This is a genomic window from Zwartia panacis, assembly GCF_030410395.1.
Classification (GTDB): Bacteria; Pseudomonadota; Gammaproteobacteria; order Burkholderiales; family Burkholderiaceae_B; genus Zwartia; species Zwartia panacis.
Map to the genome: position 1 here is coordinate 288,358 of NZ_JAUHHF010000003.1, position 180,736 is coordinate 469,093.

Annotated in this window: 178 protein-coding genes and 4 tRNA genes (1 of these 182 cut by a window edge); 77 read left to right on the plus strand and 105 right to left on the minus strand. The window is 54.3% G+C overall.

Features of this window, described 5'->3' with window-relative positions:
* Nucleotides 1-560, plus strand: partial view of a RadC family protein gene (gene radC / locus QWY30_RS06125; RefSeq protein ID WP_290239203.1) — the 3' portion only. Its footprint begins 118 nt before the window's first position; the window shows 560 of its 678 coding nt (coding positions 119-678); its start codon lies beyond the left edge, outside the window; its stop codon occupies nt 558-560.
* A gap of 52 nt (nt 561-612) precedes the next feature.
* Here the strand turns inward: radC and QWY30_RS06130 are convergent, their stop codons facing one another.
* Nucleotides 613-1,794 (minus strand): acetyl-CoA C-acyltransferase family protein, encoded by a 1,182-nt coding sequence (locus tag QWY30_RS06130; RefSeq protein WP_290239205.1) that lies wholly within the window; start codon nt 1,792-1,794, stop codon nt 613-615.
* Nucleotides 1,795-1,950: 156 nt separating this feature from the next.
* On the opposite strand from QWY30_RS06130, the gene QWY30_RS06135 reads away from it, so the two are divergent.
* Nucleotides 1,951-2,967 carry an LLM class flavin-dependent oxidoreductase gene (locus QWY30_RS06135; protein WP_290239207.1) on the plus strand — a complete coding sequence of 339 codons (1,017 nt, stop codon included), beginning with the start codon at nt 1,951-1,953 and terminating at the stop codon, nt 2,965-2,967.
* Nucleotide 2,968: 1 nt separating this feature from the next.
* On the opposite strand, the gene QWY30_RS06140 is transcribed toward QWY30_RS06135, so the two are convergent.
* The gene (locus QWY30_RS06140) at nt 2,969-4,246 is read right to left on the minus strand and encodes a class I SAM-dependent methyltransferase (RefSeq protein WP_290239209.1); all 1,278 of its coding nucleotides are present in this window, start codon (nt 4,244-4,246) and stop codon (nt 2,969-2,971) included.
* 184 nt (nt 4,247-4,430) lie between these two features.
* On the opposite strand from QWY30_RS06140, the gene QWY30_RS06145 reads away from it, so the two are divergent.
* From QWY30_RS06145 to hslO, 14 genes are all read left to right on the plus strand, one after another.
* The gene (locus QWY30_RS06145) at nt 4,431-5,633 is read left to right on the plus strand and encodes a multidrug effflux MFS transporter (RefSeq protein ID WP_290239211.1); all 1,203 of its coding nucleotides are present in this window, start codon (nt 4,431-4,433) and stop codon (nt 5,631-5,633) included.
* A gap of 72 nt (nt 5,634-5,705) precedes the next feature.
* On the plus strand, nt 5,706-5,942 hold the full coding sequence (gene rpmB / locus QWY30_RS06150; RefSeq protein ID WP_028815924.1) for a 50S ribosomal protein L28: 237 nt from the start codon (nt 5,706-5,708) through the stop codon (nt 5,940-5,942).
* Between the two features lie 20 nt (nt 5,943-5,962).
* Nucleotides 5,963-6,130 (plus strand): 50S ribosomal protein L33, encoded by a 168-nt coding sequence (gene rpmG, locus QWY30_RS06155; protein ID WP_028815923.1) that lies wholly within the window; start codon nt 5,963-5,965, stop codon nt 6,128-6,130.
* A 208-nt stretch (nt 6,131-6,338) separates the two neighbouring features.
* The gene (gene leuS, locus QWY30_RS06160; RefSeq protein WP_290239213.1) at nt 6,339-8,999 is read left to right on the plus strand and encodes a leucine--tRNA ligase; all 2,661 of its coding nucleotides are present in this window, start codon (nt 6,339-6,341) and stop codon (nt 8,997-8,999) included.
* Between the two features lie 12 nt (nt 9,000-9,011).
* Complete coding sequence (locus QWY30_RS06165; RefSeq protein ID WP_290239215.1) at nt 9,012-9,713, plus strand: LPS-assembly lipoprotein LptE; 702 nt, start codon at nt 9,012-9,014, stop codon at nt 9,711-9,713.
* Nucleotides 9,714-9,727: 14 nt separating this feature from the next.
* Nucleotides 9,728-10,765 carry a DNA polymerase III subunit delta gene (gene holA, locus QWY30_RS06170; RefSeq protein WP_290239216.1) on the plus strand — a complete coding sequence of 346 codons (1,038 nt, stop codon included), beginning with the start codon at nt 9,728-9,730 and terminating at the stop codon, nt 10,763-10,765.
* 4 nt (nt 10,766-10,769) lie between these two features.
* Nucleotides 10,770-12,032 carry a glutamate-5-semialdehyde dehydrogenase gene (locus QWY30_RS06175; RefSeq protein WP_290239218.1) on the plus strand — a complete coding sequence of 421 codons (1,263 nt, stop codon included), beginning with the start codon at nt 10,770-10,772 and terminating at the stop codon, nt 12,030-12,032.
* Nucleotides 12,033-12,045: 13 nt separating this feature from the next.
* Nucleotides 12,046-12,468: a CopD family protein gene (locus QWY30_RS06180; RefSeq protein ID WP_290239521.1), complete on the plus strand. Its 423-nt coding sequence runs from the start codon at nt 12,046-12,048 to the stop codon at nt 12,466-12,468.
* Between the two features lie 9 nt (nt 12,469-12,477).
* Nucleotides 12,478-14,061 carry a THUMP domain-containing class I SAM-dependent RNA methyltransferase gene (locus tag QWY30_RS06185; protein ID WP_290239219.1) on the plus strand — a complete coding sequence of 528 codons (1,584 nt, stop codon included), beginning with the start codon at nt 12,478-12,480 and terminating at the stop codon, nt 14,059-14,061.
* Between the two features lie 107 nt (nt 14,062-14,168).
* A complete protein-coding gene (locus QWY30_RS06190; RefSeq protein WP_290239221.1) occupies nt 14,169-14,345 on the plus strand; it encodes a hypothetical protein in 177 nt (58 codons plus the stop codon).
* Nucleotides 14,346-14,399: 54 nt separating this feature from the next.
* A complete protein-coding gene (locus QWY30_RS06195; RefSeq protein ID WP_290239223.1) occupies nt 14,400-15,008 on the plus strand; it encodes an RDD family protein in 609 nt (202 codons plus the stop codon).
* A gap of 90 nt (nt 15,009-15,098) precedes the next feature.
* Nucleotides 15,099-16,565, plus strand: a complete 1,467-nt coding sequence (locus tag QWY30_RS06200) for an AMP-binding protein (protein ID WP_290239225.1) — start codon at nt 15,099-15,101, stop codon at nt 16,563-16,565.
* A gap of 41 nt (nt 16,566-16,606) precedes the next feature.
* Nucleotides 16,607-17,128, plus strand: a complete 522-nt coding sequence (locus QWY30_RS06205) for a gamma carbonic anhydrase family protein (protein WP_290239227.1) — start codon at nt 16,607-16,609, stop codon at nt 17,126-17,128.
* A gap of 19 nt (nt 17,129-17,147) precedes the next feature.
* Nucleotides 17,148-18,059, plus strand: coding sequence for an Hsp33 family molecular chaperone HslO (gene hslO, locus QWY30_RS06210; protein WP_290239229.1), 912 nt, complete (start codon nt 17,148-17,150; stop codon nt 18,057-18,059).
* A gap of 19 nt (nt 18,060-18,078) precedes the next feature.
* Here hslO and QWY30_RS06215 read toward each other — a convergent pair whose 3' ends face one another.
* The 3 genes from QWY30_RS06215 to QWY30_RS06225 are packed head-to-tail and all read right to left on the minus strand — an operon-like array spanning nt 18,079 to nt 21,964.
* Nucleotides 18,079-18,864, minus strand: coding sequence for a response regulator transcription factor (locus QWY30_RS06215; protein ID WP_290239232.1), 786 nt, complete (start codon nt 18,862-18,864; stop codon nt 18,079-18,081).
* Nucleotides 18,861-20,753 carry a sensor histidine kinase gene (locus QWY30_RS06220; protein WP_290239234.1) on the minus strand — a complete coding sequence of 631 codons (1,893 nt, stop codon included), beginning with the start codon at nt 20,751-20,753 and terminating at the stop codon, nt 18,861-18,863. Before QWY30_RS06220 ends, QWY30_RS06215 begins: the two co-directional genes overlap by 4 nt.
* Before the next feature lie 2 nt (nt 20,754-20,755).
* Nucleotides 20,756-21,964 carry a pyridoxal-phosphate-dependent aminotransferase family protein gene (locus QWY30_RS06225; protein ID WP_290239236.1) on the minus strand — a complete coding sequence of 403 codons (1,209 nt, stop codon included), beginning with the start codon at nt 21,962-21,964 and terminating at the stop codon, nt 20,756-20,758.
* Between the two features lie 199 nt (nt 21,965-22,163).
* On the opposite strand from QWY30_RS06225, the gene QWY30_RS06230 reads away from it, so the two are divergent.
* Nucleotides 22,164-22,679, plus strand: coding sequence for a TadE/TadG family type IV pilus assembly protein (locus QWY30_RS06230; protein WP_290239238.1), 516 nt, complete (start codon nt 22,164-22,166; stop codon nt 22,677-22,679).
* Between the two features lie 45 nt (nt 22,680-22,724).
* On the opposite strand, the gene ftsB is transcribed toward QWY30_RS06230, so the two are convergent.
* The 9 genes from ftsB to QWY30_RS06275 form a co-directional block, all read right to left on the minus strand.
* The gene (ftsB, locus tag QWY30_RS06235; RefSeq protein ID WP_290239240.1) at nt 22,725-23,132 is read right to left on the minus strand and encodes a cell division protein FtsB; all 408 of its coding nucleotides are present in this window, start codon (nt 23,130-23,132) and stop codon (nt 22,725-22,727) included.
* Between the two features lie 47 nt (nt 23,133-23,179).
* Entirely contained in the window at nt 23,180-24,466 is a 1,287-nt protein-coding gene (eno, locus tag QWY30_RS06240; protein ID WP_290239242.1) for a phosphopyruvate hydratase, read from the minus strand.
* A gap of 30 nt (nt 24,467-24,496) precedes the next feature.
* Entirely contained in the window at nt 24,497-25,348 is an 852-nt protein-coding gene (gene kdsA / locus QWY30_RS06245; protein ID WP_290239244.1) for a 3-deoxy-8-phosphooctulonate synthase, read from the minus strand.
* On the minus strand, nt 25,345-26,997 hold the full coding sequence (pyrG, locus tag QWY30_RS06250) for a CTP synthase (RefSeq protein ID WP_290239246.1): 1,653 nt from the start codon (nt 26,995-26,997) through the stop codon (nt 25,345-25,347). The genes kdsA and pyrG overlap by 4 nt, the downstream gene beginning before the upstream one ends.
* A gap of 129 nt (nt 26,998-27,126) precedes the next feature.
* Complete coding sequence (locus tag QWY30_RS06255) at nt 27,127-28,932, minus strand: aminopeptidase P family protein (RefSeq protein WP_290239248.1); 1,806 nt, start codon at nt 28,930-28,932, stop codon at nt 27,127-27,129.
* Nucleotides 28,933-28,934: 2 nt separating this feature from the next.
* Nucleotides 28,935-29,579 (minus strand): VTT domain-containing protein, encoded by a 645-nt coding sequence (locus tag QWY30_RS06260; RefSeq protein ID WP_290239523.1) that lies wholly within the window; start codon nt 29,577-29,579, stop codon nt 28,935-28,937.
* A gap of 9 nt (nt 29,580-29,588) precedes the next feature.
* Nucleotides 29,589-30,245, minus strand: a complete 657-nt coding sequence (locus QWY30_RS06265) for a CoA transferase subunit B (RefSeq protein ID WP_290239250.1) — start codon at nt 30,243-30,245, stop codon at nt 29,589-29,591.
* 12 nt (nt 30,246-30,257) lie between these two features.
* Nucleotides 30,258-30,959: a CoA transferase subunit A gene (locus QWY30_RS06270; RefSeq protein WP_290239252.1), complete on the minus strand. Its 702-nt coding sequence runs from the start codon at nt 30,957-30,959 to the stop codon at nt 30,258-30,260.
* Nucleotides 30,960-30,992: 33 nt separating this feature from the next.
* Nucleotides 30,993-31,445 carry an acyl-CoA thioesterase gene (locus tag QWY30_RS06275; RefSeq protein WP_290239255.1) on the minus strand — a complete coding sequence of 151 codons (453 nt, stop codon included), beginning with the start codon at nt 31,443-31,445 and terminating at the stop codon, nt 30,993-30,995.
* A gap of 129 nt (nt 31,446-31,574) precedes the next feature.
* Here QWY30_RS06275 and QWY30_RS06280 point away from each other — a divergent pair, with 129 nt between their 5' ends.
* The 3 genes from QWY30_RS06280 to lipP1 are packed head-to-tail and all read left to right on the plus strand — an operon-like array spanning nt 31,575 to nt 34,497.
* The gene (locus tag QWY30_RS06280; protein WP_290239258.1) at nt 31,575-33,221 is read left to right on the plus strand and encodes an electron transfer flavoprotein-ubiquinone oxidoreductase; all 1,647 of its coding nucleotides are present in this window, start codon (nt 31,575-31,577) and stop codon (nt 33,219-33,221) included.
* A gap of 18 nt (nt 33,222-33,239) precedes the next feature.
* A complete protein-coding gene (locus QWY30_RS06285) occupies nt 33,240-33,527 on the plus strand; it encodes a cupin domain-containing protein (protein ID WP_290239259.1) in 288 nt (95 codons plus the stop codon).
* A 34-nt stretch (nt 33,528-33,561) separates the two neighbouring features.
* Entirely contained in the window at nt 33,562-34,497 is a 936-nt protein-coding gene (lipP1, locus tag QWY30_RS06290) for a LipP1 family hormone-sensitive lipase (protein ID WP_290239262.1), read from the plus strand.
* 6 nt (nt 34,498-34,503) lie between these two features.
* Here the strand turns inward: lipP1 and QWY30_RS06295 are convergent, their stop codons facing one another.
* The 5 genes from QWY30_RS06295 to QWY30_RS06315 all read right to left on the minus strand — a co-directional run bounded on the left by QWY30_RS06295 (nt 34,504) and on the right by QWY30_RS06315 (nt 40,333).
* Nucleotides 34,504-35,355: a fumarylacetoacetate hydrolase family protein gene (locus QWY30_RS06295; RefSeq protein WP_290239264.1), complete on the minus strand. Its 852-nt coding sequence runs from the start codon at nt 35,353-35,355 to the stop codon at nt 34,504-34,506.
* Between the two features lie 71 nt (nt 35,356-35,426).
* Nucleotides 35,427-35,885, minus strand: a complete 459-nt coding sequence (locus tag QWY30_RS06300) for a CopD family protein (RefSeq protein WP_290239266.1) — start codon at nt 35,883-35,885, stop codon at nt 35,427-35,429.
* 113 nt (nt 35,886-35,998) lie between these two features.
* Complete coding sequence (gene acs, locus QWY30_RS06305) at nt 35,999-37,978, minus strand: acetate--CoA ligase (RefSeq protein ID WP_290239268.1); 1,980 nt, start codon at nt 37,976-37,978, stop codon at nt 35,999-36,001.
* 64 nt (nt 37,979-38,042) lie between these two features.
* Nucleotides 38,043-38,450, minus strand: coding sequence for a GlcG/HbpS family heme-binding protein (locus tag QWY30_RS06310; protein ID WP_290239270.1), 408 nt, complete (start codon nt 38,448-38,450; stop codon nt 38,043-38,045).
* Complete coding sequence (locus QWY30_RS06315) at nt 38,447-40,333, minus strand: propionate--CoA ligase (RefSeq protein ID WP_290239273.1); 1,887 nt, start codon at nt 40,331-40,333, stop codon at nt 38,447-38,449. The genes QWY30_RS06310 and QWY30_RS06315 overlap by 4 nt, the downstream gene beginning before the upstream one ends.
* Before the next feature lie 114 nt (nt 40,334-40,447).
* Here QWY30_RS06315 and QWY30_RS06320 point away from each other — a divergent pair, with 114 nt between their 5' ends.
* Complete coding sequence (locus QWY30_RS06320; RefSeq protein ID WP_290239275.1) at nt 40,448-41,059, plus strand: C40 family peptidase; 612 nt, start codon at nt 40,448-40,450, stop codon at nt 41,057-41,059.
* Here the strand turns inward: QWY30_RS06320 and QWY30_RS06325 are convergent.
* On the minus strand, nt 41,030-41,344 hold the full coding sequence (locus QWY30_RS06325; RefSeq protein ID WP_290239526.1) for a DUF2325 domain-containing protein: 315 nt from the start codon (nt 41,342-41,344) through the stop codon (nt 41,030-41,032). The two genes, QWY30_RS06320 and QWY30_RS06325, sit on opposite strands and share 30 nt — an antisense overlap.
* Before the next feature lie 172 nt (nt 41,345-41,516).
* A complete protein-coding gene (locus QWY30_RS06330; RefSeq protein WP_290239277.1) occupies nt 41,517-42,461 on the minus strand; it encodes a CysB family HTH-type transcriptional regulator in 945 nt (314 codons plus the stop codon).
* A 162-nt stretch (nt 42,462-42,623) separates the two neighbouring features.
* Here QWY30_RS06330 and QWY30_RS06335 point away from each other — a divergent pair, with 162 nt between their 5' ends.
* From QWY30_RS06335 to QWY30_RS06350, 4 genes are all read left to right on the plus strand, one after another.
* Entirely contained in the window at nt 42,624-44,129 is a 1,506-nt protein-coding gene (locus tag QWY30_RS06335) for a leucyl aminopeptidase (RefSeq protein WP_290239279.1), read from the plus strand.
* 10 nt (nt 44,130-44,139) lie between these two features.
* Nucleotides 44,140-44,592, plus strand: coding sequence for a DNA polymerase III subunit chi (locus tag QWY30_RS06340; RefSeq protein WP_290239280.1), 453 nt, complete (start codon nt 44,140-44,142; stop codon nt 44,590-44,592).
* Nucleotides 44,593-44,709: 117 nt separating this feature from the next.
* A complete protein-coding gene (locus tag QWY30_RS06345; protein WP_290239282.1) occupies nt 44,710-45,414 on the plus strand; it encodes a Bax inhibitor-1/YccA family protein in 705 nt (234 codons plus the stop codon).
* An 84-nt stretch (nt 45,415-45,498) separates the two neighbouring features.
* Nucleotides 45,499-45,714, plus strand: coding sequence for a hypothetical protein (locus tag QWY30_RS06350; RefSeq protein WP_290239285.1), 216 nt, complete (start codon nt 45,499-45,501; stop codon nt 45,712-45,714).
* An 86-nt stretch (nt 45,715-45,800) separates the two neighbouring features.
* Here the strand turns inward: QWY30_RS06350 and QWY30_RS06355 are convergent, their stop codons facing one another.
* Nucleotides 45,801-46,547, minus strand: coding sequence for an enoyl-CoA hydratase-related protein (locus tag QWY30_RS06355; RefSeq protein ID WP_290239287.1), 747 nt, complete (start codon nt 46,545-46,547; stop codon nt 45,801-45,803).
* A gap of 419 nt (nt 46,548-46,966) precedes the next feature.
* Here QWY30_RS06355 and QWY30_RS06360 point away from each other — a divergent pair, with 419 nt between their 5' ends.
* From QWY30_RS06360 to QWY30_RS06370, 3 genes are read left to right on the plus strand one after another with little or no spacing between them, the layout of a single operon-like run.
* Nucleotides 46,967-47,851, plus strand: coding sequence for an alpha/beta fold hydrolase (locus tag QWY30_RS06360; protein WP_290239289.1), 885 nt, complete (start codon nt 46,967-46,969; stop codon nt 47,849-47,851).
* Between the two features lie 11 nt (nt 47,852-47,862).
* On the plus strand, nt 47,863-48,771 hold the full coding sequence (locus tag QWY30_RS06365) for an ABC transporter substrate-binding protein (RefSeq protein ID WP_290239528.1): 909 nt from the start codon (nt 47,863-47,865) through the stop codon (nt 48,769-48,771).
* Nucleotides 48,772-48,789: 18 nt separating this feature from the next.
* Nucleotides 48,790-49,779 carry a Bug family tripartite tricarboxylate transporter substrate binding protein gene (locus tag QWY30_RS06370; protein ID WP_290239291.1) on the plus strand — a complete coding sequence of 330 codons (990 nt, stop codon included), beginning with the start codon at nt 48,790-48,792 and terminating at the stop codon, nt 49,777-49,779.
* 55 nt (nt 49,780-49,834) lie between these two features.
* On the opposite strand, the gene QWY30_RS06375 is transcribed toward QWY30_RS06370, so the two are convergent.
* Together QWY30_RS06375 and QWY30_RS06380 are read right to left on the minus strand one after the other, a co-directional pair.
* A complete protein-coding gene (locus tag QWY30_RS06375) occupies nt 49,835-50,557 on the minus strand; it encodes an SDR family NAD(P)-dependent oxidoreductase (protein WP_290239293.1) in 723 nt (240 codons plus the stop codon).
* Between the two features lies 1 nt (nt 50,558).
* Nucleotides 50,559-51,548, minus strand: coding sequence for a Bug family tripartite tricarboxylate transporter substrate binding protein (locus tag QWY30_RS06380; protein WP_435433369.1), 990 nt, complete (start codon nt 51,546-51,548; stop codon nt 50,559-50,561).
* 157 nt (nt 51,549-51,705) lie between these two features.
* On the opposite strand from QWY30_RS06380, the gene QWY30_RS06385 reads away from it, so the two are divergent.
* From QWY30_RS06385 to QWY30_RS06405, 5 genes are all read left to right on the plus strand, one after another.
* Entirely contained in the window at nt 51,706-53,301 is a 1,596-nt protein-coding gene (locus QWY30_RS06385) for an AMP-binding protein (protein WP_290239295.1), read from the plus strand.
* Nucleotides 53,298-54,044 carry a GntR family transcriptional regulator gene (locus tag QWY30_RS06390; RefSeq protein WP_290239297.1) on the plus strand — a complete coding sequence of 249 codons (747 nt, stop codon included), beginning with the start codon at nt 53,298-53,300 and terminating at the stop codon, nt 54,042-54,044. Before QWY30_RS06385 ends, QWY30_RS06390 begins: the two co-directional genes overlap by 4 nt.
* Nucleotides 54,045-55,217, plus strand: a complete 1,173-nt coding sequence (locus QWY30_RS06395; RefSeq protein WP_290239299.1) for an acyl-CoA dehydrogenase family protein — start codon at nt 54,045-54,047, stop codon at nt 55,215-55,217. It begins immediately after the preceding gene.
* Between the two features lie 2 nt (nt 55,218-55,219).
* Nucleotides 55,220-56,782, plus strand: a complete 1,563-nt coding sequence (locus QWY30_RS06400) for an acetolactate synthase large subunit (protein WP_290239301.1) — start codon at nt 55,220-55,222, stop codon at nt 56,780-56,782.
* A gap of 106 nt (nt 56,783-56,888) precedes the next feature.
* Nucleotides 56,889-57,947, plus strand: a complete 1,059-nt coding sequence (locus QWY30_RS06405) for an alcohol dehydrogenase (protein WP_290239303.1) — start codon at nt 56,889-56,891, stop codon at nt 57,945-57,947.
* A gap of 68 nt (nt 57,948-58,015) precedes the next feature.
* Here QWY30_RS06405 and recO read toward each other — a convergent pair whose 3' ends face one another.
* The 18 genes from recO to QWY30_RS06495 form a co-directional block, all read right to left on the minus strand.
* Entirely contained in the window at nt 58,016-58,618 is a 603-nt protein-coding gene (gene recO / locus QWY30_RS06410; RefSeq protein ID WP_290239305.1) for a DNA repair protein RecO, read from the minus strand.
* Nucleotides 58,611-59,537: a GTPase Era gene (gene era / locus QWY30_RS06415; protein ID WP_290239307.1), complete on the minus strand. Its 927-nt coding sequence runs from the start codon at nt 59,535-59,537 to the stop codon at nt 58,611-58,613. The genes recO and era overlap by 8 nt, the downstream gene beginning before the upstream one ends.
* Complete coding sequence (gene rnc / locus QWY30_RS06420) at nt 59,534-60,292, minus strand: ribonuclease III (RefSeq protein WP_290239309.1); 759 nt, start codon at nt 60,290-60,292, stop codon at nt 59,534-59,536. The genes era and rnc overlap by 4 nt, the downstream gene beginning before the upstream one ends.
* A 41-nt stretch (nt 60,293-60,333) precedes the next feature.
* Nucleotides 60,334-61,221 (minus strand): signal peptidase I, encoded by an 888-nt coding sequence (lepB, locus tag QWY30_RS06425; protein WP_290239311.1) that lies wholly within the window; start codon nt 61,219-61,221, stop codon nt 60,334-60,336.
* Between the two features lie 21 nt (nt 61,222-61,242).
* Complete coding sequence (lepA, locus tag QWY30_RS06430) at nt 61,243-63,036, minus strand: translation elongation factor 4 (RefSeq protein WP_290239313.1); 1,794 nt, start codon at nt 63,034-63,036, stop codon at nt 61,243-61,245.
* Nucleotides 63,037-63,124: 88 nt separating this feature from the next.
* Nucleotides 63,125-64,624, minus strand: coding sequence for a DegQ family serine endoprotease (locus QWY30_RS06435; RefSeq protein WP_435433370.1), 1,500 nt, complete (start codon nt 64,622-64,624; stop codon nt 63,125-63,127).
* A 44-nt stretch (nt 64,625-64,668) separates the two neighbouring features.
* Nucleotides 64,669-65,712, minus strand: a complete 1,044-nt coding sequence (locus QWY30_RS06440; RefSeq protein WP_290239315.1) for a MucB/RseB C-terminal domain-containing protein — start codon at nt 65,710-65,712, stop codon at nt 64,669-64,671.
* Nucleotides 65,712-66,257: a sigma-E factor negative regulatory protein gene (locus QWY30_RS06445; protein ID WP_290239316.1), complete on the minus strand. Its 546-nt coding sequence runs from the start codon at nt 66,255-66,257 to the stop codon at nt 65,712-65,714. Before QWY30_RS06445 ends, QWY30_RS06440 begins: the two co-directional genes overlap by 1 nt.
* A gap of 39 nt (nt 66,258-66,296) precedes the next feature.
* Nucleotides 66,297-66,896, minus strand: a complete 600-nt coding sequence (gene rpoE, locus QWY30_RS06450) for an RNA polymerase sigma factor RpoE (RefSeq protein ID WP_290239318.1) — start codon at nt 66,894-66,896, stop codon at nt 66,297-66,299.
* Nucleotides 66,893-67,396 carry a hypothetical protein gene (locus QWY30_RS06455; RefSeq protein ID WP_290239320.1) on the minus strand — a complete coding sequence of 168 codons (504 nt, stop codon included), beginning with the start codon at nt 67,394-67,396 and terminating at the stop codon, nt 66,893-66,895. Before QWY30_RS06455 ends, rpoE begins: the two co-directional genes overlap by 4 nt.
* A complete protein-coding gene (fabF, locus tag QWY30_RS06460) occupies nt 67,393-68,622 on the minus strand; it encodes a beta-ketoacyl-ACP synthase II (RefSeq protein ID WP_290239322.1) in 1,230 nt (409 codons plus the stop codon). The genes QWY30_RS06455 and fabF overlap by 4 nt, the downstream gene beginning before the upstream one ends.
* Before the next feature lie 176 nt (nt 68,623-68,798).
* On the minus strand, nt 68,799-69,035 hold the full coding sequence (acpP, locus tag QWY30_RS06465) for an acyl carrier protein (RefSeq protein WP_259661820.1): 237 nt from the start codon (nt 69,033-69,035) through the stop codon (nt 68,799-68,801).
* A 59-nt stretch (nt 69,036-69,094) separates the two neighbouring features.
* The gene (gene fabG, locus QWY30_RS06470) at nt 69,095-69,838 is read right to left on the minus strand and encodes a 3-oxoacyl-ACP reductase FabG (protein ID WP_290239324.1); all 744 of its coding nucleotides are present in this window, start codon (nt 69,836-69,838) and stop codon (nt 69,095-69,097) included.
* 14 nt (nt 69,839-69,852) lie between these two features.
* Entirely contained in the window at nt 69,853-70,788 is a 936-nt protein-coding gene (gene fabD, locus QWY30_RS06475) for an ACP S-malonyltransferase (protein ID WP_290239326.1), read from the minus strand.
* A gap of 70 nt (nt 70,789-70,858) precedes the next feature.
* A complete protein-coding gene (locus QWY30_RS06480; RefSeq protein WP_290239328.1) occupies nt 70,859-71,845 on the minus strand; it encodes a beta-ketoacyl-ACP synthase III in 987 nt (328 codons plus the stop codon).
* The gene (gene plsX, locus QWY30_RS06485; protein WP_435433371.1) at nt 71,842-72,882 is read right to left on the minus strand and encodes a phosphate acyltransferase PlsX; all 1,041 of its coding nucleotides are present in this window, start codon (nt 72,880-72,882) and stop codon (nt 71,842-71,844) included. The genes QWY30_RS06480 and plsX overlap by 4 nt, the downstream gene beginning before the upstream one ends.
* A gap of 101 nt (nt 72,883-72,983) precedes the next feature.
* Nucleotides 72,984-73,166: a 50S ribosomal protein L32 gene (gene rpmF / locus QWY30_RS06490; RefSeq protein WP_028816958.1), complete on the minus strand. Its 183-nt coding sequence runs from the start codon at nt 73,164-73,166 to the stop codon at nt 72,984-72,986.
* Between the two features lie 49 nt (nt 73,167-73,215).
* A complete protein-coding gene (locus tag QWY30_RS06495) occupies nt 73,216-73,815 on the minus strand; it encodes a YceD family protein (RefSeq protein ID WP_290239333.1) in 600 nt (199 codons plus the stop codon).
* Nucleotides 73,816-73,949: 134 nt separating this feature from the next.
* On the opposite strand from QWY30_RS06495, the gene QWY30_RS06500 reads away from it, so the two are divergent.
* From QWY30_RS06500 to QWY30_RS06510, 3 genes are read left to right on the plus strand one after another with little or no spacing between them, the layout of a single operon-like run.
* A complete protein-coding gene (locus QWY30_RS06500; protein WP_290239334.1) occupies nt 73,950-74,585 on the plus strand; it encodes a Maf family nucleotide pyrophosphatase in 636 nt (211 codons plus the stop codon).
* Nucleotides 74,569-75,321 carry an SAM-dependent methyltransferase gene (locus QWY30_RS06505; RefSeq protein WP_290239336.1) on the plus strand — a complete coding sequence of 251 codons (753 nt, stop codon included), beginning with the start codon at nt 74,569-74,571 and terminating at the stop codon, nt 75,319-75,321. The genes QWY30_RS06500 and QWY30_RS06505 overlap by 17 nt, the downstream gene beginning before the upstream one ends.
* The gene (locus QWY30_RS06510) at nt 75,321-76,157 is read left to right on the plus strand and encodes an N-acetylmuramoyl-L-alanine amidase (RefSeq protein ID WP_290239338.1); all 837 of its coding nucleotides are present in this window, start codon (nt 75,321-75,323) and stop codon (nt 76,155-76,157) included. Before QWY30_RS06505 ends, QWY30_RS06510 begins: the two co-directional genes overlap by 1 nt.
* Nucleotides 76,158-76,182: 25 nt before the next feature.
* On the opposite strand, the gene msrQ is transcribed toward QWY30_RS06510, so the two are convergent.
* The 4 genes from msrQ to QWY30_RS06530 form a co-directional block, all read right to left on the minus strand.
* Nucleotides 76,183-76,809 (minus strand): protein-methionine-sulfoxide reductase heme-binding subunit MsrQ, encoded by a 627-nt coding sequence (msrQ, locus tag QWY30_RS06515; RefSeq protein ID WP_290239340.1) that lies wholly within the window; start codon nt 76,807-76,809, stop codon nt 76,183-76,185.
* A gap of 7 nt (nt 76,810-76,816) precedes the next feature.
* Nucleotides 76,817-77,776, minus strand: a complete 960-nt coding sequence (msrP, locus tag QWY30_RS06520) for a protein-methionine-sulfoxide reductase catalytic subunit MsrP (RefSeq protein ID WP_290239342.1) — start codon at nt 77,774-77,776, stop codon at nt 76,817-76,819.
* A 77-nt stretch (nt 77,777-77,853) separates the two neighbouring features.
* On the minus strand, nt 77,854-78,510 hold the full coding sequence (locus QWY30_RS06525; RefSeq protein WP_290239344.1) for an HAD-IIIA family hydrolase: 657 nt from the start codon (nt 78,508-78,510) through the stop codon (nt 77,854-77,856).
* Nucleotides 78,507-79,484 (minus strand): RluA family pseudouridine synthase, encoded by a 978-nt coding sequence (locus QWY30_RS06530; protein WP_290239345.1) that lies wholly within the window; start codon nt 79,482-79,484, stop codon nt 78,507-78,509. Before QWY30_RS06530 ends, QWY30_RS06525 begins: the two co-directional genes overlap by 4 nt.
* A gap of 137 nt (nt 79,485-79,621) precedes the next feature.
* Here QWY30_RS06530 and QWY30_RS06535 point away from each other — a divergent pair, with 137 nt between their 5' ends.
* Together QWY30_RS06535 and QWY30_RS06540 are read left to right on the plus strand one after the other, a co-directional pair.
* Nucleotides 79,622-79,807, plus strand: coding sequence for a hypothetical protein (locus tag QWY30_RS06535; RefSeq protein WP_290239347.1), 186 nt, complete (start codon nt 79,622-79,624; stop codon nt 79,805-79,807).
* Between the two features lie 295 nt (nt 79,808-80,102).
* Nucleotides 80,103-82,916: a ribonuclease E/G gene (locus tag QWY30_RS06540; protein WP_290239349.1), complete on the plus strand. Its 2,814-nt coding sequence runs from the start codon at nt 80,103-80,105 to the stop codon at nt 82,914-82,916.
* A 90-nt stretch (nt 82,917-83,006) separates the two neighbouring features.
* Here the strand turns inward: QWY30_RS06540 and accD are convergent, their stop codons facing one another.
* From accD to pncB, 6 genes are all read right to left on the minus strand, one after another.
* Nucleotides 83,007-83,891 (minus strand): acetyl-CoA carboxylase, carboxyltransferase subunit beta, encoded by an 885-nt coding sequence (accD, locus tag QWY30_RS06545; RefSeq protein ID WP_290239351.1) that lies wholly within the window; start codon nt 83,889-83,891, stop codon nt 83,007-83,009.
* Complete coding sequence (gene trpA / locus QWY30_RS06550) at nt 83,888-84,745, minus strand: tryptophan synthase subunit alpha (protein WP_290239353.1); 858 nt, start codon at nt 84,743-84,745, stop codon at nt 83,888-83,890. The genes accD and trpA overlap by 4 nt, the downstream gene beginning before the upstream one ends.
* A 24-nt stretch (nt 84,746-84,769) precedes the next feature.
* Complete coding sequence (gene trpB, locus QWY30_RS06555; protein WP_290239355.1) at nt 84,770-85,969, minus strand: tryptophan synthase subunit beta; 1,200 nt, start codon at nt 85,967-85,969, stop codon at nt 84,770-84,772.
* 153 nt (nt 85,970-86,122) lie between these two features.
* Nucleotides 86,123-88,360 carry a RelA/SpoT family protein gene (locus QWY30_RS06560; RefSeq protein ID WP_290239535.1) on the minus strand — a complete coding sequence of 746 codons (2,238 nt, stop codon included), beginning with the start codon at nt 88,358-88,360 and terminating at the stop codon, nt 86,123-86,125.
* Nucleotides 88,361-88,438: 78 nt separating this feature from the next.
* Nucleotides 88,439-88,789, minus strand: coding sequence for a RidA family protein (locus tag QWY30_RS06565; RefSeq protein WP_290239357.1), 351 nt, complete (start codon nt 88,787-88,789; stop codon nt 88,439-88,441).
* A gap of 48 nt (nt 88,790-88,837) precedes the next feature.
* Nucleotides 88,838-90,016 (minus strand): nicotinate phosphoribosyltransferase, encoded by a 1,179-nt coding sequence (pncB, locus tag QWY30_RS06570; protein WP_290239360.1) that lies wholly within the window; start codon nt 90,014-90,016, stop codon nt 88,838-88,840.
* A 121-nt stretch (nt 90,017-90,137) separates the two neighbouring features.
* On the opposite strand from pncB, the gene fdxA reads away from it, so the two are divergent.
* From fdxA to QWY30_RS06620, 10 genes are all read left to right on the plus strand, one after another.
* The gene (gene fdxA / locus QWY30_RS06575) at nt 90,138-90,461 is read left to right on the plus strand and encodes a ferredoxin FdxA (protein WP_290239361.1); all 324 of its coding nucleotides are present in this window, start codon (nt 90,138-90,140) and stop codon (nt 90,459-90,461) included.
* Between the two features lie 35 nt (nt 90,462-90,496).
* Nucleotides 90,497-91,348: a ferredoxin--NADP reductase gene (locus QWY30_RS06580; protein WP_290239363.1), complete on the plus strand. Its 852-nt coding sequence runs from the start codon at nt 90,497-90,499 to the stop codon at nt 91,346-91,348.
* A 127-nt stretch (nt 91,349-91,475) separates the two neighbouring features.
* A complete protein-coding gene (locus QWY30_RS06585; protein ID WP_290239365.1) occupies nt 91,476-92,702 on the plus strand; it encodes a polyhydroxyalkanoate depolymerase in 1,227 nt (408 codons plus the stop codon).
* A complete protein-coding gene (locus QWY30_RS06590) occupies nt 92,702-93,292 on the plus strand; it encodes an RnfABCDGE type electron transport complex subunit B (RefSeq protein ID WP_290239538.1) in 591 nt (196 codons plus the stop codon). Before QWY30_RS06585 ends, QWY30_RS06590 begins: the two co-directional genes overlap by 1 nt.
* Complete coding sequence (gene nth, locus QWY30_RS06595) at nt 93,289-93,924, plus strand: endonuclease III (RefSeq protein ID WP_290239367.1); 636 nt, start codon at nt 93,289-93,291, stop codon at nt 93,922-93,924. The genes QWY30_RS06590 and nth overlap by 4 nt, the downstream gene beginning before the upstream one ends.
* Nucleotides 93,925-94,012: 88 nt before the next feature.
* Nucleotides 94,013-94,786, plus strand: a complete 774-nt coding sequence (locus tag QWY30_RS06600; protein WP_290239369.1) for an ABC transporter ATP-binding protein — start codon at nt 94,013-94,015, stop codon at nt 94,784-94,786.
* Entirely contained in the window at nt 94,783-95,493 is a 711-nt protein-coding gene (locus QWY30_RS06605; RefSeq protein ID WP_290239371.1) for an ABC transporter ATP-binding protein, read from the plus strand. Before QWY30_RS06600 ends, QWY30_RS06605 begins: the two co-directional genes overlap by 4 nt.
* A gap of 85 nt (nt 95,494-95,578) precedes the next feature.
* Nucleotides 95,579-96,790: an ABC transporter substrate-binding protein gene (locus tag QWY30_RS06610; RefSeq protein ID WP_290239373.1), complete on the plus strand. Its 1,212-nt coding sequence runs from the start codon at nt 95,579-95,581 to the stop codon at nt 96,788-96,790.
* A gap of 83 nt (nt 96,791-96,873) precedes the next feature.
* Nucleotides 96,874-97,761, plus strand: a complete 888-nt coding sequence (locus tag QWY30_RS06615; protein WP_290239375.1) for a branched-chain amino acid ABC transporter permease — start codon at nt 96,874-96,876, stop codon at nt 97,759-97,761.
* The gene (locus tag QWY30_RS06620; protein WP_290239377.1) at nt 97,758-98,744 is read left to right on the plus strand and encodes a branched-chain amino acid ABC transporter permease; all 987 of its coding nucleotides are present in this window, start codon (nt 97,758-97,760) and stop codon (nt 98,742-98,744) included. Before QWY30_RS06615 ends, QWY30_RS06620 begins: the two co-directional genes overlap by 4 nt.
* 15 nt (nt 98,745-98,759) lie before the next feature.
* On the opposite strand, the gene QWY30_RS06625 is transcribed toward QWY30_RS06620, so the two are convergent.
* Genes QWY30_RS06625 through QWY30_RS06635 form a run of 3 tightly spaced genes read right to left on the minus strand, consistent with a single transcriptional unit; the run spans nt 98,760 to nt 100,618 of the window.
* Nucleotides 98,760-99,335 carry a biotin transporter BioY gene (locus tag QWY30_RS06625; protein WP_290239540.1) on the minus strand — a complete coding sequence of 192 codons (576 nt, stop codon included), beginning with the start codon at nt 99,333-99,335 and terminating at the stop codon, nt 98,760-98,762.
* 15 nt (nt 99,336-99,350) lie between these two features.
* Nucleotides 99,351-99,941: an energy-coupling factor transporter transmembrane component T family protein gene (locus tag QWY30_RS06630; protein WP_290239379.1), complete on the minus strand. Its 591-nt coding sequence runs from the start codon at nt 99,939-99,941 to the stop codon at nt 99,351-99,353.
* Nucleotides 99,941-100,618, minus strand: coding sequence for an energy-coupling factor ABC transporter ATP-binding protein (locus QWY30_RS06635; protein WP_290239380.1), 678 nt, complete (start codon nt 100,616-100,618; stop codon nt 99,941-99,943). The genes QWY30_RS06630 and QWY30_RS06635 overlap by 1 nt, the downstream gene beginning before the upstream one ends.
* Before the next feature lie 53 nt (nt 100,619-100,671).
* Between QWY30_RS06635 and msrB the strand changes: the two genes are divergently transcribed.
* The 4 genes from msrB to QWY30_RS06655 are packed head-to-tail and all read left to right on the plus strand — an operon-like array spanning nt 100,672 to nt 102,705.
* On the plus strand, nt 100,672-101,070 hold the full coding sequence (msrB, locus tag QWY30_RS06640) for a peptide-methionine (R)-S-oxide reductase MsrB (protein WP_290239383.1): 399 nt from the start codon (nt 100,672-100,674) through the stop codon (nt 101,068-101,070).
* A complete protein-coding gene (locus tag QWY30_RS06645; RefSeq protein WP_290239385.1) occupies nt 101,067-101,654 on the plus strand; it encodes a septation protein A in 588 nt (195 codons plus the stop codon). The genes msrB and QWY30_RS06645 overlap by 4 nt, the downstream gene beginning before the upstream one ends.
* Nucleotides 101,651-101,935 (plus strand): BolA family protein, encoded by a 285-nt coding sequence (locus QWY30_RS06650; protein WP_290239386.1) that lies wholly within the window; start codon nt 101,651-101,653, stop codon nt 101,933-101,935. The genes QWY30_RS06645 and QWY30_RS06650 overlap by 4 nt, the downstream gene beginning before the upstream one ends.
* Nucleotides 101,932-102,705 carry a peptidylprolyl isomerase gene (locus QWY30_RS06655; protein ID WP_290239388.1) on the plus strand — a complete coding sequence of 258 codons (774 nt, stop codon included), beginning with the start codon at nt 101,932-101,934 and terminating at the stop codon, nt 102,703-102,705. Before QWY30_RS06650 ends, QWY30_RS06655 begins: the two co-directional genes overlap by 4 nt.
* Before the next feature lie 13 nt (nt 102,706-102,718).
* On the opposite strand, the gene ligA is transcribed toward QWY30_RS06655, so the two are convergent.
* The 3 genes from ligA to smc are packed head-to-tail and all read right to left on the minus strand — an operon-like array spanning nt 102,719 to nt 109,396.
* On the minus strand, nt 102,719-104,767 hold the full coding sequence (ligA, locus tag QWY30_RS06660; protein ID WP_290239391.1) for an NAD-dependent DNA ligase LigA: 2,049 nt from the start codon (nt 104,765-104,767) through the stop codon (nt 102,719-102,721).
* 15 nt (nt 104,768-104,782) lie between these two features.
* Entirely contained in the window at nt 104,783-105,850 is a 1,068-nt protein-coding gene (locus QWY30_RS06665) for a cell division protein ZipA C-terminal FtsZ-binding domain-containing protein (protein WP_290239393.1), read from the minus strand.
* Between the two features lie 15 nt (nt 105,851-105,865).
* The gene (smc, locus tag QWY30_RS06670; protein WP_290239395.1) at nt 105,866-109,396 is read right to left on the minus strand and encodes a chromosome segregation protein SMC; all 3,531 of its coding nucleotides are present in this window, start codon (nt 109,394-109,396) and stop codon (nt 105,866-105,868) included.
* 189 nt (nt 109,397-109,585) lie between these two features.
* On the opposite strand from smc, the gene lplT reads away from it, so the two are divergent.
* The gene (lplT, locus tag QWY30_RS06675; protein ID WP_290239396.1) at nt 109,586-110,920 is read left to right on the plus strand and encodes a lysophospholipid transporter LplT; all 1,335 of its coding nucleotides are present in this window, start codon (nt 109,586-109,588) and stop codon (nt 110,918-110,920) included.
* Between the two features lie 61 nt (nt 110,921-110,981).
* On the opposite strand, the gene QWY30_RS06680 is transcribed toward lplT, so the two are convergent.
* Together QWY30_RS06680 and tsaB are read right to left on the minus strand one after the other, a co-directional pair.
* Nucleotides 110,982-111,839, minus strand: a complete 858-nt coding sequence (locus QWY30_RS06680; RefSeq protein ID WP_290239398.1) for a uracil-DNA glycosylase — start codon at nt 111,837-111,839, stop codon at nt 110,982-110,984.
* Nucleotides 111,839-113,071, minus strand: a complete 1,233-nt coding sequence (gene tsaB, locus QWY30_RS06685; RefSeq protein WP_290239400.1) for a tRNA (adenosine(37)-N6)-threonylcarbamoyltransferase complex dimerization subunit type 1 TsaB — start codon at nt 113,069-113,071, stop codon at nt 111,839-111,841. Before tsaB ends, QWY30_RS06680 begins: the two co-directional genes overlap by 1 nt.
* Nucleotides 113,072-113,323: 252 nt before the next feature.
* Between tsaB and ompR the strand changes: the two genes are divergently transcribed.
* Together ompR and QWY30_RS06695 are read left to right on the plus strand one after the other, a co-directional pair.
* On the plus strand, nt 113,324-114,058 hold the full coding sequence (gene ompR / locus QWY30_RS06690) for an osmolarity response regulator transcription factor OmpR (RefSeq protein ID WP_290239402.1): 735 nt from the start codon (nt 113,324-113,326) through the stop codon (nt 114,056-114,058).
* Nucleotides 114,045-115,472 (plus strand): ATP-binding protein, encoded by a 1,428-nt coding sequence (locus tag QWY30_RS06695; protein WP_290239405.1) that lies wholly within the window; start codon nt 114,045-114,047, stop codon nt 115,470-115,472. Before ompR ends, QWY30_RS06695 begins: the two co-directional genes overlap by 14 nt.
* A 7-nt stretch (nt 115,473-115,479) precedes the next feature.
* Here QWY30_RS06695 and ispF read toward each other — a convergent pair whose 3' ends face one another.
* Together ispF and ispD are read right to left on the minus strand one after the other, a co-directional pair.
* A complete protein-coding gene (gene ispF, locus QWY30_RS06700) occupies nt 115,480-115,968 on the minus strand; it encodes a 2-C-methyl-D-erythritol 2,4-cyclodiphosphate synthase (protein WP_290239407.1) in 489 nt (162 codons plus the stop codon).
* On the minus strand, nt 115,965-116,684 hold the full coding sequence (ispD, locus tag QWY30_RS06705) for a 2-C-methyl-D-erythritol 4-phosphate cytidylyltransferase (RefSeq protein ID WP_290239409.1): 720 nt from the start codon (nt 116,682-116,684) through the stop codon (nt 115,965-115,967). Before ispD ends, ispF begins: the two co-directional genes overlap by 4 nt.
* Before the next feature lie 106 nt (nt 116,685-116,790).
* Between ispD and mfd the strand changes: the two genes are divergently transcribed.
* Both mfd and serB read left to right on the plus strand, forming a co-directional pair.
* Nucleotides 116,791-120,261: a transcription-repair coupling factor gene (mfd, locus tag QWY30_RS06710; protein ID WP_290239543.1), complete on the plus strand. Its 3,471-nt coding sequence runs from the start codon at nt 116,791-116,793 to the stop codon at nt 120,259-120,261.
* A 46-nt stretch (nt 120,262-120,307) separates the two neighbouring features.
* Complete coding sequence (gene serB / locus QWY30_RS06715) at nt 120,308-121,162, plus strand: phosphoserine phosphatase SerB (RefSeq protein WP_290239410.1); 855 nt, start codon at nt 120,308-120,310, stop codon at nt 121,160-121,162.
* Nucleotides 121,163-121,193: 31 nt separating this feature from the next.
* On the opposite strand, the gene QWY30_RS06720 is transcribed toward serB, so the two are convergent.
* The 20 genes from QWY30_RS06720 to tpiA form a co-directional block, all read right to left on the minus strand.
* Entirely contained in the window at nt 121,194-121,502 is a 309-nt protein-coding gene (locus QWY30_RS06720; RefSeq protein ID WP_290239412.1) for a DUF2818 family protein, read from the minus strand.
* 51 nt (nt 121,503-121,553) lie between these two features.
* Entirely contained in the window at nt 121,554-123,041 is a 1,488-nt protein-coding gene (gene nuoN / locus QWY30_RS06725; protein ID WP_290239414.1) for an NADH-quinone oxidoreductase subunit NuoN, read from the minus strand.
* Between the two features lie 8 nt (nt 123,042-123,049).
* Nucleotides 123,050-124,552, minus strand: coding sequence for an NADH-quinone oxidoreductase subunit M (locus QWY30_RS06730; RefSeq protein WP_290239416.1), 1,503 nt, complete (start codon nt 124,550-124,552; stop codon nt 123,050-123,052).
* Entirely contained in the window at nt 124,549-126,591 is a 2,043-nt protein-coding gene (nuoL, locus tag QWY30_RS06735) for an NADH-quinone oxidoreductase subunit L (RefSeq protein ID WP_290239418.1), read from the minus strand. The genes QWY30_RS06730 and nuoL overlap by 4 nt, the downstream gene beginning before the upstream one ends.
* A gap of 16 nt (nt 126,592-126,607) precedes the next feature.
* Nucleotides 126,608-126,916, minus strand: a complete 309-nt coding sequence (nuoK, locus tag QWY30_RS06740) for an NADH-quinone oxidoreductase subunit NuoK (RefSeq protein WP_290195856.1) — start codon at nt 126,914-126,916, stop codon at nt 126,608-126,610.
* Nucleotides 126,916-127,536 (minus strand): NADH-quinone oxidoreductase subunit J, encoded by a 621-nt coding sequence (locus QWY30_RS06745; protein WP_290239545.1) that lies wholly within the window; start codon nt 127,534-127,536, stop codon nt 126,916-126,918. Before QWY30_RS06745 ends, nuoK begins: the two co-directional genes overlap by 1 nt.
* Before the next feature lie 18 nt (nt 127,537-127,554).
* A complete protein-coding gene (gene nuoI / locus QWY30_RS06750) occupies nt 127,555-128,043 on the minus strand; it encodes an NADH-quinone oxidoreductase subunit NuoI (protein ID WP_290239420.1) in 489 nt (162 codons plus the stop codon).
* Between the two features lie 28 nt (nt 128,044-128,071).
* Nucleotides 128,072-129,145 (minus strand): NADH-quinone oxidoreductase subunit NuoH, encoded by a 1,074-nt coding sequence (nuoH, locus tag QWY30_RS06755; protein WP_290239422.1) that lies wholly within the window; start codon nt 129,143-129,145, stop codon nt 128,072-128,074.
* Complete coding sequence (gene nuoG / locus QWY30_RS06760; RefSeq protein ID WP_290239424.1) at nt 129,145-131,472, minus strand: NADH-quinone oxidoreductase subunit NuoG; 2,328 nt, start codon at nt 131,470-131,472, stop codon at nt 129,145-129,147. The genes nuoH and nuoG overlap by 1 nt, the downstream gene beginning before the upstream one ends.
* Before the next feature lie 15 nt (nt 131,473-131,487).
* Nucleotides 131,488-132,849, minus strand: a complete 1,362-nt coding sequence (gene nuoF, locus QWY30_RS06765) for an NADH-quinone oxidoreductase subunit NuoF (RefSeq protein ID WP_290239426.1) — start codon at nt 132,847-132,849, stop codon at nt 131,488-131,490.
* A complete protein-coding gene (gene nuoE / locus QWY30_RS06770) occupies nt 132,846-133,346 on the minus strand; it encodes an NADH-quinone oxidoreductase subunit NuoE (RefSeq protein WP_290239428.1) in 501 nt (166 codons plus the stop codon). Before nuoE ends, nuoF begins: the two co-directional genes overlap by 4 nt.
* A 39-nt stretch (nt 133,347-133,385) precedes the next feature.
* Nucleotides 133,386-134,642 carry an NADH-quinone oxidoreductase subunit D gene (locus tag QWY30_RS06775; protein ID WP_290239430.1) on the minus strand — a complete coding sequence of 419 codons (1,257 nt, stop codon included), beginning with the start codon at nt 134,640-134,642 and terminating at the stop codon, nt 133,386-133,388.
* A 2-nt stretch (nt 134,643-134,644) separates the two neighbouring features.
* Entirely contained in the window at nt 134,645-135,265 is a 621-nt protein-coding gene (locus tag QWY30_RS06780) for an NADH-quinone oxidoreductase subunit C (RefSeq protein WP_290239432.1), read from the minus strand.
* Between the two features lie 56 nt (nt 135,266-135,321).
* Nucleotides 135,322-135,798, minus strand: coding sequence for a NuoB/complex I 20 kDa subunit family protein (locus QWY30_RS06785; protein ID WP_028816901.1), 477 nt, complete (start codon nt 135,796-135,798; stop codon nt 135,322-135,324).
* Between the two features lie 24 nt (nt 135,799-135,822).
* Nucleotides 135,823-136,182, minus strand: a complete 360-nt coding sequence (locus QWY30_RS06790) for an NADH-quinone oxidoreductase subunit A (RefSeq protein WP_290239435.1) — start codon at nt 136,180-136,182, stop codon at nt 135,823-135,825.
* Between the two features lie 169 nt (nt 136,183-136,351).
* A complete protein-coding gene (locus tag QWY30_RS06795; protein WP_290239437.1) occupies nt 136,352-137,512 on the minus strand; it encodes a porin in 1,161 nt (386 codons plus the stop codon).
* Nucleotides 137,513-137,857: 345 nt separating this feature from the next.
* Nucleotides 137,858-138,286, minus strand: a complete 429-nt coding sequence (locus QWY30_RS06800) for a universal stress protein (protein ID WP_290239439.1) — start codon at nt 138,284-138,286, stop codon at nt 137,858-137,860.
* A gap of 205 nt (nt 138,287-138,491) precedes the next feature.
* Nucleotides 138,492-138,576 (minus strand) — tRNA-Leu (locus QWY30_RS06805).
* A 70-nt stretch (nt 138,577-138,646) separates the two neighbouring features.
* The gene (secG, locus tag QWY30_RS06810) at nt 138,647-139,132 is read right to left on the minus strand and encodes a preprotein translocase subunit SecG (RefSeq protein WP_290239442.1); all 486 of its coding nucleotides are present in this window, start codon (nt 139,130-139,132) and stop codon (nt 138,647-138,649) included.
* Between the two features lie 53 nt (nt 139,133-139,185).
* Nucleotides 139,186-139,926, minus strand: coding sequence for a triose-phosphate isomerase (gene tpiA / locus QWY30_RS06815; protein WP_290239444.1), 741 nt, complete (start codon nt 139,924-139,926; stop codon nt 139,186-139,188).
* A 124-nt stretch (nt 139,927-140,050) separates the two neighbouring features.
* Here tpiA and QWY30_RS06820 point away from each other — a divergent pair.
* A tRNA-Ser gene (locus QWY30_RS06820) sits at nt 140,051-140,140 on the plus strand.
* A 10-nt stretch (nt 140,141-140,150) separates the two neighbouring features.
* On the opposite strand, the gene QWY30_RS06825 is transcribed toward QWY30_RS06820, so the two are convergent.
* Entirely contained in the window at nt 140,151-140,471 is a 321-nt protein-coding gene (locus QWY30_RS06825; protein WP_353958798.1) for a DMT family transporter, read from the minus strand.
* A gap of 102 nt (nt 140,472-140,573) precedes the next feature.
* On the opposite strand from QWY30_RS06825, the gene moaA reads away from it, so the two are divergent.
* From moaA to moaC, 6 genes are read left to right on the plus strand one after another with little or no spacing between them, the layout of a single operon-like run.
* Nucleotides 140,574-141,566, plus strand: coding sequence for a GTP 3',8-cyclase MoaA (gene moaA / locus QWY30_RS06830; RefSeq protein WP_290239549.1), 993 nt, complete (start codon nt 140,574-140,576; stop codon nt 141,564-141,566).
* Between the two features lie 55 nt (nt 141,567-141,621).
* On the plus strand, nt 141,622-142,845 hold the full coding sequence (locus tag QWY30_RS06835; RefSeq protein ID WP_290239447.1) for a molybdopterin molybdotransferase MoeA: 1,224 nt from the start codon (nt 141,622-141,624) through the stop codon (nt 142,843-142,845).
* A gap of 16 nt (nt 142,846-142,861) precedes the next feature.
* Nucleotides 142,862-143,119: a molybdopterin converting factor subunit 1 gene (gene moaD / locus QWY30_RS06840; protein WP_290239449.1), complete on the plus strand. Its 258-nt coding sequence runs from the start codon at nt 142,862-142,864 to the stop codon at nt 143,117-143,119.
* A complete protein-coding gene (gene moaE / locus QWY30_RS06845) occupies nt 143,120-143,581 on the plus strand; it encodes a molybdopterin synthase catalytic subunit MoaE (protein ID WP_290239452.1) in 462 nt (153 codons plus the stop codon). It begins immediately after the preceding gene.
* Nucleotides 143,578-144,171 (plus strand): molybdenum cofactor guanylyltransferase MobA, encoded by a 594-nt coding sequence (mobA, locus tag QWY30_RS06850; RefSeq protein WP_290239455.1) that lies wholly within the window; start codon nt 143,578-143,580, stop codon nt 144,169-144,171. Before moaE ends, mobA begins: the two co-directional genes overlap by 4 nt.
* A complete protein-coding gene (moaC, locus tag QWY30_RS06855) occupies nt 144,168-144,653 on the plus strand; it encodes a cyclic pyranopterin monophosphate synthase MoaC (protein ID WP_290239457.1) in 486 nt (161 codons plus the stop codon). Before mobA ends, moaC begins: the two co-directional genes overlap by 4 nt.
* Here the strand turns inward: moaC and hemN are convergent.
* The 4 genes from hemN to QWY30_RS06875 all read right to left on the minus strand — a co-directional run bounded on the left by hemN (nt 144,650) and on the right by QWY30_RS06875 (nt 149,718).
* Complete coding sequence (gene hemN, locus QWY30_RS06860) at nt 144,650-146,047, minus strand: oxygen-independent coproporphyrinogen III oxidase (RefSeq protein ID WP_290239458.1); 1,398 nt, start codon at nt 146,045-146,047, stop codon at nt 144,650-144,652. The two genes, moaC and hemN, sit on opposite strands and share 4 nt — an antisense overlap.
* Complete coding sequence (locus QWY30_RS06865) at nt 146,029-147,240, minus strand: NAD(P)H-dependent flavin oxidoreductase (RefSeq protein WP_290239551.1); 1,212 nt, start codon at nt 147,238-147,240, stop codon at nt 146,029-146,031. The genes hemN and QWY30_RS06865 overlap by 19 nt, the downstream gene beginning before the upstream one ends.
* Before the next feature lie 130 nt (nt 147,241-147,370).
* Complete coding sequence (locus QWY30_RS06870; protein ID WP_290239460.1) at nt 147,371-148,711, minus strand: arylsulfatase; 1,341 nt, start codon at nt 148,709-148,711, stop codon at nt 147,371-147,373.
* 29 nt (nt 148,712-148,740) lie between these two features.
* Nucleotides 148,741-149,718: a Bug family tripartite tricarboxylate transporter substrate binding protein gene (locus tag QWY30_RS06875; RefSeq protein ID WP_290239461.1), complete on the minus strand. Its 978-nt coding sequence runs from the start codon at nt 149,716-149,718 to the stop codon at nt 148,741-148,743.
* A 126-nt stretch (nt 149,719-149,844) separates the two neighbouring features.
* Here QWY30_RS06875 and QWY30_RS06880 point away from each other — a divergent pair, with 126 nt between their 5' ends.
* Complete coding sequence (locus QWY30_RS06880) at nt 149,845-150,789, plus strand: LysR family transcriptional regulator (protein WP_290239463.1); 945 nt, start codon at nt 149,845-149,847, stop codon at nt 150,787-150,789.
* Nucleotides 150,790-150,797: 8 nt separating this feature from the next.
* On the opposite strand, the gene QWY30_RS06885 is transcribed toward QWY30_RS06880, so the two are convergent.
* The 6 genes from QWY30_RS06885 to QWY30_RS06910 all read right to left on the minus strand — a co-directional run bounded on the left by QWY30_RS06885 (nt 150,798) and on the right by QWY30_RS06910 (nt 155,262).
* On the minus strand, nt 150,798-151,091 hold the full coding sequence (locus tag QWY30_RS06885; protein ID WP_290239465.1) for a hypothetical protein: 294 nt from the start codon (nt 151,089-151,091) through the stop codon (nt 150,798-150,800).
* A gap of 143 nt (nt 151,092-151,234) precedes the next feature.
* Nucleotides 151,235-152,206 (minus strand): Bug family tripartite tricarboxylate transporter substrate binding protein, encoded by a 972-nt coding sequence (locus QWY30_RS06890; protein ID WP_290239467.1) that lies wholly within the window; start codon nt 152,204-152,206, stop codon nt 151,235-151,237.
* Between the two features lie 129 nt (nt 152,207-152,335).
* A tRNA-Leu gene (locus QWY30_RS06895) sits at nt 152,336-152,420 on the minus strand.
* 41 nt (nt 152,421-152,461) lie between these two features.
* A complete protein-coding gene (locus QWY30_RS06900) occupies nt 152,462-152,821 on the minus strand; it encodes a Rap1a/Tai family immunity protein (protein WP_290239469.1) in 360 nt (119 codons plus the stop codon).
* A gap of 42 nt (nt 152,822-152,863) precedes the next feature.
* Nucleotides 152,864-154,141 (minus strand): DUF3300 domain-containing protein, encoded by a 1,278-nt coding sequence (locus QWY30_RS06905; protein WP_290239472.1) that lies wholly within the window; start codon nt 154,139-154,141, stop codon nt 152,864-152,866.
* 62 nt (nt 154,142-154,203) lie between these two features.
* Nucleotides 154,204-155,262 (minus strand): serine hydrolase domain-containing protein, encoded by a 1,059-nt coding sequence (locus QWY30_RS06910; RefSeq protein ID WP_290239474.1) that lies wholly within the window; start codon nt 155,260-155,262, stop codon nt 154,204-154,206.
* 208 nt (nt 155,263-155,470) lie between these two features.
* Here QWY30_RS06910 and QWY30_RS06915 point away from each other — a divergent pair, with 208 nt between their 5' ends.
* Genes QWY30_RS06915 through QWY30_RS06935 form a run of 5 tightly spaced genes read left to right on the plus strand, consistent with a single transcriptional unit; the run spans nt 155,471 to nt 160,790 of the window.
* Nucleotides 155,471-157,030, plus strand: a complete 1,560-nt coding sequence (locus QWY30_RS06915) for an ABC transporter substrate-binding protein (RefSeq protein ID WP_290239476.1) — start codon at nt 155,471-155,473, stop codon at nt 157,028-157,030.
* A 47-nt stretch (nt 157,031-157,077) separates the two neighbouring features.
* Entirely contained in the window at nt 157,078-157,995 is a 918-nt protein-coding gene (locus QWY30_RS06920; RefSeq protein WP_290239478.1) for an ABC transporter permease, read from the plus strand.
* A 1-nt stretch (nt 157,996) separates the two neighbouring features.
* Nucleotides 157,997-158,824, plus strand: coding sequence for an ABC transporter permease (locus QWY30_RS06925; protein ID WP_290239479.1), 828 nt, complete (start codon nt 157,997-157,999; stop codon nt 158,822-158,824).
* A gap of 2 nt (nt 158,825-158,826) precedes the next feature.
* Nucleotides 158,827-159,825 carry an ABC transporter ATP-binding protein gene (locus QWY30_RS06930; protein WP_290239481.1) on the plus strand — a complete coding sequence of 333 codons (999 nt, stop codon included), beginning with the start codon at nt 158,827-158,829 and terminating at the stop codon, nt 159,823-159,825.
* Nucleotides 159,822-160,790 carry an ABC transporter ATP-binding protein gene (locus QWY30_RS06935; RefSeq protein WP_290239483.1) on the plus strand — a complete coding sequence of 323 codons (969 nt, stop codon included), beginning with the start codon at nt 159,822-159,824 and terminating at the stop codon, nt 160,788-160,790. Before QWY30_RS06930 ends, QWY30_RS06935 begins: the two co-directional genes overlap by 4 nt.
* On the opposite strand, the gene QWY30_RS06940 is transcribed toward QWY30_RS06935, so the two are convergent.
* Genes QWY30_RS06940 through QWY30_RS06950 form a run of 3 tightly spaced genes read right to left on the minus strand, consistent with a single transcriptional unit; the run spans nt 160,787 to nt 162,477 of the window.
* On the minus strand, nt 160,787-161,386 hold the full coding sequence (locus tag QWY30_RS06940; RefSeq protein WP_290239486.1) for a thiamine pyrophosphate-dependent enzyme: 600 nt from the start codon (nt 161,384-161,386) through the stop codon (nt 160,787-160,789). The genes QWY30_RS06935 and QWY30_RS06940 overlap by 4 nt on opposite strands.
* Before the next feature lie 20 nt (nt 161,387-161,406).
* Nucleotides 161,407-161,943, minus strand: a complete 537-nt coding sequence (locus QWY30_RS06945; RefSeq protein WP_290239488.1) for a thiamine pyrophosphate-binding protein — start codon at nt 161,941-161,943, stop codon at nt 161,407-161,409.
* Between the two features lie 57 nt (nt 161,944-162,000).
* Nucleotides 162,001-162,477 carry an Lrp/AsnC family transcriptional regulator gene (locus QWY30_RS06950; RefSeq protein WP_290239490.1) on the minus strand — a complete coding sequence of 159 codons (477 nt, stop codon included), beginning with the start codon at nt 162,475-162,477 and terminating at the stop codon, nt 162,001-162,003.
* Nucleotides 162,478-162,611: 134 nt separating this feature from the next.
* Here QWY30_RS06950 and mdeB point away from each other — a divergent pair, with 134 nt between their 5' ends.
* Together mdeB and QWY30_RS06960 are read left to right on the plus strand one after the other, a co-directional pair.
* Nucleotides 162,612-165,248: an alpha-ketoglutarate dehydrogenase gene (mdeB, locus tag QWY30_RS06955; RefSeq protein ID WP_290239491.1), complete on the plus strand. Its 2,637-nt coding sequence runs from the start codon at nt 162,612-162,614 to the stop codon at nt 165,246-165,248.
* A gap of 68 nt (nt 165,249-165,316) precedes the next feature.
* A complete protein-coding gene (locus QWY30_RS06960) occupies nt 165,317-165,922 on the plus strand; it encodes a PIN domain-containing protein (protein WP_290239493.1) in 606 nt (201 codons plus the stop codon).
* Between the two features lie 32 nt (nt 165,923-165,954).
* Here QWY30_RS06960 and pnp read toward each other — a convergent pair whose 3' ends face one another.
* Both pnp and rpsO read right to left on the minus strand, forming a co-directional pair.
* Nucleotides 165,955-168,126 (minus strand): polyribonucleotide nucleotidyltransferase, encoded by a 2,172-nt coding sequence (gene pnp, locus QWY30_RS06965; RefSeq protein ID WP_290239495.1) that lies wholly within the window; start codon nt 168,124-168,126, stop codon nt 165,955-165,957.
* Nucleotides 168,127-168,225: 99 nt separating this feature from the next.
* Nucleotides 168,226-168,495 carry a 30S ribosomal protein S15 gene (gene rpsO, locus QWY30_RS06970; protein WP_290239498.1) on the minus strand — a complete coding sequence of 90 codons (270 nt, stop codon included), beginning with the start codon at nt 168,493-168,495 and terminating at the stop codon, nt 168,226-168,228.
* 204 nt (nt 168,496-168,699) lie between these two features.
* On the opposite strand from rpsO, the gene QWY30_RS06975 reads away from it, so the two are divergent.
* Nucleotides 168,700-169,269: a hypothetical protein gene (locus QWY30_RS06975; RefSeq protein WP_290239499.1), complete on the plus strand. Its 570-nt coding sequence runs from the start codon at nt 168,700-168,702 to the stop codon at nt 169,267-169,269.
* Here the strand turns inward: QWY30_RS06975 and pssA are convergent.
* The 5 genes from pssA to QWY30_RS07000 form a co-directional block, all read right to left on the minus strand.
* Nucleotides 169,266-170,018, minus strand: a complete 753-nt coding sequence (gene pssA, locus QWY30_RS06980) for a CDP-diacylglycerol--serine O-phosphatidyltransferase (RefSeq protein ID WP_290239500.1) — start codon at nt 170,016-170,018, stop codon at nt 169,266-169,268. The two genes, QWY30_RS06975 and pssA, sit on opposite strands and share 4 nt — an antisense overlap.
* Nucleotides 170,019-170,030: 12 nt before the next feature.
* Nucleotides 170,031-170,687 carry a phosphatidylserine decarboxylase gene (locus QWY30_RS06985; protein ID WP_290239501.1) on the minus strand — a complete coding sequence of 219 codons (657 nt, stop codon included), beginning with the start codon at nt 170,685-170,687 and terminating at the stop codon, nt 170,031-170,033.
* Nucleotides 170,688-170,760: 73 nt separating this feature from the next.
* The gene (ilvC, locus tag QWY30_RS06990) at nt 170,761-171,777 is read right to left on the minus strand and encodes a ketol-acid reductoisomerase (RefSeq protein ID WP_290239502.1); all 1,017 of its coding nucleotides are present in this window, start codon (nt 171,775-171,777) and stop codon (nt 170,761-170,763) included.
* 70 nt (nt 171,778-171,847) lie between these two features.
* Nucleotides 171,848-172,339, minus strand: a complete 492-nt coding sequence (ilvN, locus tag QWY30_RS06995; RefSeq protein ID WP_290196837.1) for an acetolactate synthase small subunit — start codon at nt 172,337-172,339, stop codon at nt 171,848-171,850.
* Between the two features lie 10 nt (nt 172,340-172,349).
* Nucleotides 172,350-174,146 (minus strand): acetolactate synthase 3 catalytic subunit, encoded by a 1,797-nt coding sequence (locus tag QWY30_RS07000; protein ID WP_290239552.1) that lies wholly within the window; start codon nt 174,144-174,146, stop codon nt 172,350-172,352.
* A 380-nt stretch (nt 174,147-174,526) separates the two neighbouring features.
* Between QWY30_RS07000 and QWY30_RS07005 the strand changes: the two genes are divergently transcribed.
* Both QWY30_RS07005 and QWY30_RS07010 read left to right on the plus strand, forming a co-directional pair.
* The gene (locus tag QWY30_RS07005; RefSeq protein ID WP_290239505.1) at nt 174,527-176,716 is read left to right on the plus strand and encodes an FUSC family protein; all 2,190 of its coding nucleotides are present in this window, start codon (nt 174,527-174,529) and stop codon (nt 176,714-176,716) included.
* Entirely contained in the window at nt 176,713-177,963 is a 1,251-nt protein-coding gene (locus tag QWY30_RS07010) for a patatin-like phospholipase family protein (protein ID WP_290239507.1), read from the plus strand. The genes QWY30_RS07005 and QWY30_RS07010 overlap by 4 nt, the downstream gene beginning before the upstream one ends.
* Here QWY30_RS07010 and QWY30_RS07015 read toward each other — a convergent pair.
* On the minus strand, nt 177,917-178,627 hold the full coding sequence (locus QWY30_RS07015; RefSeq protein WP_435433372.1) for an acetoacetate decarboxylase: 711 nt from the start codon (nt 178,625-178,627) through the stop codon (nt 177,917-177,919). The two genes, QWY30_RS07010 and QWY30_RS07015, sit on opposite strands and share 47 nt — an antisense overlap.
* A 109-nt stretch (nt 178,628-178,736) precedes the next feature.
* On the opposite strand from QWY30_RS07015, the gene QWY30_RS07020 reads away from it, so the two are divergent.
* The gene (locus QWY30_RS07020) at nt 178,737-179,519 is read left to right on the plus strand and encodes a 3-hydroxybutyrate dehydrogenase (protein WP_290239511.1); all 783 of its coding nucleotides are present in this window, start codon (nt 178,737-178,739) and stop codon (nt 179,517-179,519) included.
* A gap of 21 nt (nt 179,520-179,540) precedes the next feature.
* Here the strand turns inward: QWY30_RS07020 and yaaA are convergent, their stop codons facing one another.
* On the minus strand, nt 179,541-180,311 hold the full coding sequence (yaaA, locus tag QWY30_RS07025) for a peroxide stress protein YaaA (protein WP_290239513.1): 771 nt from the start codon (nt 180,309-180,311) through the stop codon (nt 179,541-179,543).
* Nucleotides 180,312-180,452: 141 nt separating this feature from the next.
* On the opposite strand from yaaA, the gene QWY30_RS07030 reads away from it, so the two are divergent.
* Nucleotides 180,453-180,542, plus strand: a tRNA-Ser gene (locus QWY30_RS07030).
* Nucleotides 180,543-180,736: the final 194 nt, after the last annotated feature.

The window sequence follows — 180,736 nt, forward strand, 5'->3', positions numbered from 1 at the left end:
GTGGAGCAAATGCCTTGCAACTCGCACAACAGCTGCTTATCCGCTTTGGCGGTCTGCGTGCGCTATTGAGTGCCAACAGCGAAAACCTTAGAGACGTTGTGGGTTTGGGCAATGCCCGGATTTGCCAGCTCAATGCAATCCAGACCCTGGCTCGCCGGGCAATCGAAGAAGAACTCAAAAGAGAATGTTCACTGAAGCACCCGGCACAAGTCAAAGCCTACTGCGCCGCCCTGCTCGGTCACGCCTCGATTGAGCGCTGCTTCGCACTCTTTCTGGATAACCAGCATCGTCTGATTGTTGCCAAACAGATCTCTCAAGGGACACTCACTGAAACAACGATTTATCCGCGCGAACTAGTCAAGGCTGCGCTAGCCCATCATGCCGCAGCTGTGATCCTCTCGCACAATCACCCGTCCGGAATCGCCACCCCAAGCTTGGCGGACATCAGCCTGACGCGTCAGCTCAGACAGTCGCTTGAGGTAGTGGACATCGATTTTCTCGATCATCTCATCGTTGCGGGTCATCAAGTCATCTCGATGGCCGAGCTGGGACAAATGTGAAAAAGGCAGCCCTGAATTCACTTGGGCTGCCTTTTATTTTCAGCGGTAGCTTTTAGACGCGTTCGAAAATCGCCGCAATGCCCTGACCGCCACCGATACACATTGTCACCAGCGCATACCGGCCGCCTGTGCGATGTAATTCATAGATGGCTTTAGTGGTCACGATGGCGCCTGTCGCGCCGATCGGGTGGCCAAGCGAGATACCGCTACCATTTGGATTCAAACGTTGAGCGTCCAGCTTGAGCTCTTTGGCCACTGCGCAAGCCTGTGCAGCAAACGCTTCATTCGCCTCGATGACATCCATTTGATCCACAGTCAAACCCGCGCGTTTCATCACAGCCTGAGTGGCGGGCACTGGACCAATGCCCATGATCTTGGGGTCCACGCCCGCATGCGCATAGGCCACCAATCGGGCCAAAGGCTTTGCACCGCTTGATTTCACAGCCTCACCGCTCATCATCAGAACGGCTGCAGCGCCATCATTGATACCCGATGCATTACCGGCAGTGACTGTGCCGTTTTCTTTGACGAATACTGCGCGCAACGCCGATAGACCCTCGAGCGAAACATCGCGACGTGGATGCTCGTCAACCTTGAACTCCACCTCGCCTTTGCGGGTTTTGATCACAACCGGAACGATCTGATCATTGAACCGGCCCTCGTCCTGAGCCAGCACGGCACGACGATGGGACTCGACTGCCAGCGCGTCCTGATCCGCACGCGAGATGCCAAACTGCTTGGCGACGGCTTCAGCGGTGATGCCCATGTGGGTGCGATCGAAGGGGTCGGTCAATGCGCCAACCATCATGTCTGTCACCGTTGTGTCACCCATTCGGGCACCAAAGCGCTGGGTCTGGGAGAGATAACCACCGCGGCTCATTGACTCAGCCCCGCCACCAATCGCCATCTCGGTGTCGCCCAGCAAAATCGATTGTGCGCTAGAGACAATCGCCTGAAGTCCTGAACCGCACAAACGATTCACGTTAAAGGCCGCGCAGGTTTGAGGCAGTCCTGCATTCAACGCGACAACACGCGACAGATACATGTCGCGTGCCTCGGTATGAACCACGTGTCCAAAAGCCAAATGTCCGACTTGCTTGCCATCCACGCCCGAGCGTTGCAGGACGGCCTTGACGACCGTCGCACCCAAATCAATTGGCGGTACATCTTTGAGCCCGCCTCCAAAATCACCCACGGCTGTTCTGGCTGCACCGGTTATAAACACTTCACGCATCGCGCGCTCCTTTTAAAGAGTGGAAATTGGTCGACGGGTCAGCAATCTCATCAAATGAGAACAAACAACATTGCATACCGTGGAGAAAAAAGTAATATCAGGCTTGTAGCCGTTAGCATAACCTGTCCAGTCTAAATTCAACGCCACGAGACACCTATGAGCATCCCCTATTCGATTCTCGACCTGTCCCCAATTCCACAAGGGTTTACCGCGGGTGACGCCCTGCGTAACTCCCGCGACTTGGCTCAGCATGCCGAAAAATGGGGGTATACCCGCTACTGGCTCGCCGAACACCACAACATGACTGGAAATGCCAGTTCGGCGACTGCGGTGGTGATCGCCTATGTCGCGGGTGGCACGTCCCGAATCCGCGTGGGTTCAGGCGGTGTCATGCTGCCTAATCACGCGCCTTTGGTGATTGCCGAGCAGTTCGGCACTCTGGCCGCCCTGTTTCCGGACCGCATTGACCTCGGTCTCGGTCGCGCGCCTGGTACCGATCAGATGACCGCTCGCGCCCTGAGACGCGATTTATTGGGCAATTCAGATCAATTCCCGCAGGATGTTCAAGAACTGCAACACTATTTCGGTGAAATCCAGCCCGGACAAGCTGTCAAAGCCATTCCCGGTGCAGGTCTGCACGTGCCGATCTGGATTCTGGGCTCAAGCCTCTATGGTGCCCAACTCGCTGCGCACTTTGGCCTACCCTATGCATTCGCTTCTCACTTCGCTCCAGACTACCTGTTGGACGCGATGCGAGCATACAAAGGGCTGTTCAAACCTTCCGCACAACAATCCAAACCCCATGCCATGGTCGGTGTGAACGTGATTGCCGCCGAGACGGACGAGGAAGCAAAGTATCTCTTTACCACCCATCAGCAACATGCAACACGGATGCGTCGCAATACTCGTGGCCAGCTTCCGCCGCCGATCGATGACATTGAGACCTTTTGGACGCCACACGAGAAAATTTCTGTCAGCGAGCAGCTCGCCTGTTCAGTCGTCGGGAGTCCTGAAACTGTACGCCAGGGTTTGCAAAGGCTCGTGGAGAAAACAGGTGCCAACGAGCTGATGATCACAGGTCAGATATTCGATCACCAGGCTCGTCTACGTTCTTTTGAAATCGCAGCCCAAGCAGCTCTTGAGGTGGAAATATCCCCTGCAATGGCAGCCTGAGTTAAGCTTTTTGCTCAGCACCTTTTTTTGAAAAGATGTAGTCACGTCGCCACGGATAAGCCTGATCGGCGGGCTCATCGAGCTCATCGGTCCGACCGGTTGGCGCGTGTTGCGCCAACACTTGATGCAGCGCCACCCAGCCGCTTTCAAACCCCTTGGCGCAACCCGCCAGATACATCCGATAGGCTCTGAGCGCGCGTGCTCCCTGCTCACCGGGCAAAACCTTCTCGGCCTCATCGAGTCGGGCTTCGAGCGCATCACTCCATGCCCACAATGTTCTTGCATAGTGCGGCCTGAGGTTTTCGACGTCGAGTGCTTCCAGACCGCCGGCACTGAGTTCTGTGATCACATCGCCGATGTGTACCAGTTCGCCACCCGGAAAAATATATTTTTCAATGAAGTCACCCATGCCATTGCCGAGCTGATCGTTGTGCAAACCGCCCGCTGTGATGCCATGGTTTAAGATCAATCCACCCGGGCGCAACAATTGACACAAGCGATCAAAGTAGCCTTTGAGCTGCGCACGTCCTACATGCTCGAACATCCCCACTGAGGCGATTTTGTCAAAAGGCTGCGCGCTGTCCAGTTTTCTGTAGTCCAAGAGCTTCACACGGACGCGACCGGACAATCCCTTTTCCTCGATCAGCCGGGTCACGTGCGCATGCTGATTACGGGACAAAGTAATGCCGGTGGCATCCACACCATAATGCTCCGCTGCCCACAACAATAACCCCCCCCAACCTGCGCCGACATCGAGAAACCGTTCTCCCGCGGACAATCTGAGCTTGCGGCAAATCAGATCGAGCTTGGCTTCCTGGGCCTCAGCCAAGCTCATCGAAGGTTGCGCATAGTACGCGCAGGAATAGACCCGACGTGGATCTAGCCACAAAGCATAAAACTCGTCGGAAAGGTCGTAATGAAATTCGATCTGTCGGGCATCTCGCTCGATGGAGTGCCGCCAAACGGACATGACCCGCGAAATTATGCCGGTTAGCCATCCCATACGGGCCGCTTCGATGGGTGAGCCAGGCAAAATCGAAGCCGCCGCGGCCATGATGTCTCGCATGGATCCGCGCACATCGCAAAGCCCCTCTACATAATCCTGTCCAATCAAGCCAACCTGTCCAGCCGCGAGATGGGCTAACGCCTTGTTTTGCTTGGCAACCAGGGTAACCGGAGCGTCGCGGGGCCCGAGCTGTGTTCCATCAGGCAATACCAACCCTAAACCAATCGGCAAACTTTGCAGTTTCTTTTCAATGGATGAGATCAAAGGATTCACGTTTCAGCCTCGCGCTTCAATCGGAGAATTTCACTTTATCTGATTTCTCATAGGTAGAAAATACTCAATGATGGATATATCTGTCTGATTGTTGCTTCTGCATCGTTGTCGCACATGACAGCGTGATACAGTCGTCGTTAAGTGACCTCCATTCCACTACTTTTCCCCACAGACTTCGCTGAATATGCGCTCCAAACTCGCCGCGATGGGACTCCCGGGCTGGCTCATTTTGATGGGCGCCCTCACCGCGATCGGCCCGCTCTCAATCGATATGTATTTGCCCGCTTTCCCAGCGATTGCGAGTGGACTCGGTGCGCAAAGTAGCGAGGTCGAGCGTACGCTGGCAGCCTATTTATCGGGAATGGCTTGCGCGCAGTTGATATATGGGCCCCTGGCCGATCGTTTTGGACGCAAACCACCCCTGTATGGCGCACTGATTCTGTACATCATCGCATCGGCAGGATGCGCGCTGGCGACGAGTGTCGAAGTGCTGACCATCTGCCGTATCTTCCAGGCTATGGGGGGCGCAGCAGGCATGGTGATTCCGCGAGCGGTCGTGCGGGACCATTACAGCACCCAGGAAGCCGCGAGAGCCCTGTCCATGCTGATGCTGATTATGGGAATCGCCCCGATTCTGGCTCCCGTGGTGGGTGCGCAGATTCTCGCCTGGGTCGGCTGGCGCGGGATTTTTGTGACGATCACACTTTGCGGCATCGCGCTCCTATGGACTTTATCAAAAGTCATGGTTGAGACGCTTGCGCCTGAAAAACAGATCAAACTGAGTTGGGGCAATATATTTAGAACCTATGGGGGCTTGCTTTTGCATCGGCGCTTTATGGCTTTTGCCCTATCGGGCGGCTTGGCCTCAGCCACGATGTTTAGCTATATCGTAGGTTCCCCGCGCCTGTTCATCGAACACTTTGGCGTGTCTCCGCAGACATATGGCCTGTTGTTCGGGATGAACGCAGCGAGCCTGATTGTGGGATCCCAGGTCTGCGCCCGACTGCTCAAACATCACAGCCCCATGAAAATACTCCCCTGGGCGCTCGGGGGGATGATGACAGCAGGCCTCGTTGCCCTCCTCTTTGCCCTAACCCGTCTTGCGAGCTTGCAGTCAGTCATGGGTTGCATGCTCGTTTTCATGTTTTGCTATGGGTTTGTCGGGCCCAATTCCGCAGCGCTGGCGCTTTCTGACCAGGGTCATCAGCTCGGATCGGCCTCAGCCCTGATGGGCACAATCTCCATTTCCTGCGGCGCACTGGCCGGACTGTTGGTCAGCCTCATGCAAATGCCGGGCCCCATGCCCTTGGCGCTGAGCATGGCGGGCTGCACGACGTTGGCCTGTCTGTCAGGGGCGCTGGCACGACGGGCGAGGCACTCGGTTTGATTAAATCCTTGATTTCGTATTAGAATGTCAGACTTGATGTGAAAATCTGAACAAACATAAATAGGTGTAACCATGGCACGTGTATGCCAAGTGACTGGAAAAAAGCCCATGGTGGGCAACAATGTTTCTCACGCAAACAACAAAACAAAGCGTCGTTTTCTGCCTAACTTGCAGTCACGCCGTTTCTGGGTTGAGAGCGAAAACCGTTGGGTACGTCTGCGCGTATCCACCAACGCCCTGCGCACGATCGACAAGAATGGCATCGATGCCGTCTTGGCTGACCTGCGTGCACGCGGCGAAGTCGCCTAACCCGACTAAAGGAGCCCGACATGGCAAAAGGTACACGCGAAAAAATCAAACTCGAGTCCAGCGCTGGAACGGGTCACTTCTACACCACGACCAAAAACAAGCGCAACATGCCCGAGAAAATGCTGATCAAGAAATTTGATCCAGTCGCTCGCAAGCACGTTGACTACAAAGAAACAAAACTTAAGTAATCACTTAAGTCATCAACTTGGTTCGGGGCTGCGTCGTTCAGATCGACTTCAGTCACTCCTAGCCCCGATCTCAGTGTCAAACTCACAGCCTCGCTTCGCGGGGCTGTTTGTTTTTCAACGTTCAAGTCTCAGCGCTTCGCCCCCAGTACGACCTATAATGTCAGACTGATTCGGCGCATCGTCGCCCCCACCTTTTTTGGCTGTCGCAATGCAGGAACGCTACCTACCCACTGTTGTTGAAAAACTGGCCCATGCAAACTGGGATGCCCGTGACGCATATCGTGTAACTGAAGGTGCGCTCAACGCCTCCGGACAACCCAAACCAAAGTTCTATGCGTGTTCGATGCTGCCCTACCCAAGCGGTAAACTGCACATGGGGCATGTACGCAACTACACCATCAACGACATGATGGCACGGCAGCTGCGCATGCGCGGCTATAACGTGCTGATGCCCATGGGCTGGGATGCGTTTGGCATGCCTGCCGAAAATGCAGCGATCAAGTCCAAGGTACCACCCGCAAAATGGACCTACGACAACATCGCCTACATGAAAAAACAAATGAAGGCGATGGGGCTAGCCATCGACTGGTCACGTGAAATGTGCGCCTGCGATCCCGCCTACTACAAATGGAACCAGTGGCTGTTTCTCAAGATGCTGGACAAGGGCATCGCCTATCGCAAAACGCAAGTCGTCAACTGGGACCCTGTTGACAATACCGTGCTGGCTAACGAACAAGTCGTGGACGGACGCGGATGGAGATCGGGCGCTTTAGTCGAAAAGCGTGAAATTCCTGGCTATTACCTGCGGATCACCGATTACGCGAGTGAGCTCCTCGAACAAGTCCAAAACGGTCTTGAGGGTTGGCCGGATCGTGTGCGCGCGATGCAGGAAAACTGGATTGGAAAAAGCGAGGGCGTGCGCTTTGCTTTCCCCCACACCATCAAAGACAGCAAGGGTGAGCTCATTCAGGACGGACGCATGTACGTCTTCACCACCCGTGCAGACACCGTCATGGGTGTCACATTCTGCGCAGTGGCTCCAGAGCATCCCATCGCCCAACACGCTGCGCAATCCAATCCTGCTTTGGCTGCGTTTATTGAACAATGCAAACAAGGCGGCACCACAGAAGCCGAATTGGCGACCCGAGAAAAAGAAGGCCTGGATACAGGTCTGTTCGTCACCCACCCACTGACTGGGCAAGCCATCCCTGTTTGGGTCGGCAACTACGTCTTGATGAGCTATGGTGATGGTGCGGTCATGGGCGTACCTGCGCATGACGAACGCGACTTTGCCTTTGCCAACAAATATGGCATTGCGATTAAACAAGTCGTTCAAGTCGGGGACAAACCCTTTGATGACAAGGTCTGGCACGAATCATATGCCGACAAGCAAACGGGCCGTTTGATTCAATCTGGCAAATACGATGGCTTGAGCTTCACACAAGCCATCGAAGCCATTGCCACTGAATTGGAATCTCTCGGTCTGGGTCAGCGTCAGACTACATGGCGTCTGCGCGACTGGGGCATCTCGCGCCAGCGCTATTGGGGCACTCCCATCCCGATCATCCACTGCGATGCTTGCGGCGCGGTCCCAGTGCCAGAAAAAGACCTGCCTGTCGTCTTGCCCGAAGATTTGATTCCTGACGGCAGCGGTAACCCGCTTGCCAAACACGCTGCCTTTTTGCAGTGCAAGTGTCCAAGCTGTGGCAAAGATGCGCGACGTGAAACCGACACAATGGATACCTTTGTCGACTCGTCCTGGTATTTCATGCGCTACACCTCCCCCGGTAACGACCATGCCATGGTCGATGCGCGCAACGACTACTGGATGCCGATGGATCAGTACATCGGTGGGATCGAGCACGCAGTCATGCACTTGCTGTATGCCCGCTTCTGGACTCGCGTGATGCGCGATCTGGGCCTAGTCAAGTTCGACGAGCCCTTTACCAAACTGCTTTGCCAGGGCATGGTCCTGAATCACATCTACTCTGCCAAAAATGCCAAAGGCGGGATCGAGTATTTCTGGCCTGAAGAAGTTGAAAACACGTATGACGCCAAAGGCGCCATCACGGGTGCCCGGCTCAAAAGCGATGGACGCGAAATCACCTACGGTGGTGTCGGTACGATGTCCAAGTCGAAAAACAATGGTGTCGACCCCCAATCGCTAATCGACACCCAGGGTGCTGATACTGCTCGCCTTTTTGTCATGTTCACGAGCCCGCCCGAGCAAACGCTCGAATGGTCGGACTCCGGCGTTGAGGGCTCCAACCGCTTTTTACGCAGGCTGTGGTCGTTATGCGTGCAAAAAAAGGACCTCGTCGAAGCAGGCTTGAAAGCAAAGATTTCAGACTGGACCGATGCGCCTAAAGAGGTCAAGCAACTGCGTTTCGAGATTCACGCATTGCTTAAGCAAGCGGATTACGACTACCAGCGTATTCAGTACAACACCGTGGTGTCGGCTTGCATGAAAATGCTCAACGCCATTGACGACGCTCAGCTTGGCGACTCGAAATTCGCACAAGGCGCGACGGCTGAGACAATCGGTATTTTGCTCAGAGTCCTTTACCCGGTCGTCCCGCACATCACGTGGCAACTGTGGGCAGAACTCGGCTATGACAAGCCCTATGGAGATCTGTTGGACGCACCTTGGCCGACAGTTGATGAGTCCGCACTCATCACTGACAAGGTCGAATTGGTCTTGCAAGTCAACGGCAAACTTCGCGGCAGTCTGAGTGTTGCCCGCGAAGCGACACGCGAACAGATTGAACAGCTTGCTACTAACCACGAGGCTGTTGCGCGCAATCTGGAGGGGCGTCCTCCAAAACGTGTCATCGTGGTGCCTGGCAAACTCGTCAACGTTGTTGGATAACGGAAAATCTCAATGAATCAGTCATTCGTGCGTGTGCGTTTGCTAGTGCTGGGGCTGATCGGCTTGTTACTGACAGGCTGCGGCTTCAAAATGCAAGGCGTTACACCCATGCCCTTTGATTCGCTCGCCATTACCATCCCCCAAAACTCTCAGTTTGGTGCGGATGTCCGGCGGGCCATCCGAGCGGCATCGCCGAACACCGTGATCATTGAGCCTTCTGTAACCAAGGATATCGCCTCTGATGAAATACCGGTTATCGATCCAAAAAACATTCCTCAAGCCCGACTGGAGCAAGTTTCCGATGTGCGTAATTCGCGCATCGTCTCTCTGAACGCGCAGGGCAAGCCCGAGGAGTTCGAGCTGACGTTGGTTTATACCTTCCGTCTGGTCAATGCCAAAAATCAAATCATCCTTCCTGATACTACCTTGTCCGCCGCTCGCTCCATGCCTTTTGATGAACGTGTCGTTCAGGCGAAAGAAGGAGAAGCCGCCACATTATTCAAAGACATGCAGAAAAGTCTGGTCGCACGCATGATGCGACGACTGACAGCACCCGATATTAAACAGCGCTGGGATGCACTGAATGCTTTGACAACTGCTGAACAGGAAAACATTGATGTGGCAGTGCCTGTTCAAGCGCCGAGCGTCATTCCTAGCCCTTGGCAAAATCCTTCCCTCACCCCGATTCCGATTCCGGTTAATCCGGGCGGCTAAAAGCAGGTCACTTAGTGGATGCACAGCGCCTGATCAATGAACTCAGCCGACCAGGTGCAAGCCTGGCGGCTTTGTACGTGATCACGGGTGACGATCCGCTACTGACGATCGAAGCCACAGACGCCTTGCGTGGAATCGCCCGTGGAGCTGGTTTTCTGGAGCGCAATGCGTTTTTGATGGATGCGCGCAGCGATTGGAGCGCATTGGGAATGGCTAGCCAGAGTGGATCGCTATTTGGTGACAAACAGCTTGTTGAAATTTCACTACCCACAGGCAAACCCGGCAAAACCGGGGCGGATGCACTCATCGCCTTAGCCAAACGCTGTGCCGGACAATTCGCCGAGGATGTCCTGACGATTATCTCGCTTCCCAGACTCGACAAAGCCACACGCGAAGGCAAATGGGCCAGCGCCCTGCAGTCTTCAGGCAAATTCATCGACATTCCCAGCGTTGAACGTCATCAGCTGCCTCGCTGGATCGCAGAGCGACTCGCGCGGCAATCCCAGGAGACTGATGCCGAAACATTGCAATGGCTGGCCGACAAAGTCGAGGGCAATCTTTTAGCGGCCCACCAGGAAATCCTCAAGTTAGGCTTGCTGTTCGAGCCAGGCAAACTCCAGGCTCAAGACATCGAACAATCCGTCATGAATGTCGCGCGCTACGACGTCTTTGGTTTGCGCGACGCCATGCTCGCGGGAGATGTTCCCCGAATGATTCGCATCATGGATGGACTCAAAGCGGAGGGTGAAGCTTTGCCGCTGGTGCTCTGGGCAGTTGGTGAGGAAATACGGACACTCGCGCGGATTTCGGAGGCTGTGACTGGCGGACAGGATTTGTCTAGCGTGCTACGCTCACATCGTGTTTTCGGATCGCGAGAGCCGCTGGTGAGAAAAGCGTTATCACGTGTATCACCGCGCAGCTGGCCTGCCGCAGTCCAGCATGCCCACGAAGTCGATCGCCTGATCAAGGGACTGCATGTTTCCGGACGCTTGCACGACCCCTGGGAAGAAATGAATCGTCTTGCGATGCGCATCGCCTTTAAACCGACTTAACTCTATGAACAACACTATTCTTGACGCGATTGAGCAAACAGGACGACAGGCACGCCAAGCCTCGCGCCTGATGATGCGAGCGAGCAGCGCGCAAAAAGCCCATGCGCTCAATGCGATGGCTGACGCGCTAACCTCGCAGCGCGCGGCACTCAAAGCAGCCAACCTTCTTGATGTCCAAGCCGCACAAAACCGTTCACTCGAAGCCGCGTTGCTTGACAGACTGACCCTCTCGGATCGCAGCATTGACCTGATGATCGAAGGCCTGCGTCAAATCGCGGCGATGCCCGATCCAGTAGGCGAACTGACTGCCACCAAAATCAGACCGAATGGCATGCAAGTCGCACAGATGCGTGTGCCACTCGGTGTGATCGGGATTATTTATGAGTCCAGGCCTAACGTCACGATCGATGCGGCCGCTCTTTGTCTGAAGTCTGGCAATGCGGCAATCTTGCGAGGCGGCAGTGAAGCCCTGCACTCCAATCTGGCGCTCGGCAAAATTGTCCGCCACGGACTTCAAATCGCAGGCCTGCCTGAGCTGGCCGTTCAAGTGATCGACACCCCTGACCGTGCCGCTGTCGGCGCACTGATTACGATGACTGACTACGTCGATGTCATCATTCCACGCGGTGGCAAAAGTCTGATTAAACGACTGGCCGAGGAAGCGCGCGTTCCCATGATCAAGCACCTCGATGGAAACTGCCATGTGTACGTGGACGAATTCGCAGACTTGAAAAAAGCTTCCGACATCGCTTTTAACGCCAAAACATATCGATACGGCGTCTGTGGCGCGATGGAAACACTACTGGTGCACCAAGCCGTCGCCACCACCTTGCTTCCAGAACTCGCGCGCAGATTCATCACCCACGGAGTAGAACTGAGGGGGTGTGCACGCACACAAGCGCTCGTAACTCAGGCGCTGGCCGCGACAGATGAGGACTGGGCCACCGAATATCTTGGTCCGATTTTGGCCATTCGTATTGTGGATTCAATCGCTCAAGCCATTGAACACATCGAACGATGGGGTTCCGGGCATACCGAGTCTATCGTCACCACCAATATCTCTCGCGCACAGCAGTTTCAGCGCGAGGTCGATTCAAGTTCGGTTTATGTCAATTTGCCGACCTGCTTCGCAGATGGTTTCGAGTACGGTCTGGGTGCCGAAATTGGCATATCAACGAATCGTCTTCATGCACGCGGTCCTGTCGGACTCGAAGGACTCACCACGCTCAAGTGGGTACTGCATGGAGACGGTCAAACACGCGGATAACACCAACATGCTGATGCTCTGGGTCAAAACACTTCATATCGTACTGATCGCTTCCTGGTTTGCGGGTTTGTTTTATTTGCCCCGCATTTTCGTCAACATGGCGCAGCAATCCGATCCAGCGATACTCGCCGTTCTGGATGGCATGGCCAAACGACTCTATCGATTCATGACGATTCTTGCTGTGCCCGCAGTGCTGTTGGGGATCTGGCTGTATCTGGGATTTGGGATTGGACTGGGACCCGGCAACGGCTGGATGCATGCCAAGCTTGTGCTGGTCTTAGCCGCACTTGGATATCACTATAGCTGCGGCGTGTTGCTGCGCAAATTCGAACAGGGTGCGAATCGTCATTCGCACGTTTTTTACCGATGGTTCAATGAAGCGCCAGTTCTGATACTGACCGCTGCGACGGCGCTTGTCGTCATCAAGCCTTTTTAATGAGACTCCATGTCTGACCAGGACACTACTCGCAAGACCCTCACCCTTAAAAAAGGTGTTGAGACATCCTCTGAAGCGCCAAGCGATCGACCACGCGTCCGTATTGGTGCCCGCGCACGCCAGGTCGCTCAACAAAAAATCGCCAAAGACAAAACTGCGCGCATCAAGGGCGAGGCTCCTTCAAAAACCTCCGAGCGAAAGACCCCCAGGTCTGCAAATCGGGATTTCGAACCCAGAAACACTGCGCCACGCCATTCATCGGCAAGGGGCTCGAGTCGCAGCGCGGCTTTGCGAAGCGGGCCAAACGAGTTTAGAGATCCCGGGGAACGCGCGCGACCTTTGTCTGAACGTACGCCACGAAGCTCGAACCCCAAAGCCTTGCCTCAGGAACCTGTCACGGCTCGCAGCACGATTGTGAGTCCAACGACTGAAATTTTTCAGATTTTCGCGCCCTGCCCGCTTGGACTCGAAGAGGCTCTGGGCGCTGAGCTCAGCGCGCTTGGTTATGAACAAGTGCAAACAACGCGCGCAGGTTGTCATTTTGTCGCAGACTGGTGGGGCATTCAGCGCGCCAATCTTTACTCAAGATTAGCCACGCGTATTTTGGTGCGCGTCGGCCAGGCGCCTGTCCAGCACGAAGACGATATTCTCGAGCTGGCTCAAAGTATCGGTTGGGAACGCTGGTTTGGCGCTGAACACACGTTGCGTGTCGATACCTCTGCCATCAAAAGCCCGATGCAAAGCCTGCAGTACTGCAACTTGCGTGCGAAAGACGGCATTTGTGACCGCCTGAGGGATCTCGAAGGCGAGCGCCCGTCCATCGACACTGTCCGCCCTGACGCACGCGTCCATCTATTTTTATCTCAAGATACCGCCACGATGTACCTCGATACCTCGGGCGAGTCGTTATTCAAACGCGGTTGGCGTCTGGACAAAGGCGATGCGCCTCTGCGGGAAAACCTGGCAGCGGGTCTATTAGCCCTCTCAGGCTGGGATCCACAGGCAGCATTGCTAGACCCTTTTTGCGGCAGCGGTACCATCCTGATCGAAGCAGCTTGGATCGCTTTGGGTGTGCCCCCCGGAATCACGCGTCCTTTTGGCTTCGAACGACTCAGGGACCATCAGCCACGTCACTGGGAAGATCTCAAAGAAGATGCTCGCAGCCGAATCTTGCCCGAACTCGAAGCTCCCCTCGTGGGAATCGATGCCAATCCCGAAGCCATCGAAGCCGCGCAACGCAACGCCGAACGCGCGTTTCTGACCGAGGACACCATTCAGTTTGAATTGGGTGACGCGCGCGATGCGGTCGCGCCTGCTCCGACAGGCTGGATTTTGACGAATCCGCCCTATGGCGAGCGCCTCGACGAGGAAGATCTTGAGTTTTGGCGGGAATGGTCCGCCAACCTCAAGCGAGAGTTTGCGGGCTGGCAAGTCAATGTCATTACTTCGGATCTGGACCTGCCCAAACACCTTCGACTCAAGGCAAACAGGCGTACGCCGATCTTTAATGGTGCACTGGATTGCAGGTTATTCAACTTTGAACTGGTGGAGAGCAGCTACAGAAATGTTGCTGCGACACAACGAAAGGACTAGGTTTTACCGTTTCCAGAATCTTTTAAGGGTTATCCCTTAAAAATGTTTGCTTAGTTTCGGGTTTTCCCTAATAATAGGGTTATCCCTAACAAACACTGGAAATCATCATGAACCACAATACTTCTAACCGCCTGACTGACACCCTTGAGCGCGACTTGCTTGCCAAGGCCATGGAAAATCAGTTCCGCTTCCGCCCACTGCGCGCCGTCAGCAAATTCGTGCACGGTATCGCCTCTTTTACCGCTTCGGCTCGCGCCCATACCAACGCCCGCGATATGGTCTAAGAAAGCCCCGAGGGTGCGCGGGATCACCCTCAAAAGTGCGGGATAATACGTTCCATGAAACCCCGCACTGTTTTACCACCTGACGCGCAGGCCTCGAAACAGGCCTCTCAGCCAATAGCTTCGCTGACAAACGCGCCAGCGCCGCCGCGATTGAGAAGATTTGCCTCGATGATGTACGAGGGAGTTCTTCTTTTCGCGGTTGTTTTTTTGGCCGGCTACCTCTTCGATACGCTTACGCAAAGCCGTCATGCCTTGATGCTGCGCGGCGGTCGTCAGGTCTGGCTCTTTATCGCGATCGGTGCTTATTTTCTGATTTGCTGGCGCCGTAGCGGCCAAACCCTCCCCATGAAAGCTTGGCATATCAGGGTAATGGGCACAGATGGACGCCCCGCCAAGACCTGGCGTCTGCTCTTGCGATATGTCTACATGTGGATCTTACCCCTGCTCGGTGCGAGTCTGGTTTGGGCGGGCGCGCAGTTATCAGGCTGGAATGCCATGCTAATGCTGATCGTCGCTGCTCCTTTTCTGGTCTTTATTCCAACGTGGTTTACGGCTCAACAGCAGTTTCTGCATGATTTGCTGGCAGGCACCCGCCTGGTGAACGTTCAAACCGCGCCAAAACCCGCCTCACAAGCCACGATTCAGACTAGTAAAAACCCTTAGATTAGTCATCTCGATGCATGTGGCTGTTGCGCCAATTGCTTGGGTGAGCCATGCTAGCGGGCATTGCATAGATCACCCACCCGCTCAGGCATGTTGGACCAATACGTTTCACTCAGTGAATCTTTCCACTGGCTAGTGCCAACCAATTTCAATATTGGAGAGGAATGCTGTCATCGTTGGGCAAAAAGCTCGGCTGATGCGCGTCGTATTGCACTATTTTTCGAAGATGCGGCAGGTCATCGAGATATCTGGACCTTTGAGCGTCTGGGCGCTGCAACAAACCAGTTTGCCAACGCACTCACCCGCATGGGAGTCAAACCTGGAGATCGGGTGGCAACCATTCTCGGACAAAGCGCTGAAGCGGTCATCGCGCAACTTGGGGCTTACAGCGTTGGCGCTGTCGCCATGCCACTTGCGACAAACCTCGCCCCCAAAGCCCTTGAGTTCCGCTTACGCGACTCAGAGACGCGCGTTGCGATTGTTGGCACAGAAGCTGCTTCCAACCTGCTGAGCATTTTGTCCCGCTGTTCCAAGCTCACCCAAGTCATTGGTGTGGGGGTCGAGGACAATCGTTTGCTGCCTTGGCGCAGCCTCATGATCCGGCAGCCCGAGCAGTTCAAACCCGTCACGACTCGGTCTGAAGATCCCGCACTATTACTTTACAGTTCAGATACGAGCCACCCCGCCAGGGGCGTGCTCTTGCCGCATCGCGCGCTGATTGGTGCCCTGCCGGGCTTTGTCGCCGCGCAAAACTGGTTCCCGCAGAACGCGGAAGTGTTCTGGACCCCGCTGGACTGGGCGCATGCTTCTGGTCTTTTATGCGGCGTTTTGCCCACCCTTTATTTTGGTCGTTCCATGCTGGGCGTGCGTGGAGCCACCACGCCTGGTCAGGCACACCATCTGCTCGGACGTTATCACGTCACGCATGCACTCGCGCCAAGTACCGTGATCCGTCAACTCAAAATCAGTACACCGCCAGAGTCTGTTTTACCGTCGCCAAAATTACGCAGTATCGCCATCATGGACGAGGCGTTAGACGAAACGCATGCGCACTGGTGCGAGCATCATTTTGGCGTGCGCCCCAATCAGCTTTTCGGGGCCACTGAAATGCCGGGAATCATTGGTGACAGTCACCACAAGTGGCAAGGTCGCGCTGGCAGTCTGGGGCGCAGCCACCCCGGGCATCGCATCGCCGTGCTGAACGAGGACGGAACACCCGCCAATCCCGAAGAAATCGGTGAGCTCGCAGTCAATCGGCATGATCGCCATGGCCACGAAGATCCCGCTATGCCTTTGCGAGAGTGGCGTCCGGATGCCACGGCAAACTTCCCCGATACGAACGGCTGGTGGCGTACGGGAGAACTTGCACGGATCGATGCTGACGGGTTTGTCTGGCATGCAGGAAAGAAAAGTCGTCAGGCAGCTAAGCCCAAGGCTTCCCCACTAGCAACACCATCGGCAGCATCATCGCCAGCACCACAACCGGCACCACCCCAGGCACCTCTGCAACCGGCTTCACCGCCACCGACAACTGAGGTCCGATCGCTAACAGAGTAAAATCACGCCATTCCTCAACGCTCTCATGGATGTTGAACAACATGGCGATTTATCAGCTCGGCGACCGGATTCCCCGTATTGACCCCAGTGCTTTCATCTTTGACTCCGCCGATATCATCGGCGATGTGGTGATTGGTGCCCAAGCAAGTATCTGGGCCAATGTGAGCATTCGGGGTGACAACACGCTGATCGACATCGGACACCACAGCAACGTTCAAGAGGGTAGCGTCCTGCACTCCGACGAGGATGCCCCACTCACCATCGCGGAGTACGTGACTGTTGGCCATCAGGCGATGTTGCACGGCTGTACGATTGGCACAGGATCGCTCGTGGGAATGCAGGCTATTGTCCTGAACCGTGCCCGTATCGGTCGCAACTGTCTCATCGGCGCAGGCGCTATCGTTCCAGAGGGCCGCGAGATTCCAGATGGCAGTCTCGTGATTGGTGTCGGCAAAATCGTTCGCACCCTCGGCGAAGAAGAAATCGCTCAAATTCGACACAACATTGAACACTATGCTGCCCGCGGTCAAATGTATCGCCAACAACTCAAGCGCCTAGGCTGAGACCTCTTTACCGGCCCGTATGTCAGATCAACTGAAGAAATACCTCTCCGAAGACCGCAGCGTTCGTATCGAATCTGTTGACATGCATCAGACATGGCAAGCGGCTCAAGCCCATCACAGCTACCCACCCAGTGTGGCAGCGTTGCTGGGCGAACTCGTGGCCGCCTCCACACTACTGGCTGCCACACTGAAGTTCGATGGTTCACTTTTGCTCCAGCTACAGGGTGATGGCGCGATCGCCCTGATGGTGGTGGAGTGTCGCGCCGACATGAGCATCCGCGCCACCGTCAAAATGCGCGACCGCCCCCTGCCGATTCAACGGGACATACAGTCTCTGTTGAATCCAGGTGGAACCGCTAAATTCATTGTCGTGCTCGACCCGCCAAAAAACACGCCTGGTCGACAGGCCTATCAAGGCATCGTTCCCCTCGAAGGTGATTCGATCGCCGAAGCGCTTGAGCAATACATGTTGCGATCAGAGCAATTGGAGACGCGGATTTGGCTCGCCGCCGACGCTGAGCGCTGCACAGGCTTTTTATTGCAGCGTTTGCCTCTTCAGGGAGGCAACCAGCAAGCCGAGGTCTTGAGTGCGGATGAAACATGGCAACGGACTCAGCGCCTGGCAGAGACACTGACCCAAAAGGAGATGCTGGAGATTACTCAGGACACTCTGTTGCACAGACTATTTTGGGAAGAAACACTTTTGGCTTTTGACGCACGACCCATCACCTGGCAATGTTCCTGCACGCGAGAGCGTGTCGCGGACATGCTCAAAATGTTGGGGCACGCCGAAGTTCAGGACATCCTGGAGACCCAGGGCAAAATCGAAGTGGCTTGCGAATTTTGCGGTCAACCTTACCTTTTCGACGGAGTGGACTCAGCCATGCTGTTTCAACCCCTCGCGCCAGGTCCAGGCAAATCCATCCACTAGCAAAACCTTGTATCTATCCCTAGGGTCGAATTTCGATCGGGATACAAAGCTGATAGCCAACCCCCCAAACCGCCTTCAATGCTGGCTCGGCACCCTCTGGCGATAGTGCTGAGAGTTTTTTGCGTAAGCGACTCACCAGGCTCTCAAGCGCACGTTTGCCGATATCATCCACATCGGGGCGTTGACTCAACATTTCACAAATCACTTCTGTTTCAAGCAGATATTGCGAAGCTTGTGTCAAACCGACCAGCAGCGTCTTCTCGCTATTCGTCAAAAAAGCCTTTTCGTCCGAATAGGGACTGACGATCGAACGATCCTGCAAACTGATCACCCAACTCACCGCTACTTTATTCATCAAACGCGAACGGCGGTACATACTCATCAAGGCTGCAGTCAGCTCCTCTGGCGCAACCGGTTTACTCAAATAGATATCGGCTCCTGCGTCATAACCCTTGAGCCGGTCGGGAATCGCGGCACGCGCAGTCAGCATGATGATGCCGATGCTAGGGATGCTGACCCGCATGCGTCGGGCGATCGAAATACCATCCTCGCCTGGCAAGCTCAGATCAAGTACGAGCGCGTCAATAGGCTCAGTGATCAATAAATCATCCAGCGAACGTCCACTATTGACGGCAAATACCAGAAAGCCCTGTTGCTTGAGGTGGTAGTGAATTTCCTTTCGCAAAAGAGGATCATCCTCGACGAGCGCAACGCGCATGGGAGCCATCGTGAACAAGTTCACGCCCTCCTCGCCTGAAGCCTCCAGTCCTGGAACGAGTGGCGCGCCCGGAATATTTTGACTCATCGCTTTAGCTCAACGGTAAATTGCACTTGACCATCCTTGTGTTCGAAGCGGATCGAACCACCCAGTATTTTGCACAAAGATTTAACCAGATACAAACCTAAACCAGTGCCTGATTTTTCGTGCGCATAAGGGCCTCGGTAATACCGATTAAACACATTCTCTGGGTCAGGCGCACTATTTTCCATCACCATGTTGGACACTCGCACGATGAAACTCGACTGGGACTCCCCTGTCGAAGGATAGTCAACGAGCTCAAGTACGATCCTACTCTCAGGCTGAGAATACTTCACTGCGTTGTCCAGCAAGTTACTGAGAATGATCGCGAACAAATTAGGATCAGTCCGCATTTTAGTTGGCGCAGTCTGCGCATGCATCACAATGCGTTCGCCTTCAGACTGGTTTGCAATAATCACCCGCGCGACTTCAGTCACATCAACATCTTCAAACCTTGGAGAGAACCCCTTCTGGTCGAGCTGATCCACCTGGACGCAACGCTCGATCACGGTATTCATATTATTGATGGCTTGAATCATACTGTCGATGCGCTCGGCAGAGTCTGCGGACTGTTCGCTTGCCTGTTTCTGCAAACTTCTACGCAGAGAACCTGCCGCCATCCTCATGGTCGCCAGGGGATTTTTCAACTCGTGCGTCAACATGTCGATCAACATGCTGCGATCTTTGATTTGCTCCGTCTCGACCAAATTACGCGCACGCATGAATTGCAATTCCTGCATTTCACGATCGTAAATGACGCGTCGGTGCGTGATATCACTGACCACCATGATGGAGAGCACCACCGCGACGACCAGTCCTCCCCAATTGCCCGGAGAACTCACAACATCCGGACGAACCCACCCGAGTACAGGCAAAATATCCACCCAAAGGAGTCCCGCCATGAGAGTGGCGCCTACAGCAATCAGACGTTTGTGTGTCGCTGGCATGAGACGACACCAAGGCAACGCCAGCAACAAAATCAACGGCATGGAAGAGATCAGCAGAAAATTGAAATTCAGCGCAGTGAGCGTCAGGTAATCCATTTTCAGGGCAAACAACTGCACACAAAGCACGGCCAGCGCCCCTTTGATGTACAGGCTATACCAGCGAGGTGGGCCATAATGTCGCAAGAACTCATGCATCACGATCAAAGAGAACATGAGGCGAAACACATACAGAGTGTTGAAGCTCAGGTTATCCAACCAGACATGATTTTCAAAGTAAAGCTCTGCCAGCAGCCCTGAAGTCGAAACCGAAAATAAAAGTGTGACAATCTCGGATAAAAAGAACACGCCGACGAGTTTATGGCGAGTGCGGATATAAACCAGCAGCGCCCAAAGAGAAATAGCGAGAATGACGCCAGACTCAAGTCCGAACATCCTTTGCTGGCTCACGATGAGCTCAGACAGATCCCCAGGCAGCATGGCCCGGGTCGTCAGGAAAAAACCATTGATCGTGTCGATCCGCAGGTAGAAATAATTATCAACCCCTGCGCGGATCGTGATGGGAAAACAATACTGACTGTCTACACAACTATTTTGGCTGGCAGGAAACCTGTCTCCGGCAAAGCGACTGGTCCATTCGCCATTTGTTTTTTCGAAAAGCTGGATCTCCCCAATGTAGTGAGGCCCGACGCGCAGAATCACTTGTTCGGACCCTTGGCTGGGTGCCTGAACAAGCACCCTGATCCAGCGGATCGTCGGCGTAAAGCCCCGATTCAGAACCGTACCAAAGGGTTTGTATTCTTGAGTAACCGCCTGGTCGATCGTCAGCGCACCGGGCGCAGGCTCGACAAAGACCGCACGCTCTAGAATCAGATCCTGTTCAGGTTTTGCATGCGCGCTCATGCATAGGGCTGTCAACAACAACCACAAACATGCGCGCGCCCATGACATGGTTAGCGCGAAGCCGTTGAGAGAAACTCCACTGCACGACGCACTCCCCGATCGCCTACCTCGATACCCAGCGACTGCATCGCGGCTTCTACTCCTGCCAGACAGCCAAGAATCATGGCTGGATTGAGATCACCTAGATGTCCGATCCTGAAGACCCGACCTGCGAAAGGCCCGAGCCCGCCTGCGATCATGACCTGGTATTTTTCACGCGCCGTTTTGCGGATGAGCTCTGGATCTACGCCGGGCTTGACCAGAATAGCGGTCACAGAATCAGAGCGTGCCTCAGGGATTTTGCACAGAAAATCGAGATTTCCCGCTTCGGACCAGGATTGCACAGCGGCACGAACAGCTCCCGCGAGCATGCGATGCCGCGCATGCACTTGATCGACACCCTCGCGGTCGAGAAGCTCGAATGCGGCTTCCATGCCAAACAACAGATTTTGAGGGGCTGTGCCGCAAAAACGACTGTAAGAAGGACCTTTGCGACGACGCAACCAATCCCAATAAAAACGCGGCGCAGGATTGTTTTCGCAAACCTTCATGGCGCGCGCATCAGCGACGCAAAAACCCACGCCTGGAGGGACCATGAGTCCTTTTTGCGAGGCGCCGATCACGGCGTTGACACCCCACTTGTCCATCTCGAAGGGGATCGCCCCTAATGAAGCCACCACGTCCACCACAAACAATGCTGGATGACCGGTCGCGTCAATACAAGCCCGGAGCGCGGGCACATCACTCGTGGTGCTGCTGGCCGTATCCGTGTGAACCGCGAAGACTGCCACGATTTCATGTTTGGTATCCGCGCGTAAAACCTCAGCCACGGAATCCAGATCGATAGGATAGCCTTCATGATAGGGCGTGCGGATCACGATCGCCCCCATCGCCTCGGCCATGATGGCCCAGGATTCGGAAAAGTGACCGGTGCCGGGTATCAGCACCTTTTGTCCGGGTGCCAGCAGATTGACGATCATCGCCTCCCATACACCATGACCGTTGGCAGCGTAAAAAAACACATCTGCAGCCTGCGTATTCAACAACTTTTTCAATCCCGCCTCACACGCATCTACGCAGGCATCGACTCTCGGATCACCCATGTCCATGGGTTGCTTGGTCATCGCATCCAGAACCGCTTTGGGCACATTGGAGGGACCTGGCGAGTGGAGCAAACGTATACCGGGAAAGTAGGGAAAAGCAGCTGCTGACGAGGTCATATCCGATCCTTGTGAAAGTTGATAGATTTTAACCTGCCACTATCCATGGGCGCTCGTCCGAATCGACATCGCGTACCCAGAACACCACACTTTGGACACTTTTTTAACGCATCACGATGACGGAGGTCCTTCTGTGCACCCACAGCGACAAACCAGTCCCCTTCACGGACAAAGATTATTCAAACAGCATGGGGGGACCATGGCCGAAACACTTCTTGCCTTACTCCCCGTCATCCTGATCGCAAGCCTGTGTATCGAACTTGCACGCGGCTATCAGATTCGGCAACTGCTCACACTTTCTTTGCAGGAGACTGCTCGGGTGGCTGCAGTGCATCAAGGCGCCCCACATATCTGGCAACCTGCGTTACGCGATGCGCTGACAACATTGTTCGTGCCGGCAGGACGATTTCACTCTCCACAGGCACGGCGCGATGCGGCCCGTGACGAGTTTGCAAAAAGATTTGGTTTGCCGCTTTGGGAGGTAGTCAGACAACCCGGCCCCGCAGACATCATTCATCTGAAGATGACATATTTACATGCGCCGATGCAGGACTGGTTGAGAACATTGCTCAAAGCACTATCGGGTATCAGCTCAAGCCTGCAGAAAAAACAAAACCCTAGACAACACCTCGAACAACGCGCTTGGGCGCTGGGGCTCATCCCGATCGTGATCGAACATCGCGTACTCAGGCAACGCAGCCTGGGTCCGAGTTGATCTGGGTTGAGCGGATGAAGCCGGGCTGAGGGCAGACCTCAGTACTTAGCGAGTGGCAGGCTTGGTGGCGGGAGGTTGAGGAGTCGCCGGTTTGGCGGGGGGAGTGACAGGTTTGACTGCAATCCCGGGCTTGGCGGCCGTACCTGGTTTCGCATTTGACTTGAGCTCGGGCGGTTTGACGCCAGGAGGCAAAATTTGGACAAAAACCTCGCCCTGACGCATCATGCCCAATTCGCTGCGCGCGCGCTCTTCCGAGGCCTCGGTACCTGAGCGAAGATCTTCCACTTCGGCGGCTAGCGCGACGTTACGCGCGGTCAGACCCTCGTTGATCATTCGCTGATCGACGACCTGCGCCTGCATATCCCAAACGGAAAACCAGCCACCCCGACCCATCCACAACGGATACTGGATCAGACCGACTAGCGCAACCATCACAATCAGTAGCAGACGCATAACACCTTGTTCAACTGAAACGACCGGGGTCGTTCCAGTGGGTCGATTTAGCGCAAGTTATAAAAGGCATCGCGACCGGGATAGGTCGCGACTTCAGCGAGCTCTTCCTCGATACGCAACAACTGATTGTATTTTGCCATGCGATCTGAGCGTGACAAGGAACCAGTTTTGATTTGCATGGCGTTGGTCGCCACGGCGATATCGGCAATCGTCGAGTCTTCGGTTTCACCAGAGCGGTGGGACACGACAGCGGTGTAACCAAAACGCTTGGCCATTTCAATCGCCGCGAAGGTCTCGGTCAAGGTGCCGATCTGATTGATTTTGATCAAAATCGAATTGGCGATGCCCTGATCGATACCCTGCTTGAGGATCTTGGTGTTCGTGACAAACAAATCATCCCCCACCAGCTGAACCTTGCGACCCAGTCTCTCGGTCAAATGTTTCCAACCCGCCCAGTCGTTTTCTGCCATACCGTCTTCGATCGAAATGATCGGATACTTGTCACACCAGGTCGACAACAGATCGGTCAACGCCTCCGAGGACAGGGACACACCTCCCTCTCCGTGCAACGTGTACTTACCATCGCGATAAAATTCCGAAGCCGCACAGTCCAGGCCCAGGGCGATCTGCGTACCAGGCTCGTAACCCGCATTTTCAATCGCACGCAAAATCAACTGGATCGCGGCCTCGTGATTCGCGACGTTCGGTGCAAAACCACCCTCGTCACCCACAGCGGTCGACATACCTTGGTCATTGATGATTTTCTTCAGTGCGTGGAAAGTTTCCGCGCCCATCCGCAAGGCTTCGCGAAAGCTGGTCGCGCCGATCGGCAAAATCATCAACTCTTGCATATCAAGCGTGTTGTTGGCATGCGCGCCACCGTTGATCACGTTCATCATCGGCACGGGCATGCTCATCGGGCCACTCCCGCCAAAATAACGATAGAGTGACAAGCCGGACTCATCGGCAGCCGCACGCGCGACAGCCATACTGGCCGCCAACATGGCATTGGCGCCAAGGCGCGATTTGTCCTCGGTGCCATCGAGCTCGATCAAGGTGCGATCCAGGAAAGTTTGCTCTTGGGCATCCAGGCCCATCAAGGCCTCAGAGATCTCGGTATTGAGGTTTTCAACAGCGCGCAAGACTCCTTTGCCGAGATATCGGGATTTATCACCATCGCGCAATTCGATCGCTTCGCGGCTGCCCGTCGAGGCGCCAGACGGTACGGCGGCGCGACCCATCGCGCCGGATTCAAGCAACACATCACATTCGACTGTCGGGTTACCACGTGAGTCGAGAATTTCACGACCGATGATGTCTACGATTGCACTCATGTCTGTCTTTCCTGAAAAATAAAAATTCCGTTAAACAAAACGTGTTTCGAGAAAACCGTGCTTCTTTACGACACGATCGAGCTCGATTAAAGTCGTCAGCAAGTTCTTCATCTGACCGAGCGGCACAGCGTTCGGGCCATCGGAAAGCGCCTTGGAGGGATCGGGGTGTGTCTCCATAAAGAGACCCGATATTCCGGCGGCCACCGCTGCGCGCGCCAATACGGGAACAAACTCTCGCTGTCCACCAGAGGAGGTACCCTGTCCGCCCGGAAGTTGTACTGAATGCGTCGCATCAAATACGACTGGGCAAGAGGTTTCTCGCATGATCGCAAGTGCGCGCATGTCGGAAACCAGATTGTTATAACCAAAAGAAACACCGCGCTCGCAGACCATGATGTCCTCAGGAACGCCTGCCTGTCGAGCCGCATTGCGCGCCTTGTTCACGACCTGCAACATGTCATGGGGCGCTAAAAACTGGCCCTTCTTGATATTGACAGGCTTGCCGCTTGCCGCACACGCTTCGATAAAGTCTGTCTGGCGACAAAGAAACGCTGGGGTTTGGAGTACGTCCACTACCGCGGCAACCGCCTTGACCTGATCCTTGTCGTGGACATCGGTCAGCACGGGAACATTCAGCGCGGCGCGAACATCCGCGAGAATCTGCAAGCCCTCGTCCATACCAGGCCCCCGGTAAGACGCACCCGAGCTGCGATTAGCTTTGTCGAACGAACTTTTATAAATGAACGGGATACCAAGAGCTGCCGTGATTTCGACCAGCTGACCTGCCGTGTCAAACGCCATCTGACGCGACTCGATGACGCAGGGTCCGGCGATCAGAAAGAAAGGCTGATCCAGGCCAATGTCGAATCCGCACAGCTTCATTCGCGTTCCTTGCGCTGGGTCTGATGGGCCAACGCAGCGTTGATGTAGCTTGTAAACAAGGGGTGACCATCTCTTGGCGTGGAGGTGAATTCCGGATGGAACTGCACACCAACAAACCAGGGGTGATTAGGTAACTCCATGATTTCAGGGAGATTTTCAGTCGGCGTACGCGCACTGATCACCAGTCCCGCCTTTTCGAGGCGTGGCACGTAAACGTTATTGACTTCGTAACGGTGGCGGTGACGCTCGTTGACTTCGGGTCCATAGATTTGGTGAGCCAGAGAACCTGGCTTGACCGGGCACTTTTGCGAACCTTTGCGCATCGTGCCGCCCAAATCGGATTGAGCGTCGCGCTTTTCTGTCACACCCTCGCGATCCATCCACTCGGTGATGAGTGCCACCACTGGGTGGGGCGCTGCGGGATCGAACTCGGTGCTGTTGGCGTGATCAAGACCCGCCACGTCGCGTGCGAACTCGATGACGGCAAGTTGCATGCCGAGGCAAATGCCGAGATAAGGCACATTATTTTCACGTGCATAGCGGATCGCGGCGATTTTGCCTTCGGTTCCGCGCTTGCCAAAGCCGCCTGGCACCAAAATGGCGTCAAATGGCTTGAGTACCTCCACACCGTGCTCTTCGATGCTCTCTGAATCGATGTACTCGACCTTGACCCGCGATTTGGTGTGAATACCGGCATGAATCAAGGCTTCGGTCAACGATTTATAGGACTCTGTCAGATCGACGTATTTGCCCACCATGGCAATACGGACCTCGCGCTCCGGATGCTCGAGTCGATAGACAAGGTTGTCCCACATCGATAAATCCGCAGCAGGAGGATTGAGGTTCAAGACCTCGCAGATCAAATTATCCAGACCCTGCTTGTGCAGCATGGAGGGGATTTTGTAAATTGAGTCCGCGTCCCAAACCGAAATGACGGCATCGAGTGGGACGTTTGAGAACAAGGAAATCTTGGCGCGCTCCTCATCGGGTATCGGACGATCCGCACGGCAAAGTAAAGCGTGGGGGATGATGCCGATTTCGCGTAATTTCTGAACAGAGTGCTGAGTGGGCTTGGTCTTGAGTTCGCCTGCTGACGCGATGAAGGGCACCAGCGTCAAATGAATGAAGGCGGCATTGTTGCGCCCCAACCTCAGGCTCATCTGCCGGGCAGCCTCCAGAAATGGCAGGGACTCGATATCACCCACCGTACCGCCAATCTCGACGATCGCGACATCGGTCGCACCATTCCAGGACTGTTCCGCGCCACGCGCGATAAAGTCCTGAATTTCATTGGTGATGTGCGGGATGACCTGAACGGTTTTACCTAAATAATCACCCCGACGCTCCTTGCGAAGAACAGATTCGTAAATCTGCCCTGTCGTGAAGTTATTGACCTTACGCATTTTCGAGGAAATGAATCGCTCGTAATGTCCAAGGTCCAGGTCGGTTTCAGCGCCGTCCTCAGTGACGAAGACCTCTCCGTGCTGAAACGGACTCATCGTGCCGGGATCAACGTTGATATAGGGATCGAGTTTGAGCAGGGTCACCTGCAGGCCACGGGATTCGAGGATGGCGGCCAGAGACGCAGCGGCGATGCCCTTGCCAAGCGAGGACACCACACCACCGGTTACAAAGACAAATTTGGTCATGTGTTTGACGCCCCTTGACGGGGCGTATGCGGGAAATTTGGATTATAGCCGCCTGTCTTACTTTTGCGGAAAACCCGACTCGCTTTAACAGCAAAATTTTCCATAATTAAGGTGGAAAACTCAGATCAATCAATGCATAGGCTCAGTGCGGTGCAGCAACCAGGCCAGCGCAGGTCCGGACACTTTGGGCGCCAACCGTCTGCGCACCTCGGCATGATAGGCATTGAGCCAGTCCACTTCGTCCTGGCGCAACTGCGCTCTCTGTATGCACCGTGTATCGATGGGGCACAGCGTCAATGTCTCAAACTCAAGGAATTCGCCAAACTCCGATGTACCAGCCGATACGTTACACACCAGGTTTTCAATCCTGATGCCCCAGCGACCGGGGCGATAAAGACCGGGCTCATTCGAAGTGATCATGCCTGGCTGCATCGCCGTGTGGGGGCCAGGAGCAGCGCGATACGAGATAACTTGCGGCCCTTCATGCACGTTCAGGTAGTAACCCACACCGTGGCCCGTACCATGACCATATTCAGCCAGCCTTTCCCAGAGCGGCGCACGCGCGACCGCATCGAGCATCGGCGAAGCCACGCCGCGCGGAAACCTCAAACGCGAAAGCGCGATCATGGCGCGCAATACAGCGGTGTAGTCGTCTTTCTGAGCAGCCGTGGGCTGCCCGACCGGCACCACACGCGTGATGTCGGTTGTGCCACCCACGTATTGACCCCCGGAATCAATCAACAGTAGTCCGTCTCCCGCGATTGTCGCGAAAGATTGAGGCGTGGCGCGGTAATGAGGCATGGCACCGTTTGCGTTGTATGCCGCGATCGTGCCAAAACTGCGCGAAATGAAACCCGGTTGACGGCTGCGCTGGGCGAGCAATTGTTCGTCAATCATCAACTCGTTGAGTGGAGTCTGCGCGCAGCGTGCAATGGCGTCCTCAAGCCAGGCAAAAAAGGCGCATAGCGCTGCGCCGTCATCTTCCATCACCCTGCGGACGTGGCCCAGCTCAAAGGGTGTCTTTTGCGATTTGAAAAAAGTGCTGGGATTGATCGCCCGCACTAATTCGCATGGCACTCGATCGATCAATGCGCAGGTGGTACGCGCAGGATCAAATAACAGACGCGCATCCTGATCCAACTCAGCGAGCGCCTGACCGGCATCATGATAGGGTCTGACCTCGATTCCATCGAGAGCAAGCTCCTGAGCCAGCGCAGCGTCAATTTTTCCTGGCAACACAAACAGCCAGACACGCTCGGGGCCGATCAGCACATGGGCCAGAAACACAGGATTGAAACTGACATCCTCGCCGCGCAAATTCAACAACCAGGCAATATCATCGAGTGTGGAAACGAGATGCCATTGCGCGCCACGCGCAACCATCTCGGTACGCACGCGCGCGAGTTTTTCCTGCCTTGACTGTCCTGCGATTTCCACAGGCAAATCTCGAACAGGCGCGCTCGGGAGAGCCGGTCTGTCCAACCAGCACAGACCGGGTAAATCCAAAGACAAATCGAGCCGAATCTGATGCGCAGCGAATTGTTCCATGAGGGCTTCGCGAGCAGCCAAACCGAGCGCGCGACCATCCACCGCCACAACGCCGCCTGGGGGAACATGCTCAGCAAGCCAGGCCGCATGCGCTGGATCCGTCGCTACCCCGATTTTCATCAAGGTCACGCCGGAACCCGCCAACTCTGCCTCGGCTTGCACCCAGTAACGACTGTCCACCCAAATTCCCGCAAAGTCCTGCGTCACAACCACTGTTCCGACAGAACCTGTAAAACCCGTCAACCATTGTCTGATCTGCCAGTACGCAGGCAGATACTCCGACAGATGCGGATCCGCGGAGGGAATCAAACAGGCACTGACGCAGGCCTGTTGCATCGCACGACGCAAGGCGACCAGGGCCTCGCCACGAGAAAGAGCTTGAGTCATGATCAGGTTGCTTTAGATTTGGAAAACCGCGCGCGCAAAACTGCGATGACGCCTGGCAAGAGCGAGACAATGATGATGCCTAAAATCACGGCCGTCAGGTTATCGCGCACAAAAGGCAAATTACCAAACCAATATCCCGCCGCCGTCAGCGACACTACCCAGAGGATGCCACCCGAAAAGTTGAACAGGAAAAACTTTTTCGGATCCATTTTGGCAAAGCCCGCGACAAATGGCGCCATCGTGCGCGCGATTGGCAGAAAACGCGCGATGATGATTGTTTGACCACCGTAACGATCAAAAAAACCCTGCGTGTAGGCGAGCCTGGCTGGATTGACCAGTTTCGTGCGTCGAATCAGTGCTTGACCAAACCAGCGACCGACCGAGTAGTTGACCGCATCACCCACGATCGCCGCTGTGGTCAGCAAAAGCATGAGAAGGGGCAAATCCATTTTGCCCATCGCGCAAATCGCGCCCGCGACAAACAACAGGGAATCACCCGGCAGCAGACTGGCAAATACCAAACCGGTTTCTGCAAAGATAATCGTCACTAACAGCACGTAAATCCAGGCGCCGTGCTGTTCGATAAATTGCAGCATTGTGCGATCGATATGCATCATCATATCGATCGCCGCCGAGAGAAAATCCATCACGCTGATTTATCCTTTGACTGCAGAAACATCGAGCTTGGCGGAGGTCTTTGACTTGATCTCCTCCACTGTCACGCCTGGCGCGAGCTCCAGCAACTTGAGACCATTCGGCGTCACTTCCATCACACCCAGATCGGTGATGACCATGTCGATCACACCCACCCCCGTCAAGGGCAAGGTGCACTTGGGCAACAGCTTGAGATCCGTCGTGCCGTCTTTTTTGTTCGCGACATGCTCCATCAGGACAATCACACGTCCGACGCCTGCGACCAGATCCATCGCGCCACCCATGCCTTTGACCATCTTGCCAGGAATCATCCAGTTCGCCAGATCGCCAGTCTCGGAAACCTGCATCGCGCCCAGAATCGCCAGATTGATCTTGCCTGCGCGAATCATGCCAAACGAATCGGCCGATGAAAAAATCGCCGAACCCGGCAACGTCGTCACCGTTTGCTTGCCAGCATTGATCAGATCGGGGTCCACTTCACTTTCGAGAGGATAGGGGCCGATACCGAGCAAACCATTCTCAGACTGGAGCCAGACTTCCATGCCTTCTGGAACATGGTTAGCCACCAGTGTTGGCAAACCAATCCCCAGGTTGACGTAAAAACCGTCTTTCAATTCGCGGGCCGCACGCGCAGCCATTTCATCACGAGTCCATGCCATGTTGTTTTCTCCTTAGCTCGCCGCGCGGACGGTGCGTTGCTCGATACGTTTTTCAGGTGTGGCATTGATCACAATGCGATGCACATAAATACCGGGCAAATGAATGTTTTCAGGATCGAGTTCACCGTTTTCAACGACTTTCTCGACCTCGACGACGGTCAGTTTTCCTGCCATGGCGACAGGAGGATTAAAGTTGCGCGCGGTTTTGCTAAACATCAGATTGCCGCTGCGGTCGGCCACTTCGGCTTTGACCAGAGAGACTTCGGGCACCAGTGCGCGCTCCATGATGTATTGCTGACCATCAAATTCGCGAACTTCTTTGCCCTCGGCCACGATCGTGCCGACCCCTGTTTTGGTGAAAAAAGCCGGAATCCCGGAACCCCCGGCGCGCAATCTTTCCGCCAGAGTCCCTTGAGGCGTGAATTCGAGCTCAAGTTCGCCGGACAGGTACTGACGCTCAAACTCTTTGTTTTCGCCCACATAGGAGGCGATCATGCGACGCACCTGACGGGATTCGAGCAATATGCCCAGGCCGAAGCCATCCACGCCCGCGTTGTTGCTAATACAAGTCAAATTCTTTGTGCCAAGGTCCCGGACGGCGGCGATCAGCGCCTCCGGGATTCCGCACAATCCGAAACCACCCACAGCGATGGTCTGGCCATCTTTCAAAATACCGGTCAGCGCGTCTTTCGCGCTCGGATACAACTTGTTCATCAGAACGACTCCTAGAAGGTCACCTAAAGTTGATTATCGACGATTTATGCTTCTTGCCAACGCCTGCAAAACTTCCGCGGGCCAGGGATGGGCACGGTTTAATTCAAAATCCATCCACACCATGATAGATTTACCTTGAGCACAAAGCTCAAGCTGGCCATCCGGGTGAATCACCGATAAATCCACGGCATGCTCCATGCTGGATCGACCGATTCGGTCCACGCGATGACTGACACGGATCTGAGCCGGATAGGTAATCGGTTTTTTAAAGTCACAGGAGCAATGCACCACCACAGGGCTGAATCGGGTGCTTTGCTCAACCTTGCCCTCGTAGAACATCCGGATCCGCCCCTCTTCCATATAGCGAAAATAATTGGCGTTATTCAGATGATTGAGCGCGTCGGCATCGGCCCAACGCATGGGGAGATCAAAATCAAAAATATCACCCACGGCAAGCGTACGGGGGGAGTTATCAGTCTGCGCCAAAGCACACTCCACAAAATAAAGTGAAAGGGTAGGTTCATGATTTTGCAACCCCTGCGGACGCTCAATTCCGTCCTCGTGCAATACAATCCCCACCAATCAAACATCATACTTGGAAGCAGGGAGACTCTCATGTCCGAACGTGAATCGATGGAATACGACGTTGTTGTCGTAGGTGGTGGCCCCGGCGGCCTGGCAACGGCCATCCGGCTTAAACAGCTTGCCGCCGAGCGCAATCATGAGATTTCGGTCTGTGTGCTTGAAAAAGGCAGCGAAATTGGCGCCCATATTTTGTCCGGCGCCATCATGGATCCCAAGGCGCTGACTGAGCTGCTCCCCGACTGGAAAGCCATGGGTGCCCCGCTCAATACGCCAGTCACAGAGGACGAGTTCCTCTTTCTCTCGCCCACCGGCTCGAAAAAGACCCCAAACTGGTTATTGCCAGAGTGTTTTCAAAACCATGGCAACTACATTGTCAGTCTGGGCAGTGTCGCCCGCTGGATGGGCGAGCAGGCCGAGGCGCTGGGCGTGGAGATTTTCCCGGGCTTTGCCGCTGCCGAGGTGCTGTATGACGACAAAGGTGCCGTGCGTGGTGTCGCCACAGGCGATATGGGCGTCGGACGCGACGGACAGCCGACTGACCAGTACCAGCAAGGCATGGAGCTCCATGCCAAGTACACGATTTTCGCCGAGGGCGCGCGCGGTCAGCTTGGCCGTCAACTGATCGAAAAATTCAAACTCGATCAAAACCGCGATCCACAAAGCTACGGTATCGGTATCAAGGAACTGTGGGAAGTCGAACCCTCGAAATCGCGTCCCGGCCTGGTCGTGCACACGGCGGGTTGGCCGCTGGATGCCGACACGTACGGCGGCTCCTTTCTCTATCACCTCAAAGACAATCTGGTCGCTGTGGGCATGGTCGTGGGACTGGACTACGCCAATCCCTGGATTTCACCCTTCGAGGAATTCCAGCGCTACAAGACACACCCCGCCATCCGTGGCACGTTCGAAGGTGGCAAGCGCATCGCCTATGGCGCGCGGGCGATTACCGCCGGCGGCTTGTTGTCCCTGCCCAAACTGGTGTTCCCGGGCGGTGCGCTGGTCGGCTGTGAGGCCGGCTTCCTGAATGCCTCCCGCATCAAGGGCAGCCACGCCGCCATCAAATCCGGCATGATGGCCGCTGAGGCCGCTTTTGACGCGTTGGTCGCCGCGCGGAGCCACGACGAATTGCCCGCCTACCCTGCCGCGTTTGAGAGCTCCTGGCTACACACTGAGCTCAACAAGGCGCGCAATTTCAAGCAATGGTTCAAAAAAGGCCGTTCCGTTGGCACGTTGATGACCGGTATCGAACAATGGCTCCTGAAAGGCAACATGCCCTGGACGATCCATCGCGACAAGCCCGACCACGCCTGCCTGAAACCGGCAGCCGACTGCGTCAAGATCGAGTATCCAAAACCTGATGGCGTGCTGACTTTTGATCGGTTGAGTTCGGTGTTTATCTCCAACACCAATCATGAAGAAAATCAGCCCATTCACTTGACCCTGAAGGATGCCTCCGTGCCGGTATCCATCAATCTGGCCAAGTTCGGCGGACCCGAAGCGCGCTACTGTCCGGCGGGTGTGTACGAATACGTCAAAGACGATCAGGGTGCGGATCGTTTGCAAATCAATGCGCAAAATTGCGTGCATTGCAAAACGTGCGATATCAAAGACCCCACACAAAATATCGTCTGGGTGACCCCTCAAGGTGGTGAGGGTCCGGTCTACACCGGGATGTAACTTTTCAAGGGATCAATCATGACAACACGTCCACAGGCAGTCCCGACGAACCAGATCGATAATGACCGCGTCATCGTCACCGAATGGCGTTTCGCCCCCGGTGCCGAGACGGGTTGGCATACACATGGTCACGATTACGTGGTGGTGCCCACGACCAACGGTACGCTCCACCTGGAAACGCCCGATGGACTCAAGGAGTTTCCTTTGGTCCTCGGTCAGTCTTACACGCGTGGGGCGGGTGTGCACCACAACGTGATCAACGCGAGCAATCACGAAGTTGTTTTTGTAGAGATCGAATTACGCTGAGCCATCCCTCAACCCCTTTTTCGGAAACAATGACATGCTCGATCCACAAGCCAAGGCCCTGATTGATCTCGTTGTTGAAAAAGGGATTCCGCCTGTCCACACCACAGAGCCCGTACAAGCACGCATTTTTTACGCGGAGCGGCGCTTTTTTAGTCAGCCCGATGCACCTGAAGTTGCTCAATCTGTGGATATCCAGGTCCCAGGTCCGGTTGGCACGATCACCGTGCGCCACTATCGTCCTCTGGGCTCGGCAACAACAGACAAATTACCCGCCCTGGTCTACTACCATGGCGGTGGTCATGTGATTGGTGACCTCGACACACACGATGTACTGTGCCGCACACTCTCCAACCAAGCCCAATGCGCAGTGTTTTCCGTTGACTATCGACTGGCTCCCGAGCACATTTTCCCGGCAGCCGCAGACGACTGTGTGGCCGCGACAAAATGGGTGCATGCAAACGCTCGCGCCTTAAACATTGATGCAGCGCGCATTGCAGTCGGCGGAGACAGCGCGGGTGGCCAACTCGCAGCTGTGGTGGCACTCGCGCTGAAACAAGACGGTGCGTTCAAACCAGTGTTGCAACTGTTGATCTATCCCGTCACGGATGCCAGCACTGAACGAGAGTCCATGCGCACCAATGGTCAAGGCTATTTACTGACACGTGACTCGATGGATTATTTTTATGGGCACTATATGCCCGAGGCTTGGATGCGCCAGGACTGGCGGGCTTCACCGATGCTCGCCAAGGACCACTCTGATTTACCGCCAGCGCTGGTCATCACGGCGGGATACGATCCCTTGCGCGACGAGGGTTACGCGTATGCGGACAAGCTTTCCGCCGCGGGTGTTCCTACGCAATACATCTGTTTCGAGCGTCAAATCCATGGATTCGTTCCGCTCGGTCGAATACTCGACGAGGCCAACACGGCCGTGAAGCTCTGTGCACAGGCGCTTCGCGACCGGTTTTGATACGCCCTACTTTTTGAACGCAATCACTTCCTGACGCTGTTCGCCCAAACCCTGGATGCCCAGAGTCATGACATCGCCCGCTTTCAAGTAACGTGGCTTGGGTTTGACGCCCATGCCCACACCTGGAGGCGTGCCGGTCGTGATGATATCGCCTGGCATCAAAGTCATGAACTCACTCACGTAGCTCACAATCGTGGCCACATCGAAAATCATGGTCTTGGTGTTGCCGGTCTGGAAGCGCTTGCCGTTGACATCGAGCCACATATCCAGATTTTGCGGATCCTTGATTTCATCAGTCGTGACAAGCCAGGGACCCACTGGACCGAAAGTATCGCAGCCCTTGCCCTTGTCCCACGTACCGCCTCGCTCGAGCTGATACTCGCGCTCGGAGATATCGTTCACGAGGCAGTAACCCGCGACATATTTCAGTGCGTCCTTCTTGCTGACGTAACGTGCTTTTTTTCCGATCACAAACGCAAGCTCGACTTCCCAGTCGGACTTTTTTGAGCCCTTCGGCAACATGACCTTGTCGTTCGGGCCGGACAAGCTTGTATCGGCCTTGAAGAAAATGATGGGTTCTTTGGGACAGGGCATACCGGCTTCGGCAGCGTGGTCCGAGTAATTCAAACCAATCGCCAGGAACTTGCCAACATTGGCAAGCGGCACGCCAAAGCGCGGTTTACCTTTGACCAGCGGCAATGTGCTCGTCTTGATTTTAGCGAGCTTGGCGAGTGCAGCTGAGGACAGCTGCTCGGTCGTGATGTCTGACACTACACCTGACAAGTCGCGTAACTTGCCTTCTTTGTCGATCAGGCCGGGCTTTTCTTTGCCTTTCGCGCCGTAACGTACGAGTTTCATTGCTTCTCCTTGGTTGAATGCCCTCGCAATTTAACAGCTTACGCAAGGGCAAATCAATCAAGAACATGCAATCAGAAGTAGCGACCACCCGCGCCGATCGCGACAGTGATGAGACCCAGTACCAAATTTGTCAGCATGAGTGCGCGAATTTTCCCGAGTGCTTGCGCGCCCAAAGGCCATTGCTTGTCGGCAACGGCAGCTTTGAGCTTTTTAAATGGGCTCGCGTAGATGTAGCCAAAAATGATAGTCATGATGACGGCAATGAACAGCATGGCGTGCACATGACCGCCGAGCTTGGCCTGTGCGCCCATCAGCGAAATCAAACCAAAACCCGTGAGGAACAACACGACGATGGAGGCTTTGACCCATATGAAGAATCGTTTGAACACACCGCACAAAAGCGTCAGGCGCTCGGGAGGCTGTAAAACTTCCGCCGCTGTTGGACGCAAAGCACTATGCGCGAAAAACATTCCTCCCACCCAGATTAAAGCGGCCAGCAAATGCAGCACGATCAGAATCGCGATTGACATGATGTGTTCTCCAGAATTGGTGAACGCAGTCTACCCTTCATTTGCACCGCACAACAAAAAGGGCCTCTTTCGAGACCCTTTAAGCCCACACCTCATGTGGCTATTGCGACCCTTTAGACGGGTTTGGACAATTGATCCAGAATCGCTGGGTTTTCCAAGGTGGAAACATCCTGTGTGACTTTTTCGCCCTTGGCCACCACGCGCAACAAACGGCGCATGATTTTCCCGGAGCGTGTCTTGGGCAGGTTGTCTCCAAAGCGGATTTCCTTGGGCTTGGCGATCGGACCGATTTCCTTGGCGACCCAGTTACGCAGCTCCTTGCCAACGGCAATCGCGTCGTCCCCTTCGGGCCGGGCACCCTTGAGAACGACAAACGCCACCACGGCTTCGCCAGTCGTATCATCGGGACGTCCAACCACCGCAGCCTCCGCCACCATGGGATGGGCGACCAAAGCGGACTCCACTTCCATCGTACCCAAGCGATGACCGGAAACGTTCAGCACATCATCGATGCGACCCATGATCCAGAAACAACCATCTTTGTCGCACTGCGCGCCGTCGCCAGCCAAGTAATAACCGCCAAGCTCTGGCGGGAAGTAGCTTTTCACGAAACGATCCGGATCGCCCCAGATGTTGCGGATCATCGAAGGCCAGGGGCGCTTGATGACGAGGAATCCACCATGACCAGCCTCGACATCCCCCCCTGCTTCATCCACGATCGCGGCCGTAATGCCAGGCAAACGCGTCGTGCAAGAACCGGGTTTCAGAGGCGTTGCGCCCGGTAAAGGCGTAATCATGTGCCCGCCAGTTTCAGTTTGCCACCAGGTGTCGACAATCGGACAACGGCCACCCCCGACATTATTGTGATACCACATCCATGCTTCAGGATTGATCGGCTCCCCGACTGAACCCAGCAAACGCAGACTGCTGAGGTCGTAGGACTTGGGATGATGGGCGGCGACAGCTTCTGAGGCTTTGATCAGCGAGCGGATCGCGGTGGGCGCCGTGTAGAAAATCGTTGCCTTGTGGTCCTGAATCATTTTCCAGAAACGTCCGGCATCAGGATAGGTTGGCACACCCTCAAAAACAATTTGTGTCATACCCGCCGCGAGTGGTCCATAAGCGATATAGGTATGACCTGTCACCCAACCCACATCGGCTGTGCACCAGAAGACATCATTGGCTTTGGCGTCAAACACCCACTGCATGGTCATTTTTGCCCAAAGCAGGTAGCCGCCCGAGGAATGCTGCACGCCCTTGGGCTTGCCTGTCGAACCTGAGGTATACAAAATAAACAGTGGATGCTCGGCGTTGACCGGCACGGCTGGACACTCTTTCGCCTGCTTTTCTGAGAGCTCATGCATCCAGATATCGCGCTTGGCATCCCAGGCGACCTTGCCGCCGGTACGCTTATAGACGATCACATGTCGCACCGCCTCGCAGCCGCCCATGGCTAGTGCCTCGTCCACCGCCGGCTTGAGGGGGATGGCTTTGCCACCTCTCATCTGCTCATCCGCGGTGATCACCAGACTCGCACCCACATCAGTGATGCGCTCGTGCAGACTCTTGGAAGAAAAACCACCAAACACGACCGAATGCGTGATGCCCAGGCGCGCGCAGGCTTGCATCGCGACAACAGCCTCGACGGACATGGGGAGGTAAATAATCGAACGATCGCCCGCTTTGTAACCCAGCGATTTCAACCCATTGGCGAACTGGCACACGCGTTCGTACAATTGCTGGTAGGTCACCTTTTGAACGTCGCCGCTATCTGACTCAAAGATGATCGCGATTTTGTTGGCATTGCCATTTTTTAGATTGGCATCCAGACAGTTCGCTGAGACATTGAGCTCACCATCACCAAACCACTCGTAAAAAGGCGCACGCGACTCATCGAGAACCTTGGTGAAAGGCTTTGCCCAGTGCAGATGCTCACGGGCTAGGCGTCCCCAGAACCCCTCAGGATCACGATCAGACTCCTCGAGTAAAGCCTGATAACCGGCAGCCTGAGACACATTGGCCTGCTTAGCGAATTCCGCTGGAGGCGGAAAAACGCGCGTCTCGATCATTACTGATTCAATCGAATTAGACATGGAAGGAAGTCTCCTCTTTCATCCTGAAGGAAGTGGGTGTTGTATGAGCGTGAGGCAATAACAATTAAATTTTCAACGCAGCAATTCCAGCGGCGGCAACCTGTGCATCCTCATGGGACTGCACGCCTGATACGCCAACTGCGCCGATGGTGACGCCATCGACCAGAATCGGCAAACCGCCCTCAAGCATGCCCTGCAGCAAAGGCGCGGACAAAAAGGACATACGGCCCTTGTTGATCACGTCTTCGTAAATCTTGGATTCGCGCGCGCCCATGGCGGCTGTGTGTGCCTTGGCTGGCGCGATGTAAGCTGAAATGGTGTTGGCACCATCCAGGCGCTGCATCCCAAGCATATGGCCACCATCATCGACGACCGCGATCGTCACGGCCCACTTGTTTTGACGGGCATGAGCTTTAGCTGCTTCGAGAATCAGCGAAACATCGGCATCTGTCAGTACAACTTTTGTTTTCATAATGAATCCTTAATTTGTTCAAGTGCACTTGGGTCTTCAATCGTGGTGAGGTCGCCCGGATCACGTCCCTCGCATACAGCCACAATAGCCCGGCGCAGAACTTTACCAGACCGCGTTTTGGGCAGAGCTGTGACGAAACGCACACGTGCAGGACGGGCGACCGGACCGAGCTGTTCGTCGACACGTTTCATAATGTCGCCTTCGAGTTTCATCGCGGCAGCAGGATCAGCATACGCGGCTGAATCCCGCAGCACGGCGAAGCCCATGGCGACTTGCCCTTTGAGCTGATCCGCGACTCCCACCACGGCCGACTCGGCTACAGCAGGATGGCTATTGATCGACTCCTCGATTTCTCGCGTGCCAAGACGGTGCCCTGCCACGTTGATGACATCATCGGTACGCCCAAGAATGAACCAGTAGCCTTCTTTGTCAACCAGACCCCAGTCAAACGTCGAATACACCTTTCGACCCGGGATGGAGGAGAAATAGGTATCCACGAACCTCGCGTCATCCCCCCAGATGGTCGTCATTGCCCCAGGGGGCAAGGGCGGGACAATCGCAACCACGCCCTTTTCATCCGGACCGAGATCTTCGCCCGTTTGCTCATTGAGCACACGGACATCAAAACCATAAACAGGAAAGGAAGGACTTCCAAACTTGGTCTGGACATGTTCGATACCGGGTTGGGCGGCCAAAATCGGCCAGCCGGTCTCGGTTTGCCAATAATTGTCGATAATCGGCTTACCCAAGCCGTCCGCGATCCATTGCGCGGTGGGTTCATCCAGTGGCTCACCCGCCATATACAAGGCTCGCAAACTGGACAGGTCATACTTTTTAAGCAAAGCGGGATCCTGCTTTTTCAGGACGCGGATCGCTGTGGGAGCGGAAAACATGGTGTTGACCTTGAAGCGCTCAACCAGACTCCAGAGAATCCCGGCATCCGGGCGCACCGGTGTCCCCTCATACAAGATCGTGGTCTGTCCCGCGATCAGCGGGCCATACACAATATAGGAATGCCCGACGACCCAGCCAATATCGCTGGTGCATAGATACGTTTCGCCCGGCTGACCATTAAAAATACGTTGCATGGATGAGGCAAGCGCCACCGCATAGCCACCTGTATCACGCTGAACGCCTTTTGGTTTGCCGGTTGTACCGGAGGTGTAGAGCACATAACTAGGCGCGGATGACTCCAACCAGGTCACAGGGACCTCCACCCCGTCAAACTGTTTGCGTAAAGTGGCATAGTCCAGATCGCGTCCGGGGACAGGCTCAAAGGGGAAGAGCCCACGATCCACCACGATTACTTTTTCAGGCGGGCGTGTGGACAAAGAAATAGCTTTATCCATCAATGGCTTATAAGGGGTGACCTTGCCACCCCGGGAGCCGGCGTCTGCGCAAATAATGACTTTGGGCGATGCATCGTCGATGCGCTGCGCCAAATTGACCGATGCAAATCCACCAAAGACGACAGAATGAATTGCACCTAAGCGCGCGCACGCCAACATCGCGAACACGGCCTCAGGAACCATTGGCATGTAAATCAAAACCCGATCACCCTGCCTGATACCCTGAGCGGCCAGCATCGCGGCAACCGCGTTCACTTCCTGGTAAATTTGGCGACGAGTGTAGATTTTCTCTTGCTCAACCTCAGTGGACACCCAGATCAGCGCAGGCTCGTCGGCCTGGGACTCGAGCCAACGATCTATCGCGTTGAAGCATAAATTCGTCTGTCCGCCGACAAACCACTTAGCAAAAGGGGGATTGGAGAAGTCTAAAACCTGTTCAAAGGGTGTTTCCCAATGGACAAGTTCTGCCTCTTTTGACCAAAATAGATCCCTTTCGTGAATGGAACTGTGGTGGGTGCCTTTGATCGCCTGCATAGTGTCTCCGACTGCTTTTTTTGGAATTTTGAAGCATTTTGTACTACTATTGTGGCAGGTCAAGCTTGCACGAGCCTTTCCGATCGCTATTTTTTTGATGACAAATTCAGAACGATGACAGCAAAACCCACCGGACAAACAAGCACGTTTTCAATGTTACGCACGCTGCAAAGCGCTCGCGTGGCTTTGGTGTGCCTGGGAGTTGCGGTGTTGACGGGTTGCGCGCAGGATGGTTCTGGAAGCGGCTTGCGATCAGGATACGACTGGCGTAACTCTTCCGATCCGATTGGTGCTTTTGCTGCGGGACCTAAGTACGTGGCAGGTCTGGGGGTGATTGACCATCCTCTGGCCAATCAAGCACTCAATCAGCTCGGTATTCGCTACAAATGGGGCGGAAAATCTCCAGAAACCGGCTTTGATTGCAGCGGCCTGATTGTTTATTCAGCCCAGCGCTCTTTGGGTCTGAAGCTCCCTCCCCGAGCCGATGACATCGCCAAATTTGGTGATACGGTGAACAAAAAAGACCTCCAAGTCGGCGACCTCGTCTTTTTTAATACCTTGGGTACGCGCTATTCCCACGTAGGCGTTTATCTCGGTCAGGACAAATTCGTTCACTCCCCCACGCGCGGCAGCGTCGTCCGTATCGAGGACATGACGCAGCGTTATTGGACGGCCCGTTATACCGGCGCTCGCCGTCTAGATCCGACCTTGATCGCATCGCGCTGAGTTCGCGCACGTACACAAACCACACTGTTCGAGCGCTTGCTGCATCGCGCACACAGATCGACGGCACGCAACCACCCTGACACCTGACTTCTGTGCCGCATTTCTGAACGTTTTCATGACGTTATGGCCTAGGAAGTCCGTCAAGAGAATGACGATTTCGGTGCCGCTTGGCAAAGCGAGTGTCTTTTTCTGATGCGCCGGATCCCGGCCGCTGATGTGGTGGGTGATAGAAATATTGTGACCGCGCAGCAAATCCGGAATATTTCCCAGACGATCTGCGCCCACAACCACAGCGCTTAGCGCAGGTCGCTCAAGCCGCCCCCCTTTTAGGGCCGAACCCTTGATGCCCGGACCATCGAACGCTTGCCTGCCGAAAACTGGAATCATGTCTGTTCCTTAAAAATGAAAACAGACTAAATGATAATGATTCTTATTTAAATAGCAAGCGTAATAATACTCATTCTTGTTTGTTTTCGATCAAATTCCTGACCCGCTCGGCGTCCAGCTCAGGATTCAGCATCGAAATAAAGGTGTAGACGTAGTCCCGCAAGAACACTCCGGACTTCAACGCGACTTTTGTCGTTTGCTGACCGAACAAGTGACCGGCAGGCAAACTCACCAGGTGTCCGTCACGCGCGGGCTCATAGGCCATCCCCGCGATAATGCCGATGCCGAGACCGACATCCACATAGGTTTTAATCACGTCGGCATCAATCGCCTCCAGCACGACATCGGGCCGAATACTTTGCGCTTCAAAGGCACGGTCAATCGAGAGACGTCCGGAAAAAGCCTTGTCATAGGTCACGATCGGATAGCTCGCCAAATGCTCAAGCGTCAGTTCGAAACCCTTTTTTTTCGCCTGATCGGCCAAGGGATGATCGGGCTTGACGACAACGGAGTGCTCCCAGATGTAGCAAGGCATCGTCTCGAGCCCGGGGGTCAACGCCAGCGACTCTGTCGCCACAGCAAGATCGGCTTGGCCGCTCAAGACCATCTGCGCAAGTTGGGGTGGACTGCCCTCAGCCAGCGAGAGATGCACCTTGGGAAAATGTTTACGAAATGCGGGAATCACCTTGGGCAAGACATAACGCGCCTGCGTGTGCGTGCAGGCAATCACCAGACTGCCCTCGTCACGCCGGGCAAACTCGTCACTGACTTTTTTCAGGTTGTCGATTTCCTGCATGATGCGTTCAACGACTTGCGAGACGGCTCGGCCGGGTTTGGTTAAACCTTTGATCCGCTTGCCATGGCGTTCAAAAATCTGCACACCGAGCTCATCCTCGAACTCAAGAATCGCCTTAGAGACGCCTGGTTGCGAAGTAAACAGGCTGCGGGCCGCCTCGGTTAAATTGAAATCCCGGCGGATGGTTTCACGGACAAACCGAAACTGCTGCAAATTCATATGAAATCTCCTGTAAACACGATTATAAGTAATATAGGAAATAATCTAAATAACTTTTTGGAATAAGTTATTAAGAAGATCGTGATGTGAGCTTTCAAAACATGCGAGATAATCAAAGCATTCTCTTGTTCACATCATTTCGTTTCTCAACAGGCAGGACCTATGGACTTCAGCACGCACGTCACCGTCTCCCCCCATCAAATCAAAACCGCAGCGCTTGCGATCGGTGTGTTCGCCGATGGCGTTTTGAGCACCACAGCCGACATCATTGACCGCGCGAGTCAAGGCGCCGTCCGTGCCGTCGTGAAGAGCGAATTTCAGGGCCGTACAGGCAGCACACTGATTCTGCGCGACCTCACGGGTGTGACAGCCACGCGCATCGTACTGGTTGGTCTGGGCAAACAAGCGGACTACAACGCCCGGGCTCAAGCCGCTGGTGAGCGGGCATTTGCACAGGTTTGCGTTCAGGCACGCTTGACCGAGGGCACCTCCTGCCTTGCGGGAATTGCTTATGGCACCAGTACCGCCCGAGATCGCGCCCGAATCGCAGCATCCTCAGTCGGAGAAGCCAGCTATCATTACGACGCAAGCTTCGGCAAACCCGATCCCGATGCGCGACCCAAGCTCAAAAAAGTCTCACTGCTTGTGGCCAAAGCTGATCAACATGCTGCCAACGAGGGGTTAAAAGAAGGTCGGGCCCTCGCCCAAGGGATGTCGCTGGCGCGCACGCTCGGCAATATGCCCGGCAACCTATGCACGCCCACTTATCTGGGCGACACCGCAAAAAAACTCGGTCGCGAATTCAAAAGCATCAAGGTGAACGTTCTCGATCGCAAACAAATCGAAGCGCTCGGCATGGGTTCCTTCCTGTCAGTCGCAAAGGGTTCGGCAGAACCACCGCGTTTCATTGTCATGCACTACAAGGGCAAGGACGCCATCAAAAAGACCGCCAAAAGCAAAGGTCCTATTGTGTTGGTCGGCAAAGGGATTACCTTTGACTCCGGTGGAATCTCAATCAAACCCGCCGGTACGATGGATGAGATGAAATTCGACATGTGCGGCGCAGCCAGCGTGCTCGGCACCATGCGTGCGATCGCTGAGATCGAACTGGCCGGCGAGGTGATTGGCCTGATTCCCGCCTGCGAAAACTTGCCAAGCGGCACCGCGAACAAGCCTGGTGACGTTGTCACGAGTATGTCCGGTCAGACCATTGAGATTCTCAACACGGACGCCGAGGGTCGGCTGGTACTGTGCGACGCACTCACCTATGCCGAGCGCTTCAAGCCCTCAGCGGTCATTGACATCGCCACGCTGACTGGCGCGTGCGTCACAGCCTTGGGCTCTGTCAACTCCGGCTTGTTTTCAACCGATGACGCGCTGGCCGATGCATTGCTCGCCGCGGGTAAACAGGCACTTGATCCTGCCTGGCGCATGCCGCTGGACGACGCTTACCAAGAGCAGCTCAAATCGAACTTTGCGGATATGGCCAATATCGGTGGTCCGCCAGCAGGCGCTGTGACCGCAGCCTGCTTCTTGTCACGCTTTACCAAGTCCTACAGCTGGGCACACCTCGATATCGCGGGTACCGCCTGGCGGGGTGGCAAGGATAAGGGCTCGACGGCGCGTCCTGTCCCGTTACTCGTGCAGTACCTGCTGAATCAGGCTTAAAACCAAGACCATGGCGCGCATTAATTTCGCTTTTGGAGCGGTCGAGCGCATCTCTCAAGCCTGCCAGACGACTTTAAAACAGTATCTGGCAGGTCAAAAGCTCATCGTTTACTGCAGCGATGTCGAGCGCCTGCGTCAGTACGACCAAAAACTCTGGGCGGTGAATGATGCGGCGTTTGTCCCGCATGTCTGGGTCAATGATCCACTTGCGGACCAAACGCCTATTGTTCTGGTCGCACAAGACCTGGAGCGGACGTTGGAGAACACGTCATCCGAAACCTGGTTTCTCAATCTTGACGATGCTTGTCCGCCCACCTTTGGCGCACTGACTCGCGTACTCGAAATTGTTTCTGAAGATCCTGAAGACAAAGACGCAGCCAGGCAGCGCTGGCGCACCTACCAAGCCGCCGGTCACGACCTCAAATCCTACTCTCTGCAAAACACCCTGCAGTCGCAGGACTGAATAGCCCCACAATTTTGAGGAAACCTAGCCTTTCAGGGAACTGTAAGGTATGCTTCCGGTCATAGACTCTGGGCTGGTTAAAACTACCAGAGTCCCATTATGAGAAAGGAGATTTAAATGAATGATCCGCGTCCCACACTATCCCACAGCCCTTACCAGACTGGTGCTGGAGAGGTCGTGCGCAACCGGGTTTTGCGCAACACTTACTGGTTGTTGGCGCTTTCACTGATTCCTACTGTTCTGGGCGCTGCTGTCGGCATGTACAGCGGCCTGAACGAAGTCATGGCCACCAGTCCAGGCATGACAGCGATCGTCTTTCTGGTCGGCGCCTTCGGTCTGATGTTTGCGATCGAAAAAAATAAAGAAAGCTCTTTGGGCGTTGGTCTGCTGCTGTTGTTCACGTTCTTCATGGGCCTGATGCTCTCGCGCATGCTGGGTTTCGTTCTGGGCATGAGCAACGGCACATCGCTGGTCATGTTCGCCTTTGGTGGCACGGCGATCGTATTCGGCACCATGGCTACGCTCGCCACGTCGATCAAGCGTGACTTGTCGGGTCTGAGCAAGTTCATGTTCATGGGCGTCGTGATCTTGTTGCTCGCCAGCCTGGCCAACATCTTCTTGCAGATCCCTGCTCTGATGTTGACTGTGTCGGTGCTTGCGATCGTGATCTTCTCGGCATTCATGCTGATTGACTTGCAGCGTGTGGTCAACGGTGGCGAGACGAATTATGTCTCCGCGACTTTGGCGATCTACCTCGACGTCTACAACGTCTTTGCCAACCTGCTTGCTATCCTTGGTATTTTTGGTGGCAGCCGCGATTAAGTCTATTGATCTGGTTGGTTGGAGAGGCCCACTTCGGTGGGCCTTTTCTTTTTTCCTCTTTTAGCTTGGAGGGGGTGCCTGACCGTGACAGACCGAAGCTTGGTCCGGGCTTTGCCCGGACTGCCCTGCGCCCGCCTTGAGTGCATCGCACAACACCCGAACTCGCCCCGTCGGGGCTCAGACACGGGCGTTGTTGACACGATGCACTCTGCTTTGGGCTTGGCTGCGCTAACGGTCTGTCACGGTCAGGCGCCCCCTCCGTTGAAGAGCTCGCAAAGCGCAGTGAAAGGCATCACCTAAAGAGTCTAAGGTGTTTGACAGTCAATAAGACAATCTAGTCGGTTTCACTTTTTGTTAGATCGAATTCACTTTTTGTTAAATCAAATTCATTTTTTCTTATTTAGAAATGCAGCAAAGGCGGCTTGGGCCTCATCGGATTTCAACCTTTCGTTGAAATGAGCCCATTCGTAGTCAAACGCAGCGTGAATTTTTGGTCGAAGGGTGTGCTTAAGCATGCGCTTGGAAGTTTGGAGAGCCTCTGGCGGAAGCGCGGCAAGTTCGCGCGCTGTGTGTTGGGCGACCTGAAGTGCCTCGCCAGGTGCACAAAGCTCTGTAATAAAGTCGGCATCCAGAGCTTCTTTTGCACTAAATGGTCGGCCACGTAACAGCCAGTCCGTGGCTCGACGAACGCCAACAATTTGCGCCATCAGCATGCTGGAGGCACCCTCAGGACATAGACCGAGCGGGACGAAGGGAATCTTAAAAGTGACATTATCCGCCGCATAAATAAAATCGCAGTGCTGTAACAAAGTGACACCAATCCCGATTGCACTCCCTTCAACCGCGGCGATCACTGGTAAATCACAATCTGCCAGACTGCGAAGAAATTTGATTCCGGCGCTATCCCCATCCGGCCTCGGTCCTTGAAAATCCTTTAGATCATTACCTGCAGTGAAATAGTTGTTGGCGCCAGTCAACACAACAGCCCGGACATCCTTGTCCTGACCTGCCCCCCAAATCTGTTCAGCCAACCCAAGATACGTCGCCACATCCAAGGCATTCCGACGCTCAGGACGATTAATCGTCAACGTCAATACCCCATTAGCCTTTTCAGCCAAAACCGTTTGAGTCATCAAATACTCCAAAAAAATTCACTATCAACTTGTAGCCCAAAAAAACAAGAAAGACACCAATAAGGCCTCTCTTTATGTGTTTGACCTTTGGCGTCTAGCTCTTGAGGGTGGCGAAGGGGCGCCAGACCGTCAGCGCAGCCAAGCCCGCCTGAGAATCAGCGCGCTAACAACGCCCTACTGTCTGAGCCCCAACGGGGCGAGTTAGGGCGTTGTGCGATGATTCCCAGACGGGCGCAGGGCAGTCCAGGCAAAGCCTGGACCCAGCGTCGGTCTGGCGCCCCTTCGCCACCCTCAATAGCCATCAATAGCCAACAAGAGCTTTCAAAAACAATCAAAACCCAAACCCTCCAAACCAACAAGATCTCTTGACGCTCCCAACAACCTCATGCCAAGCTAACCCACTCAAAAGGAGATACAACATGTTGACCGTAAAAACTGACGATGGCGTTGATCTAGTCTACGAGACCACAGGCTCGGGCACCCCGATTGTTTTTGTCCACGAATTTGCCGGACACAAAGAAAGCTGGGAACCACAGGTGCGTCACTTTTCACGTCAATACCAAGTCATCACCTACAACGCACGCGGCTATCCCCCGTCTGCCGTCCCACCCGAAGTTTCCTCGTACTCACAGAATCGCGCCGTCGCCGACATTATTGCCGTGATGGATCATTTAAAAATCGATAAAGCCCACATCGTCGGCTTATCCATGGGCGGATTTGCGACATTGCATTTTGGCCTGCAACATCCCCACCGCGCCTTGTCCTTGTGCGTGGCAGGTTGCGGCTACGGTGCAGAACTCGAACAACAAGAACAGTTTAAAAAAGAAGCCGAAGCGAGCGCGGACATGTTGCTCAAACAAGGCATGAAAGCCTTCGTCGATAAATACGCACACGGTCCCACGCGCTTGTCGTTTGAACGCGCCGACCCACGCGGCTTTGCCGAGTTCAAGCAACAGTTCTATGGACATTCAGCACTCGGCTCAGCCAACACACAACTCGGTGTTCAGCGCGAACGTCCATCACTTTACAACCTGAAAAGTCAGCTTGCCAAACTCACCGTCCCCACCCTGATTTTGAATGGCGACGAAGACTGGCCTTGCCTAAAACCCGGCCTCATGCTCAAAGAAACGATTCCATCGGCCGCGTTGGCGATATTGCCCAACTGCGGACATACGATGAACATTGAAATGCCCGATGAGTTTAATCACGTATTGGGTAACTTCCTCGCGCATGCCTCAAGCGGTCGCTGGCCCATGCGCGATCCTCGTGCCATGGTCGCCTCCATCACTGGCATCAAGGACTAAAGTTGCCCGCAATGAGACTCACGCTTGCCGAAAACTTCAGAGCGATTTTTTACACGCCGTTTTATCTGCTCAAAGCCTTGGGTCTGGCCGAGCAAGCAGGTCTCACTCTGGAATGGTTGCCACCTGGATCACCAGGTGGTGCCATCGACGCAATCAAAGAGGGCCGCGTCGACCTGACCTGGGGCGGTCCCATGCGGGTCATGAAAGATCACGATACGACCCCCGCCAACGGACAATCCCTCTTGTGTTTCGGCGAAGTCGTCTCGCGCGATCCGTTTTTTTTGCTTGGTAAAAAGACACTCGGACGTTTTGAGCTGGCACAGCTCAGGCAACTTCGCATGGCACTCGTCTCTGAAGTGCCGACCCCCTGGCTCTGTCTGCAGGCAGATCTGCGAGACCTTCGCTTAAATGTGCGCGAGATCGAAAACTCGCTCAAACGCGGCTTGAGTATGCCCGAACAAATTCAGGCGCTAAAAGCAGGAACACTCGATGTTGCACAACTCTTTGAGCCACTCGCCAGCGAACTGTTGACCGATCCTGATTACCAAGTGCTCTACGCCGCGCATACGCGTGGTCCCACCGTCTACACCACCTTGATTTGCTCAAGGAATGGCTGGGATCGGCACCATCAAGCCTTCACCCTACTCAACCAGGTACTGGGCGAACTCCAAACATGGATGCATGCCCAAACGCCTGCGGCGATTGCCAGTCAGGTCCGGAGTTTCTTTCCGGAGCTCAGCCTGCAACTTCTCGAAAATTCAATGAGCCGCTATTTGCAAAACGGCATCTGGGCAAGTTCGCCCAACATGTCGCAACCAGGCTTCGACCGATTGTCCTACAGCTTGAATAGCGGCGGATTTATCCGTACACAGATTGATTTTGCCTCCTGCGTCACCCCCTTAGACCAACCAAGCACCTAGCCTCTTACGGAGTCCCACATGATTACTTCCCGTCTCCTCAAATGGCTCGCAGCCTCTGTTGCCGGTATCGGCCTGATCCACAGTGCCGCATACGCACAGTCACCCGCCCCCTATCCGAATCGACAGCTCCAGCTGATCGTCCCCTTCCCCGCTGGCGGACCGACCGATATCGTCGCCCGCCTCTATGCCCAGCAACTTTCAAAACTCGCGGGGCAGCCTGTTGTTGTAGAAAACATGGCCGGCGCCGCAGGCATGATCGGCACCCAGAATGCCGTGCGCGCCGAACCCAATGGCTACACCATTCTTTTCAGCACAGCCAGTACAAGCGTGATCAATGAAGTCGTGCAAAAGAAAGTCCCCTATAACTTTCAGCGCGATTTTTCCATGATAGGACTGATCGCTGACGCACCGCACGTTTTGGTCATTGGTCCCTCTGTTCCAGCCAACAATGTGGCTGAACTCATCGCGCTAGCTAAAAAAGAACCTGGCAAACTGAGCTATTCCTCCGCGGGCACAGGCAGTATTGTTCAGATGGGCGCCGAACTTTTCCGCACCAAAAGCGGCATCGAGCTGATGCACGTTCCTTATAAGGGTGGTGCGCCCGCAACCATGGCTGTTTTGCGCGGAGAGGTGAGCCTGAATGTCAATGATTTGAGTACGTTCAAATCTCAGATTGCAGAAGGCAAACTCAAACCGTTAGCCGTCGCGCACACGAGCCGCCTCAAGCCTTTGCCTGACGTCCCTACATTTATTGAGCTAGGGATGCCCGAGATTGTGTCGAGTTCCTGGTGGGGCATCGCAGTACCCACCAAAACACCCGCCGCGATTCAGACCAAACTGCGCGAATGGAATCAGCAAATTGTCACCAACCCCGAGTACATCGCGCGTTTAGCTGATATGGCTTTTGAAACCATCAATATGACGCCTGAGCAGACCAAGGCGTTTATCGATGCAGAAATCAAAAAGTGGCAGACCGTCGCAAAAGCCGCCAATATTCAGTTAGATTAAAAGTCAGATAAAAAAGGGTGCACCCGCTCAGCAGCGCGGTGCACCGACTACTCTCTTAGGCCGTCAATCCTACGGTCATGCCCCCGCAGACATACAGCAGTTGTCCGGTCAGGAAGCCTGCCTTGCGATCAAGAAACATCCGGACCACGTGGGCGATTTCCTCGGGCTCGCCAAAGCGCCCCACAGGAATCGACTCCGCGATCTTTTTAGTCTGAGGTAAATCAGGCGGGTTGCTCGCTAAAAACAACTCGGTCGCAATCGGACCTGGAGCAATTGCGTTGACGGTAATTCCGTCTGCGGCGGTTTCCAGTGCCCAAGTACGCGTCATTCCCGCCAGACCCGCTTTCGTGCCACCATAGATTGTCCGTCCGGACTTTCCGAGTGCGGCGCGACTACCGATGTTGACGATGCGACCAAACTTGTTCGCACGCATCGCCGGCAAGACTGCCTGCGTCATGATCAGGGGCGCAATCATGTTTAAAGACACCATGTCGTCGATTTGTTCGAGCGTGATGTCCTCGATCTTACCGATATGAATCATTCCGGCGTTGTTGACGAGATTCAAGATGTCTTTTTTGGCTGCCCAGTCAAAAGCGGCTTCACGCGCGCGCTTGGGGTCTCCCAAATCGACGGATTCGAAAATTTCCCCTGGCAACAACTGTGCAGGTGCAGTGCGACTGAAGTTGATGACCTCGTAGCCATCCTCAATCAGTGACTGCACCACAGCGCGACCGATTCCCCGGCTGCCGCCGGTCACAAGTGCTGTGGTGCCTTTCATCTTATTGCGCCTTGATGTCACGTTCTTTGATCAGTTTGCCCCACTTGGCACGCTCGCCTGCTTCAAACTTGGCCAGGTCAGGGCCAAACAAGTTGCCGGGAACAGCTGCCAGTCGCTCATAGGCCTTGATGACTTGTTCAGACTTAAGTCCCACACGCGCAGCTTCGATCAGCTTGTCCATCACAGGCTGAGGTGTGCCCTTGGGCGCATAAATCGCGAACCAGGCGGTCACGTCAAAACCTTTGACGCCATCTTCCGCAAAGCTAGGCAGCGTTGGCAACATTGGCGAGCGCTCCAGTGACGTCACGGCAATGCCACGCACGCGCGAGCCATCTTTGATCTGGGCGATCGAGCCAGACAGATTGTCAAACAGCAGATCGATCTGTCCGCCGATCAGGGCAGGCATCGAAGCTGAAACGCCTTTGAAAGGGACGTGCAGGAGCTCAACGCCGGCCATCGCTTCAAAGTATGCACCCGTCAGGTGTGGTGACGAACCAATACCTGGCGTACCATAGCTGAGCTTTTTATCCTTGGCTGCGCGAGCGGCCGCCAGGACGTCACCGAGGTTTTTCCAGGGTGAGTTCGCAGCCACAACCAACACGTTCGGTGTGGTCGAGACTAGCGCGATCGGCACCAGATCGGTGGCCGGATCAAACTGCATCTGGGTGTAGAGGAACTGGTTAATCGCTTGGGTACCGATGGTACCCAAACCAATGGTGTAACCGTCTGGTTTGCTGCGTGCGACCTGAGTCAAACCAACGTTTCCGGCCGCACCTGGCTTATTTTCAACAATCACAGGCTGTTTTAGTGTGGTTTCCATCGCCTGGGCGATTGAGCGGCCAAAAATATCTGCGGCGCCTGCAGTTGGATATGGAACGACCAAGGTGACTGGGCGTGTCGGGAAATTCTGGGCGTGGGCAACGCCAAACATCGCGGCACCTAGTGTGAATGCCGCCGCGATCGCGCGGATAACAAAACGCGTTGACTTCATGGGATCTTGCTCCTTTAGATATACGCCTTCGGGGAAGCGCTCGTCGTTCGTGAAACTCAAATCAAAAGTACGTAAATAAGTACTATAGTAATAGTTCTACAAGATCACTATAGCAGTACCGCGTCTTTTGCTGCACAAAGTCCACTCGAGGCAACCAATGTATTTTTCAGAACGTATGGCCGCACTGGCCAAAAGCCATGGCCAGCACCCTGCCCTCATCGATCAGGATGTGCCAACCACTTTTGCCCAGCTGCATGCGCAAGCCCAGCAACTGGCCGGTAATTTCTCCAAGCTTGGCATTGGCCCCAAGGATCGGGTCGCAGTCTGGCTGCCCAATTGCCTGGCGTGGCTGCAAACCTTTCTGGCGTGCGCCCACCTGGGCGCGACCGTACTCGCTGTCAATACACGTTTTCGTAGTCAGGAGGTTGCGGATATTGTCGGTCGCGGCAAAGCGGACTGGCTGCTGATGTGGCCAGATTTCAAAGGCATCGCATTTGCAGATATTTTGGCGGATGTGCCGACAGAAGTCTTATCCAGGCTGCACGCCATCATCACCCTGGGTGACACACAGGGTGCGGCCACCCAGGCCATCGCCGCGCGTGGCTACAAAGTCCTCGGCTACAACGCCTTGCTTGATACGCCGAGCGTCGCGCCCCCAGCTGCTGGAAACACCGGTGTATTGTGTTTCACCACGTCAGGGACAACCTCGCTGCCCAAGTTCGTCTTGCATGATCAAGCCACTTTAATCAAGCATGGCGAAGTCATGCAACAAGCTTATGGTTACGATTCCAGCAGCCGCATCCTCGCCAGCGCGCCGTTTTGCGGAGCTTTTGGCTTTGCGACCTTGACAGGCGGACTCGTGACAGGGTGCACCACAGTGAGCGAGCCCGTATCTGATACGCACAGCACACTGGCGCAAATCCGCAAACATCGCGTCACCCACACCTATGCCAACAACGAATCGATTCTGAAACTCTTTGAAACCGCACAATCGCCCGCAGATTTTGAAAGCTGCAAACTATTTGGTTTCGCCAGTTTCTCACCGGCCATCAACAGTCTGCTCGAACAAGCCGAGCGCAATCATGTTGAGCTGACGGGTCTGTATGGCTCAAGCGAACTCCAGGCACTTGTCGCCGCGCAACCAACCAAAGCCAATGAAGGTGACCTCAGCGTGCGCTATCTGGCCGGTGGCCGGTTGATTCACCCCGAGGCGCGCGTGAGGACCTCTGATCCCGAGACCGGTCAGATACTCAAACAGGGCGAATCAGGCGAAATCGAAATTTTCAGCCCCAGTCGCATGGTGGGCTATCTGGATCAGCCTGAAGCGACGGCAAAAGCCATCACCGCAGATGGATACTTCAAGACGGGTGACCTGGGTTATGCGGTGAGCGAGCGTCAATTCGTATTTCAAACACGCATGGGGGATTCGATGCGACTGTCCGGGTTTTTAGTCAATCCCGCCGAAATCGAACAAGCAGTGGAAAAACTCCCTGGCATCCAGGCATGTCAGGTCGTAGGTGGCACCCTGGGTACAAAAATTCTACCTGTCGCCTTTGTCATTTTGCGCGACGGTGCAAAAGCTGATCCAGCCGGCTGGACTCAGGAATGCAAGCGCCTGATGGCAGGATACAAGGTGCCGGTTCGTTTCGAGGTTGTCACAGTATTTCCCTCCGTCGAAAGCGCCAACGCAGTCAAAATCCAGAAAAATAAATTACGCGAAATGGCGGATGCTTTGCTCGCTGCCCACGCATGAAACACGCACCCGGCCTCCTCTACGCGAGAAGTCCACAACCCTTGTATTTACAAGTGGCCGCGATTGTGCGGCGAAACATCGAACGCGGAGTCTGGCCGCGCGGCGAACAAGTCCCTGCCCTGGAAACTCTGGTCGAGACACTCGGGGTCTCACGGGCGACGGTCAGACAAGCCTTTGGACTCTTGGAGCGCGAGGGCCTGATCCATCGGTCCAGAGGGTCGGGGACTTATGTCAATGAGCATATCCCTCAGACACATCGGCTCACCCTTCCAAAAACCTGGGCCGATACCGTCGCCCTCTCCAAAGAACTCGGCACCACCACCTTGATGGAGTCCAATGCCGATGTTCCACTGCCGCTCCTAGGCATGGAGTGCCCTTATCAGACCGACGGGCGCTTTCAATATCTGAGACGGATACACACGACCTCGACAGGCCCATTCTGCTACACAGAGGTTTATCTGGAGCGAAATATCTACCGTCAGCATCCCGCACGTTACCGTCACTCTACCGTGGCCCCCGTTCTGGATGAACTGCACGGTGAAGCGCTGACCCATGCCGGACAACTACTCACGATCATCGAAGCGGGTGCCGACTCGGCCGAGGCCTTGCATCTTCCCCTGTCCGCTCCCGTCGCGGAGTTACGCCGCTATGCCTGCATCGGCGAACAAGTCGTGTATTTAGCGCGTCTGGAAATTCCGACACGTTATGTGCAAATGAAATTTGATCTTCTTGGAAATCAATAAATGTTTAATCCCGATTCGCTGAAGTTACCCTTTTTCGATGACAGTCATCGCAGACTCTACGCAGACGTCAAAGCCTGGGCAGCGGCGGCCCTGACAAACAGAGTGCATACTGGCAGCGTCGATGAGCACTGCGTCAAGCTCACCCGAAAAATGGGCGATGCAGGCTGGTTGCGCTACTGTGTCCCAGCAGAATACGGTGGCGCACTCCAAGATCTGGACTCGCGCAGTCTGTGTCTGTTGCGCCAGGCGCTTGGCTACTACGATGGTCTGGCAGACTTTGCTTTTGTGATGCAGGGATTGGGCAGCGGACCGATTTCTCTCTTTGGCTCAGAGGCGCTCAAGCAAAAATATTTACCTCATGTCGCCTCCGGAAAAATGCTGGCGGCTTTTGCCTTGTCTGAACCCGATGCAGGCTCCGATGTAGCCGCCATGAGCACCCGTGCCACCCGCACAAATCAGGGCTATCGTTTGAACGGTGTCAAAACATGGATCTCCAATGCCGACATCGCTGACTTCTACACAGTGTTTGCCCGGGTGGAAAACGATGAGGCTGAAGGCGTCACCGCTTTTGTGGTCGATGCCAATACGCCTGGGCTGCAAGTCACTGAGCGCTTTGATGTGTGTGCTCCACACCCGATTGGCACACTGACTTTTACGGATTGCGAAATCCCGGTTAGTCAGCGGATCGGACAAGCGGGCAAGGGCTTCAAGGTCGCCATGCAAAACCTCGATGTCTTTCGCGCCTCGGTGGGCGCAGCAGCCCTGGGATTTGCCGAAGCGGCACTCGACATGGGAATCGCGCGCGCCAGCTCGCGCAAGATGTTTGGCGCGACGTTGGCGGATCTGCAGATCACGCAGGCGGCGATCGGCGACATGAGTACGGAAATCGATGCCTCGACTTTGCTGATATATCGCGCGGCTTGGGAGCGCGATGTCCTCAAACAACGCACAACGAAATCAGCCGCGATGGCCAAGATGTTCGCCACCGAGTCCGCACAGCGTGTGATCGACCGATGTGTACAGTTGCATGGAGGCCTGGGCGTCAAAGTCGGACATCCGATGGAAATGTTGTATCGTGAAATCCGGGCGTTACGTATTTATGAAGGTGCGACCGAAGTCCAGCAGGTCATCATCGCGCGTGAAACAATGAAAAACAAAACTGGAGAGATATGAAAATGAACGGTTCAGAAGCTATGGTGCAGACCCTGCTCGCAGGCGATGTGGATGTGTGTTTTGCCAACCCCGGCACCTCGGAGATGCATTTCGTTTCCGCCCTGGATCGCGCACCAGGCATGCGCTGCGTGCTGGGTTTGTTTGAGGGCGTCGCGAGCGGCGCCGCGGATGGTTATTACCGCATGGCGGAAAAACCAGCGGCCACGCTTCTGCATCTGGGACCTGGTCTGGGCAATGCGCTGGCCAACATCCATAATGCCAAACGCGCCTACTCTGGCATGGTCAATATTGTCGGCCAGCATGCGTGGGATCACATCCACAACAATGCCCCGTTGAACTCCGACGTCGAAGCGGTCGCACGCCCCATGTCCAACTGGGTCAAAACCACCATGTCCGCTGCGGCAGCGCCTCTGGATACCGCCGAAGCAATCTCTCAGGCCCGCAGCACTCCAGGCCGCATCGCGACCTTGGTGCTACCTGCAAACTGCGCCTGGGAGCCCTCCGACCCAGGACACTACTCCACAGCGCCTGCGCAAACGGCTGCCGCGCCCCTCAATGACACAGTGATCGCACTGGCCAGACTTTTGTCGGACCGCAAGACTGCGGAGGCGACGACTTTACTCCTCGGCGGTCGCGCGCTGCGCGCACGCGAAGCCACACTCGCTGGCAAAATCGCTGCGCACACTGGTTGCAAACTGGCGTCCGAACCGCGCAACCCTCGCATGGAGCGCGGGCGTGGACGCGTCAACGTCACCCCCCTGCCTTTCCCTGTCGATGGGGCTGTCGCCATGCTCAAAGACACCAAACATCTGGTTTTGGTGGGCAGCGCGCCTCCGGTGGCATTTTTTGCCTACCCAAATAAGCCACGCATGATCAAGCAACCCGATTGCGAGGTCCATACACTGGCCACGCTCACACACGACATCGAAGCAAGCTTGCAGGCACTGGTCGACGCTCTTGGCGCACAAAACACCGCGCCTGCCCAGCTCTCGACGGGTCCCATCATCACAGACTTGCCCACCGGCGCACCTGTTCCTGAACACATTGGTACGGTGATCGCAGCGCTTTTGCCTGAAAACGCCATCATGGTGGACGAAGCGGTCACCACCGGTCGCCAGTTCGCGAAAGTCACGCCTCAGGCTGCTCCGCACGACTGTATCGATATCACGGGCGGCGCGATTGGCTGGGGCATGTCGGCAGCAGTCGGCGCCGCAGTCGCGTGTCCGGATCGCAAGGTCTTCGCTTTTCTGGGCGATGGCAGCGCGATGTACACGGTCCAGGGTCTCTGGTCGATGGCACGTGAAAATCTCGACGTGACGGTTGTGATTTTTGCCAATCGCTCCTACAAAATCCTCCGCGGCGAACTCGCCAACATGGGAGGGCCTGAAGCCGGTGAGAATGCCCGCCGGATGCTCGATCTGGATCGGCCTTATCTGGATTGGGTATCGATCGCCCGCGGTCATGGCGTGCCAGGCGTACAGGTCAACACACTCGAGGGTTTTGCAGATGCCCTGCGCATCGCCGCGAAAGAAAAAGGTCCTCGACTGATTGAACTGGTCATGTAGAGCGGAAAATTTAAAACCCTTAAACACCCTAAACACCCTAAACCCCCTCACCACCATAAACACCTCAAACCACGCGAACCCCGCAGGCACCTTAGGAGCCCAAAACATGAAATGCTATTGCGTCATGAATTTCAAAGAGCCGCTTGGCTTAATGGAAATGGAAACACCGACGCCTGTGGGCACACAGGTTCTCGTGCAAGTGCGTGCCGCAGGTGTGTGTCATAGCGACATTCACTTTTGGGAAGGCAGTTACGACCTTGGGAATGGCCGCAGTTTGTTACTCAAGGATCGGGGCATCAAGCTGCCCATGACGATGGGTCACGAGACCGCAGGCACCGTTGTGGCCATGGGTCCCGAAGCAACAGGTGTCGAGAAAGGTCGCAACTATCTTGTGTATCCGTGGATTGGCTGCCGACAGTGTCCGGCCTGTCTCGATGGCCTGGAAAATCACTGTTCCAGCCCGCAGTACCTGGGCGTACAAAGACCGGGAGGTTACGCGGATCACCTCCTTGTGCCGCATCCCCGCTATCTGATCGATATCGCAGACATGGATCCGGCCGTCATCGCACCCTATGCATGCTCGGGGCTGACGACCTATAGCGCGCTCAACAAAGTCGGTGCCAATATCTATCAGAAGCATCCCATCGTGATCATGGGCGCGGGTGGGCTGGGCTTGATGTGTCTGGCTCTGGTCAAGGCCTTGAATGGCGTGGGCGCGATTGTCGTGGATATCGATCCGGCCAAACGTCAGGCCGCACTTGAGGCCGGGGCACTCGCAGTGATCGATGGTGCGGCACCCGATGCTGCGCAACAAATCATTGCGGCCAATGGCGGCAAACTCGTGCAGGCCATGATCGATCTGGTCGGGGCGCCCTCAACGACATCTTTGGGTTTCGATATCCTGATCAAGGGCGGCAAGCTTGTGATTGTTGGTTTATTTGGTGGCGGCGCCTCTTGGCCGATTGCCTTCATCCCGATGAAAGCTTTGCAAATCCTTGGCAGCTACACAGGGTCACTGGCCGAGCTCAGAGAGTTGTTACAACTGGTCAAGGACAACAAGATCACGCCCATTCCCGTACACAAACATCCGCTTGCGGAGGCTGACAAAGTCTTGACTGCCTTGCGCGAAGGCAAAGTCACAGGACGCGCGGTACTGACGGCTTAAGGGGCTTAAGGGGCTTAAGGGACTTAAGGGACTTAAGGGACTTAAAGGACTTAAAGGACATAGAGGACTTATGGCTTGGCGGGCTGAAAACGCTGTAAGGCCACCAACACCTGGCGCGTTGTGAGTGGACGGCCCGCCAGGTGTTCCGACAAGCGTTCGCGCAAAGAAGCACGCAGAGCTGGTTCGCCCTGAGGATCGTCAAAATCGGGCTCTTCGGCATCCAGACCGTAGCCTGTTTCCTTGAGCAAAATCCATTCGAAACGCCTGAGAGCCCCCGCCGCAGGCTGACCCGCTGCGAGTCGCTGCAACGCAAGCACATACGCATCAAACAAGCCGGGATGTGGATCCTCGCGGGGTAATAAACGGAACAACAATTCGTTCATATACCAGCAAGACATCATGGCGGCCCCGGGCAATGCATGCACGCCCGCACATTCTGCGCGCGTGAGCGTTTTGATTTCACCGGAGCCCGTCCATGACAAAAGCAGCGGCTGAAACACCGAGAGGGCAGGCCTGAGCACAGAGTGTGGTCGTTTGGCGCCTTTGGCCACCATGCTGACCCAGCCATGGTCTCTGGAAAACGCCTGGACGATCAGAGAGGTTTCTCTCCAGGGTGTCGCATGCAACACATATCCCGGAGTTTCAAGGACACGAAGAACGCGTCTACTCATATCCCAAATCGCGCAGGCTGCTCTCTTTTTCAGCCCAGCCTTTTCGAACCTTGATATAAACCTCAAGGTGCACGGGTTTATCCATCAGCTTGGCCATATCCTGGCGCGCCTCCGAGGCGATGCGCTTCATGTGGCTACCGCCCGCACCCAGCAATATGGGGCGATGGCTGTCGCGCTCGACAATCACGCAGGCGTTGATGTGCGCGCCCTTGGCGGTTTCTTCCCATTGCTCGATCACAACCGTGCAACCGTAGGGCAGCTCATCACCCACCAGTCGAAAGATTTTTTCACGAATCAGCTCTGCCGCGATAAAGCGCATCGGACGATCGGTCAGTGTATCGGCATCGAAAAACGGCTCATTTTCAGGCAAGCGTTTAGCGACTTCATCGAGCAACTGATCAAGCTGATGGCGTTTGGTCGAGCTCACAGGCACCACGGCATCAAACTTGAACTGCGAGGCGATATTGGCCACAAACGGATACAGCTCGTCACGATTTTTAAGCTGGTCAATTTTGCTGATGACCAGAATAGTGCGCTCAGGATGATGCAACAGCGACAAAAGTTTGGCGTCACCCGGCGACCATTTGCCCGCCTCGACGACAAACAAAACGACATCCACATCGGCGAGCGTCTGTGTGACCACCCGGTTCATCATCTTGTTCATCGCGCCGCCATGGCGCGTCTGAAAGCCGGGAGTATCCACGAACACGAACTGCTCATGTTCCCGCGTGAGCACACCCTGGATTCTGTGGCGCGTCGTTTGAGCCTTGCGGGACACAATTGAGATTTTGCTACCGATGAGCGCATTGGTCAGTGTTGACTTGCCGACATTCGGTCGTCCGACAACAGCGACAAAACCGCAGCGATAGGGAATGTCGGTTGAACTGGCTGAAGGTGTTGTTTCGATGTTTTCTGTCATTTAAGTTCCTGAGCAACCGCAACCGGCAGCGTCAATTGTGCCGTTTTGCGCGCCCGGGTTGAACGCTTTTTAACTGGAGCGGGACTGGCAGTCTCGGCAGCCTCGAGCGCGAGTTTGGCGGCCGACTGCTCTGCGGCACGACGACTGGAACCTGGAGCCGTGACCTTGATCTCAAGAGAAGGGATCGAACACTCAACCTCGAACTGCTGACTATGGGCCGCACCATGGGTCGCCACCACGCTGTAGAGAGGCAAGGCGAGCTTGCGGCTCTGGAGAAACTCTTGCAGCAAAGTCTTGGCATCCTTGCCAAGCGTCAATGGATCCACACTCGCGAGGATAGGCTTGTACAGGCGCTCAATCAGCTCTTGAGCGGCATTGAACCCACCATCGAGATACACCGCGGCAAGTATGGCTTCGAAGGTATCGGCCAAAATGGAAGGCCGTCTGAATCCACCGCTTTTAAGTTCACCCTCCCCTAATCGGAGGTACTTGGACAGGTCAAGTTTTTGTGCAATATCGGCGAGAGAAGCTTGCTTGACCAGGTTGGCACGCACGCGCGATAGATCACCTTCATCCAGCGTACCGTAGTGGTGGAACAGCAAGGCGGCTACCGCCATGTTCAAAACCGAATCACCCAGAAACTCCAGGCGCTCGTTGTGACGGGCACCATGGCTGCGATGCGTCAGCGCCTGCTCAAGCAATGCAGGTTTAACGAACTTATATCCAAGCGAAGTCTCAAGAGAGGACAAGGGCATGTAGCGGTTGACATAAAACGAGTGACAAGGATCTGGTCAACTTAATGGAAGGAACCGATACGGCTGAGATTTCCAAAGTTCATCCAGATAAAGAAAGCTTTACCGACGATATTCGCCTCGGGGACAAAACCCCAAAATCGACTGTCCAGGCTGTTATCGCGATTGTCACCCATCATAAAGTAAACGCCCTCAGGTACGGTGCAACGAATGCCATTTCTGAGATATTCACATTTTTCACGATATGGAAAGCTTGAAGTAGGCCCCAAATCCTGCCATCTTCGCTCATCTAGCAATATCTGATGTGGCTTTTCACCCAGATACTCTGTGAACTGTGCCGTATACGCCACACGATCTGGCTCAAAATACTCACCATCACGCTTGCGAGGCACTTCTTTTCCATTGATATAAAGACGCTTGTCGAGGTAAGCGACCTCATCCCCGGGCAAACCGACCACGCGCTTGATGTAATCCACGGAAGGATCGACTGGGTAACGAAACACCATCACGTCACCGCGCGCTGGTTCGCCCAGCGAAATGACTTTTTGATTGAGTACAGGCAAACGCAAGCCATACGAAAATTTATTCACCAGAATCAGATCGCCGTTTTGCAAGGTGGGCAACATCGATCCCGAGGGGATGCGAAAAGGTTCAACGATGAAAGAACGCAATACAAAGACAAACAAAATCACAGGAAAAAAACTTGCGCCATACTCGACCCACCAAGGCTGTTTTCCAAGATCGGCTCGAAGCTGCTCCTCGCGGCTACGCTTTTCTTCCTCGGGCAAAGCCGACCAGCTTGGTCGAGCCAGCTCGATTGCCTGCATCATGCGCGCATGACGTTTTTGTCTCAGCGAAAATTTATCGATCGTCCAGATCACACCCGTGACCACAAGCGCGATAAACAAAATCAGGGCAAAGTTCCAGCTCATCAGTTCAACCTTGCTTAAACATTATTTGTCATCAACCTGCAAAATCGCCAGGAAAGCTTCTTGAGGAATTTCGACACTACCGACTTGCTTCATGCGCTTTTTACCGGCCTTCTGCTTTTCAAGCAGTTTTTTCTTGCGGCTGATATCACCGCCGTAACACTTGGCTAGAACGTTTTTACGCAGGGCCTTGACGTTTTCACGGGCGATAATTTCCGCACCGATCGCGGCCTGAATCGCCACATCGTACATCTGACGCGGGATGAGCTCGCGCATACGGGACACCACTTCGCGGGCACGATAACGCGCATTGGAGCGGTGGCAAATCGTCGACAAGGCATCGACTTTGTCGCTATTGATCAACAAGTCGACCTTGACCACATCGGCGGCCCGGTATTCTTTGAACTCGTAATCCATCGAAGCATAACCACGCGACACGGACTTCAGCTTGTCGAAGAAATCGAGCACGATCTCGGCGAGCGGGATTTCATAATGCAGGTGCACCTGGCGACCGTGATAGGTCATGTCGAGCTGAACGCCACGCTTGTTGTTACACAAGGTCATGACCGTGCCCACGTATTCCTGGGGCATGAACAGCGTGACCGTCACGATAGGTTCGCGCACTTCGATATATTTGCCAACCTCGGGCATCCGTGATGGACTTTCGATATGGATGACCGAGTTGTCCCGCAACACCACCTCATACACCACCGAAGGCGCGGTTGTGATGATGTCCATGTCGAACTCGCGCTCGAGTCGTTCCTGGACAATTTCCATATGGAGCAGGCCCAGAAAGCCGCAACGGAAACCAAAACCAAGCGCCTGCGATACCTCTGGCTCGTACATGAGCGCGGAGTCATTGAGCTTGAGCTTCTCAAGAGAGTCGCGTAACTGATCGTACTCGCTACTTTCGACGGGATAGAGACCAGCGAAGACCTGGGGCTTCACCTCTTTGAATCCGGGCAGAGGCTCGGTGGCTGGCTTGGCCAGCAAGGTAATCGTGTCACCCACCTTGGCATCGGCCAGCTCTTTGATCCCGGCGATCACAAAACCTACTTCGCCTGCCGAGAGGTGTTTACGCGGCTCAGACTTGGGTGTGAACACCCCAACCTGCTCGCATAAGTGGATGGCGCCCGTTGCCATGAAGGAAATTTTATCTTTGGGCTTGAGCACGCCGTTGATCACGCGAATCAGCATGACCACGCCAACATAGTTATCAAACCATGAGTCGATAATCAAGGCTTGTAGGGGTGCCTCGGGATCACCCTTGGGAGCAGGAATGCGGGCGACGACGGCCTCGAGGATATCGTCGATCCCCATGCCGGTTTTAGCGCTTGCCAAAATCGCGTCCGTGGCGTCAATCCCGATGACTTCCTCAACCTCGGCACGCGCGCTCTCCGGATCGGCCTGGGGCAAATCCATTTTATTGAGAACAGGTACGACCTCTACGCCAAGTTCGATCGCCGTGTAGCAGTTCGCGACCGTTTGAGCTTCAACGCCTTGAGAGGCATCGACGACCAGCAACGCGCCCTCGCAAGCGGAAAGAGAGCGACTGACCTCGTAAGAGAAGTCGACGTGTCCGGGCGTATCAATCAGATTGAGGTTGTAAATCTTCCCGTCCTGCGCTTTGTAGTGCAGAGCAGCCGTCTGGGCCTTGATGGTGATGCCCCGTTCGCGCTCGATATCCATGGAGTCAAGCACCTGCGCAGACATTTCACGATCAGCCAGTCCTCCGCAGCGCTGGATCAGTCGATCCGCCAGGGTGGACTTGCCATGGTCAATGTGGGCAATGATGGAGAAATTGCGAATATGCTGCATAACACCTGAAAAGTAAGCGGGCTAGCAAGCAAAAAGGGGCGCTCTGCGCCCCTTTTGCGGCAAACCGCTATTCTAGCCGTTCTTGAGTCTATTTGGCGGGAGTCACTGCGACCCAGCGGGTTTGATCCCCTGTTCGGACCATCAACCCGACAGGACGGGACTTGTCCACACCGGCGATCACCTTGGCGAACTGCTCGGGACTCGTAATGTCACTGTCGTTGGCAGCCAAGATAATGTCACCCTCGGCGATTCCTGCCGTGGCTGCAGGTCCGGAAACGCTTGTCACCTGGACACCACCTTTGATGCGAAGTTTTTTCTGCGCATCCGCGGCCACCGGCACGACGGACATTCCCAAAACTTCAGTTTGAGCCGTTGCAGGCTTGTCCTTGGGAGCGGGGGCCTCGGCTGTGCGCTCTGCCTTGAGTTCCGTGACAGTCACATTGAGTTTGACAGTCTTGCCTTTACGCCAGACCTCGACAGGTGATACTGAACCTGGCTTGGTTTGACCCACAAGTCGCGGCAAATCAGACATTCTGGTGATCGTTTTACCGTCAAACTTCAGGATCACGTCGCCTGGCAAGATACCGCCTTTTTCAGCCGGGCCGTCAGGCTCAACACCGCTCACGAGCGCGCCTTCGGCTTTGGGCAAGCCGATCGCCTGAGCGACATCCTTGCTGACTTCACCGATTTGGACACCGATGCGACCACGTGTGACGCGGCCGGAGGCCTTCAGCTGGTCGACGACTTGCATCGCTTCATCAATCGGGATGGCCAGGGAAATTCCCATAAAGCCGCCACTGCGGGAGACGATCTGGGCGTTGATACCGACCACCTGTCCCTCGAGATTTAACAAAGGACCACCCGAGTTACCAGGGTTGACCGCGACATCGGTCTGAATGAAGGGTAAATAATCACCCGTCTCGCGACCCAGTGCGCTGATGATGCCCGAAGTCACTGTCGACTCCAGCCCAAAAGGCGAGCCGATCGCCAACACCCACTGACCTTTTTTCAAAGTCTTGGCGTTGCCAATTGGCAGAGTGGCCATGCCTTTCGCATCAATCTTGAGTAAAGCCACATCGGTGCGCTGATCACTTCCAACTACCTTGGCCTTGAACTCGCGGCCATCGGTCAGCGTGACAAAAATATCTGTCGCATCCGCCACCACATGATGGTTCGTGAGCAAATGACCATCTTCCGAGATAAAGAAACCAGAGCCTACGCCGCGTGGAACGGAGCGCTCTTCTGGCTCAGCGCGTCGTCCGCGTGGACCTTGCTGGGGACCTTGGCGCCCACCAGGTGGCACAAAATCAGGGCCGAAAAAATGACGAAACAATTCGTAAGGGTCCTGTCCGGGGGCGCCACCCGAACCCGCACGCGAAGAGACTTTGGCTGTCGTGCGAATATTCACCACGGCTGGTTCAGACTTTTCAACAATGGCCGTAAAGTCTGGCAATCCAGCATTGCGCGCTTGTGCAGGCGTGACATGCAGGCCACCGAGCAGCAATGCCATGGCCACCATCAATGTGCTCGCGATGCGACGCATGCGAACAACAGGCTGATACAGATATAAGTGTGACTGATCTTGCATCATGAACTCCGATTTAAACATCCCGGCTCGCTGCTGACGCCAGGTTAGCGCGCAGACGTCGAGGGGACGTATTGAATTGACTGAGCCAACTGTTCAAGGGTTGCGGCCGGCACTTCACCCAGAACGGTCAACCAGAAGTTTGCTACTTTGATCCCGAAGATATTCACTGAGCCACTACGCGCAGCGCCTTGGGGTTCATACTCAGACCGTTCTGGCAAATAAGGTTCAATAAAAATTGAAATTGTTGCGAGACCATCTGATAAAACGAGTTGATTGACTCGCTTGTCATCGGAAAAAACTCTCTCGAGCTGCGAGGTCGGCACATAGCCCGCAGGGGCTGCAATCCTCCAACCTTGCGCAAATAAATCCACTTTCGAATGTTGCGCGCGGACAGTCCGCCAATCGGTTGTCGTCCAAGTTGGTGCGAGCATCGCCTCGGTAATGTCGGCTCCGATCGCGACTTGCGTAAATGCGACTTGCTCGATCACCACACCATCATGTCCGACCATCTGTGCTTTGAGCAACAAATTCGATTCAAGATCTGCGCACAGCCGATAACCATATCGATGGGTGTCGCGCGGTGTAATTTCTATGCCGCGACAAGGTCGACCCGCGATACGCAAGACCTCGGGGGCAAGTCGCAAACTATAATTTTTTTCCAATGATTGCGCGTTGTTGAGCAACAGACCGGGGAAACGGTCACCGCGTTGACGCTCAAGCAAAACGAGCTTGCGATCAGGCATCAAGCCTTGCACTTCATCATTGAAACGCAAATATTCACGCGGTGCGCCGTCAAGAACTTCGATACGCTCTTTCTCATTTTTTCCATCGAAAAAATGTGTAATGCGCGAGGACTCGAATCGCTCACCTTGCTGAAAAGCGAACACACCCACATAGTTCAGCGTACGTGCCGCATGCTGGATTTGTCGCACGATTTGTCCGACATCAGACTGGTCCGTTTGTGGCGAAGCAACTTGTTGACTGGCAGTGGATGCCGCTTGCGAAACATTTTGAGCCAATGCCGTTTGGTTCAGTGCGCCCGCACTCACCAGCATGAAGGACAAAGCATACCCAACCGCGCGCGACATTACCGCATAGCTCCGAAGGAAACCTGACGAACATTCGCCGGACCTGAAATTTCGCGATGCGTATTGACATAGTCACGGACAACAGGCGCATTGAAAGCGACTTCACTGGCACGCACTGGGGCAACGTTTGTGACCTCGGCGACCTGTTCAGCGGGAGAGGAAAGCTCTGGCAACAAAAATGGCTTGGCGACCCAAATCACCGATGCTACGGCTGCGGCCATGGCAACACCTGGCCAAACGGTTCGCCCCCAAAATCTCGCATGCGTTTTGCCAGGACGGTTGATTCTTGTGGATTCGTTAGGAGCAGGCTTGGCTGTCGCGATGATCGGTGGTTCATTTGCGAGAGCGAGAGAAATACGTTTTTGCAAGGAGTGCGTAGCAGGTAGAGCCAGCTCCGGCGTACGCAGGGTGTCGCCGATCAGGTGGTACAAATCCCAAGTGGCTTGCCCTTGAGGTGACAATAACTGCTCTGGCATGCCAGTCTCTGCATCGCCGTCCATCCAGGCTGAAATCGCTTGCTGCGGCTGTTGGGTTGACTGATTCATGTTCGAGATCTCGTTAGATTGTTTCATCGTTTGAACTCCTCACCAGCGTCGATCGCCGGTATCACCCAGCAAGGGACGCAGTCGTGTTGCGATGGCCTCGCGGGCCCGAAAAATCCGGGACCGAACCGTGCCAATCGGACAACTCATACTTTCAGCAATATCTTCGTAACTCATACCGTCGATCTCACGCATCACAATCGCATTGCGTAATTCTTCGGGCAAATCATTAATAGCCTTGTTCACGGTATCCGCGATCTGGCGACTCGCCATCTCTGATTCCGGGTTGCTACTGTCTGTTAGGTTGTCAGTTGCGTCAAAAGTTTCACCTTCTTCGTTTTCTTGTGCGGAAGGTGTACTTGGACGACGATTATTTTGAGCCAGCCAATTGCGGGCTGTGTTGATCGCGATACGGTAAAGCCATGTATAGAAAGCACTTTCACCTCGAAACTGAGGTAAAGCGCGGTAGGCTTTTATAAAGGCTTCCTGAGCCACATCCTCGATTTCACCGGGATCACGAATCATGCGCGACAGTAAGCGCATGATTTTTCTCTGATATTTCAGCACCAACAGGTCAAATGCCTGTTTGTCTCCGCGTTGTACGCGCGCCACCAATTCGGCGTCTACGTCGCGTTCACTCAAGCTGCATCCCCTTTTGAATGACGACCCGACCCCTCAAGCTGACGAGCCGCTTCAAGTGCGACCGCATGGAAAGCCAGCGGGCTCAGGCACTGCCTCCAGACCACCACAATGAGGGTCTGAGACTTGTTATGGGGACGATTCTGCAATTTCAAACCCAGGCTTAGTCCAAAAAAATGATGCCAACGCTGACTGACAATAACCTCTATGCTATCAGTCAGGCGAGCGTCTTTTGAAAAAAACGACAATTGCCACGGTTTTTCAGAATAAACATGCAGAATGCGATCTTGAGTGGCTTTCCCGTCCTTCAGGCGCCCGAAAAAATGCACTAAAAAGGGGATCGTTGCCAAAGAGTACGCGAGCCAGACATTCCACTCCATCCAGAGAGCGGACGTGACAAATGCCCAAGCCGCCACACTCAGCAGGCCGAGTTTGAGTGCCGCCACCCAGCCGGGTTGAGTGAGCGGGACCAGCAAACCTGACGATGAAGACGGATTCGTCAAATACGACGAACGGCCATGGAGCCGTTGGTACCACCAAATCCAAAGGAGTTGGAGAGCGCGACATCAATCTTGAGATCCCGCGCGGCATTCGCGCAGTAATCCAGATCGCACTCGGTATCCTGATTGAAGATGTTGATGGTGGGAGGTGAAATCTGATGATGTACGGCGAGCGTGGCAAAAACAGCCTCGATACCGCCGGCCGCGCCCAACAAGTGACCCGTCATGGACTTGGTGGAGTTGACCACCAGTTTTTTAGCGTGATCACCGAAAGCGAGTTTGAGCGCCTCGGTTTCGTTTTTGTCACCAAGCGGGGTAGAGGTCCCGTGTGCATTGACGTATTGCACCTGATCTGGGTTGATACCACCGTTACGCAAAGCATTCACAATGCCACGACGCGGACCGTCACGATCGGGAGCCGTGATGTGATGCGCGTCACTGCTCATACCATAACCAGCAAATTCGCCATAAATACGGGCACCACGCTTTTTGGCGTGCTCGTACTCCTCGAGGATCAAGACACCAGCGCCCTCACCCAGCACGAATCCATCACGGTCCCGATCCCAGGGGCGGGACGCCGTGGTCGGATCATCGTTTCGTTGAGAAAGTGCACGCATCGCAGCAAAGCCGCCGATGCCCAGAGGAGAAACCGTTGACTCGGCACCGCCAGCCATCATGACATCGGCATCGCCATATTCGATCATGCGGGCAGCGTCACCGATAGAATGCAAGCCGGTGGTACAAGCCGAAACAACGGCGTAAGACGGGCCCTTGAAGCCCAGCATGATGGAGAGCTGCCCCGAAATCAGATTGATCAGGGAAGCGGGAACGAAAAAGGGTGAAATGCGTCGGGGTCCACGCTCGAGATACTCGGTCTGAGTCTCCTCGATGCGCTGCAAGCCGCCGATACCGGAACCCACGATCACACCCACACGCTCAGCATTGGCCTCGGTGATTTCCAGACCGGAATCCTTCCAGGCCTGCATGCCAGCCGCAATACCATAATGGATGAACGTATCCATTGTCCGCGCCTCTTTGGCGGGAATCAGCTGGGTAATGTCAAACCCTTTCACTTCGCCGGCAATATGGGCATTGAACGCACTTGGATCAAAGCGTGTGATCCGTCCGATGCCAGACCGACCGTTAACGATATTGTCCCAGGCAGTGGCGATATCGTTGCCCACTGGGCTCACAATGCCAAGACCTGTAATCACGACCCGTCGCTTCACGGAGCACTCCTCAAATATGATAATGGCGGCCAAGAAACCTGACGCACCGAGTCGGGAGCCCAAAGCCCCGACCCTGCGATACAGATTGTCCTAACCGCCTGAACCTTGAGCGCATGATCCTTGCGGGATGCGCAGTGCTTACGAACGGATTGCCTCCGTTTGTAAGCAGACAAAAATTACTTGGAATTGGAAGTGATGTAATCGACGGCCTGTTGAACGGTCGTGATTTTCTCTGCTTCTTCATCCGGAATTTCGGTCTCGAACTCGTCTTCGAGTGCCATGACCAGCTCAACCATGTCGAGCGAATCGGCACCGAGGTCGTCAAGAAAGGAAGATGCGTTCTTGATCTCGGCTTCATTAACGCCAAGTTGTTCAGCGACGATCTTTTTGACGCGCTGTTCGATGCTTTCCATGCAAATCTCCAAAGGGGAAAAGTCCGGCGAATTATAGCCAACCGGGAGAAAAAAACCTATTACATGTACATGCCGCCATTGACGTGCAATGTCGTGCCTGTGATGTAGCCTGCGTGAGGTGACGCCAAAAACGCCACCGCGTGCGCGATATCGCTGGCCGAACCAAGTCGTCCAAGCGGAATTTGTCCCAAAAGCGCCGTCGTTTGGCCCTCGTCCAGCGTGCTGGTCATGTCTGTTTCAATGAACCCGGGCGCCACGCAATTGACCGTGACGCCACGACTACCCAGCTCACGAGCCAGCGCGCGACTCATGCCGGCGACTCCGGCCTTCGCTGCCGCATAGTTCGCCTGACCGGGGTTTCCACTCGAGCCCACCACGGAAGTGATGTTGATAATGCGTCCCCAGCGCGCCTTCATCATGCTGCGCATGACACCGCGTGACAAGCGAAATACCGCACTGAGGTTGGTTTGCAACACGGCGTCCCAGTCTTCGTCTTTCATGCGCATGGACAAGTTGTCGCGCGTGATGCCGGCGTTGTTGACCAGAATGTGCGGACCACCCGATTCTTTGGCCAAAGCATCCAGCAAAGCCTCACAACCCGCCACATCGGTCACGTTAAGCACAACGCCCCGGCCGCCGTGCGAAGCCAGCATTTCCGTCACGCCAGCCGCCCCCGCTTCGGTCGTTGCCGTACCAATCACGATCGCACCACGCGATGCCAGTTCGAGGGCAATCGCGCGACCAATTCCGCGCGACGCACCCGTGACGAGAGCGACTTTATCTTTAAGGTCCATGACATTCATCCTTGAGCTTTTCGTTAGGCAGCCGACAGCGTATCCAGGGCGGCTTGCATCGACTCTGGGTCTGTCACCGAGAGCGCCACCAGGTCCGGGTCAATGCGTTTGACCATTCCTGTCAATACCTTGCCTGGACCGCACTCGACCACATGGGTGATGCCCTGGCCGCGCATGGCCTGGATGATCTCCACCCAACGCACAGCATGCCAGGCCTGACGCACCAAAGCATCCCGGATCTGCGCAGGATCCTGCACAATCGCCACATCGACGTTGTTAATGACGGGAACCTGAGGAGCAGAAACCTCCACGGACGCGAGAGCCCCTTGAAGCACCTCAGCGGCTGGTTTAAGCAAGCTGGAGTGAAACGGAGCGGAGACAGGCAAAAGCATCGCGCGTTTGGCGCCTGCCGCCTTGGCAGTCTGAATGGCGCGCTGCACGGCTTCGGCGTGTCCGGCGATCACCACTTGCGAGGGCGCATTGAAATTCACGGCCTCGACCACTTGTCCTTGGGCGGCCTCGGCGCAAGCCGCGCGCACCGCATCATCCTCCAAACCCAAGACAGCAGCCATGGCGCCCGTGCCCACAGGCACAGCCGCCTGCATCGCATCCGCGCGAATACGCACCAGACGCACCGCATCAGCCAGGGACAAAGAGCCGGCAGCCGTCAATGCGGCATATTCACCCAGACTATGTCCCGCCATCAAAGAGGCCACCGGACCTCCGGCCGCACGCCAAGCCTCGAACATCGCGACACCGGCGGTCAACATGGCTGGCTGCGTGTTGGTTGTCAGATTGAGCTGTTCAACCGGGCCCTCGGCCATCAGTTTACCGAGATCCTCTCCCAGCGCGGCGCTCGCCTGGGCAATGACTTGCATGGCGGCAGGATGACCTGACCAGACATCCATCATGCCAACGGACTGGGAACCTTGACCAGGAAATACGAACGCAAATTTCATGATGTCGCTGTGCAAAAATAATTGAAACATGGATAACTGAACATTACTACATCAGTGTCTTTAAGTACTGTTACATACGTACCAGTACCGAACCCCAGGTAAACCCGCCTCCAACACCTTGCATCAACACAAGCTGACCGGGCTGGATTCGGCCATCCCGACGTGCGACATCGAATGCCAGAGGGATACTCGCGGCTGAGGTATTGGCATGCTGATCGACCGTGATGACAACTTTCTCGACAGGAATGTCCAGCTTTTTAGCCAAAAACGTCAAGATTCTCAGATTGGCCTGGTGTGGAATCAGCCAGTCGATTTCAGACAGGGCGACACCCGCTTGTTCGGTCACTGTCCGTGCCGAGCGATCAAGAACCGTCACAGCTTGCTTGAACACCGCTTGGCCGTCCATACGCAAAAACGGATCACCCGTCACCTGTCCAAAAGCGACATTACCCGCGGCGCACAAAATATTCATCTGGCTACCATCGGCATGCAGCTCGGCGCCCAGGATCCCGGGCGCATCGCTGGCCTTGAGGACGACCGCACCCGCACCATCACCGAACAACACGCAGGTGGAGCGATCGCTCCAGTCGAGAATGCTTGAAAAAACTTCGGCACCAATAATGAGTGCGCAGCGCGCGCGTCCGGCACGGATAAAACTGTCAGCTGTGGTCAATGCGTACACGAAACCGCTGCAAACTGCCTGCACGTCAAACGCGGCAGCACCCTTGTTGCCCAGATTGGCTTGCACCAGGCATGCCGTGCTGGGAAAAACAAAATCAGGGGTTGAGGTCGCCACAATGATCAGATCGACTTCGCCCGCCTCAACTCCCGCATCGGCAAGCGCGCGGCGAGCCGCCTCAGTTGCCAGTGCGCTCGTAGTCATCCCCTTGTCGGCAAGATGGCGCTGACGAATACCGGTACGTTCCGTGATCCACTGATCCGAAGTTTCAATCTGACGTGTCGCCAACTCCGCAGCCAGGTCGTCATTGGTCACAACGCGCGGAGGCAAAAAACCGCCTGATCCAACGATGCGCGCAAAAGGCTTGACCTGGGTCATTCGGAATCTCCCGATTGAGTCGAAGACACTGCTTCGACTTGTGAATTTGTTAATTTGGCAATCGCCTCGGCTGTTCGCTTGAGCAAACCTGTCTGCACCGCTTCGCGTGCACGCTCAAGTGCGCATCCAAATGCCACAGCATCCGCGGCACCATGACTCTTGATCACTACGCCACGCAATCCTAGCAAGGCGGCCCCATTGTATTGACGATTATCGACACGACGCCGAAACTTCGCCAGAACGGGCATCGCAATCAAACCCAATAATTTAGTGAAGATGTTGCGGCTGAATTCCTCGCGCACCATGACCGACATCATTCGTGCCACACCCTCGGCAGACTTGAGAGCGACATTGCCTACAAAGCCATCGCAGACCACCACATCGACCGTGCCCTTGAAAATATCGTTGCCCTCGACATTTCCATAAAAATTGAGCGTACTTTGGCGCAGTAACTCTGCAGCCTGCTTGACGATGTCATTGCCCTTGATGACCTCTTCACCAATGTTGAGCAGTCCAACAGAGGGAGAATGGTTCACATCGCCCGCCTGTGCGAGTGCAGTTCCCATAATGGCAAATTGCAGTAGGTGTTCCGCAGTGCAATCAACGTTAGCGCCCAAATCCAGCATCGTTGTCGTGCCGCCTTTTTGGTTCGGCAACGCCGAGGCGATTGCAGGCCGATCAATGCCGAAAAGTGTTTTCAGAACGTAGCGGGAAATCGCCATCCAGGCGCCGGTGTTACCAGCCGAAATACACGCATCAGCACGACCATCCTTGACCGCCTGAGCCGCCACGCGCATGGATGAGTCTTTTTTGCGACGCAAAGCGACTTCGACGGGATCATCCATCGTTACGACTTCAGTGGCCGCAACGATCGAATAACGATCGGATGACACATCCGGATAACGCTTTGCACAAACGGAAACAGCCTGCTCGATTTCCTCGGGCAGGCCCACCAAAAGCAAATGCGTATCAGCGTAGCGTTGTGCGAAAGCAAACGCAGCGGGGACAGTGACGGGGATACCCTCGTCACCACCCATACAATCTATCGCGATGCGAATTACGGTAGCCACGTGATGATGCAACGTAGCGCGCTTAGACGAGGCGCGCCTAGACGAGGTCAGAGCCCGTCAGCCGCGTTTTATTCGTCAGTCTTAGTCTTGAGAACCTTGCGACCACGATAGAAGCCTGTCGGGCTAATGTGGTGACGCAGATGTTGCTCGCCCGTGTTCGGCTCAATAGCCGTTGGGGGATTCACTAAAAAGTCGTGCGAACGGTGCATACCGCGCTTGGACGGGGATTTTTTATTTTGCTGAACAGCCATGACAACTCCTGTGGATTGGCGAATTGTACGCCAACCATCTTGATAACAACTACTGACCCTTGGTTTTGAGCTGACTCAACACCGCGAACGGCGAGAGAGGCTCTTCCCTACCAGCTTCTTCATCGGCTTGTGCATCCAAATCGGCTGTTTCCGGACACACTTCGTGCCTCGGAACGTAGGGAACATCTAAAATCAACTCATCTTCTACTAAATCGCACAAGTCAAACTTGGGCGAGCCTACAATCTTTTCTGGACGGTCGAAATCGTCGTCCTCGATTTCTTCATCGTCGAGGTCAGACTCACGCCGAACCAACTCGAACACCGTTTGCCGATTCACAGGAAAAACGAGTTCACCTAAACATCTCTGGCATTCCAGCACCAAATTGGCCTGTATCCTCACAACCAACTCGGACTTGTCGTCTTTGGTACGACGGCCTTCAATCTCGTAGCGCACAATCCCGGGAACGGTTGGTGGACCATCGAGAACACCGAGCTCAGATACGGGCTGTTCAGGCAAGCCCTCAAGCAAGCGACCCAGTCTGTGCACACTGAAGGCACCTTTCAACACCTGACCACGGCGCGCGAAATCAAACGCATCGACGACGGGTGGAGCACTCAACCGGAATGCGGCATTAAAATCTTCTGACAAAATTGCTTGCCTCAAATCTCTTGGCAAAGTTGCTTGCCACAAAGCGCTTATAAACCGCACCAAAAATGCAGCAAAGCAAGAGATAATAGCGTGTTTACCCCTGTATCGTCAATTTCAAACCGACTGAAACAACAGTGATCCACCCTCTTATTCTCGCCTCAAGCTCTCCGTACAGAAAAGAACTTCTTTCCAGGCTAAGAGTTCCTTTTTTCACGGTATCTCCCGATGTGGATGAAACTCCTTTGCCTGGCGAGACACCGCATACACTGGCATGCCGCCTAGCCCGGGCCAAAGCGCAAATTATCGCGGCCAAGTATCCGGGGCATATCGTCATCGGTGCCGATCAGGCTGCATCGCTCAACGGACAACCTCTTGGAAAACCGGGTAATCGAGCAGGCGCGCAACGCCAGCTCAGAGCATTGTCCGGTCAGTCCGTCATTTTTCACAGCGCCATGTCAGTGGCGCTTGGCCATCGCATCCAAACAGTCGACGTTCCCACAACCTGTGTTTTTCGGACGCTCTCGGACGCTGCCATCGAGAAGTATCTGGATATCGATGCCCCTTACGACACAGCGGGCAGCGCCAAAGCGGAATCTTTGGGGATTGCTTTGATGCAAAGCATGGAAAGCACAGACCCGACCTCCATTATTGGCCTCCCCCTGATCGCGTTGACACATCTGCTCGCAGAATTTGGTCTCGATCCGCTTGAACATGCCGTTCAGGCGATTTCAACTTCTTCGGTTTCATCCCCTCATGCTGCCCGACCCTAAACAAACCCGACGTTCACCCCAAGGCGGCCTGGGCACGCTGCACCTCATTCCAGTCGGACTCGGCGAGGCCCCGATCGACCAGTGGCTCCCCGTGCAAGCACAGTCGCAAGCCGGGCACCTCAAGACCTACATTGTGGAAAACGCCAAAGTCGCGAGAGCCTTTCTCAAACTGACGCCACTCGTTCACCCCCTGCAGGAAGTTACGCTCCACGAGCTGAATACGCGCACGGAGGATACCAGCCTCGCACAGTGGCTCGCCCCTCTCAAAACGGGCCAAGATATCGGTCTGGTGTCGGATGCTGGATGCCCAGCCGTCGCAGACCCGGGCGCACGCGCAGTCGCTTTGGCCCATCAATGGGGGGCCACCGTCAAGCCCTGGGTCGGGCCCTCCTCCATCTTGCTGGGTCTGATGGCCAGTGGTCTGGATGGTCAGCGGTTTGCGTTTCATGGCTATGCGCCCGTCGAGCCTGCTGAACGCGCCAAACAACTCAAAGCCTGGGAACAATTGTCAGCCAAGCTCAAACAGTCTCAACTCTTCATAGAAACACCCTACCGCAACCAGGCAATGTTCTCGAGCCTCACGGAACATCTCAAAGGCAACACCAGGCTTTGCGTAGCCCGCTCTGTCACCACACAAGATGAATGGATACGCACCCTGACGATCGCACAGTGGAAAACCCAGCCAGCACCTGTGCTTGATAAACACCCAACCCTCTTTTTATTTCAGGCTGCCTGATGCATACGCTCGTTTCCGCAACAAGCACTTCTTGCAAACGTTTCAGCATTTTTTTGCTGGCTTTGCTGCTGTCGGGGTGCGCCTCGCAAGTCAGCGGTCCCTTGCGCTTTGATGACTCCATGAAATCACGCGGTCAGAGCGGCCGTATCGACATCATTGTGTTGCACTACACCGCTTCGACCAAACCCAGCGCACTCATGACGCTCACCAACCGGGATGTCAGCGCGCATTATGTTGTCACCGACGACAAACCTCCAATTGTCTACCGTCTGGTCAATGAGGACAAAAGTGCCTGGCATGCTGGTGAAAGCAGTTGGTATGGCAAGACATTCCTGAACCAGCGTTCGATCGGCATTGAAATTGTCCATCCCGGCTGGACAAAAAACAGCAACGGTGACAAGGGCATGCCCTACTCGGACACACAAATCGCCGCCGTCATCGAACTCACGCGCGACATCGCCAAGCGCAACAACATCTCACCGGAAAATATCGTGGGACACAGCGATATCGCCCCCATGCGAAAGATTGATCCCGGCCCCTCTTTTCCATGGAAAAAGTTTGCCCAGGCGGGCGTAGGCCGATGGTTCGACGAAGCGGCCGCAGCAAAATACGAAGCTAATTTCATTCGCACGGGCTATCCGGATGCGGGCTGGTTTCAGAAACAACTCAAACGCGTTGGTTATCAAGTCCCGGAATCCAATTACTTTGATGCGGGCACCTTGGCTGCGATTGGCGCCTTCCAGATGCATTACCGCCCTGATCGCGTCACAAGCAGACCCGATCCGCAAACAGCTGCGCGTCTGATGGCTCTACCGACGACAGGATCCGGCCTTTAAGCGTCGCCCGCTTGTGTAAGAGACGTTAAGAGGCGTGTCGTGATGGAGAAGCGTGTTTTAACCAAGCGCGTCGCACACGCCATGCCAATAAAACCGCAAGGACCGCGGCATAAATCAGCACGGTGTCAAAATCATTTTTGCCTTCTTTATGCCACCAATAATGAAGAATCGCCAAGACGCCGATCAGATAAATCAAACGATGCAGCTGCTGCCAGTGCCTGCCCAGGCGCCGCATCCAGCCGTGGGTGGAGGTAATCGCCAGCAGCGACATGGTTAAAAAGGCAGCGGCGCCCACCAGAATGAAAGGTCTTTTCCAGACGTCAGAGAGCATGGGGATCAATTCAAAGCTCTGATCCCACCAGGCCCAGGATAGGGCGTGAAGCGTGGCATAAAAAAAAGCAAACAATCCACACATGCGACGCCAGCGCAACAGCGCGGGCTGCTTGAGCCATTGACGTAACGGTGAAATGGAAAGTGTGACAAGTAGACACACCAACGTCCAGGTACCCGACGAACGCGTTAAAAACTCGACAGGATTCGCAGTCAGCGCATTTTGATAACCAAGCACCACCCATCTGATCAGCGGATAAAGACCCGCTAAAAAAACCAGTGGTTTGGCCCGGTCAATGGTTTTGACTGAAAGCGATGTCACGCTGAACTCAGTAGTTTTTACGCAAATCCATGCCTGCGTAAAGGGACGCCACTTCGTTGGCGTAGCCATTAAACATGAGTGTCTTACGCTTAGGTGAGAACACGCCATCTTCGCCGATGCGTCTCTCTGTCGCCTGACTCCAGCGCGGATGTGAGACCTCGGGATTCACGTTGGAATAAAAGCCATATTCCGATGGTTGGGACTGCTCCCAGCTTCCAACGGGCTGCTTTTCAAGCAGGCGAATGGTCACAATCGATTTGACCGATTTAAAGCCATATTTCCAAGGCACCACCATACGAACGGGTGCGCCATTTTGATTTGGCAAAACTTTACCGTACATACCCATGACCAGCATGGTCAACGGGTGCATGGCCTCATCCATCCGTAAACCATCGCGATACGGCCAGTCGATGGAACGGATCCGAACACCTGGCATGTTTTTAGGCTGAACGTCTGTTACAAACTCAACAAACTTTGCGTTCCCTGTTGGCTGAACTTGTTTGATCAGCTCAGACATCGAATAGCCAATCCATGGAATCGCCATCGACCAACCCTCGACGCAGCGCATACGATAGGTCCGGTCTTCAAGAGGAGCGAGTTTAAGCAAATCGTCGAGATCAAAAGTTTTGGGTGCCGCGCACTCGCCTTCCACGCGCACTTTCCAGGGCGTGGTTTGCATTTTGCTGGCGTACTTGACCGGATCGCCTTTGTCCATGCCAAATTCAAAAAAGTTGTTGTAAGTCGTCGCGTCTTTTTCTGGCGTGACGGGCTCCATCAACACATACTTCGATGAGCGCTGGGCATTCAGAGAGGCCAGGCTCGCGGCCGAACCCAGTAAAGGCCAGCCTGCAAGTGTTCCGGCAGCAACAGACGCTCCCGCGGCTTTCATCCACTGACGTCGGCTGGCCCAGACCTCTTCAGGCGTGATTTCACTGGCGTGTATGCGTGGGTAGCGGTAGACAGGCATGTGGGGCTCCAATATTTGGAATTCTGCTAGAGATTAAAACACACTTCAGGTGACTGAATCACGTATTCAAAGTGGGCTTAAGCAATCCGCTCACGCAACCACTGATGCAGGCTCGGCACATCAGCAGCGATGGTGTGATGCGGACAGGCTCTGAGCTCATGCTCAGGGTGAGCGCCATAGGCTACGCCGATTCCATGCACGCCTGCGTTGGCTGCCATGGTGAGGTCATGGGAGGTGTCCCCCACCATGACCATCTGGTCAGGCTCAACCATCAGCTCGTCGATCAGTTCCAGCAGCATGCCCGGATGTGGTTTACCAAAGGTCTCGTCAGCCGTTCGGGTTGCAGCAAAGGCGCCATGCAAGGCGGTGGAGGCAAGCGCACGGTTCAGCCCCACCCGACTTTTACCTGTCGCCACGGCAAGTGTGGCGCCCGCTGCCCGGAGATCACTCAGCATCTCCGGCACACCATCGAAGAGTTTAAGCTGCGTGTCCTTGGACAGATAATGATGGCGATAGCGCTCCAGAAACAAGGGTTCCATCGAAGCGGTTAAGTCCGGTACAGCACGTCTTAAGGCAGGCTCCAGCGACAGGCCTATCACCCAGGCAGCCTCTTGCGCCGTCGGAACGCGTAACTCTAGATCACGGCACGCTCCCTGGATCGCAGCGACGATGCTGTGTGTCGAGTCCATGAGTGTGCCATCCCAGTCAAACACAATCACTGAATAGGGCTTCATTTCGCCTCCAGCTTTTGGAGGATTTTCTCGCAACTCGGCGGTAGAGGCGCTTCGAGCACCATGGGCTCCTGAGTCAGGGGATGGGGCATTTCCAGTCGACAGGCATGCAAAAACATTCTTGAGAATCCTAGCTTGCTGAATTTGGCGCGTGTTTCGTCGCGTCCATATTTATCGTCACCCACGATCGGGAAACCGCTCGAGGCCAAGTGCACCCGTATTTGATGCGTTCGGCCGGTCCGAAGTTCGGCATCGACCAAACTATAGCCATCGAAACGTTTTAACGCACTGACAATCGTATGGGCGACCTGGCCTTCGGCCTCCACTTTGACCCGACGTTCGCCAGACTGCGTCGTCCACTTCACTAATGGTAAGCGGATGTGCTGGCGGGCATTGACCCAGTCACCCTCCACCAGGGCTAAGTAATGTTTTCTTCCGCCGCCTGTCCGGAACATTTCATGCAAGGACAGCAATACGTTTCTTTTTTTGGCAATAATCAATAAACCAGAAGTATCCCGGTCCAGACGATGCGCAAGCTCGAGAAACTTGGCTTCGGGACGCGCGGCACGCAATGCCTCAATCACGCCAAACGACACGCCGCTTCCGCCATGCACGGCGGTTCCTGCGGGCTTATCAATGACCAACAGGCCCTCATCTTCGAAAACAATGGGGAATTCGCTACCTGGAACAGATCTTTTCTCATCCGGGGCAGGTAAGCGCATGGGCGGCACGCGCACCACATCGCCGAGAGAGAGCCTGTCGTCGGGGGCGACCCGTCCTTTGTTGACACGCACTTCTCCGCCCCGGACAGCTTTGTAAATGTGGCTTTTCGGCACCCCTTTGCACAGGCGCATCAAAAAATTGTCCAGCCGCTGACCGTCATGCTCCTCGGTGACTTCGACCCAACGCACGGCGGGCGCAGAGTCATGCGTTTGGTTTAAATTTTTTTTAGGAGTCACTGGGGAATCTTTGCGCATCAGCAAAAGCGGCTTATAATCGGGCAAGCCTTAAAAGGGTTAAGAAAGCCGGGTTGTAACGCCTTGCAGGGGAGCGCTTGTTGAAAAGCAGCCGACCAGCGGCATTACGTGACCCTCCTTCGTAGAGATGCAGCATTTTGTTGCGTCTCCGTCGGGATCGCGCACTGCACTATTTTTGTATTGTACCGCTTGCTTTCTTGTCCTCTGGGTTGCTGGTCGTCGGCTTGACCGGGATGCCCTTCAGGCGCGTTGTTGCGACGTTCAAACGTTTCGCCCGCGCCGAAGATGTATGCCCCTTCTCGCCGCGCGCGATACTGAATTAAGAGCAAGATTAAAAGCAAGAAACCGTCGTATCCCTGCACCAGGCGTTTGACACATATCCGCCTGATGTTCACAGCATTTTTTTCGTCAACCACTTTTGTCAAACACTCTTGTGACCCTGACCCTCCTGCTGAATGAACCCCGCGCCCTAGGGCGCACAGTGCCGGTCTAAAGACCTTTTCTTCGTGCGTCCCAACAAGGGCGCGCGTCCTCTTTGCCTGCTTCAGTGTTTCGCAGCCAACAACGCGTGGCTGCGCGTCGATTTCCGGCGCGCCATTTAAATGGAGAAACTCTCTCATGAAGCGCATGCTGTTTAACGCGACGCACCAGGAAGAACTGCGCGTTGCAATTGTTGATGGGCAAAAGCTCATCGACCTCGATATCGAAATCGCCGGACGCGAACAGCGCAAAGGCAACATCTACAAAGGTGTCATCACCCGCATCGAGCCCGGTCTCGAAGCATGTTTTGTGAATTACGGCGAAGACCGCCATGGCTTCCTGCCCTTCAAAGAAATCGCCCGAAGCTATTTCAAAGAGGGTGTGGATGTCCGGACAGCTCGTATTCAAGACGCGCTGCGCGAAGGCCAAGAGCTGATCGTTCAAGTCGAAAAAGAAGAGCGCGGCAACAAGGGCGCAGCTCTGACCACCTTTATTTCCCTCGCTGGCCGCTATCTGGTGCTGATGCCCAACAACCCTCGTGGTGGTGGCGTCTCGCGTCGGGTCGAAGGTGAAGAGCGTCAGGAACTGCGCGAGGCCATGGATCAGCTGACGATTCCGCCCGGTATGAGCATTATCGCCCGCACCGCAGGTATCGGCCGCAACGCCGAGGAACTGCAGTGGGACATGTCCTACCTCATGCAGCTTTGGACGGCCATTGACGGTGCGGCCAAAGACAACCCGGCCCCTATCCTGATTTACCTCGAGTCAAGCCTGGTGATTCGCGCGATCCGCGATTATTTCTCACCTGACATCGGTGAAATCCTGATTGATACGGACGACATCGCTGACCAGGCGACTGCGTTCATGAGCGTTGTGATGCCTGACAATGTCGAGCGCGTCAAACGTTATCGCGATGATGTGCCCTTGTTCTCGCGCTTTCAGATTGAACATCAGATCGAGACGGCCTATTCGCGTACTGTCGATCTGCCTTCGGGCGGATCGATCGTGATCGACCACACCGAAGCGCTGGTCGCGGTCGACGTCAACTCCGCACGTGCCACGCGTGGTGCGGACATCGAAGAAACCGCATTACGCACGAACCAAGAGGCTGCCGACGAAGTCGCACGCCAATTGCGTTTACGCGACTTGGGCGGCCTGATCGTGATCGATTTTATCGACATGGAAGACACCAAGAACCAGCGCGCGGTTGAAAATCGTTTGCGAGATGCGCTGCATTTCGACCGTGCGCGTGTCCAAATGGGCAAAATTTCACGTTTTGGCCTGATGGAGCTGTCCCGCCAGCGGCTGCGTCCCGCCTTGAATGAAGGTTCACACATCACGTGTCCGCGCTGTAACGGCACGGGTGTGATCCGTGACGCCGAGTCGAGCGCGCTGCAAGTCTTGCGTCTGCTCCAGGAAGAAGCCATGAAGGAAAACACAGCAGCTGTGCATGCACAGGTGCCTGTCGATGTGGCGACTTTCTTGCTGAATGAAAAACGCTCTGACATCACCAAGATTGAGACGCGCCTCAAGGTCAATCTGATCCTGATTCCCAACCGTCACCTCGAGACGCCCCATCATCATATCGAACGGTTGCGTCATGATGATCCTCGTCTTGAAGACATCAAAACCAGCTTCGATCTGGTGGATGCCCCTTCGACAGACATGAGCTGGGCCCCCAAGGAACAAGAAGTCAAAGCCAAACCCGAAGCGTTAGTCAAGGGCATCACCCCTGCACAACCTGCCCCGGTTTCCTCGACTCCCGCCAAAAAAGCGGAAGCAGAGGCTAAACCCGGTCTGTTCTCACGCCTTTTCGGTTGGCTCTCAGGTGGATCTTCCTCGGAAAAGAAAGAAGAAGCCCCCAAGGCTAGTGATTCACGCGATCGCGGCCGTTCTGCCCAGGGTGACCGTCGCGGTGGAAATCGCGGTGGCCGTGGACGTCGTCCGGACAATCGCACAGACGGTCGTCCCGCCACCCCCGAGCTGACCGCCACGCCCGATCAACGTCGCGCCCCGAAAAATGACGAGCGCAGTGACCGCGCTCCTCAGTTGCGAGGCGAAACATCTGATCAAGGCGAAGACAGCCCACGCGGTAATCGTAACCGCCGTGGTCGTGGCCGACAGCGCCGCGAAGACGGTTCGGATATTCGCGCGGACCAAGTCGAAGGCGGCACCAACAACACGCAGGCAGTCGATGCTGCTGCGCCAAACGAGCGCCGCCCCCAAGCTCCACGCCCAACACCTTCCGTGAGTCAGCTGACAGAAGATCAAGCCCACCTGCAACAAGGTCTCGATCCTCAAGGACTCGCCGAGGACGAAGCAGATCAAGCTGATCCAGAACGCAAACGTCGCCGTCGCCGTAGCCGTCGTGGTCGTCGTACAGGCGATGAAGGGTCGAATCTCGAAGGCCGTGACGATCAGGCACAAGAGAACGAAGGTTTCGCTCACGTTTCCAGCACTGCGCTTTCCGGCGCACCTGTGAACTATGTCGAACCTGCCTCTGGCACAACATCAGTTGCGCCGACACCTTCGGCAGCGCCTGTCGCCACTGCGAATGCTGTACAAGCATCTGCACCGGCACCTGCACCTGCACCTGCACCTGCACCTGCACCTGTTCCGGTTCAAACCGCTCCGGTTGAACCTGCTCCGGTTCAACCCGCTGCTGTTCAGGTCGTGCCGGTTAGTGCTCCAACCCCTGCACCGGTACCCGCTCAGACCTACTCGGCACCGTCTGCTCCGATCGTGGTTCCCGCCACGCCGCGCGCCGACACTGCAACTCTGCACGCGATCGTGCAGTCGGCAGGTTTGCAGTGGGTTGAAAGCGATCCAGTTCGTGTCGCTCAGGCGATGGCAAATCAGCGTGTGGTGCCTGTCAAGCTTGGACGTGAACCCAAGCCTCAGCCCGTTGTTTCAAATACGCCCTTGATTCAGGTTGAAACCAACCGGCATTAAGAGTCTGTAAAAAGAAACGGCCCATCAATATTTTTGATGGGCCGTTTTAGTTTGCAAGAGATCGTTGTGCGATCTTGACTTGTACGATCTTTAAGCAGCAGCCACGCTATCCATGGGCTGATTCATCATAATCGCCATCAACCGCGCAAGCTCTTCGCGAAGTTGACGCCGGTCCAGGACCATATCGATTGCCCCTTTTTGCTGCAAAAACTCCGAACGCTGAAAACCCTCGGGCAGTTTCTCACGGACCGTCTGCTCAATCACACGCGGCCCCGCAAAACCAATCAGTGCTTTGGGTTCACCAATCACGACATCGCCCATAAACGCGAAGCTAGCCGAGACACCTCCCATCGTAGGATCCGTCAGGACACTGATGAAAGGCAGTTTCGCCTCGGCCAAACGCGTCAACATGGCATTGGTTTTAGCCATCTGCATCAAAGAAAACAAACTTTCCTGCATCCGTGCACCGCCCGAAGCCGCGACACAGATGAAGGGGACTTTGTTTTTAATCGCTGCCTGAACACCTTGGACGAAACGCTCACCCACGACAGAACCCATGGAGCCGCCCATGAACTCGAATTCAAAGCATGCGAGTACGCAGGGCACGCTCCGAATGGCGCCGCTGACCACCACCAGTGCGTCGGTCTCGCCAGTTTGACGAACGGCCTCTTGAACACGCTCAGGGTATTTACGCGAGTCTTTAAATTTCAGCGGATCCATCGATCGGGTATTGGATCCAATCTCTACTCGCCCCTCAATATCGAGCAATGATTCAATGCGTGCACGCGCGCCGATCCGCATATGGTGATCACACTTGGGGCATACGTGAAGATTCGCCGCAAGATCTTCGTTGTAAAGCACGGATTCACAAGAGGGACATTTGACCCAGAGGCCTTCGGGTACGCGCTTACTCGCAGTTTCCTGCGCAGGAACTTTGTTGATACGGGGCGGGAGAAGTTTACCGAGCCAACTCATTTTGCATGCTCCGCTTGTCGGGCAACATCCATTGCCTGACGAATACCTGCCAACCAACCCGCACCCGCATCGATCGCCGCCTGAGACTGCAGGTCTTTGGGCAGGCCCGCCGAGGCTTTGGTCATGGTGTCGATCAGTTTGCTACCAATCACGACTGCATCGGCAACCAGACTGATGCTTTGTGCGCTTTTTGCATCGCTGATGCCAAAACCCACGCCCACAGGCAAAGCAACGTGCTGACGGATACCTTTGAGGCGCGTGGCAACGTCCGCTGTATCGAGGTGACCTGCACCCGTCACACCATTCAATGAGACGTAGTACACGTAACCACGGGCAATTTTGCCAACAGCTTTGATGCGGGTCTCAGTCGAAGTCGGGGCCAGAAGGAAAATAGGCGCGATGTGATGCTTGTTGAGTAAACCAACAAAATCGTCGATTTCCTCTGGGGGATAATCAACAGTCAGCAGTCCATCAACACCCACCTGCTCGGCCTGTTCTGCAAAGGCTTGATGCCCGATGTTTTCAATCGGATTGGCATAACCCATCAACACAATCGGAGTGTCCTGATCTTTCTTGCGAAACTCTGCCACCATCCCCAATACGTGTTTGAGTCCAATGCCTTGGGAGATCGCATGCTCTGCTGCACGCTGGATCACGGGGCCATCAGCCATCGGATCCGAAAAAGGGATACCGAGTTCGATCACATCGGCACCCGCTTTGACGAGTGCATGCATCAAGGGCACCGTTGTCTCAGGCAAGGGGTTGCCCGCTGCGATGTAGGGAATCAGCGCAGCGCGCTGCTGTTGCGCAGCGCGGGCAAACGCCGCGGCGATGCGATCTTTGTGTTGAGCCATATTTATCAAAAAACCTTTAAAACCTTAGAGCACGATGCCCGCACGCTGCGCGACGGTATTGATATCCTTGTCGCCTCGGCCGGACAAGTTCACCAGAATGACCTGATCCTTGGAAAGCGTTGGTGCAAGCTTGGCAGCGTAAGCCAGCGCATGTGATGTCTCGAGCGCCGGGATGATACCTTCGATCCTGCAGCAATGGTGAAAACTTGCCAATGCTTCGGTATCGGTCACGCTGACATAGGAGGCGCGCCCACTATCTTTGAGCCATGCATGCTCGGGACCGACGCCTGGATAATCCAGACCGGCCGATACAGAATGCGTCTCGGCGACCTGGCCGTTTTCATCCTGCAACACGTAAGTGCGGTTGCCATGCAATACGCCTACTCGTCCAGCGGTCAGCGACGCGGAATGTTTCCCGGTGTCGACGCCCTCGCCCGCCGCTTCTACGCCGACGAGTTTGGTGTTTTCATATGGAATATACGGATGGAATATACCCATCGCGTTTGAGCCGCCGCCCACGCAGGCCAACACGTAATCAGGCTGACGTCCAGCGTACAAAGGCATTTGTTCGATGGACTCCTGACCAATCACGGAGTGAAAATTGCGGACCATCATCGGATAGGGATGGGGACCTGCAACGGTACCAATGATGTAAAACGTATTATCGACGTTGGTCACCCAGTCGCGCATGGCCTCGTTCAAGGCGTCCTTGAGGGTCTTGGAGCCGGACTCGACGGGCACCACGGTCGCGCCAAGGAGTTTCATCCGAAACACGTTTGGCGACTGACGCTTGACGTCCTCGCTACCCATGTAAACCACGCACTCCATGCCATAACGGGCACATACGGTCGCAGTCGCAACACCGTGCTGACCAGCCCCCGTTTCAGCGATGATGCGGCGCTTACCCATGCGTCGCGCAAGCAACGCCTGTCCGAGACTGTTGTTAATCTTGTGGGCGCCCGTGTGATTGAGGTCTTCGCGCTTGAACCAGATCTGCGCACCGCCAAGCTCCTCGGACCAGCGTCGGGCATGGTAGACCGGCGTTGGACGCCCGACAAAATGCTTGAGCTCGTATTCAAACTCAGCCAGGAAATCGGGATCGTTGCGGTATTTGTCATAAGACAAACGCAACTCCTCGATGGCCTGCATGAGGGTTTCTGCTGCGAATACACCGCCGTAAGGACCAAAATGCCCTTTGGCATCGGGGAAGTCATAGGGTTTCAAGACCGGATCTCCAGATCAGACCGAGCTACACCGGCAACAATATGCCAAGTGCATCAAGCAACGGGAAGATTCGATTTTACCAGTGTCACAGGAAAAACCGCAGTAAAAGCCGCTGGCAATCCCTCAATTTGCACCTCGTCTCTTGCCGGGGTCTCAGGCGCCTGGCGAGCGTCGCTCGGCGGTCAAGACGCCGCTGACTTCGCGCAACGACGCCAAAGCGCGCTGCAACTCGCCTCCGTCGCGAATCTCCACGGTAAAAGACATATAGGCCATGGAGGCTTTGCTGTGCGTATTGACCCCGATAACGTTGAGCCGCAGCCTGGCGAACACCTCGGACAAATCCCGAAGCAAGCCGGCACGATCCTGCGCTTGAACATACAAATCAACCGGGTAGAGGGCTTGCGCCTCATGCTCGCCCCAAGTCACGTCAATCACGCGTTCAGGCTGACGAACTTTCAGCGCCAAAAAGCTCGCGCAGTCCGCACGATGAATCGATACGCCCCGGCCCCTTGTCACAAAACCTGAAATCGCATCCGGAGGCGCAGGCCGGCAGCAACGGGCTAGCTGTGTCAATAAAGAATCGACACCCACCACGAGCACACCACTCTTACCCACTCCGGCACGATCGACACGCGGCGCGTGCACCATCAGCGACTCCAGGCTGGGCTGCGCGGGTGCGGCAACTGGCTGAAACACAGCATCGATCTGACGCAAGCTGAATTCTTCCTTGGCAGCAGCTACATACAAGTCATCGGCCTGCGCAAAACCTAACTGCTGGGCGAGCTGTTCAAGATTGACGGCAGTTTTACCCAGACGCTGGAGTTCTTTTTCAACCAATGCCTGTCCCTGGTTGATGCGCTGCTGGAGCTCAATCGCGTTGAACCAGGCACGCACCTTGGCGCGGGATCGCGGGCTCGCCAGAAAGCCAAGCTGTGGGTTGAGCCAGTCGCGAGAGGGACCGCCAGACTTGGTGGTCACGATCTCGACTGTCTGACCGGTTTGTAACTGAGTCTGCAAAGGCACCATCTGACCATCGATACGCGCGCCGCGACAACGATGCCCAAGATCGGTATGCAAGTAGTAGGCAAAATCCACAGGGGTTGCGCCCAGCGGGAGCTCGACCACACGCGCCTGTGGAGACAGAACGTAAATGCGCTCCTCGGGCGGTTTTGTCATGCGCGCGGAGGCGCGCCGCTCTGTGACGGACCCGGAGTCCAGCGTGGATGCGGCCGCTGTGCCGGTACCGCCGCCTGGTCGCTTGGCAGCATCGGTATTCCAGGCAAGCAATTGACGCATCCAGGCGAGCTGTCGATCATACTGACCGGATTGCGCGGAGGGATCAGCGGCGCCCGGACGCGGTCCTTCTTTGTAACGCCAATGCGCCGCCATCCCGAATTCAGCGAATTCGTGCATGGCGCGCGTGCGAATCTGCACCTCAAAGGGTCGGCCGTTAGCATCGGCGACCACAGTGTGAAGAGAGCGATAGCCGTTAGGCTTCGGACGAGAGATGTAGTCATCAAACTCATCGGCCATCGGGACCCACAGCTCATGCACCAATCCAAGCGCGCTATAGCAATCTCGCTCTGTTTGAACAATGATGCGCATGGCACGGACATCGAACAACTCGCTGAAATCGAGATTCTTTTGGCGCATCTTGTTGTAGATGCTGTAGATGTGTTTGGGTCGACCGGTGACGTCCGCGGCGATACCCATTTTTTTGAGTGCTGATGTGAGTTGTTCAACCGTTTGTGCGATGAACTGTTCACGCTCGGTACGTTTTTCTTCGAGCAAGCCGGCGATTTCTTTGTAACGGGCAGGATCGGTGAACCGAAAAGCCAGATCCTCCATTTCCCACTTGATTTGCCAGATCCCCAGACGATTGGCTAACGGAGTGTACAAATCGAGTGTTTCACGCGCCAAAGCCGGCCGACAGGGTACCTTTGCGCTCGCGTGCCAGCGCAGTGTCTGTAGGCGAGAGGCCAGCCTGAGCAACACAATGCGCAAATCTGCCGCCATTGCCAGCAGCATCTTGCGCAACATTTCTTTTTGCATCGGCGCATCGTCCGAGCCATCGCTTGCGGCGCTCGCAATGCCACTCAGGCGCAACAGTTCGCGAGTGCCCTGCACGAGGCGACTGACTTCGGCACCGAACTGATCCTTGATCGGATCGAGCTGTCGCCCCCGGTTCAGGTCCGGTTGCAATACCTCTGAGGACGCCACCAAAAGAGCCGCAGTCCGCGTGGCAGGATCAGCCTGAATTCCGCACAAAATACTGGCCGAGCCCAGTGCATGGTCGATCAGTCTCTCACCCGAGGGTGTGCACTGATCGCCAAGCGCCTCGCTCGCCCACTGTGCCGCCCGACGCAACAAGGCCTGTTCGTCAACATTCATGTCGACGGTCAGCGCATTCAAATCCAATTGTTGTTCAGGGGACACCAAGCTTTCAAACTCAAAATATCGTCACCGCACTCAAACAGCTGCTGTCACAACGATTTCGACCTTGTAGTCGGGACCGGCGAGCCGGGCTTCGATCGTGGCGCGCGGAGGTGTGTGACCAGCGGGCACCCATGCTTCCCAGGCCTTGTTCATGCCGTCATATTCAGCGATGTTGGCCACAAAAACCTGCGCCATCAAGATGCGCGTTTTATCCGTACCCGCTTCAGCGAGCAAAGCATCGATCGCAGCCAGAACTTGAGCCGTCTGTCCCGTAACATCCTGGGTTGTGTCGTTGGCGACCTGACCTGCAAGGTAGGCCACGCCGTTGTAGACCGCCATGTCGGAGAGTCGTTTGCCTACATTGACACGTTTGATATTGCTCATTGTTTTTCCTTGATTAGAAAGTGGTGCTTCGCGCACCAGGGGTTGGATTCATTCGGCGGGAGGGAGTTCAAAGACTTGCCGCAAGTATGCAAGGTAGGCCTTGTCATCACACATTGTTTTTTCTGGCGCATCTGACACCTTGGCCACAGGTTGACCATTACAGCGCACCATTTTCATGACGATCTGCAAGGGTTCGTGCCCCAGATCATTTGTCAGATTGGTCCCGATACCGAAGGCCGTCTTGCATCTTCCTGAAAAGCGACGCGTCAGTTCGATGGCACGTGGAAATGTTAACGCATCTGAAAAAATCAATGTCTTGGTACGCGGATCCACTCGGTTAGCCTTGTAATGCGCAATCATGCGCTCGCCCCAGTCAAATGGATCGCCGGAATCGTGACGCGCGCCATCAAAGAGCTTGCAAAAATACATGTCGAAATCGCGCAAAAACGCGGCAACACCATACACATCCGACAACGCAATTCCCAGATCGCCCCGATATTCCTTGGCCCAAGTATCCAACGCAAACACCTGAGAATCACGCAAGCGCGGACCGAGTGCCTGACAAGCCTGCAAATACTCATGGGCCATCGTGCCCAAAGGCAATACGCCATGTCGCATCGCGAACCAGACATTACTCGTGCCCGCGAAATGTTTACCCATCTGGGCTTTCATTGTAATGACCACTTCCTCGTGCCACTCACGCGAAAACCGTCGTCTGGTGCCGTATTCGGCCACCCGAAAATCGTCGAGATCGGTCGCTTCAAGCACGAGCTTCATCTTGGTCTGAAGTCTTTTTCGTCCCTCTTCCCAGTCAGGGTTCGTACAAGTCCTGCGGAAATACACTTCGTTGACAATCGCCAGGACCGGGATTTCAAACAAAATCGTGTGCAACCAAGAGCCCTTGACCTGGATATCGATCTCTCCGGGCAAGGTCCCTTCCGTCACGGTGATGCACTTCTCCGGCAAATGAAAAAGACCGAGAAAATCAATGAAATCACTTTTGATAAAGCGCAGCCCCCCCAGATAGGCGAGCTCTTCCTCGTTGAACCGCAACTGGCACAGACTATGGATCTCGGCGCGAATCTCATCGAGATAGGGTCGCAAATTGACCCCCGGCGTGCGGCACTTGTAGCGGTACTCGACCTGGGCGGCAGGAAAGTGATGTAGCACCACCTGCATCATGGTGAATTTGTAAAGGTCTGTATCCAGCAGGGATTTGATGATCATGGGCTGTTTTTCGCAATTTCTTTAAACATTAGCACAGCCACCTCGCACCCTAGGGGTATCCCGAACACGCGGCGTCGCTTTGGGTAAAATATAACGATCTAATTGCATTCTGGTGAAGCACATGACGCACGTCGTGACTGAAAACTGTATTAAATGTAAGTTCACAGATTGTGTGGACGTTTGCCCGGTTGATTGTTTTCGCGAAGGACCCAACTTTCTAGTGATCGATCCTGACGAGTGCATTGACTGTGCAGTCTGTATCCCTGAATGTCCGGCCAATGCGATTTTTGCCGAAGAAGACGTGCCTCAGGACCAGATGAAGTTCATTGCGCTCAACGCCGAGCTGTCACCGACATTCAAAAGCATCAGTCGCTCGAAAAAACCTCTCGAAGACGCAGACAACTGGAATGGTGTTCCTGACAAGCTCAAACACCTTGAGCGTTGAGCGGCACCCCGCTGAACCCCCTCCTATAACCGCACATGAATGCCTCAGCCAACCCGCCAACCAATGGTCCGCGCTACACGCAACAGACCGTTTTATCCAAAACAGATTGGCTGACGGATAAGCTGTTTTCAATCACGGTCTCACGTGATCCAGCTTTTTCATTTCTGCCTGGGCAATTTGCCCGTCTGGGATTATGTGTTGGCGCACCGGACTCCACTGATCCTGAAGCGCCGCCCGCGCCCAACGAATGGCGCGCCTACTCGATGGTTTCCCGACCTGACGTCAATGCGCTCGAGTTTTATTCAGTTGTGGTACCTGATGGCAAATTTAGTCCGGCACTCGCCCGGCTCAAGCCCGGTGACGCGCTCTGGATAGACAAGACTGTTTTTGGTTTTTTGACCCTCGAGCGCTTTGTCGATGGCGAAGACCTCTGGCTGATCGCCACGGGTACGGGACTCTCCGCCTATCTGTCCATGCTGCGTGATCCGGCGACCTGGACCCGCTTTAAGCGGATTATTTTGCTGCATGGTGTCAGACACGCCAACGAGTTGGCCTACCGCCAGGAGTTATTGGCACTCGCAGATCCCTCCGATGCATCGCGCGCCCAGTTCATCTATGTCCCTGTCACCTCGCAAGAGAGTGTCAGCCCCGAGTTATCCCCATCCATCCACCCTCAGCTGACTCAACCAGCCCGCTTGACTGCCTTACTCAAGAGTGGCGAACTCGAACAGCGAACGGGCGTCGCCCTCGAGCCTGCCCGCTCCCGCATCATGCTTTGCGGTAACCCGGCTATGGTGACCGAGATGCGGGGCCTGCTGTCAGAGAGAGGATTCGCGCCCGGTCGACGCGGGGTCGCGGGTAACTTGGCTGTCGAAAACTACTGGTAAACCCTTGTTGGCGTGGTGGTTTTGCGACATTTTGCTGCAGCACAGCAAACTCCCTTCAGTTTGTCGCACTGATCCTTCCCGAACAGGTACATAATGTGTCATCTCGTGACCTTTTCTGGAATGACACATGCTCTATCATTTGCATGAAATGCACCGGGCAATCATGTCGCCCCTTGCACACTTCACTGAAGTGGGTTCCAAACTCTTCTCTCACCCAGCCAGTCCTCTCGCCTACTCCCCCATGGCGCGCCAAATGGCCGCAGGCTATGAGCTGATCCACCGCATTGGCAAAAAATACGAAAAGCCGGCCTGGGGTCTTCCGACCACGGAAGTCAACGGTAAACCTGTGTCCGTCACAGAGGAAGTCGTACTGTCCAAGCCTTTTTGCAACTTGATCTATTTTCGACGCGATATTTCCGACAAGGTGCGCAAAGCGACACCGAAAATGCTCGTCATCGCGCCGATGTCCGGTCACCATGCCACGCTATTGCGCGACACTGTTCGTGCCCTCTTGCCCGAGCATGAAATCTATGTCACTGACTGGATCGATGCGCGCATGGTGCCTCTGGCCGATGGCGCCTTTGGTCTGAACGATTACGTACGTTACGTTCAAGACTTCGTCCGTCACCTCGGTCCGGACGTGCATGTCATGTCTGTCTGTCAGCCCACGGTACCCGCACTCGCGGCGATCTCATTGATGGCGACCAACAAAGATCCTTGTTTGCCGCGCAGCATGGTCATGATGGGCGGACCGATCGATCCTCGCTGCTCCCCGACCCAGGTCAATCGCCTGGCAACGACCAAGCCTTTTGAGTGGTTCGAAGAAAAGCTCATTCACACCGTCCCGGCGCAGTATCCCGGAGCGGGTCGTCGCGTCTATCCCGGCTTTTTACAGCACGCGGGCTTTTTGTCGATGAATCCTGATCGCCACCTGAAATCACATTACGACTTCTACCTGGACTTGTTGCGTGGAGATGACGAGGATGCCGAAGCGCACCGTCGTTTCTACAACGAATACAACGCTGTGCTGGATATGTCCGCGGACTTCTACCTCGATACGATCCGCACGGTCTTTCAGGATTTTGATTTACCGAACGGAACCTGGGAAATCGATGGTCAGCTCGTTCGGCCAGCCGATATCAAATCTGTGGCGCTTTTCACGATCGAAGGCGAGCTGGATGACATTTCCGGCGAAGGTCAGACTCGCGCGGCACAAGCACTTTGCTCGGGCATCCCCGCCAAGCGCAAGCAGCATTACACGGCTCCGGAATGTGGTCACTACGGCATTTTCTCCGGACGTCGCTGGCGCACGACGATTTGCCCGCAAATAGCGGAATTTGTCCGACGGTTCTGATGCTGGCTGAACGTATCAATCGTCTGCTTCCGCAGACGCAATGCACGAAATGTGGTTTTGATGGCTGCGCGCCCTATGCGCGCGCCATCGCCGACAATCAAGCGCCGATCAATCGCTGCCCTCCCGGTGGAGAGGCGGGCATCGCGGCGTTGGCCGAGCTTCTCTCTCGTCCACGCTTGCCTCTTGACACCACTTGCGGCACACACATGCCACTTCAAGTCGCTGTCATCGACGAGCAGTTTTGCATTGGCTGCACGCTCTGCATTCAGGCCTGTCCGGTGGACGCCATCCTTGGCGCCTCGAAAGTCATGCATACCGTCATTGCCCAGGACTGCACCGGTTGCGACTTGTGCGTCGCCCCTTGTCCGGTGGACTGCATCACAATGGTCGACGTGACACCTTCCCGCGAATGGACACGCGAGGATGCTGATCAGGCTCGCGCTCGTTTCGAGCGCAGGCAACTCAGACTCAACCAGAGCCCCTCCAGCCTGAAGCAAGACGAGGCGCCACAGGCTTTACCCGACAAACAAACCGCCGTGCAGGCTGCTCTTGCGCGCGCGCGCGCCCGACGCGGCAACGCCACACCATGAACCCACACAAACGCAGGGAAATTTTTACGCGCTTGCGCGCAGCGAATCCCACACCGACAACCGAGCTTGAATACAAAAGCGATTTTCAATTACTCATCGCAGTCATGCTCTCGGCTCAATCCACAGACAAAGCTGTCAATATCGCCACGCGCAAGTTTTTCCCTCGCTACGGCACCCCCAAAGCGCTGTATGCCCTAGGGGAAGAAAAGCTGATGGAATACATCAAGACCATCGGTCTCTATAAAACCAAGGCTAAAAACGTCATTGCCACTTGCGGTATTTTGCTTGACCAACACGCCGGCAAAGTCCCACAGACTCGCGAAGCGCTCGAGGCACTACCTGGTGTGGGACGCAAAACGGCAAACGTGGTGCTCAATACCGCTTTTGGGCAACCCACGATCGCCGTGGATACCCATATCTTCAGGGTTGCCAATCGCACCAAAATCGCGCCTGGCAAAGATGTCGTCGCGGTGGAAAAGGGCCTGGAGAAATTTGTCGCCGAAGAATTCAAACTCGATGTACATCATTGGTTGATTTTGCATGGTCGCTATGTCTGCGTCGCACGCACACCCAAATGCCCGCAATGCGGAATTTCGGACCTGTGCGAGTACACACGCAAAACCAAGGGTTAATACCCTATGACAAACCCGCATTGAGTAAATGATCCGATCTGCGCCATACTTAGTTATCAAGATTAAAAACGTATAAGCAGGTGGTCGGATGCAAGACATCATTCTCGAAACCCAGGGACTCACAAAGGAATTCCGTGGTTTTGTCGCAGTCAACGACGTCTCCTTACGCGTTCAAAGAGGTCAGATTCACGCCTTGATCGGCCCGAATGGCGCCGGCAAAACGACCTGCTTCAACCTGCTCACCAAGTTTTTGACCCCCACTCGCGGAAAAATCACCTTCAACGGGCTGGACATTACACGCGACTCGCCCGCACATATCGCTCGACGCGGCATTATTCGCTCGTTTCAGATCTCTGCGGTTTTTCCTCATTTGTCTGTTCTCGAAAATGTCCGCATTGGTTTGCAGCGTGAAACCGGCCTGTCCTTTCATTTCTGGCAAAGCGATAAGCGCCTGAATACGCTTAATGAACGCGCACGCGAACTGCTCGATCAAGTCGATCTGGGCGAATTCGCCGATGAAATGACTGCCAGCCTTCCGTATGGACGCAAACGCGCACTGGAGATCGCGACGACCCTCGCCATGGAACCTGAACTCATGCTTCTGGACGAACCGACCCAGGGGATGGGCCACGAGGACGTGGATCGTGTCACGCAACTGATCAAGCGTGTCAGCCAGGGTCGGACGATCTTGATGGTGGAACACAATATGAACGTTGTCTCCTCGATCGCTGACACCATCACCGTCCTGGCACGCGGCTCTGTCCTGGCCGAAGGCAACTACGCGCACGTGTCCAAAAACCCGGCCGTCATGGAAGCCTACATGGGTACGACTGAAGGCGAACTGGAGGGGGCACACGGATGAGCACTTGCGCACTCGAAATCAAAAACCTGCACGCCTGGTATGGCGAGTCACATATCCTGCATGGCGTTGATCTCACAGTCAACAAAGGTGAAGTGGTGACGCTGCTTGGTCGCAACGGCGCGGGTCGCACCACCACGCTGAGAGCGATTCTGGGCCTGACTGGATCACGTAAGGGATCCGTGCGTATTCATGGGCACGAAGCCATCGAGATGCCCACCTTCAAGATCGCACATCTTGGCATTGGCTACTGTCCAGAAGAACGGGGCATTTTCGCGAGTTTGTCCTGCGAGGAAAACTTGCTGCTCCCGCCGCCCGTTGGCGTGCCAGGTGGCGGTATGACGCTTGCCGAAATTTACGAGATGTTTCCCAACCTTCTGGAGCGCCGTCACTCGCCCGGGACCCGTCTGTCAGGCGGAGAACAACAGATGCTGGCTGTCGCGCGTATTTTGCGAGCCGGTGCCAATTTGCTCTTGCTCGACGAAATATCCGAGGGCTTGGCGCCTGTCATTGTGCAAGCGCTTGCGCGGATGATCAAAATGCTTAAGGCAAAGGGTTACACGATTGTCATGGTCGAACAAAATTTCCGCTTTGCCGCCCCTCTGGCAGATCGCTTTTATGTCATGGAACACGGTCAAATCGTCGAGCACTTCGATGCGAGCGAACTCAAGGAAAAGCAATCCGTATTGAACGAATTGCTGGGTGTTTAAACACCCGCACAAGCTTCACAATTCTGCCCAATAGTGGTCTATACACAAATAAAATTTTTATTGCAGCGAACCCCAGGAGAACTATATGAAACTTCACACCCTAAGCGCTTCGCTGATGTTAGCGGGCCTCGGTCTTGTCGGTCACACCGCCCAGGCAAATATCTCGGACAACGTCATTCGAATCGGTTTTTTGACCGACATGGCCAGCGTCTACTCAGACATTGACGGTGCAGGCGGTATCGAAGCCGCTCGCATGGCGATTGCCGATGCTGGCGGCGAGATCAACGGTAAAAAGATTGAACTCGTTTTCGCAGACCATCAAAACAAAGCCGACGTGGCGGCCGCGCGTGCGCGTGAATGGTTCGATCAGCAAAAAATCGATATGCTGATTGGCGGCACCAACTCTGGCGTCAACCTTGCGCTGGCGGGCATCGCTGCTGAAAAGAAAAAACCATTTTTCGCGATCGGTGCAGCAGCCTCTGACCTGACAGGTTCGCAATGTACGCCTTACACCATCCATTGGGCCTATGACACAGTCGCGTTGGCGCGTGGCACAGGTTCAGCCGTGGTGAAAGCCGGTGGAAAAACCTGGTACTTCTTGACTGCTGATTACGCCTTCGGACATGCGCTTGAAAGAGACACCGCCAAAGTTGTGCGAGAGTCTGGCGGAGAGGTTAAGGGTCAAGTACGCGCGCCGCTGAATTCCTCAGATTTTTCTTCTTTCCTGCTACAGGCTCAAAGCTCCAAGGCACAGATTCTGGGTCTGGCCAACGCTGGTGGCGACACAATCAACTCGATCAAAGCCGCGAATGAGTTCGGTATTGGCAAAACCATGAAAATGGCGGGCCTGCTGATTTTCATCAACGACATCCACTCACTTGGTTTGCAAGCCACCCAAGGCATGCAATTCACAGACGGCTGGTATTGGGATCAAAACGATGAAACCCGCGCCTGGTCCAAGAAATTCGAAGCACGCGTTAAGCGCAAGCCATCCATGATTCAGGCAGGCGACTATTCAGCAGTCTCCTTCTACCTGAACGCGATCAAGGCAACAGGTAGCGATGACGGCGATACCGTCATGAAGTGGATGAAGTCCAACAAGGTCAACGACATGTTCGCCAAAAATGGCTATGTCCGCGAGGATGGCCGGATGGTTCACGACATGTTCCTGATGGAAGTCAAAAAACCAAGCGAATCCAAGGGACCTTGGGACTATTACAAGCAGATCGCAGTCCTGCCCGGTGAGGAAGTCTTCACCAAACTCTCTGAGTCCACCTGCAAACTCGTCAAGAAGTAAGCAGACCTTACCCCCGGCGACCCATCAGTCCGTCCGGGGGTCATTCTCTGATCATGAAATTGGCTTGATGAAGTAGGCAGAAGATGATCACTATTTTTGGTATTCCCTTACAAGCGTTTCTCGGCCAGCTCCTGCTCGGTCTAGTGAACGGCTCTTTTTATGCCATTTTGTCGCTTGGACTGGCTGTTATTTTCGGCTTACTCAACGTCATCAATTTCGCACATGGCGCGCTCTACATGCTGGGTGCGTTTCTGGCCTGGATGGGACTGAACTATCTTGGACTGAACTATTGGATCATGCTGATCGTCGCGCCCATTTTGGTGGGATTGTTCGGGATCCTCATTGAAAAATTTCTGCTTAAACACCTTTACAAACTCGATCATCTCTATGGCCTGTTGCTGACCTTCGGTATCACGCTCCTGATCGAAGGCTTGTTTCGCAGCTTTTATGGCGCGTCCGGACAACCTTACTCGGCCCCCGAGGCGCTACGCGGCGCTACGAACCTCGGCTTCATGATGCTTCCGAATTATCGTGGCTGGGTGGTCGTCGCCTCACTCACCGTATGTCTGATCACGTGGTTTGTGATTGAGCGCACAAAACTAGGTGCGCTGCTGCGTGCAGGCACTGAGAATCCCCGACTCGTCGAAGCTTTTGGCGTGAACGTACCACTGATGATCACGCTGACTTATGGCTTTGGCGTCGCGCTGGCAGGATTTGCCGGTGTGTTGGCCGCCCCCATTATCCAGGTTTCTCCACTGATGGGATCCAACTTGATTATTGTGGTGTTTGCCGTGGTGGTGATTGGTGGAATGGGCTCGATCCTGGGCGCCATCGTCACGGGGCTTGGTCTCGGTGTCATCGAAGGACTCACCAAGGTTTTCTGGCCCGAAGCTTCCAGTACGGTCGTCTTTATCATCATGGCCATTGTCCTGCTGATTCGCCCAGCCGGTTTGTTCGGAAAAGAAAAATGAATCGTCAGAATCTCGGATATCTTGTTGCACTGATTTTGCTGGCCATCGTGCCGCTGACTGGGGTGTATCCCGTCTTTGTCATGAAAATCATGTGTTACGCCTTGTTTGCCTGCGCGTTCAATCTCTTGCTGGGTTTCACGGGCCTGCTGTCATTTGGCCATGCCGCCTTTTTAGGGAGCGCAGCCTATGCCTCCGGACATGCGATCAAAATGTGGGGATTTCCCACAGAAGTCGGTCTCGCGTTTGGTGTTCTTGTCGCGGGCGTGCTGGGACTCGCAATGGGTGCCCTGGCGATCCGCCGAAGCGGAATCTATTTTGCGATGATTACGCTGGCTCTGTCCCAGATGGTGTATTTTTTCTTTCTCCAGGCCAAATTCACCGGTGGCGAAGATGGTTTGCAGGGCGTCCCTCGCGGTACGCTGTTTGGTCTGATTGACTTGAAAAGCGACTTCAACTTGTACTACGTCGTCATGGCCATTTTTGTCCTTGGCTATTTCATCATCTGGCGCACCGTTCACTCACCTTTTGGACAAGTACTCAAAGCGATTCGCGAAAACGAAGCGCGCGCAACCTCCCTGGGATACGACGTCGACCGCTTCAAGCTTCTGGCGTTTGTCCTATCGGCCATGCTTGCTGGACTGGCCGGTTCGACCAAGATGCTGATTTTTGTCTCGGCCACTTTGACTGATGCGACCTGGCAAATGTCTGGGCTGGTGATTCTGATGACGCTGATTGGTGGACTCGGCACGCTGGTGGGCCCAGTAATCGGCGCATTTATCGTTGTCTTGCTTGAAAACAAGGTCGGTGAACTTGGCGCGACGCTGACAAGCTGGACCGGGATCGAATGGTTTCAGCGATTGGGCGAGTCTGTCTCAATCGTCATTGGTTTGATTTTCGTGATCTGCGTGCTGGCCTTCCGACGCGGTATCGTCGGCGAAGTCAGTGCATGGCTTGAGCGACGCAAAGCGCTCAAGCAATCATGACCATTTCGTAACGTATCAAACGAGCGCGAGACGTCGCACCCGCTGTGCGACGATACTCGCGATCAGCGCCTTAAGCAGATCACCCGGGATAAACACCACAATTGCCCAGGCAGCTTTGCTCAAGCTCATGCCGGTCACGATCGAGAGCCACGGAATACCTGCCGCGTACACGACGAGCAACCCGCCGACCACGCATGCGCTCCAGTAGCGCAAGACTTGAGGGGCCATGGCTGACCACCCCTGTTGACCTGAAGTTGCCGCACCATCTTTTGGTAATCGCCCCGCGAGCCAGCCCGTCACGACAGCGCCCGGAATCATGCCTAATAAAAACCCCCCTGTCGGACCCGCGAGTACGGCCAGACCCGCGCGCCCACCCGGCAAAACCGGAATACCCACCATGGCGATCAACACATAAGTCAGCACCACCAACCCACCCCGCCAAGGTCCGAGAATCAACCCCGCGAGCATGACGCCAAAGGTCTGCAATGTCACGGGAACGGGTACCCAAGGTACAGGTACAGGTGGAATCAAACCCAGCACGATGATCATTGCTGTAAATAAAGCAATCAGCACAAGATCTTTTGTTTTCAACATCAACTTTCCAATTTAGTATCTTGCATCAAGGGCTTCCGCAATCTCTTGCGCGCGTCTGAGCGTTCGCAACAGCATCGGCACACCCATTGTAAAAGGACTCGGTTTCAACCCGCGTGCAACCTGCGCCTCACGAATTTCGCGCCATTGTAAAGACAGCTCCGGAATGAGGCGCAGCGTCAAACCAAAAACAAGCGCGACGCGCTCGCTATTGATCCACCCGCGTATGTGCAAGGGTTTGAGCAACCAGATTAAAACCTCCATCATCTGACTGATCGAAGTTGTCATCGTGACCAAGAGCGCCCCGAGCAACAATGCGCTCATGCGCAGACCGACCTCGAGCGCTGCCTCAGGGGTCTGCACAAAACCAGTAAACAAAATCAGCGCAAGCAATAACCAGCTCAGTGCGCGTAGGTGAGACCAGAGCTTTTGAATCCCGACGCCAGATTGCTGCACCAGGATGCATACCCCCAGTAAAGAGACGAGTAGAACAGGCCAGTGATGGATCCACATCAAGCCACCACCTGCCAGCATCAGAATCGCAAGCTTGAGTCCTGCGCTGAGACGATGCAACCAGCTGTTGCCGGGAAAATAAAAGGAGCCCATCAGCCGCAGTGCGTCCGGTACCAGGCGGTCGCCGCGCGAGCGGTGCCGTCAAAAGCCAGTCGACCTTCGCGCAGTACGAGCACACGCTCCATCGTATCCATTAAATCAAGATCATGGCTGACAATCAGCGCGGGCTGCGCAAGCGCCCGCAGATGCTGTTCGAAGCGATTGCGCATCGATAAATCAAGCTGCGTGGTCGGTTCATCGAACACCAAGATGTCTGGCTCCGTCGCCAACACACCCGCCAGCGCGATCAGCTGCCTTTCACCGCCTGAGAGTGTGTGGATCAAACGGTCCTGCAAATGGAGCACACCCAACTGAGCCAAAGCCTCCAGCATGCGCTGTCGCCGTACGACAGCATCCGAGATCCGGCGTTTCAGACCGAATTCGATATCCTCACTCACCATTGGAAAGACAATCTGGTTATCAGGGTTTTGAAATACAAAACCCACCTTCCTGCGTATCTTTTCCACATCATGGCGTGTATCGAGACCATCGACGCGAATTTGTCCTGTTTTTGGAAGCAACAGCCCATTGATCAGGCGAATAAAGGTACTCTTGCCTGAGCCGTTCGGACCAATAATTCCAATCCTATGCTCAGACAGACTTAAGCTCAGGTCAGCCAACGTTTGGCGGCCCTCGCGTTCGACAAAGATATTTTTAAACTCGATTAACATGGTGATCGATTATGCATGAGAACTTTTTCTAAAACTCTCACTCCAAGCAAAGTATGCAAAAAATCAATAAAACCGACGCTGAATGGAAAGCCCTGCTTTCCCCCGAAGAATATTACGTTGCCCGTCAAAAGGGGACAGAGCGGGCCTTCACAGGTCGCTATTGGGACCATCGCGAATACGGTATCTATCGTTGTGTGGGTTGCGGCACCGCGCTGTTCGCGTCCGACACAAAATTTGATGCGGGTTGTGGTTGGCCGAGTTATTTTGAGCCGATCAATCCGGAAAACGTCAAAGAAGAGACAGATTTCTCACATGGTATGGTTCGCACCGAAGTCATGTGCAATGTCTGCGACAGCCATCTAGGGCATGTCTTTCCGGATGGGCCACCGCCCACCGGTTTACGGTATTGCATCAACTCCCTATCCCTGACGTTCGAACCTCTCAAGCCATGAAAAAATTTCTGTTCGACCTTTTCCCACTGATTTTATTTTTCGTGGCTTACCGTTTTGCGGATATTTACGTCGCGACTGCTGTTGCGATCGCCGCCGCAGTCTTGCAAATCCTCTGGATCAAACTGACGGGAAAACCTATTGAGACCATGCATTGGGTCAATTTCGCCGTCATTGTGTTTTTCGGTGGTGCCACCCTCTGGCTCCAAAATGAAACTTTCATCAAATGGAAGCCGACCGTGCTGTATTGGCTCTTCGGCATGGTGCTTCTGGTCAGCAAATACATGCTGAATCGCAATCTGATGCAAAAACTGCTGGGTGAAAAGGTCTCGATGCCCGACGCCGCCTGGAATAAGCTCAACCTGAGCTGGGCACTCTTTTTTCTGGCCGCAGGCGGATTGAACCTGTTCGTTGCTTTTTCCGGTCTCTTCACTGAAAGCCAGTGGGTCAATTTCAAGGTATTTGGACTGATGGCGCTTTTGATTGTGTTTGTGATCGCACAATCCATCTGGCTTGGCAAGCATATGCAGCATGAGGAACCAAAAGATGCCCTGGCCGCCCCGGATGCCAAGGAGCACAAATCATGACCACCGCGACCAATCCGCATCTCACCCTGTTGCGTGAACGCCTGGCGCCGCTCAATGCCCTGGAAATCGACATTATCGATGAGTCGCACCTCCACGCTGGTCACTCTGGCAATCCCGGCAATGCCAGCCATTTCCGGGCCACAATCGTGGCGGAATGCTTTAACAACCGACCGATGATTGCGCAACATCGGCTGGTGTATGATCTTTTGCGCGATTTAATCCCACACCCGATTCATGCGCTTGCGCTGACCACTCGGGCGCCCTCCAAAGGAAATTCATGAAACGTATCGTTATGCTCGCCGCCGCACTTGTGCTGGTTGCTCCTCTCCATGCCCAAAACGTTGCCACCGTGAATGGCAAAGCAATTACCCAGGCGAACGTCGATCAGTTTGTCAAACTGCTGGTTGCGCGCGGCGCGACTGACTCTGCTGAAATGCGCGATCAGATCAAGCAAGAATTGATCAATCGCCAGGTGATGGTCCAGGCTGCCGAGGCCGCTGGCATCCCCAAAGATCCCACCGTTGCGATCGAGCTCGAATTGGCCCGCCAAGGCATTCTGGTTCAGGCCTTGATGGCTGATTATCTGAAAAAGAACCCCATCACTGACGAAGCCGTCAAAGCTGAGTACGAAAAACTGAAGAAAGCCGAGGCTGACAAGTTTGAGTACAACGTTCGTCACATTCTGGTCGAAGACGAAAAAACCGCCAACGAGATCCAGGACAAGCTGAAAAACAAATCTGCCAAGTTCGAAGATCTGGCCAAACAGTCCAAGGACACTGGCAGCGCCGCCAAAGGTGGCGAGCTGGGCTGGGCACCTGACACAAACTACGTCGAGCCTTTCGCCAAAGCCGTGGCTGCCACCAAAAAAGGACAGCTCGCCGACAAGCCTGTTCAGTCACAGTTCGGCTGGCACGTCATCGAAGTGATGGACATTCGTCCGGTCGAGTTCCCACCTCTGGATCAAGTTCGCAAAGAACTCGAGCAGATGATGCGTGAACAAGCGTTGGCGGCCTATCAGGCCCAGCTGCGCAGCAAAGCCAAGATTCAGTAATCCACGTTCTCGGCTAGACAGACCCGGAGGCCTCAAGCAATGCTTTGAGGCCTTCTTCATTGAGTATCTCCACACCCAGCTCTGTCGCTTTCTCAAGCTTGCTTCCTGCCTCTTCGCCTGCGACAAGATAAGTCGTTTTGCGCGAAACAGACCCACTGACCTTGCCGCCCGCAGCCACAATCCGGCTCGACGCTTCTTCGCGCGACCAGGTCGGCAAGGTGCCTGTGAGAACAAATGTCTTGCCGGCCAGTCCCGCACTCCTGGGCGCCTCGGGCGCTTGAGGCTCCACCCCTTGTTCGCGAAGGGCTCTGACCACCTCTTGATTGTGCGGTTCGGCGAAAAATCGCGCGATCGAACCCGCGACAACCGGCCCGACATCCGGGACATTTAACAAGTCATCCGGAGTGGCCCGCATCAGCGACTCCATCGAACCAAAATGCAGCGCCAAATCACGCGCTGTCGTCTCACCCACGTGACGAATACCGAGCGCGAAAATCAAACGATTCAACTGAGGACGTTTCGCCTGGGCAATCGCCTCAATCAGGTTTTCTGCGGACTTTCGACCCATGCGGTCGTACGCGGCGAGCTCATCCACACCCAGGGTATAGAGCTCCGCCAAAGAATGGATGCGTCCCCGATCCACCAATTGTTCAACAAGCTTTTCTCCCAAACCTTCAATATCCAGCGCTTTGCGACCTGCGGCATGAATCAGACTTTGCTTGCGCTGCGCAGCGCAAAACAATCCACCTGTACAACGCGCGATCGCCTCATCCTCTACCCGCTCAATAGCCGAGCCACACACGGGACATGCCGTCGGCATGACAAAGGATGTCGCAAAAATTGGGCGCTGCTCCAGCACCGGCCCCACCACCTCGGGAATGACATCACCCGCGCGACGCACAATCACAGTGTCGCCCACGCGCACGTCCTTACGCAGGATTTCAGTTTCGTTGTGCAAGGTCGCATTGGTCACCGTCACGCCCCCCACGAATACAGGAGCCAAACGCGCGACAGGCGTGATGGCCCCCGTACGACCCACCTGGACTTCAATGTCCAGCAGTGTGGTCGTGGCTTCTTGAGCGGGAAATTTGTGGGCAATCGCAAAGCGCGGTGCGCGTGCGACAAAACCCAGCACTTTCTGAGCGTTCAGATCGTTGACCTTGTACACCACGCCGTCGATGTCATAAGGAAGTTGCGCGCGACGCGCCCCGATCTCGGCATAAAACTTCAATAATTGTTCAGCTCCGCGTGCCAACACATGCTGACCTTCATTGACAGGCAAACCAAGCCGCTTTAACCAGTCCAGCATGTCGCTATGATAGGGCATTTGAAGACCACCGATATCACCCCATCCATAAGCGAAAAAAGTCAGGGGTCGCTGCGCCGTGATACGCGAATCAAGTTGCCGCAAGCTTCCCGCAGCGGCATTGCGAGGATTGACAAAGATTTTTTCTCCGCGTGCCTGCTGCGCAATATTCAGACGCGCAAAGTCGGCAAGATTCATAAACACTTCACCGCGGACCTCAAGGACTTCAGGGATTTCCTCTACGCTGCCTTGAAGCTTGAGCGGTATCGCTTTGATCGTGCGGACATTCATCGTGACATCTTCGCCAGTCTGTCCGTCACCTCGCGTCGCCGCCTGCACCAATAATCCGCGCTCATAGCGCAAACTGATCGCCAGACCATCAAGTTTGAGTTCACAAAAATAAGTGACCTCTTCATGGGGTGACAGTTTGCCTGCAGCCCGCAATGTATCGGCAACACGCTTATCAAAGGCACGGACTTCTGTGTCTTCGAATGCATTACCAAGCGACAGCATGGGAACCGTATGGGTGACACTGCCAAAAGCCGCCAGGGGCGCCGCACCCACACGCTGTGTGGGTGAATCTGACGTGATCAGTTGTGGATTCGCGGCTTCCAGCGCCTCAAGCTCGCGCATCAGCACGTCGTATTCAGAGTCGGTGACGACCGGCGCATCATGAACGTAATACGCCTGATTGTGTCTTGCGATCTCGCCGCGCAGCCAGTTCAGACGCTCGATCACCGAGTCCAGCGGATCCATGCTCAACAGCCAGCTTTAAGCAAAAACACGTCTTGCGCGAGGGCTCCCCGCCGCAAAACCTGCCTTTTCGAGTTGTGCATACAGGGTCTTGAGTTTGTCATCAATCGCCACATCGGCGCCTTGCTGCAAGGGTCGCAGCTGATCATCCACCAACTCTCCGCCGACGCGCCTGGCCAACTCAAAGCCCACCTCTGCCATTTTGCCAAAGGCCCGCGTGTCGACTGGACTACAGGGCACGTCCAGCAAAAGCGACAAACGATCGACACTCGCCATCCCGGCGTCCAAGGACTCCGCGTCCGCGCGTGACAGAGTGAAACAAACCAGGCCGTAATCGCCCAACCAGACGAGTCCACCGTTGTAGGGCACAAATCCCATACTTTGCGCGGCGCTTGTGACCTCGGAAACCGGACGCATGCTACCTAGCAGTAAAGTCAATCCGACCTGTGTATCCAAGGCCGCACAGGTATCGTCCAGACATGAGGCGGCATCCAGGACAAACTGCTGATCAGGTCCTTCGATACTGGCTTCAAGCTGATCCGCCAGCGCCTGCGCACGATTCCAGATTTGCGACCACTCAATCGCTGACAACGCGCCACTACGATTCGCAAGCAAGACTGCCAGATGCACCGAGACATATTGACCATCCGCGCGCAAACGGGCATCGAGCTGCCCTTCGGTATCCTGCGCAAAAATACGGACCGCCTTGCGACCCGCACTGCGCAAAGGTTGCAGCAGGAGTGCGAGATCTTCACCCAGCATCGGTCCCTGAAACGTAATCTCAATCACCACTTCAGTCGAAGGATCCGGACCTTGCTCATCTGCCGCCGCTTCTGGATGTTCGGCACTCAAGCTCAAGGCATCACCACCCACCGAGACACCCGTTGCTGTCGCACCGCCAAGACCTGGCTCTCGCCTGATTTCGCCTGGCGCCAGAGCATCCCCAAGCAATGGGTCTTGCTCGATCACAGGCATTTGCGCCTGCATGCGACGTCTGACGCGCCGATCTTGAAACCAGTTAAAACCCAGCAGCAATACGATGATCGCTGCGCCAATCACTATCAGATAGATTTGCAACTCACTCATGTGTTGCCTCGGTGATCATGCAGCTTCGGCAGCGAGCTGCAATGCGGATTCAATATCAACGGCCACAATACGCGATACGCCCTGTTCCTGCATTGTCACGCCAACGAGCTGGCGAGCCATTTGCATAGCGATCTTATTATGTGAAATAAACAAAAACTGCGTGTGGTCAGCCATATTACTCACGAGATTGGCGTAACGCTCGGTGTTGGCATCATCGAGCGGAGCGTCCACCTCATCAAGCAGACAGAATGGAGCCGGATTGAGCTTGAACAAGGCAAACACCAACGCGGTCGCAGTCAAGGCTTTTTCGCCACCCGAGAGCAAATGGATGGAAGTGTTGCGTTTGCCTGGTGGCTGCGCCATGACCTGTACACCGGCATCCAGGATTTCATCGCCCGTCATGATCAGGCGGGCCTCGCCCCCCCCGAACAATTTGGGAAAGAGTTCGCCGAAATGTCCATTGACCTCATTAAAAGTCGTCTGCAAGAGGTCGCGTGTTTCGCGGTCAATCTTGCGAATGGCATCCTCAAGCGTTTCGATCGCAGTTTGCAAATCCTGATATTGCGCATCAAGATAACTCTTGCGTTCGCGCGAAGCCGTGAGCTCGTCGAGCGCGGCCAGGTTAACGGAACCCAGGCTTTCAATTTTTTTAGTAATGCGTTGCACTTCGGACTGCAGCCAGGCAGGACGTTGCCATTCATCGGGCTGCTCCGCCAAAAAGGTCTGCACCGCGGCTCGATCAACCTGTCTTTCATTGAGTTGCTCAGCGAACTGCTCAGTCGCCAGGCGGGCGGCTTGTTCTTGCAGCTGAAGCTGCATGATTCGTTCACGACGGGGCTCCAGAGACCGCTCGATCGTCATACGCTCTTCGTCGGCTTCACGCAGTTGCGCCGCGAGGGTATCCATTTCAATGCGCGCGCGACCCAGTGTTTCTTCGCGTTCAGCGCGTATTTCCAGCGCTTCTTGCAGACCGGCTTCAGCCGCTGCTGCGTCCAGAGTGGAGAGCTCAGATTCTAACGAGAGCAATTCTTGCTGGGCACGCGTGGCTTGCTCGGTTGCAAGCTGCAAATTACGCTGTAATTCGGCGATTCGCGCGCGAATGCCACGCTCGGCAAACTCCGCTTCTTGAGCACCACGCTCTTGATCGCGCAAACGGTTGCGTGCGGTTTCGGCTTCTTCTGAGAGTGCCTCTCCCGCCATTTCGGCTTCTGAGTATTGTTCTTGCAGAACACCCAGTTCTGCATCGAGTTCTTCGAAGCGCGCCTCTGCTTCGAGCTTGGCCGCGGTGAGTTCTTCTTGCTGGGAAATCACCTCGGCGATATCTTGTTCAAGACGACCGGAGCGTTCACGGGTTTGTTCAACTTGCTGCTGCAGACGCGTATGCTCAAGCTGCAAATCATGCAAACGACGCGTGATCTCGGCGACACGCTGACGCGCGGGCGGCAATGCCTGGGACACCTGCTGCCAAGCGGACTCAGCTTGCGCCACGGCAGAGCGAGAGTTGTCAGCGATCAACTGATGCGCTTTGATCTCCCGCTGAAGATTTTCAATTTCCTGTTGTCGAGCAAGCAAACCGGCCTGCTCCGAGTCAGGGGCGTAAAAGCGCACGCTGTTGGCGTCCACCAGATGACCACCTTGGACCACCAACATCGCACCGAGCGGCAAGGTCGAACGTGATGCAAGTGCCTCGGTGACATCTTTGGCAATATAGACATTCCCGAGCCAGCCTTGCAACAAGGTTCGCAACTCAGGATCCGTGATACGCAGCACGGAGGACAATGGATTCAGACCTGCGGGCGCGGGCGCGACGGGTGCTGCGGGAGGCAATTGATAAAAAGCCAAACGCGCGGGTGGAGCATCACTTGCAAAGGCGCGCGCCCAGTCCAGATTGCGCACCTCCAAACCCGTCATGCGCTCGTTCAATACGGCCTCGAGCGCAGTTTCCCAACCCGGCTCAACGTGCAGTTTTTGCCAGAGGCGCGCCAGAGAGGTCAGCTCGTGCTTGGCGAGCCAAGGTTCAAGACTGCCTTTTTTCTGCACATCCTCTTGCAGTCTGACCAACGCCGTGAGACGCGCATCCAGACGCGCCAGAGCCTCGGCCTCGGACTGCGCCTGCTGCTGAGCCTGCGCACGACGCGCCTCGGCTTCAGGGAGTTTGTCTTCGAGCTCAGCCAGCGCACCTTGCGCTTCTTCGAGCGACTCTTCGGCAACAAGCTTGTCACCTGTCAGACGCTCCAGCGCCTCGACATCAGGCGCCTCGACACCTTTTAACTCTTGCTCAAGACGCTCGCGACGCATTTCAAGCGTCTGCAACTGGCGATCCGAATCGCGCTGGGTCTGTGCCACCAAGGCAAGACTTTGCTCAACACGCGCAAGGGTCGCACGCATTTCCTCGCGTTGCGCAGCTGCCTGTCGCACGCGTGCCTCAATATCTGGCAAGCCCTCTTGTGCAGCCTGAGCAAGCTCGCGCGCTTGTTCTGCACGCGCGGCGCTTGTCATCAGTTCTTCTTCACCCTCTTGAATCTGCAATACGCAGTGTTCTTTTTGGGAATCCCATTCGGTCATCTGCACCTGAAGTTGCGCACGCCGTGTTTGCACGCGATTACGCGACTCCACTACATGGCGAATTTCTGCTTCAAGGCTACTGACCTTGGCGTTGGACTCGTAAAGAAGACCCTGAGCCGCATGCACGGCATCACCCGCGGCGTAGTGAGCCTGGCGTCGTGCTTCAAGCGCAGCCTCGCTTGCGCGCAGTCCCGCCATCGAGGCCTCAAGCTCGGTCTGGGCCCGTTCAATTTCTTGCTGGGTACGCGCGCGCTCTTCGTGAGCCGCCGCTTCCTTGAGGAACCACAAGGCGTTTTGCTTGCCTTCCCCCTCAGCCTGCAAGGCCCGGTATTCGCGCGCGACTTCGGCCTGCGACTCGAGCTTTTCCAACTGAGTCGTCAGTTCTCGCAAAATATCATCCACGCGGACAAGATTTTCCCGGGTGTCAGACAGGCGATTTTCGGTTTCGCGGCGACGCTCTTTGTAACGGGACACCCCAGCGGCTTCTTCGAGGTACACCCGAAGCTCTTCGGGTTTGGCCTCGATCAGACGGTTGATCATGCCCTGACCGATGATGGCGTAACCACGCGCACCCAAACCGGTACCCAGGAAAATGTCGTTGACGTCGCGACGACGGACTTGCTGGTTATTGATGAAATAGCTACTCGTACCGTCACGTGTCAGCACGCGCCGCACGGCAATTTCGGCATAGGTTGCCCACTGCCCCACTGCCCGTCCGTCACTGTTGTCAAAGACGAGTTCGACCGAAGCCCGCGCCGAAGGCTTGCGCTGCCCGGAACCACTAAAAATCACGTCCTGCATGGACTCGCCGCGCAACTCAGACGCGCGGCTTTCGCCCATCACCCAGCGCACGGCATCGATGATGTTGGATTTGCCACAGCCGTTCGGCCCCACGACGCCCACAAGCTGGCTGGGGGTGGGAATGACGGTCGGATCGACGAAGGACTTGAATCCCGCTAGTTTGATCTGGGTTAGACGCACAATATCGGCACAATCTAGGATGTAATCCCCAAGATCATAACGCAGCCGGAGGAAAAATCGGACCTTCCTGCAACTTGCCTGGATGAGTTTGAATACAGCTCAGAGGGATATGACCGAGGGGAATCCCTCATTCTTTTATTATCGGGAATGCCGCATTGTGGCGAGCGTTCATTTTTTTGGGAAACCATCTTGAATCGAGGCTTTTTTACCGTCATGGCTGCGCAGGCATTGTCCTCGCTGGCGGATAACGCATTATTTATCGCTGCAATCGCACTCATTCAGGAGCTTCACGGTCCTGACTGGATGGCGCCGATGATGAAGTGGTGGTTTGCCGCCTCTTACGTCCTGTTGGCAGCCTTTGTAGGCGCCGTCGCCGACTCGTTCCCCAAGGGTCGCGTCATGTTCCTGACAAACGCCATCAAGGTGAGCGGATGCCTGCTGATGTTTTCCTACGCAATGTTCGGACTGGCTCAGGACGGTCAAGTCGCTCTGGTCTGCGCGGCTTACGCCCTGGTCGGCATCGGCGCCGCCGCCTACTCCCCCGCTAAATACGGCATCGTCACCGAAATGCTTCACCCCCTGCAGCTTGTCAAAGGAAATAGCTGGATTGAGGGGCTGACCATCCTGTCCATCATCATGGGTACTGTCCTTGGGGGCGTGTTGGTGTCACCCACCGTGTCCTCTTGGCTACTGAGTCACGCCTGGATCAGCCAATTGGTGGACACACCCGCAGAAGCCGCGATTTTAATGATCGCTTTTGTCTATATCGCCGCGGCCACTTGTAACCTTCTGATTCCCAGCACCAACGTTGTCTACCCCAAACAAAACAAAAATCCAGTCAAACTCATTCAAACCTTCGCAGGCTATGTCCGGATTCTCTGGAATGACAAACTGGGACAAATCTCTCTGGGTGTCACCACCCTGTTTTGGGGGGCTGGCGCCACACTTCAGTTAATTGTCATCGAATGGGGCAAAAGCCATTTGGGTTACCGGTTGGATCAAGCCTCGATCTTGATGGGCATTACCGCTCTGGGCACGATCGGAGGCTCGATTTTGGCTGGAAGAGTCCCATTGCCAAAAGCGCTGCGCGTGTTGCCCCTGGGAGTCGGTATGGGCTTCATCGTCATGTTGATGCCTTTTGTGAACAGCTCGATGAGCATTGAGATCATGGGCACTCAGCTTCCCTGGGTCGCATACGTACTCCTGATGTTGATTGGACTGACCTCGGGCATGTTTGTCGTGCCCATGAACGCCCTGCTTCAACACCGGGGTCACGTGCTGCTGTCCGCCGGGCACTCAATTGCCGTGCAAAACTTCAATGAACAACTCAACATTTTGCTGATGGTTGCGGTTTACACGTTATTGTTGTGGCTCAACCTGTCCATTGACATCATCATCTGGATTTTTGGCGGACTGGTCGCATCGCTCATGATTGTCATGATCCGGTGGAACCGCAGTAACTTGACTCAGCAACCCCAACTCCTTGATGAGATCGGTCAGGAGGGGCATGGCAAGGCGCTTTGAGCTCAATGCTCCGAGCGCAGGTTTTGAGAGCCGATTCAGAGAACCGATTCAAAGAGCCGCTTCAGAGACCCGATACTGTTTTGACGAGTTGCAGGTCCTGCCAAACAGCCGCTTTCTCGGAAGGATGATTTAACAAATTGACTGGGTGGCTGGTCACGATCAGAGGGATCTTTTGACCCGCCACCTCGAATGTGTGGGTTTTCTGACGAAGTTGATCAAGTGGTTGATCCGTCTCAAGCAGGGATTGCGCCGCGCGGCCCACGGCTAATATGCTGAACGGCCGCACAAGCTCGATCTGACGCAATAGATATGGTTTGCAGGAAGCCAGCTCGGCGGGCTTGGGATTTCGATTGCCTGGCGGACGGCATTTCACGATATTGCTCACATAGACATTCTGTGTCCGGCTACTCTTGATCGCCATCAGCATGTTGTCGAGCATTAAGCCCGAACGATCCACAAAAGGTTTGCCCGCGCGATCTTCGAGATCATCAGGCGCTTGGCCAATCACCATGATGGCGGGCTGCATGACCCCCTCGCCTATCACTGCCTGTTGACGCTCTCGACACAGACCACAGGCCTGACATGCAGAAATTGTCTCGGCCAGAGCATGCATGTCCATCGCAGCCGCTGCGAGAGGCTGAGTATCGACCTTTGTTTGCTCTGAAGTTGAACTGACCGGGGCTGGAGCCGGGCTGCGATTTTTGTTGGCACTGGGCAATCGCGCAGCTGGCTGCATCACAGCGGCTGGAGGCACAGTGTCTGTTGCTGCAGGCGTCCGAACTTGTTTTATGACAACTGCGATTTCTTTGCTTGCGGGAGGTTGTTCACTCGGCAACCATGGCTTTTCAATGCCGAGCTCCTGCAGCCAGGCAAGCTGCAAGGCAGAGTATTGAAGCGCAGGCGGTTGAGGTGTTGTCATCAGTGGTCAAAACTCTTTTTCAGAATCAAAGCATCTTCTCGCAGACCCTTTGCAGCGGGATAGTAATCCCGTCTGACACCAATCTGGACAAAACCCTCGCTCCGATAAAACGCCAGGGCTGATGCGTTTGAAGGCCGCACCTCGAGCACAATCCCTTCTGTTCCTGCGGAGCGGGCTAAACGCGTCGTGTGTTCGAGCAATTGATGTCCATAGCCACGACGCTGCGCATCACGCGCCACAGCGATCACGAGCAGGTGTGCAACATCAGGCGCCAACATCGTAATGGCGAACCCTTTTAACCCATCCTCCGTGCGCAACACCCAAGCCTCATAACCCGCCTCGAGTGCATCCTCAAAGTTCTTAAGTGTCCAGGGAAACGACTGTACCGCCGCCTCAAGGGCAACCACTTCCGATAAGTCAGCGCGGAGCATAGGTAGCAAGGCTGCCGCACCGGGAGGCTGTGCCCGCGGATTGCCCCCGTCGCCGCGTGCACGCTCCAGAGTTGTAAACGCAACTTTGTCCCGCAGGTAAAGCGGCGCAGCATGCTCCGGTAAAAATGTTTGACCGTCTTTCCAGGCCTGTAATGCGAGAGTCGCTACGGCACCGGCATTGGGACGCGCCTGAAGATCATCCACGATCCAGTGAGCGGGCAAAAGCTTAGCGGCAAGGTGGTTTTGCACGACACTCCAGCCCTCTCCCACCAAGGCGACAGACGAAACGCCCGGAAAACGGTCACGCCATACATGCTGGCGCTGTTCGGCATATAACAGCACATCCGCAGCCGCCAGCAAAACAGGTGGCTGAACGACAACCAGCTCAGCGGCAGCAGACCGGGCATACACGCCAAAATAAACCTCCTCCATGCGCGCATCCAAAGCGACGTAGAGCAAAGAATCGGGATGACGGGAGGCGGCCTGGAGTGCCACGGCTGGCAGCGCCCCGATCTGGATCACCGGAATATCGAGCGCCAACGCAATGCCTTGAGCAACACCACAGGCGACGCGCACCCCGGTAAAAGCTCCCGGTCCCTGTCCAAAGGCGACTGCAGTTAAATCTTTCTGAGTTAGGTTATGCTCGGTTAAAATAGAGTACGCCATTGGGAGTATGGCGGAGGCGTGACCAGTCGTTCCCTCGATCGTGCGTTGAGTCACCACACAAGGCGACTCCCGCTCCGAAATAAGCGCAACAGTGCCTGTGGAGGTTGAGGTTTCGAATGCCAGAATTCTTGTCATAGCTTGATTGTAATGAACCAGCAGGTTTTCATGCGCGCCGGTCTGTCAACCGTTCATTGATACGCCACCCGCCGCTCAATTTTTGAACCTCAATTTTTGAACCTCAATTTTTGAACCTCAATTTTTGAACCTCAATTTTTAAACCTCAACTTTTGAAACACTTTGTTACATGCTGTTAAGCATATGTCAGAGTTTGTAAAACCCTGTGAGATTCACACACTCTCGGAATCGACCACGGTTAAATTTTTGCTTATGAATACTTTACATACTCAGTGCACACGGAAAATTTTGGTGGTCGATGACGATCCCAGATTACGTGACTTATTACGACGATACCTCTCTGAACAAGGCTTCCAGGTGCTGATCGCCGAAGACGCTAGGGAAATGAATAAGATCTGGCAGCGAGAGCACATTGATTTACTCGTACTGGATCTGATGTTGCCAGGCGAAGATGGTTTGTCTGTATGCCGGCGCTTGCGTGCGAACCATGATCAGACGCCCATCATCATGCTGACGGCCAAAGCCGAGGAAATCGATCGCATTATCGGTCTGGAAATGGGTGCGGACGATTATTTGTCCAAGCCTTTCAATCCGCGTGAACTACTCGCGCGCATCAATGCGGTTCTGAGACGACGCAGCACAGAGGAGCACCCCGGCGCTCCCGGACAGGACAACGAGCTCGTTCATTTCGGACCTTACACGCTGAATCTGGCCACACGCAGCCTGACGCGCGACCAACAAATTGTCCCCATTACGACAGGCGAATTTTCCGTTCTCAAAGTCTTCGCGCGCCACCCTAAGATTCCGCTCTCACGTGACAAGCTCATGGAGCTGGCAAGGGGGCGCGAATACGAGGCCTTTGATCGCAGCCTGGATGTGCAGATCTCGCGTTTGCGCAAGCTTCTTGAAATCAATCCGGCAAAGCCCGCTTTTATCCAGACGGTCTGGGGCATGGGTTACGTTTTTGTCCCAGATGGCAGGAATTAACGCACTTAGACAACTATTCAGGCAACAAACACTTCAGTGGCTCCTTGGCGTGGGTCGTGTTTGGTCTTGGCTCTCCAACAAGTTGTCCCAAATCGATCTCTTTACACGCAGTTTTCTCCTGCTCTCAGCACTCATGCTCGCAAGCCTGGGTGCATGGGTCTTGATTTTCTTGAGCTTGGAAATGGGACCGCGCGCTGCGCAAATGAGTCAGCGTATCGCCACCTCAGTCAACCTGACACTGGCGGCACTGACATACGCACCGAAGGTCGAACGAAGGGAATTGTTGCGAACGCTCTCGCTACGCGAGGGCTTGGATGTTTACGCACGAACCGGTCTTGACATGATCGAGCCACTGCCGGACGAACGCTACTGGCAGCGTGTCGCCAAACTCGTTCGCGCCCAACTGGGTGAAGAAACGATGCTGGCTTGGTCGGTCAATGATGTACCAGGGTTTTGGGTCAGTTTCAGACTGAATAATGAAACATATTGGCTCGCCTTTGAACGTCACGAAATACGCCTGACTGGGGGGATCGAGTGGTTGAGCTGGGGTGCGGCCGCGCTTTTACTTTCCCTGATGGGTGCGGCGATTGGCGTGTCTTACATCAATCGACCCCTTGCGCGACTGGCCCGGTCCGCGCAGCTCGTATCCAAAGGTACCTCGCCACCCCCGCTCCCCGAAACAGGCGCACGAGAACTGCGCGCGCTCAACAGTAGCTTTAACCGCATGGCGCGTGAACTCCATCAGGCCAATGCTGACAGGGCACTGATGCTGGCAGGCATCTCACATGATCTGCGTACACCACTTACCCGGATGAGACTCGAAATCGAGTTGAGCAACATCGGTGAATCCGGTCTTCAGGCAATCGATCAGGATCTCGCGCAAATCGATCACTCACTTGCCCAACTAATGGACTACGCACGTCCCGCTAATCCTGAGCCACCACGCGCGATCAATGTTTCCAGATTGGTGGCAGAAGTGACAGAACGCGAACGCTGCCTGACCAGGCATGCAGGCGGCACACTCACCTCCCACATCACCCCGAATTTGTATGCACAAATTTCGGCGACCGATCTGCGCCGAGTTCTCACCAATCTTGTCGAAAACGCGAGACGTTACGGCTTGAGTCCGTCAGGTATCGCTGAGCTTGAAGTGAGACTCGAAGGCAGCAATCACTCGCTCAAAATAAAAGTTTCCGATCACGGTCCGGGCATCCCTGCGCATGACCTCGAGCGCGTGCGCAAGCCTTTCTGGAGAGGCAATTATGCCCGCACGGGTGCCTCCGGGACCGGACTCGGCCTCGCCATTGTTGATCGACTCTTGCAACACATGAATGGCGTGCTGACTTTCAGCGCTCGCCCGGGCGGTGGACTCACGGCTCAGGTTGAAATTTTCACCGATCAAAGCGATGGATAATTCTTGATCACCGCTTGCGTAACAACACGACAGCGTTGGCGGCGATACCCTCCTGGCGACCCAGATGACCCAGCCCCTCGTTGGTTTTCGCTTTGATGTTGATCTCTGTCGTTTGAACACCCAAGTCACTCGCGAGGTGAGCCACCATTGCAGGGGCGTGAGGACCGATTTTAGGTGCCTGAGCGTGGATCGTCGCATCAAGGTTGACCAACTGCCATCCCGAAGCCAAGACCCTGCGATAGGCCTCTCTCAATAAGACCCTGCTGTCGGCCCCTTTGTATTGGGGATCCGTGTCGGGAAACAAACGTCCGATATCCCCAAGTCCAGCAGCACCTAACAACGCATCGGTCACCGCGTGCAATAAAGCGTCTGCGTCCGAATGTCCTTTCAAGCCGTGCGTATGCTCGATCGTGACACCGCCCAAAATCAAAGGACGGCCCTCCACGAGCGCGTGCACATCAAAGCCCTGACCAATTCGAAAAGAAAAATCATTCATATCCAGGACTCCACCCATTCAAAATCTTCAGGCCATGTGATTTTGGTATTTTTCCCTGAGCCCCTCACCAGAACAGGCGAAAATCCCAATGCTTCCATGGCCTGGGCTTCATCCGTCGGAGGAGTCGGCGCAGTGATCGCTTGCGTCAAGGCTTCGAGCAATAAGCCCGCCCTGAACATCTGCGGAGTTTGCGCCAGCCAAAGTCCTTCCCTGGGAACTGTGCGATCAACCTTTTCAGACTGAGGCTGCGACATTTTGAGCGTGTCGGCGGCAGGCATCGCGAGCAAACCACCCACGCCATCGGCCAGGCATGCATCAATCAGCCGTTTCAACGCCTCTGCAGGCAGGCCAGGCCGCGCAGCATCATGAACGAGCACCCAGTCATGCGGCGCCAGTTGCGCCTCGCGCAGCGCGTTTAAAACAGTTTGCGCGCGCGTTGCGCCTCCGCAGGGCGAGCATTGCGTCCGAGGCAAGCCTGACAACACACCAGCCGCCTCATGGTCGCCGGGTGCCACCGCAACGCGCACTTCCTGGATTCGGTGATCCGCCAGCAGAGCTTGAACCGAATGCCTAAGCATGGCTTGTCCCGCTAGCAGACGATATTGTTTGGGCGTTTGGGCTTGCCCCGCCGCGACCGCACGCGCACCAATACCGGCGGCCGGAACAAGGGCGACTACACGAAACGGTGGGTCAAAAGAGGGCTTTGAAGGCGTCATATCCGCTTGATTTTATAATCAATGGTTTCGTCGGTGTCGTAAACATCGTCTCGTCGCGCATCATTTGCGCTTTTTCATGCGCGATCACTCCTGCGATTACCTGTCAATGTCGGCTGCTGCTCAATCTGTCTCTACCCTTCTCTCCTCGCTGAAACCCGGTCTGCGGTTTGCGCAACCACGACCTGCGGGCTCCGGGGACGCATGGCTTTTTACCGAACTCGCTGCTGCCAGCGGCAAAACCCTGGTGATTTTGACGGCCGAGCCTCTTGAAGCCCAGCGCCTAGCGGAGGAAATTCCGATTTTTGCGCCCTCGCTCAGGGTGCGTCCCTTGCCGGACTGGGAAACCCTGCCTTATGACAGCTTTTCTCCCCACCAAGACCTGATTTCCGAGCGGCTGCGGACGCTGCATGCCCTGATGCTGGGCGAAGTCGATGTCCTGACCGTCCCGATCACGACAGCGCTTTATCGACTGGCTCCCCCCAGCTTTCTCGCAGCCTATACCTTTTCGTTCAAGCAAAAGGACAAGCTTGACGAGCATGCACTACGGACACAGCTGACACTTGCCAATTATGCGCACGTCTCTCAGGTCACCGCACCCGGAGAGTTTTGTGTCCGAGGCAGCCTGATCGATCTTTTTCCCATGGGCTCGGTCGTGCCCTACCGTATCGATTTATTTGACGATGAAATCGAATCGATCCGCGCGTTTGACATTGATACGCAACGAAGTCTTTACCCGGTCAACCAAGTCCAGCTCTTACCTGGTCGCGAATTCCCGATGGACGAAGCCGCGCGCAACCACTTTCGCGCCGCGTTCCGGGAGGTTTTCGAAGGTGATCCGTCACGCGCATTACCTTATCGCGATATGGGCAACGGGATCCCGTTCGCAGGTGTCGAGTACTACCTGCCCCTGTTTTTTGAAACCACAGCGACACTTTTCGACTATCTCAAGACCGAAACAATTATCGTCACACTCGGAGATATCGAAGACGCCATGCGTCGCTTTACTCAAGACACGGCGACTCGCTATAACTTTTTAAAAAGCGATCGGGAACGACCTGTTCTGGCACCCGAGGCGCTGTTTCTGAGTAGCGATGCACTGTTCGAGCAACTCAAAACCTTCCCCAGGCTCGCCCTGACCACGGATGCTAAACATCCGGATTTTGACGCGGCCCCTGATATCGGCATCTCGCGCAGAGCAGAAGATCCGCTCGCTAAATTCCGCGAGCTCCTGATGCGCGCCGAGTCGCAGGGTGGCGCGCGTAAATATGGAAATATCCAGCGAATCATTCTGTGCACGGACTCGCACGGGCGTCGTGAAACGATTGTGCAAATGCTGGCCGAGCACGGCTTATCTCCAGATGCCCAGACAGAGTCGGTGGCAAACTTTCTGGAAAGTGACGCGCATTTTGGCATCACGGTAGCCCCTCTTGCGACAGGCTTTGTTGTCAACACCAAAGGCCTGTTGTTTCTGACCGAAAACGATCTGTATCCAGGTCATGGAGGCACGGCTCGGCGCGGCAAACGCGACCAGGAACGCGCCAGCAATGTCGAAGCGATGGTTCGCGATCTCTCCGAATTGCGTGAAGGAGATCCCGTTGTCCATGCGCAGCACGGCATTGGTCGCTACCATGGACTCGTCAATCTGGACATGGGCGAGGGCGAGATGGAGTTCCTCTTTCTCGAATACGCCAACAAGACCACGCTGTATGTGCCTGTTTCTCAACTGCACGTCATCGCGCGCTATAGCGGAACAGACTCTGAATCCGCTCCGCTGCACCTACTTGGTTCCGGTCAGTGGGACAAGGCACGACGCAAGGCCGCTCAACAAGTCCGCGACACCGCAGCCGAGCTGTTAGATCTCTATGCGAAACGCGCGGCTCGACAAGGCTTTGCTTTTAAGCTGCCGCTTGCCGACTACGATCTGTTTGCCGAGGGCTTCGGTTTTGACGAGACTGCCGATCAGGCGGCAGCGATTCAATGCGTGATCGAAGACATGACTTCAGGTCGACCGATGGATCGTCTGGTCTGCGGCGATGTCGGCTTTGGCAAAACCGAAGTGGCCTTGCGGGCTGCGTTTCTCGCGATCGCCAACGGCAAGCAAGTCGCCCTGCTCTGCCCCACGACCTTGCTGGCTGAACAGCATGCGCAAACCTTCGCTGATCGCTTCGCCGACTGGCCCGTCAAAGTCGTCGAGTTATCACGTTTTCGTTCCGCCAAAGAAGTTAAAACCGCGATCGAAGGGATTACGGACGGCACGGTGGATATTGTGATTGGCACGCACAAAATTCTGTCCAAGGATGTGAAGTTCAAACGTCTGGGACTCGTGATCATCGACGAGGAGCACCGCTTTGGCGTTCGACAGAAAGAGGCCCTCAAGTCTTTGCGCGCAGAAGTCGATGTCCTGACGCTTACCGCCACCCCAATTCCGCGTACGCTCGGGATGTCTCTTGAGGGTATCCGGGACTTTTCCGTGATCGCGACGGCGCCTCAGAAACGACTCGCCATCAAAACCTTTGTGCGTCGCGAGGACAACAGCACGATGCGTGAAGCGCTGCTACGCGAACTCAAACGCGGTGGTCAGGCTTACTTTTTACATAACGAGGTCGAGACGATTCATAACCGCAGGGCCCGCCTGGAGGAGCTCGTGCCCGAAGCACGCATCGCGGTCGCGCATGGCCAGATGGGCGAGCGTGATCTCGAGCAGGTCATGAAAGGCTTCTATCAAAAACGTTTCAACGTCTTGTTGTGCACGACGATTATTGAAACCGGGATTGATGTTCCGAGCGCGAACACCATCATCATCCACCGCGCCGATCGTTTCGGACTGGCCCAGCTGCATCAGCTGCGCGGCCGTGTGGGACGCTCGCATCATCAGGCCTATGCTTACCTGATGACACCGGGTGAGGATGCCATCACCAAGAATGCCAAAAAACGTCTTGAAGCGATTCAGGCCATGGAGGAGCTCGGTTCAGGCTTTTTCCTGGCCATGCACGACCTCGAAATCCGCGGTACAGGCGAAGTGCTCGGCGAATCACAGTCTGGAAATATTCAGGAAATCGGTTTTTCGATGTACAACGACATGCTGAACGAGGCCGTCAGAGCGCTGAAAGCTGGCGTTGAGCCTGATCTGGATGCGCCCTTTAGCGCCGGCTGCGAGGTGAATCTCCACGCGCCAGCGCTCTTGCCTGCCGATTATTGTGGCGACGTGCATGCCCGTTTATCCATTTACAAGCGCCTGTCCAACACCACCCACGACGACGATCTGATCGCCATACAAGAAGAACTCATTGATCGCTTTGGCAAATTACCCGAGCCGACTCGCACCCTGATTTCCACGCACAAGCTTAGACTGCTCGGATTGCCGTTGGGCCTGCAAAAAATCGATGCAAGCGAAACGCAGATTGTGTTGCACTTTAAACAAAACGCACCTGTCGACCCGCTCAAACTGATAGAACTCGTGCAAAAACAACGCCATATCCGGTTCTCAGGTCAAGACAAGCTGCGAGTTGAAATCAAGGCGGCTGATGTCGCTGCACGTTTCGATGCCACCCGGACTGTGCTCAGAGCCTTACATTAATGCGTTAAGCTTTTAATCTCATCCAGCGCTTACCTATATCGCCTCCATGACCACTCAACATCTCGTTATTCAGTCCCCAGCTCTTTCCGGAGAATTAATCGAACACGCCGCAGCGATCGCGGAAGCCTCTGGCGTTCAGCGTCTGGGTACAACCGCAGCGCGTATTTTGGGGGTCAGTGACGATGTGGCTATTCGCGAGGAAGTCAGGTTGTGGGGCGAGCGCGTCAATGTCGATACCGCCTACATCACGGCAGGCGCACGACTCAATGATTGCAAAATCTTAGCGATGGATATGGACTCCACCCTCATCAACATCGAATGCATTGATGAGATTGCGGCATTCGGTGGCGTCAAGGAACAGGTCGCGAGCATCACAGAGGCAGCGATGCGCGGAGAAATCAAGGACTTTTCAGAAAGCCTCATACGCCGTGTCGCTTTCCTCAAAGGGCTCTCGACCGAAGTGCTGCAGGCTGTCTACGAACAAAAATTGCGCCTGAACCCAGGCGCAGAGAAGCTTGTCAAAACTGCGCAACAAGCAGGACTGAAGATTTTGCTCGTCTCCGGAGGCTTTACCTTTTTTACAGAAAAACTCAAAAGCCTGCTGAATCTGGACGCTGCGCACGCAAACGTCCTTGAAACCTCTGGGGGCCTTCTGACAGGTCAAGTTCAAGGCAGGATTCTGGATGCGCAAGGCAAAGCAGACACGCTCTCTCAGTTTGCAAAAGAACTCGGCGCGATGCCTGAGCAAATCATCGCCATCGGCGATGGTGCGAACGACCTCAAAATGCTTGGACTCGCGGGTTACTCCGTCGCCTACCGCGCTAAACCTGTCGTGCGCGCACAAGCCCGCTACGCGCTCAATGTCGCAGGGCTCGATGGGGTATTGAACTGGTTTGAGTAATCAGGGTCAGCAGATTTGCGTGGCGCCCTGACTATCGCTTGAGTAAATAACGCACAACAAAGCCTGGAAAGGCGAGCACAACAAATAATGTCAGGGCAGTCACGTAGAACTCCCAGCGCTGCGCAAAGGCATTGCCAATCATGCGCTCGAATAGCATTCCAAGTAGGCCAATGACACAGAACCAGACAAGCAGTTCGAGCACACGCACCCAGAATGGTTTGATGCCGTTGTTAAAGCGCTGAACCGGAATCACAGCGAACAGCCTTTCGTTGATGAAAGGCAGGTTCGCTGCCACGCAGGCCAGCACAATTAACAACCAGACAGCGGCACTTTGATTCATCAGCAACAACCTTCGTGGTGGCAACCAAGTCCGCGGAAAACCTGACTATTTTTAGTATGAAAGCGTGATGTGCATGACCTGCAAGCACAAAGCAATCAAAGCGCCAGGCATCAGGCCCAAGACCAGCACCAGTAAACCGTTGATCAGCATCAAACCGTTCGACAGCACGCCCATTGCCGGGACTTTCGACACCGGCTCGGCGGGCTCATCGAAATACACAACCTTGATGACGCGCAGGTAATAAAACGCACCGATCAGGGAGAACATGACCGCAACCACAGCAAGCCACAGGCGGTCTGACTGGAGCAGTGACTGCAAAATCAAGAGCTTGGCATCAAAGCCGACGAGTGGGGGCAGACCTGCCAACGAACACATCAAAATCAGCATCATCGCGGCAAGCCATGGACTGCGACGGTTGAGGCCTTTTAAGTCATCAATGTTCTCGCATTCAAATCCTTCGCGAGACAAATACATCACCAAGCCAAAGCTCGCCAGTGTCGTCAGGACATAGGTCAGCATATAGAACAAAGCCGAACCATAGGCCGACGTGTTGGCCTGAATATCACCGTCCAGGGAGCCTGAGGCCAGTCCCAAGATGACAAAACCCATATGGGAGATTGTCGAATACGCCAGCATGCGTTTGAAGTTGGTTTGCATGATCGCGGTCAGGTTACCGATCGCGAGCGACAACACGCCCAATATCAGCAACATTGGTTGCCAGTGAACGGCCAGCTCGCCAAAGCCCACGACAAGCATACGCACCACAATCGCAAACACAGCAAGCTTAGGCGCAGCAGCTAGAACCAGCGTGACCGCAGTGGGCGCACCTTGATAAACATCAGGCACCCACATATGGAAAGGCACAGCGCCCAGCTTGAAGGCCAAGCCTGCGACCAAAAACACCACACCAAACGCCAAAGGTAGATAGTCAATCTGACCGGATCCCACTGCGTCAGCGATATTTCTCAGATCCAGATTGCCCGTTGCTCCATACATCATGGACATGCCATACAGCATGAAACCTGACGCAAGTGAACCCAGCACGAAATACTTCATGGCGGCTTCGGTGGATTGGGCATGATCACGACGCATCGCAACCAGCGCATACAAAGCCAGAGACATCAACTCGAGACCGAGATAAATCGTCAGGAAGTTTCCTGCCGAGATCATCACCATCTGTCCAAGCAGGGCAAACAACACGAGGACGTAAAACTCACCGCCTCGAAGCATATCGCGGCTCTGTACGTATTCACGTCCATACACGAGGGTCAATGCCACAGCGATGTACGAAGCAATTTTCAGGACATGGGCAAAAGGATCTGCCACATAGAGACCAGAAAAGGTTTCTCCAACCAGTCCGGAGCCAAGCTGCCAGAGCGAGATCACTGTCAGAATTGCCAGCGTCAGGAGTGACAAACCATAGGCCAACGTGCGGCGCGGAGACTGGCTAAACGCGTCCAGTACCAGAATGACCATACCCAGCACCAGCAAGATAATTTCTGGTGCGGCCAGGGCGAAATCGAATTGGGATTGCATCATGGCGAGGCTTACAGTTTTGAAATAGACACGTGTTGCAACAGGGCCTCAACCGAAACGTGCATCACGTCGGTAAAGGGCTTGGGATAGACACCCATATAAATCACGGCAATCGCCATGATGCCAAGGATCAGGAATTCCCGCGAAGTCAGGTCATGCAGATCCTTGACATGGTCATTCGCGACTTCGCCGAAGGCGACACGTTTGACCATCCAGAGCGAGTACGCCGCACCAAGAATGAGCGCAGTGGCGGCCAGCAAACCAATCCAGAAGTTGTATTCGACCGCGCCCATGATGACCATGAACTCACCCACGAACCCACTGGTCGCTGGCAAGCCCGCATTGGCCATCGAAAATAGGACAAAGAATGTCACGAACTTGGGCATCGTGTTGACCACGCCACCATAATCGGCGATTTGACGGCTGTGCATGCGGTCATACAGCACACCGATACACAAGAACATCGCTGCAGAGACAAAACCGTGCGACACCATTTGGACGATCGCACCCTCGACGCCTGCGGTGTTGAACATAAACAAACCGAGTGTCACGAAACCCATGTGCGCGATGGACGAATACGCCACCAGCTTTTTCATGTCATCCTGAACCAGAGCCACCAAGCCAATGTAAATCACCGCGATCAACGACAGCGCAATGATCAGGCCCGCCATGCTCGCAGCGGCGTCAGGCACGATTGGTAATGACAAACGCAAGAATCCGTAGGCACCGAGTTTGAGCATGATCGCTGCGAGGACCACCGAGCCACCCGTTGGTGCCTCGACGTGCGCATCAGGCAACCAGGTATGCACGGGCCACATCGGTACTTTCACAGCGAAGGCCGCCAGGAAAGCAAAAAATATGAACAACTGGGGTGTTGAATCGAGTGGGAGCGTATGCCAGGTCAGGATATCAAATGAACCGCCCGAAGCGTTCCAAAGATAAAGGAAAGCAACCAGGGTCAAGAGCGAACCCAACAGCGTATACAGAAAGAACTTGAATGCTGCGTAGACACGGTTCGGTCCACCCCAGACACCCACGATGATGTACATCGGAATCAAGGTGGCTTCGAAGAAAATGTAGAACAGCAGGCCGTCGAGTGCGGCAAAGACACCAATCATCAGTCCCGACAAAATCAGGAAAGCCGCCATGTATTGCGAAACGCGTGACGTGATGACTTCCCAGCCTGCCATGACCACAATGATCGTAATGAAAGCAGTGAGCAAGACGAACCACAAGGAAATACCGTCCACACCCAGGTGGTAGTACACGGCAAAGGCTTCAATCCAGATTGTTTTCTCAACAAACTGCATCGCAGCCGTTGAGCTGTCAAAACCCAGGTAAAGCGGAATCGTCACCAGGAAACTGACAATGGCGCCGATCAGGGAAAGACTACGCGTCAATCCTGGACGGTCGTCGCGACCCAGGGCCAACACAATCAGACCGCAAACGATCGGAACAAAAATCGAAAGCGTGAGCCAAGGAGTAGAAAAAGAAGCCATCTCGCTCGCCATCATTTGGTACCAAAGATAATGTAGGTAATCGCCGCCATGAGGCCGATGATCATCGCAAATGCGTAGTGATAGATAAATCCGGTCTGAAAGCGTCTGGTAATCGCGGCGATCACTCCCACCACTTTGGCTGAACCATTGACCAGCAAGCCGTCAATCAATCCACGATCAGCTTGCTGCCAGAGACCTTTACCCAAGGCACGTGAGCCACGTGCCATCACTTGCTCATAAAACCAGTCAAAAAAGTACTTGTTCTCAAGGATGCAATTAATCCCTTTCAGCTTGCTCTGGATCGCGGCAGGAACTTTAGGATTAATCAAATAGCAATACCATGCGATCACCGCGCCAGCGATCATCAGCCAGAACGGAACCGTGACAAAGGCGTGCAACCCATAAGCCACCCAGCCATGCCAGGTTTTAGCCATTGCTGCCATTGCAGGATGCTGGGCCAAAACGACGATCGTATCCTTGAAGTAGCCACCGAACAACAAGGTATCGCACAACCATGCGCCAGCGAAAATCGAGGGAATCGCCAACAACACCAGAGGCAAGGTCACAACCCAGGGTGACTCGTGTGGAGTCCCGCCGTGATGACCATGATCATGGGCGTGGTCGTGATCATCATGACCGTGCGCTGCATCGTGATGGCCGTGACCATGATCGCCAGAGGTGTCAAAACGCTCTTTGCCATGGAACACCAGGAAGTACACACGGAATGAATACAACGAGGTGACAAATACTCCAATCAACGTTGCATATTGCGCGAAACCCGCACCCCAGACTGTAGAGGCGGCAGCCGCTTCGATGATGTGCTCTTTGGAGTAGAAGCCTGAAAAGAAAGGTGTGCCGACTAGCGCTAGGGTACCAATCAGGAAGGTGATCCAGGTAATGGGCATGTACTTGCGCAAACCACCCATGTTTCGGATGTCCTGATCGTGATGCATGCCGATGATGACGGAGCCTGCGCCCAGGAACAGGAGAGCCTTGAAGAACGCGTGAGTCATCAGGTGGAAAATCGCGACTGAGTATGCCGAGGCACCCAATGCCACTGTCATATACCCCAACTGTGAAAGCGTCGAGTACGCGACCACCCGCTTGATGTCATTCTGGATGATGCCCAGAATACCCAGGAAGAGCGCGCCAATCGCACCGATGATGATGATGAAGGACAGTGCAACATCCGACAACTCAAAGATCGGTGAAAAACGGGCCACCATGAAAATACCCGCTGTCACCATGGTCGCCGCGTGAATCAGTGCGGAGATTGGCGTTGGGCCTTCCATCGAATCAGGCAACCAGGCGTGCAGCGGAACCTGCGCTGATTTACCCATTGCGCCAATAAACAGACAAATACATGCGACCGTCAACAGCATCCAGTCGGTACCTGGCAACGTTTCTTTGGCCAAGTCGCCAGCCTGCTTGAACACCTCGCCATAATGCATCGTGCCTGCATACGCGAACAACAAGCCAATGCCCAGTACAAAACCGAAGTCACCGACACGGTTCACCAAGAAGGCTTTCATGTTGGCAAAAATCGCGGTGGGCTTGGTGTACCAGAAACCGATCAACAGGTAGGACACAAGGCCAACCGCCTCCCAACCGAAAAACAGCTGAACCATGTTGTTGGCCATCACCAGCATCAGCATGGAGAAGGTAAACAGGGAAATATAGGCAAAGAAGCGCTGGTAGCCGGGGTCTTCAGCCATGTAACCGATGGTGTAGATGTGGACCATCAACGACACGGAAGTCACGACCACCATCATTAGCGCTGAGAGCGGATCAATCAAAAAACCGATTTCCAGTTTGGCCTGACCCAGCATCATCCAGGTGTAGACCGTGCCGTCATAGCGCAAACCATTGAGAACATCGAGCAGGACCAGCACTGAACCCACGGCCGAAAAAGCGACCAATGCAATGGTGATCATGTGTGAGGTGCGTCGTCCGACTTGACGACCCAGGAAACCCGTACCGAACAGGCCTGCCAAAACCGCACCCAGCAAAGGAGCGAGTGCGATGGCTAAATAGAGACTAGGTGAGCTAAACATATTCTTCTATTCCCGATTAGCCCTTTAGGCGGTCAAGTTCGTCAACATTGATCGTGCTGAGGTTGCGGAACAACAGCACCAGGATCGCCAGGCCAATCGCAGCCTCAGCGGCAGCCACCGTCAGGATAAAAAACACAAACACCTGACCGGCTTCGTCACCCATCCAGGTGGAAAACGCGACGAAGTTCATGTTGACCGCGAGCAGCATCAGCTCGACCGACATCAGCAGAACAATCAAATTACGGCGATTCAGAAAGATTCCAAAGACACCGATCGCAAACAAAATGGCGCCAAGCACCAGAAAATGGGGAAGTGTCAACGTCATCATGCTTGGTCTCCCGATTTGGCGTTCACAGCTTCCTGACTGGGCAAGTCAACCAATCGGACGCGCTCGGATGCGCGCACGCGCACAGATGCTGCGGGATCGTTGTACTTGACGTCCCGGCGCTTGCGTAGTGTCAAAGAAATGGCCGCGATCATGCCGACCAACAAAAGTACGGCACCGACCTCAACTGCGTAGGCATACTCGGTGTACATCAATTCACCAAGCGCGCGAGTGTTGTTGTAGTCATCACCCATGTCTGCGGCCGCCCCGACCTGCCCCCATGAAGTGGACAGGACAAAAGACATCTCCACCACCATGATCAGACCCACCAGTAGGCCCATTGGCAAGTAGGTTTTGATTCCTGCGCGCAACTCTTCCATTTTCACGTCAAGCATCATCACGACGAACAGGAAAAGCACCATGACGGCCCCGACGTAGACGAGCACGAGGAGCAAACCGAGAAATTCGGCACCCAGCAACATCCAGATCATGGCTGCGTTGGCAAAAGCCAAAATCAGATGCAGCACAGCGGTGACCGGGCTCGAAGCCGTAATCACGCGAAACGCCGCAACCACCAACACGATGGCAAGGACATAAAACAAAATAGTGATAAACATGATTTCTTTCTGCCCCGGCGATCAGCGATAAGGCGCATCGATGGCGCGATTGAGGGCGATTTCGTCTTCGTAACGATCGCCTACGGCCAGCAACATGTCTTTAGTGAAATACAAGTCACCACGTTTTTCACCGTGGTACTCATGGATATGTGTTTCGACAATCGAATCCACCGGGCAGCTCTCTTCGCAAAAGCCACAAAAAATACATTTCGTGAGATCGATGTCATAGCGAGTCGTGCGACGTGTGCCGTCCGCGCGCTGATCCGATTCAATCGTAATGGCCATGGCCGGACACACTGCTTCGCAGAGTTTGCAGGCGATGCAACGCTCTTCGCCGTTGGGGTAACGACGCAAAGCGTGCAAACCGCGAAAGCGCGGTGACATGGGTGTCTTTTCCTGAGGATATCGCAGCGTAATCTTGCGCTTGAAAAAATACTTGCCAGTCAGCTTCATGCCCTTGAGTAACTCAAGCAGCAAGAGGCTACCGAAAAAATCCTTGATCGCTTCCATAAATGCCTTTTTTGCCGTCGAGTCGCGGTCAGTTCCAGATGTTCCAGGGTGTTTGCATCCAGATCGCCACCACGACCAGCCACACACCCGTCAGAGGGATAAAAATCTTCCAGCCCAAACGCATAATTTGGTCATACCGATACCGTGGGAATGAAGCGCGGAACCAGATAAAGAGTGACACTACGCAGAAAGTCTTGAGGCCAAGCCAGATCCAGCCGGGAATCCAGGTCAATGGCGCGTATTCGACAGGCGCTGCCCAACCACCCAAAAACATGATGGAAGCCATGCAGGACAGGAAAATCATGTTTGCGTACTCACCCAGGAAAAACAGCGCGAAAGCCATTCCCGAGTACTCCACCATGTGACCCGCCACAATCTCTGATTCGCCTTCAACCACGTCAAACGGATGACGGTTGGTTTCAGCAACAGCCGAGATCACGTAAATCACAAAAAGTGGCAATAAGGGCAACCAGTTCCAGGACATGAAATTCAGTCCCATGTCGGCGAACCAGCCACGTGTCTGCACATTGACGATCTCCGTCATGTTCAGGCTACCGGACACCAACAGCACCGTGACCAACACGAAACCAATCGCCAGTTCATATGACAGCATCTGGGCCGATGCGCGCATCGCCGCTAAAAACGCATACTTGGAGTTTGACGCCCAGCCCGCCACGATCACGCCATACACACCAATCGAAGTGATCGCCATCACATACATCAAGCCTGCATTGACATCGGCCAGAACAAGCTCAGGACCGAAAGGGACGACAGCCCAGGCTGCGAGTGCCGGCATCAGGGTGACAACAGGCGCCAAGATAAACAGAATCTTGTTGGCCTGAGTAGGCACGACCACTTCTTTAGTCAAGAGTTTGAAAACGTCGGCAAAAGGCTGCAGCAGACCTCGGAAACCCACGCGGTTGGGTCCCAGACGAATGTGCATAAAGCCGATCATCTTGCGTTCCCAGTACGTGAGGTAAGCAACGCACAGAATAATTGGAACAGCGATCACCAGGATTTTGGCGATGGTCCAGACCACAAGCCAAGGTGTTGGACCGATCAAGTCCGTACCGAAAGTTTCAAGAACGTTCAGCCACTCCATCAGGCACGCTCCACTTGAAGTTGACCGAAGGCACTGCCAAGCGCGGCAGTATGTTCAAACGCGGCGGCGATACGCACCGCACCGGCAACCAAGGTGTTGTCAGCTTCGGCAGTCAGCATGACATGACCTGTCGAAGACTTGACCCGAACTTGCTGGCCGACGGACACACCGAGACTGGCAAGCGTCTGCTCATGCATGCGCGCGACAGGCGTGCGGGATGCACCTGTTGCCTGCAAGGCTGGAGCACGGCGAACCATCGCATCACTACGATAGATTGGCACATCTGTCACCCGCTGCAAACCTTGAGCGGAGCCAGATGACACGCCTGGCAAAATTTGAAGCTGATTGGACAGCCGTGACTCAATACCATTGGCCAACACAGCGTCACGCACAGTCTCTGATGTCTCGTCATCAAAGCCAGCCAGATGCAGGACATTGCCCAACACGCGCAAGACTTTCCAAGCTGGACGGCTTTGACCACGTGGTGCAGCTGTACCTTTGAAACTCTGAGCTGTGCCCTGAGCATTTACAAAAGTGCCGGAGGTCTCTGTAAAAGGCGCAACAGGCAACATCACATTCGCCCAGTCACGTGCGCCTGACGCGTAAGGCGTCAAGGCCACCACGAACTCAGCAGCCTTGAGCGTGGCAATGGCTTGCGCCCCATTGTCGGCATCCAGCAAAGGCTCGGCATGCAACACAACATAAGCCTTGAGAGGCTGAGACAACATCGCCGCAGCGCCCTTGCCACCCTTGGTGGGCACAGCACCTGCGAGATAACCACCCACAGTATTCGCACCAGAGGTGAGGAAGCCAAATTTACCGCCAGAAAGTTGCGCGACGAGTTGCGCATTGGCAGCGATCATCGATGCATCAAGAGCGTTCACAGCGGTGTTGCCTAACAAAATCGCAACACGCTCACCACTTGAAAGACTTTGAGCAATCGCCTGCGCTGTCGCGTCAGGTTGGACAGAAGCCAACGCTGCAGGAACTTCCTGGCCCTTGAGTTTGGACAGTGCGACGGCGACTTGAGCAACCGTTTGAGCCAACGCACTCGGCAGCACAGTGGCGCGCGCGGTCAGCTTGAGCAACGGATCGTCAGCAGCGATATCAATGGACGAAATCTGCGTTCCGCGCTTGGCAGCCTGGCGCAAACGCTGTGTCATCAGAGGATGGTCTTTGCGCAGGAAAGAGCCCACTACCAGAACACGATCCAGCGTATCGAGCTCAGCGACTGGAAAGCCCAGCCATGGCGCGCCGGTTAGCGCAGCATCCAGAGAGGCATCAGTCTGACGTAGACGGAAATCGATATTTTCAGAACCCAGACCGCGCGTCACACGCGCAAGCAACGACAACTCTTCAAGCGTTGAATACTCACTCGCCAGAGCACCAATTTGCGCACCACCCGATGCATCGCGTACATCCATCAAACCATGGGCCACAACCTGGAGGGCGTCAGACCACGTGGCTTCTTTCCACTGACCATCCTCGCCCTTGATCATCGGAACCGTCAAACGGTCCTCATTGAGACCTTCGTAAGAGAAACGGTCACGATCGCTGATCCAGCACTCGTTCAGCGCATCGTTTTCAAAGGGCACCACACGAATCACCTCGTCGCCTTTGACCTGCACAACCAGGTTTGCACCCAAGCTATCGTGAGGAGAAACCGAGCGTCGACGCGCCAGTTCCCATGTACGAGCCTGATAACGGAAAGGCTTGGAGGTCAGAGCACCCACCGGACACAAATCAATCATGTTGCCCGAGAGCTCGGACTCGACTGAACGTCCCACAAAAGTTGTGATCTCGGAATGTTCGCCGCGTCCAACCATGCCGAGCTCCATGATGCCCGCCACTTCCTGGCCAAATCGCACACAGCGCGTGCAATGGATACAACGCGACATTTCCTCTGCTGAAACCAGAGGACCGAGTTCTTTATGAAAGACCACACGCTTCTCTTCGTTGTAGCGTGAAGTCGAACCACCATAACCTACCGCCAAGTCCTGCAACTGGCACTCACCACCTTGATCGCAAATCGGGCAATCAAGTGGGTGATTGATCAGCAGAAACTCCATCACACTCTTCTGGGCAGCGACCGCGCGCTCAGAACAGGTATGGACCACCATGCCGTTGGTGGCAGGTGTGGCACACGCAGGCATCGCCTTGGGTGCTTTCTCAACCTCAACCAGACACATGCGGCAGTTGGCCGCGATGGATAGTTTCTTGTGGTAGCAGAAATGCGGCACGTATACGCCAAGCTTATGCGCGGCGTGCATGACCATGCTGCCTTCTTGCACTTCGACTTTCTTGCCGTCGATGGTTAACTCAACCATAACTTTGTCCAAACCTTAGAGATAGGGGGCTACGACACATCGCTTATGCTCGATGTGGTGTGCAAATTCGTCGCGGTAATGTTTCAGGAAACCACGCACTGGCATCGCGGCGGCATCACCGAGCGCGCAGATTGTGCGGCCCATGATGTTGCCAGCGACCGAATCCAGCAGATCGAGATCTTCGGGACGACCTTGACCGTGCTCGATACGATTGACCATGCGATAGAGCCAACCCGTACCTTCACGGCAAGGTGTGCACTGACCGCAGCTTTCTTCGTAATAAAAATAAGACAACCGCAAGAGTGACTTGACCATGCAGCGCGTGTCATTCATGACAATCACTGCACCGGATCCCAACATTGAACCGGCCTTGGCGATGGCGTCGTAATCCATCGTCGTATCCATCATGATGTTTCCAGGGATGACTGGTGCGCTTGAACCACCAGGAATCACTGCTTTGAGTGTCGAGCCGCCGCGCATACCACCCGCGAGCTCAAGCAATTTGGAAAAAGGCGTACCCAGAGGGATTTCGTAATTACCTGGGCGCTCAACATCACCCGTGATCGAGAAAAGCTTGGTGCCACCATTGTTAGGTTTACCCACTTCAAGGTAAGCCTGTCCGCCATTGCGAATAATCCAAGGCACCGCAGCGAAGGTCTCGGTATTGTTGATCGTGGTGGGTTTGCCGTACAAACCAAAGCTCGCAGGGAACGGTGGCTTGAAGCGAGGCTGACCTTTCTTGCCCTCTAACGACTCGAGCAAGGCGGTTTCCTCACCGCAGATGTACGCGCCATAACCATGGAAAGCGTGCAACTGGAAATTAAAATTTGAACCCAGGATCTGGTCGCCCAGGAAGCCAGCTTGACGGGCTTCTTCGAGGGCCTCTTCGAAGCGTTGATACACCTCGAAAATTTCACCGTGGATGTAGTTGTAACCAACCGAGATTCCCATCGCGTAGGCCGCGATCGCCATACCCTCTATGACGATATGGGGGTTCAGACGCAGAATGTCGCGATCTTTAAAAGTACCGGGCTCGCCTTCGTCGGAGTTGCAAACCAGATATTTCTGACCAGGAAAACTGCGCGGCATGAAGCTCCACTTCAGACCCGTTGGAAAACCTGCGCCACCACGACCACGCAGACCTGAGGCTTTGACCTCGGCGATCACATCTTCCTGGCTCATACCCTGAGTCAGAATTTTACGAAGCGCCTCATAGCCACCGCGCTTGACGTAATCGGCCAAGCGCCAGTTATTACCATCGAGATCCGCCATGATCTGCGGTCCGATATGGCGACCGTGCAGAGCCATTGAATCCGCAAGCGAACCGGGCGAAGCAATCAACCCCTGGGAGTATTTGGATAAAATTGCGGCGCTCATGCTGCGCCTCCCTTGGCGGCTTCGGTCAGCTCGCTAATCATTGAATCAATTTTTTCACGCTCCATGCGCACGCACATGTGATTGTTGTTCACCAACAATACTGGAGAATCCCCGCACGCACCCATGCACTCGCCTTCCATCAGAGTGAAGTGACCGTCTGGAGTCGTCTCGCGAAAACCAATGCCAAGTTTCTTTTTAAGATAATCGGCTGTCTTTTCACCATCGCGCAAAGCACAAGGCAAGTTCGTACAGACCGTAATCTTGAACTTGCCCACCGGACGGACATCAAACATGTTGTAAAAGGTTGCGTTTTCCTGAACCGCGATCGCAGGCTGCCCAAGGTAATCCGCGACATCCTGAATGATCTCGGGAGATACCCAACCCTTTTCCTCTTGCGCAATCGCAAGCGATGCCATGATGGCGGATTGCTTTTGATCTGGCGGATACTTGGCGATCTCGCGATCAATTCTTTTGTAGGCCTGTTCAGAGAGCAGCATGTTCTAAATCCGATGGTAGCAAAGTCAAAACGCAGACAATTAGCGGTCGATCTCGCCAAAAACAATATCTTGGGTGCCGATGATCGTGACAGCGTCGGCAATCATGTGGCCGCGTGACATTTCGTCAAGCGCCTGCAAATGCACAAAACCTGGAGCACGAATCTTGAGTCGATAAGGCTTGTTCGCCCCATCCGACACCATGTAAATGCCAAATTCACCCTTTGGATGCTCAACCGCGGCATACGCCTCGCCAGCAGGAACATGGAAACCTTCGGTGAAGAGCTTGAAGTGATGGATCAACTCTTCCATGTTGGATTTCATTCCGGTGCGATGAGGTGGCGACACCTTGTGGTTATCGATCATCACCGGACCGGGATTATTGCGCAGCCATTTGACGCACTGGGCAATGATGCGATTGCTTTCACGCATTTCAGCGATACGCACCAAATATCGATCATAAGAGTCACCATTGACGCCTACAGGGATATCAAACTGCATGCGATCGTAAACCTCGTAAGGCTGCATTTTGCGCAAATCCCAGGCAACGCCAGAACCACGCAGCATCGGTCCTGTAAATCCGAGTGCTTTCGCACGCTCGGGATCCACCACACCAATGCCTACCAAGCGCTGTTTCCAGATGCGGTTGTCGGTCAGCAAAGTCTCGTATTCGTCCACGCAGGCGGGAAAACGATTCGTGAAATCTTCGATGAAATCCAGCAACGAACCTGAACGCGCATCGTTCATCGCCTTGAGATCTTTGGCAGAGCGGTACTGGCTTGATTTGCCATACTGAGGCATCGCGTCGGGCAAGTCGCGATACACACCACCGGGGCGGTAGTAGGCTGCATGCATACGTGCGCCCGATACCGCCTCGTAGCAATCCATCAAATCTTCGCGTTCGCGGAACGCGTACAAAAAGACCGCCATCGCCCCCACGTCCAGGGCATGGGAGCCGAGCGACATCAAATGGTTGAGCAAGCGCGTGATTTCGTCGTACATGACGCGAATGTATTGCGCGCGTAGCGGTACCGTCACTCCCATCATTTTCTCGATGGCCATGACATACGCATGCTCGTTACACATCATCGACACGTAGTCGAGTCGGTCCATGTAGGGCAAGGCTTGCAGGAATGTGCGGTGTTCAGCGAGCTTTTCAGTCCCACGATGCAATAAACCGATGTGAGGATCCGCGCGCTGAATGACCTCACCATCGAGCTCGAGCACGAGACGCAATACACCGTGCGCAGCAGGATGCTGGGGACCAAAGTTCAGTGTGTAGTTTTTAATTTCTGCCATGATTAGCGCCCTACTCCATAGCCGTCTTCGCGTATCACACGCGGAATGACCTCACGCGGCTCGATTGTGACTGGCTGATACACCACGCGCCCTTGCTCTGGGTCGTAACGCATTTCAACATTACCGTAGACAGGGAAGTCTTTGCGGAAGGGATGACCAATAAAGCCATAATCAGTGAGAATGCGGCGCAGATCTGGGTGACCTTCGAACACGATACCAAACAGATCAAATGCCTCGCGTTCAAACCAATTGACAGCAGGCCATACCTCGACGAGTGAATCGAGCACCGGAAACTCAGCATGCGTAGCATACGTGCGGACTCTCATGCGCCAGTTGTGCTTGAGAGACAACAAATGTGCCACGACCGCGAAACGTGCCTGAGGCACGACGGCGCCAGCAGGCGTTTCACCCACTCGACCCGCTCCGTAGGTCGAATAATCGACACCGCACAAATCGATGCAAGTTTCAAAATTCAAACCGGGTTCATCGCGCAAACGCTGACAGGTGGACTGCCACTGCTCAGATGCAACCTCGAGCGTGATCTCATCGGTGGAGAGTGTGATCTTGGCCTGTTCACCGAACAGAGTGATCAATTGTTGTTGCAGGTTTTCTAGCCTGGACATGTCTTAAGCCTGATTAAACCGCCGGGACGCATGTACGCGTCACCAACGCTTTGGATTTAACGAGCAATCGTGTTGGTCTGACGGATTTTGTTTTGCATCTGCAGCAGTCCGTAGACCAGTGCTTCGGCTGTGGGTGGACAGCCGGGGACATAAACATCGACCGGCACGATGCGGTCACAGCCACGCACCACAGAGTATGAGTAATGGTAGTAGCCACCACCATTCGCACATGAACCCATCGACACCACCCATCTTGGCTCAGGCATCTGGTCATAGACCTTGCGTAATGCGGGGGCCATTTTGTTGCAGAGCGTGCCGGCAACAATCATGAGATCCGATTGGCGTGGGCTCGGACGAAAAATAATACCGAACTGGTCGAGGTCGTAGCGTGCGGCACCAGCGTGCATCATTTCGACCGCACAACAGGCCAGGCCAAAAGTCATCGGCCACATCGAACCTGTTTTAGCCCAGTTGATGAATTTGTCAGCACTCGTGGTGACAAAACCTTGTTTCAGAATACCGTCAATAGCCATAGATGTTTCGCTGCAAAGATTGGGTTATTCCCAGTCAAGCGCGCCTTTTTTCCATTCGTAGATGAAACCAACGGTCAACACAGCCAGGAAAATCATGACTGTCACAAAACCGACCATCCCAACCGAGCCATTTGCAATCGCCCATGGGAACAAAAACGCAATCTCGAGATCGAACAGAATGAAGAGAATCGCGACGAGATAGTAGCGAACGTCGAATTTCATACGCGCATCACCAAAGGCCTCGAAACCACACTCATAGGGCGAGAGCTTTTGAGCGTCGGGACGATGAGAACCGATGAGTGAACCTGCCGCAATCAGCGCAAAGCCGATCGCCGTACCCACCACAATAAATAACAAAACGGGGAAGTATTGTTCCAGATTCATTGAACGTTTCCGGCTGTTGCACAAAACTTCAAGATTGTATCATCCTGCATCAGGGTTTCACCTGTAATGACCCACTAAAAAATAAGCGAGCCACTCAAAAGAGTGGCTCGCTTTTTACTGAGTCGTACAACAACCTAGCCTAGGCTAGGTTGCAATCCTAAGCGGATGCTTAGAACTGGTGACGCATACCGAGACCAACTGTGGTGCTCTTAGCTGTGTCAACTGTACCGACGTTTTGCATCGTACCCACGAAAGCGTACAGGTTTGTGCGCTTGGTGAAGTCGTATGTGTAGGCCAGGTTATATGCTGTCTGGTTCTGTGCGTTATAGATGTCTTTCATGTTGGTGTTAGGAGTCAACATTGTCCACGACAACAAGACACGTGAAACTGGGTTCACAGGAATTGTTGCGCCAACGATGTAGCTGTTTGTACCAACTGCTGGAGCGAAAATCAGATCGCCAGTACCGACTGGGTTACCAGCCAATGTTGCACCAGCTCCGCCACCACCCTGACCGAGGACAGCGCCGTCACGTGTCTGACCGTAGCCAGCTGCAATCTTGACGACTTTGAAGTCATAGCTACCAGCCAAGTTCCATGAGCTGATAGAAGCGCTACGACCTTGTGTCAGACCAGCTTCAGAGTAGATTTTGTCATACGAAGCAGCTGCGTAGAAAGGACCGTTTGCGTACTTAGCACCGAGTGTCAACTGACGTGTGTTATTCGAAGAAGCAAAGTTGTAGCCTGTGCCGCTTGTGCCGCCACCTGCGTCGGCAGTGTAGAGACCGGTGTTGCCCGTTGCGAACGAGTAACCGACACCAGCCTGGAAGCCAGACATGTTAGGTGTTTGATACTTGAGTGTGTTGCTGATACGGTCGGTGTTAGCCACGCCGAATGCAGCACCCATGTTCAACTGACCGAAGCCTGTGCCGAACGGATCAACTGGGATACCAACGTATTCTGTTGCGAAGTTGAGCTGACGACCCAAACGGACATAGCCCCATGAATTGCTTTCAACGCCCATCCATGCCTGACGACCGAACAAACGGCTGCCCTGCAATGCTGTACCGTTACCGATATCAAAGCCGCTCTCGAGCATGAACGTTGCCTTGTTACCGCCACCGAGGTCTTCGACGCCTTTCAGGCCGAAGCGGTTACCGGACTGTTGGCCATAGCCCAGACCGAAGTTGGATGCGCCATCGCCGTTTGAAAGGCTGACGCTTGTGTAACGCAGACCACCGTCAACGATACCGTACAAAGTTACTGAGGATTGGGCCGAAGCGGCACCAGCAAAGCCGGCTAGCAGGGCGGCGGCGAGCAGAGTCTTTTTCATTTAAGAAATCTCCGTAGATTTGAGTGACAAGAGCAACAAACAACTATTTGTCTGCCGCCCCCCTAACTCCGCTAAGGGAAGTTGACGCTATTGCATCAAAAATCGGGGGCTGTGGCTATGAAACCAGACAGAAAAGAGCCTTGGGAGACTATTTTTGTTGGGTTACAGCAACAAAACGAGCAAAACAGAGCAAAAAAAGAGGGTTTACCCGTACACCATTGTAGTAATAGAACAACAACGGAAATTGTTGATTTTGCCCACTCAAAAATAAAAACGAGCCGGAAACAAATATTCCGACTCGCCTCTTTAATCAGCCCGCACGATGGGCCCGATACAGCTTTAAAACTACTTAATCAGCACCACCGGCTGCTTGGCCTGGGCCAGAACGCGCTGCGCCACGGAGCCCAGCAGGATGTCAGCAATCGCGCCACGACCTTTGGAGCCCAGCACAATCATGTCGTATTTCCCTTTTTGCCCGTGCGCAACGATTTCCTGGGGAGCATTACCGACCAGCATGACCATATCGTGCTTGATTCCCTTTTCATCGAGTACTTTCATCGCAGACTTGAGCTCTTTTTCGCTGAGTTCACGAAGGTAGTCGGCAACCGCCTCTTTCCCCACGAATGCTTTGGCATGACGCAATCCAGCATCGTCGTGTACGCTGATGAGCGTAATGCTCTTTGTCTTGTCGTTGCTGTTGGCCAACAAATCGGCAGCATATTTGACAGCACGCAGTGCATTCTTGGAGCCGTCGGAGGCGACGAGAATTTTCATGATTCAGTCCTTCTTGGTTTGTAATAAGTGAATCTTGCTAAAAATTTTTATGGCTTTGTGCTCGTCAATGTGCGAACGCGCACAAAAGCCATATTGTGAACATTGTCACAATATACCTAAAAGTTTTGTGTTCTTGGTGAGATCGCAAGAGATATGCGTTGAACTGCAGAGAAATTACGTTGAAGTTTTAACTGCAGACATTTGATGGTGCCGACGGCGAGACTCGAACTCGCACAGCTTTCGCCACTACCCCCTCAAGATAGCGTGTCTACCAATTTCACCACGTCGGCTTTTTGTGTGGTCTTGATTAGCCAAAGATTGTAGCACGTAGCGACAATCTTTGACTTGAACTTTGACCCTTTAATTACTAGTAGGTGCTGCGGGAGCAGCCGGTACCACAGGTGCAGCAGGTACTGAGGGCACCACAGGTGCAGCCGGTACTGCAGGCACTGCAGGCACTGCTGGAACTGCAGGGGTACTTGGCACACCAGGAACGGCATTAACAGGCGCCGCAGGTGCAACGCCCGGAACAGCCGAACCGGCAGGTGGTGCAACAGGTGGGGTTTGTGTGAAGTTTTGCATGATGCCCGTGTCCTGCCCCGTATTTCCACGATTTGCCACGTAGGCCAAACCGATTGTGGAAATAAAGAAGACAACAGCGGCCCATTTTGTCGCGCGAGACATAAAGTTTGCGGCACCCGTTGCACCAAACAAACTACCGGCCGAGCCGCTACCAAAAGCTGACCCCATGTCAGCACCCTTGCCTTGCTGGAGCAAAACGAGTGAGATGATGGCTAGGGAAGACAGGATCTGCACAACCAGCAGAAGATTAAACATCCAAGACATTGAAACGCTCCGAAAACTGAATAGCGAGGAAAAACCAGAAACAGAACTGCCTGTTAGGCAGCGATAGCCAAGAAATCCTCTGCAACCAAAGACGCCCCACCGACCAGTGCACCGTCGATGTCAGGCATGGCAAACAAACTCGCGGCATTTGCCGCCTTAACGCTACCACCATACAAAATCTGAACCTGCTCTGCACCCGCACCTTTAAGCGCCGCTCGGATCGCCGCATGCACTTCCTGGGCTTGCTCAGGGGTTGCGGTACGACCAGTGCCAATCGCCCAGACGGGCTCATAGGCAATGACCATTTTCAGGACTGCCTCTGAACCAAGCGCCAAAACTGGGGCGAGCTGGCGGGTAATCACAGACACTGCCTGACCGGCATCCCGTTCAGCCAGAGATTCACCTACACACACGACAGGCGTGAGACCTGCAGTCAATGCCGCACGCGCCTTGTCCGACACAAGCTGATCTGATTCGGCATGCATCGCGCGTCGCTCGGAGTGACCCACCAGGACATAATGACAAGAAAAATCCTTTAGCATCCCGCCGGAAACTTCACCCGTGTATGCACCCTGTGCGTGCACGCTGATGTCCTGAGCGCCCCATGCAATGGACGAACCTGACAAAGCCAAAGCAGTCTGGGCAAGATATGGGAAAGGCACACACACACCCATCTGCGTGGTGGTTGCGGCTCTGGGCGCCGCCAAAAGAGCATTCAGCAACTTGGTGTTATCCGCCAGATTGCCATGCATTTTCCAATTGCCGAGTACGAGTCGAGTGCGAGTTGCAGTCATTTTTGAGCGTTGAATAGATAGCAGCAAACCCAGAATTGTATCCTGTTGGCCACTCTTGAGGGGGTCGCTGCCCCATTGGCAGGAAATATCCCGATAAATCGTTTATGATTCAGCCCTTCTTGATGGAAGCGTGGCCGAGTGGTTTAAGGCACCGGTCTTGAAAACCGGCGAGGGTTCACGCCCTCCGTGAGTTCGAATCTCACCGCTTCCGCCAGTTTCCGGCCCTACCCTAGCTTGAGCATCACCACGCCCAAGATAATAAATGCCACGCCTAACCAGCGAATTGGCAAGCTCGGATCCCCGAAAAAAAACACCCCCAGAGCAAATGTGCCGACTGCGCCAATCGAGGTCCAGACCGCATAGGCCGTGCCAATCGGAATTTCTTTCAAAGAAAACCACAATAGTGCACCGCTAATCGCCATACTGACGATCGCCAGCACCAGCCCCCAGATTTTCATGCCTGGTGCATCAGCCAGCTTCAAGCCCAAGGGCCAACCCACCTCGCAAAGCCCGGCAATCAAAAGGGCGCCCCAGTAAATACTCATGTTGATACCCCACTTGTTGACATGGCGGTTTACAGATTAAATTCAAAATAAGAGTACATTTAGAAACAGTATAAGAAACTAGGCTTGACCGACGCACTTGTGATGACAGAGACAACTTCACCCCTCATCGACCGCTTTGGCAGAAGCATTGAGTATCTGCGCCTCTCGGTGACGGATCGTTGCGACATGAAGTGCACCTATTGCTTGCCAAAAAGCTTCAAAGGCTATCAGGAGCCCAAAAACTGGCTGACTTTTGATGAAATCGAGCGGGTGGTGGGTGCTTTTGCCCGAATGGGAACCTCTCGCATCCGCTTAACGGGCGGTGAGCCTCTGTTGCGTCGCAATCTTCCTGAACTGGCCGCCCGCATCAGCGCCCTGCCCGGCATTCGGGACCTTTCTCTGTCAACCAATGGCACACAGCTCCCTAAACACGCTGCGGCATTGCGCGCAGCGGGCGTCTCCAGACTGAACATTAGCCTGGATAGTCTGAATCGTGAATGTGTCACGCAAATTACCGGTCGCGACAGTATCGATGACGTGATGGCGGGTCTCGATGCCGCCGAACAGCATGGCTTTTCACCGATCAAGCTCAACATGGTTGTCATGCCAGGTGTCAACGAGCACGAAGTCGAAGCCATGACAGAGTTCTGTATCAACCGCGGCTTTATTCTGCGTTTGATTGAAACGATGCCGATGGGTAGTACCGGCCTGGCCTCTGGCTACACCCCCCTTGGCCCTGTACTCGAGCGACTGCGCGAACGCTTTGAACTCATTCCTGAGATCAAAGAAATGGGTGGCGGTCCCGCACGCTATTGGCGTACCGTCGACGGTCGCGGACAAATTGGTCTCATCACGCCAATTAGTCAGCATTTCTGTGAAACCTGTAACAGAGTGCGGCTGTCTGTCGACGGCACACTTTACTTGTGTCTGGGTCAAGAAGAAAAAGTCGAGCTCAGGCCCTTGTTACGCGCCGGCATTTCTGATGCCGAGCTCGAACAAACGCTGCGCGAGGGCATTGAGCTCAAACCCGAGCGTCACGAATTTCGCGAAGCCCCGACAAAAATCATTCGCTTTATGTCTCAAACCGGGGGCTAACGGCCTCGTGCAGGTAGGTTAAAGTCTGGTTTGAGTCTCACCAAAGCCTAATCGCATGAAACCCAGAGCCAACCTCCTGAATTTTGAAGACGCGCGCCATACTCTTCTGTCAAGCGCGCAGCCACTTGTCGCGACTGAAACACTCTCTCTTTTAGCTGCGCAAGGGCGCACGCTCGCGCAAGCAATCACGTCCCCGATCAACGTCCCCGGTTTTGATAACTCCGCCATGGACGGCTATGCGCTGCATGTGCAGGACATCGGGAGGCTGCCAGAACTTTTCCCTGTCACTCAACGCATCGCAGCGGGTCAAACTGGTACACCACTCGGACCCGATACGGCGGCTCGTATTTTCACGGGAGCTCCGATCCCCGAAGGCGCGAATGTTGTCGTGCCCCAGGAGCATACTCAAGAGCGGGACGGGTCGATCGCTCTCACACACCCGATTGAGCTTTCTCAACACATACGTTGCCGTGGAGAGGATATCGCTGCGGGTGGAGTGGTCCTTGCAGCAGGACAGCGCTTAGGCGCGGCGCAGCTCGCCATGCTGGCGTCAATCGGTATTGCGAGCGTGACGGTATTTAAACCGCTTAAGGTAGGCGTTTTCTTTACTGGAGACGAACTGACAGAACCCGGACAGCCTTTGGCGCCCGGCGGGATTTACAACAGCAACCGCTACGCGATCAATGGACTGCTCACCCAGCTGAGCTGCCATGTCAAGGACTACGGCATTGTGCGCGACACGGCCGAGGAAACTCGAGAAGCCCTCAGCAAAGCCGCGAGTGAGAATGATGTCATCATCACTTGCGGAGGGGTGTCCGTGGGCGAAGAAGATCATGTGAAAGCGGCTGTGATGGCACTTGGCACTCTCGATCTTTGGCAAATCTCCATGAAGCCAGGTAAGCCCCTTGCTTATGGACGCGTCGGTCAAACAGACTTCATCGGCTTGCCGGGTAATCCAGTTAGTGCGTTTGTGACTTTCTTATTAATGGCACGACCATTTTTGCTCAAGCGTATGGGCGCGATCGATACAGGCTTGAAATACCTCACAGCGACTGCGAATTTTGATTGGCCAAAGCCTGATCGTCGACGCGAATTTTTACGCGTCAAAATCACGAGCGATGCCTCAGGCGCACCTGTACTAGACCTTTGGCCCAACCAAGGCTCTGGCGTGATGAGTAGCCTGGCTTGGGCTGACGGCCTGGTTGATCTGGCTCCTGAGACGAAAATTGCGCGAGGTGATACGGTTCGCTACCTTTCCCTGTCAGAATTGCAGTACTGAGATCAAAATTGCCACCATGAACATCCATGTTTTGTATTTTGCGCAACTGAGAGAAAAATTCGGTCTCAGTGAAGAACGCGTTCTGGTTCCCGACTCTGTGCGAACCGTACGCGACCTGATTGCGCAACTGTGCGCGCGGGGCGGTGTCTGGACGGAAACGTTTGATGGTTCACAAGCCTTTCGGGTGGCGATGAATCAGGAAATGATCGAACTCGACACTCAATTAGTCGAAGGTGCGGAATTGGCCATTTTCAGACCCGTCACGGGAGGCTGAATGACTCAGTACCTCTCCGTTTCAGTCCAACACGAGGATTTTGATCTCGGCCGCGAACACAAAACATTGTTGGCGAGCGATCGCGGAATTGGTGCGATTGTGGCTTTCGTCGGCACAGTGCGCGATCTCAATCTTGCCGATGATGTCGTGGCCCTCGAGCTCGAACATTATCCCGGAATGACTGAAAAATCATTACTGAAAATTCTTGAGCAGGCAGCGCAACGCTGGTCGCTTCAAGGCGCCCGCGTGATACACCGTATCGGAAAAATGTATCCAGGGGATCAAATCGTCCTGGTGCTGACCGCCAGCGCACATCGCGGGGATGCCTTTGAGGCCAATCGCTTTGTCATGGACTACCTGAAAACAGAGGCGCCTTTTTGGAAAAAGGAATGGACACCACAAGGTCCACGCTGGATCGAAGCACGCGATAGCGATCATCGGGCAGCTGCAAAATGGAAATGAAACTCACTTACGATGCTCTCATCCTGGCAGGTGGTCGCGGAACCAGGCTTGGCGGCAAAGACAAAGGTTGGGTCATGTGGAGCGGCATGCCTCTGGTTGAACATGCGCTATCAGCGCTATCCAAGCAAGAGCCACCTCCAGCACGTATTCTCATCAGCGCGAATCGTAATGTAGATGCTTACAAACAAACGGGACACGCGGTTGTCACCGACGAGCGTCAGAATTTCGCCGGTCCGCTGGCCGGAATCGAAGCGGGACTCATGCGCTGCAAAAAAAATAACCTGCTGGTCATTCCTTGCGATGTTCCTCTTTTGCCGAGCAATTTATATGAGCGGCTGCAACAAAGCCTGACTGACCACCCCGAGTCACTCGCCGCATACGCTGTGACCTCTGAGGGTCCTCAGCCTTTATGCTGCCTCATCAAACCCTCTGTTGCCGCCGCGCTTGGTAAACAACTCGATGCAGGCCATGGACAAGTACTCGAATGGATGACTGCGATCCATGCCGTTCAAGTGATGTTTGACGATGCGGCGGCGTTTATTAATTTTAATACTCCCGAGGCATTTCAAGCTCAGCGGAATCCTTCATGACCCAAAATCTCACACACTTTGATGCGTCCGGTCAGGCACATATGGTGGACGTTTCCTCCAAGGAGCAAACACATCGACGCGCCGTCGCGCAGGGACGCATTACCATGCAGCCAGCCACCTTTACCAAACTCTCTCAAGGCGATGCTAAAAAAGGCGACGTATTAGGTGTGGCCCGTCTCGCTGGCATCTTGGCCGCCAAACAGACTGGCGCGTTGATCCCGCTTTGTCATCCCATTCCACTCACGCGCGTGACCGTTGATTTTGTGACAGATGTGGCAACATCGTCCGTGACATGCACCGCGAGCTCGGAGACTGTGGGACGTACCGGCGTGGAAATGGAGGCGCTCACCGCCGCATCGATTGCTTTACTGACCATTTACGATATGTTGAAAGCCATCGACCGCGGGATGGTAATCGATGGCATCAAGCTACTTGAAAAACATGGTGGTAAATCTGGGTCTTGGGTGGTTGAGTCGAACTAAATCACTTTGGAATACCGGGCCATGGTTTTGGCCTCTCGCAAGTAGCGATCGAAACTCATCGCAACGATGCGCGCCAAAAAACGTCCTTTGGGTGTAATCCGTATACGATCAGGTGAAACCTCAACCAAGCCGTCCGCGGCAAGAGATTGAATGTATTCGAGTTCGGGAGCAAAATAGCTTGCGAACTCTATTGACCATTGAGTTTCAAACGTCGGGATCGTGATTTCGGATTGACACAATAAATCATGAATTGCGGCACGGCGAATCAAATCATCCGTGGTCATGGATAGGCCTTTCGCAAGAGGCAAAGTCTGCCGATCAAGTGCAGCGTAGTACTCCTCCAGAACCCGGTGGTTTTGAGCATATACATGACCGATACGACTGATCGCGGACACCCCCAATGCAATCAAATCACAATCGGCCTGAGTGGAATATCCCTGAAAATTACGTTGCAAGGTGCCATCAACCAGCGCTTGAGCCAACTCGTCATCAGGCAACGCAAAGTGATCCATGCCAATGTAGACATATCCCGCCGCCAGCAGACTGGTCACAGCGATTTTGAGCATAGCGAGCTTTTCAGCAGGCATGGGCAAATCCACCGATTCAATTCTGCGTTGCGGCATAAAGCGCTCGGGCAAGTGAGCATAGCTGTAGAGGGCGATACGATCAGGACGCCATTGCAATACGGTGGCTAAGGTCGCGCGCATGGTATCGACGGATTGCTTGGGCAAGCCATAGATCAAATCGATATTGATGGACCTGTATCCGAGTGATCGACCCTGCGCCATGACGCGCTCGGTGACCTCTGCAGGCTGGATGCGATTGACCGCCTTTTGCACGGCAGGATCGAGGTCTTGCACACCAATACTCATGCGGTTAAATCCATGTCGCGCCAAGAGCTCAAGTGTGCCCTCATTTAATCTCCTGGGGTCAATCTCGACAGAGCACTCCGCGTCCTGGGTGAACTCAAAAGATCCTTTTAATAACCCCATCAACCGCTCAAGCTGAGCGTTGGTCAGAAAAGTCGGCGTGCCTCCACCTAGGTGTAATTGGCTGACGCGCGGCATGTTGGCAAAGCGTTTACGCACCAGCCAAATTTCTTTGGCAAGATAATCCAGGTATGTATCTGCCCGAGCGCGATCCTTGGTCGCGATCTTGTTACACGCACAGTAGTAGCAAACCGTATCGCAAAAGGGCAAATGCACATAGAGCGACAAGTCCGCCCCAGGACGCTCAGTTTGTCTGTTCTGTAACGCATCCAAATAGGTTTGGACAACGTTGACTTCTGTGAAGCGATCCGCTGTGGGATATGAGGTGTAGCGTGGACCGCTGCGATCGTGCTGAGCAATGAGCTCCGGATCAAAGACGACGGTGGCTAGGCTGGCGTTTGACATGGGTATCCGTGCAGTAAGTATTGGATCAAATCTTTAACTGGTCGTATGGCGTCTCCGAATGGCAGACGACCGGCGCCCCTGAAAAACAAACCCTTTTGCACATCGCCCTTGAGGGCAGCGGCAAGTTTTAAATCAATGCAAAACTGTCCAGCCTTGCTGTTTCCATCGCGTAAACCGCACTGACTGAGACAGTCCATACGCTGGGAACAACGCCTAGGATCGGCTTTTGCGCAGGCCTGCATCTTAGGCTCCTGGCGCTGGTATTGACGCAACCAGTGCGTCGATACCGCGCGCATAGGCAAGCCCGCGACACTCATTAACTCAACCATTTTTGAGGGCGTGGCTCCTAGCAAAACACGCTTGAAATCGATATGCGCATCCCCCTCCTCGCTGACCGCAAAGGCAGTCCCTAACTGCACGGCATCGGCGCCGGCGTTCAGCCAGTGACGCACTTTTTCATGACTATCAATGCCACCAGCCAGAATGAGTGGAGGCGCATCACGACCGAGCCCCAACTCACTGAATAACTCCTGGCACTCTGTCATCACGCGCTCAAACTCGAAGCGCTCGGCATGAATATCCTCGATTTTCACCGCACCCAAATGACCGCCAGCATGACCAGGATGCTCAATGACGATCGCGTCAGGACAGCGTCCCTTTTTGAGCCATTTTTTCATCACGATCGCCACTCCGCGTGACTCGGAAAGAATCGGGATCAAACCAACCTTTGGGAAATCAGCCACCATTTCGGGCAAATCGAGCGGTAAACCCGCACCCATTACGATGGCATGCGCACCGCTTTCGCAGGATTGGCGCACCAGGGCGGCATGATCGCGCACTGCTTTCATGACATTGACAGCAATCAGGCCTTTGCCTTCGGAATGCTGCAAAGCCGCCTGAACCTCCCGATCCAGGGCAATCAGATTGACCCGGTCGATCAGGTCTCGGTCACGGGCTTTTTCCGTCTGTTCCAGCAAGTCCGGATGATGGTGACGCAAATCGATGCTGGCGATGGTACCAATCGCATTTTCACGCGCAACCGCTCCGGCCAATCGGTGGGCGGACACCCCCACACCCATCCCGCCCTGCACGACGGGAGAAAGGTTTCGGCCGAGAATATTGAGCGATTTAAACCATCTGTCCTTGGAAGGTAGCCATTGTGAAAAGGCTGTGAGTGCTGAATCGAGTGTCATGGTCATGAGGATTTTCCTTTCATGACGGCTAAATTAGCCTGACGGGGTGCTCCATGACGTAAAGTAACCGTGCAAAGTTTGATCCAGGACAAGTTTTGGCAGAATTAGCATTCCGCTCAACTCAAAGTGCTCATCTTTTCGGTAAAAATTCATCCGGCGCTCCCGGAGGGATAGGAGGATTCTCCTTGAGTGAGGCCTGAAAGGCATTGATCATTTTCCGAATCGGGCCCCTCACCCAGCCTTGAGTGGAGCTGACATCCGTTTCTTCTTTTGGATCTTGAACAAGATTGAAGAGATAGGGCGTCTCCAAATGATTCGCTCCTTCATTTGGCTCTTTCTCCCAAACAAAGTGCATTTTCCAGTCTCGCCACTTTGCTGCGCGCATCTCATTTTTAATGAAATACACAAAGCCTTCACGTGCAGAATTCTGTGTTTCGCCCTTCAGAAAAGGAAGCTGATTGACGCCATCTATCGGTCGATCCTGAGGAATGGGGATATCGACAAGAGCGGCTAAAGTTGAGTAAATATCTACAACGTGAAAAATTTCATTTGAAACACGACCAGGTGGAATTTTCCCGGGCCAACGTGCGATGAATGGAACCCTGAGTGAACCCTCCATGGAGGTGTGATATGTTCCCGTCCACATTCCTGCGCTGCCTCGCCAGGGTCGACGATATTCTGGTCCATTGTCACTGGCAAAAATAAACAAGGTATTGTCTTGCGTGCCAGTTTCATTCACAGCGTCAATGATCTGACCGACGCGTGCGTCAAGTTCAATCATCGAGTCCGCGAAATCACCTTTCTTAGTTTGACCTTCAAAATCCCGATGCGGCAAAGTCGGAAAATGCAACTGCGTGAGAGGGACGTATAAAAAGTAAGGCTCGTCAGCGGCCACTTTTCTGCGGATGAAGTCACAACTTTTCTCCGTCAGCACGCCATCAATACGTCGGCGCATTTCCAAATCGTAAATTTCCCTTTTTTCAGCGGGACGGCCCTTGAAGCCTTCCATCACGTATGGAACATCCACGACCTCAGGATCAAAACCGACCTGTTCTGTGAACATGCTCTCATTTGTGGTCCGTGGAATGCCGTACCACTCATCAAACCCTTTATCCTTGGGGTAACGACCCTCTTTATCGCCAAGATGCCATTTGCCAAACATGGCCGTGGCATAGCCCGCTTTTGACAACAGCTCGGCAATTGTCACCTCCCACGGAATCAACCCTTGAGGCAAACCTGCCGGTACTGATTGCAAAGCCCCCGTTCGAATCGGATGGCGACCCGTCATCAATGCAGAGCGTGTCGGCACACAGTCGCTCTCAACGTTAAAGTTGAGCAATTGAATGCCTTGCTTGGCCAAGGCATCAATGCGTGGAGTAGGTGCACCGCGTATCGCGCCACCACCATAGCACCCCAGCTCTCCCCAGCCGAGATTATCCGCAAGGACTAAAACGATATTGGTTTTTTTCATAAATTGCCTGCAAGGAATGATGGTCAACGTTATTGAATTTCAATATTGAGTGTCGGGACCACCTGATTCCAGGTATCCACAGTTTTTTTCAAAAAAGCATCAAATTGCTTGTAATCAAGTGGCTTCGGAGTAATACCCGCTGCAAGCATCTTTTCTCCGACTGCTTTTTCAGAAAGCACCTTCAACAATGCATTCGATAGTTTTTCGATGATGGGCTGCGGAGTCGCGGCCGGAGCCACCAGACCAGCCCATTGCGCAAGCGCGATTTGAGAAAACCCCAACTCGGATAATGTCGGCACATCAGGAAGCGCTTTAGAGCGCTCTGGCGTTGTCACCGCCAGAATTCGGACATTTCCAGCTTGTTGCTGTTTAAGCATTGGAGCCAGTCCTAAAACCGCCAAAGGTATCTGTCCACTCACGACATCATTCGCAGCTTGGCCACCCCCTTTATAGGGAACATGCACAAGCTTGATTCCTGCCAGGCTCGCGACCCACTCTCCTACAATGTTCTGCGATGAACCAATGCCAGATGAACCGTAGGCAAGGCTCGCAGGCTTCGCTTTGGCAGCATCAATCACATCTTGAAAAGTTTTAAATGAGGTCTTTGAAGACGTCGCAATACTGATGGGCTGCTCGCCAATCATCGCCACACCCTGTAGGCCGGTTTTAAATTTCCAAGGCAAATTCGGGCGCAATACATCCAAAAGCGCGGCGGAATCCGAAGCAAGCGCGATCGTGTAACCGTCAGGAGGGGCCTGCACTGTCGCCTGCATCCCGATAGCACCTGCGGCACCTGGTCTGTTATCAATGACAACGGTTTGACCCAGAACTTTTGATAGCTCAGCACCTACCAACCGAGCCAACGTATCATTCGTGCCGCCAGCGGCTTGCGGAACAATGATTTTGATAGGTTGATCATCGGGCCAAGCGGCATATGCCGAAGGCGTCAAACAAATGAACAAAAGACTCATGAAGGCGTTCAAGGCTGAATGTGCTGTTTTGCTCATGGACTTTCCTTTAGGGCTCAATGGTTTTTTGAGTATAGAAGCCACTGTAAGAACTAAATATTCAAATATTTATATCTCGTGATAATCTTTGTTTATCACTTGCTCATAACATTGCCAATCAAAATCATGCACCCAGAGCTCTCGCTATCGCACATCAAATTCAGGCATTTGATCCTGATGCGACATCTTGTTGAATTTGGGAACCTGCACAAAGCGGCTAAACACTTGAGCATCAGTCAGCCCGCTGCAAGCACCATGCTCAGGGAGTTTGAAAAACAAATTGGATTAACGCTTTTTCTTCGGACAACCCAAGGTGTCATCCCGACTGAAGTTGCGACCATTCTGGCCAATCGAGCGGAAACGATACTGAATGAGTTCGACGCACTCGTGCACGAAGTCAAACAGCTGAACAAAAACTTATCTCCCGTCATCCGAGTGGGGGTTGTCCCGCAGGCACTCTTTGCTTACCTGCCGCGCGCAATCGAGCTTTTCCGCGAAAGTGGTGGCGGAGCAGTTTCGATACAGGAGGGGACTGCCAAACACCTGCTACTCCAGTTATTTGAGGGAAAACTGGATTGCGTCATTGGACGTCTCTCTGGTGCATCCATGCCTTCTATGCACAATACTGACGAGTTAATTTTCTTTCCGCTTTATTCAGAGAGTATCTGTATCGTCGAGGGAACAAAAGAAAAGCGAAAAAGAAAAAACTCGTTCGAAGAGTTGGTCAAACGTGAATGGGTCTTACCAAGAACAGACTCGAGTCTGCGTCAACAATTAACAGACTCTTTTTTAAGGCGCGGCTTGATGCTTCCCGAACCTGTGATCGAGACCACCAATTATTTCCAAAGCCTCACAATGCTTGCGGGCTCTAATTTGTGCAGTGTGATCCCGCAAAGTGCCGCAGACATGCACGTGAAATTGGGCAATATCAGAATTATTGATCTCCCAACTGATCTAAATCCCATGCCAGTCAGTTTCATCATCAGAGAATCAGCAAAAAACAACGCTCTAGTAATTAAATTCCGGGAGATATTTGTGGAGATTTCTTCGGGTGGAAATAAAAAGGTCTAAAGCAGTATTTATTTGAAATAGCTTTCAATGAAGTGCTTGCCCAGGAAACCCAGCAAAGCAAGCAATGCTCCGTAATGCGCAGTCATTAGCCAAAAAGTTTTTCGTTCGATCTCTGATCTCAGCTCCGCCCGAACGTCAGAAATATCTTGTCGTAGCGCTGCCTGCCCCTGAATCATATCCACTCGCAAATCGGACATGGCTTGGCTTAACTGCGCCATGCTGTTGTCCAGACGATCAATGCTTCGGTCAAGTCGCTCAATCAACTTACCGTTTTGCTCTACGATTAATTCAAGTGTGTACACGCGTTTTTCCATCCAAAAAATGAACATGAGTTTGAATGATTTCTATTCGGAATGGTACGGTAACTCTCTCAGGAAAATTAAAAATTGTTAGTGACTGTAACGAAGCAAACTCTTCCCAACCATTCAAAGGATGAATGAGTTAATCAATCAACTTTAGCGCCAGATGACTTAACAACCTTCTCCCACATCGCCAAGTTTTGTTCGAGATACTTGCGCATTTCCTCAGGCGTGCCTCCCATTGGTACAGCCCCCTCGCTCTGAAGTTTTTTGCTCAACTCAGGGGACTTGAGTGCAATGTTGACTTGGTCATTGAGCGCTTTGATCGTTGCTTCTGGTGTTCCTGCAGGCGCCACCAAACCAAACCAGGTAATTGCCTCAAAATTTGGATAGCCGGATTCTGCAACGGTTGGCACATCCGGCAGCTCAGAAGAACGCTGCAAAGATGTCACAGCAAGTGCGCGCAATTTACCGCTCCTAATATGAGCAAGCGCGGTCGGCACAGATGACATAAACATGTCGACCTGGCCACCAATCAAATCATTCAACGCATGATTGAATCCCTTGTAAGGAATATGCTGTGTTTTGAAATTTGCAACCTGTTGCAAGAGTTCAGAACTCAAATGGGCGACCGTACCATTCCCTGGAGAAGCAGAGTTCACAATGCCAGGACGCGCCTTGGCATCGTTGATCAAGTCTGCAAGCGTTTTGTATTTTGAATTGGCTGGCACGACGATCACGACAGGTGATGAAGCCACCAGCGCGATCGGCGCCAGATCCTGCAAAGGCTTATAGGGTAGCTTGCTGTAAAGCGTCGGATTAATGGCCAAGTTACTGGTCTGCCCCAATCCAATCGTATACCCATCGGGGGTGGCCTTCGCAACGGTATCGACCCCCAAATTACCACCGGCACCAGGTTTGTTTTCAGGCACGATGGACCAGCCAGTATTTTTACTGACGGCATTACCCACCTCTCTGGCGATCAAATCTGTCCCGCCACCGGGTGGAAATGGAATCACCATACGGATCGATTTATTGGGATAATTTTGTGCAAGAGCACTTGGAATGAGCGCAATACCTGGGATACAAAAAACCAAACAGATAAAAAAACGCTTCATCAATAATCTCCGTATTTTTTATTCAAACTGACACTAAGACTAGTTCCTATCCTATGACAGATCTTGGATTCTTTCTATTAGTTTTCTTGCATTAAAAAAGGGACTGACGTGCGTCAGTCCCTTGGCATATGGTGCCCCGAGCCGGAATCGAACCGGCACGCCCTTAGGCTGCAGATTTTAAGTCTGCTATGTCTACCAATTTCATCATCGGGGCAACTAATGAGGCGCTATTGTATCCAAAAGCGCCAAAGTCATTTAGCCCTTGCAAGGAAAGCGGATAGGCAAGTAGCGCAAAATCGAGGCTGCGGCCTTTTCCTGATGATATTGAGGGTTGGCAATGGCCCAGCGAATGAACTCTGCCAACACCTCGTCACGGGCGACACCGCCGGGAGGCAAGCACACTGTTTTAGGCGCTTTGGGGTCCTTTGTCAGCTCCGAACCCTGATATACACCCTCGCCAAAACCATAACAAAAGGTTTGAGCCTCAAGGTCGGTTCGACTCTGGCAAAGATTGATCATGGCACCGAGTGATACATCTGACTGAGGAACATTTTGTGCGCCAGAGACCAATGGCAGGGTCGCAAACATCGCAGTAACAAGTAATTTTTTAATCATGGCTGTTTCCAAAAAATAATGAGGCTGGCCTGTCAGGACTGTTTAGCGCCTAAATCCACCGCCAAAATGACCCCCGCCAAAGCTACGACCACCTCCAAAACGATCGCCACCACCGAAGCGGTCACCGCCAAAACGATCTGCATTAAAGTCGCTACGACCCTCGCGACCTAGCTGATTTTCCTGATAGGCCTCGCGGGTTCGATTGGGGCTCGCACGGTCTTGTGACCAGTCACTGCGCGCCTGTTGATTCAGCTGGCTAGCCTGGCTGCGCTCCTGAGGCGTCGCATTGCGATTAAACGCATTTTGGGCATTCTGGCGAGCTTGATCAGCACGTTGTTTATCCTCTGGAGAGGCATTATTTCTCCAGTCATTCACGGCATTTTGTTGGCGAGCGATATCGTTTCTCGTAATCTCGCTTCGGTTACCTTCGCCATAACGGTTGTTCAAAGCAGAATTTCCATAGGGAACGCCATCACGGTGCGCGGGGTTATGCGTCCAGCTGCTGTTGTTACCCAGGTAATCGGATCTGAGGTTCGAACCGGAGTTAAAACGATTGTTGAAATTATTAAAGGTGTTGTTGTTGATCGTGATGGACCCCGATCCCCAGTGCGGCGTGGACCAGAGCGCCGCGCCGACAGCCATACCGATCCCGAAGCTCATCAAGCCCCAGGCAGGGTTGTAGACCGGATATGGTGGATAGGCGGCATAAGGCCAGGCACCGTACACCATCATTGGGTTGTATGTGGGAACGTACACCACCTGAGGATTGGAGGGAACGATGATGATGTTTGATTGCGCATCGCTTGAGACCGACACTTGCTCATTCGATCTCAGATTGCCCGCCTGTCTGGCCTTGGCACGTAACGCCTGAATCGCCTGCATCACATCCTTGGGCTGAGCCAGATAGGCGTCACCCAGCTTTTGTGTCCAGCTCAACTGATTACCCAGCATGTTTAGGGCATCGGGAAACGTCACCAGGGACTTCACACTATTATCCCAAGTCTGCGGTTTGAGCGCATTTTGAAGCGCATCGCCTTTTAGATGCGAATTACTACGCAACCAGTTTGCAGCCTCTGCAACCTCGAGGGGATAGGTCGAGGCCATCAGCATTTGTGACAACAACGAGTCCGGATACAAAGCGATCGATGACACGAGGGACTCGAGTTGAGGCATTGTCAGATTGGCTGACTGTCCACTCGTTTGAGCATGAACAGGTAGAGGCAGTGTCGCACCGACCATCACACCACCAGCGGCCACAGTCAACGCCAGCGCGGCTGTTGCGGCGGACAGTGAGAATTTACGCGTTTTATCTTTTTGCATCATGTTTCCCGTGTCAGGGTTAAAAAATCAGACAATTTATTTTGTCCACATATCAGAGATTACTAGGCCATCGCCTTGACGGCTTGGTAAATCTTTCCAAATACAGCATCCGCATGGGCCGAATTCAACCAACGGATGATCACAACCATGTTGAGTTCAGGTTCAATCCAGGTAAAAGAACTCCCCGCACCTACCGCAAAATAGCTTGAGGCCGGCACACTTGGAAATACCTTTTGCTGGTCATTGAGCCAGACGAGGTAACCGTAGAACGGCGCAAGCTTGCAGGGAACCTGCATACGCTTGATCCACTCCTCCGACAAGACACGCTTGCCATTGGCCATCCCCTTGTCCAACATCATTTGACCAATCAATGCCTGATCTTCACTACTAATTGACATGCCGCCTCCCCAGTGTGTTCCCCCAGGTACGGACTGCACGCGTTTTCCCGCCACCTCAACCCAAGCATCGTCATAACCAACCCAGTTCCAGTTTTCTGATGCGCCAACGGGCCGTGTAATCGCCTCGCGAAAGACCTCTGGCAATGGGCGCTGAAACAAGTGCAGCAGAGCGAGAGACAACTGATTGATACGAACGTCGTTGTATTCCCAGTACGTGCCAGCCGGCTGCAGGGGACGGGCATCGCCTTTGACGCCATCGGGCGCTTTGGCGAAGGTCACGGCCCGATAGCGATCCACCTGATCGGGCAAACCAAATAACGTGCCTTCCCATTCGCTGGTCTGCTGCAGCATTTGTTCCCACGTCACCAGCGCATTATTGCCTTCGTCGAAACCGATTCCCTTCAGTTTCCTACCAATCGGTTCGTTCACATCTGTGATCAGACCGCGATCAAAAGCAACGCCCGCCAACAAGGCGAGATACGTCTTGGCCACACTGAAAGTCAGATCCGCGCGCTTGGGCTCTCCCCAGGACGTCAGGGTTTTCCCGCGCAACAAAATAGTGCCCGAATTGGGTCCACGAGAGTGCACAGGACCGTAAAGTTTGTTGTAAGGAGCCGGGTCTCCGTGATGCACACCCCAGTTGCTGCTTGTGCAATCGCGGTCCCAGGTGCTTTCATGATCAATCGCAAACTGGACAGCCTGTTCGAGTGCGGGGTTCTGCATACATCACCTTAAAGAAATTGAAATCTAAATGAAGGATCGGTTTCTAAAGTTTTGACGAATTGATTGTCAATTGCCAATTTTGGCACAGTAATTGCGTACAGATCTAGAAACCGAGCGTAAGTACTAATTTGCGATCAGTTGCCTCGATGACGCTTTACCTGTTAAAAGATTCTGCTAGCTGTCGTACAAACCGATCTTGAGGAACACTATGAACCACTCGAGCACCTTCTTTAAAGCCCCCTTGGCTAAATTTAGTCTTCGTGCGGGTGTATTCGCTTGCGCGCTTGCTGCCAGCCTCACCTTCACCTTGCCTGCCAATGCCGGAAAAAAGAACGACACGCTGGGCATGGCCTACGACCAGACGCCCGAAAATATCGATCCCTACTTTAATAACGTCCGGATCGGCGTGATCATTGCTGCCAACGTCTGGGACACCCTTGTTTATCGCGACCCCAACACAAACGAATACAAAGGCCAGCTCGCCAAGAGCTGGAAACAAGTCGATGACCGAACGCTTGAATTTGACCTCCGCGAGGGCATCAAATTCCACAATGGCGAAGAGTTTGACGCAGATTCGGTCGTCTACACACTGAATTACGTATCCAACCCAGCGAATAAGGCTGTGACCCAGGCTAACGTACGTTGGATTGAAAAGGCCGAAAAGCTCGATAAGTACAAAGTGCGTATCGTGATGAAACAACCTTTCCCAGCAGCCATCGACTATTTATCGACTACTGTCGCCATTCATCCCGCGAAGTATTACCAGGAAGTTGGTCCAACGGGTATGAACCTCAAGCCTGTTGGCTCAGGTCCATACAAAGTCGTTGAGCACATCCCCGGCAAATCCCTGACGCTCGAGCGTAACAAGGACTACTTCAAGGACTCCCCCAAGGCCCAGCCCACCATTGGAAAGGTGCGTATTCGCTTTATCCCCGACCGCCAGACCCAGATGGCAGAAGTGATGTCCGGCGGTGAAGATTTCATCATGCACGTTCCCAAGGACCAGGCCGAAAAGCTCAAAGCCTTGCCACACTTGCAGGTTGAAAGTGGTGACACCATGCGGATCGTGTTCCTGCAAATGAACACGCGCGAGGGCACACCGGCGCCTCAACTCAACGACATCCGGGTGCGTCGTGCTATTGCGCATGCGATCGACCGGGAAGCGATTTTGAAAAATATCGTGGGCGGCGGTCAGCTCATCAACTCGATCTGCACACCCTCTCAGGTTGGCTGCACGAGCGAGGGCGTTCCGACCTACAAGTATGATCCAGCTCTCGCCAAGAAACTATTGGCCGAAGCGGGTTATCCCAATGGTTTTGAAGTGGACATCATGGCCTATCGCGAGCGTCAGCAAACTGAGGCGATCATCAACTACCTCAATGCCGTCGGCATCAAAGCAAAACTCAGCTTCATGCAGTACGCTGCGATGCGAGATCTGGCTCGAGCCAACAAGACATCCCTGACTCATCAAACATGGGGATCTAATCTGGTCAACGACTTGTCCGCCTCGACACCAGTCTACTTTGGTGGTGGCAGTGACGACGTGAGCCGTAACCCAGAGGTCATCAAGCTCTTGAACGAAGGCGATAATTCGGTCGATCTGAAAAAGCGTCAGGAACTTTACCAAAAGGCGCTTGCCATTATCGGTGAGCAAGCTTACGCAGTTCCCCTTTGGTCATTGCCTGTTTATTACGTCGCCAGCAAAGACGTAAAATTCAAGCCTTACCATGATGAACTGGTTCGTTTCTGGGAAATGGGCTGGAAGTAATTTTTACGTTTCTAGTTTGTTTTTGTTTGCAACACAGGTAAGGCATCATGCTGGCATATATTTCTAAGCGCTTAGGGCTTGCTGTTCTGGTCGCGCTGACTGTTTCAATTCTTGCCTACATGCTGCTTTACCTTTCGGGTGACCCAGCGTTGGCGATTGCGGGCGAAGGCGCCCGCCAGGCCGACATCGACATGGTCCGTAAAACCTACGGTTTTGATCGTCCCATCATCGTGCAGTTTGGTGATTGGTTACTCAAAATCGTTCAGGGTGATCTGGGTCAATCCATTTATTTCAAAACAGACGTTGGCAAGCTTATTTTTACCAAGCTTGAAACGACGTTACTCCTCGCGATTTACGCGCTTGTATTTGCGCTCATCATTTCAGTACCTCTCGGAGTACTCGCCGCGATTTACAAAAATAGCTGGATCGATCGCCTCTGCCTCGCTGTTGCTGTCGTCGGTCAGGCGATGCCTAACTTCTTTTTCGCCCTGATCCTAATCATGCTGTTCTCCATCACTTGGAGGATATTGCCGGTATCAGGGAGCGGCACCTGGGAACATTTTGTCATGCCTGCCATTACCCTTGGCTACTACGCTGCGCCGGCATTCATGAGGCTGATCCGCGCAGGCATGATCGAAGTCTTGAGCGCAGACTATATCCGTACTGCCCGAGCCAAAGGCCTGCCCACCCGAACTGTCATTTTCAAGCATGCGCTTCGCAACGCGATCGTTCCTGTTGTCGCCCTCGCCGCTGTTCAACTCGGTTTCCTGCTTGGCGGCTCGGTTGTGATCGAAACGATTTTCGCGCTTGATGGCTTGGGATATCTGGCCTATCAAAGCATCACCCACAAAGACTTCCCCGTCACGCAAGTGATCGTGTTGCTCTTGTCAGTGATTTATATCTTGCTGACTTTAGCTTCTGACATTGCCAACGCATGGCTTGATCCTCGCATTCGGGTTGCATGATATGAAAAATAACAAGGCACTCTATGTGGGCTGCGGCCTGCTCCTGTTCATTATTTTCTGTGCGATTTTTGCGCCATGGCTATCGCCTCACGATCCTTACTTTCAAGACTTGACCAACCGGACCGTTCCGCCAGTCTGGTATGAAAAAGGTACCTGGGTCCATCCGTTGGGCACGGATCAGCTGGGCCGAGACTATTTGTCACGCTTGCTTTACGGCGCACGGATTTCGCTGCTGATCGGCTTGAGTGTTGCGGTGATATCCGGTTTGATCGGCACGACGATGGGGATGCTCGCAGGTTATTTTGGCGGCCGAATCGACATGATTGTGTCGTTTATGGTGACCACCCGTCTGTCGATGCCAGTGATCCTGGTTGCGCTGGCCACGGTCGCACTTGTTGGCAGCTCCTTATGGATCGTCATCATGGTGCTGGGTCTCTTGAAATGGGATCGTTTCGCAGTTGTGATGCGAAGTGCGACGCAGCAAGTGCGTTCCATGGAGTACGTTTCAGCCGCGCAATCCGCCGGGGCTTCGACCTTGCGGATTATGCTGACCGAAGTTCTCCCCAACGTCTTGCCGCACTTGATTGTGATTGCGACTCTCGAAGCAGCCAGTGCGATTTTGCTCGAGGCGGCGCTCTCTTTCCTCGGGCTCGGTGTTCAGCCTCCTCTGCCCTCCTGGGGCCTGATGATTTCAGAGGCGAAATCCTACATGTTCTTTTCATTTTGGCTGATTGCGATTCCAGGTACAGCACTGGCTTTATTGATTTTCGCGATCAACCTGGCGGGTGATGGTCTCCATCAGCTCCTGACACCAGGCGAGAGAGCTTAATCATGGTGACTGACGAAATTGTTCTGGATGTAAAAGGTTTGACCGTGGATATCGCCACACCGCGTGGAACACTACACGTGGTGCGGGATATTTCTCTCCAGGTTAAACGTGGTGAAACGCTTTGTATTGTGGGCGAATCCGGGTGTGGCAAGTCCATCACATCCCTGTCCATGATGGGTTTGTTACCCAAAACAGCCAAGCGCAACAGCCGTGTGTTTGAGTTTCTGGGCGAGGATCTGACGCGCGCCACCAATAGTCGCATCAATGATTTACGCGGCAATCGCATGGCCATGATTTTTCAGGAACCCATGACCGCCCTGAATCCGGCCTATACGATCGGCGATCAGTTGACCGAGCATTACCGTCACCACCGCAAAGCCTCGGCCGAAGAAGCCCGCCTGCGTGCTGTCGAGCTACTTGAAAAAGTCGGCATTGCCTCGGCAGCCGAACGACTCGGGCAATACCCGCACCAACTCTCCGGTGGTCTGCGTCAACGCGTCATGATTGCAATGGCCCTCATGTGCGGCCCCGAGCTTTTGATTGCGGATGAACCCAGCACCGCGCTGGACGTCACGATTCAGGCGCAAATTTTGCGACTGTTGGCAGATCTCCAGGATGAGCTTGGCATTGCCATGGTGCTCATTACCCACGATCTGGGCGTTGTTGCCCGCATTGCTGATCGCGTGGCAGTGATGTATGCAGGGCAAATTGTTGAAGAGGGTGCGGCTGCAGATATTTTCGCCGCACCTCAACACCCCTACACCCGTGGTTTGATTAGCTGTATCCCGATTCCGGGCAAAACCATCCCAGGTGGCAAGCTCGGCACCATCCCCGGTGTGGTGCCTTCACTGATCGGCGAGATGAAAGGCTGCGCCTTCAAGGATCGTTGCGCACACGCACAGGCGCGTTGCAGCGAAACAATCCCCCTGCACAAGACTCATCAAGGCCAACAATGGCGCTGCGTGATGAATGAAATGAACCCAAGCGGAGCAGGCCAATGACTGCGCTGATTGAAACAAAAGACTTGCAACGCACGTTCTCAGTCAGTGCGGGCATGTTTAAACCCCGTCAGACTCTGCATGCCGTCAATGGCGTCGATCTGTCCGTTCAACGCAAGGACGTGCTGGGTATCGTGGGTGAGTCAGGCTGCGGCAAGTCGACACTCGCACGGATGCTGCTCGGTTTAACACCTCCTTCACGCGGAAGCGTCCTGATCGACGGTCAGGATATCAGCAAGATCGATCGCCGCGATCTCGCGCGCCGCGTCCAGCCTATTTTTCAGGATCCCTACTCCTCTCTGAATCCCCGACGCACAATCTCCTCTATCGTGTCTTTTCCGCTCGACGTACTGGGTGTAGGCACGAATAGCGAGCGCCGCAAAAAAGCGGTTGAAATGCTGGAACGTGTGGGCTTGCCTGCTCGTTATGCGGACAATACGCCCGGACAACTTTCAGGTGGTCAGCGCCAGCGCGTCGCGATTGCACGCGCATTGGTGATTAATCCTGAAATTGTGATCTGTGACGAACCGACCTCTGCGCTGGATGTTTCGGTTCAAGCGCAGATTTTGAATTTACTGCTCGACTTGCGCAAAGAATTCAATCTGACCTATGTGTTTATCAGCCATAACCTGGCTGTGGTCGAACATATCGCGACTCAAGTTGCCGTGATGTATCTGGGACGCGTCGTCGAACTCACCAAAACTGCCGATCTGTTCAAACACCCCCGTCATCCCTACACACAGGCGCTGCTGGCCTCGGTGCTCACACCCGAACCCGGGCTCGGTATCCCTGATATGGGTTTGGGTCTGTCTTTTCCTGACCCTTTGCACCCGCCAACCGGATGTTCATTTCACCCGCGCTGTCAGCAACGCCGGCCTGAGTGTTCTGTGGAGCATCCACATCTGCTGCGCGATGCGCAAGGAGATGTGGCGTGCCACCTTTACCCAGCCAAAAAATCCAATACTTAAAATGGTGCGAGACCCAAAGCAGCACGGAAGCGGTTCTTGACGAACACACCATCGCGCGAGGGCAAGGCGCGTGGCAGATCATCGGCTTTGACCAGAATCTGTGCAAATGTCAGACCTTGACGGGCGTTGACGTTTTGCTCGACCTGTTTAAGGCCCGCCATGTCCTTGACCTGATACGAGTTAACAATCCCGCAGGCCTTGGCTACGGCAGACATGTCTGTTCCGAGGCTTGAGTGGCTGTACTGCATACCTGTTTCACCAAAATGGCCGTTATCCAGCACGACGATGGTGAGGTTGGCAGGTTTTTGAGCACTAATCGTGGCCAAAGAACCGATACCCATCAATTGCTCGCCATCACCAGTGATGACCAAAACGGACTTGTCAGGCTGGGCTAAAGCAAGGCCCAGGCCCATGGCGGCGGCACCACCCATGGCACCCCAAAGATAAAAGTTTTTATCGCGATCACCTGCTGCGAATACGTCATAGGTGGCCGAACCCAAACCCGTGACGATCAGAGACTCCGGACACTTGGCGATCAGAGCACTGACAAACTCGCGACGATCAATGACGCTGCTGGAAGACTGAACTTGACTCATTGAAATTCCTATCTGGTGAATTAGTTACGCAGCCACTTTTTGCGACCGATCAGGCGCTGTGACAACAACACGGCAACGGGCTCTCCACCCTCAAAAGCGAAATCCAGGGCGGCTCCGACGATATCCTCAACCTCGTCTGCACGCTCAGCGCGATAAACCTTGATGCCCATCAACTCCATCGAAGCCTGTGTAGCCTTGCTCATAGGCACCTGCCAGGGATTGAACTCCGCATACTCGCCACGCATCGTGACCAGTGTCAAAAACGGGAAACGGCAGCTCTGCAGGAGAGACATCATATTGATGCAATTACCCACACCACTGCTCTGCATCAACAGCGCGTGGCGCTGTCCGCCCAACCAGGCTCCAGAGGCTACGGCAACGCCCTCTTCTTCGGTGGTCAACACAATGCCGCGCATGTCGGGGTCTTCATTGACACGACGAATCACGTGCGCATGACCGGCGTCAGGCACATAAGACACTTGTTGAATGCCGCCTTCTTTGAGAACTTTGAATATTTGTTCTTGCCAGGCTGGTGTGGGAGAAAAGACTTCACTCATGTCTCGCGAATCCTTTGAACAGTTTTTGTAACGAAGCGTTATTGTAGAGAATCGACACTATACGTCCGTTTTTATCGGGAGCGGTAAAGCTGTTTTGTATCGCACCTGCTTGAGCGCAAAACTGGAGCGGATTTTTTCAATTCCGGGGATCGGAGTCAGTTGCTCCAGGATAAATTTTTCCAATGCCGCGATGTCGGCGACAGCCACACGAATCAGGTAATCACTGTCACCCGTCATGAGATAACACTCCATGACTTCGTCGTGTTCGCTAATGCGCTGCTCGAAATGCGCGAGGGCTTCCTTGCTTTGGCTTTTCAGGCTGATATTGATAAAGACGTTCAGCCCTAAACCAAGCGCCGCCGCGTTGGCCAGTGCGACATATCGATCGATCACACCCGCCGACTCAAGTGCCCGCACTCGGGTCAGGCAGGGTGAAGGACTTAAATGAACCCTGCGTGCCAACTCGATATTGGAAAGGGCTCCATCGGCCTGGAGTTCTGACAATATTTTCAAATCTATCGCATCTAGTTTCATTATGCTGTTTTTTATAAAAATTCAGAATTTAATGCTTCAATTTATCATTTTTACTATTCATTTAGGTATCAACTGCTGCGAATAAGTACCTAGAATGACGATTATTCTTTGTTCAATCAAAACTCGCACACACTATGAACGCTGCCATCGATCCCCGACTTTCCTCCTGGTTCAATGCTTCCATTGACAGCGATACCCAGGAAACGCAAGAGTGGAAACAAGCGCTGCTAGCCGTGCTGCAAAACGAAGGTCCCGAACGTGCCAAGTTTTTACTCGATGAACTTGTTCGCACCGCGCACACCGCACAAGTAGGTTGGCGGCCCGAACTCAGTACACCCTACGTCAACACCATCTCTGTCGAGCAGCAACCTGTCTTTCCCGGGGATTTGGCGATCGAAGAGCGCCTGGCCTCGATCATGCGCTGGAACGCGCTGGCCATGGTGATCAGGGCCAATCAAGCCTATGGAGAGCTGGGTGGTCATATCGCGAGCTACGCCAGTGCAGCAGATTTATTCGAGACCGGTTTTAATCACTTTTTCGAGGCACGCCGGGGCACAGGTCCTGGGCAACATCGCGGGGATCTCGTGTTTTTCCAGCCTCACAGTGCACCCGGTGTCTACGCGCGGGCCTATCTCGAAGGCAGACTTCAAGAGCGGGACTTGCTGCACTACCGTCAAGAAATCCAGGCAATCGACAATGGGGCTCAAGGCCTCTCAAGCTACCCGCACCCTTGGCTGATGCCCGATTTCTGGCAATTTCCAACTGGCTCGATGGGTATCGGTCCAATCAGCTCCATTTATCACGCGCGCTTTATGCGTTACCTCACGCATCGCAATTTGCTGAATTGTGATGGACGCAAAGTTTGGGGCGTGTTCGGAGATGGAGAAATGGACGAACCCGAGTCCATGAGCGCCCTGACTCTGGCTGCACGCGAGGGGCTGGATAATTTAGTGTGGGTGGTCAATTGCAACTTGCAGCGTCTGGACGGTCCCGTGCGAGGCAATGGACGCATCATCGATGAACTGGAAAAACTGTTCACAGGCGCGGGCTGGAATGTCATCAAACTGGTCTGGGGCAGTGACTGGGACGGTTTATTTGCCCGCGACCTGACGGGCGCGCTCGCCCGAGCATTCGCCAACACGGTCGACGGACAGATGCAAACCTTTGCCGCCAAAGATGGTCGTTTCAATCGCGACACTTTCTTTGGACAAAACGAAGAGCTTGCTCGCCTTGCGCAGGGCATGACGGATGATCAGATCGATCGTCTCAAGCGTGGCGGACACGACCTGGTCAAGATCCATGCTGCCTACGCGGCAGCCGCCAACCATCAGGGGCAACCCACAGTGATTTTGGCGCACACTAAAAAAGGCTATGGCATGGGCAGTGCTGGTCAGGGAAAAATGACCACGCATAGTCAAAAAAAGCTGGATGACAACGATCTGATCGAGTTTCGCAATCGTTTTAATCTGCCCCTGACCGATGAGCAAGCGACCTCACTGAGTTTTTATCGTCCTGCCGACGACAGTCCAGAAATGCAGTACCTGCAAAAGCGGCGTCAAGCTCTTGGTGGCTACTTGCCCAAACGTGAAACCACGTGTGACAGCGTTGCCGTTCCGGAAATTGCCCAATACAGTCAGTTCGCACTGCAGGCTGACGGCAAGGAAATGAGTACGACCATGGCCTTTGTCCGTGTGTTGGGAAATTTGCTCAAGGATCCCGTACTGGGTCCGCGCATCGTACCGATCGTGGCGGACGAGGCGAGGACGTTTGGTATGGCGAATCTGTTTAAGCAAGTGGGTATTTATTCGAGTGTGGGTCAACGCTACGCGCCAGAAGACATCGGTTCTGTTCTGAGCTACCGCGAGGCTCTGGATGGTCAGATTCTCGAAGAGGGCATTTCCGAGGCCGGTGCGATTGCTAGCTGGACCGCCGCTGCGACGAGCTACAGCGTGCACGGCTTAGCGATGTTGCCCTTTTACATTTACTACTCAATGTTTGGCTTCCAGCGGGTAGGCGACCAGATCTGGGCTGCAGCGGATCAACGCCCCCGCGGTTTTCTTTTAGGCGCGACCTCCGGGCGCACCACACTGGGTGGCGAGGGTCTGCAGCACCAGGACGGGACAAGCCATTTACATGCGGCCACTATTCCCAATTGCAAAGCCTACGATCCCGCTTTCGCTGGAGAGATGGCGGTGATCATCGATCAGGGTGTGCGGGAAATGATGGTTGAGCAAAAGGACGTGTTTTATTACGTCACGCTCATGAACGAAAACTACGCACAGCCAAACTTGCCCGAAGGTATTCGAGATGACATTATCCGCGGGACCTACCTGTTTAACGTCTATCAAGCTCAAAACGAAATCTCGCAAGTGACTTTATTAGGCTCGGGTGCGATTTTGACTGAGGTCATCAAGGCCGCTCAAGAACTCTGCGCCCAAGGCATCACAACCTCGGTCTACAGCGTCACAAGCTGGAGCGAGCTGGCCCGTGACGGACTGGCTTGCGAGCAAGCTGCTCTGGCTGGCGCAACAGAGCCTGGCGTGCCATTTATCTATCAGCAACTCGGCAAGAGCCAAGGACCGATCATTGCCGCCACGGATTATGTCCGCGCGGTTCCTGAAACGGTACGCGCCTATATTCCTTCAAGTCGTCGCTTTATGACATTGGGCACCGATGGTTTTGGGCGCAGTGATACGCGCGCGACCCTTAGGGCTTTTTTTGGAGTGGATGCGCAAACAATTATTCGAGCCGCTAAACATGCGCTTTCATGAATGCGCTTTCATGAATGCGCTGTCGTGAATGCGATGTAGAGATTGCGATGTCGTGATTTAATTCATGCATGACCGAAGCCCAACGCCCTGCCCTTGTTCTGGACGCCTGCATCATGATGTCGGGCTTACTTCGGCCGCTTTTGCTCAATCTTGCGCATGACGGCCTTTTTCAGCCCCTCTGGACAGACAAGATTGGTCAAGAATGGCAACGTAACGCCGCACGGCTTTGGACGATCGATCCAGAGCTATTAAAGTGTGAATGGCAAATCATGCAGGAACAATTTCCTGCCGCCAATATGGGTGATGTCACGCCTTTTGAAACGGTACTCAAACACACCGACCGTAAAGATAAACATGTCGCGGCAACCGGTATCGCGGCAGTCGCCAGCACTCAAGCGAATCCAGTCAGCATATTGACTTGGAATATCAAGGACTTCAGTCGCTCGGAACTCAGACGCCAGCAGCTGGGGCTCATTGATCCGGATCGTTTGCTGTCTCAATGGTGGCCCACTCACCGACGTATGATCAATGAGGCACTTGAGTCCACTGTCGGCGAGCTCGTCTCTACAGGCAGACGTCAGCCCGAGCCCATGTTAGGGATGTTGCGTCGGGATCGTCTTTTCAGATTAGCCGGGCTCTATGAGCTGGCGCAAAAAAACCCTGCCGGCTTGTGACCTGACAGGGTTTTAGCGGAAACCGTCAGTGATTACTGAGCGGGTGCCTCGGGTGCTGCGGCTGGAGCGGCTGCCTCAGCGGCTGGTGCACCGCCTTGTTGCTCAATGCCACCGATGGCCTTGACCGACAAACGCAGGCGACCCTTGTCATCCGCCTCGATCACTTTGACGCGCAAAGCCTGACCGACTTTGAGGACATCATTGATGTTGGCGATGCGATAGTTTGCGATCTCAGAGATATGCAACAGACCATCACGCCCTGGCAGAACCTGGACGATTGCGCCAAAATCCAGCAGACGCAACACGCTGCCATCGTATTCCTGACCGACTTCGACGTCAGCGGTCAATTCTGTGATGCGGCGCTGGGCTTCGTGCGCACGATCCAGATCAGCACTTGAAATCACGATCGTGCCATCATCGGAAATATCGATCTGGCAACCGGTTTCCTCGGTCAGTGCACGGATGGTGGCGCCACCTTTACCGATCACATCGCGAATCTTCTCTGGATTGATCTTCATGCTGAGCATGCGCGGCGCAAATGCCGACAACTCACCACGCGAATTCTGGATCGCTTCGCGCATTTTGTTCAGGATATGCAGGCGACCATCGCGGGCTTGCGCCAGTGCGACTTGCATGATCTCTTTGGTGATGCCCTGGATTTTGATATCCATTTGCAGCGCTGTAATACCGTTTTCGGTACCGGCCACTTTGAAATCCATATCGCCAAGGTGATCTTCATCACCCAGGATATCGGTCAACACGGCGAACTTGCCTTCGTTGAGGATCAGACCCATCGCCACACCCGCAACGTGATCTTTGAGAGGCACGCCAGCATCCATCATTGCAAGTGAACCGCCGCACACCGACGCCATCGAAGATGAACCGTTGGATTCGGTGATCTCGGAAACCAGGCGAATGGTGTACTGGAAGTCTTGCGCATCGGGCAACAAAGGCACAAGCGAACGCTTGGCCAAACGACCATGGCCGATTTCGCGGCGCTTGGGAGTACCCACACGACCTGTTTCACCAGTGGCGAAAGGAGGCATGTTGTAGTGCATCAGGAAACGGTCACGGTACTCGCCCATAAGCGCATCGATGATTTGTTCGTTTTGCTTGGTGCCGAGAGTCGCGATCACCAGTGCCTGAGTCTCGCCGCGCGTGAACAATGCGCTGCCGTGAACACGTGGCAATACACCCAGACGGATTTCGATCGGACGCACAGTACGCGTGTCGCGGCCGTCGATACGTGGCTCACCGCTCAGAATTTGGCTACGGACGATTTTGGCTTCGAGATCAAACAGAATGTTGTCGACGGTCACGCCATCGGGAGCAGCAACACCCTGTGCGGCAGCAGCTTCAGCCAGTTTGGCATGAACGTTCGCATAGACCTGGCGCAATTGCGTGGTGCGCTCTTGCTTTTGACGTGTCTGATAGGCTGCGTAGAGAGCGTCCTGAGCGGCGGCAGTCACTGCTGCGATCAGCGCTTCGTTCTTAGGCGCTGGCTGCCAATCCCATTCGGGCTTACCGGCTTCACGCACGAGGTCATTGATCGCGCCGATAACGGCTTGCATCGCATTGTGGCCAAACACCACACCGCCAAGCATGACTTCTTCGGAAAGTTGCTGAGCTTCGGACTCAACCATCAGCACAGCGGCTTCTGTACCTGCAACGATGAGATCCATCTGCGAAGTTTTGAGCTGTGTCGCAGTCGGGTTCACCAGGTACTGGCCATCGATGTAACCCACGCGGGCAGCACCAATCGGGCCGTTGAAAGGAATGCCTGAAACGGCCAGAGCAGCCGACGCACCGATCATTGCGGGAATATCAGGATCGATTTCAGGGTTGCAGGACAACACGTGGATGATGACCTGCACTTCGTTGTAGAAACCCTCTGGGAACAATGGACGCAGAGGACGATCGATCAGACGCGAAGTCAGTGTTTCTTTTTCGGAAGGCTTGCCTTCGCGCTTGAAAAAACCGCCAGGAATCTTGCCTGCGGCGTAGGTTTTTTCAATGTAATCAACCGTCAGGGGGAAAAAGTCCTGACCTGCCTTGGCGTCTTTTTTTGCAACGACCGTTGCAAGTATGACTGTATCTTCGACCGTTACTAAGACTGCGCCTGAGGACTGGCGAGCAATTTCACCCGTCTCAAGCACGACAGTATGTTGTCCATACTGGAATGATTTGGTCACTTTATTGAACATGACAATTTAATCCTTACAAATGAAAAACCGTGGACGTTGCGGCAGTAGTGCCGCACCGACCACGGTTGACTCACGGGGAGACTGCCCCATGGATACCGATCACTTACGCAGACCGAGTTTTTCGATCAGTGCACGATAGGAATCTGGGTTGCGGCTCTTGAGATAATCTAGCAACTTACGACGGCGGCTTACCATGCGAAGCAGGCCGCGACGTGAGTGATGGTCTTTCATGTGGGTTTTGAAGTGACCTGTCAGCTCATTGATGCGAGCTGTCAGCAAAGCCACTTGAACTTCTGGTGAACCGGTATCGCCCTGTGCGCGTTGATATTGCGCGACGATGTCAGATTTTTTAATATCAGCAACAGACATTTTATGACCTCAGATGACAAGCGTCAGGACCGAGGCGTCCTGACGTGATGGAACAAAAAACGATTTATAAATCAAATCATTACGATTTTAATGCACTTTCAACACTACGTATTACGATAAAGCTTCAGAATTATAGCCGATTGGCTAAAATCAACTCAATCGATCCTGATTGGATCCCGGACAAGCCCTGAAATGAGCCTAATAATGACCAAACTGACCTCTATATCCGCCCGCAATCCAGCCAGTCAGCTTGCTGCCGCTTTCAAACGCCCCTTGCGGGCCGGAGGCTTTGCGATCGCGGCCGCCTCAGTTGCCGTGCTCGCCGGCTGCGCCAACTACCAGTCCGTCAAACCTGGCATGTCGGTTGCCGAGGCCGTTCAGAAACTGGGCAAACCCACCACCACCTGCACGCGCGACGACGGCACACAGCGCCTGATCTGGACGATGCAACCCTATGGTCAATACGCCTGGGGCACCAATACCACCAAGCAAGGCACCGTCGTTGAGATGCAACAGTTACTGACGGATGCTCACTTCCAGGTACTGGCTAACGGCAAATGGACTGACCAGCAAGTTTTATGTGAGTTCGGCGAACCCGCCAACAAGTACGGCATTGCCAAAGGCAATGAGATTGTCTGGGCTTACCGTTACAAGCAAGAAGGTGTTTGGGCTGCAATGATGTACGTCTATATGGGACCGCAGGGTAATCTGGTCAACCGATTCCACCCCGCCCCCGACCCAGATACTTTGGGTGACGGCGACAGAATGCGTTAAGTCCTGGAACGTCTGGCGCGCTGCCAGCGCCAGAGCCAGACTCCCCATCCGGACAGTCCGTAGACAATGAATAAACCAAACAGGACGACGGGTGGGTTGCTGGAAATAAACACAAAACCAGCTACAAAGACAAGAATGACCCAAAAAGGGACGCTGCGTCCCAAGGCAAACGACTTGCCGCTATAAAAGGGCAAATTCGAGACCATCGCCACCCCACAGTAAAGGGTGATGACAAACGCTGTCCAAGCCAATAGCTCTTTGGGCACCTGCAGGCGGTTATCGACGACCAGCCAGACAAAACCAGCAATCAGCGCGCCGGCAGCCGGGCTGGGCAAACCCTGGAAGAATCGTTTATCGACAACGGCAATATTGGTGTTGAAACGCGCCAGCCTTAAAGCAGCTCCGCACACGTACACAAAAGCAGCCAGCCAGCCCCAGCGCCCCAAGTCGTGGAGCATCCACTCGTACATCACCAAGGCCGGCGCAACACCAAATGACGTCATATCCGAAAGCGAGTCGTATTGCTCGCCAAAGGCAGAGGTTGTCTTGGTCAATCGGGCGACCCGGCCATCCATGCCATCGAGCACCATGGCGACAAAAATCGCGATGGCCGCCATTTCAAAACGATTATTCATCGCCTGAACGACAGCATAAAACCCCGCAAACAAAGCAGCGGTCGTGAACGCGTTGGGCAGCAGATAAATACTGCGGTGGCGTTGTTCTGGATCGCGCAAAGGGTCAACTGGCATGAGTTTTGATCATCAAAGAGTTTCAGGCAAATCGGCCAGTACGGTTGTCGTCGCGCTAACCTTGTCACCAATGGCTACGCGTGGACGTGAACCCAGAGGCAAGTAGACATCCACACGGGAACCAAAACGTATAAAACCATAACGCTGCCCGCGATACAAGGTGTCGCCCTGCTTTGTGTAGCAAAGAATTCTTTTGGCCACCAGACCAGCTACCTGAACCGCAGTCACAATATGACCATCGGGCATACGCAAGATCATCGCATTTCGCTCGTTTTCAAGTGAGGCCTTGTCGAGCGCGGCATTGAAAAACTTGCCAGGAAAGTACTGGGTCATTACGACCTCGCCATCCACAGGCGAACGGTTGCTGTGAACGTTAAAAACGTTCATAAACACGCTGATTTTGAGCGCCTTGCGGTCAGCGTAAGGATCCTGAGTTTCCTCGACCACGACAATCCTGCCATCAGCAGGAGAGAGCACAGCGCGAGGCTCGGTAGAACCGGAGCGTGCAGGATCGCGAAAAAACTGAAGGACAAAAAGCGCAATGATCCAAAACAGCACAGACCAGGCTGGCGACAACCAGGTCACAAACAGTGCGATCAGAATCGAGCCAGCCAGAAACGGCCAACCCTCGCGGGCAATAATCGGGTGGGGATAGTGAGGTGTATTCATCGTAGGGAGAAGGTTAACCCAAAAAAACACGCCCCGAGGGGCGTGTTTGAACTGCTCACTGATTTAAAGGTAATCAGTTCTTAGTCTTGTCGACCAGCTTGTTCGCAGCAATCCAAGGCATCATGGCGCGCAGCTTGGCACCCACCACCTCGATTTGCGACTCAGCGTTGATACGGCGACGTGAAATCAGAGCTGGTGCACCCGCCTGATTCTCGAGGATGAAGCGCTTGGCGTACTCGCCTGTCTGAATATCGGTCAGGCACTTGCGCATGGCTTCACGCGTCGCATCGGTCACGATCTTGGGACCTGTCTCGTACTCGCCAAATTCGGCATTGTTCGAGATCGAGTAGTTCATGTTGGCGATACCGCCTTCGTAGATCAAGTCAACGATCAGCTTGAGTTCGTGCAAGCACTCAAAATAAGCCATTTCAGGTGCATAACCTGCTTCGACGAGTGTGTCGAAACCAGCTTTGATCAACTCAACCGTACCACCGCACAACACAGCCTGCTCGCCGAACAAGTCGGTTTCGGTTTCTTCGCGGAAATTCGTCTCGATCACACCGGCACGACCGCTACCGATGGCGCACGCGTATGACAAGGCCACATCACGGGCCGAACCTGAGTTGTCCTGGTGAACCGCAACCAGAGCTGGCACGCCGCCGCCCTGAGCATAGGTGCCACGCACGGTGTGACCAGGCGCCTTGGGGGCCACCATCACTACATCGATATCTGCGCGAGGGATCACTTGACCGTAGTGAACGTTAAATCCGTGAGCAAAAGCCAGGGCTGCGCCAGGCTTGATGTTGCTGTGTACGCTTTCACGGTACACCTGACCGATATTTTCGTCGGGCAAGAGCATCATCACGAGGTCGGCGGCTTTGACTGCATCGGCGACTTCGGCGACTTTCAAGCCAGCGTTGGCGGCCTTTTTCCAAGAAGCGCCGTCTTTGCGCAAACCCACCACCACTTTCACACCCGACTCATGCAGGTTCAGCGCATGCGCGTGACCTTGCGAGCCGTAGCCAATAATGGCAACTGTCTTACCTTTGATCAGGGACAGGTCACAATCTTTATCGTAAAAAACCTTCATTCTGGGCTCCAGATTTTTGTAAATTGAATGCAATAAATAGTTGAAACAACTTTAAATATTCAGCAGCAGATCACAGCTTCAGGATTCGCTCGCCGCGACCGATTCCGGAAACGCCTGTACGGACAGTTTCCAAAATCGCACTTCGATCCAAGGCGTCGATAAACGCCTGAATCTTGTCTTGATTACCAGTCAATTCGATGGTGTAGGCTTTGTCGGTGACGTCGATGATGCGGCCACGGAAAATATCCGCCATCCGCTTCATTTCTTCGCGTTCTTTACCTACCGCACGAACTTTGATCAACATCAGTTCACGCTCGAGATGCGGACCCTCTGTCAGATCAACGACCTTGATGACATCCACCAGGCGGTTCAAATGCTTGGTGATTTGCTCGATCACATCATCAGAACCCATTGTCACCAACGTCAGACGTGACAAAGTATTGTCCTCGGTCGGTGCAACCGTGAGTGTTTCGATGTTGTAACCACGCGCCGAAAACAAACCCACCACCCGGGACAGCGCTCCAGGCGCATTTTCCATCAGAACAGAAATAATATGTTTCATGGTGGTCCCCTTACAGATCTTCTGAACCGAGCAACATCTCGGTCAAGCCCTTGCCCGCCTTGACCATCGGCCAGACGTTTTCGCTTTGATCCGTAATGAAGTCCATGAATACCAGGCGGTCTTTGAGTTTGAACGCTTCACGCAAGGCACCGTCAACATCGGCAGGCTTTTCAATCCGCATGCCGACATGTCCGTATGCTTCGGCCAATTTGACGAAATCAGGCAAAGCATCCATGTAGGACTCTGAGTAGCGTGAGGAGTAATCAATCTGCTGCCACTGCCGCACCATGCCGAGGAAGCGATTATTCAGGCAAATGATCTTGGGTGTCAGGTGATATTGACGGCAAGTCGAGAGCTCCTGGATATTCATCTGGATAGAGCCTTCACCCGTGATGCATGCGACTGTTGCATCAGGATTAGCCATCTGCACACCCATGGCGTAGGGCAAACCCACACCCATCGTGCCCAGGCCGCCCGAGTTGATCCAGCGGCGAGGCTTGTCAAAACCGTAGTACTGCGCTGCCCACATCTGATGCTGACCGACGTCGGAAGTAATGAAAGCATCTCCGCCCGTGACTTCCCACAGTTTTTGTACGACGGACTGTGGTTTGATCAGCTCGGTCGAATCCGCAAACTTCATGCACTCTTTGCTACGCCAAACCTCGACTTGTTGCCACCACTTGGCCAAGGCTTCGGTGTTGGGGCGAGTTTCGGCGGCAGCGGCTTGGTACTGCGCCATCAATTCGGTCAGAACATCTTTGACATTACCCACAATCGGCACATCGACTTTGACGCGCTTGGAAATAGAAGATGGATCGATGTCGATGTGAATAATCTTGCGGGGATTTTGAGCAAAGTGCTTGGGATTACCAATGACCCGGTCATCGAAACGGGCGCCAACAGCGATCAGCACGTCACAGTGCTGCATCGCCATATTGGCCTCGTAGGTCCCATGCATACCTGGCATGCCCACAAACTGCTTGTCTGTCGCGGGATAAGCGCCCAGCCCCATCAAAGTATTCGTGCAAGGCGCACCGATCATTCGAACAAACTGATGCAGCTCTGGCGAGGCGTCTGAAAGAATGACGCCTCCACCGGTATAAATCATCGGGCGCTCGGCTTGCAGCAACATCTGCACAGCCTTTTTGATCTGCCCCTGATGACCCTTTACGACAGGCGCATAAGAGCGCATCACAGGCTCGGACTTGGCAGGCGTGTATTTGCAGTGTGCGAAGCTGATGTCCTTGGGGATATCCACCAAGACTGGACCGGGGCGACCTGTGCGGGCGATATAAAACGCCTTGCGCAAGGTGTCAGCCAGGTCCTTGACATCTCGCACAAGGAAATTGTGCTTGACGCAAGGACGGGTAATGCCGACGGTGTCGCATTCCTGGAAAGCGTCTTCACCGATCGCGTGCGTAGGCACCTGACCGCTGATGATGACCATCGGAATCGAGTCCATATAGGCCGTCGCAATGCCTGTCACTGCATTGGTGACGCCGGGGCCACTCGTGACCAGGCACACACCAACCTTGTTCGAAGAGCGCGAATAGGCATCCGCCGCATGCACTGCGGCCTGCTCGTGTCGCACCAAAATATGTTTGAATTTGTCTTGTTTGTAGATTGCGTCGTAGATGTAAAGAACCGCGCCACCTGGGTAGCCAAATACGTGTTCAACACCTTCGTCAGCTAAGACGCGCGTGACGATGTCTGCGCCATTGAGTTCCATGAGGTCATTCCTTTCATTACCGGCTTCGCCCCTATGACTGCGGTCTGTATGATCAGATCTCGCTGAACCGCGACAGATTCAGACAACATGCTCCGACGTTTTCAAGCTCACTGAGCCTGGCCACCCGGACACCTTGTCAACCTGGCGCACATTCGCCATCAGGCTATGCACGCACCCAACAGGGGTGCACTGGATCGAAACGGAAGCCGCTGACCCGAGCTTTTGGCAAGGACAGCAGCAAAAGTTTGTGTATTGACGTTGCGTACCAAAGCGGTGACCGAGATACGAACGCCTTCGCGCACAAAAACGATAAGCTTTTTTGCCCGAATCTGAAACTTTAACGTGTTGTGCGCCGCAGCGCAAATCCAGAGGGAAAGGCCGGAACTAGGTTGTCACCTCCGCAAGAGTCCGCTAGAGTGGAGTCCCAGGCACAAATTGCTGCAGCGCACACAGGATTTATGAACGAAACTGCCAGCCAGCTTCAGCGCTTTATCTACAGCCACCACCTCTTTAGCGGCATCAGGCGCGCGGCAGGCACCCTTCTGCCCGTGACCATTTTGGGCGGCCTGTTCGGTTGGTACGCGACGGGTCTGGTAGCGACTTTCGGTGCCTTGTGCGTCGCATTTATTGATCAGCCTGGGCCCCACGAGCACCGTGGCAGAGAGATGCTGGGCGGAACGCTCTTGAGCACTCTGACTGTCGCGATCACGAGCCTGGCCTCAAACTACCCGCTATTGTTGTGGATCGCTGTCATTGGCCAATGTTTTGCCTATTCCATGCTGTCTGTATACGGCAAAAGAGGGGGGCAGATCGGTTTTGCCTGCCTGTTGCTGATGACCGTCACCATGCACGAGGCGCTCTCGGCCAATGAGGTCTGGATGCACACCCTCACCTCGTTTGGCGGAGGATTGTTTTACACCGTCTTCAGTTATTCCCTTAGCCGGGCCATGAATCTGAGGGAAAAAGAGCAGGCGCTTTCTGTCGCGCTGTTCGCCACCTCCGATTACGTTGCCCAGCGCGCGAACATGTACAGCCTTGATCTGGATCTGGATGAAAGCTATCGCAAGCTCATCACCTGTCAGTCGAACATGACCGACAAGCAACAAGCGGCGCGCGACATGGTACTGAGGGGGCTTTCTGGCAAGATCAGACCCGACCAGCCTAAACGCATCATGTTATGGAATCTCTTTGTCGACACCATCGATATTCTGGATACGCTGGTCGCCACTCGAACTGACTATTCATTGCTACGGTCTAAGCTCGGAGACTCAGACATTCTGATTTTCATGCGCGATGCGCTCTACAAAATGTCCGTCGACCTGGATCGGATCGCACTGGCCGTTTCCCGCGAGCGCGCGGCGTCTCCACGCAACAGTGTCAAAGCTGAGCTTCGCGCGATTGAGTTCGAAATTGACCAGATGGCACGTAACGGCTATTCGCAGCGCGAGCCCGATGTCTACAACCTCTGCATCGAGATTTTGCGTCGACTTCGGCATAGCGCCAATCTTGTCCAGCGCATGATCGTCTCGACCGACCTGAATAAAAAATCAGAACCCATCCAGCCTACCGTACTCGATCAATCCCTGAGTCAATTTCTCTCGCGCGAAAAATATCGCCCCGGCATGATTACGAGCAACTTGCGTCTGGACTCGCCTATCTGTCGCTATGCATTACGCGTGACACTCGCAGCCGCCACCGCCATGACTGTCTGGACCCTGATTCCAGCACTCGCCCCTCAGGGCTACTGGATTTTGCTGACAGTCCTGATCATCATGAAGCCTGGGTTTGCACTCACGCGTCAACGCAACGGCTGGAGACTGTTTGGCACACTGATCGGCTGCGTGGTGGCCCTCGGCGCGCTATACAGCACAGATAACAATACCTGGCTATTTGTCGCGATGGTGGCCTCTACGATCATTGGTGGAAGCCTGTTACAACTGAACTACATGATGGCTTCGGTCTTCAATACAAATGCCGTATTGCTGGCATTTCATTTTGTGGATCCAACAGCCACCACCATCATTACCGACAGAGCGCTTGATACCCTGATTGGTTCGGTCATTTCATTTGCCTGCAGTTATTTTTTACCCTGGTGGGAAGCGCAGTTTATGCCCTCGCTTGCCCGCGCAGCGATCAATGCGAACCGTGAATATTTGCGGGCGGGTTTGCATTACGTCGAAACGCTGCAAAAAAACAAGAATGATCCCCAAAATAGTGACATTCAACGTGCTGATGTTGCCTGGAGACTTGCGCGCAAAAATGTCTATGTCGCACTTGGTAATTTTGCCGAAGCTTTTTATCGCATGATGCTGGAGCCACGAGCGCGTCAATGGCACGTGATTGAATTCAACAACCTGATGATCCAAGCCCACATGCTGGCATCTCAAATTAACGCGGTCACCCATGCACTCACGATTTCTCCGCAAAGCAATCCGATCGTTAAAGATCACCTTGCCCAGATCATTCCTCACCTGCAAGCGGGTCACAGCACTCCACTTGCGCCACTGCCTGCATCCATTGTGGACGGTAGCTTGCCAAACTTTGCCTATCCGATGACGCAATTGCAAAAAACGATTGCGAATATCGATGCGGAGTTTGCGGTCATACATAGTCACATACAACCCACGCCTTCAGGATCCCCTACATGACTCAACGTCGTATCAAACTTCCGGACTATCCCAGAGTCGCGCTTGTGCTCCAAGGTGGCGGCGCATTGGGGTCCTATCAAGCGGGCGTCTATGAAGGACTGGCAAATGCCGGGATACATCCAAACTGGGTCGCCGGCATCTCTATCGGCGCACTGAATTGCGCCATCATTGCTGGCAACCCTCCCGAAAAAAGAGTAGAAATGCTCAGAGGGTTTTGGGAAACCATCTGTAGCCCGCCCGCCTTGCCGACCGCACTCAGCGTGGATCCCGCCAAAATCTTTGATCAGTGGCTAGCACCTTGGGGAGAGATGTTCAAGGGCGTCGAACACACCATGAAGTGCTCAATGGCCGCCATGTCTGCGATCATCAAGGGTCAGGAGAATTTTTTCAAGCCCCGAATCATGGCGCCTGGAGGCGGCTCTCCAGACACGACGAGCTTTTACGATACCTCTCCGATCCTCTCGACATTGGAACGGTTTGCAGATTTTGACCGGATCAATAGCGGCGAGACGCGCGTCTCGCTGGGCGCGACCAACGTCGCCACAGGTAACTTTGTTTATTTTGATTCCGTAGATACCAAGCTTACGCCCAAGCATTTTCTGGCATCCGGCTCTCTTCCCCCAGGATTTCCAGCAACCGAAATCGATGGCGAGTATTACTGGGATGGCGGCTGTGTGTCCAACACCCCGCTCGAGTATGTATTAGGTGCTACGCCGCGCAAAGACACCTTGGTTTTTCAAGTCGATCTATGGAGCGCGCGAGGTCCGCTGCCCGTGGATATTTTCCAAGTCAATGAGCGACTCAAAGACATTCAATATTCCAGCCGCACCCGGACCGTGACAAATGCTGTGGATATGGCCCAAAAAATGCGTCGTGTCTGGTTTGATACGATCGATCGCATTCCAGCGTCGGTGCGTGCCAAAGACCCCTGGTTTGACGAAATGATGCGGCACATGATGGGTGCGCGCTATAACGTGATTCATCTCATTTACAAAAACAAACGCACAGAAGGTCATTACAAAGATTACGAGTTCAGCGCTGAAACAATGAGTCATCACTGGCACACAGGCTTGCATGACATGCATGAAACGCTCGATTGTCAAGACTGCCTCGCGATGCCTGCAGAAGGTGAGAACTTCGTGACGTTCGATGTACACACCCGCCAGCGAAGCTCATCCGGTCAGTTTAGTCATCCCGCATTCAAGGCTTCAGGTAATCGTAGGCGACCTCGCCCAAACCCAAAGTAAGATCGCAGACTAAATGCTTGGCGCCGACGATTTCAAGGACAGGGAGATCGGCGACAGGCGCCAAAGCATGCTGGCACAGCTCGAGCCTTGCAGGTCCTGTCCAGGCGCCTTTGACGTTGACGTCCTGCAAGTAGTAGCGCACCAACTCGCATACGCGCGCAGTGCCATCGACGTGCGGGATGATTTTGAACAAATAATTGGGCGTTTCAAGCAGTTTCTTTTGCTCGGCGATCCGGTCGAGTTCCTCGTATTTGTAGCCCATCGTCCCCGTTGCCACCCGCACCTGACCATAATTGAGCAACCCGACGAGCGTGTCAGAGTCAACGACGAGTTTTGGATGAGCGAGCTTTTTAGGAAAGCCCCACAGCTCCCGCCCTCCTGCAATGGGTGCTTCGTCATCAAGATACATCATGTGGGTATAACCACCTCGGCGACCTTGCTCGTCAATCACGGAGATCACTTGTCCCGACTCTGTGTAGTCGCCAAATCCAGATGAATCAGGCATACGGATGAACTCGTAGTGCACGATCGGATCATCGATTGTCAGAGGCTCGGGCACCATTTCACGCAGTTTCTTTGGATCCGTTCGATATGAAATGATTAAAAACTCGCGATTCCTGAAGCGATAAGGCCCTTTGGGGTAAGAGGGACTCGCGAACGGCATCGAATAGGCGTTTTTTTTGATTTCGGCAATTTTCAAGACACTCTCCAATCAGCTTTACAATCACAATGACAACGTTCCAGACCCACATACTATCCTTCAGGAGTTTGATATGTCACTACAAAATAAAGTTGCACTGATCACCGGCGCTGCGAGCGGAATCGGACGCGAATGCGCCTTGAAACTCGCCAGCCAAGGCGCGACTGTCGTGATCGCTGACCTGAATCAGGCTGCGGCAGACAAAGTGGCAGAGGAAATCAAGCAGTCGGGTGGAAAAGCGATGGGGGTCGTCATGGATGTCACGGACGAGGCTGCTGTCAATGCGGGAACAGATTTGGCGGCTCAAACATTCGGGGGTATCGATATTTTGGTCGCCAACGCGGGCATCCAGATCGTGCATCCGATCGAGGACTTCCCTTTTGCCGACTGGAAAAAAATTATCGCCATTCACCTCGATGGTTCGTTTCTCACCACCAAAGCAGCCATCAAACACATGTATGCGGGCGGCAAAGGCGGCTCCATCATTTACATGGGCTCAGTGCACTCGCACGAAGCCTCCCGCCTGAAAGCGGCCTATGTCGCCGCCAAGCACGGCATTTTGGGTCTCGCGCGCGTGGTCGCCAAAGAAGGCGGCCCCAAGGGCGTGCGCGCCAACGTCGTGTGCCCGGGCTTTGTTCGTACGCCTCTGGTTGACAAGCAAATCCCTGAGCAGGCAGCAGCACTCAAGATCACTGAAGCAGAAGTGATCAAAAACGTCATGCTCAAAGATACTGTCGATGGTGAATTCACCACCACCGAGGACGTCGCCAACGTGGTCGCGTTTCTAGCCGGCTTTGAAAGCAGTGCCCTGACAGGTCAGTCTGTTGTGGTCAGTCATGGCTGGAGCATGCATTAAGCCCTGCCCTGTTTGACCTCGTCATTCAGGTCTACGGAAGACAAGCTTATCTTCCGTGGAGACTTCCGGTGCGAAGGCATAGCCCTCACTGGCAAATTTTTTCAAACCCTCGGGCTTGGTGATGCGTTTCTCAATCGCGAAACGCGCCATCAAGCCGCGCGCGCGTTTGGCGTGAAAACTCACCACTTTCCATGTCGGGCCCTTTGCGTCTTGAAACACGCATTGAATCACTCGGGCCTTCAGCGCCTTCTGGTCCACAGACTTGAAATACTCTTCGGAGGCCAGATTGACGATAATGGGATCCTTCTCCTTGGCCAGACGCTCATTCAAGTAAGGGGCAATTGTTTTTGCCCAAAACTGATATAGATTTGAACCGCCGGGATTGGCGATTTTGGTTCCCATCTCCAGGCGATAGGGCTGCATCAGATCCAGAGGACGTAACACTCCATACAGTCCACTCAGAATCGCCACGTGCTCTTGCGCCCATTCCAGGTCTTTTTCCTTCAGGGTGGCAGCCTCCAGACCTTCGTAAACATCGCCGTTAAAGGCTAGGACAGCCTGGCGGGAATTGGACTGAGTGAAAGTAGGCTTCCAGGCGGCGTAACGATCCACGTTGAGCTTGGCTAGCGCCGGACTCAAGTCCATCAGTTCGGCCACGTCCTCAGCGCTCTGCGTTTTGAGCACCTTGATCAACTGTGCGGCTTCTTTGACAAACAAAGGTTGGGAGTGGATTTCAGTCTGAACGGCTGAGTCATAGTCGAGTTTTTTAGCTGGAGACAACAGAAATAACATGGCTTAGTCCGGCTCAAAGGTTGGGATCAACATCGATCCCTCTAGTGTAGCGGCTTGCGGTCCTGTTTCTGCTAGAATGACGCCCTTGACCAAGGTGAAGCAACAGCTTCATCGCAATTGATCCACACAATTGCACGCGCCGGAGAGGTGGCAGAGTGGTCGAATGTACCTGACTCGAAATCAGGCGTGGGTGCAAATCCACCGTGGGTTCGAATCCCACCCTCTCCGCCAGAAAAAATAACTAAGCCCTTGATTTACAGGGCTTTTTTACGTCTGAACAATATTAACTGACACTTGGGGCTCTACCCCATTATCGGGGGATGAGCAGTATTCATTAAATATCAGTACTCATTAAATACGGCTAAATACGCCGTTCCAACCGCAGTGGGCCAAGACCCTGAGCCGGTAATTCTCAAAGTTCCTAA

Coding starts and splice junctions, on each gene's coding strand:
- QWY30_RS06945 (WP_290239488.1), bottom strand. CDS start 161,943: ATGAGTGAAGTCTTTTCTCCCACACCAGCCTGGCAAGAACAAATATTC.
- QWY30_RS06835 (WP_290239447.1), top strand. CDS start 141,622: ATGAAACCCAGAGCCAACCTCCTGAATTTTGAAGACGCGCGCCATACT.
- mobA (WP_290239455.1), top strand. CDS start 143,578: ATGAAACTCACTTACGATGCTCTCATCCTGGCAGGTGGTCGCGGAACC.
- ompR (WP_290239402.1), top strand. CDS start 113,324: ATGAATACTTTACATACTCAGTGCACACGGAAAATTTTGGTGGTCGAT.
- QWY30_RS06655 (WP_290239388.1), top strand. CDS start 101,932: ATGAAACGTATCGTTATGCTCGCCGCCGCACTTGTGCTGGTTGCTCCT.
- QWY30_RS06445 (WP_290239316.1), bottom strand. CDS start 66,257: ATGAATCAGTCAACCCAACAGCCGCAGCAAGCGATTTCAGCCTGGATG.
- QWY30_RS06875 (WP_290239461.1), bottom strand. CDS start 149,718: ATGAGCAAAACAGCACATTCAGCCTTGAACGCCTTCATGAGTCTTTTG.
- QWY30_RS06930 (WP_290239481.1), top strand. CDS start 158,827: ATGGTGACTGACGAAATTGTTCTGGATGTAAAAGGTTTGACCGTGGAT.
- QWY30_RS06225 (WP_290239236.1), bottom strand. CDS start 21,964: ATGACCTCGTCAGCAGCTGCTTTTCCCTACTTTCCCGGTATACGTTTG.
- QWY30_RS06165 (WP_290239215.1), top strand. CDS start 9,012: ATGAATCAGTCATTCGTGCGTGTGCGTTTGCTAGTGCTGGGGCTGATC.
- QWY30_RS06310 (WP_290239270.1), bottom strand. CDS start 38,450: ATGAAAACAAAAGTTGTACTGACAGATGCCGATGTTTCGCTGATTCTC.
- QWY30_RS06950 (WP_290239490.1), bottom strand. CDS start 162,477: ATGAAACTAGATGCGATAGATTTGAAAATATTGTCAGAACTCCAGGCC.
- fabG (WP_290239324.1), bottom strand. CDS start 69,838: ATGAATGTCATGGACCTTAAAGATAAAGTCGCTCTCGTCACGGGTGCG.
- tpiA (WP_290239444.1), bottom strand. CDS start 139,926: ATGACTGCAACTCGCACTCGACTCGTACTCGGCAATTGGAAAATGCAT.
- QWY30_RS06890 (WP_290239467.1), bottom strand. CDS start 152,206: ATGAAGCGTTTTTTTATCTGTTTGGTTTTTTGTATCCCAGGTATTGCG.
- QWY30_RS06320 (WP_290239275.1), top strand. CDS start 40,448: ATGACAGCAAAACCCACCGGACAAACAAGCACGTTTTCAATGTTACGC.
- kdsA (WP_290239244.1), bottom strand. CDS start 25,348: ATGAAGCTGTGCGGATTCGACATTGGCCTGGATCAGCCTTTCTTTCTG.
- serB (WP_290239410.1), top strand. CDS start 120,308: ATGACCACTCAACATCTCGTTATTCAGTCCCCAGCTCTTTCCGGAGAA.
- QWY30_RS06375 (WP_290239293.1), bottom strand. CDS start 50,557: ATGAAAGGCACCACAGCACTTGTGACCGGCGGCAGCCGGGGAATCGGT.
- msrP (WP_290239342.1), bottom strand. CDS start 77,776: ATGCCTGTCTACCGCTACCCACGCATACACGCCAGTGAAATCACGCCT.
- QWY30_RS06620 (WP_290239377.1), top strand. CDS start 97,758: ATGAATCGTCAGAATCTCGGATATCTTGTTGCACTGATTTTGCTGGCC.
- QWY30_RS06215 (WP_290239232.1), bottom strand. CDS start 18,864: ATGAGTCAAAATATTCCGGGCGCGCCACTCGTTCCAGGACTGGAGGCT.
- QWY30_RS06440 (WP_290239315.1), bottom strand. CDS start 65,712: ATGTCGCGCGCGGTTGGGTATGCTTTGTCCTTCATGCTGGTGAGTGCG.
- QWY30_RS06530 (WP_290239345.1), bottom strand. CDS start 79,484: ATGCGCAAAGATTCCCCAGTGACTCCTAAAAAAAATTTAAACCAAACG.
- QWY30_RS06480 (WP_290239328.1), bottom strand. CDS start 71,845: ATGACCCAGGTCAAGCCTTTTGCGCGCATCGTTGGATCAGGCGGTTTT.
- rnc (WP_290239309.1), bottom strand. CDS start 60,292: ATGCCCTTGTCCTCTCTTGAGACTTCGCTTGGATATAAGTTCGTTAAA.
- QWY30_RS06960 (WP_290239493.1), top strand. CDS start 165,317: ATGACCGAAGCCCAACGCCCTGCCCTTGTTCTGGACGCCTGCATCATG.
- nuoN (WP_290239414.1), bottom strand. CDS start 123,041: ATGATGCAATCCCAATTCGATTTCGCCCTGGCCGCACCAGAAATTATC.
- lipP1 (WP_290239262.1), top strand. CDS start 33,562: ATGCTCGATCCACAAGCCAAGGCCCTGATTGATCTCGTTGTTGAAAAA.
- ilvN (WP_290196837.1), bottom strand. CDS start 172,339: ATGAAACATATTATTTCTGTTCTGATGGAAAATGCGCCTGGAGCGCTG.
- QWY30_RS06295 (WP_290239264.1), bottom strand. CDS start 35,355: ATGAAACTCGTACGTTACGGCGCGAAAGGCAAAGAAAAGCCCGGCCTG.
- QWY30_RS06800 (WP_290239439.1), bottom strand. CDS start 138,286: ATGAAAATTCTCGTCGCCTCCGACGGCTCCAAGAATGCACTGCGTGCT.
- QWY30_RS06190 (WP_290239221.1), top strand. CDS start 14,169: ATGAACCACAATACTTCTAACCGCCTGACTGACACCCTTGAGCGCGAC.
- nuoK (WP_290195856.1), bottom strand. CDS start 126,916: ATGACGTTGACACTTCCCCATTTTCTGGTGCTTGGCGCCATTTTGTTT.
- hslO (WP_290239229.1), top strand. CDS start 17,148: ATGTCAGATCAACTGAAGAAATACCTCTCCGAAGACCGCAGCGTTCGT.
- QWY30_RS06180 (WP_290239521.1), top strand. CDS start 12,046: ATGCTCTGGGTCAAAACACTTCATATCGTACTGATCGCTTCCTGGTTT.
- QWY30_RS06145 (WP_290239211.1), top strand. CDS start 4,431: ATGCGCTCCAAACTCGCCGCGATGGGACTCCCGGGCTGGCTCATTTTG.
- acpP (WP_259661820.1), bottom strand. CDS start 69,035: ATGGAAAGCATCGAACAGCGCGTCAAAAAGATCGTCGCTGAACAACTT.
- rpsO (WP_290239498.1), bottom strand. CDS start 168,495: ATGTCTGTTGCTGATATTAAAAAATCTGACATCGTCGCGCAATATCAA.
- QWY30_RS06565 (WP_290239357.1), bottom strand. CDS start 88,789: ATGAGCAATATCAAACGTGTCAATGTAGGCAAACGACTCTCCGACATG.
- QWY30_RS06280 (WP_290239258.1), top strand. CDS start 31,575: ATGTCCGAACGTGAATCGATGGAATACGACGTTGTTGTCGTAGGTGGT.
- ftsB (WP_290239240.1), bottom strand. CDS start 23,132: ATGCGTCTGCTACTGATTGTGATGGTTGCGCTAGTCGGTCTGATCCAG.
- QWY30_RS06270 (WP_290239252.1), bottom strand. CDS start 30,959: ATGAACAAGTTGTATCCGAGCGCGAAAGACGCGCTGACCGGTATTTTG.
- QWY30_RS06635 (WP_290239380.1), bottom strand. CDS start 100,618: ATGTTAATCGAGTTTAAAAATATCTTTGTCGAACGCGAGGGCCGCCAA.
- recO (WP_290239305.1), bottom strand. CDS start 58,618: ATGAGTAGACGCGTTCTTCGTGTCCTTGAAACTCCGGGATATGTGTTG.
- QWY30_RS06925 (WP_290239479.1), top strand. CDS start 157,997: ATGAAAAATAACAAGGCACTCTATGTGGGCTGCGGCCTGCTCCTGTTC.
- rpmG (WP_028815923.1), top strand. CDS start 5,963: ATGGCAAAAGGTACACGCGAAAAAATCAAACTCGAGTCCAGCGCTGGA.
- QWY30_RS06785 (WP_028816901.1), bottom strand. CDS start 135,798: ATGGCTATTGACGGTATTCTGAAACAAGGTTTTGTCACCACGAGTGCT.
- moaD (WP_290239449.1), top strand. CDS start 142,862: ATGAACATCCATGTTTTGTATTTTGCGCAACTGAGAGAAAAATTCGGT.
- QWY30_RS06650 (WP_290239386.1), top strand. CDS start 101,651: ATGACCACCGCGACCAATCCGCATCTCACCCTGTTGCGTGAACGCCTG.
- QWY30_RS06405 (WP_290239303.1), top strand. CDS start 56,889: ATGAAATGCTATTGCGTCATGAATTTCAAAGAGCCGCTTGGCTTAATG.
- QWY30_RS06910 (WP_290239474.1), bottom strand. CDS start 155,262: ATGCAGAACCCCGCACTCGAACAGGCTGTCCAGTTTGCGATTGATCAT.
- rpmF (WP_028816958.1), bottom strand. CDS start 73,166: ATGGCTGTTCAGCAAAATAAAAAATCCCCGTCCAAGCGCGGTATGCAC.
- QWY30_RS06330 (WP_290239277.1), bottom strand. CDS start 42,461: ATGAATTTGCAGCAGTTTCGGTTTGTCCGTGAAACCATCCGCCGGGAT.
- QWY30_RS06315 (WP_290239273.1), bottom strand. CDS start 40,333: ATGCAGGCGATCAAAGGCACCCACCACAGTTCCATTCACGAAAGGGAT.
- QWY30_RS06370 (WP_290239291.1), top strand. CDS start 48,790: ATGATTACTTCCCGTCTCCTCAAATGGCTCGCAGCCTCTGTTGCCGGT.
- QWY30_RS06540 (WP_290239349.1), top strand. CDS start 80,103: ATGAAGCGCATGCTGTTTAACGCGACGCACCAGGAAGAACTGCGCGTT.
- hemN (WP_290239458.1), bottom strand. CDS start 146,047: ATGTCAAACGCCAGCCTAGCCACCGTCGTCTTTGATCCGGAGCTCATT.
- fabD (WP_290239326.1), bottom strand. CDS start 70,788: ATGAAATTTGCGTTCGTATTTCCTGGTCAAGGTTCCCAGTCCGTTGGC.
- QWY30_RS06345 (WP_290239282.1), top strand. CDS start 44,710: ATGAATGATCCGCGTCCCACACTATCCCACAGCCCTTACCAGACTGGT.
- nuoL (WP_290239418.1), bottom strand. CDS start 126,591: ATGTTTAGCTCACCTAGTCTCTATTTAGCCATCGCACTCGCTCCTTTG.
- accD (WP_290239351.1), bottom strand. CDS start 83,891: ATGAGTTGGCTCGGTAAACTTCTCCCGCCCCGTATCAACAAAGTTCCT.
- QWY30_RS06630 (WP_290239379.1), bottom strand. CDS start 99,941: ATGGGCTCCTTTTATTTTCCCGGCAACAGCTGGTTGCATCGTCTCAGC.
- QWY30_RS06975 (WP_290239499.1), top strand. CDS start 168,700: ATGACCAAACTGACCTCTATATCCGCCCGCAATCCAGCCAGTCAGCTT.
- nuoI (WP_290239420.1), bottom strand. CDS start 128,043: ATGGAAGCGATCAAGGATTTTTTCGGTAGCCTCTTGCTGCTTGAGTTA.
- ispD (WP_290239409.1), bottom strand. CDS start 116,684: ATGACGCCTTCAAAGCCCTCTTTTGACCCACCGTTTCGTGTAGTCGCC.
- QWY30_RS06585 (WP_290239365.1), top strand. CDS start 91,476: ATGCTCTATCATTTGCATGAAATGCACCGGGCAATCATGTCGCCCCTT.
- QWY30_RS06510 (WP_290239338.1), top strand. CDS start 75,321: ATGCATACGCTCGTTTCCGCAACAAGCACTTCTTGCAAACGTTTCAGC.
- QWY30_RS07010 (WP_290239507.1), top strand. CDS start 176,713: ATGACTCAACGTCGTATCAAACTTCCGGACTATCCCAGAGTCGCGCTT.
- trpA (WP_290239353.1), bottom strand. CDS start 84,745: ATGGCTCAACACAAAGATCGCATCGCCGCGGCGTTTGCCCGCGCTGCG.
- QWY30_RS06940 (WP_290239486.1), bottom strand. CDS start 161,386: ATGAGTCAAGTTCAGTCTTCCAGCAGCGTCATTGATCGTCGCGAGTTT.
- rpmB (WP_028815924.1), top strand. CDS start 5,706: ATGGCACGTGTATGCCAAGTGACTGGAAAAAAGCCCATGGTGGGCAAC.
- QWY30_RS06665 (WP_290239393.1), bottom strand. CDS start 105,850: ATGAGTGAGTTGCAAATCTATCTGATAGTGATTGGCGCAGCGATCATC.
- QWY30_RS06865 (WP_290239551.1), bottom strand. CDS start 147,240: ATGACACTCGATTCAGCACTCACAGCCTTTTCACAATGGCTACCTTCC.
- QWY30_RS06335 (WP_290239279.1), top strand. CDS start 42,624: ATGGACTTCAGCACGCACGTCACCGTCTCCCCCCATCAAATCAAAACC.
- QWY30_RS06260 (WP_290239523.1), bottom strand. CDS start 29,579: ATGGATTTTCTCTCGGCGGCGATCGATATGATGATGCATATCGATCGC.
- QWY30_RS06920 (WP_290239478.1), top strand. CDS start 157,078: ATGCTGGCATATATTTCTAAGCGCTTAGGGCTTGCTGTTCTGGTCGCG.
- acs (WP_290239268.1), bottom strand. CDS start 37,978: ATGTCTAATTCGATTGAATCAGTAATGATCGAGACGCGCGTTTTTCCG.
- QWY30_RS06880 (WP_290239463.1), top strand. CDS start 149,845: ATGCACCCAGAGCTCTCGCTATCGCACATCAAATTCAGGCATTTGATC.
- QWY30_RS06580 (WP_290239363.1), top strand. CDS start 90,497: ATGAATGCCTCAGCCAACCCGCCAACCAATGGTCCGCGCTACACGCAA.
- QWY30_RS06365 (WP_290239528.1), top strand. CDS start 47,863: ATGAGACTCACGCTTGCCGAAAACTTCAGAGCGATTTTTTACACGCCG.
- QWY30_RS06285 (WP_290239259.1), top strand. CDS start 33,240: ATGACAACACGTCCACAGGCAGTCCCGACGAACCAGATCGATAATGAC.
- mfd (WP_290239543.1), top strand. CDS start 116,791: ATGTCGGCTGCTGCTCAATCTGTCTCTACCCTTCTCTCCTCGCTGAAA.
- QWY30_RS06355 (WP_290239287.1), bottom strand. CDS start 46,547: ATGACTCAAACGGTTTTGGCTGAAAAGGCTAATGGGGTATTGACGTTG.
- yaaA (WP_290239513.1), bottom strand. CDS start 180,311: ATGTTATTTCTGTTGTCTCCAGCTAAAAAACTCGACTATGACTCAGCC.
- QWY30_RS06615 (WP_290239375.1), top strand. CDS start 96,874: ATGATCACTATTTTTGGTATTCCCTTACAAGCGTTTCTCGGCCAGCTC.
- pssA (WP_290239500.1), bottom strand. CDS start 170,018: ATGCCAGTTGACCCTTTGCGCGATCCAGAACAACGCCACCGCAGTATT.
- QWY30_RS06590 (WP_290239538.1), top strand. CDS start 92,702: ATGCTGGCTGAACGTATCAATCGTCTGCTTCCGCAGACGCAATGCACG.
- QWY30_RS07005 (WP_290239505.1), top strand. CDS start 174,527: ATGAACGAAACTGCCAGCCAGCTTCAGCGCTTTATCTACAGCCACCAC.
- QWY30_RS06130 (WP_290239205.1), bottom strand. CDS start 1,794: ATGCGTGAAGTGTTTATAACCGGTGCAGCCAGAACAGCCGTGGGTGAT.
- ispF (WP_290239407.1), bottom strand. CDS start 115,968: ATGAATGATTTTTCTTTTCGAATTGGTCAGGGCTTTGATGTGCACGCG.
- msrB (WP_290239383.1), top strand. CDS start 100,672: ATGCAAAAAATCAATAAAACCGACGCTGAATGGAAAGCCCTGCTTTCC.
- QWY30_RS06935 (WP_290239483.1), top strand. CDS start 159,822: ATGACTGCGCTGATTGAAACAAAAGACTTGCAACGCACGTTCTCAGTC.
- ilvC (WP_290239502.1), bottom strand. CDS start 171,777: ATGAAGGTTTTTTACGATAAAGATTGTGACCTGTCCCTGATCAAAGGT.
- QWY30_RS06340 (WP_290239280.1), top strand. CDS start 44,140: ATGGCGCGCATTAATTTCGCTTTTGGAGCGGTCGAGCGCATCTCTCAA.
- QWY30_RS06730 (WP_290239416.1), bottom strand. CDS start 124,552: ATGATGGCGAGCGAGATGGCTTCTTTTTCTACTCCTTGGCTCACGCTT.
- moaE (WP_290239452.1), top strand. CDS start 143,120: ATGACTCAGTACCTCTCCGTTTCAGTCCAACACGAGGATTTTGATCTC.
- pncB (WP_290239360.1), bottom strand. CDS start 90,016: ATGATCATCAAATCCCTGCTGGATACAGACCTTTACAAATTCACCATG.
- secG (WP_290239442.1), bottom strand. CDS start 139,132: ATGTCTTGGATGTTTAATCTTCTGCTGGTTGTGCAGATCCTGTCTTCC.
- QWY30_RS06300 (WP_290239266.1), bottom strand. CDS start 35,885: ATGTCAATCGCGATTCTGATCGTGCTGCATTTGCTGGCCGCTTTAATC.
- pyrG (WP_290239246.1), bottom strand. CDS start 26,997: ATGACCAAATTTGTCTTTGTAACCGGTGGTGTGGTGTCCTCGCTTGGC.
- nth (WP_290239367.1), top strand. CDS start 93,289: ATGAACCCACACAAACGCAGGGAAATTTTTACGCGCTTGCGCGCAGCG.
- QWY30_RS06230 (WP_290239238.1), top strand. CDS start 22,164: ATGGCCGAAACACTTCTTGCCTTACTCCCCGTCATCCTGATCGCAAGC.
- QWY30_RS06695 (WP_290239405.1), top strand. CDS start 114,045: ATGGCAGGAATTAACGCACTTAGACAACTATTCAGGCAACAAACACTT.
- QWY30_RS06900 (WP_290239469.1), bottom strand. CDS start 152,821: ATGATTAAAAAATTACTTGTTACTGCGATGTTTGCGACCCTGCCATTG.
- QWY30_RS06825 (WP_353958798.1), bottom strand. CDS start 140,471: ATGAGTATTTACTGGGGCGCCCTTTTGATTGCCGGGCTTTGCGAGGTG.
- nuoE (WP_290239428.1), bottom strand. CDS start 133,346: ATGCTGCTCTCTGAACAGGCCTACAAAAGAATTGATCGCGAGATCGCC.
- nuoH (WP_290239422.1), bottom strand. CDS start 129,145: ATGGAGTGGCTGAACGTTCTTGAAACTTTCGGTACGGACTTGATCGGT.
- nuoF (WP_290239426.1), bottom strand. CDS start 132,849: ATGAGCGCCGCAATTTTATCCAAATACTCCCAGGGGTTGATTGCTTCG.
- QWY30_RS06360 (WP_290239289.1), top strand. CDS start 46,967: ATGTTGACCGTAAAAACTGACGATGGCGTTGATCTAGTCTACGAGACC.
- QWY30_RS06400 (WP_290239301.1), top strand. CDS start 55,220: ATGAACGGTTCAGAAGCTATGGTGCAGACCCTGCTCGCAGGCGATGTG.
- QWY30_RS06600 (WP_290239369.1), top strand. CDS start 94,013: ATGCAAGACATCATTCTCGAAACCCAGGGACTCACAAAGGAATTCCGT.
- QWY30_RS06610 (WP_290239373.1), top strand. CDS start 95,579: ATGAAACTTCACACCCTAAGCGCTTCGCTGATGTTAGCGGGCCTCGGT.
- pnp (WP_290239495.1), bottom strand. CDS start 168,126: ATGTTCAATAAAGTGACCAAATCATTCCAGTATGGACAACATACTGTC.
- QWY30_RS06905 (WP_290239472.1), bottom strand. CDS start 154,141: ATGCAAAAAGATAAAACGCGTAAATTCTCACTGTCCGCCGCAACAGCC.
- QWY30_RS06195 (WP_290239223.1), top strand. CDS start 14,400: ATGAAACCCCGCACTGTTTTACCACCTGACGCGCAGGCCTCGAAACAG.
- QWY30_RS06175 (WP_290239218.1), top strand. CDS start 10,770: ATGAACAACACTATTCTTGACGCGATTGAGCAAACAGGACGACAGGCA.
- QWY30_RS07015 (WP_435433372.1), bottom strand. CDS start 178,627: ATGCCGTTCGCGAGTCCCTCTTACCCCAAAGGGCCTTATCGCTTCAGG.
- QWY30_RS06870 (WP_290239460.1), bottom strand. CDS start 148,711: ATGAAAAAAACCAATATCGTTTTAGTCCTTGCGGATAATCTCGGCTGG.
- tsaB (WP_290239400.1), bottom strand. CDS start 113,071: ATGACAAGAATTCTGGCATTCGAAACCTCAACCTCCACAGGCACTGTT.
- moaC (WP_290239457.1), top strand. CDS start 144,168: ATGACCCAAAATCTCACACACTTTGATGCGTCCGGTCAGGCACATATG.
- QWY30_RS06395 (WP_290239299.1), top strand. CDS start 54,045: ATGTTTAATCCCGATTCGCTGAAGTTACCCTTTTTCGATGACAGTCAT.
- QWY30_RS06205 (WP_290239227.1), top strand. CDS start 16,607: ATGGCGATTTATCAGCTCGGCGACCGGATTCCCCGTATTGACCCCAGT.
- QWY30_RS06645 (WP_290239385.1), top strand. CDS start 101,067: ATGAAAAAATTTCTGTTCGACCTTTTCCCACTGATTTTATTTTTCGTG.
- QWY30_RS06985 (WP_290239501.1), bottom strand. CDS start 170,687: ATGAATACACCTCACTATCCCCACCCGATTATTGCCCGCGAGGGTTGG.
- QWY30_RS06200 (WP_290239225.1), top strand. CDS start 15,099: ATGTTGGACCAATACGTTTCACTCAGTGAATCTTTCCACTGGCTAGTG.
- eno (WP_290239242.1), bottom strand. CDS start 24,466: ATGAGTGCAATCGTAGACATCATCGGTCGTGAAATTCTCGACTCACGT.
- QWY30_RS06605 (WP_290239371.1), top strand. CDS start 94,783: ATGAGCACTTGCGCACTCGAAATCAAAAACCTGCACGCCTGGTATGGC.
- QWY30_RS06915 (WP_290239476.1), top strand. CDS start 155,471: ATGAACCACTCGAGCACCTTCTTTAAAGCCCCCTTGGCTAAATTTAGT.
- QWY30_RS06385 (WP_290239295.1), top strand. CDS start 51,706: ATGTATTTTTCAGAACGTATGGCCGCACTGGCCAAAAGCCATGGCCAG.
- plsX (WP_435433371.1), bottom strand. CDS start 72,882: ATGGGTGGTGACGAGGGTATCCCCGTCACTGTCCCCGCTGCGTTTGCT.
- lepB (WP_290239311.1), bottom strand. CDS start 61,221: ATGAGCTGGAACTTTGCCCTGATTTTGTTTATCGCGCTTGTGGTCACG.
- QWY30_RS06680 (WP_290239398.1), bottom strand. CDS start 111,839: ATGACAACACCTCAACCGCCTGCGCTTCAATACTCTGCCTTGCAGCTT.
- QWY30_RS06265 (WP_290239250.1), bottom strand. CDS start 30,245: ATGGCATGGACTCGTGATGAAATGGCTGCGCGTGCGGCCCGCGAATTG.
- QWY30_RS06390 (WP_290239297.1), top strand. CDS start 53,298: ATGAAACACGCACCCGGCCTCCTCTACGCGAGAAGTCCACAACCCTTG.
- lepA (WP_290239313.1), bottom strand. CDS start 63,036: ATGCAGCATATTCGCAATTTCTCCATCATTGCCCACATTGACCATGGC.
- QWY30_RS06435 (WP_435433370.1), bottom strand. CDS start 64,624: ATGCAAGATCAGTCACACTTATATCTGTATCAGCCTGTTGTTCGCATG.
- QWY30_RS06380 (WP_435433369.1), bottom strand. CDS start 51,548: ATGAAGTCAACGCGTTTTGTTATCCGCGCGATCGCGGCGGCATTCACA.
- QWY30_RS06505 (WP_290239336.1), top strand. CDS start 74,569: ATGCTGCCCGACCCTAAACAAACCCGACGTTCACCCCAAGGCGGCCTG.
- QWY30_RS06780 (WP_290239432.1), bottom strand. CDS start 135,265: ATGTCCAGGCTAGAAAACCTGCAACAACAATTGATCACTCTGTTCGGT.
- era (WP_290239307.1), bottom strand. CDS start 59,537: ATGACAGAAAACATCGAAACAACACCTTCAGCCAGTTCAACCGACATT.
- QWY30_RS06775 (WP_290239430.1), bottom strand. CDS start 134,642: ATGGCAGAAATTAAAAACTACACACTGAACTTTGGTCCCCAGCATCCT.
- nuoG (WP_290239424.1), bottom strand. CDS start 131,472: ATGGTTGAGTTAACCATCGACGGCAAGAAAGTCGAAGTGCAAGAAGGC.
- QWY30_RS06135 (WP_290239207.1), top strand. CDS start 1,951: ATGAGCATCCCCTATTCGATTCTCGACCTGTCCCCAATTCCACAAGGG.
- fdxA (WP_290239361.1), top strand. CDS start 90,138: ATGACGCACGTCGTGACTGAAAACTGTATTAAATGTAAGTTCACAGAT.
- leuS (WP_290239213.1), top strand. CDS start 6,339: ATGCAGGAACGCTACCTACCCACTGTTGTTGAAAAACTGGCCCATGCA.
- QWY30_RS07020 (WP_290239511.1), top strand. CDS start 178,737: ATGTCACTACAAAATAAAGTTGCACTGATCACCGGCGCTGCGAGCGGA.
- QWY30_RS06795 (WP_290239437.1), bottom strand. CDS start 137,512: ATGAAAAAGACTCTGCTCGCCGCCGCCCTGCTAGCCGGCTTTGCTGGT.
- QWY30_RS06185 (WP_290239219.1), top strand. CDS start 12,478: ATGTCTGACCAGGACACTACTCGCAAGACCCTCACCCTTAAAAAAGGT.
- QWY30_RS06790 (WP_290239435.1), bottom strand. CDS start 136,182: ATGAATCTGGAACAATACTTCCCCGTTTTGTTATTTATTGTGGTGGGT.
- QWY30_RS06220 (WP_290239234.1), bottom strand. CDS start 20,753: ATGTCATGGGCGCGCGCATGTTTGTGGTTGTTGTTGACAGCCCTATGC.
- ligA (WP_290239391.1), bottom strand. CDS start 104,767: ATGGATCCGCTGGACTCGGTGATCGAGCGTCTGAACTGGCTGCGCGGC.
- QWY30_RS06560 (WP_290239535.1), bottom strand. CDS start 88,360: ATGAATGTTGACGAACAGGCCTTGTTGCGTCGGGCGGCACAGTGGGCG.
- QWY30_RS06255 (WP_290239248.1), bottom strand. CDS start 28,932: ATGACTCAAGCTCTTTCTCGTGGCGAGGCCCTGGTCGCCTTGCGTCGT.
- QWY30_RS06525 (WP_290239344.1), bottom strand. CDS start 78,510: ATGAAGCCCTATTCAGTGATTGTGTTTGACTGGGATGGCACACTCATG.
- QWY30_RS06720 (WP_290239412.1), bottom strand. CDS start 121,502: ATGAATCAAAGTGCCGCTGTCTGGTTGTTAATTGTGCTGGCCTGCGTG.
- moaA (WP_290239549.1), top strand. CDS start 140,574: ATGACAGAGACAACTTCACCCCTCATCGACCGCTTTGGCAGAAGCATT.
- mdeB (WP_290239491.1), top strand. CDS start 162,612: ATGAACGCTGCCATCGATCCCCGACTTTCCTCCTGGTTCAATGCTTCC.